At 50.7% G+C, this 230686-nt stretch carries 209 protein-coding genes and 1 riboswitch (1 of these 210 cut by a window edge); of the genes, 101 read left to right on the forward strand and 108 right to left on the reverse strand.

From position 1 onward, the window contains the following. The 3 genes from cysM to LHL18_RS07270 form a co-directional block, all read right to left on the reverse strand. Positions 1–450 carry the 5' portion of a cysteine synthase CysM gene (cysM, locus tag LHL18_RS07260; protein ID WP_226766412.1) on the reverse strand. 435 nt of this gene lie to the left of the window's left edge, so only the first 450 of its 885 coding nucleotides appear in the window; it begins with the start codon at positions 448–450; the stop codon falls past the left edge of the window. A gap of 14 nt (positions 451–464) precedes the next feature. Further along, positions 465–740 carry a DUF3297 family protein gene (locus tag LHL18_RS07265; RefSeq protein ID WP_226766413.1) on the reverse strand — a complete coding sequence of 92 codons (276 nt, stop codon included), beginning with the start codon at positions 738–740 and terminating at the stop codon, positions 465–467. Between the two features lie 137 nt (positions 741–877). After that, positions 878–1621 carry a TrmH family RNA methyltransferase gene (locus LHL18_RS07270; protein ID WP_226766414.1) on the reverse strand — a complete coding sequence of 248 codons (744 nt, stop codon included), beginning with the start codon at positions 1619–1621 and terminating at the stop codon, positions 878–880. 232 nt (positions 1622–1853) lie between these two features. Between LHL18_RS07270 and LHL18_RS07275 the strand changes: the two genes are divergently transcribed. Continuing rightward, positions 1854–2207: an HPF/RaiA family ribosome-associated protein gene (locus LHL18_RS07275; RefSeq protein ID WP_134052757.1), complete on the forward strand. Its 354-nt coding sequence runs from the start codon at positions 1854–1856 to the stop codon at positions 2205–2207. A 59-nt stretch (positions 2208–2266) separates the two neighbouring features. Here LHL18_RS07275 and LHL18_RS07280 read toward each other — a convergent pair whose 3' ends face one another. The 5 genes from LHL18_RS07280 to LHL18_RS07300 form a co-directional block, all read right to left on the reverse strand. Next, complete coding sequence (locus tag LHL18_RS07280) at positions 2267–3925, reverse strand: amidohydrolase (protein WP_226766415.1); 1659 nt, start codon at positions 3923–3925, stop codon at positions 2267–2269. Between the two features lie 78 nt (positions 3926–4003). Continuing rightward, positions 4004–5044, reverse strand: a complete 1041-nt coding sequence (locus LHL18_RS07285) for a M48 family metallopeptidase (RefSeq protein ID WP_226766416.1) — start codon at positions 5042–5044, stop codon at positions 4004–4006. Next, complete coding sequence (locus tag LHL18_RS07290) at positions 5044–6129, reverse strand: YjgN family protein (RefSeq protein WP_226766417.1); 1086 nt, start codon at positions 6127–6129, stop codon at positions 5044–5046. The genes LHL18_RS07285 and LHL18_RS07290 overlap by 1 nt, the downstream gene beginning before the upstream one ends. A 147-nt stretch (positions 6130–6276) precedes the next feature. Then, on the reverse strand, positions 6277–8253 hold the full coding sequence (locus LHL18_RS07295) for a pectate lyase family protein (RefSeq protein ID WP_226766418.1): 1977 nt from the start codon (positions 8251–8253) through the stop codon (positions 6277–6279). A 259-nt stretch (positions 8254–8512) separates the two neighbouring features. Next, entirely contained in the window at positions 8513–9892 is a 1380-nt protein-coding gene (locus LHL18_RS07300; protein WP_226766419.1) for a class II fumarate hydratase, read from the reverse strand. Positions 9893–10255: 363 nt separating this feature from the next. Here LHL18_RS07300 and LHL18_RS07305 point away from each other — a divergent pair, with 363 nt between their 5' ends. Genes LHL18_RS07305 through LHL18_RS07330 form a run of 6 tightly spaced genes read left to right on the forward strand, consistent with a single transcriptional unit; the run spans position 10256 to position 16094 of the window. After that, a complete protein-coding gene (locus LHL18_RS07305) occupies positions 10256–13051 on the forward strand; it encodes a monovalent cation/H+ antiporter subunit A (RefSeq protein WP_226766420.1) in 2796 nt (931 codons plus the stop codon). Beyond that, positions 13051–13404 carry a Na+/H+ antiporter subunit C gene (locus LHL18_RS07310; protein WP_134052744.1) on the forward strand — a complete coding sequence of 118 codons (354 nt, stop codon included), beginning with the start codon at positions 13051–13053 and terminating at the stop codon, positions 13402–13404. Before LHL18_RS07305 ends, LHL18_RS07310 begins: the two co-directional genes overlap by 1 nt. Further along, positions 13404–14927 carry a monovalent cation/H+ antiporter subunit D gene (locus LHL18_RS07315; protein WP_226766421.1) on the forward strand — a complete coding sequence of 508 codons (1524 nt, stop codon included), beginning with the start codon at positions 13404–13406 and terminating at the stop codon, positions 14925–14927. Before LHL18_RS07310 ends, LHL18_RS07315 begins: the two co-directional genes overlap by 1 nt. After that, entirely contained in the window at positions 14924–15463 is a 540-nt protein-coding gene (locus LHL18_RS07320) for a Na+/H+ antiporter subunit E (RefSeq protein WP_226766422.1), read from the forward strand. Before LHL18_RS07315 ends, LHL18_RS07320 begins: the two co-directional genes overlap by 4 nt. Next, positions 15453–15722, forward strand: a complete 270-nt coding sequence (locus tag LHL18_RS07325) for a K+/H+ antiporter subunit F (RefSeq protein ID WP_134052737.1) — start codon at positions 15453–15455, stop codon at positions 15720–15722. Before LHL18_RS07320 ends, LHL18_RS07325 begins: the two co-directional genes overlap by 11 nt. A 9-nt stretch (positions 15723–15731) precedes the next feature. Beyond that, positions 15732–16094 carry a Na+/H+ antiporter subunit G gene (locus LHL18_RS07330; RefSeq protein ID WP_226766423.1) on the forward strand — a complete coding sequence of 121 codons (363 nt, stop codon included), beginning with the start codon at positions 15732–15734 and terminating at the stop codon, positions 16092–16094. 41 nt (positions 16095–16135) lie between these two features. On the opposite strand, the gene LHL18_RS07335 is transcribed toward LHL18_RS07330, so the two are convergent. From LHL18_RS07335 to LHL18_RS07385, 11 genes are read right to left on the reverse strand one after another with little or no spacing between them, the layout of a single operon-like run. Beyond that, positions 16136–16405: an HPr family phosphocarrier protein gene (locus tag LHL18_RS07335; RefSeq protein ID WP_134052733.1), complete on the reverse strand. Its 270-nt coding sequence runs from the start codon at positions 16403–16405 to the stop codon at positions 16136–16138. After that, on the reverse strand, positions 16405–17268 hold the full coding sequence (rapZ, locus tag LHL18_RS07340; RefSeq protein ID WP_226766424.1) for an RNase adapter RapZ: 864 nt from the start codon (positions 17266–17268) through the stop codon (positions 16405–16407). The genes LHL18_RS07335 and rapZ overlap by 1 nt, the downstream gene beginning before the upstream one ends. Then, complete coding sequence (ptsN, locus tag LHL18_RS07345) at positions 17265–17738, reverse strand: PTS IIA-like nitrogen regulatory protein PtsN (protein ID WP_134052729.1); 474 nt, start codon at positions 17736–17738, stop codon at positions 17265–17267. Before ptsN ends, rapZ begins: the two co-directional genes overlap by 4 nt. 7 nt (positions 17739–17745) lie before the next feature. After that, the gene (gene hpf, locus LHL18_RS07350) at positions 17746–18033 is read right to left on the reverse strand and encodes a ribosome hibernation promoting factor (protein ID WP_134052727.1); all 288 of its coding nucleotides are present in this window, start codon (positions 18031–18033) and stop codon (positions 17746–17748) included. A 26-nt stretch (positions 18034–18059) separates the two neighbouring features. Next, positions 18060–19547 (reverse strand): RNA polymerase factor sigma-54, encoded by a 1488-nt coding sequence (locus LHL18_RS07355; RefSeq protein WP_226766425.1) that lies wholly within the window; start codon positions 19545–19547, stop codon positions 18060–18062. Positions 19548–19599: 52 nt separating this feature from the next. Further along, positions 19600–20322: an LPS export ABC transporter ATP-binding protein gene (gene lptB / locus LHL18_RS07360; RefSeq protein ID WP_134052723.1), complete on the reverse strand. Its 723-nt coding sequence runs from the start codon at positions 20320–20322 to the stop codon at positions 19600–19602. Beyond that, a complete protein-coding gene (gene lptA, locus LHL18_RS07365; RefSeq protein WP_134052721.1) occupies positions 20319–20804 on the reverse strand; it encodes a lipopolysaccharide transport periplasmic protein LptA in 486 nt (161 codons plus the stop codon). Before lptA ends, lptB begins: the two co-directional genes overlap by 4 nt. Next, a complete protein-coding gene (gene lptC / locus LHL18_RS07370; protein WP_134052719.1) occupies positions 20794–21348 on the reverse strand; it encodes an LPS export ABC transporter periplasmic protein LptC in 555 nt (184 codons plus the stop codon). Before lptC ends, lptA begins: the two co-directional genes overlap by 11 nt. Next, positions 21345–21899 carry a 3-deoxy-manno-octulosonate-8-phosphatase KdsC gene (gene kdsC, locus LHL18_RS07375; protein ID WP_134052716.1) on the reverse strand — a complete coding sequence of 185 codons (555 nt, stop codon included), beginning with the start codon at positions 21897–21899 and terminating at the stop codon, positions 21345–21347. Before kdsC ends, lptC begins: the two co-directional genes overlap by 4 nt. Then, the gene (locus LHL18_RS07380; protein ID WP_226766426.1) at positions 21900–22868 is read right to left on the reverse strand and encodes a KpsF/GutQ family sugar-phosphate isomerase; all 969 of its coding nucleotides are present in this window, start codon (positions 22866–22868) and stop codon (positions 21900–21902) included. Positions 22869–22884: 16 nt separating this feature from the next. After that, positions 22885–23862 carry a calcium/sodium antiporter gene (locus LHL18_RS07385; protein WP_226766427.1) on the reverse strand — a complete coding sequence of 326 codons (978 nt, stop codon included), beginning with the start codon at positions 23860–23862 and terminating at the stop codon, positions 22885–22887. Positions 23863–24110: 248 nt separating this feature from the next. Between LHL18_RS07385 and mlaF the strand changes: the two genes are divergently transcribed. From mlaF to murA, 7 genes are read left to right on the forward strand one after another with little or no spacing between them, the layout of a single operon-like run. Continuing rightward, a complete protein-coding gene (gene mlaF, locus LHL18_RS07390; RefSeq protein WP_206109413.1) occupies positions 24111–24920 on the forward strand; it encodes a phospholipid ABC transporter ATP-binding protein MlaF in 810 nt (269 codons plus the stop codon). Further along, positions 24917–25699 carry a lipid asymmetry maintenance ABC transporter permease subunit MlaE gene (mlaE, locus tag LHL18_RS07395; protein WP_226766428.1) on the forward strand — a complete coding sequence of 261 codons (783 nt, stop codon included), beginning with the start codon at positions 24917–24919 and terminating at the stop codon, positions 25697–25699. Before mlaF ends, mlaE begins: the two co-directional genes overlap by 4 nt. Position 25700: 1 nt before the next feature. Then, positions 25701–26165 (forward strand): outer membrane lipid asymmetry maintenance protein MlaD, encoded by a 465-nt coding sequence (mlaD, locus tag LHL18_RS07400; RefSeq protein ID WP_134052708.1) that lies wholly within the window; start codon positions 25701–25703, stop codon positions 26163–26165. Positions 26166–26167: 2 nt separating this feature from the next. Beyond that, positions 26168–26824 (forward strand): MlaC/ttg2D family ABC transporter substrate-binding protein, encoded by a 657-nt coding sequence (locus tag LHL18_RS07405; RefSeq protein ID WP_226766429.1) that lies wholly within the window; start codon positions 26168–26170, stop codon positions 26822–26824. Continuing rightward, the gene (locus tag LHL18_RS07410) at positions 26821–27114 is read left to right on the forward strand and encodes an STAS domain-containing protein (RefSeq protein WP_134052704.1); all 294 of its coding nucleotides are present in this window, start codon (positions 26821–26823) and stop codon (positions 27112–27114) included. Before LHL18_RS07405 ends, LHL18_RS07410 begins: the two co-directional genes overlap by 4 nt. A 9-nt stretch (positions 27115–27123) precedes the next feature. Then, entirely contained in the window at positions 27124–27381 is a 258-nt protein-coding gene (locus LHL18_RS07415) for a BolA family protein (RefSeq protein ID WP_134052702.1), read from the forward strand. Positions 27382–27387: 6 nt separating this feature from the next. Beyond that, positions 27388–28647, forward strand: a complete 1260-nt coding sequence (murA, locus tag LHL18_RS07420; protein WP_226766430.1) for a UDP-N-acetylglucosamine 1-carboxyvinyltransferase — start codon at positions 27388–27390, stop codon at positions 28645–28647. Between the two features lie 10 nt (positions 28648–28657). Here murA and LHL18_RS07425 read toward each other — a convergent pair whose 3' ends face one another. From LHL18_RS07425 to LHL18_RS07435, 3 genes are all read right to left on the reverse strand, one after another. Further along, a complete protein-coding gene (locus LHL18_RS07425) occupies positions 28658–29728 on the reverse strand; it encodes a trypsin-like peptidase domain-containing protein (protein WP_226766431.1) in 1071 nt (356 codons plus the stop codon). Between the two features lie 105 nt (positions 29729–29833). Continuing rightward, complete coding sequence (locus LHL18_RS07430; protein WP_134052696.1) at positions 29834–31186, reverse strand: Do family serine endopeptidase; 1353 nt, start codon at positions 31184–31186, stop codon at positions 29834–29836. An 87-nt stretch (positions 31187–31273) separates the two neighbouring features. Further along, positions 31274–31723, reverse strand: coding sequence for a YhcB family protein (locus LHL18_RS07435; RefSeq protein WP_134052694.1), 450 nt, complete (start codon positions 31721–31723; stop codon positions 31274–31276). 124 nt (positions 31724–31847) lie between these two features. Between LHL18_RS07435 and zapE the strand changes: the two genes are divergently transcribed. The 8 genes from zapE (at position 31848) to LHL18_RS07475 (ending at position 37969) form a co-directional block, all read left to right on the forward strand. Then, positions 31848–32939, forward strand: a complete 1092-nt coding sequence (zapE, locus tag LHL18_RS07440) for a cell division protein ZapE (RefSeq protein WP_226766432.1) — start codon at positions 31848–31850, stop codon at positions 32937–32939. A 203-nt stretch (positions 32940–33142) separates the two neighbouring features. Beyond that, positions 33143–33571: a 50S ribosomal protein L13 gene (gene rplM, locus LHL18_RS07445; RefSeq protein WP_134052690.1), complete on the forward strand. Its 429-nt coding sequence runs from the start codon at positions 33143–33145 to the stop codon at positions 33569–33571. Between the two features lie 12 nt (positions 33572–33583). Beyond that, complete coding sequence (gene rpsI / locus LHL18_RS07450; RefSeq protein ID WP_134052688.1) at positions 33584–33976, forward strand: 30S ribosomal protein S9; 393 nt, start codon at positions 33584–33586, stop codon at positions 33974–33976. A gap of 258 nt (positions 33977–34234) precedes the next feature. Next, positions 34235–34825, forward strand: coding sequence for a ubiquinol-cytochrome c reductase iron-sulfur subunit (gene petA, locus LHL18_RS07455; RefSeq protein WP_134052686.1), 591 nt, complete (start codon positions 34235–34237; stop codon positions 34823–34825). After that, the gene (locus LHL18_RS07460; RefSeq protein ID WP_134052684.1) at positions 34825–36099 is read left to right on the forward strand and encodes a cytochrome b; all 1275 of its coding nucleotides are present in this window, start codon (positions 34825–34827) and stop codon (positions 36097–36099) included. Before petA ends, LHL18_RS07460 begins: the two co-directional genes overlap by 1 nt. Next, on the forward strand, positions 36099–36836 hold the full coding sequence (locus LHL18_RS07465; protein ID WP_226766433.1) for a cytochrome c1: 738 nt from the start codon (positions 36099–36101) through the stop codon (positions 36834–36836). The genes LHL18_RS07460 and LHL18_RS07465 overlap by 1 nt, the downstream gene beginning before the upstream one ends. A 75-nt stretch (positions 36837–36911) precedes the next feature. Beyond that, entirely contained in the window at positions 36912–37550 is a 639-nt protein-coding gene (gene sspA / locus LHL18_RS07470; RefSeq protein WP_134052680.1) for a stringent starvation protein SspA, read from the forward strand. A gap of 5 nt (positions 37551–37555) precedes the next feature. Beyond that, on the forward strand, positions 37556–37969 hold the full coding sequence (locus tag LHL18_RS07475; RefSeq protein ID WP_134053577.1) for a ClpXP protease specificity-enhancing factor: 414 nt from the start codon (positions 37556–37558) through the stop codon (positions 37967–37969). Between the two features lie 5 nt (positions 37970–37974). Here the strand turns inward: LHL18_RS07475 and ilvY are convergent, their stop codons facing one another. Then, on the reverse strand, positions 37975–38871 hold the full coding sequence (gene ilvY / locus LHL18_RS07480) for an HTH-type transcriptional activator IlvY (protein ID WP_226766435.1): 897 nt from the start codon (positions 38869–38871) through the stop codon (positions 37975–37977). 160 nt (positions 38872–39031) lie between these two features. On the opposite strand from ilvY, the gene ilvC reads away from it, so the two are divergent. From ilvC to LHL18_RS07495, 3 genes are all read left to right on the forward strand, one after another. Beyond that, the gene (gene ilvC / locus LHL18_RS07485; RefSeq protein WP_226766436.1) at positions 39032–40513 is read left to right on the forward strand and encodes a ketol-acid reductoisomerase; all 1482 of its coding nucleotides are present in this window, start codon (positions 39032–39034) and stop codon (positions 40511–40513) included. A gap of 159 nt (positions 40514–40672) precedes the next feature. Then, positions 40673–41104, forward strand: a complete 432-nt coding sequence (locus LHL18_RS07490; RefSeq protein WP_226766437.1) for a methylglyoxal synthase — start codon at positions 40673–40675, stop codon at positions 41102–41104. Positions 41105–41798: 694 nt separating this feature from the next. Next, positions 41799–42713, forward strand: coding sequence for a Dyp-type peroxidase (locus LHL18_RS07495; RefSeq protein ID WP_134052676.1), 915 nt, complete (start codon positions 41799–41801; stop codon positions 42711–42713). 12 nt (positions 42714–42725) lie between these two features. Here the strand turns inward: LHL18_RS07495 and argR are convergent, their stop codons facing one another. Further along, positions 42726–43193, reverse strand: coding sequence for a transcriptional regulator ArgR (gene argR, locus LHL18_RS07500; RefSeq protein WP_134052674.1), 468 nt, complete (start codon positions 43191–43193; stop codon positions 42726–42728). 189 nt (positions 43194–43382) lie between these two features. Here argR and mdh point away from each other — a divergent pair, with 189 nt between their 5' ends. Next, the gene (gene mdh, locus LHL18_RS07505) at positions 43383–44321 is read left to right on the forward strand and encodes a malate dehydrogenase (RefSeq protein ID WP_226766438.1); all 939 of its coding nucleotides are present in this window, start codon (positions 43383–43385) and stop codon (positions 44319–44321) included. A gap of 61 nt (positions 44322–44382) precedes the next feature. On the opposite strand, the gene ispB is transcribed toward mdh, so the two are convergent. Further along, positions 44383–45354 (reverse strand): octaprenyl diphosphate synthase, encoded by a 972-nt coding sequence (gene ispB / locus LHL18_RS07510; protein ID WP_226766439.1) that lies wholly within the window; start codon positions 45352–45354, stop codon positions 44383–44385. Between the two features lie 215 nt (positions 45355–45569). Here ispB and rplU point away from each other — a divergent pair, with 215 nt between their 5' ends. The 5 genes from rplU (at position 45570) to LHL18_RS07535 (ending at position 48423) form a co-directional block, all read left to right on the forward strand. Then, the gene (gene rplU, locus LHL18_RS07515; protein ID WP_134052668.1) at positions 45570–45878 is read left to right on the forward strand and encodes a 50S ribosomal protein L21; all 309 of its coding nucleotides are present in this window, start codon (positions 45570–45572) and stop codon (positions 45876–45878) included. A gap of 15 nt (positions 45879–45893) precedes the next feature. Next, complete coding sequence (gene rpmA / locus LHL18_RS07520) at positions 45894–46151, forward strand: 50S ribosomal protein L27 (protein WP_008220951.1); 258 nt, start codon at positions 45894–45896, stop codon at positions 46149–46151. Between the two features lie 163 nt (positions 46152–46314). Further along, a complete protein-coding gene (cgtA, locus tag LHL18_RS07525; protein ID WP_134052666.1) occupies positions 46315–47472 on the forward strand; it encodes an Obg family GTPase CgtA in 1158 nt (385 codons plus the stop codon). Positions 47473–47482: 10 nt separating this feature from the next. Next, positions 47483–47980 carry a type 3 dihydrofolate reductase gene (gene folA / locus LHL18_RS07530; RefSeq protein WP_226766440.1) on the forward strand — a complete coding sequence of 166 codons (498 nt, stop codon included), beginning with the start codon at positions 47483–47485 and terminating at the stop codon, positions 47978–47980. A 62-nt stretch (positions 47981–48042) separates the two neighbouring features. After that, a complete protein-coding gene (locus LHL18_RS07535; RefSeq protein WP_134052662.1) occupies positions 48043–48423 on the forward strand; it encodes a DUF3718 domain-containing protein in 381 nt (126 codons plus the stop codon). Positions 48424–48483: 60 nt separating this feature from the next. On the opposite strand, the gene LHL18_RS07540 is transcribed toward LHL18_RS07535, so the two are convergent. From LHL18_RS07540 to LHL18_RS07570, 7 genes are all read right to left on the reverse strand, one after another. Next, positions 48484–50496 carry a methyl-accepting chemotaxis protein gene (locus tag LHL18_RS07540; RefSeq protein ID WP_226766441.1) on the reverse strand — a complete coding sequence of 671 codons (2013 nt, stop codon included), beginning with the start codon at positions 50494–50496 and terminating at the stop codon, positions 48484–48486. 74 nt (positions 50497–50570) lie between these two features. Continuing rightward, positions 50571–51389 carry a symmetrical bis(5'-nucleosyl)-tetraphosphatase gene (locus tag LHL18_RS07545; protein WP_226766442.1) on the reverse strand — a complete coding sequence of 273 codons (819 nt, stop codon included), beginning with the start codon at positions 51387–51389 and terminating at the stop codon, positions 50571–50573. Positions 51390–51391: 2 nt separating this feature from the next. Beyond that, positions 51392–51769 (reverse strand): Co2+/Mg2+ efflux protein ApaG, encoded by a 378-nt coding sequence (gene apaG, locus LHL18_RS07550; protein WP_226766443.1) that lies wholly within the window; start codon positions 51767–51769, stop codon positions 51392–51394. Beyond that, positions 51766–52578, reverse strand: coding sequence for a 16S rRNA (adenine(1518)-N(6)/adenine(1519)-N(6))-dimethyltransferase RsmA (gene rsmA / locus LHL18_RS07555; protein WP_226766444.1), 813 nt, complete (start codon positions 52576–52578; stop codon positions 51766–51768). The genes apaG and rsmA overlap by 4 nt, the downstream gene beginning before the upstream one ends. After that, positions 52571–53566 carry a 4-hydroxythreonine-4-phosphate dehydrogenase PdxA gene (pdxA, locus tag LHL18_RS07560; protein WP_226766445.1) on the reverse strand — a complete coding sequence of 332 codons (996 nt, stop codon included), beginning with the start codon at positions 53564–53566 and terminating at the stop codon, positions 52571–52573. Before pdxA ends, rsmA begins: the two co-directional genes overlap by 8 nt. Continuing rightward, entirely contained in the window at positions 53567–54856 is a 1290-nt protein-coding gene (gene surA, locus LHL18_RS07565) for a peptidylprolyl isomerase SurA (RefSeq protein ID WP_134052650.1), read from the reverse strand. A gap of 11 nt (positions 54857–54867) precedes the next feature. Beyond that, entirely contained in the window at positions 54868–57129 is a 2262-nt protein-coding gene (locus tag LHL18_RS07570; protein ID WP_134052648.1) for an LPS-assembly protein LptD, read from the reverse strand. A gap of 153 nt (positions 57130–57282) precedes the next feature. On the opposite strand from LHL18_RS07570, the gene djlA reads away from it, so the two are divergent. Further along, complete coding sequence (djlA, locus tag LHL18_RS07575) at positions 57283–58107, forward strand: co-chaperone DjlA (protein WP_226766446.1); 825 nt, start codon at positions 57283–57285, stop codon at positions 58105–58107. A 1-nt stretch (position 58108) separates the two neighbouring features. Here the strand turns inward: djlA and LHL18_RS07580 are convergent, their stop codons facing one another. The 5 genes from LHL18_RS07580 to rapA all read right to left on the reverse strand — a co-directional run bounded on the left by LHL18_RS07580 (position 58109) and on the right by rapA (position 64303). Further along, complete coding sequence (locus tag LHL18_RS07580; RefSeq protein ID WP_134052646.1) at positions 58109–58885, reverse strand: DUF3530 family protein; 777 nt, start codon at positions 58883–58885, stop codon at positions 58109–58111. A gap of 53 nt (positions 58886–58938) precedes the next feature. After that, positions 58939–59277 (reverse strand): hypothetical protein, encoded by a 339-nt coding sequence (locus LHL18_RS07585; RefSeq protein ID WP_226766447.1) that lies wholly within the window; start codon positions 59275–59277, stop codon positions 58939–58941. A gap of 209 nt (positions 59278–59486) precedes the next feature. Beyond that, on the reverse strand, positions 59487–60575 hold the full coding sequence (locus LHL18_RS07590; RefSeq protein WP_226766448.1) for an OmpA family protein: 1089 nt from the start codon (positions 60573–60575) through the stop codon (positions 59487–59489). Positions 60576–60737: 162 nt separating this feature from the next. Further along, positions 60738–61391, reverse strand: a complete 654-nt coding sequence (locus tag LHL18_RS07595) for a pseudouridine synthase (protein ID WP_226766449.1) — start codon at positions 61389–61391, stop codon at positions 60738–60740. Between the two features lie 2 nt (positions 61392–61393). Continuing rightward, positions 61394–64303: an RNA polymerase-associated protein RapA gene (rapA, locus tag LHL18_RS07600; protein ID WP_226766450.1), complete on the reverse strand. Its 2910-nt coding sequence runs from the start codon at positions 64301–64303 to the stop codon at positions 61394–61396. Between the two features lie 241 nt (positions 64304–64544). On the opposite strand from rapA, the gene LHL18_RS07605 reads away from it, so the two are divergent. Both LHL18_RS07605 and LHL18_RS07610 read left to right on the forward strand, forming a co-directional pair. Then, positions 64545–65936, forward strand: a complete 1392-nt coding sequence (locus LHL18_RS07605; protein ID WP_226766451.1) for a PhoH family protein — start codon at positions 64545–64547, stop codon at positions 65934–65936. A 104-nt stretch (positions 65937–66040) separates the two neighbouring features. Continuing rightward, positions 66041–67099 carry a hypothetical protein gene (locus tag LHL18_RS07610; RefSeq protein WP_226766452.1) on the forward strand — a complete coding sequence of 353 codons (1059 nt, stop codon included), beginning with the start codon at positions 66041–66043 and terminating at the stop codon, positions 67097–67099. Here the strand turns inward: LHL18_RS07610 and LHL18_RS07615 are convergent. Next, on the reverse strand, positions 67091–68011 hold the full coding sequence (locus LHL18_RS07615; RefSeq protein WP_226766453.1) for a hypothetical protein: 921 nt from the start codon (positions 68009–68011) through the stop codon (positions 67091–67093). The two genes, LHL18_RS07610 and LHL18_RS07615, sit on opposite strands and share 9 nt — an antisense overlap. Further along, positions 68012–68680, reverse strand: a complete 669-nt coding sequence (locus LHL18_RS07620) for a choice-of-anchor H family protein (RefSeq protein ID WP_226766454.1) — start codon at positions 68678–68680, stop codon at positions 68012–68014. A gap of 85 nt (positions 68681–68765) precedes the next feature. Between LHL18_RS07620 and LHL18_RS07625 the strand changes: the two genes are divergently transcribed. Further along, positions 68766–69620 (forward strand): RluA family pseudouridine synthase, encoded by an 855-nt coding sequence (locus LHL18_RS07625; protein ID WP_226766455.1) that lies wholly within the window; start codon positions 68766–68768, stop codon positions 69618–69620. Here the strand turns inward: LHL18_RS07625 and LHL18_RS07630 are convergent. Continuing rightward, positions 69608–71632 (reverse strand): tetratricopeptide repeat protein, encoded by a 2025-nt coding sequence (locus LHL18_RS07630; protein ID WP_226766456.1) that lies wholly within the window; start codon positions 71630–71632, stop codon positions 69608–69610. The two genes, LHL18_RS07625 and LHL18_RS07630, sit on opposite strands and share 13 nt — an antisense overlap. Positions 71633–71692: 60 nt before the next feature. Further along, complete coding sequence (locus LHL18_RS07635) at positions 71693–72643, reverse strand: D-2-hydroxyacid dehydrogenase (RefSeq protein WP_226766457.1); 951 nt, start codon at positions 72641–72643, stop codon at positions 71693–71695. 150 nt (positions 72644–72793) lie between these two features. Here LHL18_RS07635 and LHL18_RS07640 point away from each other — a divergent pair, with 150 nt between their 5' ends. Then, positions 72794–73042, forward strand: coding sequence for a DUF2798 domain-containing protein (locus LHL18_RS07640; protein WP_134052616.1), 249 nt, complete (start codon positions 72794–72796; stop codon positions 73040–73042). Here LHL18_RS07640 and LHL18_RS07645 read toward each other — a convergent pair. Genes LHL18_RS07645 through LHL18_RS07660 form a run of 4 tightly spaced genes read right to left on the reverse strand, consistent with a single transcriptional unit; the run spans position 73029 to position 77257 of the window. Continuing rightward, positions 73029–73442 (reverse strand): group I truncated hemoglobin, encoded by a 414-nt coding sequence (locus tag LHL18_RS07645; RefSeq protein ID WP_226766458.1) that lies wholly within the window; start codon positions 73440–73442, stop codon positions 73029–73031. The two genes, LHL18_RS07640 and LHL18_RS07645, sit on opposite strands and share 14 nt — an antisense overlap. Further along, the gene (locus tag LHL18_RS07650) at positions 73442–74275 is read right to left on the reverse strand and encodes a DUF3034 family protein (RefSeq protein ID WP_226766459.1); all 834 of its coding nucleotides are present in this window, start codon (positions 74273–74275) and stop codon (positions 73442–73444) included. The genes LHL18_RS07645 and LHL18_RS07650 overlap by 1 nt, the downstream gene beginning before the upstream one ends. Next, on the reverse strand, positions 74272–76605 hold the full coding sequence (locus LHL18_RS07655; RefSeq protein WP_226766460.1) for a bifunctional diguanylate cyclase/phosphodiesterase: 2334 nt from the start codon (positions 76603–76605) through the stop codon (positions 74272–74274). Before LHL18_RS07655 ends, LHL18_RS07650 begins: the two co-directional genes overlap by 4 nt. A 13-nt stretch (positions 76606–76618) precedes the next feature. After that, the gene (locus tag LHL18_RS07660) at positions 76619–77257 is read right to left on the reverse strand and encodes a methylamine utilization protein (RefSeq protein ID WP_134052608.1); all 639 of its coding nucleotides are present in this window, start codon (positions 77255–77257) and stop codon (positions 76619–76621) included. A 258-nt stretch (positions 77258–77515) separates the two neighbouring features. On the opposite strand from LHL18_RS07660, the gene LHL18_RS07665 reads away from it, so the two are divergent. Next, complete coding sequence (locus tag LHL18_RS07665; protein ID WP_226766461.1) at positions 77516–79783, forward strand: patatin-like phospholipase family protein; 2268 nt, start codon at positions 77516–77518, stop codon at positions 79781–79783. Between the two features lie 4 nt (positions 79784–79787). Here LHL18_RS07665 and LHL18_RS07670 read toward each other — a convergent pair whose 3' ends face one another. After that, positions 79788–80948 carry a type 2 periplasmic-binding domain-containing protein gene (locus LHL18_RS07670; RefSeq protein WP_226766462.1) on the reverse strand — a complete coding sequence of 387 codons (1161 nt, stop codon included), beginning with the start codon at positions 80946–80948 and terminating at the stop codon, positions 79788–79790. A 211-nt stretch (positions 80949–81159) separates the two neighbouring features. On the opposite strand from LHL18_RS07670, the gene LHL18_RS07675 reads away from it, so the two are divergent. Next, on the forward strand, positions 81160–81459 hold the full coding sequence (locus tag LHL18_RS07675) for a hypothetical protein (protein ID WP_226766463.1): 300 nt from the start codon (positions 81160–81162) through the stop codon (positions 81457–81459). 6 nt (positions 81460–81465) lie between these two features. On the opposite strand, the gene LHL18_RS07680 is transcribed toward LHL18_RS07675, so the two are convergent. Next, positions 81466–81924 (reverse strand): tellurite resistance TerB family protein, encoded by a 459-nt coding sequence (locus tag LHL18_RS07680; protein ID WP_226766464.1) that lies wholly within the window; start codon positions 81922–81924, stop codon positions 81466–81468. 132 nt (positions 81925–82056) lie between these two features. On the opposite strand from LHL18_RS07680, the gene LHL18_RS07685 reads away from it, so the two are divergent. The 3 genes from LHL18_RS07685 (at position 82057) to LHL18_RS07695 (ending at position 87198) form a co-directional block, all read left to right on the forward strand. Continuing rightward, positions 82057–82875, forward strand: a complete 819-nt coding sequence (locus LHL18_RS07685; RefSeq protein ID WP_226766465.1) for a M90 family metallopeptidase — start codon at positions 82057–82059, stop codon at positions 82873–82875. Positions 82876–83019: 144 nt separating this feature from the next. Then, positions 83020–84039: an efflux RND transporter periplasmic adaptor subunit gene (locus LHL18_RS07690; protein ID WP_226766466.1), complete on the forward strand. Its 1020-nt coding sequence runs from the start codon at positions 83020–83022 to the stop codon at positions 84037–84039. 3 nt (positions 84040–84042) lie between these two features. Next, a complete protein-coding gene (locus LHL18_RS07695; RefSeq protein ID WP_226766467.1) occupies positions 84043–87198 on the forward strand; it encodes an efflux RND transporter permease subunit in 3156 nt (1051 codons plus the stop codon). Here LHL18_RS07695 and LHL18_RS07700 read toward each other — a convergent pair. Beyond that, the gene (locus LHL18_RS07700; RefSeq protein ID WP_134052592.1) at positions 87173–87355 is read right to left on the reverse strand and encodes a hypothetical protein; all 183 of its coding nucleotides are present in this window, start codon (positions 87353–87355) and stop codon (positions 87173–87175) included. The two genes, LHL18_RS07695 and LHL18_RS07700, sit on opposite strands and share 26 nt — an antisense overlap. A gap of 135 nt (positions 87356–87490) precedes the next feature. Between LHL18_RS07700 and LHL18_RS07705 the strand changes: the two genes are divergently transcribed. From LHL18_RS07705 to LHL18_RS07715, 3 genes are all read left to right on the forward strand, one after another. Then, the gene (locus LHL18_RS07705) at positions 87491–88459 is read left to right on the forward strand and encodes a calcium/sodium antiporter (RefSeq protein ID WP_226766468.1); all 969 of its coding nucleotides are present in this window, start codon (positions 87491–87493) and stop codon (positions 88457–88459) included. 9 nt (positions 88460–88468) lie between these two features. Next, positions 88469–90682, forward strand: a complete 2214-nt coding sequence (locus LHL18_RS07710; protein ID WP_226766469.1) for an exonuclease domain-containing protein — start codon at positions 88469–88471, stop codon at positions 90680–90682. Positions 90683–90937: 255 nt separating this feature from the next. Next, a complete protein-coding gene (locus LHL18_RS07715; RefSeq protein ID WP_226766470.1) occupies positions 90938–91483 on the forward strand; it encodes a hypothetical protein in 546 nt (181 codons plus the stop codon). A 188-nt stretch (positions 91484–91671) separates the two neighbouring features. Here LHL18_RS07715 and LHL18_RS07720 read toward each other — a convergent pair whose 3' ends face one another. The 6 genes from LHL18_RS07720 to LHL18_RS07745 all read right to left on the reverse strand — a co-directional run bounded on the left by LHL18_RS07720 (position 91672) and on the right by LHL18_RS07745 (position 99696). Next, the gene (locus tag LHL18_RS07720; RefSeq protein WP_226766471.1) at positions 91672–92100 is read right to left on the reverse strand and encodes a hypothetical protein; all 429 of its coding nucleotides are present in this window, start codon (positions 92098–92100) and stop codon (positions 91672–91674) included. A 209-nt stretch (positions 92101–92309) separates the two neighbouring features. Further along, positions 92310–93020: a DUF6445 family protein gene (locus LHL18_RS07725; RefSeq protein ID WP_226766472.1), complete on the reverse strand. Its 711-nt coding sequence runs from the start codon at positions 93018–93020 to the stop codon at positions 92310–92312. Between the two features lie 5 nt (positions 93021–93025). Continuing rightward, entirely contained in the window at positions 93026–94528 is a 1503-nt protein-coding gene (locus LHL18_RS07730) for a tryptophan halogenase family protein (protein ID WP_226766473.1), read from the reverse strand. 16 nt (positions 94529–94544) lie between these two features. Then, positions 94545–95612, reverse strand: coding sequence for a cupin-like domain-containing protein (locus LHL18_RS07735; protein WP_226766474.1), 1068 nt, complete (start codon positions 95610–95612; stop codon positions 94545–94547). A 9-nt stretch (positions 95613–95621) separates the two neighbouring features. After that, a complete protein-coding gene (locus LHL18_RS07740) occupies positions 95622–96359 on the reverse strand; it encodes a SapC family protein (RefSeq protein ID WP_226766475.1) in 738 nt (245 codons plus the stop codon). A gap of 256 nt (positions 96360–96615) precedes the next feature. Beyond that, positions 96616–99696, reverse strand: coding sequence for a TonB-dependent receptor (locus LHL18_RS07745; RefSeq protein WP_134052575.1), 3081 nt, complete (start codon positions 99694–99696; stop codon positions 96616–96618). 404 nt (positions 99697–100100) lie between these two features. Between LHL18_RS07745 and LHL18_RS07750 the strand changes: the two genes are divergently transcribed. Next, positions 100101–101108, forward strand: a complete 1008-nt coding sequence (locus tag LHL18_RS07750) for an isopenicillin N synthase family dioxygenase (RefSeq protein WP_226766476.1) — start codon at positions 100101–100103, stop codon at positions 101106–101108. Between the two features lie 55 nt (positions 101109–101163). After that, the gene (locus LHL18_RS07755) at positions 101164–102318 is read left to right on the forward strand and encodes a trans-sulfuration enzyme family protein (RefSeq protein WP_226766477.1); all 1155 of its coding nucleotides are present in this window, start codon (positions 101164–101166) and stop codon (positions 102316–102318) included. A 21-nt stretch (positions 102319–102339) separates the two neighbouring features. Here LHL18_RS07755 and LHL18_RS07760 read toward each other — a convergent pair whose 3' ends face one another. Then, positions 102340–102729, reverse strand: coding sequence for a MerR family transcriptional regulator (locus tag LHL18_RS07760; protein ID WP_226766478.1), 390 nt, complete (start codon positions 102727–102729; stop codon positions 102340–102342). A 73-nt stretch (positions 102730–102802) separates the two neighbouring features. Between LHL18_RS07760 and LHL18_RS07765 the strand changes: the two genes are divergently transcribed. The 3 genes from LHL18_RS07765 to LHL18_RS07775 all read left to right on the forward strand — a co-directional run bounded on the left by LHL18_RS07765 (position 102803) and on the right by LHL18_RS07775 (position 107022). After that, positions 102803–104854, forward strand: coding sequence for a TonB-dependent receptor plug domain-containing protein (locus LHL18_RS07765; protein WP_226766479.1), 2052 nt, complete (start codon positions 102803–102805; stop codon positions 104852–104854). Positions 104855–105022: 168 nt separating this feature from the next. Beyond that, entirely contained in the window at positions 105023–105991 is a 969-nt protein-coding gene (locus tag LHL18_RS07770) for a DUF1852 domain-containing protein (RefSeq protein ID WP_226766480.1), read from the forward strand. Next, positions 105988–107022: a methionine synthase gene (locus LHL18_RS07775; RefSeq protein WP_226766481.1), complete on the forward strand. Its 1035-nt coding sequence runs from the start codon at positions 105988–105990 to the stop codon at positions 107020–107022. Before LHL18_RS07770 ends, LHL18_RS07775 begins: the two co-directional genes overlap by 4 nt. Here LHL18_RS07775 and recG read toward each other — a convergent pair. From recG to LHL18_RS07810, 7 genes are all read right to left on the reverse strand, one after another. Next, positions 107007–109085, reverse strand: a complete 2079-nt coding sequence (gene recG, locus LHL18_RS07780) for an ATP-dependent DNA helicase RecG (RefSeq protein WP_226766482.1) — start codon at positions 109083–109085, stop codon at positions 107007–107009. The genes LHL18_RS07775 and recG overlap by 16 nt on opposite strands. Before the next feature lie 10 nt (positions 109086–109095). After that, the gene (locus LHL18_RS07785; protein WP_226766483.1) at positions 109096–109926 is read right to left on the reverse strand and encodes a substrate-binding periplasmic protein; all 831 of its coding nucleotides are present in this window, start codon (positions 109924–109926) and stop codon (positions 109096–109098) included. 8 nt (positions 109927–109934) lie between these two features. After that, positions 109935–110327 carry a RidA family protein gene (locus LHL18_RS07790; RefSeq protein WP_226766484.1) on the reverse strand — a complete coding sequence of 131 codons (393 nt, stop codon included), beginning with the start codon at positions 110325–110327 and terminating at the stop codon, positions 109935–109937. Positions 110328–110332: 5 nt separating this feature from the next. Then, positions 110333–112456, reverse strand: a complete 2124-nt coding sequence (gene spoT, locus LHL18_RS07795) for a bifunctional GTP diphosphokinase/guanosine-3',5'-bis pyrophosphate 3'-pyrophosphohydrolase (RefSeq protein ID WP_134052559.1) — start codon at positions 112454–112456, stop codon at positions 110333–110335. Positions 112457–112582: 126 nt separating this feature from the next. Continuing rightward, positions 112583–112858, reverse strand: coding sequence for a DNA-directed RNA polymerase subunit omega (gene rpoZ, locus LHL18_RS07800; RefSeq protein ID WP_134052557.1), 276 nt, complete (start codon positions 112856–112858; stop codon positions 112583–112585). Between the two features lie 45 nt (positions 112859–112903). Further along, entirely contained in the window at positions 112904–113536 is a 633-nt protein-coding gene (gene gmk / locus LHL18_RS07805; RefSeq protein ID WP_226766485.1) for a guanylate kinase, read from the reverse strand. A 213-nt stretch (positions 113537–113749) separates the two neighbouring features. Continuing rightward, positions 113750–114232, reverse strand: coding sequence for a DUF4442 domain-containing protein (locus LHL18_RS07810; protein ID WP_226766486.1), 483 nt, complete (start codon positions 114230–114232; stop codon positions 113750–113752). Between the two features lie 175 nt (positions 114233–114407). Between LHL18_RS07810 and LHL18_RS07815 the strand changes: the two genes are divergently transcribed. The 3 genes from LHL18_RS07815 (at position 114408) to LHL18_RS07825 (ending at position 120985) form a co-directional block, all read left to right on the forward strand. Further along, the gene (locus LHL18_RS07815; RefSeq protein WP_226766487.1) at positions 114408–117338 is read left to right on the forward strand and encodes a diguanylate cyclase; all 2931 of its coding nucleotides are present in this window, start codon (positions 114408–114410) and stop codon (positions 117336–117338) included. A gap of 68 nt (positions 117339–117406) precedes the next feature. Continuing rightward, a complete protein-coding gene (locus tag LHL18_RS07820; protein ID WP_226766488.1) occupies positions 117407–119452 on the forward strand; it encodes a site-specific recombinase in 2046 nt (681 codons plus the stop codon). Positions 119453–119524: 72 nt separating this feature from the next. After that, entirely contained in the window at positions 119525–120985 is a 1461-nt protein-coding gene (locus LHL18_RS07825) for an aminoacyl-histidine dipeptidase (protein ID WP_226766489.1), read from the forward strand. Positions 120986–121297: 312 nt separating this feature from the next. Here LHL18_RS07825 and LHL18_RS07830 read toward each other — a convergent pair whose 3' ends face one another. Both LHL18_RS07830 and LHL18_RS07835 read right to left on the reverse strand, forming a co-directional pair. After that, positions 121298–121558, reverse strand: a complete 261-nt coding sequence (locus LHL18_RS07830) for a DUF2442 domain-containing protein (RefSeq protein ID WP_226766490.1) — start codon at positions 121556–121558, stop codon at positions 121298–121300. Beyond that, entirely contained in the window at positions 121536–121856 is a 321-nt protein-coding gene (locus LHL18_RS07835; RefSeq protein WP_226766491.1) for a DUF4160 domain-containing protein, read from the reverse strand. The genes LHL18_RS07830 and LHL18_RS07835 overlap by 23 nt, the downstream gene beginning before the upstream one ends. 300 nt (positions 121857–122156) lie before the next feature. Between LHL18_RS07835 and LHL18_RS07840 the strand changes: the two genes are divergently transcribed. After that, positions 122157–122612 (forward strand): GFA family protein, encoded by a 456-nt coding sequence (locus tag LHL18_RS07840; RefSeq protein ID WP_226766492.1) that lies wholly within the window; start codon positions 122157–122159, stop codon positions 122610–122612. A gap of 98 nt (positions 122613–122710) precedes the next feature. Here LHL18_RS07840 and LHL18_RS07845 read toward each other — a convergent pair whose 3' ends face one another. Then, entirely contained in the window at positions 122711–123652 is a 942-nt protein-coding gene (locus tag LHL18_RS07845) for a DMT family transporter (RefSeq protein ID WP_226766493.1), read from the reverse strand. An 89-nt stretch (positions 123653–123741) separates the two neighbouring features. On the opposite strand from LHL18_RS07845, the gene LHL18_RS07850 reads away from it, so the two are divergent. Then, positions 123742–124641, forward strand: coding sequence for a LysR family transcriptional regulator (locus tag LHL18_RS07850; protein WP_134052547.1), 900 nt, complete (start codon positions 123742–123744; stop codon positions 124639–124641). Here LHL18_RS07850 and LHL18_RS07855 read toward each other — a convergent pair whose 3' ends face one another. Together LHL18_RS07855 and LHL18_RS07860 are read right to left on the reverse strand one after the other, a co-directional pair. Next, positions 124642–125565 (reverse strand): M14 family metallopeptidase, encoded by a 924-nt coding sequence (locus LHL18_RS07855; protein WP_226766494.1) that lies wholly within the window; start codon positions 125563–125565, stop codon positions 124642–124644. Between the two features lie 132 nt (positions 125566–125697). Then, entirely contained in the window at positions 125698–125973 is a 276-nt protein-coding gene (locus LHL18_RS07860; protein WP_166670388.1) for a Rho-binding antiterminator, read from the reverse strand. 150 nt (positions 125974–126123) lie between these two features. On the opposite strand from LHL18_RS07860, the gene LHL18_RS07865 reads away from it, so the two are divergent. The 4 genes from LHL18_RS07865 (at position 126124) to LHL18_RS07880 (ending at position 129248) form a co-directional block, all read left to right on the forward strand. Beyond that, the gene (locus LHL18_RS07865) at positions 126124–126615 is read left to right on the forward strand and encodes a MarR family winged helix-turn-helix transcriptional regulator (protein ID WP_206109411.1); all 492 of its coding nucleotides are present in this window, start codon (positions 126124–126126) and stop codon (positions 126613–126615) included. Continuing rightward, positions 126612–127676 carry an HlyD family secretion protein gene (locus LHL18_RS07870; RefSeq protein WP_226766495.1) on the forward strand — a complete coding sequence of 355 codons (1065 nt, stop codon included), beginning with the start codon at positions 126612–126614 and terminating at the stop codon, positions 127674–127676. The genes LHL18_RS07865 and LHL18_RS07870 overlap by 4 nt, the downstream gene beginning before the upstream one ends. A gap of 10 nt (positions 127677–127686) precedes the next feature. Next, positions 127687–128742, forward strand: coding sequence for a DUF2955 domain-containing protein (locus tag LHL18_RS07875; RefSeq protein WP_134052536.1), 1056 nt, complete (start codon positions 127687–127689; stop codon positions 128740–128742). A gap of 113 nt (positions 128743–128855) precedes the next feature. Beyond that, positions 128856–129248 carry a cupin domain-containing protein gene (locus LHL18_RS07880; RefSeq protein WP_226766496.1) on the forward strand — a complete coding sequence of 131 codons (393 nt, stop codon included), beginning with the start codon at positions 128856–128858 and terminating at the stop codon, positions 129246–129248. 67 nt (positions 129249–129315) lie between these two features. Here LHL18_RS07880 and LHL18_RS07885 read toward each other — a convergent pair whose 3' ends face one another. Further along, complete coding sequence (locus LHL18_RS07885) at positions 129316–130329, reverse strand: alpha/beta hydrolase (protein WP_226766497.1); 1014 nt, start codon at positions 130327–130329, stop codon at positions 129316–129318. A gap of 174 nt (positions 130330–130503) precedes the next feature. On the opposite strand from LHL18_RS07885, the gene LHL18_RS07890 reads away from it, so the two are divergent. After that, complete coding sequence (locus tag LHL18_RS07890) at positions 130504–131319, forward strand: AraC family transcriptional regulator (protein ID WP_226766498.1); 816 nt, start codon at positions 130504–130506, stop codon at positions 131317–131319. A gap of 15 nt (positions 131320–131334) precedes the next feature. On the opposite strand, the gene LHL18_RS07895 is transcribed toward LHL18_RS07890, so the two are convergent. Next, positions 131335–133707, reverse strand: a complete 2373-nt coding sequence (locus LHL18_RS07895; RefSeq protein ID WP_226766499.1) for a fatty acid cis/trans isomerase — start codon at positions 133705–133707, stop codon at positions 131335–131337. A gap of 110 nt (positions 133708–133817) precedes the next feature. On the opposite strand from LHL18_RS07895, the gene recC reads away from it, so the two are divergent. The 6 genes from recC to LHL18_RS07925 all read left to right on the forward strand — a co-directional run bounded on the left by recC (position 133818) and on the right by LHL18_RS07925 (position 146335). Next, entirely contained in the window at positions 133818–137213 is a 3396-nt protein-coding gene (gene recC / locus LHL18_RS07900) for an exodeoxyribonuclease V subunit gamma (protein WP_226766500.1), read from the forward strand. After that, positions 137210–140944 (forward strand): exodeoxyribonuclease V subunit beta, encoded by a 3735-nt coding sequence (gene recB / locus LHL18_RS07905; RefSeq protein ID WP_226766501.1) that lies wholly within the window; start codon positions 137210–137212, stop codon positions 140942–140944. The genes recC and recB overlap by 4 nt, the downstream gene beginning before the upstream one ends. After that, entirely contained in the window at positions 140934–142859 is a 1926-nt protein-coding gene (gene recD, locus LHL18_RS07910; protein ID WP_226766502.1) for an exodeoxyribonuclease V subunit alpha, read from the forward strand. Before recB ends, recD begins: the two co-directional genes overlap by 11 nt. Before the next feature lie 24 nt (positions 142860–142883). Next, the gene (locus LHL18_RS07915; protein WP_226766503.1) at positions 142884–144335 is read left to right on the forward strand and encodes an NAD-dependent succinate-semialdehyde dehydrogenase; all 1452 of its coding nucleotides are present in this window, start codon (positions 142884–142886) and stop codon (positions 144333–144335) included. Between the two features lie 129 nt (positions 144336–144464). Then, positions 144465–144887, forward strand: a complete 423-nt coding sequence (locus LHL18_RS07920) for a BLUF domain-containing protein (RefSeq protein WP_226766504.1) — start codon at positions 144465–144467, stop codon at positions 144885–144887. A gap of 332 nt (positions 144888–145219) precedes the next feature. After that, positions 145220–146335 carry a Fic family protein gene (locus tag LHL18_RS07925; RefSeq protein WP_226766505.1) on the forward strand — a complete coding sequence of 372 codons (1116 nt, stop codon included), beginning with the start codon at positions 145220–145222 and terminating at the stop codon, positions 146333–146335. A gap of 49 nt (positions 146336–146384) precedes the next feature. Here LHL18_RS07925 and LHL18_RS07930 read toward each other — a convergent pair whose 3' ends face one another. Next, positions 146385–147245, reverse strand: a complete 861-nt coding sequence (locus LHL18_RS07930; RefSeq protein ID WP_226766506.1) for a YicC/YloC family endoribonuclease — start codon at positions 147243–147245, stop codon at positions 146385–146387. Between the two features lie 125 nt (positions 147246–147370). Between LHL18_RS07930 and rph the strand changes: the two genes are divergently transcribed. From rph to LHL18_RS07945, 3 genes are read left to right on the forward strand one after another with little or no spacing between them, the layout of a single operon-like run. Next, positions 147371–148084, forward strand: a complete 714-nt coding sequence (gene rph, locus LHL18_RS07935) for a ribonuclease PH (RefSeq protein WP_008219734.1) — start codon at positions 147371–147373, stop codon at positions 148082–148084. Between the two features lie 34 nt (positions 148085–148118). Next, positions 148119–148763, forward strand: a complete 645-nt coding sequence (gene pyrE / locus LHL18_RS07940; RefSeq protein ID WP_134052515.1) for an orotate phosphoribosyltransferase — start codon at positions 148119–148121, stop codon at positions 148761–148763. A gap of 19 nt (positions 148764–148782) precedes the next feature. Beyond that, positions 148783–149154, forward strand: a complete 372-nt coding sequence (locus tag LHL18_RS07945; protein WP_134052513.1) for a diacylglycerol kinase — start codon at positions 148783–148785, stop codon at positions 149152–149154. 332 nt (positions 149155–149486) lie between these two features. Here the strand turns inward: LHL18_RS07945 and slmA are convergent, their stop codons facing one another. The 3 genes from slmA to coaBC are packed head-to-tail and all read right to left on the reverse strand — an operon-like array spanning position 149487 to position 151776. Next, complete coding sequence (gene slmA / locus LHL18_RS07950) at positions 149487–150077, reverse strand: nucleoid occlusion factor SlmA (protein ID WP_134052511.1); 591 nt, start codon at positions 150075–150077, stop codon at positions 149487–149489. Between the two features lies 1 nt (position 150078). Next, complete coding sequence (gene dut / locus LHL18_RS07955; protein ID WP_134052509.1) at positions 150079–150537, reverse strand: dUTP diphosphatase; 459 nt, start codon at positions 150535–150537, stop codon at positions 150079–150081. Positions 150538–150561: 24 nt separating this feature from the next. Then, entirely contained in the window at positions 150562–151776 is a 1215-nt protein-coding gene (gene coaBC / locus LHL18_RS07960) for a bifunctional phosphopantothenoylcysteine decarboxylase/phosphopantothenate--cysteine ligase CoaBC (protein WP_134053569.1), read from the reverse strand. A gap of 82 nt (positions 151777–151858) precedes the next feature. Between coaBC and radC the strand changes: the two genes are divergently transcribed. The 5 genes from radC to mutM all read left to right on the forward strand — a co-directional run bounded on the left by radC (position 151859) and on the right by mutM (position 154488). Further along, entirely contained in the window at positions 151859–152533 is a 675-nt protein-coding gene (gene radC / locus LHL18_RS07965) for a RadC family protein (RefSeq protein ID WP_134052507.1), read from the forward strand. A 164-nt stretch (positions 152534–152697) separates the two neighbouring features. Beyond that, on the forward strand, positions 152698–152934 hold the full coding sequence (rpmB, locus tag LHL18_RS07970) for a 50S ribosomal protein L28 (RefSeq protein WP_040551802.1): 237 nt from the start codon (positions 152698–152700) through the stop codon (positions 152932–152934). An 11-nt stretch (positions 152935–152945) separates the two neighbouring features. After that, entirely contained in the window at positions 152946–153101 is a 156-nt protein-coding gene (gene rpmG, locus LHL18_RS07975; protein ID WP_008219722.1) for a 50S ribosomal protein L33, read from the forward strand. 95 nt (positions 153102–153196) lie between these two features. Further along, positions 153197–153676 carry a hypothetical protein gene (locus tag LHL18_RS07980; RefSeq protein ID WP_226766507.1) on the forward strand — a complete coding sequence of 160 codons (480 nt, stop codon included), beginning with the start codon at positions 153197–153199 and terminating at the stop codon, positions 153674–153676. 2 nt (positions 153677–153678) lie between these two features. Beyond that, entirely contained in the window at positions 153679–154488 is an 810-nt protein-coding gene (mutM, locus tag LHL18_RS07985) for a bifunctional DNA-formamidopyrimidine glycosylase/DNA-(apurinic or apyrimidinic site) lyase (RefSeq protein ID WP_226766508.1), read from the forward strand. Position 154489: 1 nt separating this feature from the next. On the opposite strand, the gene LHL18_RS07990 is transcribed toward mutM, so the two are convergent. From LHL18_RS07990 to LHL18_RS08000, 3 genes are all read right to left on the reverse strand, one after another. Continuing rightward, positions 154490–156106 carry a BamA/TamA family outer membrane protein gene (locus LHL18_RS07990; protein WP_226766509.1) on the reverse strand — a complete coding sequence of 539 codons (1617 nt, stop codon included), beginning with the start codon at positions 156104–156106 and terminating at the stop codon, positions 154490–154492. An 84-nt stretch (positions 156107–156190) separates the two neighbouring features. Continuing rightward, positions 156191–157039 (reverse strand): mechanosensitive ion channel family protein, encoded by an 849-nt coding sequence (locus LHL18_RS07995; protein WP_226766510.1) that lies wholly within the window; start codon positions 157037–157039, stop codon positions 156191–156193. Positions 157040–157051: 12 nt separating this feature from the next. Continuing rightward, positions 157052–157852: a DUF432 domain-containing protein gene (locus LHL18_RS08000; protein WP_226766511.1), complete on the reverse strand. Its 801-nt coding sequence runs from the start codon at positions 157850–157852 to the stop codon at positions 157052–157054. 162 nt (positions 157853–158014) lie between these two features. On the opposite strand from LHL18_RS08000, the gene mgtE reads away from it, so the two are divergent. Further along, positions 158015–159358: a magnesium transporter gene (gene mgtE / locus LHL18_RS08005; RefSeq protein WP_134052495.1), complete on the forward strand. Its 1344-nt coding sequence runs from the start codon at positions 158015–158017 to the stop codon at positions 159356–159358. Positions 159359–159361: 3 nt separating this feature from the next. On the opposite strand, the gene LHL18_RS08010 is transcribed toward mgtE, so the two are convergent. From LHL18_RS08010 to LHL18_RS08030, 5 genes are all read right to left on the reverse strand, one after another. After that, entirely contained in the window at positions 159362–161263 is a 1902-nt protein-coding gene (locus tag LHL18_RS08010; RefSeq protein ID WP_226766512.1) for a putative bifunctional diguanylate cyclase/phosphodiesterase, read from the reverse strand. Between the two features lie 68 nt (positions 161264–161331). Then, entirely contained in the window at positions 161332–162195 is an 864-nt protein-coding gene (locus tag LHL18_RS08015) for a cation diffusion facilitator family transporter (protein ID WP_134052491.1), read from the reverse strand. A 60-nt stretch (positions 162196–162255) separates the two neighbouring features. After that, positions 162256–163452 carry an organoarsenical effux MFS transporter ArsJ gene (gene arsJ, locus LHL18_RS08020; protein WP_226766513.1) on the reverse strand — a complete coding sequence of 399 codons (1197 nt, stop codon included), beginning with the start codon at positions 163450–163452 and terminating at the stop codon, positions 162256–162258. A gap of 3 nt (positions 163453–163455) precedes the next feature. After that, complete coding sequence (locus LHL18_RS08025) at positions 163456–164466, reverse strand: ArsJ-associated glyceraldehyde-3-phosphate dehydrogenase (RefSeq protein WP_226766514.1); 1011 nt, start codon at positions 164464–164466, stop codon at positions 163456–163458. Between the two features lie 11 nt (positions 164467–164477). Next, a complete protein-coding gene (locus LHL18_RS08030; RefSeq protein WP_230818450.1) occupies positions 164478–164807 on the reverse strand; it encodes a metalloregulator ArsR/SmtB family transcription factor in 330 nt (109 codons plus the stop codon). Positions 164808–164967: 160 nt separating this feature from the next. On the opposite strand from LHL18_RS08030, the gene LHL18_RS08035 reads away from it, so the two are divergent. Together LHL18_RS08035 and LHL18_RS08040 are read left to right on the forward strand one after the other, a co-directional pair. Next, on the forward strand, positions 164968–166611 hold the full coding sequence (locus tag LHL18_RS08035) for a methyl-accepting chemotaxis protein (RefSeq protein ID WP_226766516.1): 1644 nt from the start codon (positions 164968–164970) through the stop codon (positions 166609–166611). 43 nt (positions 166612–166654) lie between these two features. Next, positions 166655–167827 (forward strand): hypothetical protein, encoded by a 1173-nt coding sequence (locus tag LHL18_RS08040; RefSeq protein WP_226766517.1) that lies wholly within the window; start codon positions 166655–166657, stop codon positions 167825–167827. Positions 167828–167958: 131 nt separating this feature from the next. Here the strand turns inward: LHL18_RS08040 and LHL18_RS08045 are convergent, their stop codons facing one another. Next, positions 167959–169314, reverse strand: coding sequence for a hypothetical protein (locus LHL18_RS08045; protein ID WP_226766518.1), 1356 nt, complete (start codon positions 169312–169314; stop codon positions 167959–167961). Between the two features lie 151 nt (positions 169315–169465). Next, positions 169466–169564: riboswitch (TPP riboswitch) on the forward strand. Positions 169565–169603: 39 nt separating this feature from the next. Here LHL18_RS08045 and LHL18_RS08050 point away from each other — a divergent pair. The 4 genes from LHL18_RS08050 to LHL18_RS08065 are packed head-to-tail and all read left to right on the forward strand — an operon-like array spanning position 169604 to position 173425. Further along, positions 169604–171691, forward strand: coding sequence for a TonB-dependent receptor (locus LHL18_RS08050; RefSeq protein WP_226766519.1), 2088 nt, complete (start codon positions 169604–169606; stop codon positions 171689–171691). A gap of 47 nt (positions 171692–171738) precedes the next feature. Then, entirely contained in the window at positions 171739–171987 is a 249-nt protein-coding gene (locus LHL18_RS08055) for a YkoF family thiamine/hydroxymethylpyrimidine-binding protein (RefSeq protein ID WP_226766520.1), read from the forward strand. Continuing rightward, positions 171984–172613, forward strand: coding sequence for a nicotinamide riboside transporter PnuC (gene pnuC, locus LHL18_RS08060; RefSeq protein ID WP_226766521.1), 630 nt, complete (start codon positions 171984–171986; stop codon positions 172611–172613). The genes LHL18_RS08055 and pnuC overlap by 4 nt, the downstream gene beginning before the upstream one ends. After that, on the forward strand, positions 172565–173425 hold the full coding sequence (locus LHL18_RS08065; RefSeq protein ID WP_226766522.1) for a phosphotransferase: 861 nt from the start codon (positions 172565–172567) through the stop codon (positions 173423–173425). Before pnuC ends, LHL18_RS08065 begins: the two co-directional genes overlap by 49 nt. Here LHL18_RS08065 and LHL18_RS08070 read toward each other — a convergent pair. Next, positions 173420–173602, reverse strand: a complete 183-nt coding sequence (locus tag LHL18_RS08070; protein ID WP_134052473.1) for a MerR family transcriptional regulator — start codon at positions 173600–173602, stop codon at positions 173420–173422. The two genes, LHL18_RS08065 and LHL18_RS08070, sit on opposite strands and share 6 nt — an antisense overlap. Before the next feature lie 186 nt (positions 173603–173788). On the opposite strand from LHL18_RS08070, the gene LHL18_RS08075 reads away from it, so the two are divergent. From LHL18_RS08075 to LHL18_RS08090, 4 genes are all read left to right on the forward strand, one after another. Next, complete coding sequence (locus tag LHL18_RS08075; protein ID WP_226766523.1) at positions 173789–175912, forward strand: S9 family peptidase; 2124 nt, start codon at positions 173789–173791, stop codon at positions 175910–175912. 191 nt (positions 175913–176103) lie between these two features. Then, on the forward strand, positions 176104–176901 hold the full coding sequence (locus LHL18_RS08080; protein ID WP_226766524.1) for a DUF4198 domain-containing protein: 798 nt from the start codon (positions 176104–176106) through the stop codon (positions 176899–176901). Between the two features lie 44 nt (positions 176902–176945). Further along, positions 176946–177545 carry an EF-hand domain-containing protein gene (locus LHL18_RS08085; RefSeq protein ID WP_226766525.1) on the forward strand — a complete coding sequence of 200 codons (600 nt, stop codon included), beginning with the start codon at positions 176946–176948 and terminating at the stop codon, positions 177543–177545. A gap of 26 nt (positions 177546–177571) precedes the next feature. Further along, positions 177572–179920, forward strand: coding sequence for a TonB-dependent hemoglobin/transferrin/lactoferrin family receptor (locus LHL18_RS08090; RefSeq protein ID WP_226766526.1), 2349 nt, complete (start codon positions 177572–177574; stop codon positions 179918–179920). 72 nt (positions 179921–179992) lie between these two features. Here the strand turns inward: LHL18_RS08090 and LHL18_RS08095 are convergent, their stop codons facing one another. The 4 genes from LHL18_RS08095 to LHL18_RS08110 form a co-directional block, all read right to left on the reverse strand. Further along, positions 179993–180559, reverse strand: coding sequence for a type 1 glutamine amidotransferase domain-containing protein (locus tag LHL18_RS08095; protein ID WP_226766527.1), 567 nt, complete (start codon positions 180557–180559; stop codon positions 179993–179995). Between the two features lie 148 nt (positions 180560–180707). Next, on the reverse strand, positions 180708–181166 hold the full coding sequence (locus LHL18_RS08100) for an ATPase (RefSeq protein WP_226766528.1): 459 nt from the start codon (positions 181164–181166) through the stop codon (positions 180708–180710). A 102-nt stretch (positions 181167–181268) separates the two neighbouring features. Further along, complete coding sequence (locus LHL18_RS08105) at positions 181269–181844, reverse strand: hypothetical protein (RefSeq protein ID WP_226766529.1); 576 nt, start codon at positions 181842–181844, stop codon at positions 181269–181271. 162 nt (positions 181845–182006) lie between these two features. Next, on the reverse strand, positions 182007–182597 hold the full coding sequence (locus tag LHL18_RS08110; RefSeq protein WP_226766530.1) for a TetR/AcrR family transcriptional regulator: 591 nt from the start codon (positions 182595–182597) through the stop codon (positions 182007–182009). A 174-nt stretch (positions 182598–182771) separates the two neighbouring features. Here LHL18_RS08110 and LHL18_RS08115 point away from each other — a divergent pair, with 174 nt between their 5' ends. Further along, positions 182772–183164 carry a RidA family protein gene (locus tag LHL18_RS08115; protein WP_226766531.1) on the forward strand — a complete coding sequence of 131 codons (393 nt, stop codon included), beginning with the start codon at positions 182772–182774 and terminating at the stop codon, positions 183162–183164. An 80-nt stretch (positions 183165–183244) separates the two neighbouring features. Further along, positions 183245–184093, forward strand: a complete 849-nt coding sequence (locus LHL18_RS08120; protein ID WP_226766532.1) for a DMT family transporter — start codon at positions 183245–183247, stop codon at positions 184091–184093. A 41-nt stretch (positions 184094–184134) separates the two neighbouring features. On the opposite strand, the gene LHL18_RS08125 is transcribed toward LHL18_RS08120, so the two are convergent. Beyond that, positions 184135–185637 (reverse strand): S10 family peptidase, encoded by a 1503-nt coding sequence (locus tag LHL18_RS08125; protein WP_226766533.1) that lies wholly within the window; start codon positions 185635–185637, stop codon positions 184135–184137. 257 nt (positions 185638–185894) lie between these two features. Here LHL18_RS08125 and bfr (LHL18_RS08130) point away from each other — a divergent pair, with 257 nt between their 5' ends. After that, positions 185895–186368, forward strand: a complete 474-nt coding sequence (gene bfr / locus LHL18_RS08130) for a bacterioferritin (protein WP_134052449.1) — start codon at positions 185895–185897, stop codon at positions 186366–186368. 2 nt (positions 186369–186370) lie between these two features. After that, on the forward strand, positions 186371–186838 hold the full coding sequence (gene bfr, locus LHL18_RS08135; protein WP_226766534.1) for a bacterioferritin: 468 nt from the start codon (positions 186371–186373) through the stop codon (positions 186836–186838). Positions 186839–186852: 14 nt separating this feature from the next. Here bfr (LHL18_RS08135) and LHL18_RS08140 read toward each other — a convergent pair whose 3' ends face one another. Then, a complete protein-coding gene (locus tag LHL18_RS08140; protein ID WP_134052445.1) occupies positions 186853–187221 on the reverse strand; it encodes a hypothetical protein in 369 nt (122 codons plus the stop codon). 22 nt (positions 187222–187243) lie between these two features. Beyond that, entirely contained in the window at positions 187244–187705 is a 462-nt protein-coding gene (locus LHL18_RS08145; RefSeq protein ID WP_226766535.1) for a hypothetical protein, read from the reverse strand. Between the two features lie 98 nt (positions 187706–187803). On the opposite strand from LHL18_RS08145, the gene LHL18_RS08150 reads away from it, so the two are divergent. From LHL18_RS08150 to LHL18_RS08160, 3 genes are all read left to right on the forward strand, one after another. Beyond that, positions 187804–188412 (forward strand): superoxide dismutase, encoded by a 609-nt coding sequence (locus tag LHL18_RS08150; RefSeq protein ID WP_226766536.1) that lies wholly within the window; start codon positions 187804–187806, stop codon positions 188410–188412. After that, positions 188409–189302 carry a ZIP family metal transporter gene (locus LHL18_RS08155; protein WP_134052439.1) on the forward strand — a complete coding sequence of 298 codons (894 nt, stop codon included), beginning with the start codon at positions 188409–188411 and terminating at the stop codon, positions 189300–189302. The genes LHL18_RS08150 and LHL18_RS08155 overlap by 4 nt, the downstream gene beginning before the upstream one ends. A gap of 115 nt (positions 189303–189417) precedes the next feature. Beyond that, on the forward strand, positions 189418–192294 hold the full coding sequence (locus tag LHL18_RS08160) for an insulinase family protein (RefSeq protein ID WP_226766537.1): 2877 nt from the start codon (positions 189418–189420) through the stop codon (positions 192292–192294). Between the two features lie 53 nt (positions 192295–192347). Here the strand turns inward: LHL18_RS08160 and LHL18_RS08165 are convergent, their stop codons facing one another. Beyond that, positions 192348–194204 carry a monovalent cation:proton antiporter-2 (CPA2) family protein gene (locus LHL18_RS08165; RefSeq protein ID WP_226766538.1) on the reverse strand — a complete coding sequence of 619 codons (1857 nt, stop codon included), beginning with the start codon at positions 194202–194204 and terminating at the stop codon, positions 192348–192350. 378 nt (positions 194205–194582) lie between these two features. Here LHL18_RS08165 and LHL18_RS08170 point away from each other — a divergent pair, with 378 nt between their 5' ends. Both LHL18_RS08170 and LHL18_RS08175 read left to right on the forward strand, forming a co-directional pair. Beyond that, positions 194583–195632: a hypothetical protein gene (locus tag LHL18_RS08170; protein ID WP_226766539.1), complete on the forward strand. Its 1050-nt coding sequence runs from the start codon at positions 194583–194585 to the stop codon at positions 195630–195632. A gap of 5 nt (positions 195633–195637) precedes the next feature. Beyond that, on the forward strand, positions 195638–196684 hold the full coding sequence (locus LHL18_RS08175; protein ID WP_226766540.1) for a hypothetical protein: 1047 nt from the start codon (positions 195638–195640) through the stop codon (positions 196682–196684). A gap of 7 nt (positions 196685–196691) precedes the next feature. On the opposite strand, the gene LHL18_RS08180 is transcribed toward LHL18_RS08175, so the two are convergent. The 8 genes from LHL18_RS08180 to LHL18_RS08215 form a co-directional block, all read right to left on the reverse strand. Then, on the reverse strand, positions 196692–197213 hold the full coding sequence (locus LHL18_RS08180) for a response regulator transcription factor (protein ID WP_226766541.1): 522 nt from the start codon (positions 197211–197213) through the stop codon (positions 196692–196694). Then, positions 197210–198529, reverse strand: a complete 1320-nt coding sequence (locus LHL18_RS08185; RefSeq protein WP_226766542.1) for a sensor histidine kinase — start codon at positions 198527–198529, stop codon at positions 197210–197212. Before LHL18_RS08185 ends, LHL18_RS08180 begins: the two co-directional genes overlap by 4 nt. Before the next feature lie 113 nt (positions 198530–198642). Beyond that, complete coding sequence (locus LHL18_RS08190; protein WP_226766543.1) at positions 198643–200046, reverse strand: dihydroorotase; 1404 nt, start codon at positions 200044–200046, stop codon at positions 198643–198645. Between the two features lie 11 nt (positions 200047–200057). Continuing rightward, the gene (gene folE2, locus LHL18_RS08195; protein ID WP_226766544.1) at positions 200058–200960 is read right to left on the reverse strand and encodes a GTP cyclohydrolase FolE2; all 903 of its coding nucleotides are present in this window, start codon (positions 200958–200960) and stop codon (positions 200058–200060) included. Positions 200961–200978: 18 nt separating this feature from the next. Further along, positions 200979–201416, reverse strand: a complete 438-nt coding sequence (locus tag LHL18_RS08200) for a transcriptional repressor (RefSeq protein WP_226766545.1) — start codon at positions 201414–201416, stop codon at positions 200979–200981. A gap of 28 nt (positions 201417–201444) precedes the next feature. Further along, positions 201445–202014: a DUF1826 domain-containing protein gene (locus LHL18_RS08205; RefSeq protein ID WP_226766546.1), complete on the reverse strand. Its 570-nt coding sequence runs from the start codon at positions 202012–202014 to the stop codon at positions 201445–201447. After that, positions 202011–203231 carry a zinc metallochaperone GTPase ZigA gene (gene zigA, locus LHL18_RS08210; RefSeq protein WP_226766547.1) on the reverse strand — a complete coding sequence of 407 codons (1221 nt, stop codon included), beginning with the start codon at positions 203229–203231 and terminating at the stop codon, positions 202011–202013. Before zigA ends, LHL18_RS08205 begins: the two co-directional genes overlap by 4 nt. Beyond that, a complete protein-coding gene (locus tag LHL18_RS08215) occupies positions 203218–203592 on the reverse strand; it encodes a MerC domain-containing protein (protein ID WP_226766548.1) in 375 nt (124 codons plus the stop codon). Before LHL18_RS08215 ends, zigA begins: the two co-directional genes overlap by 14 nt. Positions 203593–203793: 201 nt before the next feature. On the opposite strand from LHL18_RS08215, the gene LHL18_RS08220 reads away from it, so the two are divergent. Together LHL18_RS08220 and LHL18_RS08225 are read left to right on the forward strand one after the other, a co-directional pair. After that, positions 203794–206184, forward strand: coding sequence for a TonB-dependent receptor (locus LHL18_RS08220; RefSeq protein ID WP_226766549.1), 2391 nt, complete (start codon positions 203794–203796; stop codon positions 206182–206184). A 67-nt stretch (positions 206185–206251) separates the two neighbouring features. After that, positions 206252–207604, forward strand: a complete 1353-nt coding sequence (locus LHL18_RS08225; protein WP_226766550.1) for a 5-methyltetrahydrofolate--homocysteine methyltransferase — start codon at positions 206252–206254, stop codon at positions 207602–207604. 57 nt (positions 207605–207661) lie between these two features. On the opposite strand, the gene LHL18_RS08230 is transcribed toward LHL18_RS08225, so the two are convergent. Further along, positions 207662–208654 (reverse strand): YeiH family protein, encoded by a 993-nt coding sequence (locus tag LHL18_RS08230; protein WP_226766551.1) that lies wholly within the window; start codon positions 208652–208654, stop codon positions 207662–207664. Between the two features lie 95 nt (positions 208655–208749). Between LHL18_RS08230 and LHL18_RS08235 the strand changes: the two genes are divergently transcribed. Continuing rightward, a complete protein-coding gene (locus LHL18_RS08235; RefSeq protein WP_226766552.1) occupies positions 208750–209613 on the forward strand; it encodes a LysR family transcriptional regulator in 864 nt (287 codons plus the stop codon). A gap of 2 nt (positions 209614–209615) precedes the next feature. On the opposite strand, the gene LHL18_RS08240 is transcribed toward LHL18_RS08235, so the two are convergent. From LHL18_RS08240 to LHL18_RS08255, 4 genes are all read right to left on the reverse strand, one after another. Beyond that, positions 209616–210344, reverse strand: coding sequence for a substrate-binding periplasmic protein (locus LHL18_RS08240; protein ID WP_226766553.1), 729 nt, complete (start codon positions 210342–210344; stop codon positions 209616–209618). A 43-nt stretch (positions 210345–210387) separates the two neighbouring features. After that, positions 210388–212268 (reverse strand): hypothetical protein, encoded by a 1881-nt coding sequence (locus tag LHL18_RS08245; protein ID WP_226766554.1) that lies wholly within the window; start codon positions 212266–212268, stop codon positions 210388–210390. Between the two features lie 188 nt (positions 212269–212456). Beyond that, positions 212457–213620 carry an E22 family MetX-like putative esterase gene (locus tag LHL18_RS08250; RefSeq protein WP_226766555.1) on the reverse strand — a complete coding sequence of 388 codons (1164 nt, stop codon included), beginning with the start codon at positions 213618–213620 and terminating at the stop codon, positions 212457–212459. Positions 213621–213629: 9 nt separating this feature from the next. Then, on the reverse strand, positions 213630–214931 hold the full coding sequence (locus tag LHL18_RS08255) for a GntP family permease (protein WP_226766556.1): 1302 nt from the start codon (positions 214929–214931) through the stop codon (positions 213630–213632). A 158-nt stretch (positions 214932–215089) separates the two neighbouring features. Between LHL18_RS08255 and LHL18_RS08260 the strand changes: the two genes are divergently transcribed. Both LHL18_RS08260 and LHL18_RS08265 read left to right on the forward strand, forming a co-directional pair. Continuing rightward, a complete protein-coding gene (locus LHL18_RS08260) occupies positions 215090–217339 on the forward strand; it encodes a TonB-dependent receptor (RefSeq protein WP_226766557.1) in 2250 nt (749 codons plus the stop codon). 66 nt (positions 217340–217405) lie between these two features. Next, the gene (locus LHL18_RS08265; protein ID WP_226766558.1) at positions 217406–218053 is read left to right on the forward strand and encodes a response regulator; all 648 of its coding nucleotides are present in this window, start codon (positions 217406–217408) and stop codon (positions 218051–218053) included. Here LHL18_RS08265 and LHL18_RS08270 read toward each other — a convergent pair. Together LHL18_RS08270 and LHL18_RS08275 are read right to left on the reverse strand one after the other, a co-directional pair. Then, positions 218050–221508, reverse strand: a complete 3459-nt coding sequence (locus tag LHL18_RS08270) for a PAS domain-containing hybrid sensor histidine kinase/response regulator (RefSeq protein ID WP_226766559.1) — start codon at positions 221506–221508, stop codon at positions 218050–218052. The two genes, LHL18_RS08265 and LHL18_RS08270, sit on opposite strands and share 4 nt — an antisense overlap. Before the next feature lie 41 nt (positions 221509–221549). After that, positions 221550–222299 carry a 3-hydroxybutyrate dehydrogenase gene (locus LHL18_RS08275; protein WP_226766560.1) on the reverse strand — a complete coding sequence of 250 codons (750 nt, stop codon included), beginning with the start codon at positions 222297–222299 and terminating at the stop codon, positions 221550–221552. A 345-nt stretch (positions 222300–222644) separates the two neighbouring features. Here LHL18_RS08275 and LHL18_RS08280 point away from each other — a divergent pair, with 345 nt between their 5' ends. Next, a complete protein-coding gene (locus tag LHL18_RS08280; RefSeq protein ID WP_226766561.1) occupies positions 222645–224246 on the forward strand; it encodes an AbgT family transporter in 1602 nt (533 codons plus the stop codon). A 45-nt stretch (positions 224247–224291) separates the two neighbouring features. Here the strand turns inward: LHL18_RS08280 and LHL18_RS08285 are convergent, their stop codons facing one another. Further along, positions 224292–225317: a LacI family DNA-binding transcriptional regulator gene (locus tag LHL18_RS08285; RefSeq protein ID WP_226766562.1), complete on the reverse strand. Its 1026-nt coding sequence runs from the start codon at positions 225315–225317 to the stop codon at positions 224292–224294. A gap of 453 nt (positions 225318–225770) precedes the next feature. Between LHL18_RS08285 and LHL18_RS08290 the strand changes: the two genes are divergently transcribed. After that, positions 225771–228449, forward strand: a complete 2679-nt coding sequence (locus LHL18_RS08290) for a TonB-dependent receptor (protein WP_226766563.1) — start codon at positions 225771–225773, stop codon at positions 228447–228449. An 85-nt stretch (positions 228450–228534) separates the two neighbouring features. Then, on the forward strand, positions 228535–229548 hold the full coding sequence (locus tag LHL18_RS08295; protein WP_226766564.1) for a cupin-like domain-containing protein: 1014 nt from the start codon (positions 228535–228537) through the stop codon (positions 229546–229548). Positions 229549–229551: 3 nt separating this feature from the next. Here the strand turns inward: LHL18_RS08295 and LHL18_RS08300 are convergent, their stop codons facing one another. Continuing rightward, on the reverse strand, positions 229552–230559 hold the full coding sequence (locus LHL18_RS08300) for a sulfite exporter TauE/SafE family protein (RefSeq protein WP_226766565.1): 1008 nt from the start codon (positions 230557–230559) through the stop codon (positions 229552–229554). Between the last annotated feature and the right edge of the window lie 127 nt (positions 230560–230686).

Genomic DNA, 230686 nt, shown 5'->3' on the forward strand with positions numbered 1-230686 from the left:
GGCCGGGTTATCCGGGTTATTAAACTGGTCCAGCACTATGCCTTTGCCTTGCGCCTGCATCTGCAATGCTAAATCACGCGCGCCCTCCATGCCTTGCTCTCTGGTGACCAGAATCAGCTCAGCGCCATAAGCGCGCATGCTGCTTTTGCGCTCGTCGGTGGCGTTGTCGGGCATGATAAGCGTCATCTTATAGCCTTTGATCGCGGCGGCCATCGCCAGCGCGATACCGGTATTACCGCTGGTGGCTTCGATAATACGATCGCCGGCCTTTATGGTGCCGCGCTTTTCGGCCTGAACTATCATATTCAGTGCTGGCCGGTCTTTTACCGAACCTGCCGGGTTATCACCTTCGAGCTTCAGTAGCACTGTGCTGTTGGTGTGTGCCGCAAGCCGTTGTAGCTTTACCAGCCGTGTTCCGCCAACAGCGTGTTCAATAGTGGTAAAGCTCATAGGTGTCGCCTCTGTTAGCGGTAAAACGCTTCTACCGTGCCTTTTACCGTCATTAATAACGGTTGGCCACGGCGGTCCAGCGCCTTAGCGGCAGCGACTTTTACCCAGCCTTCACTGATACAGTATTCTTCAACATCAAACCGCTCTTTACCGTTTAAGCGGATGCCGATATCGTGTTTGAACACCTCAGCGTTATAGTGCTTGCTGAGTGGGTTAACGCACAGACGATCCGGTAAATCCGGCTTGCTGGTTGTATCAGTAGTTGCGTCGGTAGTAGTAGTGTCGTTCATCGCTTAGACCTGAGATAACAGAAAGAGCGTCATTGTAGGCAAAGGCAGCGGGTGGCTCAAGTACAACAGACAGATGTTCTGTCTGCAAAGCAGTGTTTAAACCCCCGCCGCTGCTGTAATGCGGGCTGTCAGAGTGTTTAACTTAAACGTAGCAGGTTGTCGCAGATCACTGCTGCGGCAATGCCCACATTCAAAGACTCGGCCTGACCAAAGGCAGGTATGGTAATTTTACGGCTTATCGTATCTTCGAGTTCTGCGCTGATGCCGTTGGCTTCGTTGCCCAGCACAATAAAGCCGCCGTTTTCTGTCAGCGTCAGGCTGTGTACCGATTCACCACCGAGATAGGCACCGTACACCGGCAGCGTGCTGGTTGCCAGCAGTGCCGGCAGCGGTTGGTAATGCAATTGCACCCGTAAGAATGAGCCTTTAGCGGCTGCTATCACTTTAGGGTTGTAGCAGTCTGCAGTGTCTGGCGAACAGACAATATGCTTAATGCCGTACCAGTCGGCGATGCGGATAATAGTGCCGAGGTTGCCCGGATCATTTACCTGATCAAGCACCAGTACCCAGCCGCTACGATGCGCCGTGAAGCCAGTTGATGCGGGTATTTTTACCACCGCCAGTGCTGCATCGTTGCTGCTGAAGGTACCTGCTTTTATCAGCTCGTCGCTACTGCACTGCTGCACCAGTTCTGCTTTGGCAGTAACGCTTGCATACCGTTGTAAGAAGTGCTCTGTGGCAAATAAGGCACTGACCTGCCAGTCGGATGCCAGTACTTCCAGTACGGCTTTTTCACCTTCGACAAAAAACAGCTGCTCAGCTTTGCGGTATTTTTTTAGATGCAGCGATTTAATCAGCTTAAGCCACTTATTACTTATCATGGTGTTGGCGTGTCCTGCTCAAGGTGTTCCGGTTACAGAGTAGCGCTATTTTACCCAGTCTTTTCTCTGCTGTCTGATTTTATCCGGCTTAATTTCGCGGTTGGCCCTTGATGGCGGCCATTATTGCCACCAGATAAGCAGTAGCACAGCGAAACCATCCGACCCCGGTGTGGTCTGTTAATCGTAAGCCCCTACACCAGGGTTAACTGAAGATCCACAGAAGGAGTAGCCTATGCAAATTCAAACTCATACCGATCGTAATATTCAGGCCGATGAGCGACTGGCTGAATTTGTGCGCGATACGATGCTGAGTAAATTAAGCCGTTTTGCCGATTATCTGACCCGGATTGAAGTGCATTTAAGTGACGAGAATGGCAACACCAAGCATGATGGTAATGATAAACGCTGCTTGCTTGAAGCCAGGCCAGAAGGACTGGACCCGGTTGCAGTCACAGAGCATGCGGCAACTGTGGGGCAGGCCATTACCGGTGCTGCTGATAAGATGCAACGTAAACTCAGCTCGTTAGTGGGTAAACAGCGCGATAACAGGGTTGCCAGCCCGGTTTATGCCGAGCCGGAAGCTTAATTCGTTAGTTGCAATTAAAGACGGCGCCACAGGCGCCGTTTCTGATTATTAAGAGCACATTATTCGGTGCCGCGTTTAAACCGCTGTTTGCCATTAACATAAGTTTGCTCTACCTCAACCTGCCACAGCTGTTCTGGCGCGATGTTAAAGATATCGCGGTCGATCATAATAAAGTCAGCCCAACTGCCGGGCATCAGCGTACCCATGCTGTGCTCCTGAAAAGCGCCATAGGCAGCGTCAACAGTGAAAGATCGCAGTGCTTCGGTCAGCGTCAGACGCTGCTCAGGCAACCAACCGCCGGTGGGTTGATTATCATGGTCCTGCCGGGTTACCGAGGCATGCAGGCCGTGGAATACGTTGGCCAGCTCGACCGGGAAATCTGAGCCGCCAACAATAATGCTACCCTGATCAATAAAACTTCGCCAGGCGTAGGCACCGCGCAGCCGGGCTACACCGAGGCGATCGCCGGCCATGTTTTTATCTGACGTAGCATGTACTGCCTGCATCGCCGGTAATACATGCAAACTGGCAAAGCGGGGGATGTCTTTCGGTGAAACTATCTGCGCATGTTCAATACGGTGACGGCTTTGCGCGCGTTTGTTCTCGGGCACCAGCTTTTCGAAGCGGTCCAGCACTAAACGGTTAGCCAAATCGCCAATAGCATGCACATTGGTCTGAAAGCCGGCGTCAATTGTCATCTGCATTATCTGGGTTAGCTGATCCGGCTGCGTAACCAGCAAACCTTTTTGTTCCGGCTTATCACTGTACGGCTCAATAAGCGCGGCGCCACGGCTACCCAAAGCGCCATCTCCATATATTTTTACCGAACGGATATCGAGAAAATCTGTTGGGTCATCAATAATTCCGGCTTCAAGCCAAGCTGGCAGTTGTGGATCGCGGGCCGACAGCATAGGGTAAATACGCAGTGGTAGTTTGTGTTCAGCAGCCAGTTGCTGGTACAGCTTTACCACATCGGTATCGACGCCTGCGTCGTGTACGCTGGTGATGCCAAGCGCCAGTAAATGTTTAAATGCCGCTTGCAAGGCACGAATTTTAGCCGCGTTATCGGCATCGGGGATATGCTGTTCCAGCAGCGTCATCGCATTATCAATCAGTACACCGGTCGGGTTGCCTTTGCTGTCACGCACGATCTCACCGCCAGGTGGGTCCAGTGTATCTTTACTGATACCGGCCAGCGCCAGCGCCTTACTATTGGCCCAGCCGGCGTGCGCATCAATCCGTTTTAAATAAACTGGCTTGTCACTGATGGCTTCATCCAGGCTGGCATGGCTGGGAAATTGTTTGCTTGGCCACAACACCTGATTCCAGCCGCGGCCAATAATCCATGGCGCATCTTTATTCTCTGCAGCAAACCGTGCTACCCGGGCTACAGCTTCCTGTTCACTGCTACTGCCACGCAGCTCTGCCTGTGCCAGATTCTGGCCTAAGCCCAGTACATGGCCATGACCATCAATCAGGCCCGGCAGCACAGTTGCGCCTTTGCCGGCTTGCTGTTTTGCTGTGGCATATTTTTTGGTAAGGGCAGCGTCACCACGTGCAATCACTTTGCCGCTTTCATCATCAAACACTAAAACAGAAAACGGTTGCAACTGGCGATTGTCGTCAAAGCCATAACCTTTGATATCGGAAAGTACTACCGGCGCCGCCGCGGCGGCACTACAGAAAAGCGCACTGACTAAACTGGCAAAACGCAGCATAAGGTATTGTCCTGGTTGGTTTTGCCATCAACTATAACAATAAAACCACGCCGGGGGTATCCGGCACGGTTTCAGTCGTTACTGATGCTGGCGGGCCTGTTCGATCCGTTCACGTGTTGCCGGATGTGTGCTGAGATATTTCAACAAGGCTGGCTCTGACTCCGGGGAGGTTTCCTTGCTGCTAAGTAATGCTGACATGGCATCAGCGAATGCTGTTGGTGACTTGCCCAACGTTTTGAGCTGCTTTAACGCAAACTGGTCTGCTTCACGTTCCATATCACGCGAGAATGCGTTTTGCAGCAACACCGAGCCTGAACCAAGCAGCAGGTCGGCTACACCATCCGGGTTGCCAAACAGGATCCCTATCACCAGCGTTGCTCCTAATGACTGGGCAACTAAGCGCACACTGTGCTGGCCTTCAACATGACCAATCTCATGCAATAACACCGCGACGATAGCATCAGGGTTGTGCTGTAGTAAATTCACCAGCTCGTCAGTGATCACCACAGTGCCGTTTGGCAGCGCAAAAGCGTTAGCGCCGAAGAACTCAGACTGATACATATACAGTTGATAGTTCTTCTGCTGCAGTGGCAACTTTTGCAATGCCATTTGCCAGTGATAGTTAACCGTTGCTTGTTGCGTAGCTGGTAGCTGTGTCGGCTGTAAAGCTGTTTTTTGCAGGGTGTAAAATGTTTCCTCGCCCATTTTCTGTTTAATATGGTCGGGCACCAGCAACACGCTGGCGCTGGCCAGCATCGGCATTAAATCGACAATGATCCACCACAGCAGCAGAGGCGACAGCAACACTGCCGCCAGTATCGACAACCGGTTGCTTTCCAGCGCGGCAGCCATACCTGAACCGGCAGTTTGCTGCGGCCAACGCCAGCTGGCATCGTCAGGCCGGAAAATACCGCCACTGCGCAGCTGTACTTCAACCGGCAGCCCCGGCAGGACAGTGCCAAAACGATAGTCAGGCCTGGCAACCTCAGCCAGCACTGCCGCCGTGTTGACACACTGTATCAGCAACTTGCCCTCATCAGTAAGGCTGGCAGTGGCAGCATATAATGCACTGCTGCCAGCTTGCTGAAACTGGCCTGAGACAGCCTTAACGGCGAACATCAGGCGAGGGATACGTCAACGTCAAACAAACCGGCGGCTTCTTCACCAAAAGCGCCGCTGTCAGCTTGTTGCTCATCAACCAGCGTATCGGCTTTAGGGTAAATCAGCAGTTCAGTAACAGATGCCAGATAGGCCGTTTTACGCACTTTTGCCCAGGGATAAGCCAGGCCCAGTGTCAGCACAATGGCTAAAAGGTTAGTGACGGTTAACAGCAGGTAAGGCATTACTTCCATTTTCGATTTAAATTTAGCTACCTCAGGCAGCTCAGTGCGCTCAAATAAATGATTGCGGATCATGCAATGGTAGATAGCAGCGCTTAACGTAAACGCGAAAAAATACATAATAAAAAAACCGGCCGAGCCAAGGAATATCGCAGCGCCTGCACTGCCAGCACCGGTGGCAGCCATAATACCAATCAGTACTACGCCAATAATTGCGGCTACTGTCATTACGCCAAATACGGCTGCTGCGGCAACTAAAGCGGCGATATAGTAAGAGCTGGTATCGGTGTTGACCTGCATCTTTACTCCACCAAAACTGATATTGGTGCAAATAAAATGATCAATTTTTTTCAGTACCCAAGGCATCGCCAGATATAAAGTAAATACCGACAATACCGGCAGCAGCACAAAATATTTTAATGCGCCTACATAGTCGCCGTGAAAGGCAAAACGTACATTCCGGTAACTGGTCATACGCATATTGAACTTAAGGCTTTGTACTATAAGCCAGGGCGATGCAAACATAAACAGCATTGCCAGTAATACCGCCAATACCGGCGATAGCATGGAAGCAACAGTGAATAACGCAAAAATGATTACTGCAATAATACGGCCTTTTAAAATCTGCATTGGTGTTGCGAGATAGCGAAAAGGCTGTTGTTCAATCCGGGTATGGCCATAAAAGTACTGTGTGGTGCGCACTTTGGCCCAGGCGCTGTATATTCCCAGCGTCACTATGCTCAATAGTAAATTAACAATCCAGATACCAAAAAACTCACCGGCCTGGCCGCTGAACTGCACTTTGGCGGGACGCTGACGGGTTGTCTCTATAGGGCTGCTATCAGAGCTGGCTATATTATCCATAAGTACTGCTTCCTTGTTGCGCTAATGTAAAGTAAAGCAGCAATTATACCGATAATATACAGGTTAAATGCAATAATTATTTATTGAAAAATTAACCAATCCGCAGCGCTATTGAATATTCAATAGCGCTGCGGGGTGAATAGCGTGTCAGGGCTGTGCTTCATAACCGCTGATATTACCAATGCCGGCAGGCAGTAAGCCTTTTAACATGTCTGGGGTATAAGCCCCGGCATTGCTCCATACTACCCAATCAATATCCCCGAGGTAACTACTACCGCCAGCATCACCAATCTGCAGATAATTATCACTGCCATTGCTGGCCGGGCGCATGGTCACGCTTTCCAGCTTCAGTAAAGGTGTGTTATTGCCGTCAGTATATATCGCAACATTACCTGTGGTAGGTGAACTCAGTGCAACGGTAAAGTGATAGATCCGATATGCGCTCATATCCAATGCATCGGGCTCATTACCTTTACCGGCGGTAACAGAGGAACCATTATTCGCATTCTCCAACTGGATGCCTGAGTTATTGCCATCATTACGCAAGATGATTTTTAACCGGCTCGCTGCGACGGCGTTTGCATCGCCTAAAGCAACTTCGGTTTCCAGAATCCGGTTGCCGCCACTGTTGCCTGTGACACCCATTAGCAACGTAAAGTACTTGGGGTAGATGCCGTCATCAGGCGCTACTGCGCTCAACTTGGCACGGCTTCGGTCTGCGCTGTTGGCTGTGCTGTCAAAGCGGATAGTACCATCACCGTTGGCGCTGAACAGGTTTGGCTCGTCAGCACCACCGCTTTGCTGCGGTTCAAACTTGCTCAGGCTGCCATCTGCCAGCGTAAGGGCGTTGTCTGCAAAGGGCTGTAAACTGCCATCGTAGCTGTTCCAGTCTACATTGGCCGGCGGTTCTACCGGGTCAATGGGTACGGGCTCCGGCTCAGTTGGTTCAGGCTCTGCCGGTTCAGGTGACGCACACAGGCCAGGGCTTGGTGGTGTGTCGATTTTACCTGTTCCGGCATAGGCCAGCACCGTTGCTTTAACATTATGCACCGGCAACAGACTGGCACTGTAGTCATAAGGTGGTGTTAACTCACCGGTTGATTCGGCCGCTTCACCGGCTACAACGCCATCGTCCGGACTTTCCTGCCAGGTAATATCCTCAAAGATATTGTCGATCAGCTGCCAGAAGCCAGCCGCCTGGCTGTACATCGACATAACCGGGTTTTTCATACTGGCGAAGTGGTTGTGCTCGATGCGTATTACGGCGCCCATTCTGCTGTTTATACCGCTTTCGATAGCGCCATCATAAAAGTTGTTGTAGATGTGGCCTTTACCAAAGCGAAACAGCGGCAGGCGCGAGTTTACGTTGTACCAGTGGTTATGATGATAGGTGATGGTGCGGTCATAGTTATCACTGTCTGACGAGCCAACCAGCGATGTCTTCCAGCTGTGGTGCAGTTTGTTAAAGGAGATAGTAATAAACTGCGCGTCCCCTTTAGCATCGACCAGGCCATCATAATAATCTTTTACCTGATCCTCGGTCAGGCTTGGGTCAGCCACTGTCAGGCTGTTATAGATTTCATTATGGTCAATCCAGATATTACGCACCGGCCCTTCCATACTGATACCGTCACCCGGCGCTCCCAGATTGGCGCGTACGTGGTGAATGCGCAAATTACGGATAATGATGTTCTCGGCCCTGACAATGTTAAAACCGATGCCAGCCATTTCGCCCTGATTACCCAGGCCGATAATAGAAACATCTGACACATCTTTAATATCGATTCTGCTGTCTTTGGCATTTTGCAGTGTAATGCTGCCGTTTACCCAAATGGTTAGCGGCCGGCTCGGGTCTTTGTTTTTTATCGCGTTGATCATCTCTTTACCGGTACAGACGGTGATTTCTACCTTGTTTTCGCCACTGCCGCCGGTTGTGCCGCCATTTTCGCTGGCGTAGCCATAGACGGTATCAAGATCGGTAAGCGCAATCACACCGGTGTCGGGTTCTGGCGTGGGTGTTTCTATGCCGGTATCCGGCACTGTTGCCGGGTCGTCATTGCTGCTGTTGCAGCCAAGCAGCAACGCGCTGCCCACCAGCATTGCAAGTAGAGTTTTATTAAACATGATATCGCTACCCTTTGCTTCAGGGGCTGCCGCTGTACTGCTAAATCAGAGATGACACCCTGTTGATTTGAAATAGTTATTTTTATTCAGCAGCCACTATTATAATTTTGTCTACCGGTGGCATTTTTATTGCGCAAGTCGGAATAAGATGTGCTGCACTGCTAGTTATGGCGGAAAGCGATTGCTCAACGCAAGCTGACGGGCTAAAACACCTTGAGTTTTAGCCGAAATGTTCGCATTTGAACTAAAAGTGGCTGTATCAGCTGATATTGCCGCCCTGACAAAGCCGGGCCGGATCCAGTAACTGTTCCAGCTCACTGCGGCTGTAGCTGGTATGTTCCTGTGCGACATCGATAACCGGCCGGTGCTCTTTATAAGCTTGCTTGGCTATTTCAGCTGCCTTGGCATAACCAATTAACGGGTTTAATGCCGTGACCAAAATAGGGTTCAGCGCCAGAGCCTTACTGATATTGTCTTCACGTACAGTAAAACCTGCGATGGCTTGTGTCGCGAGCGCCGGGCAGCTGTTACTGAGTAAGCGGATACTGTGCAGCAGATTATCGGCAATAAGCGGCAGCATCACGTTCAGTTCAAAATTACCTGACTGACCAGCGACAGTAATAGTGCAGTCATTGCCAATTACCTGAGCACAAACCATTGCCACTGCTTCAGGAATAACCGGGTTAACTTTACCCGGCATAATTGAAGATCCCGGCTGTAATGCCGGCAATTCTATTTCGCCCAACCCAGCGAGCGGACCCGAATTCATCCAGCGCAAATCATTGCTTATTTTCATCAGACAGACGGCGAGCCGTTTTAATGCACCGGATGTGGCAACGGCTGTATCCTGAGCGCCAAGAGCACTAAAGAAATTCTCAGCCGGCCGAAAGGATAGGCCGGTGTTACGGCTTAATACCTGACAGAACGTTGCAGCAAAGGCTGGGTCGGCATTAATGCCGCTACCAACAGCTGTGCCGCCTTGCGCCAGTGCCTGAAGTTGTTCTAGCTGCTGCTGCAGTTGTTGCTCCGCCAGCTGCAGTTGCGACTGCCAGCCACCGAGTACCTGGGCAAAACTGACCGGCATAGCGTCCATCAGGTGGGTACGGCCGGTTTTGACCATTTTCCCTATCTGGCTGGTTTTATTGCTTAACTGCAGTTGTAGCTGTCTTACAGCGGGTAGTAATTGCTGTTGCAGCGCTATAGCGGCACTGATGTGAATTGCGCTGGGGATGGTATCGTTGCTGCTTTGCCCAAGATTAACGTGATCGTTCGGGCTAACAGTTTGGTTCAGTGCTTTACTGGCCAGGGTTGCCAGCACTTCGTTAACATTCATATTGCTGCTGGTGCCGGAACCGGTTTGGAAAATGTCGAGCGGGTACTGCTGCATATCTGTTGCAGCAAGCTGGTCGTCTGCAGCGTGACAGATAGCCTGGCTGATAGCATTTTCGAGCAAGCCAAGCTGTTGGTTGGCAGTAGCAGCAGCTTTTTTAATCTGTAATAAAGCCCGGATAAACTCTACCGGCAGTGTCTGACCGCTGATGTTGAAGTTCTGCACTGCGCGTTGTGTTTGCGCCTGATAAAGCGCGTCCAACGGGACCTGCAGCTCACCCATGCTATCGTGTTCGGTTCGGGTTTTCATAAGTTGTGCTCCTGTGTATCGGTTACCGGCAGAATGTTAGTTGTAACCTGTTTAAACAAATGCTGCCAGTTTGGCGGCAAAAGTTGCTGATAACAGTGCGGTAAAGACCTGAAATATTGCGGTAAATACCGATATTAACCGGGCTGGAGACGCTCAGCTTTTATAGACTTTTCCAACAGATATCGGTATAAATATCGGAATTAATGCCAACAAACTGATTTTTTTGCCCGCCCAATGTTGTAAAGGCACTCTGTCTTCTATGCTTAGTTAACTGCCTATGGATATCAACAACTTAATCTGTACGATGAGCGGGACAGTATAAAGTTTCAGTCGGTTAATGAATAAAAAGGACGCGCGACAGTTATGACACTGATGTGGATTTTACTCCTGCCGCTGCTGGGGACTATGGTGCCGCTACTTGCCGGCAAAGGAAGCCGCACTACCTGTGCTTTCGCCACCGGAGTAGCGCCGGCTTTGGCGCTGGTATTATTACTGCTTCAGGCCCCTGAAGTATTTTCTGGTGAGACCCTGCGCTTTTTTGTTAGCTGGATACCGCTGCTCGGGCTTGATATTACCATTACGCTGGATGGGTTGGCGTTTTTATTCAGTTTGCTAATCCTCGGCATTGGCCTGCTGATTATTGTTTACGCCCGTTATTATTTGTCTGAGCGTGACTCAATGCCGCGTTTCTTTGCGTATCTGATGCTGTTTATGACGGCGATGCTGGGCATAGTACTGTCGGGCAACCTTCTGCAATTGTGGTTATTCTGGGAATTAACCAGTATCAGCTCGTTTTTATTAATCAGTTTCTGGTGGCACAAAGCAGAAGCGCGCCGCGGCGCGCGCATGGCGCTTACGGTAACCGGCGCGGGTGGCTTAGCATTATTAGCAGCCTTTCTGATGATTGGCGACATTGTTGGCAGCTATGACTTACAGCAGGTATTAGCCAGTGCAGACCAAATACGCCAACACAGCCATTACCCGATATTATTAGTGTTGTTTCTGCTGGGTTGTTTTACCAAGTCAGCCCAGTTTCCGTTTCATTTCTGGCTGCCAAACGCCATGGCAGCGCCAACGCCGGTGAGTGCTTACTTACACTCTGCTACTATGGTTAAAGCAGGTATCTTTTTGCTGGCGCGGTTTTATCCGGCATTGTCCGGCACTGAGCTGTGGTTTGTGCTGGTCAGTGTTGCTGGCCTAGCGACCTTACTGATTGGCTCTTATCTGGCATTGTTTAAACATGATTTAAAAGGTTTGCTAGCTTATTCCACTATCAGTCATCTGGGGCTTATTACATTACTATTTGGTATGGGCACTGATCTGGCGGCCGTGGCGGGTTTATTTCATATCATTAATCATGCAACCTTTAAAGCCTCGCTGTTTATGGCAGCGGGTATCATTGATCATGAGTCTGGCTCCCGTGATATGCGCAAGCTTAATGGTTTGTGGCAATTTATGCCGATTACCGCCACGCTGGCAATGGTTGCGGCGGCGGCGATGGCCGGCGTACCGTTACTGAACGGCTTTTTATCAAAAGAAATGTTTTTTGCTGAAACCCTGCACCAGCATTTACTCGGCTCATTGTCCTGGGTTATTCCGGTACTGGCGACGATAGCGGCAATATTTTCAGTAGCTTATTCAACGCGGTTTATTCACGATGTATTTTTTAACGGTCAGCCAAAAGGCTTATCCAAAACTCCGCATGAACCGCCTCGCTATATGCGCGTGCCGGTCGAAATTCTGGTTGCGCTGTGTATTCTGGTCGGAATTTTCCCAAGCTATATGATTGGCGACTTGCTACATGCTGCATCAGTGGCGGTGCTGGCTGGAAATGTACCTCAGTATAGTCTGGCGATATGGCACGGTTTTAATCTGCCATTGCTGATGAGTGTGCTGGCCGTGTCGGGTGGCGTGCTGATCTACATCAACCGTAAGCATCTGTTTGATTTTCAGAACACACTGCCGGATGTTGATGCGCTGAATAGTTTTGAACGGGGCATTAAGCAGTTTGCTGCACGCTGCCACCGCTTTTATCAGTGGCTGGATAACGGCTCTTTGCAGCGTTACATGACGCTGGTGCTGCTCAGTTTTGTGTTACTGGCCGGTTTACCCCTAATACACCTGACGACACTTTGGGGCGGGCGGGAAGAGCTGCCGATAGATGCCGTCAATGGCGCTGGTGCGGCGCTGTTGCTGATTGGGGCTTTTGCTACCGTAATGTGGCATCGTAAACGGGTTGTGGCGCTACTGATGATCTCTGTAGTTGGGTTGATGGTCTCTATCGCCTTTACCCGCTTTTCAGCACCGGATTTAGCACTAACCCAGCTGTCAGTTGAAGTAGTAACTATTATTCTGCTGATGCTGGCGCTGTTTTTCCTACCGCATAAGACACCAAAACAATCTGAATCCTCCCGTGTGGTGCGTGATCTAAGTATCGCTAGTATGGTGGGTGTTGTGGTTGGCAGTTTAAGTTATGCGCTGATGACCAGGCCGTTTAATACCATTTCAGACTTTTTTCTCACTAACGCTAAAACCGGCGGCGGTGGCACCAATGTTGTAAATGTCATACTGGTTGATTTCCGTGGTTTTGACACACTAGGCGAAATTACCGTGCTAGGCATTGCTTCGTTGGGTATCTTTAAACTGCTGACCAGAATTCCACTGTTTAAACCCAGTAGCGATGGTGAAGGCCGGCCCTGGGCGCTGGAGCGGCATTCTCTGCTGCTGGCGACTGTATCGCAGAGTTTGTTACCGCTGGCGATTATGGTATCCATCTATATTTTCTTCCGTGGCCATAACCTGCCGGGTGGTGGCTTTATCGCCGGGCTTGTTACAGCAGTTGCCATTATTCTGCAGTATATTGCGCATGGCGTGGACTGGGTAAAAGAGCGGATGAACGTTGAGTACCAGCGCGTGGTGGCGATTGGCTTGATGATTGCGCTATTTACCGGTGCTGCCAGCTGGCTGTTTGGCCGGCCATTCCTGACATCCTGGTTCGACTATTTTGATATACCGGTGCTTGGCAAAATTGAACTGGCCAGTGCGATTGCCTTTGATTTAGGGGTATATATTACGGTGGTTGGTTCTACGCTGCTGATTCTGGCTAATCTCGGTAAGATGACGACCGCGCACCGGCCAGTGCATAAGGAAACGATCTGATGGAGACTTTGTTTGCCAGTTGTATAGGCTTTCTAACGTTTTGCGGTATTTTTCTGATGTTACGCGGCCGTACCTTTCCGGTGATGCTGGGTCTGACGATGTTGTCCTATGCCGTTAATCTGTTTATTTTTGCCTCCGGCCGCCTGACCCTGCGCGGTGCAGCGGTGCTTGGAACCAGTGAGCAGTATGCAGACCCTTTGCCACAGGCGTTGGTGCTGACCGCTATTGTAATAGGTTTTGCCATGACCGCATTTTTAGTCATCCTTGCTATCCGTGCCCGTGCCGATCTGGGCAATGACCATGTCGATGGTAAACTGCCTGATGCTGATGGCATGAAGAGGGAGAGTCGTTGATGTGGCATTTAATTACGGCACCTATTTTATTGCCGATGCTAACCGCGCTGGTCATTATGCTACCGCCGGTACACTATTCGCCAATGCGCCGGCGTTGGGTCAGTATGATTTCAAGCGCAGTTCAGCTGGTATTAGTGGTAATTTTGCTGCTGCATGTACAGCAAAATGGCTTGCTGCACTACGCAATAGGTAACTGGCAGGCACCGTTTGGTATCATTCTGGTTGCAGATACTTTATCTATGGTGCTGGTGTGTTTAACGTCATTTCTGGCACTTGGTGCTATTTGCTATGGCAGCGCCGGTGAGGACGAGAAAGGGTCGTTTTTTCACCCGTTATTTCAGTTTCAGGTGATGGGCATCAATGGCGCGTTTTTAACCGGAGATCTGTTTAACCTGTTTGTGTTCTTCGAAGTTCTACTGATTGCCTCTTACGCACTGTTGATCCATGCTGGCGGTAAGAACAAAACCAAAGCCGCTGTACATTATGTAGTACTGAACCTGACTGGTTCTGCCATTTTTCTGTTTTCACTGGCGGTACTGTACGGCACTCTCGGTACCCTGAATATTGTAGATATGGCGCAGAAGGTTGCGGTGCTGCCGGCTGAAGATCTGATGCTGGTAAAATCAGGCGGTTTGATGCTGATGATCGTATTTGCGCTAAAAGCTGCAGTGCTGCCACTGCAGTTTTGGCTGCCTGCCACCTATTCATCGGCTTCAGCACCTGTGGCTGCGCTGTTTGCAGTAATGACAAAAATTGGTATCTATGCGTTGCTGCGGGTGTACACCACAATATTTGGTGCTGATGCCGGGCCGTTGCAGGGAATGGCTGCAGACTGGTTACTGCCGGCAGGCCTTGCCACTATAGTGCTTGGCGCTATTGGTGTGATATCCAGCCACGATTTTCGTAAACTGGTCGCCAACCTGGTGCTGGTATCCGTGGGTACGCTTGTTGCCATGGTAGCGCTGCATACTGAGTTATCTGCGGCGGCGGCATTATATTACACCGTGCATTCTACCCTCGTCACAGCTGCGCTGTTTTTGATTGCTGATCTGATTTCCAATCAACGTGGTAAAGCGGCAGACCGTCTGGTGTCTGGCCGGCGCGTAGTACAGCCGATATTGCTTGGCAGCCTGTTTATGTTGGCGGCGATGGCTGTTGCCGGTTTACCGCCTTTGTCCGGTTTTATCGGTAAGCTTATGTTGCTACAGGCGGTGACGGAACCTGCAAACCGCGCTTTACTTTGGGCGGTGATATTAATGTGCAGCCTGCTGGTGATAGTGGGCTTGTCGCGTGCTGGCAGTACGTTGTTCTGGCGGGTAAGTGGTGGTGATGCGTCTGGTGATAAGGCCGCGCCGTTACAGGTATTTGCGGTGTGCTGGCTGCTATTAGCCAGCCCTTTACTGGTAATATTCGCCGGGCCTTTAACTGAGCTGTCGCAACAGGCTGCGGCACAGTTATATGATACGGATACTGCCGCCCGGGCAATACTTGGCTCCGCCGCTACAGAGGGGGATGTGCCATGAGATTTGATGCAAAGTATCGCTGGCTGCCCACGCCATACCGCAGTGTCATGCTGTTTGTTGTCTGGTTATTACTGAACCAGAGCATTGAGGCTGTACATTTATTTTTTGGGGTTGTACTGGCACTGCTTATCCCATTATTGATACAGCGCTTTCGTGATCCACAACCTGTCATCGAGCGGCCATTGCTGGCACTGCGCTATATGCTGAGGGTACTGGCCGACATAGTGGTTGCCAATGCCCAGGTAGCAGTGCTGATCCTGGGGCCCAAAAGGCGGCTAAACCCGGCGTTTGTCAAAGTGCCTCTGGATCTGCAGCACGAGCTACCTATAACGATTCTGGCCAGTACGGTGTCGATGACGCCGGGCACCGTAAGTGCGGAAGTGCTGCCCAGCACTGAAAGTATTAAGCCAGGTGAGCCCTTACCACAACGTTGGTTATTAATTCATGTACTGAACCTGACTGATGAGGCGACGCTCATTGATTCAATTAAACAGCGCTATGAAGCCCCGTTAAAGGAGATTTTCAATGCTGGATAATGTCATTATGCTGGTGTTTGCAATGATAAGCATTGCACTGTTGCTAAACCTGTGGCGGTTGCTGCGGGGGCCCAGCCTGCCAGACCGGATTCTGGCGCTGGATACCATGTATATAAATAGTATTGCATTGATCATTTTGTATGGTCTGCTGATGGGCTCGCCGTTGTATTTTGAGGCCGCGCTGCTTATTGCTATGCTGGGGTTTGTCAGTACTGTCGCCGTTTGTAAGTTCTTATTACGCGGCGACATTATCGAGTAGGAGAGTACTATGCAACACTGGATGGAATGGGCAATTGCGTTTTTTCTGCTACTGGGCGGCAGCTTTGTGCTGATAGGGTCTATCGGTCTGACCAGGATGCCTGACTTTTTTATGCGTCTGCACGGGCCGACCAAAGCCACTACGCTTGGTATGGGCGGCATACTGCTGGGGTCAATTTTTTTCTTCAGCCTGACCGGAGATGTCAGTATCCACGAACTGTTGATTACTATTTTTCTGCTGATTACTGCACCAATCAGTGCTCATATGCTGATCAAAACGGCGTTACACCATAAACTGACTGCGATCAGCAAAACCCGTGGTCTGGATAAAATACCCCCTGCGCAGGTGAAAGCGCATGATAGGAATGTGTAATTACGTATTTAATGACGATCTGGAAAAGGCTGTGATCGTAACTAGTTTTCGTCGAAGCCGTTTTTAATAAGATCGGCGACAGCTCGTAGCGCCTGTGTGGCGTCTTCACCATCTGCACAAACCAGCAGTGTCTTGCCTTTGCTACTAGCCAGCATCAGCAGTGCCAGCACACTGCTAGCGTCGGCTGTCTTATCTTCCTGCACCAGTTCAATTTTGGCCTGAAACTGCTGACATAATTGTGCCAGCTTGGTGGCTGCACGGGCATGCAACCCGAGTTGATTTACAATAGTGACTTCTTCACTGCACTTCATTAGCTTGCTCTGCCATGATGGCGTACCAACTCACGATGGCGTGTTTGCACATCGTCTCTTAAGTTGCGGTAACTTTCAGCCAGGCTTTCAACGATATAGACCGAACGGTGTTGGCCGCCAGTACAGCCTATTGCAATTGTCAAATAGCTGCGATTGTTACGTTCCAGATGCGGTAGCCAGGTACTGATAAAACTGTTTATCTGCCAGATATACTTGGCGACTACCGGTTCGGATGCCAGATAGTCTTTGACCGGTTGGTCCAGCCCGGTCAGGGGCTTTAAATCCGGCTCCCAATGCGGATTGGGCAGGAAACGGGCATCAAATACAAAATCGGCATCTTTAGGGATACCATATTTAAAGCCAAAGGATTCAAACAGTATAACCAGACGGCCGGTTTTCTGACCCAGAATACGTTCACGCAGCTGTTCTGCCAGCTGGTACACATTTAACTCAGTAGTATCAATATACAAGTCAGCCCGACTGGATATCGGGTCAAGTAATTGCTGCTCGCGCGATATCGCATCGTCCAGTGACATCGCTTGATGGGATAACGGGTGCAAGCGACGCGTTTCGCTGAAACGTTTAATTAAACTGGCATGATCGGCGTCCAGATACAAAATAGTTAAATCCAGCTTGCGTGGCAGATAGGACAGGATCTCAGCCAGCTCATCCGGGTCTTGCGGCAGATTTCGTACATCAATACTGACAGCAACGCGCTCGTACTGTCCCATAACTGTGGTGGCCAGCGTTGGCAGTAAATTAACAGGGATATTATCTACACAGTAGTAGCCGAGGTCTTCCATCACACGTAAGGCAACAGATTTGCCTGAACCGGAACGACCACTAACTACCAACAGCTTCATTTTGCTGTTTCCATTGAGCTGTAGTCGACCAGCAACTGGTATAACTGCTGGTTTGTTTCAGCATGGCGGATTTTCTTGGTTAGCTCTTTCTGGCTCAATAGTTTGGCGATGCCTGCCAGTGTACTTAAATGAGCCTGACACTGATCTTCCGGGATCAGAATAGCGCAGAATATATCGACCGGTTGATTGTCTATCGCGTCAAACGGAATCGTTTCTTTACTGACTACGAATACTAACACCGGCTGAGTGACAGTTTTGAGTTTGCCATGGGGGATCGCAATGCCGCCACCTATGCCTGTAGAGCCAAGCTTTTCCCGGGTCATCAGAGCTTCAAGGATGCTGTACTCAGATATGTCTGGCAGGCGCTGATGTGCTAGCTCAGCAATATATTCCAGAATACGTTTCTTGCTGTTAAAAAGAACTGCACTTTTAGTGCAGTTCTCGGTAAGCATTGCGGTTAAATTCGTCATAATCTAATCAGTGTCGGGCTATTTTCTCTTTATGCTTAATGACCTGGCGATCTAACTTGTCTATCAACTGGTCTATGGCAGCATACATATTTTCATCTTCAGATACTGCGAATACTTCAGCACCATTAAGATGCAGCTTAGCTTCAGCAATCTGTTTCAATTTTTCCACGTTTAGGATCACATGTACATTGTTTATATGATCAAAGTGCCTTTCCAGTTTGGCAAATTTGCTATCTACGTATTGTTTTAAGGCAGTGGTGATTTCAACATGGCGACCGGTCAGATTGATTTGCATAGACATATTCCTTCTTTTAGGCTTATTTACAGCAAGGTCTTGCGTTGATTTGACGGCGGAATATACAGGGACTCACGATACTTAGCGATGGTACGCCGTGCAACGTTAATGCCCTGTTCCATTAGAATATCGGCCATTTTACTGTCACTAAGCGGTTTGGCCGGATTCTCCGCCGCCACTAATTTCTTAATAAATGCACGAATAGCTGTCGAAGAACATTCTCCACCACTTTCTGTACTCACATGGCTGGAAAAGAAGAATTTAAGCTCAAATATACCCCGGGGTGTATGCATATATTTCTGCGTCGTAACTCGCGAAATTGTCGATTCATGCATGCCAACCATTTCGGCAACGTCATTTAACACCATAGGCTTCATCGCTTCCTCTCCGTGCTCAAAAAAAGCCTGCTGCTGCTGAACGATACAATTTGCCACTTTTAATAACGTTTCGTTGCGGCTTTCCAGGCTTTTCAGAAACCATTTTGCTTCCTGCAGATGAGAGCGGATAAACTGGGTATCTGCGCTATTTTTTGCGGTACGCGACATCGCGGCATACTGCTGGTTTATACGTACTTTAGGCATAGCGTCAGGGTTTAGTTCAACCTGCCAACGGCCTTTTACTTTTATCACGCTAACGTCCGGAATAACGTATTGTTGCTCTTCACGAATAACGTCAGCGCCTGGGCGGGGGTTAAGGCTATGGATCAGCCGCATGACTTCCCGTAACTCGTCTTCTTTCAGTTTAGTCACACGCATCAAAGAACGAAAGTCACGGTTAGCTAAAAGTTCTGTATGGTCGCGGATCATGCTTTGCGCAGCTGACAGAAAGGGAGTATCTGCGGCAAACTGGCGCAGTTGAACCAGCAAGCACTCCTGAATAGATCTGGCGCCCACACCTACCGGATCAAATAACTGAATACGCTTGATAACGGCTTCAACTTCGTCAGCTTCGATATCCTCTATCCCCAGCGACTCCAGGATCTCCTCGCAGCTGATGGTCAACAGGCCATTGTCGTCAATGGCTTCAATAATAATTTCAGCTATTGCCCGGTCAGTATCCGAGAAGGGCGTAAGCTGCATTTGCCAGCGTAAATAGTCCTGTAATGTTTCACTGGTCTCACCCTGATAGACAAAATCTTCATCGCTGCCGCTGTTTCCGGCACTTACCGGCGCTGCACTAACCAAATCATCCCAGTTGTTGTCCAGCGGCAAGTCTTCCTGAATATTCTGCTCTGACATCGCTTCACTGCTGTCGGGTTCGCTAGGCTCATAATTGTCGTCAGCTGTCTGTTCTGAGTCGATAGAGTTGGGCGAGGAAGGATCTGAGGTGTCTTTGGCATCAGCAGAAAAATTGTCGTAGTCGTCTTCGGCTTCCAGCAATGGATTAGCATCCAATGCTTCCTGAATTTCCTGTTGCAACTCAATCGTCGACAGCTGTAACAAGCGTATAGCCTGCTGCAACTGCGGCGTCATGGTAAGTTGCTGTCCTAAGCGAAGTTGCAAAGAGGGCTTCATCTACTTCTACCGTTATCCTGCTGAATAATGTGTTGAGATTGTTTTTCGCTAACTATAGCCTGAATTGCTCACCGAGGTATACATCACGGACCTTCTGATTCGCCAATACCTCTTGCGGTGGTCCCGACGCAATCAGCTCGCCATGACTGACAATATAGGCAATTTCGCAGACATCAAGCGTCTCGCGCACGTTGTGGTCGGTTATTAACACTCCAATACCGCGCTGACACAGATGCTGGATAATCTTTTTGATATCCAGCACTGATATTGGATCTACGCCAGCGAAAGGTTCGTCGAGCAGAATAAAAGCCGGGTCTGCTGCCAGTGCCCTTGCTATCTCTACCCTGCGTCTTTCGCCTCCAGACAAGCTCATGCCCAGACTATGCTTGATATGACCAATATGAAATTCTTCCAGTAAGTCGTCTGCTATTTCTTCGCGTCTGCTGCCGCTGAGATCTTTGCGTGTTTGTAAAATGGCCAACAGGTTTTCGTATACCGTCAGCTTGCGGAAGATTGAACTCTCCTGCGGCAGATACCCTATGCCCTGACGGGCCCGGGTATGGATGGGATCGAAGGTGATATCTTTGTCGTTCAGGCTGATATGACCTTTGTCTGATGGCACCAGACCGACAATCATATAAAAAGTCGTGGTTTTGCCAGCCCCATTGGGCCCGAGCAAACCGACGATCTGACCTGCATTCACTTCAAGGCTGACATCTTTAACAACTTGCCGGCCTTTGTAACTTTTCGCCAGGTGCGAAGCAACTAACTTCATGGATTATTCTTTTCCTCCGGCGTAAAAATCGTTGTTACGCGTTTTGATTCGTTACTTTCTGCACTTAGTTGCTGTTTTTCCACGTTATATTTGATAATGGACGCTTTGACAACACTACCGCTCTGCGTCAGCTCTGCATCCCCGCTCAGCGTCAGAGTGCGGTTTGATGGCTCATACCGCATTTCACTTGCCGTGGCGGTAACCGGTTTACCATCCGCTAATAACTGAGAATAACTCACGGGTGAACCGGTAGCGATATATACCTCTTTGCCCTTACCCGCACTGGCGTTAATTTCCAGCTGGTCGGCTTTCATCTGTAATGAGCCTTGTGTAATAACCACATTATTACGATAAGTCAGGACGTTCTCTTGTACTGAAACCAGATTATCGGCATCGATCTGAATTTGTTGGGTGTAGTCTGGCTGTGCAGCCATCACCGCAGAGCTGCTTAGCAGCAGAGCTAAGATAAGATTATTCTTCATTACGATATACCGTCTGCTCATGTTGTACTAACTGGAAAGTTTTGCTGGTCAAGTCAGCTTTAATGCCGCTACCTTTGATATAAAAGCCTTGTCCCTGAATTAACACTGGTTGGTTGTTTTGTAACTTGTTGTCAGGGAACAGCATTTCCAGCGTATCTGTCTCAAGCCAGTCAATAAGCTCATTTTGCTGCAGGCTATCAATTCTGACCTGTTGCTCAAGGATGATTTTATCCTGGGGGAACCATACCGCGTATTGACTACTGGCTTGCCAGCTTGGCTGATGATCTTCGTTATACAGGGTATACACTGGCTTTTCAAACTGTGTAAATCCCAGTAGTTCAAAATGTTCAAGTCGTTGTGCACTGACGCTGTCTACCAGATAGCCATCACTATCAAACAGTCGTCGGGTAATATTCTGTGCAATGTAGTCAGGCATCAGTTCCTGATCGGTTTGCAAGGCATCATTGCTGTCAGTAGGTTCAAACCAAAGATAAGCAGCGGTGCCGGTTAGTATCAGAACGAGTAAAACCAGTATTTTTCTCATGTGCTACTGCCATCAAATAGGCCAAATTTATCCTGACTGATTAACAGCAGGTCGCATAGCTCACGCACTGCCCCAAACCCGCCTGGTATGCTGGTGACAAAATGGGCGTGTTTGACCAGATAGGGGTGGGCATCGTTTACGGCAACTGCCAACCCGCAATGCTGCATTACAACCCAGTCAGCTAAGTCATCGCCGATGTAGGCAATTTGTTGTGGCAGAAGTTGCAATTGCTGCTGTAATTCTTCAAACGCAGCAGTTTTATTTTCTTGCCCCTGATAGATATAAGGCACGGTTAATGATGTCATCCGTTGCTGCACTATGGCTGAATTTCTACCGGTAATCACCGCCACCTCTACACCGGCCTGGCGTAGTGCTTTAATGCCATAACCGTCCCGGGTATGGAAGGCTTTAAGCTCTTCTGCGTTATTACCCAGATAAATGCGTCCGTCAGAAAACACACCGTCAACATCGCAGATTAATAGCTTAATGTCGCGGGCCCGACGCACAATATCGTTACTTACTGGGGTGTAAAGGCTGTTAAAAAGTGACATTTATAATACCCCGGCCCGCAGCAGATCGTGCATATTCATTGCACCGACAGGTTTGCCGGCATCGTCGATAATAATCAGTCCGTTAATTTTCTTCTGCTGCATTATCTGCAGCGCCTCAGCGGCTAATTGTTGTGCCTGTGCCGTGATACAGTTTCGTGTCATAACATCGGCGATTTGGTTGCTATGGATATCATAGCGCTGGTCCAGAATACGGCGCAGGTCGCCATCGGTAAATACGCCAGCCATTTTGCCTTGCTCGTCAACAACGGCTGTCATACCCAAGCCTTTTTTTGAGATTTCCAGCAAGGCATCTTTAATTGTCGCACTGTACAACACTGTCGGCACCTGCTCGCCGGTGTGCATAATATCTTCCAGGCGCAATAACAACTTACGCCCCAGGCTGCCACCAGGATGTGATAGCGCAAAGTCATCGGCAGAAAAGCCTCTGGCGTCGAGCAGCGCGACTGCCAGCGCGTCACCCATGGCCAGTGTCGCCGTGGTACTGGCTGTCGGTGCTAAGCCTAGTGGGCAGGCTTCTTGTTCAACTTTGACACACAAGTGAGCGTCAGCCAGCTTGGCAAGGGTAGACGCCGGGTTACCTGTCATGGCAATCAGCTTGATACCCAGTCTTTTGATAACCGGCATTATGGTCAGAACTTCAGCGGTTTCACCGGAGTTCGAAATAGCAATGACGATGTCAGCTGCGGACAACATACCAAGGTCACCGTGACTGGCCTCACCCGGGTGAACAAAAAAAGCCGGAGTACCGGTAGAGGCCAGTGTCGCTGCTATTTTGCTGCCAATATGACCCGATTTCCCCATGCCGGTGACAATGGTCTTGCCGGCGCTGTCAAAAATCAGCTGACATGCCAGATTAAAATCGGCATCCAGATATTGTTTTAGTTGTTCAACGGCAGCTGCCTCGATTTTGATTACTTCTGCCGCCCGGATTGTAAAATCAATTGTCATATTTTAGCCCCGGCGTTTACTGCGACATCGTGTTGAACAGCAGATACTGATAACCAACAAAGCCGCATAACAGCAAGGCACCCTCTATACGATTAATGCGTTGGCCTTTACCTATACGCAGAGACATCAGTAACATCGCAAGCGTTGCAGCGATCATCACATAGCTATCCCGGCTACCGGCCATGGGATCCAGCGAGTCGGGGCCAATAACGGCACCTAAGCCTAATACCGCCAGAATATTAAAAATATTGGAGCCGATAATATTGCCAAGCGCCAGGTCATCCTCACCTTTGAAGATGCCAATAATGCTGGCGGCGAGTTCTGGCAGGCTGGTGCCGATAGCGATAATAGTCAGGCCTATTACCAAGTCACTTATGCCAGCATAACGGGCGATTGTGACAGCGCCATGCACCAGTAACTGCGAGCTGGCAAGCAGAAGCAGTAAACCTATTACCACCCAAACTACCGCGCGCAGCAGTGAAATTTGCTCTGGCATTTCGCTGTTAATCTCAGCAATTAACGGATCATCGGCGTCGGCATGCTTACCCCAGTACACCAACAGACAAATAAAGCCGGTGAACGCTACGAGCAGCAGCACACCTTCGGTGCGGGTTAACATATCATCGCTGATAAAGTAATAACCAAGCAGGGTACAAGCAAACAGTAATGGATACTCGCGTTTTAAGGTAAGCGAAGATACCAGTATCGGTTTGAGCAACGCGGCTGCGCCTATGACCAGCAAGATATTGGTAATATTAGAGCCTAATGCATTGCCAACGGACGTATCAAGCCGGCCTTGCCAGGCCGCACTGGCTGAAACCAGCATCTCTGGTGCGGAAGAGCCCATCGCTACAATTGTAAGGCCGATAATCATCGGAGAAATACCTGCGGTCCGGGCAACAGATGATGCACCGAACACAAAGCGGTCGGCGCTCCAGATCAGCAAAATCAGGCCAACCAACACAAAAATCACGGCTAATAACAAGGGTGACAAAATTTTTTCCCCAAATGCGCTGTCGAATCAGAGATTATTTTCCAGTTTATTGACTGTAATTGCAAAAAAAGCTGCGGTTTATCTAACGTAGCGAATTTTTAGCACAGTTTGTTACGATTTTTTGTAACGACTTTAGCGATGAAGCCGTTTACAATAATACAACCTTGGCAGCAGTATAATTGAAAACATACAAGTATGTATGTATATTGCAAACCTGTTTCAGCGAAGCCTGCCGTAAGGCAAAGAGAGTGAATTTGTCAGAAACATTGATTGATATTCAGCAATTGACGTTCAGTCGCGGCGAAAGAGTGATTTACCGGGACCTGAATATGCAGTTCGCGCGTGGTAAAGTGACAGCCATTATGGGGCCAAGCGGTATTGGTAAAACTACACTACTGAGGCTTATTGGCGGACAGTTGAAACCGGACAGTGGCAAAATTCTGTTCGGCGGGCAGGACATTCCGCAGCTGTCGCGCCACGCACTGTATCAGGCAAGAAAACGCATGAGCATGCTGTTTCAAAGCGGTGCTCTGTTTACCGAAATGTCAGTGTTTGACAATGTCGCCTTTCCTATTCGTGAACACACCCGCTTACCAGAGTCGCTTATCCGTCTGATTGTATTAATGAAACTTGAAGCGGTAGGGTTGCGGGGCGCACGGGAACTTATGCCGGCGGAATTATCTGGTGGTATGGCCAGGCGCGCCGCACTGGCCCGGGCAATAGCACTGGATCCGGAGCTTATTATGTATGACGAGCCCTTTGCCGGCCAAGACCCTATCTCTATGGGCGTTATTGTTCGTCTTATCCGCTCGCTGAACAATGCTCTGGGGTTAACGTCTGTCGTGGTATCGCATGACGTAACAGAAGTAATGAGCATTGCCGATTATGTCTATGTCGTGGCAGAGCAGAGCGTTATCGGCCATGGTACACCAGAGCAGCTGAGGCAAAGTGACTCGCCGCTGGTGCAACAATTTCTACAGGGCGAAGCTGACGGTGCCGTGCCGTTTCATTATAAAGCGGCGCCTTATGAGACAGAATTAATGGAGTTAGCCAGGTGATCGCCAATAAGTTACAACAGCTTGGTGCCGCTACCATAAACAGTATTACCGGCTTTGGCCGCGCAGGCCTGATGCTATTCGGTGCTTTGCTTGGTAAGCCGGATTTCCGTAAAGGATTTCCACTGCTGGTTAAGCAGCTGTATGTTATCGGGGTTTTGTCGCTACTGATCATACTGGTGTCCGGCTTGTTTATCGGCATGGTGCTGGCATTGCAAGGGTATACTGTATTGGTCAAGTTTGGTGCAGAACAAATGCTGGGACCTCTGGTTGCGCTTAGTTTATTGCGCGAGCTTGGCCCTGTAGTTGCCGCCTTGCTGTTTGCCGGTCGTGCCGGTAGCGCCTTGACAGCAGAAATCGGTTTGATGAAAGCGACTGAGCAACTATCCAGTATGGAAATGATGGCCGTTGATCCCTTAAGACGAATTATTGCGCCGCGTTTCTGGGCCGGTGTCATCAGTTTACCTATGTTGGCAATCATTTTTACCGCCGTGGGGATTTTGGGCGGACATCTGGTCGGTGTCGATTGGCTTGGCGTTGACCAGGGCAGTTTCTGGTCTGCAATGCAGGCTAACGTCGATTTATATCAGGACGTATTTAACGGCATCATAAAAAGCGTGGTCTTTGCGCTTATTGTTATCTGGATCGCTCTACACAAAGGCTATGACGCTGTACCTACATCAGAAGGTATCAGTGCAGCAACCACGCAAACCGTTGTTACGGCATCACTGGCAGTGCTCGGGTTTGATTTTATTTTAACGGCAATAATGTTTGGTGGATAACATGACCACGCGGAAAATAGAGATTTTAGTTGGTGGCTTTATCGTATTAGCGCTGGCCGCATTTTTAATGTTGTCATTGAAGGTTGCAAATAGCGGTATGGGGGCAAGTAGCGAAACTTACACCCTTAAAGCAAAGTTTGAAAATATTGGTGGTTTAAAAGTCCGCTCGCCGGTAAAGGTGGGGGGGGTTGTTGTAGGCCGTGTGGCCGCCATTGAACTTGATACGACCTATTATACTCCGATAGTAACGCTGGCAATTAACAGCGATTATAACAATTTTCCGGAAACCAGCACTCTGGCGATCCTGACATCCGGATTATTAGGAGAGCAATATTTGGGGTTGCAACCGGGTTTTATCGACGAGACTGTTGAAATTCTGGGTGATGGTGACTATATCGAAGACACTAAATCAGCTTTGGTACTGGAAGAGCTGATAGGTCAGTTTTTATTTAACCGCGGGAATTAAACATGAAATTGTACGCAACTTTTCTGGCTGGGGCTTTAGCCATTCTGAGTTATCTGCCGCAGGCTTCAGCAGAAGCGGTCACCTTTAACGATCCATATAAAATGATGGAAGTGCTGGCCGACAATACGTTTAGCCGCATTGCCAAGGACCAGAGTAAAATTCAGGCCGATCCGGAAGTGTTGCGGGTAATTGTTAATGATGAACTGGTACCCTACATCGACAGCCGTTATGCTGCGTTGCGTGTTATCGGCAACAGCGCTGACCTTCGAGAGACACCTCGTGAAGATATACTGGCATTTGTCGATGCGTTTCAGAATTACATGGTCGCGACGTACGCTGGTGTATTTACCCAGTATCGTGATCAGAAAGTCATTATCGAACCCGCTGCTGGTGGTTTGGATGATCAGAAAATCATTACCGTAAAAACCAGAGTTATCGATCCTGGTAAACCAGATATCAAAATTGATTTCAAATTACGTCGTGGTAAAGACGCAGACAACTGGTTGGTATTTGATATGGTCGCCGAAGGCATTTCATTACTTGACAGTAAGCGTGCAGAGTTAGGTAATCTTATCCGGCAGCAAGGGCTGGCCAGTGTGACAGCGTTGTTGCAGGAGAAAGCTAAAGCACCTATTACCAAGCCTGCGGAGGAAAAGTGACGCTTAACATCGAGCAGCAGGGCGAGGTATTCTGTTTTACCGGTGTGCTAAATCGTGATACGTTAATGCTGTATTCACCGTTCAAACTGTTAAATAGCGTCTCAGAGCGGATAAACTTTGATTTTTCCGGACTTGAAAATATCGACACTGCTGGTCTAGCCTGGTTATTGCAACAGTTAGCCTGGGCGAAGCAGCATGGTATAGAGATCTCTTTGTGTAACGTTCCGAAACAGCTGTTATCATTAGCGGATGTAACGGCAGTCAGGCCGTTATTACCCATTAGTAATTAAGGTTACGCTTTGGATATTAAGCAAATAGAGCAACTGTTATCAGAACAGCTGCAACTGACAGAAGTGCGTGTTAGCGCTGAAGGTTCTCACTATGCCGTGACGGCTGTAGGAACCTGTTTTGCTGATGTCAGCCGGGTTAAACAGCAACAAATGGTTTATGCGCCGCTGATGGCGGCGATCGCTGATGGCTCTATTCATGCTGTCAGCATTAAGACCTTTACACCAGAACAATGGCGTAGAGAAAAACTTCTTAATCCTCCGATGTAGTAATTTATGCAACAATTTCTTGTTACAGGTGGTCAGGCATTACAGGGAGATGTATCTATCTCTGGGGCAAAAAATGCCGCTTTACCCATTCTTTTTGCCAGTTTGTTATCTGAAAAACCAACAGTTATCAGCAATGTACCTAAGCTGAAAGATATTGAAACAACAGTAAAGTTGTTACAGTTGTTTGGCGCAGAAGTCAGCTTCAGCGATAACATTGTCCGGGTTGACGCAGGTAAGGTTGCAAATCAGTTTGCCCCTTATGAGTTGGTTAAGACTATGCGTGCCTCCATTTTGGCATTGGGCCCTTTACTAAGCAGGTTTGGCCAGGCTGAAGTGTCATTGCCTGGTGGCTGTGCAATTGGTGCTCGCCCGGTCAATTTGCATATCGATGGCCTGCGTAAAATGGGCGCCGACATCGTGGTTGAGAATGGCTATATTAAAGCCAATGCCAGCCGGCTTAAAGGCGCGCACATCATTATGGACATGGTAAGTGTTACCGGTACTGAAAACCTGATGATGGCTGCTGTTCTTGCCGACGGCACGACAACTATTGATAACGCCGCGCGCGAGCCTGAAGTGGTAGACCTTGCTATATACCTGAATACCATGGGGGCGAAGATCCGCGGCGCAGGTACCGACAGTATAGTTATTGAAGGCGTTGCTGCGTTACATGGCGGAGACCATAAAGTGTTGCCAGATCGTATCGAAACGGGCACCTTCTTAGTGGCTGCAGCCGTCAGTGGTGGTGACGTAACCTGCCGTAATACTGACCCGGCCGAGCTGGAAGTCGTGCTGGACAAGCTACGTGAAGCTGGTGTTGAGATTACCACTGGTCCGGATTGGATACGCGCAAACATGACGGGGCGTACGCTTAAAGCTGTGAAAGTCAAAACGGTACCTCATCCTGGTTTTCCAACCGATATGCAGGCACAATTTACAGTATTAAATGTCGTCGCGGATGGCGTGGGAATGGTCACTGAAACGATTTTTGAAAATCGTTTTATGCATGTCCCTGAACTGCAGCGGATGGGCGCAAAAATTAGTCTTGAAGGGAATACAGCGGTGTGTCAGCACACCGACAAACTCATGGCTGCCCAGGTGATGGCAACAGATTTGCGGGCATCCGCCAGTTTAGTGATAGCAGGTTTGGTGGCTGAAGGCACAACTATTGTCGATCGTATTTATCATATTGACCGTGGCTATGAGCAAATAGAAGACAAACTTAAGAAGCTCGGTGCTAATATCGAACGTGTAAACGCGGCTTAAGCCGCGTTTTTTATCTGCGTAATTCGCGTGCTATCGCGTTTACCGTCAGCTGTTGACCACTTCGGTTTATTGTAAGTGCAAGAGCAGTGTTTGGTGCTGTTTCGGCAATCATATTCAATGCCTGCTGTACACTGCTAAAACGTTTACCATCAATTTGCGTCAATATGTCTCCGACCTGCAGACCCGCTTCAGCTGCTGGTCCATTAGCGTTAACGGCAGTAATACTAAGACCATACAGTGTTTGGCCTGACGAAATCAGCCGGTCGCCTGCGGCATTGACGACAGCGTCACCAGACACTCCGAGATGGCTGCGTGTCACCCGGCCATGCTTAATGAGCTTCTGCATGACATTTACCGCCAATTGATAGGGGATAGCGAAAAATATGCCCTGAATATCCTGATTTTCCAACTGAAAGGCTGCGGCATTGATGCCCACCAGCATACCATTGCTATTAACCAGCGCACCGCCAGAGTTACCGCGGTTAATGGCTGCATCCATTCGCATAAAATCAATATAACCACGTGAACTTAAGCCGGTGTTGCCGTTAGCGCTGATAATGCCCTGTGTAATCGTTTGCCCTAGATTTAACGGATTGCCAATCGCCAGCACAACGTCACCAACCTGAGGTTCGAGTTCGGAGTCTTGCGGGATCACCGGCAGATTTTCGGCTTGAACATACAATACGGCCAAATCTGTTAATTCATCCTGCCCAATCAATACGGCTTCAAGTGTACGTCCATCCTGTAGGGCAACTTCGATATAGTCTGCGCCATAGACGACATGGTAGTTAGTCAGGATATATCCTTGAGAGCTCATGATTACGCCTGAACCCAACTCTTGCCGCTCTATAGTGCGTGGCCTTAAGGAACGGGGATCAACCAGAGTGCTGCGGGTGTATACATTCACCACAGCCGGTGCAGCCCGTCGCACTGCTCTGGCATAACTTACCGCGCGATGCTCTTCGACTGCATCTTGCTGACTGAATATAGGAAGCGACAGATTTTTAAACGAAGGTACAAACAGCATCAGCAGGAATGCTAATGCCAGCCCGTAGGCAATACTCTTAAGTACGAAATACAAAAATTTGGCCACGGGATATTAAAAAATTACAAAATTAAGGTTGCGCAAGCATAGCATTAATATGCGCTAAGCAGTAGCTGTCGGCTACCGCTTAGCGCTGTATTATCAGCGAATTAATACATAAAGGTTCGTATTGCCTCTGCGTATATTCAACGCCGCTACGCCGTCACGGTTTTCCAGCATCTTGCGCAGTTCAGCCAGATTCGCAATCCTTTGCCGGTTTACGCCTACAATAACGTCGTCAGCAAGCAAACCAATCTGTGCCGCCGGCGAATTATTTTCTACTATGTCTATTTTGACACCGCCACCTTCGGCGTTAGACATTTCGGCACCTTCAAGCATTGGATGCACCTGACTTGCGGCCACTTGGCCTGTCGCTAACTCCCGCAGTTTTACTGTTACCGTACGCTCTTTGCCATCTCGCAGTATACCTAGCTTCGCCTCGCGGCCGGCACCAAGGGTGGCAACTTTTGCTCGTAACTCCATGAAAGAATTGATTTTATTGCCATTCATGCTAATAATGACATCTCCTGACTCCAGACCCGCCTCTGATGCTGCGCTGTCAGGCAGCACTTCATTAACGAAGGCGCCACGGCTGACGTTGAGATGCATTGCCTCTGTCAGGTCTGACGTTACATCCTGGCCGCGAATACCTAAACTGCCACGGCGTATTTCGCCATGTTCAATGATCTGATCAACCAGGTTCTTCATCATATTGGCTGGAATGGCAAAACCTATACCTATATTGCCGCCATTTGGCCCTAAAATAGCCGTGTTAATGCCGATCAGTTCACCACGCAGGTTTACCAGTGCACCACCTGAGTTACCACTGTTGATGGCGGCGTCGGTTTGAATAAAATCTTCAAAGCCTTCGATACCTAAACCACCACGACCTAACGCACTGATAATGCCTGAAGTAACCGTCTGTTCCAGTCCAAAAGGATTACCAATAGCTATGGCATAATCACCGACGCGGGTCTTATCCGAATTAGCCAGTTTCACTTCGGTCAAGTTTTTGGCTTCAATTTGTAATAGCGCTATATCGCTTTCCGGATCGGCGCCTAGCTTTTTCGCTTTAAAAGTACGGCCGTCTTTTAACCGCACTTCGATATCATCGGCATCCTGAATTACATGGTTATTGGTCACGATATAGCCATTGTCGGCACTGATAATGACGCCCGAACCCAAGCCCTTGAACGGCCGCTCTTCGCGATATTCATTTGGACCGCGTTGGCCGAAGAAGTAACGGAAAGCTTCAGGTAAACGCTGTCTTACCTCGCGGCTACCGGCAACTGAAATATGCACAACGGCGGGTGTAGTTTGCTCCAGCATAGGGGCAAGTGAAGGTATTTCCTGCTCGCCGGAGAAAAACGGTATTCGGGCTTCCGCCGGGGCGGGGTTTGTCAACAACAAACTGGCTGCAATTGCGGCACCAACCAATGACAATTTTGTATTCATAGCGTCATAGTCTCCTTTAACAAGTCGCGACTATGAGCCTTTACCAAACAAAAAAGTTCAGCCGGGCCGCATGCATTATGTAACAAATTATTGCACGGGCTTTTTGCTGTGTCGGTCTTTTATAAGGCCACTGGCTTCCCCGGAATAATCACGTGGCTGCTGTTCAGCCGAAGAATATACACGGCGTTTTTCGTCGATTTGATTCAATGACTGCCGAATGTAAGCTGCAGTGTCGCCGGACAGATAATTAATATCCTGTTTGACTGAAACTGTTGGGCGCTCAACCAATTGCATCTTAGAGTCTGCGATATGTCTTGCGATACGGGCATAGTTATCCTGCAGCTGAGTCATCAGTTGGTTAGTTGTCTCCAGATGGCTGGACACATCCTCGCGATACTGTGCCAGCTGAGCCTGGCTTTCGTCCAGTTGTAGCTGTAGCTTGTGCTGGTTCAGCTGTCTTAGCGTAATAAGGCGGGCAGCAACTGCACCTATAACAAGTCCGGCAACTAGCCATGCTGCAGCGTACATAAATTCCATAACAACTCCTGCGGGGTAATATCTGTTGATAGTGTAACCTAACTTCTTATCCAGAGTGGTAAGGCATGTTACTATTATTGCTGATAATAAAGCCGTAACTCAGTAGCATTCAAGTAAGACTCAAATGACGCCACTATTAAAGTACCAGCAAGATTTAACGCGTGATGACTTTCACTACGATGCGGCGCAGGAGTTCGCTGTGACACAGTTGCAGCGGCTGTATGATGATTTTATTAATCATAAACCTGCTACGTTGTCGCTTTGGCGCAAAGTATTTGGCGGCTCGCTAACTGTTCAGCCTTTGCTGGGGTTGTATTTTTGGGGGGGCGTCGGCCGGGGCAAAACCTACCTGGTAGATACGTTTTATGAGTGCCTGCCGACGAAGCGCAAAATGCGCATTCATTTTCACCGCTTTATGCATCGGGTACACGAAGAGCTTAAATTACTGAAAGGTGTCAGCAATCCGCTGGAAAAAGTTGCCGACAAGTTTAAGCAAGAAACAGACATTCTGTGTTTTGATGAGTTCTTTGTCTCAGATATTACTGATGCAATGATCTTGGGGACATTGATGGAGTTGCTGTTTGCGCGTGGTATTACACTGGTTGCGACATCAAATATAGAGCCTGAGGGGCTATACCGCAATGGTTTGCAGCGGGCCCGTTTTTTGCCGGCAATAGCACTTATTAAAAAGTACACCCAGACAATAAATGTCGACAGTGGTATCGATTATCGGCTGCGAACACTGGAACAGGCAGAGATTTATCATTTTCCGCTGGATGCCAAAGCTGAAACGAATTTACAGCAGTATTTCCAGGCCCTGTCGGTAGAACCAAGACAAGAGGCGGTGCAGGTTGAAGTGGGAAACCGTAAACTAAATACCCGCTTTGAAGCTGACGGCATTGTATGGTTTAGTTTTCATGAGCTGTGCGAGACGGCCCGCAGCCAATATGATTACATGGAACTTAGCCGGTGTTACCACACCGTTTTGCTGTCTGGGGTAACAGCAATGGCGCGACAAAATGATGATGTTGCACGTCGCTTTATCGCGTTAGTTGATGAGTTTTATGAGCGGCATGTTAAGTTGATTATCTCTGCAGAGATCCCGCTGGAGCAGCTTTATCAGGATGGCATTCTGAATTTTGAATTTAAGCGTTGTATCAGCCGTCTGCAGGAGATGCAGTCGCGGGAATACCTGGGCAGACCACACTTACCATAATTTTTTGCCAAATCTGCGGAAATTTATACGTAAGGTGCTGATTTTTGAAATTGGTTAATATATAATCCGCGCCCGGCCTACGTTACAGCCTATATACTGCCGTTAGCCCGGTAGTTTTGTACTCGAAGGGGTACGCTAACGACAACCGCTGCATCAGCCCTGCACGGTGTCAGGTGTAACTAAGTTATTTTTGGATAGAGACAATGAAAACTTTTACTGCAAAGCCAGAAAGCGTAACCCGCGACTGGTATGTTGTTGATGCGTCAGGTAAAACGCTGGGCCGTATCGCAACTGAAATCGCTGCCCGTTTACGTGGCAAGCACAAGCCAGAGTACACTCCGCATGTAGACACAGGTGATTACATCATCGTTGTTAACGCAGAGAAAGTAGCTGTTACTGGTGCAAAAGCGCAGAACAAAATGTATTACTCTCACACTGGCTTCCCAGGCGGCATCAAGGAAATCAGCTTTGAGAAATTGATCGCGAAAAAGCCAGAAATGGTTCTGGAACTTGCTATTAAAGGCATGTTACCAAAAGGTCCACTGGGTCGCGCTATGTTCCGTAAGTTGAAAGTTTACGCCGGCGCAGAGCATCAGCATGCTGCTCAGCAACCGCAAGTATTAGATATTTAATCGGAGCATAACATGGCACAGAATCAATATTACGGAACTGGTCGTCGTAAAAGCTCAACGGCCCGCGTTTTCTTAAAAGCAGGTTCAGGTAACATCGTTATCAACCAGCGCGCGTTAACCGACTACTTCGGCCGCGAAACGGCTTGTATGGTTGTTAAGCAACCATTAGAGCTGGTTGACATGGTTGAAAAGTTTGACCTGTATATCACCGTAAAAGGTGGTGGTATCAGTGGTCAGGCCGGTGCTATCCGTCACGGTATCACCCGTGCACTGATGGAGTTTGACGAGTCACTGCGTCCAGCACTGCGTAAAGCAGGCTTCGTTACCCGTGACGCCCGTCAGGTTGAACGTAAGAAAGTGGGTCTGCGTAAAGCACGTAAGCGTCCACAGTACTCAAAACGTTAATCGTTTTATTCAGTACCAGAAACCCGGCAATTATTGCCGGGTTTTTTTTCATACGTCTGACCGCAAGCTCGGATTGCAAACCAGCCTGAGATGCTGGTCGTATAACGCAAACTGCTAAGATAATACCGATTCAGCCTGCCTTAATCCTTGTGTAAAGCAGGGCTTTTCATTATGATCGGCGATATTTTTACGGTTTATAATAATTGCTGAAATTCAGCCGCTTAAATTCTGTTTAAGCGTTAACGTGGAGATGAGTGGATGAGCAACGCGCCTGTAGATCAAGGTCGCCGCCGCTTCCTTACCATTGCAACCTCAGTTGTAGGGGGCGTAGGTGCTGTCGGAGCTGCTGTGCCCTTTATAGCTTCGTGGAACCCGAGTGAGAGAGCTAAACAAGCCGGTGCTGCGGTAACGGCCGATATCAGCAAGCTGGAAAGCGGCCAACTGATTCGCGTTGAATGGCGCGGTAAACCGGTTTGGGTTGTTAAACGTACAACAGAAATGCTGGAGTTATTACCTAAGCTGAATGACCGATTACGTGATCCGGAATCTGAGGAAGAACAGCAGCCGGCATATGCGCAAAATATCTATCGTTCTAAGAAACCTGAAATATTTGTTGCCGTAGGTATTTGTACTCACCTTGGATGTTCGCCTTCATATATTCCTACTGATTTTGATTCGCATGTCGAAGGTGTCCATTCCGGTTTCTTCTGTCCATGCCATGGTTCAACCTACGACCTTGCTGGTCGCGTATTTTCGGGTGTTCCGGCGCCTAAGAATCTGCAAATCCCACCATATATGTTTATCGACGACAACACTTTGTTAATTGGCGAAGACGAGGGGGCAGTCTGATGTTTAAGAATCTGATGAGCTGGATTGAATACCGGCTGCCATTTATGGAGAAAATGAATCTGCATGTTATGCAGTATCCGGCTCCGAAAAACTTTAATTTCTGGTATTTCTTCGGCTCTCTGGCGATGCTGGTACTGGTTAACCAAATCCTGACCGGTATTTGGTTAACAATGAACTTCGTACCAAGTGCTGAAGGCGCTTTTGCCTCTGTAGAGTATATCATGCGTGATGTTGATTACGGTTGGTTGCTACGCTACATGCACTCTACGGGCGCCTCTGCATTCTTCGTCGTGGTATACCTGCATATGTTACGCGGTATGATGTACGGTTCTTACCAGAAACCACGCGAACTGCTGTGGATTTTTGGTATGTTAATTTTCCTTGTCCTGATGGCTGAAGCCTTTATGGGTTATCTGTTACCGTGGGGACAGATGTCATTCTGGGGGGCCCAGGTAATCATTTCTATTTTCGGGGTAATTCCTGGAATTGGTGAAGATTTAACGCTGTGGATCCGCGGTGACTATGTTATCTCAGGCGCTACATTAAACCGTTTCTTTGCATTACACGTTATTGCCTTACCTTTAGTGCTGGTTGTATTAGTGTTCCTGCATATTATGGCGCTGCATGAAGTGGGCTCGAACAACCCAGACGGCATTGAAGTTAAGCGTGACAATGACGGCAGCATCGAGCAAACGGAAGCAGACAAGAAATTTACTTTCCACCAGTATTTTACTAAAGGCGGCAAGAAGATTATTGTTGACGCAATTCCGTTCCATCCTTACTACACAGTTAAAGATTTAGTTGGTGTAGCAGGTTTCCTGTTGATCTTTGCCTGGGTTATTTTCTTTATGCCAGAAGGTGGTGGTTATTTCCTGGAGCCGCCAAACTTTGAAGCTGCCAACCCGTTGAAGACTCCAGAGCATATTGCTCCTGTTTGGTACTTTACGCCGTTCTACGCCATTCTTCGGGCAGTACCAGATCAGTTGTTTGGCGCTATCTTTATGTTCCTGGCGATTATTGCACTGGCATTATTACCATGGATTGACCGCGGTACTGTACGCTCAATCCGCTACCGCAGCGGTTTGCATAAAGTGAATCTGATAGTGTTCTGTATCAGCTTTGTAGCGCTGGGTGTGTTAGGTGTGTTACCTGCAACGCCAACTTACACCATTCTGGCACGTATTTTCTCATTTACTTATTTCGGTTATTTCGCACTGCTTTGGATTTACAGTAAGAACGAAAAGACCAAGCCGTTACCAGTGAGGTTAAGTTAATGATTAAGCATATTTTTTCAGCAGCCTTACTGTGTGTATCTGCTTCAGTATTTGCTTCAGGGCCTGCGGTTCATCTGGACAAAGCGCCGATTGATCTGACTGACAAAGCATCATTACAAAATGGTGCCCGTATGTTTCAGAACTACTGCCTGGGGTGTCACCAGATGCAGTACCAGCGCTATGCCAGAACTTTCCGTGACCTGGATATTCCGGAAGACATTGGTATGGAAAATCTGATGTTTACCGGTGAGAAAGTGGGCGATCATATTAAAAATAATATGGCGACCAAAGATGCCGAGAAATGGTTTGGTGCTGCGCCTCCGGATTTGACCAACGTTGCCCGGGTGCGTGGCCCTGATTGGCTATACACCTATTTACGCAGTTTCTACGCCGACCCATCCCGGCCTTTTGGGGTGAATAATGAAGTATTCCCTATGGTTGGTATGCCGCATGTGTTGCAGGAATTGCAGGGTATGCCATATAAAGCGCACGAGACTCGATTAGTCGATGGTGAGTCAAAAGAAGTTTACGCGGGCATAAAAACTGACGGTACCGGTGAACTTACCAGCGAAGAATATGACCGTGCAGTTGCAGATCTGGTAAACTATCTGGAATACGTTGGGGAACCAACTAAACTGGAAGCCCGCGCGTTGGGAACAAAAGTTATGGTGTTCCTGCTGATATTCTTTGTACTGGCTTACTTGTTGAAGAAAGAATATTGGAAAGATGTACATTAACTAGTTGTTTCAACTAGAAATGTTTACAGGGGCCTTAGCGCCCCTTTGCCGTTTTTTATTTTACCGGAGGAAGACATGGCGATCACTGCCAATAAACGCCCTGTGATGACACTGTTCTCAGCAGCAGATGACATGTTCAGCCATCAGGTACGTATTGTACTTGCTGAAAAAGGCGTAACTGTCGATATTCTTCAGGTCACACAAGATAACTTGCCAGAAGATCTGTACGAAGTTAATCCGTATGGCAGCCTGCCAACTCTGCTTGATCGTGAACTGGCGTTGTATCAGGCCAATATTATTATGGAATATCTCGACGAGCGTTTTCCTCATCCACCATTGATGCCGGTGTATCCGGTCGCGCGTGGTCAGGCTCGTCTGATGATGTACCGGATTGAAAAAGACTGGTACCGCCTGGCTGCAGCTATTCTGAATGGTGATGAAAACGCAGCAACAGCGCGGCAGGAGTTGAAAGAAGGTTTACTGTCTATAGCGCCATTGTTTAACGAAGCGCCATTTTTTATGAGCGAGGAGTTCGGCCTGGTTGACTGCTATATGGCAGCGTTGTTGTGGCGTTTACCGCTACTGGGTATTGAATTATCTGGTCCGGGCAGCAAAGAGTTGAAAAATTATATGACGCGCATTTTTGATCGCGACGCATTTCAGGCTTCATTAAGTGATGTTGAGCGTGAAATCCGCAGAGGAATGAAGTTTTAATGAAGATGACAGCGAACCGCCCGTATCTGCTGCGGGCGTTTTATGAGTGGATAGTCGACAACAACTGCACGCCTTACCTGGTTGTTGACGCCACCGTCAGTGCTGTAAAAGTCCCTATGCAGTTTGTACAGAACGGCCAGATTGTGCTTAATACCGCCCCTTCTGCTGTTGGCAATCTGCAGTTGGGTAACGATGCTGTAACCTTTAATGCGCGTTTCGGTGGTCAGCCTTTCGCCCTTTATATCCCCGTCAACGCGGTACTGGCAATATATGCCAGAGAAAATGGTGCTGGTACAGTGTTTACTCTGGAAGAAGAAGAAGACGAAGCCGAAATCTTCAGTAATGAATTCGATGATGATTCACCTGAACCGGAACCTCCAAAGCCGAAGAAAGCATCTCATCTGAAAGTGGTAAAGTAAATCTACTAACGGTGTATGTCTGATTTTGCAGTAGCCACTTGCCAGAAAGCCTGGATCAGTGGCTCGTTCAATCGTTTTTGTAGCATGCAAACACCTAAATCAAAGGGTTCAAAGCGATAATCCACTTCTAATGATCTGACCCTATCTTTTACCGGACTATTCACTACCACAGCATCTGCGACTAACGCTACACCTGTGCCAAGCGCAACCATTGACACCATCGCTTCATGACCATCTACCTTCGCCACGACATGAGGTGTAATCGCCATGTCAGCCAGCCAACGGTCAAACCGGCCGCGGGCGGGTCCATGTTCTGGCATAATCAGCGGTACTTTGTCCCAGTGCACCGGGTTCTGCTGTAAAAGGTCATTCACTTTGCACGGTATGGTAGGGGCAATCAGCATCACTGGAAGGCTGGCAATACTCCGAAATGCCAGATTGGTTGGCAGATGCGTTGGATGAGCTGCCAGTGCAATGTCAGCCTCATCCAGCCGAACTTTTTCTATTGCTGACGCCGCATCACCAGTGGTTAGTTTTATTTCAGCTTTAGGACACATTAAGCGAAACCGGTCCAGAATAGCCGGTAAATGGCTGTAACTGGCCGTGACAGTGCAAAATAAGCGAATTTCGCCTGTCAGCTCTGCACTTGCCAGTTGCAGGTCAACTTGTAGCTGATGCCATTCGTCGAGCCAGGCACGCACAAACTGAGCAAACCGCTGCCCTGCGGCTGTCAACCTTACAGAGCGCTTGTCACGGAAAAACAAGGTTGCCCCCAGCTCTTCTTCCAGTCTTTGTATTACACGGGTCAGGGTTGGCGGGCTGACATACATCTGCTCACTGGTCTTACTGAAATTTAAACTGCTGGCGAGGTGCTGAAATAACTGTGCGCTGCGGATATCCATAAACCGACCTTTATTTCATTATGTGAAATACAGACTTCTGAATATATCACTTCTCGCAATTTAAAGTAGGGTCTAATATACATTGTATTAAAGCAGCTGCATTGCTCTGCTTATGCTTGGCTCGAGAGCCCGGCGGTGAAAACGAATTCAGAGAAGTATCATGACAAACTATTTTAATACATTAAATTTACGCCAGCAGTTAGGCCAGTTGGGCCAGTGCCGTTTTATGGATAAAGCTGAGTTTGCCAACGGCTGTGAATTTTTGAAAGGCTGGAATATTGTTATTGTCGGTTGCGGAGCTCAGGGGTTGAACCAGGGGCTTAACATGCGCGATTCTGGCCTGAACATCAGTTATGCACTGCGTGCTGAAGCTATTGCAGAGAAAAGGGCTTCATTTAAAAAAGCCAGCGATAACGATTTCACTGTTGGCACCTATGAACAGCTGATCCCTACAGCGGATTTAGTATTAAACCTAACGCCGGACAAACAGCACAGCGCGGTGGTGGATGCAGTTATGCCACTAATGAAGCAGGGGGCGACTCTGGCTTATTCGCATGGTTTCAATATTGTTGAAGAAGGTAAACAGATCCGGTCAGACATCACAGTGGTGATGGTGGCTCCCAAGTGTCCGGGCACTGAAGTAAGAGAAGAGTATAAGCGCGGTTTTGGCGTTCCGACTTTGATAGCGGTACACCCTGAGAATGATCCTAAAGGTCAGGGGCTGGAAATTGCGAAAGCTTATGCCTCGGCGACAGGAGGCGATCGTGCCGGTGTATTGCAGTCATCCTTCGTAGCAGAAGTAAAATCTGACCTGATGGGTGAGCAGACTATCCTGTGCGGCATGCTGCAAACCGGCGCTATTCTGGCGTTCGATAAAATGGTCGCTGATGGTGTTGCACCGGGTTATGCCGCTAAGCTTATTCAGTATGGTTGGGAAACAGTAACCGAAGCGTTGAAGCACGGTGGCATTACCAACATGATGGATCGGTTAAGCAATCCGGCAAAAATCAAAACATTCGAGCTTGCTGAGCAATTAAAAGCAACGTTACGGCCTTTGTTTGAGAAACACATGGATGACATCATCAGCGGTGAGTTCTCCCGTACCATGATGGCAGACTGGGCGAATGATGATAAAAACCTGCTTACCTGGCGTGAACAGACACGCAGCTGTGGCTTTGAGCAGGCACCAGCTTCTGACGAGCATATAGCTGAACAGGACTACTTTGACCGTGGCTTATTGTTGGTCGCAATGGTGAAGGCTGGTGTGGAACTGGCGTTTGAGACTATGGTCGATGCCGGTATTGTCGCGGAGTCGGCCTATTATGAGTCTTTACATGAGACGCCTTTGATCGCCAATACCATAGCGCGAAAACGCTTATACGAGATGAATGTGGTCATTTCTGATACAGCAGAATATGGTAACTATCTGTTTGCCCATGCCGCTGTACCGCTGTTAAAAGAGACTGTGAATAGTTTAAGTAGCGAATACCTTGGTAAAGGTGTGTCTGCCGGTAACGGTGTCGACAACCTTAAGCTGATTGCCGTGAATGAGGCCATACGCCAGCATCCGGTGGAAATTGTCGGTAAAAAATTACGTGGTTACATGACAGCAATGAAACGTATTGTTGAGTCTGCTCAGTAGCCTGAAGAATGATGTGGTTATAGGTGTGCCGTTTGCCAGAAGCAGCTGTATCACCTGACCAATAATGATGTTATACGTGGACCTTGGTTGTTTTGCCCTGCTATGCAGGGCTTTTTTTTCGCGTTAAGCTGGCATTTTTAGACGCAGAGGTATGGTGCTATGAAGACAATTGCTCTGGTTGCTCACGATGGTAAAAAGCAGGCTTTACTGCAATGGGTCTGCGCACATAAAAGCTTCTTTGCTGATAAAAACCTGGTGGCTACCGGTACTACCGGCAAATTGATTGCGGAAGCACTGCAGCAGCATGTGCAATGCCTGGCGAGCGGCCCGCTGGGCGGCGATCAGCAAATAGGGGCGATGATTGCTGAGCAGAAGATCGACTGGCTGGTGTTCTTCTGGGATCCTCTTTCATCACAACCGCATGATCCAGATGTCAAAGCGTTAATACGCCTGGCGGTTGTGTGGAATATTCCTGTTGCCTGTAATCAGGCGACGGCTGACTTTATCATTCATTCCAGCTTGTACCAGCAGGATTATAAACGGGACGTGCCTGATTTCTCTGTATATCAAAGCAGATTAGATAAAAAATGAACCGCGCGTTAGCTGTTGAGTCGATTGTGGTTTACGTCTGCTGATAGTTTGGTGTAATTGGCTGAGGTGTATTAATGCAGTTTTCTGATATTGGTGGGTGATGCAGGAAGAAGGTAGGCCGCAAACCGCGCGGCCACCTAAGGTCCTGTTTCGTCATCCTGTCGATACTGTCCTTAGCATATCATCCCTGGCTCCGTCCCGGAGTGTTCCCAAAGCGTCCTGCTATTTTCCTTTCATCCTTAAACATTATCATCCTGATAATGTGCTCTCGTCCTGAGAGTGTCCTGTATCATCCTTGCAATTCTCAGCGCTGGTGAAGAGTCTGAAAAGAGCTTGCTCATCCTGAGCGTGTCCTATTTTCATCCCTGTGCTATCCTAGCTTGAATCTGCGTCCTGCAGAGTCACCCTAACTTCCTGTCAGGGGGTCCATCCGTTGACAAGTTAATTATGAACGCTATAGCGTAATTACAGCAGTAGCTTTTTGAAAAAACAGCGCTGTAATATTATTGTAAATATAAGAATCTAGATTTAAAGTTATTATTTATCATTGATTTAAGTGTTTATTTAAGAATGTTTTTGTCAGTTAAATAGCGTTTAAACTTACTTGTTTGTGAGATATATCTCACAACAATGGCGGCTTTAAGGGTGCAAGATTGTGCCATTCAATGTATGTCTGAATTAAACAAGGGTTAAGATGGCCAGAGAACAACTGGGGATATGCACAGAAGCAAACCTGCATGGCAGCTATTTGCTGCTGAACGCCTATGAAGGGCATGAATCAGTTTTGCGATATAAGCTGGCACGTATACCTCAGTTAATTGATCGTCTTGCTGCACATTTCTCAGAATCGATGCTTACTGCTGTAGTGGCTATTGGCAGCAACTATTGGGACCTACTTTATCCTGATGCCAGGCCAGCGGGTTTGAAATCTTTTCCGGATTTAACACTGGACGATATCGGTTTGTCGCCGGTACCAATTGATCTGCTGATCCAGGTACGCTCAGATCGTCTCGATGTTAATGTCATTGCCTGTCAGCAGATCCTACAGGTGTTGCAGGGCCATACAGAGTTGCAAGATCAATTACAGGGATTTCGCTATCTTGATGGTCGGGATTTGAGCGGCTTTATAAACGCACCTTACAATCCGGGTGGGCGTCACAAAAGGCAAGTTGCTTTAGTGGACAGTGCACAGCAACCAGTCTTTGCCGCTGGCAGTTATGTGTATTTTCAACAGCTGTGTTTTGATCAGATGCTCTGGCAGCAACTTAGTTTGACTGAGCAGGAAGAAGTTATGGGTTATGACAAGGTGTCAGCAAAACCACTGAGTAATACGTTAATGTTGCCTGATAGCCATTTGGCATCGACTCAGCAATCCGGCAGCACCGTACTGATGCAGAACATGCCGTTTTATCAGCCAAAGCGACAAGGACTCATTCAACTGAGCTATGCCGCAAAAGCAGAATATCTGGCCGACGCGCTGTTCAGGCGTCTAGGCGTATCGGAGCAGTTAACAGCCACAGACGCGTTGCTGAGTTATTATCGTATTGAGCTAAGTGCAGCATTCTTCGCCCCGTCTCTGAGCTTTCTCGAATTATCTGCAAAAGGTTAAGCTGTAAAGCAATTATACTTTTTCAAATAGCTCGGTAACTTTCTTCAGTGTGAAATCAATATTTTTAACGCTGATTGGCGCAATGAAGATGGTGTCATCACCCGCAATGGTCCCAAGTACCCCTTCGGCTTTACCAACTGAATCAAGCAGACGCGCGATAAGTTGTGCTGCGCCCGGACTGGTACGGATGATAATCATCACATCGTTATGTTCAATATCAAGTACCAACTGACGCAGAGGGCTTTTGGTCGTCGGCACGCCCAGTTCAGGTGGCAGTGTGTACACCATTTCCTGCTTGGCATTTCGGGTGCGTACGGCGCCATACTTACTCAGCATCCGGGACACTTTAGACTGACTGATATTATCAAAGCCATCATTTTTCAGTGCATCAACTATTTCACCCTGAGAGCCAAAGCTTTCTGTCTTCAGTAATGCTTTAAACGCTTGGATCAGCGCTTCCTGTTTGGCTTGCTTTGTCATATCACGCTCTTATCATCGTTGTTTTGTGCCAGTATCTTAGCAAAGTTCGTCGTGCGTCACACTTTGTGAAGTAAACTACACTAAAATTCGCTAAAATGCTTAGACTTTAGGCGTAAGCTATTTGTATTTTCAGCGCGGTTTCAGTATTGTTGGCGCGTTTTTCAATCAACCGTTATTGAGGGATTTATCATGAAAGTTGCTGTCTTAGGTGCCGCCGGTGGTATTGGCCAGGCATTATCGTTACTGCTGAAATTAGACTTACCAGCGGGCACAGATTTAGCGTTATATGATTTAGCACCGGTTACTCCGGGCGTTGCGGTTGATTTAAGCCATATCCCTACAGCCGTTAAGGTAACGGGCTACGGTAAAGAAGACCTGAACACGGCGTTAGCTGGTGCAGACATTGTTATGATCCCAGCCGGTATGCCACGTAAGCCAGGTATGGACCGCTCAGATCTGTTTAACATTAATGCTGGTGTGGTAAAAACACTGGCTGAAGCCATAGTGCAGCAGTGCCCTAAAGCCTTGGTTGGCATTATCACCAACCCGGTTAACACAACAGTGGCAATCGCAGCTGATGTATTTAAGAAAGCGGGTACCTATGACCCACGTCGTTTATTCGGTGTTACCACACTGGATGTTATTCGCGCAGAAACCTTTGTTGGTGAATTAAAAGGCAAAAACCCGACTGAAGTTACTGTGCCGGTAATTGGCGGTCACAGCGGTACAACTATTCTGCCATTACTGTCTCAGGTTGCAGGCGTCAGTTTCACTGATGAAGAAGTGGCTTCGTTAACTCACCGTATTCAGAACGCAGGTACTGAGGTTGTTGAAGCTAAAGCCGGTGGCGGATCTGCCACGCTTTCCATGGGCCAGGCGGCCGCTCGTTTCTGTATTTCTCTGATCAAAGGTTTACAAGGCGAAGCAGTAACTGAATATGCTTACGTTGAAGGTGACGGTGAGCACGCGCGCTTCTTTGCTCAGCCTTTAGTTCTGGGTAAGAACGGCGTTGAGAAATTACTGCCTATCGGTACTTTAAGTGCATACGAGCAGAAAGCCATGAACGACATGCTTGGCACCTTAAAAGGCGATATCACTCTGGGTGAAGAGTTCGTTAAAAATAACTGAGCGTGTTCTTGGTAATGGAAAAAGGCGCATGACGCGCCTTTTTTGTTTTCTGCATCACATGTTAATGAGTCCGGGATACCGCTATGTCTGCTAAGGCTAACAGCGCTTGCTTATGCTCAGATTCTGGCAATATTGCCAATGCCTGGCGGGCACTTTCCGCTTCGCGCTCAGCGATGCTGCGTGTATAACCAAAAGCATTAGTACCGTGCAGGGCGGCCATAATGGCATCAAGGTTAGCCATACCGTTACCTTCTAATATAGCTTCACGGATCAATGACTGCTGTGCCGTAGTGCCATGCTTCAGCGCATGGATAAGTGGTAACGTTGGTTTACCTTCTGCCAGATCATCGCCAATATTCTTGCCTAACTCGGCGGCATCAGCCTGATAATCCAATACATCATCAATAAGCTGAAAGGCTGTGCCCAGATGCATACCGTAAAGTTTAAGACTGTTCACGACAGCTTCAGGTTGCTGCGTAATAATAGCGGCTAACTGAGTTGCTGCTTCAAACAGTTTGGCTGTTTTGCAGTAAATGACCTGCATATAACTTTGCTCGGTTGTGTCAGGATCATTGACGTTCATCAGTTGCAGCACTTCGCCTTCGGCGATGATATTAGTGGCGTCTGCCAGCACATGCATAATACGCATGTCGTTAAGCGATACCATCATCTGAAATGAACGGCTGTATAGAAAGTCGCCCACCAGTACGCTGGCCTGGTTGCCGAAAACTGCATTGGCCGTTTCTTTACCCCGGCGTAGTGTCGATTCATCTACTACGTCATCATGCAGCAAGGTTGATGTGTGAATGAACTCGATGATGGCGGCAACAGTGATATGAGCATTGCCCTGGTAACCCAAGGCTCTGGCGGCTAACACTGCCAGCAGTGGCCTTAATCGTTTACCGCCACTGTTGACGATGTAAATACCTAATTGGTTGATCAGAGCAACATCTGAGTTTAGCTGTGAAAAGATATGTTCGTTAACCGCAGCCATATCGGCAGAAGTGAGCTGCTGAATTTGTTCGAGCGTCATGAAAAACAACTGCTTAAACCAAAGAATGGCGATAATTCTACACTATGGCCCCGATACTCCCAAAGCAAAACCGGATCCTTTTACTGCTTCAGTGATCTTTTTTATATTACTACTTGCGGGGGTAGGGGAAATTGCGTACAATTCGCGCCCTGTGAATTGAATTAACACGCCCCTTACTACAATTAAGCGATGGCGTGCTTTGTACGGAGTTAACTATGTACGCGGTTTTCCAAAGTGGTGGTAAACAGCACCGTGTGACGGAAGGTCAAACTCTACGTCTTGAAAAATTAGACTTAGAAACCGGCGCAACAATCGAATTTACACCTCTGATGGTCGCTAATGGCGAAGATATCAGCATCGGTGCACCTTTAGTTGAAGGTGGTAAAGTAGTAGCGGAAGTGGTCACTCATGGCCGTGGCGATAAAATTAAAATCGTTAAGTTCCGTCGTCGTAAGCATTCACGCAAGCAGATGGGCCACCGTCAGTGGTTCACTGAAGTGAAAATTACCAGCATCAGCGCGTAATAGGAGTATCGACACATGGCAAGTAAAAAAGGTGTAGGTAGCACTCGTAACGGTCGCGATTCAGAAGCTAAACGCTTAGGTGTTAAGCGTTTTGGTGGCGAATCTGTATTAGCTGGTAGCATCATCGTACGTCAGCGTGGTACTAAATTCCACGCTGGTACTAACGTTGGTATCGGTAAAGACCACACTCTGTTCGCTTTAACTGAAGGTAAAGTGAAGTTTGAAGTGAAAGGTGAGCACAACCGTAAGTTTGTGAGCATCGTCAGCGAGTAAGCTGTCAAATTTCAAATAAACCCCGCCTGGTGCGGGGTTTTTTATTACTAAGTTGGTGTGATAGGTCACGCAAGCCTGTTTCGACATCTTTTAATAAGCTAAGTTATACTTATCGCCAGTTAACTGGTAACTGGTTTTAATCTGATTAATCAGGACGCACCCGATGAAGTTTGTAGATGAAGCGATAATCCGAGTAGAAGCCGGCGACGGCGGTAACGGTATTATTAGTTTTTTACGTGAGAAGTTTGTATCTAAGGGTGGCCCCAATGGCGGCGATGGCGGCGATGGCGGCGACGTATATCTGGTTGCAGATGAGAACCTGAACACTCTAGTTGACTATCAGTTTGAAAAATTTCATCGCGCAGAGCGTGGTGAAAACGGCGGCAGTGTGAACTGCACTGGTAAGCGTGGTAAGGATCTGGAGTTACGTGTGCCAGTTGGTACCCGGGCTGTAGATGTTGATACTGATGAGGTGCTGGGCGACTTGACCCGCAATGGTCAGCGCTTACGAGTAGCTAAAGGCGGATGGCACGGTTTGGGTAACGCCCGCTTTGCCAGCAGCACTAACCGGGCGCCTCGCAAGAAAACCAATGGTACACCGGGCGAGATCCGTAATTTACGCCTGGAGTTGCTGTTATTGGCAGATGTTGGCCTGCTTGGGCTACCGAATGCGGGTAAATCAACCCTGATCCGCGCTGTTTCAGCAGCTAAACCCAAAGTCGCTGATTACCCTTTTACTACGCTGGTGCCAAATCTTGGCGTTGTTCGGGTTGAGTCACATCGTTCATTCGTTATCGCTGATATACCGGGTCTGATTGAAGGTGCAGCTGAAGGTGCTGGGCTGGGTATTCAATTCTTAAAACACCTGGAGCGTTGTCGTTTATTGTTACATGTCGTTGATGTGTTACCGGCCGATGGCTCTGATCCGGCTGAGAATGCAGTAACCATCGTACAGGAGCTGGCAAAGTATAGTGAAAAACTGGCCGGTAAGCCGCGTTGGCTGGTTTTCAACAAACTGGATTTGGTCATGGACGATGAATTAGATGAGATCATCGGCAATGTGACAGCTGCATTGGACTGGCAGGGACCGGTATTTAAAATCGCAGCAGCAAGTCGGACCAATACAGAACGTTTGTCTGCAGACATTCTCAATTATATCGAGGAGTTACCTGTAGACGAGCCTGCAGAGCAAGTAGCAGATCCGGTTACCTTCAAGTGGGATGATAGTCCGACAGATCTCCAGCATGTTGCCGACGAAGATGACGATGACGATGATTTCGATGACGATGACTACGATGTTGAAGTGATTTATCAGCGTTAAGGTAGTAGGCATGATAATTTCAATGGTTGCCGCCATGACCAGGAACAGGGTGATTGGTAAAGATAACCAGATGCCCTGGCACTTGCCGGCAGATTTAAAACATTTTAAGCAGGTGACATTGGGTAAACCCGTTGTCATGGGGCGAAAAACGTTTGAATCTATCGGGCGGCTTCTGCCGGGCCGTCGCAATATTGTCATCAGCCGATCGGCACCTGTTGATGCCAAAGGCGCTGAATGGGTTACCAGCCTTACACAGGCGTTTGAGCTGTTGCAACAACATGACGAAGTAATGGTGATTGGCGGGGCCGAAGTTTATCGCCAGTGTTTACCTTTAGCGCACCGGCTATATTTAACCGAAATTGAGCTCAATACTGAAGGTGATGCGTATTTTCCCGACTATCAGGCGGGAAATTCAGACGAATGGCGGCTTATCAGCGAATCTCATCATCCTGCTGACATAAACAACCCCTATCATTGCCGTTTTATTACATTACAGCGTGCGGTCTGAGTTTGCACAGGCAAAGACATGTTGTTAAGATGATTCAGGTTATATTCAGTGAGGAGTAGTAGATGAGATTATTGTCAACTTTGTTGTGTGGTGCTGCGGTAACATTATCACTATTGACTGCACCGGTTGCAGTAGCCGATGATCAGCTTGCTGCTTCAATGTGCGATTATGTAGCAGCGGATGATAAAAACCGTCTGCGTAAGGTTTTGAGTGACTATCGTCTGCGTCTGCGCAACATTTATGACGGTGTAGTGTGTAATGGCGAAAGTCTTATTCGTCATGCATTTAGGAGTAATGCCGCAGACGTTGGCGAATTTATTGCCAAGCAATTACCTGGCTCGGCAATTGCTGGCGCGGGTGATATCGAATGGGCTGAAGCTAATGGTTTTGGTGCCTCGCCTTTAGTAGCCGTGTTAAAGAGCCGGGCGGGTGACGGCGATTAATCGGTTTACAGCATAATAAAAAACCGCCAACTGGCGGTTTTTTATTATGCTGATCAAAGCTTAGACTTTAAACTGCTCGACCGACACACGTAGCTCTTCAGCCAGTCGCGCAACTTCGTGGCTAGACTCTGATGTCTGTTCAGCACCCGACGCAGTTTCTTCTGCTATCGACACGATAGACTCCAGTAACTTACTGATTTCATGAGAAACCTGGTTCTGCTCTTTGGCGGCATCTGATATCTGCTCACTCATATCATGTGCCAGATGTACCGCATGAGTAATCGAATCAAGTGCTTTGGTGGCGACTTCTGTTTTCTCTACACAGTTTTCTGCCTGTTTGCGGCCTTTATTCATTGCTTCTACTGCTGCGTGCGCACCGCTCTGAAGCACCTGAATCATCGCTTGAATTTCTTGTGTCGATGCCTGCGTTTTACTGGCCAGCGAGCGAACTTCGTCTGCTACGACTGCAAAACCGCGGCCCTGTTCGCCTGCTCTGGCGGCTTCAATAGCTGCATTTAACGCCAGCAGGTTAGTCTGCTCTGCAATACCCCTGATAACATCTAGAATACTGCCGATAGAGGCACTGTCTTTATGCAGTTTATTAATCACGACTGAAGCTTGCTCCACTTCGTGTGACAGTTGCAGAATGATCGCTTTATTTTCCAGAGAAATACCTTTAACGCGCTCAGCTTCGTTGTCTGCATTCTTAATTTCTGCGACTGCATCGTTGGAGCTCTGTAGCACACCCTGTGCGGTGCTGCTCATCTCAGTCGTTGCAGTAGCAGCTTGTGTCACCTGAGACTTCTGCTCACGAATAGCCTGAGTAGTTTGCACGGTAATAGCAGACGTTTGCTCAGATGCTGCTGCCAGCTGTGTTGAGCGCGAAATGATACCCTGAATTAATTGTTGCAGATTGGCGATAACCTTATTGCAGTTACGGGCCAGTTCACCAAATTCGTCTTTAGCACTGTCATCAAGTTTCTGCGTCATATCACCGGATGCAACGACTCCCAGAATTTGATTTACTTTCGCCAGTGGTATAGCAATGCTGCGGACAGTTACAGTGGCAATGATAACGGAGAAGATAATAGACAGCAGCACTACAATAAAGATTGTTGTAATGGCATTAGACACGCCAGAGGACGCGTCGCGCTGAATGACTTCGGCGGCTTTGCTGGCCTGGCTTAATAGGCCGGCAAGACTCGCCATACCACTGGCCGTTTGTTGCTCAGCTGACGCTAACAGCGTTGTGGCATCCGCGGTGCTTTGTAGCCGTTTAAGTTTTAACGCTGGTATGCCCTGGCTGCCGTCTAAAGATTCATTTATCGCGCTGACCTTCTCGTCAAGCTCACTGACCAGACTGACCTGGCCGGCAGTTTCTGTCTTGATTACAGCAAACTGGTCGTTCAGGTCTTTTAGGCGGAAGGCTATTTCATTGCTGATCGTATTGGCTGTAGTGTCAGATAAAGTACGATTTAAATCTACAACATTACTGATCAGTGTATTGATGCCGGTTTCTATGCTGGTAGCCGCCTGATACGACCGGGGGAATCGACGCTGCACATCACGTACATCAGTGAAATCGAGGATTAAGGACGCCATATCGTCGGCGTGGCCTTCCAGCTCTGACAACTTGTTATCGATAGTGTCACGCAGCGTTAGGTTGTTTTTCAGTTCATCAAATAGCTTAGTGCTTACCGGAATAAAGCTACTGTATGCCTGGTTTGCTTCACCTGCAGCGGCTTTCAGTGTCATTTCTTCCTGAACCGCATTCATTAACCGTTCAGATGCCTGCTGGTATGATTGCTGCTCGTTGCTGAACTGTTTGCGCAGTCGCTCTATCTCGGACAAAGAGTCAGCATTAAACGCCTGCAAGCTGAGTTTACTCATAATGACAAACTCGCTTTGCATAGCTGCACTGTTTTCCAGAGCGGGAATAGATATTTGATTAACTTCCGCAGTAGACTCGCTGATATTGCTCAGGCTGCCATAAGCTGTGATACCAATGATCAACAGGAGCAGCGAAATAATACCAAATCCACCGATAACCCGTAATGCAACGGTTAACTTCATAATAACTCCCAATTGTTTGCATTAGTCTGCACCTTAACTTAAGGTGCAAAGTGGAACAAGTTCAGACAAGCCGGCTAAATATACCGCGTCCTTGTTAAACCTGCCACACTATATCGTTGCTGGCTTTCAATACAGTATGCAGATAATGCATTGCCCCAAACACAGCCTGTATCCAGTGCATGTATATTAATGACCGGACTATAGCCGTTAAGCGACGCCCAATGGCCGAAAAATAGCTCAGCCTGCAATTTGCCGCGCCAGAATTCATACCAGGGCACCAATTCTGTCTGGTTTCGTGGATGGCCTTTTTCTTTTAACTCCAGCGAGCCATCCTGCCGGCAGAATCGCATCCGCGTACAGCTGTTAATAGTGAAGCGCCAACGCAAGGCAGGGGTAACGGCCTCTGCCAGCCGTTCAGGTTTGTTACCATACATAACCTGCAGCAGCGGTAGAGGATCTGTTTTAAGCTGCTGTTGCACTTCCTGCGTCATGCTAATTGCATCATCCAATGACCATTCTGGCGCTAAGCCAGCATGAACCAACATAAAACGCTGATTAGTGCTGATATGCAGCAGTGGCTGCTGGCATAGCCACTGTATTAAGTCCGCCAGGTCAGGCGCAGCAAAAACATCCTGCAGTAAGTCTTGTGGCTTAACATCACTGAGGCCGTAATAACAGGCGATAAGATGTAAATCGTGATTACCCAGTACAGTAATTGCAGAGGAACCCAGACTTTTGACAAAACGCAGGCATTCTAACGACTGTGGACCGCGAGCGACCAAATCGCCGCAAAACCATAACTGGTCTTTATCAGGCTGGTAATTAATATGCAGCAGCAGACGCTGTAAAGCATCATAGCAACCCTGAAGATCGCCTATTACATAAGTTGCCATGGTCAGTTAAGGATATTTGGCATGGCCAGGCGGAACAATGGTATGGCTGCATGAAACCGTTCTTGCTGACCGGTTTGCATTTCGTAGTGACCTTGCATAGTGCCTACCGGTGTTTCAAGCACAGCACCGCTGGTATATTGATAGCTGCTGCCGGGTGCAAGAGTAGGTTGTTCTCCTACCACGCCATCGCCTTCAACTTCAGTCTGCTTGCCGTTAGCATCGGTAATGAGCCAATAGCGTCTTAGCAGTTGCACAGATTCTTCGCTGTGATTACGAATGGTAATGGTGTAGGCGAAGACATAACGCTGTGCGGCAGGATCAGATTGGGCGGCGATGTAAAAGGTTTCTACTTCAACCGGTACATTAAAATGCGATGTCATGCAGTTGACTCTTGCTGGTGCAGCCATTGGGCTACTTTAATAAAATCTTCCACACTAAGCTGCTCTGGCCGTGTGCCTGGATTTAATCCAAGTTGTTCCAGTTGTTCTGCTGTTGCGAAGTTACTGAAGCAATTACGGATAGTTTTCCTGCGCTGATTAAATGCTTCCAGACAAACTCTGTTAAGCACTTCTGCTGGCACGGGGGCCCGTTCGGCAATAGCTTTAGGCAGTAAACGGACAACTGCAGAGTCTACTTTTGGTGCTGGTTTAAAGGCCCCCGGGCCAACTTCTACAACGGGCATGGCATGACAGTAGTACTGCGTCATAATGCTGAGCCTGCCAAATGCTTTGCTGCCATGAGTTGCCGTCATACGCTGCACAACCTCTTTTTGCAGCATAAAATGCATATTTTCGATCTGATCAGCATACTGAAACAAATGAAATAACAAAGGCGTAGAAATATTGTACGGCAAATTACCGAAAACTTTTAGTTTCTGACCCGGTTTAACCAGGCTGGTGAAGTCAAACTTCATCGCATCAGCCTGATGAATCGTCAACTTACTTGCCAGCACAGGGTGATGTTGCAAGCGTTCAGCTAAATCACGGTCAAGCTCAACGACGGTTAAATGCCCGGCAGCCTCTGCTACCGGTTCAGTTAGTGCGCCAAGCCCCGGACCTATTTCTACCAATATATCTGTCGGTTTAGGCGCAATAGCTTTAACTATACGCCCGATAACTTGGGGGTCGTGCAGGAAATTCTGGCCAAAGCGCTTACGGGCGCGGTGGCCTTGGTGTACGTTATCAGTCATGTAAATTCGTCGTTTTAGCGGCTAAAGAGATAGCCTGATTTACTGCATGGAATAAACTACCGGCGTCAGCTTTGCCTGTGCCTGCAAGGTCAAGCGCTGTGCCGTGATCAACAGAGGTTCGGATCAGCGGTAAACCCAGGCTGATGTTTACAGAGCGGCCAAATCCCATATGTTTCAACACCGGCAAGCCCTGGTCATGATACATCGCCAGTACGGCATCAGCATCATCGAGGTATTTAGGTTGAAACAAAGTATCTGCCGGCAGAGGGCCAATTAACTGCATGCCGCTGGCGCGCAATTGCTCGAGCGTTGGAATAATAATATCTAATTCTTCGCGGCCAAGATGGCCATCTTCACCCGCATGCGGGTTTAGCCCGCAGACGTAAATTTTGGGGTTAGCAATGGCGAATTTCTGCTGTAAGTCCTGATGCAGTATAGTCAGGACTTTGGTCAGTCTTTCTGCTGTGATCGCTTTGGCAACATAAGCCAGAGGAATATGCGTGGTAGCAAGGGCTACCCGTAGTCCTTCGGTAGCGAGCATCATAACGACGTAAGGTGTATTAGACTGCAGGGCAAAAAACTCTGTATGTCCGCTAAATGGAATACCGGCTTTATTGATTATGCCTTTGTGCACAGGGCCCGTTACTATCGCAGCAAACTCACCGCTAATAGATTTCTCGCCAGCAAAGCTAAGTGTGTTGACTACATAGTTACTGTTAGCCGCATTTAGCTGACCTGCCACAACTGCCTCTTCCAACGGGAAGTCGGCTAGCGTAAGTGTGCCAGCCGCTTGCGGCTTTGCGGTCGCTGTTTCGTCATACGGCAGTAACTGCAACGGAAGCTGCAACTGCGCAGCCCGCTGTTCAAGCAAAGAAGCATTAGCACAAACCACCAGTTCAGCTGGCCAGTCTTGCTGGGCCAGCTTTATCACCAGATCCGGTCCTATGCCTGCAGGCTCACCTGGCGTTATACCAATACGCAGCGTCATTTAGTTATCCGCCAGTACTTCAATATGCGCTTCTGAGCGCAGTTCACGCAGGAAGTTGCTTGCTTCTTCGTTATAGCGCCGGTTAAAGATCATGCGGTAAACCTGCTCACGTTTTTTATCGGCTGTTGCATCGACAGTACGCTTATCCAGCACCTGTGCAATATGCCAACCGTGCTCAGTGCGAAATGGCTCGCTGATCTCATTAATTTCCAGCCGGTTCAGGGTATCACGGAAAGCCGGTACAAACACTGTAGGCTCACTCCAGCCCAGATCGCCACCATTGAGCTTCGAGCCCGGATCTTCAGAGTGCTGTTTCGCCAGTTCAGCGAAATCGGCTTCTCCGGCCCGAACTTTGGCGGCAAAGTCGGCCAGCATAGTACGGGCACGTTCTTCACTTAGAATGATCGACGGTTTAATCAGAATATGCCGCGATTTCACTTCGTTAATTGCAGCGACGTTTTCACCACGAATGTCAAAAATAGTCAGAATATGAAAGCCTGCACCTGAACGCAGAGGCCCGACAATATCCGTTTTTTTCCGGCCGCGGATGGCTTCGGAAAACAGTGTTGGCATCTCGTTGATGTTCATCCAGCCTAAATCACCACCTTCCAGTGCGTTGGCGCCGGATGATGATGCGATAGCAATACGTTTGAAATCGCTACCGTCGCGCAAAAGCTGCATGACTTTGTCTGCCCGATCTTTGGCTTCACTAATGTCTTCTGCACTGGCCTGGCTTGGTATCGCAATTAAAATGTGACCAATATTGTACTGTTCGTTGCTGGCACCTTGTTCTTCCATCATCTTAAGTACGCTGTCTATTTCCTGCGGGCTGATATAGATGCGTCGCTGTACGTTGGCCCGGACAACTTCGCCGGTGATCATTTCGTCACGTAAACGTTCGCGAAAACGTTCGTAGTTGCCCTCTTCAGCGATGACTTGCTGACGGAACTGCTCCAACGACAACTTTTCATCCTGAGCAATGTTACGGATTGTATCATCGAGCTGCGCGTCGCTGATTTGCATACCCATACGTTGGGCCAACTGCAGCTGCAGATTAGTAAGAATTAACCGCTCGGTTGCCTGAGTACGCAGTGCTGCATCAGAGGGTAATGTCTGGCCTTGTGCCTGGGCGTTGCGTTTAACCCGTTCAACGATATCGGTAACATCACTTTCTAACACGACGCTGTTATCCACTATGACCGCAACGCTGTCTATTTCACGTTCAGCAGCATTACTGCCAAAGCCGACACAGCACAGCAGTGCTGCAGAGATAAGTTGTGATAACTTCATAAATTCCTACATCAATTAGTTAGTAAGTATGGCCGGCGGTAGCTGAAAATGCCGTTCGATAGCATATCGGTTACACCGAAGCCGGCACTGTCGCCAAAGCCTTTGAGAACAAATTGTATACCAATGCTACTGTCCAGCTGGCTGGCTTGGGTAACATTACCTATTGGTAACTCAAGATCGGTCAGGATCTGACGTTTTGCTATTATTCGGACTGCCCAGCAACATGATTCATATTGCATGCCTATGCTGGCGTCTATCATACGATGATTTGTCAGATCACGATAGTAACTGCCTACTAACTGCCAGTTATCGCTGACAGGCACAGTTCCAAGCACGCCAAGCTGCTGAATTTCCAATCCTGAGACTGCACGGCTGTATCTATGGTTCAACTGAAACATGCTTTTATCGCTGGCCCGGTAATCCAGAGATACACTGCTTTTCATGATTTCGTCACTGTCGACATCGTACTGAACGGCTGAGCTGAAATACCATTTGCGGTACCAGTGCCAGATAAGTTCTGCTGCCAGCATTGACTCTGCAGAGCTCAAATCATCCGTTTCGTCATCTTGTATTGTCGGGTCTGACAAGAAGAAGATTTGGCCAAGGCTAAAGCGGAACAGCTCGTTGTCGACATTATCATAAAAGCGGCTGGTCCAGCCTACTGTGACCTGATTGGCTTCGTTAATGCGATCCAGGCCGGAATAACGGTTGATACGGAATAAACCATAATAGTCATCTTGAAGGCGGGTGGTATCGTACAGGCCGATATTGCTCTGATCACGGTAGGGGATATACAGATATTGAATTTGCGGTTCAAAAGTCTGCAGTGCCGGTTCGCCAAACCAGTCATACTCACGCTCAAAATTCAGCCTTGAGTGCAGCCGTAGTTTGGGTAACGTACGGGTAACGGATGAATCAACTGCAAAAGCGTCGTCGGCAGCATTTTGCTGGTAGTAGGTATACAGCATACTGGCTTCTGCTGTCAGTTCAAATGCAGGCGTGACAAAAGGCAGTGTAATGGTTGGTTCAACATGCATACGGTCTGCATAATTAATGCTGGCTTCATCATTACGAAAATGCGCGTACTGTGCCTGCCAGGAGAAGTTCACGTAAGGCAAAATCGTGATCGGCTTTGCCGCAGACAGACTAAGTTCCGGCAAGGCACTATAAGCTTTGTTGTAATTACCCAGAATTTCAAATCCCTGCAGCCTGAGTTGTGAATGCACCTGTTCGCCGTAATAGCTCAGCGCCGCCTCGCGCAGCAATTGGGTATCGCTTTGGTTATTATAATCTGAACCCAGATCCGTCAGGTAGGCATCATCGCTTACGTCAGTAAAATCTACATAAGCGCGTAGTTCGGGGGTAAAATCACTCAGATGGCTCAGGTGCCCCAGGTAGCGCGCGCCGAAGCCATCCGGCTTTTCATTATCTGAGCCCAGATATTCCAGCTGCAGGTTGCCCTGCTGCGTTTCAGTCAGGTAGCGCAACTCTGATTTTATTTGAGCACCGCGTTTACTCATATAACGCGGCGTAAGGGTCATATCATAGTTAGGTGCCAGATTCAGGTAATAAGGCAGCTCAAATTCAACGCCTAACTTTTGCGAACTACCAAATTTGGGTAATAATAAACCGCTGCGGCGTTGTTCATTTACCGGGAAGGTGATGTAGGGCAAGTACAGTACCGGGATTTCTTTAATTTTAAAGATGGCGTGACGCGCCTCTCCCCAGCCTTCATCTGCTTCGATATTGATCTCACTGGCATGCAGCGCCCAGCTGTTGTCGCTGACAGGGCAGGTTGTAAACAGGGCCTGATCGAGCAGAACCTGCTGCTCTGACGCGGTCAGGTGCTCGGCATAACCACGTCCGGCCTGGGTCAAAAAGCGGTAGCTGGCATCATCCAGCCTGGCATTATTTTGTTGCATATCCGCACTGAAACGGCTGCCACTGACCTGTAAGGTACCGTTAAAATAGTCCAGGCCACCATCAGCTGTCATGGTTTGCGAAATACTGCTAAACGATGCTCTTGGCGCCAGCAGCAAGGTATCGCGATAACTAATCTCGACATTACCGTTAAACTGAGCGTTTTGGTTATCACTAAGTGCTACAGAATCTGACGCAATGCTAATAGTTGGATCCGCCGCATTCAGGCTGGCCAGTGCAGCCGGCTGCTGTACCGGGATATAACATACTTCAGCGGGAGCTGCCTCGGCGTATGCGATTGTGCAGGCTGCGACAGCCGGAAGAAAAAAACACACAGCTAACCCATGCTTCATGCAGTACTCTTGCCTTACTTTTGTTTTCATTGCTTTTATTGACAGCGGACTCGCTATGATAAATCAATTTTAGAAATCCTGCTAATCCGATATAGTGCTGATGGTATTCTGCAGCGCAGTTGATGTGCGGCGATCGGTTTACTGTGCAAACGAATGAAGGGTGACGCTGTGTGGGGTAAAATACTTGGTGCGCTGTTTGGTCTGGCTTTATTGAAGCTGCCGGGGTTATTGCTTGGTATTCTGATAGGGCACTGGTTTGATCGGGCTTTCAGGTTGCAGTTTGAGCAAAATGGCGGCTTTAGCGCCTTGTTCAGAGATAATACTGACGAACAGGGATTATTCCGTTACACCACTTTCGCCACTATGGGGCACATTGCAAAAGCAACAGGTGTTGTCACTTCTTCCCATATTCAACAGGCTACTGTGTTCATGGATCAGCTGGGGCTCGATAGCAGTCAGCAACGCGAAGCCCAGGCCGCATTTCGTGATGGCAAAGCGGTTAATTTTCCACTGCGCCAGCAACTGCAGCAGTTTTACCACACCTACAGGCGTCGTAAAGACGTATTGCAGTTATTTCTGGAGATCCAACTCAGCATCGCCAATGTTAACGGCAATATGACTACCGCTCAGTACGGGCTGCTGCAGCAGGTTGCCGGTTATCTGAATTTCAGTGCTGCACAGCTGGATATGCTGTTGCAGGCTTATCAGGCGCAAAGCCGTTTTTCGTCCAGATCAAACCAACGACACAGTACCGGACAAGCTAGTCTTGCCGATGCTTATCAGCTGTTGGGGGTGAGTCAGGACGTTTCCGATACAGCGTTGAAAAAGGCTTACCGTAAACTGATGGCACAGCACCATCCCGATAAGCTGATGGCACAAGGGGTGCCCGCCGAAATGTTAGATGTGGCTAAAAAGCGGACGCAGGATATACAGGCTGCTTATGAACTGCTGCGCCAAAAGCGCAGTGGAAAAGCGTAAACTACAGCCCAACTGAGCTTAGCCAGCCGTATATCTCCTGGAATACCCATTGTTGGGTATCTGCATTGTAACCTGAACCATTTATAAGACGTTGACGGTAAACGGCTTTCAGATGCTTGTTAGCCAACTGTTTTCTGTACCGCAGTTGGCCGAGTACCATGCGGTTATCCTGACCAGTGCTTATGTCCAATGTTGGTACCTGATGTGTAGCCAGCGCTTTGGCAAAATCCTGGTTTAGCGCTCTCTCAGGCAAATAAGCACCCAACATGATAAAGGCCGCCGGTTCAGTTAGCTGTGCGTTGGCAAATAGCTGATTCAACAGTGCGGCACTGCTACCCTGCGCTATAACAATAGTCACGCCGCTGTGCTGCTCAGCCTGTTGCTGAGCAGCAGCTAAACGTTCACGCAGGCTTTGCTGATAAGCTTGTAAGGTGTCAGCAGTCAGTTCAACAGGCAGTGAAGGCGGCATCAGTGCTAAAGTATACCAGCCGTAATCAGTTAGCTGCTGACGCAACAGGTTAATATATTTGGGGCTTGCTGGGTGCTCGCTCGCATCGGGCAATAAGATGACAGTACCCTTGGTGTAGCTTGTCATGTTCTCGCGCTGTAGCAGCATAAATTCCTGCTGCTGTGCGGTTAGCTGCAGAATCTCATCGGCGGGCAACTGGCGCAGCAAATCTGCATTAGCGTTTTGCTCAACGGATGTTGAGGCGTTTACCGTGACAGCCCACAGCAGAATTGTGAATAAAATAGTGCTGCTGACAAAACTGCGCCGCATAACAAAACCTTTAAAAGATAGTTAATCAGGTATCGGCGGCTAGCGGCACAGCTTTAGGGATTATTCGCAGCTACTGTCGTGGCAATCACATATTTGTGAAACGTATATAAAATCTGCGATTTGTAATTAAATTTAATATAGCCCGCCTTATGCTCCAGCTTAGCTACATTGGGAGCATGCGGCAGAATAAAACAATATTTGGTGGGCTTGATTTCTACCAGTGCCTTAGCCATTTCCTGCAGCTGCTCATTCTCGGCCAGACGGGCAATCTCTGCTTCAGTGTTGCAGACATGGGAGTTTTCGCTTAGTGAGACTAAGACAGGTTGTTGTGCCGCAGCGGTATAACTGCACAGCAGCGCTGCAATGCCAAACAGGCTAAGTGATTTAAACATAGTGCACTCCACCCTGTTAAACTAATGCGTTGTCCCTATGACGGTCTAACAGGTGCTTGATACAGAAGATGGCAAATACCCGCTCATCGGTCAAGCATGCTAGCACAGCTTATTTCAATGGTGCAGCAGAAAATATCACTTGCGCAGCGAAAAAAGAAAAAGTCGCTGATAATCAGCGACTTTTTTTAACAAGAGATAACCAGTTAAGTTTAACGCAGTACCGGTTCTTTAATCTTCGCAGTGACCTTAGCTTCAATACGCTGGTTAGCCCGGTGCGCTGCGCGGGTGTTGCCCTCAACACGTGGACGGGTTACACCGTAACCGATAGCAGTGATGCGTGACGGGTCGATATTAAAATCTTTCTTCAGCATATCTGCCACAGAGTTAGCACGGCGCTCAGATAAACGCATGTTGTAATCCGGGTTACCGATGTTAGACGCGTGACCTTCAATCAGTACAGTAGATTCTGGGAAGCGCTGCATAAAGGCACCTAAGCCCTCAACGTCGGATATTTTATCTGCCGGTATGGTGGCAGAATCGAACGGGAAGCGGACTTCGATGTCGATGTCACCCACTGAGGCCATTTTCTCTTCGTAAATCGTACAACCGGTAGCATCAACCTTGTGGTTTGCCGGTGTGTTAGCACACTTGTCTGCGCTATCCACTACACCGTCAGCGTCAGTATCTGCAGGTGCAACCGGTTGTACAGGCGCAACCGGAGCTGGCGCCGGAGCCGGTTTTGGTGCAGGCGCTGCTGACGCTGAACCAAATACATAGGTCAGACCCACTTTAACACCCGCATCAGCATAAGTTTCATCTATACCCTGATAGCGGTTAGCTTCGGCAAATAAAGCGAAATTCTGATTGAAGAAATGTTTATAACCGATACCAACATTGAAGGCAGTAGTGTCCTGCACGGCGTCAAAGCGTTTTAAACCACCTACCAGATAAACGGATGGTAGCTGTGATATATGATACATAGCATCAAGACCGATACGATTGCCGTCAGCATCAGAACCGTCCAGTTTTGACTGCAGGTCAAGTTTAGCGAATTCAAGACGTAGGGCCCATTGCTCTGTCAGGTAATAACCCAGTTCAACACCATAGCCCCAATCTTTCTCCATATAATTCCATTCAGCGGACTCTGTTTTATCTAGATCCGGCATATAGTATTCACCGAACAAAGAACCAAACACTCGTTCTTTTAAATCAGCTGAACTTACAGTGTCCGCCATTACTGCGCTGCTCAGTAGCGGGAATGCGGCTGCTACTGCTAAAAATGTTTTGTTAAGTTTCATCCATTTCTCCTTAAACTCACCTGAGTATTAAATGCAGATTATTTAAAATTATTTGAACTTAATATAAAAAATAGTAGTTCTGAATCAGTTAGCAACACTATGTGATAGATGTTATCTGACTAACATGAACCTTGGGTTAATATAATAATGATTTTATTCTGATTAAAACGGGCAGGGCGCAAAGCACACTATTGGGTGTGCACTATCAGGATGATTAAACTCCAGCCGTTCTGCATGTAACAATAAACGCGGGGCGGCAAGAAAGTCGGCTTCAGCGGCATAAAACTTGTCGCCCAAAATCGGGTGTCCAAGCCATTGCAAATGCACTCTTAGCTGATGAGACCGCCCTGTAATGGGTGTCAGCTTTAGCCTGCTGTGATCAGCGCTACGTTGCAATACCTGATAATGGGTCAGGGACGCTTTACCATATTGGTAACACACTTTCTGCTTTGGCCGGTTCGGCCAGTCACAAATTAATGGCAGGTCGATGCTGCCGGTGTCAGCGCTGACGAGTCCGGCAACGTTGGCAATATAATGCTTTTTTGTTTCCCGCTGTTGGAATTGCCGGTTAAGCTCGCGCTGGCTATCGGCATTCAGTGCCATCACCACAACCCCTGAGGTTGCCATGTCCAACCGGTGCACAACACGCACACCCGGCCAGACCAGACGAGCCCGGTATTCCAGGCTGTCTTTATGCTCCGGCGCCTTCCCCGGCACCGTGAGTAAACCACTGGGCTTATTAAACACCACTACAGCATCATCCTGATACAAAATATCCAGATAGGGTGACTGCGGTGGCGTATAACTAAGCAACATCGTTAGTCATGGCTCACAACAATCAACCGTATCGCGTCCAGTTTTAATCGAGCCTTGCCGATAAACTCTGTCAGCTGTTGCTGCTGCGTGTTCAGCATATCTATCTCTTCCTGCCGTACCGAAGGATTAAATTTACGCAGTGCCACCAATCGCTCCTGCTGCGCATCAAGGCTGTCGGCAGCGCGTTTTTGGGCATTCGCTATGATGCGTTCCAGCTCTGTCTCAGCCTGCGACGTGGCTTTGGCGATCAGCGGATGCACCAGATTTTGCAGGGCGCTGGCCAATTTACTGCCTGTCTGGCGGCCAATAGGTTTGAGCTGCTTATTCAGCTGGTCAAAACTGACATTGGCTGACAGGTTATTGCCGTTTTTATCCAGCAGTAAACGCACAGGTGTGGCAGGCAGGTAACGGCTCAACTGCAGCACTGGCGGCGCGCTGGCTTCAGCAATAAAGTTCAGTTCAAGCAGGTAACTGCCGGCAGGTAAAGCTTTATTGGCTAATATGGCTACGGAGCTGCTGCCATGTGGCTCATTGGTCAGAATGTCCAAAGTGCCCCGCACCATCGGATGATCCCAGGTTAATAGCTGAATGTCTTCTTCTGCCAGTGCGGTAGCACGATCAAAGGTCACGGTAACCCCCTCATCGCCCAAGCCGGGGTAGCTGCTGCAATGCATATGCTCAGACTGAGTCAGGATAATGCTGGTGTCGCTGCGGTCTTCCTGATTGATCCCCAGCATATCCCAAGCCTTAAGCATCAGCATCGGCAAAGCTGTGCCGTTGTCTTGCTGTTCCAGCTGCACCGCCAGTTGTTTGGCGACATTGCCACCACCAGAGTTTATTTCCAGCAGTTGATCACGGCCTTGTTCCAGTTTCAGTTTCAGGCTTTCGTTCAGCTCCCGGGTGGCTTTAAGCAGTTGGGCCAGTGCAGTTGCATCCGTTGTGGTTTGCGCCAGTAGTGGTAATAAATCGGCGGCGAAATGTTCATACACAGTGCGGCCGGTCTGGCAGGTATGCTCCAGTGCGTTAAGCCCCTGATGATACCAGCTGAGCAGCACTTGCTGGCTGTGATCAGCAAAATAAGGTAAATGAATAGCGATATCTTCGCGTTGACCAATCCGATCGAGCCGGCCGATACGCTGCTCCAGCAAATCCGGGTTCAATGGCAGGTCAAATAGCACCAGATGATGGGCAAACTGAAAATTACGGCCCTCACTGCCTATTTCGGAACACAGCAGCAGTTGAGCACTGTAGTCTTCCTGCGCAAAATAGGCTGCGGCTTTATCACGTTCCAGTATGCTCATGCCTTCATGGAACACCGCCGCTCTTATACCTTCACGTACCCGTACCGCTTCTTCCAGCGCAATAGCCGTTTCTGCGCGGGCGCAAATCAGCAGGAATTTTTCGTGCTTATGTTGTTTCAACAGTTGCAGCAGGTGATCAACCCGCGGGTCGAATTGCCACCAGTCATTATTCGCCCCAAGTTGCTGAAATACCTGCTCTGGGAATAAGTTTGCACTGATCCGTTCTGCCTCTGACAGGGCAGGGTTAAGGCTAAAATGCACTTTAAGCGCATTTTGGTACTGCTCGGGTAACGGCAAGGCGGCCAGATGAGCGTGACGTTTTGGAAAGCCTTTGACACTGGCGCGGCTGTTGCGAAACAGGATCCGGCCTGTTCCGTGACGATCCAGCAACTGTGACAGCAATTGCTGGCGCAGCGCTGCGTGCTCGCTTGTTGCTGACGCATCGCTCAACTGTGCCAGTTCACTGCTGATATCGGTTTCGCTCAATGCCTGACGCAGTGCCAGGGCTTCTTCGGCAGTCAGCGGGCGCTGCTCTAATAAAGGTTTCGCAATTGCGGCAATATGCTGATAACTCTGCTCTTCTTTAAGAAATTCCTGATAGTTATGAAAACGGGCCGGGTCCAGCAGTTTTAACCGGGCAAAATGGCTTTCATGACCCAACTGATCCGGGGTTGCCGTCAGCAGAATGACACCTGCCGTGTTAGCAGAGAGCTCGCTGATACGCTGATATTCTTCACTTGGGGTTTGTTCATTCCACTGTAAATGATGTGCTTCATCCACCACCAGTAAGTCCCAGTGCGTGCCGACAGCTAATTCATGCCAGCGCGGATGGTTTTTTAAGAACGCCAGGCTGCACAGCACCAGTTGTTCGGTTTCAAACGGGTTGGCGTTGTCCAGTAACGACTGTTCGCAGCGCTCTTGGTCAAATACAGAGAAATGCAGATTAAAGCGACGCAGCATTTCTACCAGCCACTGGTGCTGCAGAGATTCTGGCACCACTATCAGCACCCTGCTGGCTAAACCACTTATCAGCTGCTGATGGATAATAAAGCCGGCTTCAATGGTTTTACCCAGACCCACTTCGTCGGCCAGCAGTACTCTTGGCGCGTGCCGTTTGGCGACTTCGTTGGCAATGTGCAGCTGATGCGGAATTAAACTTACCCGCGGGCCTGATAAACCACGTAATGGGTTTTGCTGTTGCTCGTGCAGATGTTGCCAAGCCTGATAACGCAGGGTAAACCAGTCAAAGCGGTCTATCTGGCCAGCAAACAGACGATCCTGTGGCTGATTGAAACTGATAAAGTGATCTAAAAAGGTTTCCCTCAGCTCAACGTAGCTGTCGTCATCCAGCCGGGTACCGCAATACACTAAGGTGTCATGCTGGGTTTTTATCGCGCTGATAAGCAATTTAAAGCCATCAGCACTGGCAACTTCATCGCCGACGTTAAATTGCACCCTGGTCAACGGTGCCTCTGCCTGCGCATAGAGGCGGGTCTCGCCACTGGCCGGAAACAGCAATGTCAGATGACGCCCTTCCAGCGCAACAATAGTGCCTAAACCTAAATCGGATTCTGTGTCGCTAATCCAGCGTTGTCCCAGCGCAAACTTCATTTGGTAACCTATCAGCTAAAACGGGGGCGCTATGGTACTAGGAATCAGTCCGTGCTGCATCTGAATTTGTGTCTGTAATAGCGCTGATTTGTCATTAAACTGACATAGCCCGGCGTCACATTATTGATGTATCTGAACCAGCTGCATATTTTGTAATTGGCTCAGACAAACTCCGGCAGTTGCACTATGCTTGTTTTATGACACAGGTAAGTGGCCTGGGTCAGGCGAAGAGGAGAGCCGTATGGCGCGAAGAAAAAGTAAAGAAAAGAAAATCTACGTTCTCGACACAAACATCCTGCTACACGAACCTTTTGCCTTCCTAAACTTCCAAGAACATGACGTTGTTATCCCGATGACGGTATTGGAAGAACTTGACCATATCAAAGATCGGAATAAGGATGTTAGCCGCGATGCCAGGGTTGCTATTCGTGCATTAGAGGATGTATTAAAAGACGCCTCGCCGGACCAAATGTTACAAGGGGTGCCAGTGCCCCGGCAAGGTGAGCAGAAACAGGGTGGCCACCTTATTATTGTTAATGATCATCATATTACTGATGAAATCCCCGGCTTGCCCGGCGGTGAGAATGACCATCTGATTATCAATACCGCGTTATATCTGCAAAAAGAAAAAAGCCCGACCAAAGTTATTCTGGTCACCAAAGACATAAATATGCGCCTTAAAGCTAAAGGTGCCGGATTAAAGTTGGTAGAGGATTACCGAACTGACCAGCTGATTGATGATGTGCGTTTTCTGTACAAAGGCTATTACAAATTCAGCGGCGATTTCTGGAGCCAGGTTGGTGAATGCCGCAGTGAAAATGAGGGCCGGGAAACTTATCACTATGTCAATCGCAGCGTGTTACCCAATGCTTATATTAATGAATATCTGATTGATGAGGCTGAAGGCTTTGCCGGCAAAGTGGTCGCGATCACTGATAAAGAAATTCGTATTCTGGATTTTGGCTACGAGCGTCTGATGCACCGCCATGCCTGGGGTATACACCCTAAAAATGTTTATCAGGCGATGGCGATGCAGGCGCTGATGGATCCCAATATCGATCTGGTTGTACTGACTGGCCCTGCAGGTTGCGGTAAAACACTGATTGCGCTGGCAGCCGCACTGGAGCTGGTGATTGAAAAAGGTATGTATGACAAAGTGATTGTTACCCGTAATACACCGGAAATTGCTGAATCAATAGGCTTTTTACCGGGCACTGAAGAAGAGAAAATGGCGCCCTGGCTGGCGGCAATTACTGACTCGCTTGAAGTACTGCATAAAACCGATGAACACCCGCACGCCAGCGTTAACTACATTATGGAAAAGGCCAATATTCAGTTTAAGTCGGTCAATTTTATGCGTGGCCGGAGTATCCAGAATGCTATCGTGATTCTGGACGAGTGTCAGAACTTAAGTGCTGCACAGCTGAAAACCATTATCACGCGCTGTGGCGAGGGCACTAAACTGATTTGCTCGGGCAACTTGTCGCAAATTGACAGTAACTATCTGACAGCCGTTACGTCGGGTTTAACATACATTGTTGAACGGTTTAAGAACTTTGAAGGCAGCGCGACTATTAATCTGAACGGTGTAGTGCGCAGCCGGTTGGCCTCTTTTGCCGAAACAAATTTATAACAAATAGGTTGAAATTAAAGCCTGGTTGACTAATGATGCAGTTCAACTAGGCTTTTTGTTTTATATTTCTACGTCAGTCCACCCGGACATGCAAAAGGAGTTGCATGAAAAATCCACTTTATATTGAATACCGGCGCAGTACCTTGCTAGGTATTATTTTGGTATTACTGTTATCAGCCTTGGGCGCCGTTGTACATTATGTTCGCAGCCTTGACGATAATGTTGTGCAAACAAAATTCCGCCTCAGTACAGTTGGTAATCAGCTCGACAGTGAATTTACTCCCGTGCTGGCCTTTATGGAGGCTGTGCGCCGCGCTTCATTACTGAAGATGAGTTTACCGGCAGTAGAGACAGACGAATCCTTGTTATTGCTGCAGCTTAGCGATGGCCGCGATAGCCAGGTGGCAATCACCGCACCTGACGAAGGGGTTGATGCCGAGCTGTTGATGTTGTGGCGCCTGCAGCCATATTTTGAGTTAGCCACTGAAACCCAGCCACATCTGGTTGGCATGTATTATTTCTCTGAACAGGGTTTTGCCTTTAACGGGCAGGCGAAATGGTCTGACTATATCGTTGATCACCTGCTGCTGTGGTATCAAAAAAATATGCCCGAACCGGCTTATGAGCGCGGGCAAATATTCTTTACGGAGTTTCTGCCCGGGCAGGCAGCAGTGATGTTGCCGTTATACGCTGAGGAAAGGAAATTAGGCCATTTTGTTTTTGCGCTGGCATTAGAGCCTTTGTTGGCACCGGTGTACCAGCAGCACAGCGATGCAGATTTCGTGCTGCTGGATCAATCCGGTCAGCTTATCAACAGTTCTCTGGCCCGGCCGCCGCAAGATATTGACCAGCACGTCCTGCAGATCCAGCGGCTTAATACTATGCCCTGGTCGCTGGGGTTGCTGGAGCAGAAAACCAGTTTGTTTGCATCCGGCCTGAAAGAGTTTATCTGGCACTGGTTCAGCTATGCCGTGTTACTCGGTTTATTGCTGGTGGCAATGCAGTACCGTTACCGGCTGCGTACGCTGACTTCTTTTAGCCGCTTGCTGGTGCATATTGAACGGTTGTCACAGGGCAGGTCTCAGGGCGTACGCCGTATCCCGTTTGGCTGGCAGGAAGTGTTTGAACGGATAAGCCGCTTAAAGCAACCGCCGTCACAATAGCTGATAACCAAACTGTCCACTGCCTGTATAGATCTGATACTCCGGGTTAATCTGGCCCGGAGTCAGCAAAGCCGGCCCGGTAGCATCAACCAGCAGGTAGTCACGGCCTTCTATGTTGACGGTCATATCTTCCGGCGTCACCTGTAGTTGCACTGCCAGTACAGCATGTTGTGGCAGGTAGACCATCGCCAGTTTGACATCAGGTAGCAACATCCTGAGCAAGGCCGCCAGTAATACGGCTTTGCTATCGCAATCGCCGCGGTTCTCCTGCAGTAATTTAAGCGGTGGATTAAAACTGGCACCGGATGAGCGCTGGCGGTCCGATAAGTCCTGATAGGGGATCTGTTGTATCCATGCGCTCAGCGTCAGTAACGCCTGTCGGGTCGGCACATTAGCCAGCTTGCCGTGCCATGCAGTGGCTACAGGCAGCAGGTCCTGCAGACTGTCCTGCATAATACGCGCATGATCCGGAATAATCGCCCGTGCATTCCAAGGCAAATCCTGCACATAATAATATTGCTGCTGCAGGTAAAAGGCTGTGCGCTCTGATATCAGTTGCTGCAGTTCGGTATCGACCTTGTCCAGCAGATGACTATCGGCCACCAGCAGTTTGTAATGCAAGGCGTCTTTGCCGGGTAGCCGTTGCAGCCGTGCGCCAGGATATTGGGCGACATGGGCACGCAGATCCCGCCACAGGTATTGCTGTAACAGTGCCGGTTTCAGGGCGCGGAACTGACGGAAGTGTGAATTCAGAATACTGTTATCGATACTGAAGCTCAGTTGTTGCGGGTAACCGGCAAGGTCAAACTGGTAGCTAAAAAGCCATTGCTGTGCCGATGGCTGCAACGTCAGTCGTAACGGTGCAGCCTGACACAGCGGCGTTAGCAGTAACAGACAAAGTAGCAGTCTCATTCAACTCCGGATGATTTTCAGACGTAAACGTTGATATAGCACCAAGCATAATGCCAGCAGCGCCAGGATACCAGTTGAACCTGCGGATACTTCGACTGATGAGCTGTGTTCGTGATAGCTATCGCGGCCATAATCTTCCAGTGGAATATAATCCAGACTGTTGTCATCAAAGCCGGAAATCTCCGCCAGCAGGTAACCGGTCTGTGCATCAAACAAACGTATCGTCAGCAGGTAATCATCGGCAGCGAAATGCTGGTCCAACACAGTGTCCACCGCCAGCCAGTCATTGCTGCTTTCAGCAAACAGTTCAAATACACTACTGGTGTAATACAGCCGCTCAGCACCGTAAGTTGGTAACAAGGTAAATTCGGCAAATACCTGCTGATAGGCTAACGATGTATCTGCGTCAAATTCCACTTCGAGCCGGTGATAATAACCATTACTGTTAATATCGCCACTCAGATATATATCTACGCTGTGAAACCAGACATGGCTCTGGTAGGCCTGTGTCACTACGCTGTTTAGTTTGCTGCTTTGTCTGGCTTCCAGTTGTGCTGGCGCGGCGGTGCTGAATGTCTCAACACTTTTGCTATCGTTAGCTATAGCACTACTTAGTGGAATGATTGCCAGTAACAGGCAGTTTAACAGCCCCAGTCTGATGTTTTTCATAACCGATTCTCCGTTTGCTTTGTTACTATTACAGGCTGGCGGCATGAATTTTGGCTGAACTTCAACGTAAAGGATGTGTAAAGCAATGAAACTGGTACGTACTTTGGTGGCACGGGAAGGCATTAATGCCATTGATTTACTCAGCCAGCAGGTGCCTGAGCTATCTAAAGGCCGGCTGAAAGATGCCATGGCGAAGGGCGCTGTACTACTAAGCGTTAAACCGCAGAAGCGTTTGCGCCGTGCACAGACTATGTTGCACAGCGGCCAGCAGCTGCAGTTGCATTATGATGACGATATTCTGCAGCGCAGTTGCGCCGGTGCTCTGCTGATAAGTGATCAGCAGCAATACAGTATCTGGTTTAAACCTGCCGGTATGTTGTCGCAGGGCAACGAATGGGGTGACCATCTGTCGCTGCTGCGCGCAGCCGAGCAGCACTTTGCCGCTAAACGTCAGGTATTTCTGCTGCACCGTCTGGACCGTGAAGCCAGTGGCCTGGTTATGCTGGCACACAGTAAACAAGCTGCCGGCGCGATTAGTAAGCTGATTGCAGAACACCAAGTCAGTAAACAGTACCTGATCCGCGTGAAGGGCCAATTAACAGCAGCGCTGCTGCAACAGGGCGCGATCACAACACCGCTTGATGGCAAAGCCTGCCTGACCCGGTTTTCTCTGCGTAACTATGACAATGACACTGAGCAAAGCTGGCTTGATATTGAACTGATTAGTGGTCGTAAACACCAGATCCGCCGCCACTTTGCCGGCATCGGTCACCCGGTAATGGGCGACCCGCAGTATGGGAAAAATAATAAAGACGCATCAGGCCTGGCCTTACAGGCCGTTAGCCTGAGCTTTACCTGCCCCAGAGCGCGAAAAATGGTGCGCTATGTATTGCCGCCGGAGTTGCTGCTGACTGCAGACCCTGCAGCTCAGGCCAGTTGATCGGCGACAGTCGCTGGCAACACAGTGTTGTTGCAGGTCAGTTCAATACCACCAAGCCGGATGGCATTGAGCAAATCCTGTCTGACCATATTGCTGCGCCATTCGCATGCTCTGTGCTGCCTGCTGTGCAATGCCATCAAGCGAGGTTGACGACGATCAGTTGATGGCCCGCCACACAGGGCCAGACTCAGCCATAGCGCTTCACGCAGGGCGTTAATCTCTTTGGTTAGCCAGGGGCTTTCCAGCAAGTCTGATACCGGTAGTTGCAAACTGATAAGCTGTGCAGTTGCCAGAGTCTCAGGCAGCAATTGTTGCAACTGCCCGGCCAGTGTTTGCTGCTTTGTGTTGTCCTCAGCCTCTGATTGTACGGCAAGCCACAGCACATCATCATATAAACAGCTGGCAAACACGGTCGTGGATAACTGTTGCTGAAACTGCTGTAACACAGCTTGCAGTTGCTGTTCACCGTGTTGCATTTTCAATTGCAGGCTATTATCGAGCCCATAGGCCAAAATGCTGATATTGGTTTTAGCCGAGTGCTGTTGTAAGCGCAGACAAAAACTGTTCCAGTGGCTTTGCTGCTGTGGTTCGCTGCGCGCTTTGCTATTACGGCGTAATATTGCCGCAGCTACCAGCAAGGCTGCTGCCAGCAACATGCAAAGCGCTGCCAGAATATAGATGTACAATAACTGACGTTTATTCTGGTCTGTTACTGTATTGACAGCGATATCGGCAACCGGCTCTGTTTTGGCCTGCTGCAACCCCTGATTGATTAAATCCAGCTGCAACTTACTTTGTTCCGCCAGTTGCTCAAAGCGTAAAGTATTGGCCTGCTGGCTGTTCTGATATGCCTGTACCCAATCTCCCTGGCCGGCAAACAGCCTGGCAGACAGGTCATGAAAGCGATAGCGCAGGTAAGCGGCCGCCTGTGGCATTTGCGGCGCAATTTCCTGCAGTAATTGGCCTGATTGCGCATGTTGCTGGCGTTGCAGCAGTAAATCGGCCAGTGCCAGGCTGGTTTCCTGCAGATAGGTTTGTACCTGTTGTTGCCGGAATAATTGCAGCGCATCATTAAAATACTGTAGGGCCAGTTCTTCATGTTGCTGCACCACCGCCAGCCTGCCCAGCCCCAGCGTGACGATGCCAACCCGTAATAAATCGTTCTGTTCATGCGCCAGTTTCAGTGCTTCATCCAGATAAGCTGCCGCCTCAGCAGCGGTCTGGTTATCTTCCAGATAGGTCTCAGCGATATAGATAAGCGTATAGGTATAACTGGATTGACGCTGCAGATGTTGGTAACGCTGTTTGGCTTCGAGTAAATGTTGCAGAGCCTGGCTGTGGTATTCGATCTTACGGTATGCCATACCAAGGCGAAGGTGGATTGATGCCAACGCATCGTCGTCCTGCAGTTGGGTTGCCAGCACCAGAGCACTATTCAGCTGCTGATAAGCCTGGCTATAGGCATTGTTCTGCAGCATTAGTCTGCCAAGCGTAATGCGGGCCTTCAGTTCTGCCTCGGGTTGCTGTTGCCTGACTGCCAGCGCCAGACTGCGCTCGGCATAAGGCAAAGCCTGCGGAATATTGCCCAATTGATTATAGGCCTGAGCGAAATTCTGCAGCACATCACTGTATAGCGCCAGGCTGGCTGCATCTTCAGCGTGTTGTAGCAGGTGTTCAGCCCGTTCCAGCTGTGTAATGGCAATCACGGTATCTCTGTATAAAATACCGTAAATCTGTGCTTTTAGCAGGTAGGCATAAGCCTGCAGGTAAGGCTTGTGGCTAACGTCAAGTACATGGCTGACGGCATCCATAGCGGCATCTTTATTGCGCAGCCGCAGCTGGGCCTCGGTCAATACCAGCCAGTCTTCTGCTGTTAAGCTATCGGCAGGGCGGGATAGTAACTGATTGCTGATTTGCTCCGCGCTATCTGAAGCCTCGACCATACGCGATGACAGCGGTTCAGCCTGTGCAGTAAAACCACATAGCAGCAATATTAAGATAATCACAGGCATATTATGGGCATGCATATATTAGTATTTTCTTCGCAGTGTAGCCGGTATTGCAGGCAGAGCCTATACCCGGTTTAGTACTTTACCGCTGATAAAAGCCTCAATATTCTGTTTTAACTGCACTACCATGCGCTGTCGTGCTTCTGCGCTGGCCCAGGCCATATGCGGCGTAATGATCAGATTTGGCAGTGCTGCGCTTAGCAGTATGTGATCAGCAGGTGGCGGCTCCTGTGATAATACATCCAGCGCAGCACCGCCCAGCTGGCCATTTTGCAGCACGCGTAAAAGTGCGGCTTCGTCAATCAGCCCTCCGCGTGCGGTATTGATTAGCAAGGCGCCGGGTTTTACTGCTGCCAACACCTGCTGATTAAACAGTTTTTCTGTTTGCGCGTTCAGCGGACAATGCAGTGAAATCACATCTGCCTGCGACAGCGCTGATAAAAATGGCACCCTGCCGCTACGGCAACTGGTGGCATCCGGCTGTTCAGCAACGATAATCTGCATACCAAAAGCCTGTGCCAGCTGTGCGCTGGCCTGACCCAAAGCACCGTAACCGACAACGACAAAGTTTTTGCCAGCCAGTTCTGTGACTGGATAATCCAGCAGACAAAAGTGTTTACTCTGGCTCCAGAGGCCGTTTGCTACGGCCCGATGATACTGTGATATTTTGTTGGTCAGTTGCAGCAGCAGGGCGATAACGTGTTGTGGCACTGCCGTATTGGCATAACCCCTGACATTACACACACTGATGCCAAGCCGGGCGGCGGCATCAAGGTCGACATTATTGACGCCGGTGGCAGCGATACAAATCAGTTTTAAATTTGGTAACTGCTGCAGTATGGCGGCGCTCAGTTGTACTTTATTGACAATGGCAATACTGGCTTGCGCCAGCCGGCTTACTATGTCTTCGGTTGGCGTATATTCAAAACACTGCAGGGCGATCTCGCCGTCTGCTAACACCGATAAATCTGCGTCACCCATTGAGCCTGCGTCGAGAAAAACGATGTTGTGCATAAAAGCCCCTGCGCTTTAAAGTATCTGTATCGGAAAATGGCGTGTTATAACAGCGCTTTGCCGACAGGTAAACCGCCTCGCAATAAAACTATGCTAAAGTCGTACCCCTTTGTATCATTTGATTGAACCACATTGTTCCCGGAGCAAGTTATGCTGCCTGCGCGTTTTCAGCCAATATTGTTTGCCTTTATCATGTCAGGCTTTATGGCATTTTTGATGTCAGGTATCCTGACATTTATCAATTTAGGCTGGTTTAGCGGTTTTTTTCAGGCCTGGATTAACGCCTATCTGTACGCGCATGCCTGTGCATTTCCGCTGGTATTTATTTTCGCACCGCTGAGCCGCAAACTGAGCATGCGTTTAACCCAGGCTGCAGGCCCGCGCATTAGCGATAACTAATATCTTTGTACATGGGTGCCAGCAGAGCCAATAACTGGTTTTGCGCACTGATGCTGATATGTTGCTGCTGCATTACCTTAATTAAATGGCCAACTAATGCATCGTAATCGGCCAGGGTAATATTAAAACCAGTGTGGCTTTCTGCCATGCTGCCGCCAGTGTAAGTGCAGGGGCCCCCGCTGATTTCACACAGTTGCTCCGCCAGCAAACGGCGAAAGCGCTCAATATCGGTATCGGCAAAATGGTGCACAATGCGGTTGTCATGTTCTATTTCATAAAGCAAGCCGTCGGTAATAGCACTGATGCCGGCGTCTCCTCCCAACTGCTGGTATAGGCTGGGTGTCGGTGTTTGGCTGCAAGCCGTTATCAGCGTTAGCACTAAAACAGTTAACCACCTCATTACCAGGCTCCTTCTACTGACAGGTAATAACCCTGCTGGTTATTCAGGCCAGCAATACTGCCCAAATCGACATAACCAGCGGTCACGGACAGGTGCTTGTTAACAAACCAAGCCACAAACACATCGCGCCAATGCTGCTCGTCAGCAAAGGCCAGTTGATCTGGTTTTTGTTTAAACTCGACACCTATCGCCACATTATAATTCAGCAGCAACGCGGCTGAGCCTTCAAACATCAGGCGATAATTATTATTGTCGGCACTGCCAAACCCCAACAAACCGGTCTGGTTGGCTTTCGTTGCGCGTAAGGTGGCGTTAAGTAGCAAATTGCGCCCGGCAACTTGATTGAATAGTACTTTGCTCGCGGCAAGATAAACATCAAGCCCGCTGTCATCGCGTGCGCCTACCGCCTGTGGCAGCGTAAAGTCGTGCAGCTTTTTGTATTGAACGCCAAGGCTAATCTGCGGCAGGGCAGTGTAAAGCAGCTGTCCTGCCAGACGATATTTCACCGCAATAATATTCTGGCTTAGCTCGCCACCTATACTATCCAAAGCAAATCGTTGCCTCGCGACAGACCATTCCCAATTGTTGTCGTATGCCAGGCTGGCGCCGACCGAGTTCAGCGTAAAATCGTCTACGCCCACCCTGCTGATAAAGGCAGTAGCGGCCATTTCGCCACTGCTGGCATAGCCGTTAATGACTGCCCAGGGCACAATGCCGCCACCGGCACTGCCTTCTATTGACGACGTACCGCCAGTGGCAATGATTTTACTGTTTGCCGCGCAGCTGCAACTAAAAACCAGGCCGGCAGTCAGGGTAAAAAGCGTTATCTTCATTGCCGCTCCTTCTGGGCGAACCATTGCTGATTTTGCTCTGGAAATTGTTTTATCCAGGCTGAGAATTTTTCTGCTTCCAGTGGGCGGGAGAAAAAGTAGCCCTGAACTTTATTGCACTGGCACTGTAGCAGTTCTGCTAATCCCGTCGGGTTTTCCAGGCCTTCGGCGGTCACAACCAGGCCAAGGCTATGAGCAAGCTGAGTCGTTGCCTTAACAATTAATGCATCATTATTGTTGTGATGGATATCTTTCACAAAGGCCCGGTCTATTTTTACCTCATGCACCGGCAGCTGCTTGAGGTAAGCCAGCGATGATTGTCCGGTACCAAAATCATCAATCGCCAGGCGTATACCTAATTTTCTTAGTCGCTCTAACTGCGCAATGATGGTCGCGGTATCTTGCATGATCGCGCTTTCAGTGACTTCCAGTGATATTGCATCATGTGGTACGTCATAGTTGTGCAGCAGCTGTAAAATTTGCTCTGCCAGCTTAGGGTTGAGTAAATCGTGCACCGACAGGTTTATTGCAACAGTAACTGTAAAACCTGCAGCACGCCACGTCGCCAGCTGCACAATTACATGTTGCAGCATCCAGTTAGTGATTAAGCCTATATTTCCCGAGTGTTCAGCTAAACGAATAAATTCATCCGGTGCGACGAAGCCCAGAGTAGGGTGTTGCCAGCGGATCAGTGCTTCCGCCTCTTTGCAGCTTCGGGCGTGAATATCTACTTTGGGCTGATATACGGCAAAAAACTGACCCGATTCCAGTGCATACGGAATGTCACGGATCAGGGTAAGCTCACGCTGATGCAGTTCATCTTGTCCGGGCAAATATTCGGCAATACGCTGAGGTGTCTGTCTGGCATTTTCAAGGGCAATGTCGGCCCGTCTGAGGGCATCATTTACGCTAGATTGTTGGCGTGAAAAAGGATAAATACCAATACAAAGCTTCAGATTAATATGTGAGTTATCAACGTTGTAACCTAAAAGCGCAGTGGCAAATAAAGCGGCTAACTGTGTTGCGGTAAACCGGTGCTGATAAGCCAGTAAAAACTCATCAGCTCCCAGCCTAGCCAGCAAATCCGGAGCTTGTGGTAACTGAGCGAGACGCTGGGCTAGCTGCTGCAGCAGAATATCGCCGGTACTAAAGCCCAGTACTTCATTAATATGCTTAAAGCGTTCAATATTGACGATTATTATACAGCCATCATGTTGTGCCAATATGACTGGCAGCAGGCGCTCTACTGCGGTGCGGTTAAACAGGCCCGTTAGCGTGTCGTGCTCTGCATTGTGACGCAGTTGCAGCTCGCGTTGTTTGATGTCTTGCTGCATTGCACTTAGCGTGCGGCCTAACACTGCAACTTCGTCTTTACCCTGCACCGGAATGTTCTCATCAAAGCCCTGGCCTATGCGTCGGGCAAAGTAACTTAGTGCTTTGATTGGCTGAGTAATACTGCGGGCAAAGAAAATACCTACAACTAAAGTCAGCGAGAGCGCTACACCAAAGATAACGAATAATTGTTGCCGGAATGCCAGATAACCATCCAGCCAGCGTGAATGCTGAAGGTGTTGCACCGCCCACAGTTGATTGTTTTTATCCAGCGGTATAGCCAGTGAAACATAGTCTTGCTCTGGGTTTTCGTAGGGCAGCCCGGGCTGGTTAATAAGGGTATTTAACATGGCTGGCAGTTTTTGCGCACTGTTGTCATCTAAAGTAGAAATATACAGCTTAAATTGTTCAGCATGCTGAGAGACAAAACTGATCTCTAAGCCGGTAATCGCCACTATTTGCTCCGCCAGGGGCATATCCAGCGGAAAGCCCATGCCTACCCAGGCAATAAGGTTCGGTGCTTTTACCGGCGCCAGCACCAGTTGATAAGGTTGCCCGGCCAATTGCAAAACATCCGTAACCGGGGCATTGCTGTTTTGCGTGCTTTGGTTAAAAACCGGCATCACGTCACTGGCGCGCAGCTGTTTTTCCGAGCTTGCCAGCAGTTCACCGCCAGGGGACATCAGCAGCATCAGGCTAGCGTCAATGCGGCTGCCATGATTGGCCAGTACTGACTCAATGGTTTCTTGCTCTGCGGTTGCGACTGCACGGCGAAAGCCAAAGTCGGCAGCCAGAACCTGTACGCTGCTGCTTAATTGTTTTGCACGGTTATTCAATGCCTCCAGTAGCACTTTACCGCCTACTGCTAAAAACTGTCGGGTTTGTACTTCGCTATCACGCTTCATCGCTGTAAGCGTCGCTGTGGCCGTGGCTGCCGCCAAAGCACTGAGCAGCAGCAATAACACAGCGATGAGCTTGGTTCTTACAGAGCGAAACTGCATGCGCCGCGATATCCTAATTGCCAAAGCCACGTTTAGGGGCTTTAGGTTTTTGTTTTTGTTCAACCGCTAGTGTTAAATCAATACTGGTATCATGGTCCAGTACTAGGCTCAGGCTGTCATGGTCTTTCTTTTGCCACGGATGCCACAGTTTCAGCTGATAAGTGTCGTCAGTTAAGCCGTCAAAATGAACCTTACCTTCACTGTCGCTGATGGCCAGAAACGGGCTTTCTCCAATGTACACGTAGGCTTGCATATAGTCGTGAATATTGCAGCCAATAGACACTATGCCAGGCTTATCAAATAAAACAGGCGCTTCAGGTTTGCCTGCGTACAGCTCAATTTCAAACGTTTTTGCCGGTGAAAAAGAGTAAACATGGTGGCGTGTTTTATCCCGGTTGGGAAACTCAATGTAAGTGCCGGCCGTGTAAGCTGACACAAAAGGCACAAACGTCAGATTTTGCTGGGCAATGCTGCCTGCAGTTGATGGACGGGGCAGGTCTGAATTGCCCGGAATCAGCTCAACCACGGTATCGGCAACGGCTTGCTGCATTTCATCCGTGATCCGGATTGATAGCGTGTTGGCAAAAAGCGGTGAGGTTAAACCCAAAAGTAGCGTCAGTGACACAATCAAATTGACCAGGTAATGCTGCATACACGCCACCATCTGAAAATACACCGTTAACAATAACAGTAACCTGTTGCCAGCTCAATGCCAATGGTCAGCGCTGCCGGCGCTTTGAGACAGTCTGATATTAAATGGCGATAGCATGTGGAGTGGTAACAGTATGCGTGCCTGATTTTCGTCTGAGGCAACCTGCCCGGAAGCAGATACGGGGTTAAGCTGTTGTGCCTGCAGGGCTGCTGTGGCTACACTGCTGTAATACATCGCTGATGCGCCAGGGAGAACAGGATGAGGGCGGAAAAAGTACTACTTAATATAGCACTGCTGACGTTGTTGTCCGGCGCATTGCAGGTGCGGGCTGATGAAGTCTGCCGCCAGGCAAAAGCTCAGCAGCGGCCTTGTGTAGCACTGGTATTAGGTGGAGGTGGCGCCCGTGGTGGTGCACACCTGGGGGTGATTGAGCAGCTGGAGCAGCAACAGATCCCGGTCGACCTTGTCGTCGGCACCAGCATAGGGGCTTTTATCGGCGGCTTGTATGCCAGTGGCTTCAGTGCCAGCGAAATCAGTGCCAAGCTGGCTGCGGCAAACTGGGCGGAAGGCTTCAGAGACAGAGTATACCGCGATGAAATGCCAATGCGGCGCAAACAGCACAGTGATCAGTTCGCGCTGAACGTTGATTTAGGGCTATCTGCCGACGGTATCAAATTGCCGCAAGGTTTGTTGTTTGGTCAGGCACTGGCAGACTTGCTGCAGAGCATGTACGGCACGACATCTAATAGGGTGCACTTTGACACACTGCCGGTGCCTTTTCGTGCTATTGCTACCGACCTGCTAACGCAGCAGCAGGTTGTATTGGACAGGGGGAGTCTGGTACAGGCTGTACAAGCGTCGATGACAATACCCGGAGTCGTCGCGCCAATGGAGTTGGATGGCAGGTTGCTGGTGGACGGTGGTGTAGTCAACAATCTGCCGGTCAGTGTGGCAAAACAACTGGGGGCTGACCGGGTGATTGTGGTCAGTATCGACGCCCCGCTGCTGAATAAACAACAGATGATGTCGGCGCTGAATGTAACGCATCAACTGACCGCTTTCTTAGTCAGAGCCGGTGTGCAGCAGCAATTGCAGTTGCTGGATGAGGACGACCTGCTGCTTAGCCCGGTTGCTGAGGGCGTGGCAACACTGGCATTTGAACGTATTGATGAGGCGATAGCGGCAGGGCGCGCTGTGGCACAGGCAGCACAACCGCAGCTGGCGGGGTTTAGTCAGCCTCAGTGGTATGCTACTTGGCGTCAGGCATTTTTGCCAAGGCCCGAGGCGGCTATCACGATCGACACTATTGAACTGGAAAACCTGTCCCGGCTGGACGACCGGCTGTTACTGCGCCGGCTTGAATTGACGCCGGGTGATGCCTACACACCACGCAAGCTGCATAAAGGGCTGCGGCAGCTTTATGGGGTGGATACGTTTGAGCGGGTGTCTCAGCAACTGACTGCGGCTGCGGACGGCACTAATACGCTGCATATCCGGGCGGAGGAGAAATCCTGGGGGCCGGGATATCTGAATTTTCATTTTCAACTCGAAGACGATTTTCATAATACCCACCAGTATCAGCTGGCCGGGGCTTACACATTGACCAACTTAACCCGCTGGGGCGCCGAGTGGCACACCACTTTAGGATTGGGTAATGACAAATCGCTATACACCGAGGCTTATCTGCCTTTCGCTGACAGTGGGCTGTTTGCACTGGCGGGTGTTGGCCACAGGCGGGATGTTCAGGTGCTGCAAAGCGACAACGGGCTGTCTGAAGGCGAGTTGCGTAACAATCGCAACCTTGCTGTAACCAGGCTGGGCTGGAATATCTCCGACCATGCTGAGTTGACGCTGGGCTGGGGTTGGCAAAATGGCAGCATTACCATGCCGGGTTATCTGGCAGAGCAGTTTGGCAGTGCGACGCTGGATTACCGCAGCCGCGGGCCAGAGGTGAAGCTGATTTGGGATACGCTGGATAGCCGCAGTTTCCCAAGCAGAGGTATCCGGCTGGCAACCAGCATCAGACGCAGCACCGACTATACGCTGGCACTGCATGGCGACAGTACGCGAACATCAACAGAATTACTGGCCGCGAAAAGCTGGCACCCTCATATCCTCAGAACGCGCTGGTATTTTGACCGCCATCAAGCCGATGACACAGCGATTTCTTTTGATCAGTTTTCACTGGGCGGCTTTTTAAATCTGTCCGGTTACCCAGCCGACTTGCTGTATGGTTCAGATATTCAGTTTGGCAGCTTTGTTTACCTGTATCAGATCAATCAGCCGCAGATTTCGTTCTTTAACGCGCCTTTATACATTGGCGGCTCGCTGGAACGGGGGCGGGTAAAAGCCAATGTATTTGGTGAAGAACAGACCGATGACACCACTGACTGGTTATGGGCTGGCAGTGTGTTTCTGGGTTGGGATACACCTTTTGGCCCGTTATATCTGGGTTATGGCCACGCCGAGCGCAGTTTTATCCGGCAGAACAATGCGGTGTATTTGTCTTTTGGTAAGTCGTATTAAATTATCAGTTCGTCGCTAAGGCGCGCTCAACATCAATACCAACGCTTAGTACGCCTATATGGCGCTGCCCGTCGCGAACAGGTACACTCAACTTTACCTGAAAGCGGCGGGTTGACTGGTCGTATTCAACCACATCGATAAAATAAGCTGCTTGTTGTTCAAAAATACCCAGAAACGGCATTTCATCGCCCTGCCAGTAGTCAGTTGTCACCCTGCTGATGGCTGCGTTTGCACCATGCTGATCCATCAGGATAACTTCAGTCACCAGCTCCGCATATTGGGTCTGCCATTGTTGCAGCACTTCGGAGGCCGCACTGCTGAGCATTTTGGCGGCAAGACTGTCGTCCGGGCTAGCCAGCAATTGCTGCTGCCATTGTGAGTCCAGTAGTAACATTGCTGACAGATCGACTTCGGGCTGGTTTTGTTGTTGCAGGCGTTGGCGTAGCAGCGGCAAGCGCGCTAACTGTTGCACATCCGCCAATAGCTTGCTCAGGATCAATTGCTGCTCGGCTGTTGATAATGCAAAAGGTGCCGACGCACATAAATGTGTCGCCGCGTTAAACTGGGCGATAAAACCGGGTCTCTGCTGCAAGGCTTTATGAGCAAAGTAAACGCCAAGCGGCACATATCGGAAAAAACGTTGGTGAAATTCTGTACTATCTATTTTAAGCCGGCGCGCAACCTCGTTAAAATCATCCAAATCGGCCAGCAATATGTCGATACGGCCAATATTCAACAGTTGCACCAGCTGCGCCAAATCGTTTACTTCTACGTCGGGTTTATGTTCATGCTGCGCTAACCAGTCGGCCTGATGGCTACCCAGTATGGCCCCATAACGGATAGGTTCTTTGCTGTCGGGCCCGGCATGACGCTGATGCCAGAACCAGTACCAGTTCTCCAGAAACAATGGTGCAGATAACTGGGCGAAGTCGTTCATGTCGTCATTGGGCATGGCGGTGAAATAACCGTCAATCCGGTCCATTTTTACTTCCTGCCGTGCCCTGCGCCATGGCATAACCTGCAATGTATAGGGCTGGCGGGTCTGCTGCATAATGCAGTTAATCTGCTGCTGGCTGCTGTTGCCATCAACCGGCGAATGTGTGCCTAACACCAGGCCCGCTGCGGCTACCCATTGCGGGCAAAGCAGCAGTAACGCAAAGCGCATAGCCAAAGTCCTTTTAATGAAACTGATGCAAGTATAGCAATCGACAGCACAGGTGTTGAACTTCATTCACTGCGCCCACACTAAGGCTGTATTACCGGGCAGTTTTGTCAGGTTCAGTCTGTACTCAGCGTCAGTGCTACAGGCTTGGTTCGGTGACGCAGTAAGGTTTTACCGCATAAAGTTGTGCGGTAAGGCCAACATTGAGGTAACTATGTTTTCTTCGTTTAAACAGCAAAGCAGCCAATGGCAGCAAATGTTTGCCCGTCGTCAAAGTGCCGGGCCACTGCAGCGCATTCTGGCCTGGTTGATGTTGGGCCTGATGTTATTCGTCGGTGTTGCTGTATTGGTATTTATGCTGCTGTTAAGCTGGATCCTGATCCCGATTCTGTTGTTTCGTCACCGTGCAAAAATTAAAGCCTGGCAGCAACGCCAGCGCGCTCAAGCCGGCACACAGCACAATAACGCGAATACCGTGATAGAAGGTGAAGTTATTCATAAGCGGGAAGACTAAGCGGCTTTAACCAGACACCGCCAGTTTCGCCTGAATATAGTCGCTATGGCGGATAAACAGCAGATCCGCTATTTTACGCAGCATCGCTTCTTCATTCGGATCCAGCACGCCGTCGGCATAGGCCTGCTGCCACAGGTTGTCCAGCAGCGCCAGCCTGGCATCATAACTTAGCTGCTTTAACTGCGCAGTAAACTGATGCAACGAGGTGGCATCCTGTGCCTGTTTATCTGCCAGCGTAATCACAGCTGCAGCATCACTGTCAGTCAGAGAAAACTCCCGTTTGACATAATCTGTTGCCAGAGCACGCTCATCATCACTGCTGCTGAAATCAGCGTAAGCCACCATCAGCATCAGGCTGACACAGGCCAGTTCCGTCTCATTCAGGCCATAAGCGTTCGTCGTGCCTGCGGGTGCTGACAGGCCATCGTTTACTTTATCCAGCAGGGTTTTAAATAACTGAAACATTGCTTTTCCTTTCTTTGCATCGCAGGTTAGAGGCCACAACTGCGGCAGAGTTCAGCCTGGGTATGCTTGAAAAACCGCCACTGCTGCCACATTAAGCTTGCAGCATACCGCTGTCCTGATATGAGGTGAAGTGTGGCAATCCTGTTTACTGTATTACTCGGCGCAGCCATTATTGCGCTGGTACTGGGCTTGCCTTACTGGCGCCGTTACCAGCGCAGTATCATTATGGCGCGGCCATTTCCTGCGCCGTGGCGTGATATTTTAAAGCGCCGTTTGCCCTATTTCAGAGCGTTGCCTGCCGATTTACAGCTGCAGCTGAAAAAGCACATCCAGGTATTTATTGCTGAGAAAGACTTTATTGGCTGTGATGACTTAACAGTGACCGACGAAATGCGCGTGACCATCGCCGCCCAGGCCTGTTTGTTACTGCTAAACCGGCCGGATTATTACTACCCTAAACTAAAACAGATTTTGCTGTATCCCTCTGCCTTTATTGTGCGTAACAACAGCGCCGATGCTGCGGGCGTGCTGCATGAACAGCGCCGGGTGTTATCGGGTGAATCATGGGGGCAGGGCAAGGTTATTTTAAGCTGGGCCGATACGCTTGATGGTGCCGCTAACCCCGGTGATGGCCGTAATGTGGTGATCCACGAATTTGCCCACCAACTGGATCAGGAAAAAGGCATCGCTAATGGTGCGCCGCTGCTGGAGCGCAGCAGCGACTATCAAAGCTGGTCCGGCGTGATGGCGGCAGAGTTCACGACATTACAGCGCCAGGCCGGTTTGGGTGAACATAGTTTGTTTGATCACTACGGTGCGACGAATCCGGCGGAATTCTTTGCCGTAATCAGTGAAGTGTTCTTCGAACAACCCGGTTTGTTATCGCGGCAGCATCCAAAACTGTACGGCGAGCTGAGCCGGTTTTACCGTTTAAATCCACTTAGCTGGTGACAGCTCCCTCAGGCTAAAGTGGTAAAAAATCAGAAAAAAGTGATCTGAAGCGTGGTTTGCGTCATACTGCCTTAACAAGAACAATTCTTATTTAGGTAGAGTATGGCTTGGCTGAGGTTGCTGTTGTTAGGATGCTGCTGCACGGTGTGGCCGCTAGCGGCGCAGGAAAGTGTGCCGGTGCGGGTGGTGATGCCGCAACAAAATGCGCTGGCGCAGCAACTGGTGCTCAGTGGCAGCCTGACAGCAAAACAGGATGCGCAGCTATCCAGCCGCACTGCCGGTTTAGTCGCCAGGGTGCTGGTGGACGCTGGCAGTATCGTTAATCAGGGCCAGCCTTTACTCAAGCTTGATACCGCTGTGGCAGAGCACGAGCTGGCGCAGCTGCAGGCGGCATTCAATGCGGCTCAGGTGCGTTATGACGAGCAACAGCGGCTGGTCGGTGAAGCACAGCAACTGATTTCGCAGCAGTTATTTCCGCAAAGTGAACTGAGTTTACGCCAGGCCGCCCTGGCCGAGGCTGAGGCTGCGCGCCAGCAGGCTAAAGCCGCCGTGGCGCAACAGCAGGAAATACTGGCACGGCACACCCTTACCGCACCTTTCGCCGGTGTTGTCGCCAAACGTTTTACCGATGTTGGCGAATGGCTGGCACTGGGTACACCGGTACTGCAACTGGTTAGCCTGTCCCCTTTGTTGCTGGATGTGCAGGTACCGCAAGAGTATTTCACAGAGCTGTCGTCGTTACGGCGTATAGACGTAAGGCCGGATTTAGTGCCCGGCGCTACCCTTAGCGCGTCCTTACTGGCTGCGGTGCCGGTTGGCGATAGCAACGCACGCAGTTTTCTTGCCCGCCTGCAGATCAGCGACAGCCCACAGCCATTACTGCCGGGCAGCTCCGCCAGCGCAACTTTGTTCTTTGAGCGCGATGATTCCAGCGTGCTGGTGGTACCACCCGATGCACTGTTACGCCACCCCGACGGTAACTTCAGCGTATTCAGCATTAACGATAGTACCGCCAAGCGCCATCTGGTGAAGCTTGGCCGCAGCACCGAGCAAGGGGTAGAAATTTTATCCGGCCTGCCAAAGCAGGTACCTGTGGTGGTGCGCGGCAACGAGACGCTGCGCGATGGCCAGCGAGTGCAGGTACTGGCACAGGATAAGGAGTAACCTATGCTCGATGCCGGCATACGCCGTGGCACCATACTAACGGTTGCTGTACTGATTATCTGCGTGTTGGGCATAGTGGCCGCGCTGCGTATTCCGGTACAGATGATCCCCGATTTGGAAGTGCGTACCATCAGTGTTGTCACCGGCTGGCCCGGCGCGACCCCGCAGGATGTGGAAAAAGAAATTCTGATTGAACAGGAGCGCTATCTGCGCACCCTGCCAAACCTGAAACGGATGGTATCACGCGCCAGTACCGGCTCGGCGGAAATTGAGCTGGAGTTTCCGTTTGGCGTCGATGTCAATGAAGCGCTGATCCGCGTCAGCAATGCACTCAGTCAGGTACCGTCCTACCCGGAAAATGTTGATCAGCCCAGGCTGTTCAGCAGCTCATTTTCCAACAATGCCTTTATGTTCTTCCGCCTGATGCCACTGCGTGGTAATCCGCTGACACTGGACATGGATATGCTGCGCGACTACGCCGAAGACTATGTGCGGCCACGGATGGAACGGGTGCCGGGGGTGTCTGAAGTGGGTGTCAGTGGTGGGGCTGAGCGTCAGGTGCAAATAAGGCTTGATCCGGCCCGGCTGGCGCAGCGCGGTATCAGCCTGACGCAGGTGCGCGATGCAATACGCCAGCGTAACCGCGACAGTTCAGCCGGCGATATCGACAGCGGAAAACGCCGTTATCTGCTGCGGATGGTGGGGCGCTTTAATGAGCTGACAGAGCTGGAAAACCTGATCCTGAGCCAGCAAGGTGATATGCAGGTGCGGTTAAAAGATGTTGCCAGCATTGAGCTGGATCACTTTGAAGTGCGCGATCTGGCCTACACCGACGGTGAGCGCACGCTGGGGCTGTCAGTGCGGCGCGAGCCAGGCTCTAACGTCATTGATATCAAGCGGCAGATGATGCAGGTGGTGGCGCAAATCAACCGCGACATGCTGGCAGCCAATGGCCTGCAACTGACATTAATCAGTGACGATGTGCGCTATGTCGAAGACTCGGTGGCCAATGTCTGGACCAACCTGGCACTGGGCGCCATGCTGGCAACGCTGGTGCTGTTTTTATTTTTACGCTCCGGCCGCGCCACGCTGGTTGGTGTGATGGGCGTACCCATTTGTACCATAGCGGCGTTTTTAGGCTTGCTGGCCTTTGGCCGCACCATCAATGTGATCTCGCTGGCCGGTATTGCCTTTGCCATCGGTATGACAATGGATAACACCATAGTGGTGCTGGAAAGTATCGAACAGGCACGCCGGCGCGGGCTGGACAGAATAGAGGGCGCTATTGCCGGTGTACGTGAGGTCTGGCCGGCGGTGCTGGCGTCAACGCTGACGACAGTGCTGGTATTTGTGCCGATATTGTTTGTCGAGCAGGAAGCCGGTCAGCTGTACTCTGATATTGCCATCGCCATCGGTGCTGCCATCATTGCCTCTATGTTGGTGGCGGTGCTGGTGGTGCCGGCGGCTATTGCCAGGCTGGGTTTTGGCAAGCGCTCGGCTATGCAGCAAACTGACGCTGCCCAGCCCCCGGGCATATTGCTTAACATGGTTAATGGTATTATCAGCAGCCGGCTGCGCCGGCGTGTGACGCTGTTGGCGACGGTACTGCTGACGCTCGGTGCTGGCTGGTTTTTACTGCCGCCGGCCGAATATCTGCCGGAAGGGGAAGAGCCTAAAGCCTTTTCGTCGATGATAGCGCCACCGGGGTACAACCTGTCAGAAATGGCCGGTATTGCCACAGAACTGCGTGAATACTTAAGCGCGCAGGTTGAGCGCGACCCAGCCGATTTTGACCGCGGTGACACCAGCATGCCGGCACTGAAGTATTATTCACTCAGTGTGTCGGTGGGCCGCATCCGCGTGCTGAGCGAGCCGGTGCGCTCAGACGATATTGAAGCGATGATGAACGCGATGACGGCGCTGTTCCGCCAGTACCCCGGTATGCGGGCATTCTCATCACGTGGCTCCATTATCAGCAGCAACGACGGTGGTACCCGCGCCGTCGCACTGGACATTTCCGGCCCCGATTTAGCCAGCTTGTATGCCACTGCTGATGCCGCCTATGTGGCTGCTGGTCAGTTGTTTGATCAGCCGCAGCTTAACTCTGAACCGTCGTCGTTGTCGCTGGATCAGCCGCTGGTAGAGATCCGCCCGCGCTGGCAGCGTTTAGCCGAGCTTAATTTCAGCGCCGCCGATTTTGGTTTTGCGGTGTCAGCGCTCAGTGACGGTGCCTTTGTCGACGAGTTTTTTGTCAACGATGACAAAGTGGATATTTTTCTGTTCAGCAAGGCAGGTAATGAGCAAAGCCTGGCCAGGCTGGCACAAACCCCGGTACTGACGCCAGGTGGCGCTGTGCTGCCGCTGAGCAGCCTGGCAGACTTAGCCGAAGTGGCTGACAGCGATACCCTGCGCCGGGTTGATGGCCTCCGCACGGTAACGCTGTACATTATTCCGCCGCGCTCAGTCGCTTTGGAAACCGCGGTGGCAACAGTACAGCAGCAGCTGGTACCGCAGCTGCAGCGTGACGGTGCTATCGGCACCGACGTAACACTGGATATCTCCGGTGCATCGGATCAGCTGGATGAAACCCGTGCCGCACTGGGCAGTAATTTTGCGGTAGCGGTGCTGCTGATTTATTTGCTGTTGGTAGCTATTTTCAGCCACTGGGGCTACCCGCTGTTTATTCTGGCCACAGTGCCGCTGGGCCTGGCCGGTGCACTGGTCGGCTTAACCGCCGTTAATGGCGTAAGCAGTGTGCTGGCCCATGTTGGCCTGGGCGGCTTTCACCAGCCATTTGATATGATCACCATGCTGGGGTTTTTAATTCTGCTCGGCACTGTGGTGAATAACCCGATCCTGATTGTCGATCAAAGCCGGCATAACCTGCAAAGCGGCAGACAGTCGGTGCAGCAGGCCGTAGCGCAGGCGGTGGCGACAAGGCTTCGGCCGATACTGATGTCTACCGCCACCACCATTTTCGGCCTGGCGCCGCTGGTGCTTATTCCCGGTGAAGGCACCGAGCTGTATCGTGGTGTCGGTATTATCGTATTGTGTGGGCTGCTGTTTTCTACCCTGATCAGCCTGACCTTTTTACCGGCGCTGCTGGTTAGTGTGCTCGGGATAAAGGCAAAACTCAGTCAGAGAAAAAAGCAAACTTAATCACCTGCGCCAAAATCAGCAGCGCCACTAGCGGCATAATGTAGCGGCTTAATTTGGCGGTTTGTTCGCTGTCGCGGCTACCGTATTTTTCGGTCAGCGTGACAACGATAAACAGCGCGGCAAACAGCAGTGCCAGTATCGTAATCAGGGTTGTCATTATGTACTCCGTTCAGGCTATGGCTACAGCTTAAACGGTTTTCACTTTAGTTTCAAAATCGCCATGGCGTGGCTTCGCAGCATTGTGGCTGCATGCTATGCTGCGCGCAGTATTTTCTTAAGTAAGGGCAACAGTATGACATTAGCGGTAGTAGCGTTAATTGCCGGTTTGGCACTTTTGGTCTGGAGCGCAGACCGCTTTGTCGATGGCGCTGCAGCCACCGCCCGGTATGCTGGTATGCCACCGCTGTTAATCGGTATGCTGATCGTTGGTTTTGGCACCTCAGCTCCTGAGATGGTGGTATCAGCCATGGCCGCCAGCGACGGTAACCCGGCTTTGGCGCTGGGTAATGCTTACGGTTCCAACATTACTAACATTGCGCTGATCCTGGGTCTGGTCGCGCTGCTAAGCCCTATTGCTGTGCATTCACAGGTACTGAAAAAAGAGCTGCCAATTTTAATGCTGGTAACCGTATTTGCCGGCTGGCAAATGTTTGACCATCAACTAAGCAGCCTGGATGCCTGGTGTTTACTGGGTGTGTTCTTTGTGCTGATTGCCTGGTCGGTGTATCAGGGCATGAAAAGCCCGCAGGATGCCTTAGCTACCGAAATGAATGAAGAGCTGACGCAAAGCAGCATGACCTTAAAACAAGCCATTATCTGGCTGCTGGTGGGCCTGGTGCTGTTGATTGTGGCATCGCGTATGCTGGTATATGGCGCGGTGTTTATCGCGCAAAGCCTGGGCGTCAGCGATCTGGTGATTGGTTTAACGGTAGTGGCAATCGGTACTTCGTTGCCGGAACTGGCTTCGTCACTGATTGCGATTAAAAAGGGCGAGCACGATATTGCGCTCGGTAACGTGATTGGCTCTAACCTGTTTAATACGCTGGCGGTAGTGGGTATAGCGGCAGCGATAGAACCTATGGCGGTTGATGCCGTCGTGTTAACGCGCGATTGGACACTGATGGCCGTACTGACAGCGGCACTGTTTGTGATGGGCTACGGTTACAAAAAGCAGGGCCGTATTAACCGGCTGGAAGGTGCTGCACTACTGGCGGTGTTTATTGGCTATACCGGCTATTTAGTCAGCACTGTTATGGCGTAAGCCAGCGCTATGGCCGGGCCACGCCAGGATCTCGACCCCGGTTACTACCTGCAGCACTTTAACGAGTTGCTGCAGTTTGTCGGTACTCACTACGCGCAGTGTTTAACCACAGACGAGCAGCAGTTTCTGCACGATTTTGCCGCGCTGACTGAGCCCGCGCAGCAGTTACTGGTGCGCATGCTTAACCGCAAAGGCACGGTGTTTGCCGATACCGAGCTGCATTACGAAGAGATTGGCCCGCCCGGGCCTGTGCTGGATGAACTGAGCGCCGCTGGCTTTATCAGTGCGCTTAGTGGCAATGAACTGGCCGATTTCTGGCTACGCTTAACAAAAGATACGCTGTGGCAGTTGTTGCAACTGGCTGAAGCGGCAACCGGCGAAGCCAGCGGTGCGAAAAAAAGCCAGGCCAAGCCAGAGCTGCTGCGCGTAGCGCTGAAGCTGGAGGTAAACTGGCTTTCGCTTATCAATCAGCTGCCGCAGCGTTATGTCGCACTGCAACGCCAGCCCACACTGAATTACCTGTATTTTCTTTATTTTGGCCGTATAGAGCCGAATTTATCATTGTTTACGCTGCGCGATTTGGGCATCCGCCAAAGCGGCCAGTTTAAACAGCAGTTTAAACCACGCTTTACCGGCTTAGCCCAGGCCCGGCTGGCCTATGCGTTAGCCTGCGCCAAACAGCAACTGGCTGAGCTGGCAAAGCAGCTGAAAAACCAGCCGGAAGATGCCGCCATGTTACTGCAACCCTGGCTGGAGCACGTGCAGCAATGGCCACAAAGTGATGATAATGCGCTGGCGCTAAAGCGCAGTGAACGCTGCTACAGCCTGGGCAAACTGGCCGAGCAATACCTGCTGGATGAGCTGGCCATCGCCTTTTATCAGCACAGTAATGGCTTTCCAGCCAGCGAGCGCTTAGTGCGGTTGTATTTCAGCAGTGGGCAGCTTGATAAGTGCCAGCAGTATTTGCAGCAACTGTTGGACGACCCCAGCTGCGATGAAGAATGGCTGTTTGCCGATGATTTTTATCAGCGTAAATTTGCCGCAAGCCAACAGCGGCGTTCGGTACTGACTGAGCTTTTGCGCACTGCGCCACTGGTTGGCATCGACGAACTTTACTTAGGCAAAGCTGAGCAAGGCCTGATGGCGCATTATGCGGCAAAGGGCTACAGCGTGTTTCACGGCGAAAACAACCTGTGGCTGGCGCTGTTTGGCCTGTGGTTCTGGCATGAGTTGTTTGAACATGAACACAGTGCGCTGCATAACCCGTTTGAGCGCCGGCCGCGTAACCTCAGTGCCGGTGGCTTTTATCAGCAGTTTGCGCAGCAAATAGAACAAAAGCTGGCGCAACTGGCCGAGCCAGGCGCGGCTACCGCGCTGCTAAACGCATTAACTGCGCACTATGGCAAAGCCAACAGCCTGTTTTACTGGCACAGCGATTTGGCAGAGCAGCTATTGCCGCTATTGCAATATGCGTCGGTGGCTAATGGCCAAAGTGCATTAGCACCCATACTGCGCGCCATGGCGCAGGATTTTTCCCGCCACAGCAGCGGTTACCCGGATTTACTGCTGATAAAAGATGACACGCTGGAGTTTATTGAAGTAAAAGCGCCGGGCGATAAAATTCAGCGCCACCAGTTAGCACGGTTACAGGCACTAAAACAGGCCGGTTTTAACGCCCGTATTGAAAAACTGCAGTGGATAGTCGACCCAAACCGCGTTTATGTAGTGCTGGACGTTGAAACCACCGGCGGCAAAGCTGGTACCGATCGCATCACCGAAATAGGCGCATTAAAAGTGCAGGCCGGTGAGGTGCTCGATACCTTCAGTACACTGATAAACCCGCAGCGGCATATCCCCTCTTTTATCAGCCGCTTAACCGGTATCAGCAATAGCATGGTCGCCGATGCGCCAACCTTCGCTGATATCGCCGATAAGCTCGCCGAATTTTTGCAAGGCGCGGTATTTGTCGCGCACAACGCTAAGTTTGATTACGGCTTTATCCGCAGTGAGTTCGCCCGCTGCGAACTGCCGTTTGATATGCCGCAACTATGCACGGTAGTAAATATGCGCCGCTATTACCCTGGTTTAAAATCCTACAGCCTGGGCAACCTGTGCCAGCAGTTTGATATACCGCTCACCAACCACCACCGCGCACTGGCAGATGCGACAGCAACGGTGGAGTTGCTGAACATGATAAACACGCGGCGTACCGCCAATCAGTAACGCTGTCTATCATCTTTACGTAAATAATAGGCTGTGTGGCTATACAGCATTCCTCTTTGAGTTTTTTAACAGCAACTTGCGGGTGCAAGCCCCGTATTTTGCAATGCCGTAATTTGCTACATGAAAAATATGCTTGATTTACATTTGGTTGGCGCCATAGACTGAATTTTATTTTGTAACTTGCGGGATCTCTTAAACGCAACTTGCGGGGATAAATCCTTTGAATAAGCTGTTATACATCATTGGAGGTATAAATTGGCCACAGAGTGGATCTATGTTGTAGACACGGCTGTGAAAATTGGATTGGGCGCTCTTATAAGTGGTATTGCGGCTTACCAAGTAACTAGGCTTAAAAACCAGCACGAGTCCGAAAAGTCGAAATCAACTGTTATTAAAGATCTCATATTAGAAGCAGCCAAAAGTGCAGATGAGTATTTTGACTACACATATAGGTACTTTTCTAAGCTTGACGGGATTCGAATTTCGTCGGAGAAATTTGAATTTACTGACGATGACTGGAAAGAAGCTGAAAAGATAATTAACGAAATAGACTCTGAGCTAACAGTTGCTCGAACAAATTACTATAACGCGCAAAGTAAGCTAGAGCTTTTGGGGTTGAGTCAGCAAGCGGAGTTGCTTTCCACCTATAGTAGCGGAGCAGAGAAACTACGAAAATTCTACTTTGCCGATGGAAGGTCGGTTCCCACCAAAGAGTTTCTGGGAGAATGGTGCAAGAAATACGTTCCAATTAAAAAAGAGTTTAGAGAGTCTTTAAGTGAGTCTTTCTTGGGCTCAATCTAATGTATAACAATGCAAGTCACTAACTCGTCGTTAAGCTCCTCGGGGACAAAGGCCACAGCGCGGCAAGCCGCTGGCCTTTGCCCGTGCTTGCGGCGTTAACTGTATCTATGCACCCAGACAAGGTAATACTTGAAAATTATGGTCAGATCAAAATTAAACTAGTTATTTAATTTTCATCTGCCCCCCTTTTATTCCCTGTACCAACTAGCAATCCAAATAGCAAAGTTCGCAAACGCAAGAAAAGCCCAAAAGTACATACGCATTTTAGTTTGAATCCCACCACCTTTACTTTTAAAGAAATGCTCCCAGCCAGCGTATTCGGCGTCACCAGGATGAGTTACAACCTCTATGCGATTTATGTAGGCGCCAATTATGCCGAGATGTTTGTTGACGGAGTAGGCTCGCAAAGCTCCAAAAATTGAAATAAAAAATGGGACTCCAGCGGCGACGTAAGCGAAAAATGGAAGGAGACATTCTTGTGAGGCGAGCCAAGAATAGACGGCAGCAATCCCGAGTAAACTATTTTTCTCCAGCGTCGACAAATCTGATAGCGAATTTTCGATCTCCTTGCGGAGACTCAGGTATTCTTCCTTTCTATGCCAAAGTTCGTCGCTCATCATATTCTCCGAATGTATTGGTTATTGGTTATCGGTTATCGGTATTCGACGGTTCTACCTGCGTCTAAACACGGATTAACACGTGTTTGTAGAATTATGTACAGAACACTACGCCGAATGTTTAGAAATCATAATAACTTATTGGTATAGCTGAAATTGGTGCTTGCAACAAATACGGTTTAAGCCATCTAAAAGAGCAATTTGAATGTTTAGCCAGGCTCTGGCTGCAGGTCAATAAAACTGCTGATGGTTAACCGTCCTTGTGCTGGATTGGCCGACAGGCTGGCGGTGGGGGGAATTACGCCGCTGTGCAGGGCATGGCGGCGGTAGATCACCAGCCGGTTAAATACACCTTCGGCTTCGGCTATCTGGCTAAACAGCGGTGTATCGCCATGAATATAGCCTGCATCGCGCCCCGGCAGGTTGGGGCCGTCGTTTTCGGCTTCCAGCGCCCGGTAATACTGCGCCGCGCGGCTGTCATCTATGGTTTCAAAACCACTCTGGCGGTGGCGGTAAAACGCGGTACCGCCGTGATTACCGTGAAATAAGTAATGCACTGCCGCCAGCGCGTGTTTTTCGGTGGTGTCAAAATGCGGTATCCGCTGCAGTAGTTTCAACTGCTCTGGCGCTGTGGTCACCAGTGAATAGTGGCAAACCGAAAAACTCAGCGCGCCGGCGGGCAAGGCGAACACATCGCGTAATACCGGTGTCAGGCTTTGCAGCAGCACTTGCTGATACGACAGCGGTGCCGGCGCACGCACGCCGGGGTAATAAGGCGAGTTAGCGCTAAAGCTTTGCTGGCAGGCATCGGTGACTAACAGCTCTGGCTTCGCCAGAAAGTTATCAATCAGCAGCAGTGGCGATTGCTCGCTGCCGGGGCGCAGACAGCGGACTTGCATCGCGGGGTTAGCGGCCAGCATGGTTATCAATCCGTATTGGCGGCACAGTACTGGCGGATAAAGTCGCTGTGCTTGGGTAAACGCGCCACGGCATGGCTGATGGTGTCACGGATTTGCTGTAAGTGCGCCTGCAATTGCTGCGGCGACAGGCTGGCGACTAACTGATGATAGCTTTGTGGCATCAGGCGCTGTCCCAGCATCACATGCGACCAGGATTCCAGCCGGAACATTTCTTCACCGGTCTGAAAGGCATGCGCGCTGGCGCGGAACAGCTCGATGCGGTGTGCCAGGGTGTCAGGGATCGACATAGTGCGGCAGTAGTTCCAGAACTCGCTGTCGCTACGCTCAGTCTGGTGGTAGTGCAGAATAATAAAGTCGCGGATTTTTTCCAGTTCGCTGATCGACTGCTGGTTGTATTCGTCAATCAGCGGTTGCTGCACGCCGTTAAACGGGAATAACCGCAGCAGCCGGATCACGCCATTCATAAACAGATAAATACTGGTTGACTCCAGCGGTTCAATAAAGCCGCTGGATAAACCCAGTGCGACACAGTTTTTATGCCAGAACTTTTTACGCCGGCCGGTTTGATAACTCAGCATACGCGGCTCAAACAGCGGTGCTGTTTCCAGGTTGCCGAGCAACCGTTGCCGGGCTTTATCGTCCGACAGGTAGTCGGCGGCGTACACCAAGCCATTACCAACGCGGTGCTGCAGCGGAATACGCCACTGCCAGCCGCTGTCGTGCGCGATAGCGCGGGTGTAAGGCGGCAGGGTGCTGGCCGATTCAGTTTGTACCACCATGGCTTTGTTGCAGGGCAACCAGTGATCCCAGCGTTCAAAGCCGGTGTGCAGTGTCTGTTCAATCAACAGCGCGCGAAAACCGGTGCAGTCAATAAATAAGTCACCGCTGATTTCAGTACCGTCTTCCAGTACCAGTGCGCGGATATCGCCATTTACCTGCTGCTGTACCTGTGCAATTTTGCCTTCTATGCGCACCGCGCCCTGCGCTTCGCTAAAGGCACGCAAAAAACGGGCATAGCGGGTGGCGTCCAGATGATAGGCGTAGCTGATGTTGGAGCTGTCGGTTTTGGCAAATTTACCAGCCAGCGCTGCCTGCAGTTCATAGCAGTAACTACCAAAAGGTTCATCTATGCCAAGCGTGCGGCCATGCAGGTAATAATGCTGAAAATCGGCCAGAAAACTGCCTTTGCCGGTAACACCAAAGGGGTGAATATAGCGATCGCCAAGCTGGCCCCAGTTTTCAAACGAAATACCAAGTTTAAAGGTAGCGTCGGTGGCACGCATAAACTCCTGCTCGTCGATACCGAGCAGGTTATGAAACAGCTGCACCGGGGGTATTGTCGACTCGCCAACGCCGACAGTGCCTATCTCTGCAGACTCGACCAGCACCACATCTATCTGGCCCTTTAAACGTTTTGACAGCGCCGCTGCCGCCACCCAGCCGGCAGTGCCACCACCGGCAATAACCACTTTTTTAACCGCGGTGTGATGTTGATTATCAGTGTGCACGACAGGATCCTTTTTATCAGCGGTTTAACCGGTTTAGCAGCATGGCCCTGAGCTGGCGGGCCTGCATATCATCCAGCGGGCCCAGCACGCCTTGTGCCGCTGGCGGTAAATGTGCAGCGGCCTGCTGCGGGTCGTCAAATACGTAGTAATTCAGCAGTGCCTGCCAGGCTTTACGTTCATGCTCAGGTTTTTCGCGCAGGCACAACAGGGCGTGATACAGCAAATTCATGCCAGAGCCGGTATAGCGTGGCGCGTTGCTCCACCAGTAGTTGATCAGCACGTTAAAGTTGCCGGGCGCTGCTACCCGGTGCCACCACATGCTGGGCAGGTACAGCGCATCGCCGGGTTCCAGTTCAGCAATGCAGCCTGCGGCAATGGCATCGGCAAAGCGTGGGTAACGCTCAAAGTCAGGCTGGTCAAAATCCACCATGCTGATCACCTGGCCGCCGGGGGTCGGTTGCAGCGGGCCGGGGTATAAGTTAGCAACCTGCTCCGGCGGAAATAGGGTAAAAGTACGTTTGCCGGCCACGCAGCAGGCTAAGTTCTCTGATGCATCATAATGACAGGCGGCAACCGAGCGGTTACCCAGCCAGATACTAACCCTGTCTGGCTCGGTGGCATAGTCTGGCTTAGGCCTGTTCAGTTGCAGCGGCAATTGCGCACTTAGCGTTGGGAAGTGACTCTGGATCAGGTTAGAGGCGATATAGGCTGAAGGCGGCTCTGGCAAACTCTGCCAGGCCAGCAGCTGTTGCAAAACCTCGTCTACCTTGCCGGTGTCAACGGTAAAATTCAGCGCTGTGGCATTGTCATTGTAAAAATAGCGGCCATTCAACCCGGGCCCGGCGCGGTACACCTGGGTGGGCTGGCCGTTGTAATGGCTGTTAATATAATCGGCCAGTGCGTTATTACCCTGTTGGCCTTGCTGCACTATCGGCCAGTGGCTAACCAGGCCTTTAAGCACCACAGGTTCGGCTGCGCTAAAAATACTTTGTGGCACCTCGCCGCTGGTGCAGTTGTCAATAACACGGCAATGCCGGTTGATGGTCAGCGATGGCACTGTTGTGCGGGCAATGGCGTTATGCATATTGCCGCCTTAGGCCGTCGCAGCCAGGCGCTGCAGCAACTGGTTTTTACGCTCAATTAAGCTGCTGATATGGCGCAACGAGCTTTGCATAGCAAACGCCAGCTGCAAAAAGCCCGCCAGGTGTAATTGTTCCAGCTCTGGGCCACGCAGCGCTGCCAACGCTTCTGTATTAAGGCAATAATTGCCACTCAGGCGGTGCTTTTCGCCGTTTTGCAGGCTGTATTCAATATTGGCGGGCTGCAATAGCTGCAGCTGGCGAAAAGCGCCGAACATCGGCTTGGTCAGCGCCATGCCCTGATGAATGCGTAGCAGCGTATCGGTAATATGCTGCAGGTAAGGGCTGCTACCGCCCTCGGGCAGAAATAGCTGCTGGCCATGTAGGCTGTTGACTTTAGGGTGGGCCAGGTCGATATGCACCACGGCTTCCCGCTCAGTCTGTTGCTGCTGAAAACCGATACGAAACGGGCCTTTCTCAATCAGCGCCGGTATATAACGGGCGTCCCAGCCATTATTGTTGTTGCTCAGATACAGGTTTTCGTCTGGCGCTAAGCCCAGTAAGGCTATGGCGTGAAAGCTGTCGTCCTGTTCGTTATGGCGTGCCAGAATGGCGTATTCGTGTTGCAGCGTAGTAAACTCGGTGGGAAATACCGGTACCGATACCTGATTGTCGCCGTACTCAGCACTAAAATGGTGTAACACCCGGGTATGCTGGTGATCGATATTGTTCAACAGTACGTGTTGTGTCATGTTTGTGTCCTGTCTCTGTTGTACAGCTGCTGTTGTACTGCAAAAACCACGCTGGTCAATGAATGATTCAGCTGCCATCGGTTTGCCCACGCTAACACGCCGTAAACCCTTCCGTGGGGGCTCCTTTCAGCCCATCCAGGGCTGAGACGGTTAGCTTAGGGCAAACCGACTCTGCTTGAGTTATCATTATCCAGGTGCTGGCTTTTACAGTACAACGAACAGAGAAAAGCCGCCACTGTCAGTGGCGGCTAGCGCATCAGAAATCGTAGCGCAGGCCAATCTGGTAGCGTGGCCCCAGATCAGTCAGATACCACAACATGGCTTTGTTACGTGCATGTGAGCGGCTGTCTTCACCGGTCAGGTTCAGCGCTTCAGCAAATACCGTCAGCTGCGGGTTAATGTCGTAGCTCACGTTAACATCAATTTGCCAGTAGGCTTCTTCAAACCGGGGGTTATTTGAGCCACCTTTGTTCACCTCTGCCAGATACTTGTCGCGCCAGTTCCAGGCAATACGTGCCTGCCAGCCGTCTTTCTCGTAAATACCAATCAGGTTGGCGGTATCACTTAGCCCCACTAACGCAAATTGTGATTCACTCGGATCGGCATTGGTATCAAAACCAACATCGCCGCGTACTATGGTGTAGTTGGCCTGCACACCAAAACCGCTTTCGCCAAAGAAATGCTGTATAGCAAACTCGGCACCATATATTTTCGCGGCGCGGTTGTTATCCGGCGTATTGGTGCGGAAGATCACTTCAGGATCTTCATCGGTGGCGCGTAAGTCAAAGCCGGGGTTATTAGCGAGGAAATCCAGCTGTGCCGGTGTGCCGGTAAACTGCGGGTTAGCACCAAACTCGGCAATCATATCCGGGTGATTACGGTATTCATTAAATACCATCATCGCATACAGGTAGGTGTCATCCAGCGGGAAGCCGCCATCACGCACAGCCTGTGCTGCTGCCAGAGCCCGTGGGCCAGCGGTAACATCGCGGATATCCAGTAATGGCTGATCGACCTGACGGCTGCCAATAAAGTTAACCACGTCTTTCTGGAAGAAGCCGGCTGACATGTAGCTGAACGGGTTGTAGTACCACTCCAGAGACAGGTCGAAGTTGCTGGATTCCAGTGGCAGCAGGCCAGGGTTTGATGCATCAGCGGTAGGTTGTGCGCCCAGTAGTGTAGAACCGCCGCCACCGCCGAAGTTAGACGCCGATACCCCCAGGCTGCCAAGGCCGGCCCGGGCGATGGTTTTGCTGTATGAGAAGCGACTGATTAAATCGTCGCTCAGATGCAGTGTCACATCGAGGCTGGGTAGCAGGAAGTCGTAGTCATTACTGGCATAAGCCGGTTCTGCCGGGACGCTGGAATCGACATAAGAGAAGATGTCGTTGTTGTCTTCCCACTGGAAATATACCCGGCTGACCAGAGAACTGGAGTCAGACTCGGTTTTTTCATAGCGCATACCGGTTAATACATCAAACTGCATACCGCCGAGTTCGCCTTCCAGAGCTACCTGGAAGTACACGGCTTCAGTATCTTCTTTCACAATGTTGTCATACGACAATGAGCTTTCTACACCGGTAGGAATACCAGGGTATAAATCCAGTGCGGCATTGTATAACGCACGTGGGTCAGCGATAAAACCATAGCCGCCTGGCCGGGTGCTGAAATCGTCAAATTCGCCAGGTAAATCGAACGGCTGGATCAGATCGCCAAATTCCCCCGGGTTACCAACGTTCCAGTTACCCAGTGCGATATTATTACCGGCTGTTTGAATAGAACGCGACTCCATCTTGCGCAGCTCGGCACCAAAGTCAAAGCGGCCATCGTCAAACTCATAGCTGCCATCCAGTTTTACCTGTTTAACTTTACTTTCCTGGCTGGCATTGCGGATACGGGCAATAGAGGAACCAACATCTCCGGCATCAACCATACCATTAGCATTGGCACCTTTATCCGGCAGGGTGTCGTCATACACGTTCAGGTAAGTAGGTAAATCCGCCCCCCAGAACCATTCGCGTGATGTCACTATAGGTGCACCCAAACCCACAGCCAGCTCGCCCGAGCCACGTGGGCCGGTACCACGGCTGAACAGCTCAGAGCTGTGCGCATCCAGCGCCAGTGTCAGATTGTCGTTTACCTGATACTCCAGATTCAAACCGGCTGATTTCAGTGTGTTGGTTTGCTCGCGCCATTGTTGCTCGTAACCTTCATCAACAGCACTGGCGTAGGTTTCCTGAATATAAGACGGGGTTTTTACCGTATTATTGTCAAACTCTACCACCTTGGTGTTGCTACCGGTTTGTACCCAGTTGGTAATTTCACCGCGGTGCTCTACCAGGTTGTTTTCGGCAAAGGTGTAATCGGCGGTAGCAGTAAAGTTATCGTGCGGCCTGAATTGTAATGTCAGCTGCGCATTGTCACGTTTACGCTCGGTGTTTGAAAACGCATAGCGAATATCATTCGGACGGGTATATAACTGGCCCTGTTCCGGCGCGTTGATCACTTCCGTATTAGCGTTATTCCATAGCCGGTCAGCATCGGCGATATCATCCCAGTAGTCTACCTGCCAGTCGTTAACCGTTGCACCGGTGTAACCGGAATCACGTTGCTGATGGCTGGCAGAGATACTGACACCAAATTTGCCGTCGTCCAGTGCGTGGCTAAAAATACCTGAGATCTCCGGTGTCACATCGTCACCGGTACGGTTGGTGGTATCGTGTACGGCTTTTACCCCGACACTGGCTACCGTTTCACCGGTGTCCAGCGGTCGGGCGGTTTTTACGTTAAGTGTGGCGCCTATACCGCCGGTAGCAATATTGGCTTTACCGGTTTTATACACTTCTACTGCGCGGATACTTTCTGACGCCAGATTAGAAAAGTCAAAGGCACGGGCGCTGCCGCCGCGGGTGGTGCCGTCGGCACCAGAACCTGCGCCATAAGTGGTGGCTGATGGCATGGTACGGCCATTCAGCGTCACCATATTATTGTCGCCGCCAAAGCCACGTACTGTTACTTCAGAACCTTCGCCGTTAGTGCGGCTTATTGATACACCGGTAATACGTTGTAGTGATTCTGCCAGGTTGGTATCGGGGAATTTACCGATATCCTCAGCTGAGATGGCATCAACCACCCCCATAGAATTACGTTTAATGGATGCGGCTTCCTGCATACTGGAGCGCACGCCTCGCACCATAATAACTTCAATGCCGCTGGCATCTGTTTCTTCCTGAACCGGTGCCTGCTGTGCGTATAGCGGCATAGCCGCCGCACTACCAAGTAACACTGACACTGCCCGGGCCAATGCCGTCCTGGTAAAGGTTTTCCTGTTTTCCATTTTCTCTACATCCCCTCGTGATTTGTTATAAGTCATTCAAATCAAACAGTCGGGCAGTAAGGCTTTTAGTTATTGCATGAATCAGGCCCTGCCGGCATGTTCGTTTGTGCAGGTGCTGACTGTTACGGCTTCCTGCATGTCCATGCTGAATAGCCAACCCCCGACCCTCATTGTAGTAATGTTGTTACACAGGGGAAGTTGCCAAAATGCGTTACCTTTTTGCTTTTTTTATCAGGCGCTATAAAACCTGTTGTGCAATGCCGTAAAGACTGCACTTTAGCTAGCTATATATCCAGACGGCCGAATATCGTGATTTGATATAACTAATAGTTATCAAATCCTTCGGCTTGTGTTGCTACAGGCATAAAATGCCAGCATTGAGAATAACTGCAATGGTGAGTCTAATGAAAGTCAACCTGCCTGTACTGGATCTAACCTTATGGTATGCCGGTGGCGAGTCTCGCCGCCGTTTTCTGGCTGAACTCGGCGCGGCCGCGCGTGATGTCGGTTTTTTCTATCTGACCGGCCATGGTATAGCGCAAAGTCAGCAGCAGGCCGTACTACAGCTGGCGTCAGATTTTTTTGCGCTGCCGCAGGCCGATAAAAATACGGTGCAGATGGTAAACTCGCCGCATTTTCGTGGTTACACCCGCTTAGGTGGCGAGTTAACGCTGGGTAAGGCTGATCAGCGTGAGCAGTTTGATATTATGGCTGAGCAGAGCACGGCGCAGGTGCAAAGTGGTGAACCGGCCTGGTGGAAACTGTACGGACCAAACCAGTGGCCAGCTGCGCTGCCGCAAATGCAAAACACCCTGTTGCACTGGCAGGATCAACTGACCGATCTGACAGTGACACTGCTGCGCGCCTTTGCACTGGTATTGCAGCAACCTGAAGATGCGTTTGACAGTACGATTAAAGATGGCCCATACCGGCATATGAAACTTATCCGTTATCCGGGCCGCGCCACCGAGCAGGCAAAGCAGGGCGTAGGTGCGCATAAAGATCCGGGTTATCTGACACTGGTATTGCAAGATGGCCAAAGCGGGCTTGAAGTACAAACCGAGCAGGGCTGGGTTAGCGCCACGCCGCTGCCGGGCGCCTTTGTGGTGAATATCGGCGAGCTGTTGGAGCTGGCTTCAAACGGTTATTTACGGGCAACCTATCACCGGGTAAGCAGCCCGCCGGCGGGTATTGAGCGGTTGTCGTGCGCCTTTTTTATGGCAGCACAGCTTGATGCGACGGTACCTTTATTACCGCTGCCGGCAGAGCTGGCGAAACAAGCTAAAGGCCCGGCCAGCGACCCGCTTAACCCGCTGTTTTATCAGGTGGGGCAAAATGTTTTAAAAGGCCGGTTACGTTCGCACCCGGATGTGGCCGCAGCGCACTATAATGCGCTACAACATGTTGTTTAACCATCCATTTTAAATCGCCGCCATTGGCGGTGGTTTCTCAAATAAGAGCTTATAAATGAAATTTAAAACTCAATTGTTGCATAGCAGCAGCGGCGACCCGCAAACCGGCGCTTTAACCACGCCGATTTATCAAAGCAGTACCTTTACCTATGGCACTGCAGCCGAAGGCAAAGCCCGTTTTTCCGGTGAGCACAGCGGCTTTATCTACAGCCGCATGGCTAACCCGACGGTGCAGGCGCTGGAACAACAACTTGCAGTGCTGGAAGGCGCAGATGAAGCGTTGGTAGTCGCCAGCGGTATGGCGGCTGTCAGCAGTATTTTCTATGCGCTGGCAAGCGCAGGCGACGAAGTGGCCTTTATCGACCCGGTCTATGGTGGTACAGCGGCATTTTTAGTGAATACCCTAAGCCGTGCCGGTATTAGTGTAAGCCGCTATGCCAGTGACGATGACTTGCTGGCCAATATTCATCCGGCGACTAAGCTGGTGCTGTTTGAGCCGATTACCAACCCTAACCTGAAGGTAACCGACTATCGCAAGATCAAAGCTGCGGCGGCGAAAACCGGTGCCGTGACGGTATGCGACAATACCTTTTTAACACCTTACCTGTTTAAACCGCTGGAGCACGGTATCGATTTAGTCATGCACAGTGGCACCAAGTACTTAAGCGGCCACGGCGATATTATTGCCGGTGTGGTTGCCGGACGCACTGAGCTGATGCAGCCGGTGCGTACCATAGCGCTGAAACATATCGGCGCGGCGATAGGCCCGCAGGAAGCGTATTTGTTGCAGCGCGGGCTACGCACGCTGGCGCTGAGGATGGATGCACACCTTGCCGGTGCGGCCAAAGTGGCGCAATTTTTAGCCCAGCACCCGGCGGTAAGCAAAGTGATTTATCCCGGCCTGGTAAGCGATGCCGGCTACCCGGTACTGGCGGAAACGGTCGGCGCTTTTGGTGGCATGGTTAGTATAGAACTGGCAGGCGGCTTCGCCCGCGCTGAGCAGTTTTTAGATAAATTAGCGCTGTTTACCCAGGCCGTCAGCCTGGGCGATCTGGAAAGTCTGGCCTGCCACCCGGCCAGCACCACGCATGCAGCGATGGATGCTCCAAGCCGCTTAGCGGCCGGTGTAACCGATGATTTAATCCGCTTAAGTATTGGCGTGGAAGACCCGGATGATCTGATAGCCGATTTAGCCCAGGCGCTCAGTTAATACAGCCCAGAGGCTGCAGAGTTAATCGGCTTTTAAACTTTGTAAGATAGCGCAGTTCTGGACCTGCTTATGGCTACACGAGGTTGCAAGCATGGCCAGAGCTTGCTCCAGTTGCGCTAACTCCTGCTGCGTTTGCCGCACTCTGGCCAGTTGTTCAGCAATAATATTGTCTACTGTGTCGCACGAAGCTTCGGGCTTGCGCTGCACCGCAACTAACTGCTTTATTTCGTCAATCGGAATATTTAACTCGCGGCAGCGGCGAATAAATATCAGCGTATCGATATCATCTGTCGAGTAACAGCGGTAGCCGTTGGCTTCGCGTAGCGGCGTGTTTAACAGGCCAGCTGTTTCGTAGTACCGAATGGTTTTCGCCGGCACCCGGGTTTTGGTAGCCAGCTCGCTGATTTTCATCTTGACCTTCCAGTTACTGTAAGCTTTATGCTGCAGCCTAACATAAAACAGCAAAGATTTGATGCGCCAAACTATGTCAAACACCTTAACTGCTTCAACACTGCTGCTTGCACTGGGCATACCACCGTTAAGCCTGGCAGCAGAACCACTAAATTCACAAAGTACTTCGGTAACTGAAACGCAACACTCGCATGCTGAAGAGCATGACGACGAACACGGACACGACGATGATCATCACCACGATGATGACGAAAATATTGAAACCATTGTTGTGCAGGCTACCCGTTCCGGCCGTATCGCCAACGAGCAACCGGTGCGGGTTGAGCTGATAAACCGGGAAGAAATAGAAGAAAAAGCCGCTATGCGTCCGGGCAATATTGCGATGTTGGTGGCTGAAACCGGTGGTGTGCGGGTGCAAACTACCTCGCCGGCGCTGGGCAGCGCCAATATCCGCCTGCAGGGCCTGTACGGCCGTTATACCCAGTTATTAGCCGATGGTTTGCCGCTATATGGCAATCAGGCCGCGTCTATCGGCTTGCTGCAAATTCCGCCGACTGATCTTGGCCGGGTAGAAATTATTAAAGGCTCAGCCTCGTCTTTGTACGGCGGCTCGGCACTGGGCGGTGTCATTAACCTGGTATCCAGAAGGCCGGGTGATGAATTCAAAGGCGAAACTCTGCTTAACCTGACCAGCCGTGACGGCCAGGATCTCACAACTTATATCGAGTCGCCGCTGACCGATGCTATGCAAGGTTCTGTTACCGTCGGCGCGCATCATCAGGCCGCAACTGATATTGATAAAGACGGCTGGCTTGATCTTGCTGGCTTTGAGCGCTACACCGCGCGGCCAAGGCTGTACTGGCAGGGTGATAACGGCCAGACGTTGTATAGCACTGTGGGGTTGATGTCTGAAAAGCGCAATGGTGGTACAGCAACGGGTAGCACAGTAGCCGATGGCAGCAGCTATATACAAGCTCAGGACTCAGAGCGGTTCGATGGCGGCCTGGTGTTCAACCTGCCACTGTCTGACAGCTTAACGCTGAACAGCCGCGCGTCGGCCATGCTGCAACAACATCAGCACCGGTACGGTCGGGTGTTTGAGGATGACCAGCATGAAAGCTATCTGCTGGAAACCAGCCTGGCCGGCTACAGCGACAATACCGACTGGGTAGTTGGCGCGGCCTATCAGGCGGATAAGTTCGTTTCAGACACCTTCAGCCAGTTTGATTACTCCTATCAGGTGCCCGGCCTGTTTTCCCAGCTTGATTATGTTTTTACACCAACCGTAACTGCCTCGGTCAGCGCGCGGCTGGAAGATCACAGCGCGCTTGGTACTAAGTTCAGCCCCAGGGTGTCATTACTGTACCGGCCGGGCGATATCACAGTGCGCGCTTCTTATGGCCGCGGCTATTTTGCGCCATCGCCTTTTGTTGAAGAAATTGAAGCGGCCGGTTTATCGCGCCTTGAAGCCTTAACCGATTTAGCTGAAGAAACCGCACAAACGGCGTCGATAGACGTTACATATCGCTTTGACAGCATCGAAAGCAGTGTCACGCTATTTGGCTCGGATATAAAAAATGTGACTGAATTAGAAGCCTTTAGCATAGACGGCGCCACAGTACCAAACCGCGTACGCCTGGTTAATGCGCCGGGCGAGAGCAAAATACGTGGCTCAGAGCTATTGCTGCGCTATTACTGGCAGGATCTGAAACTGACCGCCAGCTATTTGTATCTGGATGCGACTGAGCTTAGCGACGATAGCATATCACGGCGCGAAATCGCCCTTACGCCAGAGCATTCTGCCGGCTTTGTTGCAATGTGGGAGCAACACGGTAACTTCCGCCTTGGTTTTGAAGCTTACTACACCGGCCGCCAGCGCTTAAACGATAACCCTTATGCTGATTACTCCAGCCCATATTGGCACCTGGGGTTAATGGGGGAAATCACTGTTGGCCGTTTTAGCTGGTTTATCAATCTGGAAAACCTGCTAAATGTCAGACAAACCGACGAGCACCCGATGTTGTTGCCGGTACAGGCCGCCAGCGGCCAGTGGACAACTGATATCTGGTCGCGTAACGATGGCTTTATTGCCAATGCCGGAGTGCGGATTAAGTTTGGTAATTAGGGCTGATATTCAGCCCTACAACCGCGGCAGAGCATCAATCTATGAGCAGAGCTCATGCTTTAATGAAATAATATCATTTTTATTCATGCTGCCTTTGGCGTATAAATTACTCATGAATTTCTAGACGTCTAGACGCCTTTTGGCGAGCGAAACGGAGACTACAGCATCATGAGTAACGATTTTACCTTCAGCATTAAAAGCATTGGCTTTGATGAGCATTATCAGCCGGCAGACAATACCCGGCTTACTACCAATTTTGCCAATCTGGCCAGAGGCGAAAGCCGCCAGCAAAATTTACGTAATGCGCTTCGGATGATCAACAACCGTTTTAATGCTTTAGCGCAATGGGACAACCCAAGCGCTGACCGCTATTCGGTCGAGCTGGAGATAGTGTCGGTTGATATTAATATCGAGGGCAGTGGCCATAGTTTTCCATCGATTGAAGTGCTGAAAACCAATATTGTCGATCACAAAACCAATACGCGTATAGAAGGTATCGTCGGCAATAATTTTTCGTCTTATGTGCGTGATTATGACTTCAGCGTACTGTTGCTTGAGCACAATAAGCAACAGGCCAGCTTTAGCGTGCCGGCTAACTTTGGTGAATTGCACGGCAAACTGTTTCAGCGCTTTGTTCACTCCGATACCTACAAGCAGCATTTTAGCAAGCTGCCGGTAATATGCCTCAGTGTGTCAGATGCCAAGGTGTATTACCGCACTGAGAATCAGCATCCGGTATTGGGGGTGGAATACCTGCCAAATGAATCCTCGCTAACCGAGCAGTATTTTAAAAAGATGGGCTTGCAGGTGCGCTATTTCATGCCAGCAAACAGTGTTGCGCCGCTGGCATTCTATTTCTTTGGCGACCTGCTGAATGATTACACCAATCTGGAGCTTATTAGCACCATCAGTACCATGGAGACGTTTCAAAAGATCTACCGGCCGGAGATATACAACGCCAATGCGGTGGCAGGTAAATGCTATCAGCCAAATTTAAAAAATCAGGACCATTCTATTACACAAATTGTGTATGACCGGGAAGAGCGCAGCAAGCTGGCCGTGGCGCAGGGCAAATTTGCTGAAGAACATTTTATTAAACCGCACCTGGCAGTACTGGAACAGTGGAGCTTAAGATGAAAAAACTATTACCAACCTCAACGGCGGGCAGTTTGCCTAAACCGTCTTGGCTCGCCGAGCCTGAAACACTGTGGTCAGAGTGGAAATTGCCGGCTGAAGAACTGCCTGACGGCAAACAAGATGCGTTGTGTTTATCACTGCACGAACAGCAGTTGGCAGGTGTCGATATTGTTAGCGATGGCGAGCAAACCCGGCAGCACTTTGTTACTACCTTTATTGAGCACTTAAGCGGCGTCGACTTTACCAAGCGCGAAACGGTGCGCATTCGTAACCGCTACGATGCCAGTGTACCTACTGTGGTTGGGCCGGTATCAAGGCCTAAACCGGTGTTTGTCAACGACGCAAAGTTTTTGCGCCAGCAAACCAAGCAGCCGATCAAGTGGGCTTTGCCAGGCCCGATGACGATGATCGACACGCTGTACGATGCGCATTATAAAAGCCGCAAAGACTTAGCGTGGGAATTTGCCAAAATACTGAACCAGGAAGCCAGAGAGTTAGAGGCGGCCGGTGTTGATATTATCCAGTTCGACGAGCCGGCCTTTAATGTGTTTTTTGATGACGTAAACGACTGGGGTATCGCCTGTTTAGAGCGCGCCATCGAAGGGCTGACATGCGAAACGGCCGTACATATTTGCTATGGCTATGGTATTAAAGCCAATACCGACTGGAAAAAGACGCTGGGTAACGAGTGGCGGCAATACGAAGCGGTATTGCCGAAACTGCAACAATCGAATATCGATATTATCTCGCTGGAGTGCCATAACTCACGGGTGCCGGTTGAACTGCTTGGCCTTATCCGCGGCAAAAAAGTGATGGTAGGTGCCATTGACGTGGCCACCGACAGCATTGAAACACCGGAAGAAGTAGCCGCTACGCTGCGCCAGGCGCTGAAATATGTGGATGCCGATAAACTATACCCCTGCACCAACTGCGGTATGGCACCGCTGGCACGGCACGTGGCAACCGGCAAACTAAAAGCGTTAGCCGCCGGTGCGGATATAGTGCGTAAAGAGCTTCAGGCATTACCATAAATTTCTTTATTGGCCAGCCAGCGTTTGATCAGCTGCAGGCTGGCGCTGCGATCCTGTTGCCACAGCTGGGTTGCCAGCTGTTGTGCTTGCGGCAGTAGCTCGGCATCACGGCTTAAGTCGGCAATTTTGAATTGCAGTACACCGGTCTGGCGGGTGCCGAGTAACTCGCCCGGGCCGCGTATTTCCAGGTCGCGCTGGGCAATAACAAAGCCGTCATTGCTGTCGCGCAGCACACCCAGCCGGGCCTGAGCCGTTTTTGACAGTGGCGCGTGATACAGTAGCACACAATGCGAGGCGGTGCTGCCACGACCCACCCGACCCCGCAGCTGGTGCAGCTGGGCTAAACCGAGCCGCTCCGGGTTTTCGATAATCATCAGGCTGGCGTTGGGTACATCTACCCCTACTTCAATCACCGTGGTTGCCACCAGTAAATCCAGCTCAGCGCTGCTGAATTGCTGCATCACAGCCTGTTTTTCGGCGGCTTTTAGCCGGCCGTGTACCAGCCCGATGCGCAGGTCCGGCAGTGCTTGCTGCAGCAGTACTAAGGTGTCTTCAGCGGCCTGATTTTGCAGCGTTTCTGACTCTTCAATCAGTGTGCATACCCAATAAGCCTGACGCTGCTCGGTTTTTACCGCGCTGCGTACCCGCTCAATAATATCGTCACGTCGGGTATCGGGTATCGCCACTGTTGTTACCGGTGTGCGTCCGGGAGGCAGTTCATCAATAATCGACGTGTCTAAGTCGGCATAGGCGGTCATTGCCAGCGTACGTGGAATGGGGGTTGCTGTCATAACCAATTGATGCGGATAGACACCGGCGATACCGCCTTTTTCGCGCAGCGCCAGGCGCTGATGCACGCCGAAGCGGTGCTGCTCATCAATAATAATCAATGCCAGCCGCTGGAAGCTGACTTGCTGTTGAAACAGCGCATGGGTGCCGACCACCATTTGTGCACTGCCATCGGCTATCGCATCCAGCGTGGTTTGCCGGGCCTTACCTTTGGTTTTACCGCCAAGCCAGGCCACGCTGATATCAAGCGGGGTAAACCAGCGGGCAAAGTTAGCGGCGTGCTGCTCGGCCAGTAACTCTGTCGGCGCCATTAATGCCACCTGATAGCCATTACCGATAGCGGTCAGCGCGGCCAGCGCGGCCACCAACGTTTTACCTGAACCAACATCTCCCTGCACCAAACGTAGCATTGGCAGCGTCTGACCTAAGTCATGGCGTATTTCTGCGGTAACTCTTTGCTGCGCGCCGGTGGGGGCAAAAGGTAATGCCGATAAAAAGCGCTGCTGCAGGCTTTGGTCGATCTGTAACGCTATGGCCTGTTGCTGTTGGCTCTGGCTGCGCAGTTTATGCATGCTGAGTTGCTGCGCGACCAGCTCTTCGATAATCAGCCGCTGCTGCGCCGGATGTTTGCCAAGCTCCAGCAGCTGCAGGCTGGCATCCGGTGGTGGGCGGTGAATATAGCTAAGGGCTTCAGTCAGTGACCAGCTGTGTTGCGTTTGCGAAGCAGGTAAATACTCGTCTGGCTGGCTGCGCAATAAATGCTGTAAGGCGGCATCAGTCAGGCTACGCCAGGTGGCCTGGCGCAAGCCTTCGGTAGTGGGGTAAATAGGTGTCAGCGTTTCACTGACTTCGGTCAGCAGCTCGTCGTTATGCAGCCGGTATTCCGGATGCAACATTTCCAGGCCACGCGGGCCGCGTTTGGCCTCGCCAAAACAGCGCAATAGCACACCCGGTGTGACGGCATTTTTCTGAGCCGCACTAAAATGAAAAAAACGTAGCGTCAGATAGCCGCTGCCATCTTTAATTTTCACCAGCCAGCTGCGTCTTTTACCGAGCTGAATTTCACTGCTGACGACTTCTCCGAGTACAGTGCCATGCATCAGCGGCATTAAGTCGGCAATGGCGTAAATGCGGGTACGGTCTTCATAACGTAGCGGCAGGTGGAATAGGATATCCTGCACCGACTCGATACCCAGCTTGCTGAGTTTCTCGGCGGCTTTAGCACCAACGCCTTTGATCACGGCGACCGGGGTTTGTTGTAGTGAACTGCTCACGCCTGGCTTGTCACTCTGGCTTTGCCTTTAACTGCTTGATCCTGGGGCTTAGCACCATATCGGTGTAAAGCCGCTTTACGGTACCATCAGTTTGCATGGCTTTTATATGCCGCTCGATGGTTGGCAGCAGCTTGATATACTGGCTTTGGCGGGATACACCTATGTTGATATGGGCGTTATTGCCGGTGCTGATATTCAGTGCTGCAATGCGAAAGCGATCCTGATAACTGCTGGTAGAGAAAATGGCATCAGAGGTGCTTACAGTCGGAGAAATAAGCGCGTCTACTCTGCCGCGGTACAGCATTTCCAGGCCAGACTCTATCGATTCTACTTCTGCCACATGTGAGCGGTTTTGCTGGATAAACTGCATGGTGTTTTCGCTGTACAGATAGCCGCGGATGCTGGCAACGGTCAGGTTTTTCAGCTGGCTGAATTGCGTTAGCGGCCTTTTATCACTGCGCAGTAAAAACACGCTTTCAGCGATGGTAGTCTCATAAGGCAGCAACACCATAATTTTTGCTCTGTCTTCGCTGAACTTCAGGTTAGACATTAAATCGACCTGGCCTTCTTCCATCAACCGGAAACAGCGATTTATCGTGGTTCTGGGTGTAAAACGCAGCGTAAAGCCGCTACGTCTGGCCAATTCACGCATCAAATCGACCGAGGGGCCATAAGGCTCTGCGACATCTTCATAATGGTGAAAGCCTGAGAAGTGATCCAGGCACCAGGTGAGTTCCGGCTGCTCAGGTTCGCTGTGGCTAACCGGCTCTTCAGATTTGAGCACGGTGCAAAACAACGCTGTGCCTGCAACAAGTATCTGTAATAGCCGGTGGTTACGCATACAACATCCTAGTGGGTGGACGGTACTTCCATCACGCCGTCGATTTCAATCTGGCTGGCACGCGGTAATGCCGACACCTGTACAGCCGCTCTGGCTGGATACGGCTCGGCAAAGTACTGGCTCATAATCTCATTGACGGTGGCAAACTGGCTTAAATCGGTCAGGAAAATATTCACTTTGACCATGTCGTTCAGGCCACCGCCAGCCGCTTCACATACGGCCGCCAGATTTTTAAACACCTGATGTGTCTGCTCGGCAAAATCGTCTGACACCATTTGCATAGTTGATGGCACTAACGGGATTTGCCCTGACAGATACACGGTAGTACCAATTTTTACCGCCTGGCTGTAAGTGCCGATAGCTTTCGGTGCATCATTGGTACGGATAATCACTTTTGACATGGGTTTTATTTCCTTCTGTATACTTTCTGTACATCCGGCATGACGCGTATCTTACGCATTACATTGGCCAGTTGTATTCTGTCGCGTACCGACAGCGTAATTTTGATCACGTACTCACCGGTGTCGCGATCATCGGTTGCCAGATCCTGAATGTTTGAATCCTGCGAGGCAATAAGGGTGGTCAGTTTTGCCAGCACACCCTGACGGTTAACAATAAACACGCGGATATCGCACAGGAATTGTTTATCGCCGGTTTTATCCCAGCGCACCGGGAAGAATTTACCCGGCTCTTTATCCCAGCCTTTAATGTTACGGCAATCTGCCCGGTGCACATTCAGGCCTTTACCCGGTGTGGCACTGGCGACTATTTCATCGCCGGGAATCGGCCGGCAACATTTAGCGAACGTCAACAGCATACCTTCAGAGCCGATAATAAAGGCTTTGCTCTTCTGCATTGGGCCGACATTGTCTTTCTGGCTGCTTTCATCTGACTCAAATTCGCCCAGCAAGCGCCGTGCTACGGCAATGGCCAGTTGGTTGCCAAGGCCGATTTCACTGCACAGCTCATCCAGCGATTTCTGTTTCGTATTCTGCAGCACCTGTTCAATACGCTCCGGTGCGATATCTTCCAGTTTTACTTCACCAAGCGCTGAACTGAGCAAGCGCCGGCCCAGGCCAATAGATTCGTTCTGCTGCTGCTTTTTCAGATAATTACGAATACCTAAAATCGCACGGCTGGTCACCACATAGTTCAGCCAGTTAGCATTAGGTTTGCCGCCCGGGCTGGTGACAATTTCTACCGTCTGGCCAGTTTCCAGCGGTTTATTAAGCGGATAGGGGCGACGGTCGACTTTGGCACCGACGCAGCGGTTACCAATATCGGTGTGCACAGCATAAGCAAAGTCAACGGCAGTGGCGCCTATCGGCAGCTCGACAATTTTACCCTTGGGTGAAAACACATACAGCTCATCCGGGTACAGTTCAGATTTAACATTTTCGACAAACTCTGCGCTGTTGCCGGCATTTTGCTGCAGCTCCAGCAGGCTTTGCATCCAGCGCCTGGCACGAATTTGCGCTGTGGTGTCCTGATGCTGGCCGTTGGCTTTATACATCCAGTGCGCGGCAATACCTTTATCGGCCATTTCATCCATTTCACGGGTGCGCATCTGTATTTCAACCGGAATACCGTGTGGCCCCACCAGCGAGGTGTGCAGCGACTGATAACCGTTCTGTTTGGGAATGGCGATATAGTCTTTAAAACGGATTTCAATCGGTTTATACAGGTTGTGCACCACGCCAAGCGTGCGGTAGCAATGGTCGATACTGTCGACCACCACTCGAAAGGCGTAGATGTCCATCACATCGTTGAACATCAGCTCTTTGTTTTTCATCTTACGGTAGATGCTGTACAGGTGCTTCTCGCGGCCACTGACATCAGCATTGATGCCGGCTTGCTCCAGCCGGCCTAAAATTTCATGCTGAATTTTCTCCAGCAGTTCGCGCCGGTTGCCGCGGGCCTGTTTAACAGCTGTCGACAGTGCGCGGTAGCGCATTGGGTATAGTGCCTGGAAACCCCAGTCTTCCAGCTCGTTTTTAATGTTGTGAATACCCAGGCGGTTGGCGATAGGGGCGTACAGTTCAAGCGTTTCTTTGGCAATACGGCGGCGCTTTTCTGGCCGCAGGGCGCCCAAGGTGCGCATATTGTGGGTGCGGTCTGCCAGCTTGATTAAGATAACGCGGATATCCTGCGTCATCGCCATAAACATTTTTTGCAGGTTGGTGACTTCGAACTCGTGATAATCTTTAAACTTTACTTTATCGAGCTTGCTGACGCCCTGAACCAGCTCGGCTACGGTGTCACCAAATTTACTGGCAAGTTCTTCTTTGCTAACCGGAGTGTCTTCAATCACATCGTGCAGCAGCGCGGCCATCAGGGTTTCATGGTCCATATGCATATCAGCCAGAATACTGCTGACAGCAACCGGGTGAGTAATATACGGCTCGCCGCTGGAGCGGATTTGCGGCGCGTGCGCGTCGCGCGCGACCACATAGGCCTGTTGCACTAAGGCAACCTGCTCGGGTGGTAAGTAAGCACTAATCTGTTTTTTCAGACCTTCAAATAAATACACCTGTGCTCCCAAACTGCGACAGCAAACAAAACACGCCGTTAAGCGCGGGATTTATTATGAATATACGTCTATTTGTTACAGTTGCCAACGGCTAATACGCCGCTGGCCTGCAGATGGCGGGGGTTTTTAGTGGTCTGAACCAATAATAGCGGCTACCGCTGCCATTTCTGACGCTTCCTGCTGGATTTGATCGCGACGTTCCTGCTCATCCAGTACTGAGTTGGTGATCAGGCCTTTTTCGATTTCGCGCAGGGCAACAACAGTAGGTTTATCGTTTTCGATATCTACCATAGGCTCTTTGCCTTCAACGGCTAACTGACGGGCACGGCGTGCAGCCACCAGAATTAAGTCAAAACGGTTACCAATTTTATCTACTGCATCTTGAACAGTTACGCGTGCCATTTACCACTCCAGTGTTCGGGCCATCACAAGACCGCATAGTTTACGCTAGTTTGCTGTTTTCGCCAACAGTTGTGTAAGCAGCGCCTTGTGTTTGCAGGCCTGGCTGCCAAAACCATTGCGCTGCGCCAGCACAATGCGCTCAAACTCCGCCAGTGCCGTATCAAAGTTATCGTTAATAATCAGGTACTCGTATTCACCGGCATGGCTCATTTCACTTTGTGCCTGCGCCATACGTTTGGCGATAACCTCGCTTGAGTCCTGGCCGCGGTTATTTAAACGTTGTTCCAGTTCGCTCAGGCTTGGTGGCAGGATAAAAATGCCCTTGGCTGATGGTTCTTGCTTTTTAATCTGCCGTGCGCCCTGCCAGTCGATGTCGAGAAATACATCGATGCCCTGGTTTAAGCTGTCGCGAATGGTACTTTTAGAGGTGCCATAGTAGTTGCCAAATACTTCAGCCCATTCAAAAAACTCATTGTTGGCAATTAAGGCTTTAAACTCGTCCACGCTGATAAAGTGATAGTGCACGCCGTTTAGCTCTCCGGGGCGTGGCGCGCGGGTCGTGTGAGATACACTGACCTGCATATCGTGGTGGCGTTTCAGTAATGCCTGGATCAGGCTGGATTTACCGGCACCACTTGGTGCGGAAATAATAAATAAGTTACCTGCAAGTTCCTGCATAGCTGTTCACAGTTGGCGGTTAAAGACAGCGGATTTTAGACGCTACCTGTTCGACGTGCAAATTTGTCTGGGCAAACTCTGGTTGTAGCGCAAATAGCGCTGCTCACGTCAACACGCCGTGAACCCGTCCCTGGGGGCTCGTTTCCGCCCATCCAGGGCTTCAACGGTTGACTTAGAGCAGCGCTATTTACGCAGATATCACTGCGGTGTTTCCTATCTTTTCGTTTTCGCCTTAACAGATAGTGTCAGCGTAAAGGTTGCCATGGCTTCGTCACCATGCAGGCTGGGGCAGGTAACCACCACCGACACCGGCTTGTTTATCCGCTCGCCACTGGCTAATGACTCGTCAATCATCGCATCGATAATATCGCCATCGTGGCTGGTAAAGTGCACCTTCGCTTCTGGGCGTTTTAAAAACTGCCCCTGTACATCTTTAAAGGCAAAGTTGGCATTTACGCCACGCGCTTTGGCTTTGCTGAACACCAGAAAAGCACCGGCTAAATCAGCGCCTATCGCCAGCGCACCAAAATAAATGCTGCCCAGATGGTTTTTTGTCCGCCAGCTGTGCGGCATGGTGACTTCCAGCGTTTTGCTATCCATCCGCACGATCCGGGGTGAACAAAAACCTATCAGCGGGATATAGCGCCAGGCGAATAATTTCAGGCCCCAGTTGGCTTTGCTTAAAGAGATGGCCATTGCTCTGGCTCCTTAGTTAACTATGCAGGCGAGCTTACACTGGTAAGACCATTGCTGCAAGGCAACCGCTCGGGCGCTTAAAGATACCACTCGTCCGGATTCTGTTGGGTAGCTTAAAGCGAGCTATAGTAGAGTCTGAATACATAATAATTTCTAAAAGCAGGGTGTTAACGACGTGCGCTGGTATGTTGGCTTTTATGCGCTGATGCTGCTTGGTTGCGTTTGTCTGACCAAGCTGCAGGCTATGGTGCTGAGTCAGGATGAATATCTGTATCGTGTTTGGTCGGTAGAGTCCGGCTTGCCACAGATTTCGGTTACCGCTATTGCCCAGGATGCACAGGGTTTTCTCTGGCTGGGTACGCAAAATGGCCTGGCGCGGTTTGATGGTGTGCACTTTGATGTATTCAATACCGCCAATACCCCTGCGTTCTCGTCTAATTTGATTACGGCACTGCATATCGATCAGCAGCAACGGCTGTGGATTGGCACGGTAAACGGCCTGATGCGTTACCAGCAAGGCCAGTTTAGCAGGCTGGATCAGCAGCAACCGCTGCAAGGCAATATTACCAGTTTTGCTGAGCTTTCAGATGGCACTATGTATGTTGGTGGTGCCCAGTTGTATCAATGGCGTGAGCCGCAGGCGGAACTGACACCTGTCGCGGCACATAACGGTGCGGTATTTCAGTTGTTTCAGCAACAGGACACTGTTTGGGTTGGTGCGTTAAATGGCTTTGGTATCTTAACGGCTGACGGTTATCAGTGGCACAACGCACCACAGAACCTTGCCGGGCTTCAAATCAGCGAGTTGGCCAGACAAGACAGCGATCTTTACCTTGGGTCGAATCTCGGCCTGTTTCGCTGGCAGCGTGGACAATGGCAGGCGATGACGTTGCCGGGGCAGCCGGATGAAACCCGGATTGAGCTGTTGTATCTCGATCCACAACAGAAGTTGTGGGTGGCCAGTTATGACAAGTTGTATAGCTTGCAGCAGGGACAATTACTGCTGGCAGACAGCGTGCAAGGGCCGGTGGAACGCTTCTCCTGGATAGAGTCGATGCTGCAAGACCGGCACGGTAATATCTGGCTTGGTAGCCATTCTCACGGCTTGAAGCGGTTGCGGCGGCCACCGACCCAAAGATTTAGTAAAGAACAGGGTATCGCCGACCCCTATGTCTGGGCGGTGCAGCCGTGGCAGCAACATTTACTGGCTGGTACCAGCGGTGGCTTATCGTTACTGCAACATGGCCGGTTTCAGCCACTGATGGCGAATCAGTATCTGCCCAGTGTATTTGTTTACAGTATGCTGCTGGACAGTGAGCAAAGGCTGTGGGTAGGTACCCGGGCCGGCCTGAGCCGGTTGGACGGTAAAAATCTGGCCTGGCAACGTAATTATGCGGACATTTCTCACTTGCTGGTGACTACGCTGGCGCAGGAAGGTGAGCGTATCTGGGTGGGCACTAACGGCGGCCTGTTTTATCTGCAGGATGATGAGTTGCAGCAACAACAGGTGCCGCAAGTGCTGCAACAGGCCAAAATACGCATAGTACTGCCCGACAGCCAGCAAAGGTTATGGGTTGGTACCGAAAATGGTTTGTTCCTGCGCGACAAGGAGAGTTTTGCCCGGCTTGATAATATGCCGCTATCCGGTAGCTTTATCAGCACGGTAAAACAATTTGCCGACGGCAACATTCTGGTTGGCAGTTTTGATCAGGGTTTTGTATTGGGTCAGCCCGGGAATTGGCGTTGGTTCACCCAGTTGCAGGGGTTACCCGGTAATGGCGTCATGCACGCAGAATTAGTTGAAAATCAGTTGCTAATCAGTAACTTTCAGGGCTTTTACCGGGTGAATTATCCGGCCTTAACGCAAGGCAGCGTCGAACAGCTCTACATGCTGGTGGACGACCGCCGGCCAGATGCGGAAACTGATTCGCACCGCTGTTGCAACGGAGCCGGCAGCAGCAAAGGCGCGCTGCATCAGGGACGGGTGTGGTACCCGACATTGAACGGCGTGTTGTCTTTACCCTTGCAGCAACTTATCCAGCATGCACCGGTACCCGAGCCGGTAATCAGAAGTCTAACTGCAGGTTCAGAGCGCTATCGCAGTAATAACGTGCGGTTAGCTCCGGAGCAGAGTGACTGGCATTTTCGCTTTACCGCGCCCTATTTTGTCTATCCTTCATCAGTACAGTTCCGCTATCAGCTGCATGGTTATGACAACAACTGGATAGATGCCGGTACTCGGCGTGAGGCGTTTTACACCAACCTGCCACCGGGAAACTACAGCTTTAACGTACAGGTACGCCTGGCCGCTGATTATCGTTGGAGCGACACTGTCACTATGAATATCGAGCTTCGCCCGTATTGGTATGAAACCACCTGGGCCAGAGCCCTGTTTTTACTGTTAATGTTGCTGATACTGTGTGGCCTGTACCGCTGGCGTCTGCTGGCATTGGCCAGATCACAACGGCAGCTGGCGAAGCTGGTGGCCGAGCGCACCTGCGAGCTGCATCAGGCCAATGAGAAGTTGCAGCAAATGAGTATGCAGGATGCGCTGACCGGCTTACACAACAGACGTTATCTGGACATTAATATTGAGCAGATTTTGTCGCGTAGCGCACGTAGCGGGGGCTTACTGACATTGGCGTTGCTGGATTTGGATCATTTTAAAAGCATTAATGACAAGCTGGGGCATCAGGTTGGTGATGTCATATTAAAACAACTGGCTGATATAGTCCGTCAAAGCAGCCGTAGCGCTGATCATCTGATCCGTTGGGGGGGCGAAGAGTTTTTGCTGATCCTGGAACACAATGATGATGTCCCCCGGGCATTGCAGCGGCTGTTGCAGGCGATTAAGCAACACCCGTGGCAGCAACTGCCCAAACCGCTGACGTGCTCTGTCGGTGCTGTGACGTTCAGTGCCGAAGCCAACTGGCAGCAACAACTGCAATGGGCAGATCAGGCGTTGTATTGGGTGAAGCAGCACGGCCGCGATGGCTATTTGCTGCTACAGCAAGGGGGAAATTTGCGTGAAAACATGGATTTAGCGCTATTGCTGCGTGACGGTACCGTGCCAGTACACAGCGACAAGCTGCCGCTACCTGACTGAATGCATTTTGCCGCACGCGACGGATTTGGGTATAGTCCGCTTTCAGATTAACAGGGCCGGAGAGGGAAATGGATACACTAGGTGCAGTCACCTTAGTCAGACGTGTGTCGGAGCAACACTGTGCGGTAACTGTAGCCACTACGCTAATAAACTGGCTCAGTTATAACGATCTGGGCGTAGACCATGCAAGGCGGCCGGCGAAGTTGCGCGAAGCCCTGGAAAACAACCCGACACATGCCGCCGCTGTCAGCAATGTGCTGTTTGGCTGGCTTGGTCAGGTGAATATTTATCCGGCACTGGTGAATTCAGGTATTTTTTCCCGCCGCGGTTTTTTTCGTGAAATCACTTTGCGCTTGTACGAGCGGTTAAACCCGGCGCCGCGTGATCAGAACGATTTTAAAGATGTGCTGGGGCAAATATTCAACGGCAAACCGGCAGCGCTGTGGTTACAAGACAGTGGCAGCGATGCGATGTTAGGCTGTTTTGATGCCCTGGCAGCAAATTGTGACGCCACGACACTACAGAAAATGCTCGGGCATTTTCGCGAAGAAAGCCTGTACGCGCTGGAAATGCTGGCCATTTGGGTCGCTGCCGAGGAAATTGAACCTGATCTAATGCGCCTCGACCGGCGCTTAACCAGCGTAGATTCGCCTTTTATTGCATTAAGCCGCGAAATGAACCTGTTTGTTGAAACTGGCAGAGAACAACTGCATAATCCGCAGCTGGCGCTGCACGATACCGCGCATTTCGCTGTGATGATGCAGCAATCACGCGAGCAGGTAGAGCGCTTGCGCCGCCGTGGCGCCGGGGTGGGTAGCTCAGTAGCCGTGGCGCATCTACTCGAGCGGTTAGAGCAAACTTTAGACCGGATAGACTTGCTGGTCGATATGCTCATCAGCGAGCCGGCCGTACAGCGGCAAAAGTTGTTTAGTTTATTCAGTATTCTTATTCAAGCCAGCACCGAGCAAAGCAGTATCAGTGCGCTGTGGCGCAGCAGTACTCAAATGTTGTCAAAAAGCATCACGGTAAACAAAAGTGGCCACGGCGAACACTATATTACCCGTAACAAAAAGCAGTTTTTTGCGCTGATGCGCTCCGCCGCCGGCGCCGGGGTAATTATTGCGCTGATGGCGCTGCTGAAAATTTGTATCGACAGCCTGGGCTTCAGCCCGTTTCAGTGCGCGGTGTTGTTTAGTTTAAATTACGGTTTGGGCTTTGTGCTGGTACATATGCTGCACTTTACCATTGCCACCAAACAACCGGCGATGACGGCTGCCAGCTTTGCACAGGAAGTAGAACGCGGCGAAAACGGCCGTGCAGTGCACCGTAAACTGGCCGGGTTATTAATTGACGTAAATCGCTCGCAGTGGGCGGCGGTGTGGGGCAACGTTAGCAGCGCCATTGTGTTGGCGGCCTGTATTGCGCTGGGAGCCGTGTTGTTTCGCGGCACGCCGCTGCTAAGTGCAGAAGTGGTAGCGTACCAGTTGTATGCGATATCGCCGCTGGCCGGGTTGGCGTTAATGTACGCCGCTATTGCCGGTATCTGGCTGTTTTGTGCCGGTATCATCGCCGGCTTCTTTGATAACCGCGCCAACTGTCTGGAACTACGGCTGCGCTTATTTCACCACCCGTTGCTGAAAAAGCTGCTGCGCGACGCGCCGCGGCAAAAGTTAGCCGATTATGTACACGACAACTACGGCGCTCTGGCCGGTAACTTCTTCTTCGGTGTGCTGCTGGGCATGACCGGCTATATTGGCTATTTAACCGGCTTACCGCTGGATATCCGCCATGTGGCATTCTCGTCGGCCAACCTGGGCTACAGTGCGGTAAGTGGCGAAATAGGCGTGCTTAGCTTCTTGTTACACTTGGTGTTTGTGCTGCTAATCGGCTTTGTTAACCTCTGGGTTAGCTTTACCTTGGCGCTAACGGTGGCCCTGCGTGCGCGCGGTACCCGCATTAGCCGTTTACCGCTGCTGTTAAAAAGCCTGTGGGAGCAGGCCAAACAGCAGCCGCTGAACCTGTTCTTCCCGGTGAATGCCATTAAGTTGGCGATGGCGGAAGAGGGCGTAAAAGCGGAAACAAAAGCTGACAAGGCCATGGTACAAGACAAGTAACCCCCGACTGTATTACGCCGTTGGCGGCTTGTGGTAAAATGGCCGCCTCTATTTGCGTATCCCGGAGTTGTAGTGTCAGCATTAGCCAATTTATATCCACAGCCGTTATGGCAATGGTTTGCACAAATTTGCGCCATTCCGCACCCCTCTAAGCATGAACAGGCACTGAGTCAGCATATTCAGGCCTGGGCCCGCGATAAAGGTTTAAGCCTGACAGAAGATCGGGTTGGTAACCTGATTATCCGCAAGCCTGCTACTGCAGGCATGGAAAACTGTAAACCTGTGGTGATCCAGGCGCATTTGGATATGGTGCCGCAAAAAAACGCAGACAAAGTGCACGACTTTACCAAAGATCCGATTGAAGCCTATGTTGATGGCGACTGGGTTAAAGCCAATGGCACTACGCTGGGCGCTGACAATGGTATTGGTATGGCATCGGCACTGGCGATTCTGGGCAGTGACGATATTAAACACGGCCCGTTGGAAGTGCTACTGACCGTCGATGAAGAAGCAGGCATGACCGGTGCCTTTGGCGTGGAAGCCGGCATGTTGCAAGCAGAGATCCTGATCAATACCGACTCCGAGCAGGAAGGTGAAATTTATATGGGCTGCGCCGGCGGTGTCGATGCTGAGTTCACAGTGCCGGTGCAGTGGCAAGCTACTGCAGGCGATGTAACCGCATTTAACCTCAGCCTGACCGGACTAAAAGGCGGCCATTCCGGTGTTAATATTCACTTGGGCCGCGGTAATGCCAACAAACTGCTGGCACGGTTTTTAGCCGATAACGTCGCAGCATTAAATATCGCTGTCGCCGGTTTTAACGGCGGTTCTTTGCGTAATGCGATACCACGTGAAGCGACCGTCACGTTAACCGTTCCGGCGGCAAAACTGTCCCAGCTGCAGCAGCAGGTAGCAGAATTTGAGGCTTTACTGCGCCAGGAACTGGCAGCCGTTGAGCCAGCCCTAACATTAAGCCTGACAGAACAGCCTTTACCGCAAAAGGTGCTGACAACTGCAACGCAGCAAAAGCTGATTAATCTGTTAAATGTCTGCCCGAACGGTGTAATGCGCATGAGTGACGAGGTTGAAGGTGTCACCGAAACATCGCTGAACATGGGCGTGATTACCACCCAAACTAACAGTATTCAGGTGCTGTGTTTAATCCGCTCCTTAATTGACAGCGGCCGTGAGCAAGTGCAAAGCATGTTAAGCTCGCTGGCACAGCTCTCAGGTGCCGAAGTGAAATTCAGCGGTGCTTACCCGGGCTGGAAACCGGACCCGGCATCACCTGTCATGGCGGTAGTAAAAGACACTTATCAGGCCATTTACAACAAAGAGCCGGTGATTATGGTTATTCACGCCGGTTTAGAGTGCGGTCTGTTTAAAAAACCGTATCCGGACATGGATATGGTGTCTATCGGCCCGACTATCCGCTTCCCGCACGGGCCGGATGAAATGGTTAATATCACCACAGTAGGGCAATACTGGGAACTGCTGCTGGCTGTACTGGAACGCATACCAGAGCGTAGCTGAGTTAACAGTTATGTTTAAGCCCCTGCTTCAGTGGGGCTTTGCTACTTGATGTACTGCATACATGTCAATTCTGATGAATCAGAAGGAACTTTGTGAAGTTGCTCATAAGCACTGACACATTGGATCATCTTATATTTTTGTAGTAAAACGGGGGATATTATTATCGAAAAAGCTAATATAGTTGCCCCAACTATAATCGCTTTGGGTGTATTCATGCGTTTTCTCTGAATAATTTGTATTGTTCCCATTACTTCTTCAACTATCATAGTTGCTATTGACAGCGTTGGCCTTATAGTTATGTCTGTTCTCGATCTAAGCGCGGCGGCTGATAAGGCGATTATGGTACAGATCTTCTACCGGAAAAATCATCGTATAGTCATCCCAATTAAGGTTGCCATCTTCTAGCTTGTAAGCCAGAAAATTATCCTGCTTTTTATACGGCTCATAATCCGGATGGCCGACAGAGAATATAAAGGGCGCAAAGTCGACAACAGTGTTGTGGCCGTCACTAAATGTGATGTCCAGAATGTGTCCCGTTACATGCTGCGCATTAATTACCGATAATACGGACATTTTTCACCTTCTGCGTAATAAGTTGCGGGCTAATGTGCTTTTTCTTAACGAAGTAGTCTACCCATTTATTCACTATGTCGTCAGCATAAGCGTGGACAAATTCCTCAAATTCTTTGCGCTTTTTGCTCTCTAAGCCCGCGCCTTTGTCTTTGACAACAATCTTGTGAATGCGTCCGTTCAGCATATGAATTTCAGCTTTAGACTCTGCCCCCTGAAATTTTCCGTGGATGTGAATAGGCTCGTGCTCATTACTGTAAAAGAAAAGTATGATTCCAAGATACTCATATATTTTCGGCATGTCGCGCTCCTTGTCCGCTCCGTTGACCAATGGCAATGTTAGGTATAATCAAACCTAAAATAAACAAATAATTCACAATACTGCTAATGTTAACCAGAAAAATATTGGTTCTTGCATTGATTTCGGATTTAAAGCGCGCGGCTTTTGGCTATTCGTATGTCAGCCAGACAGAAGAAATAGTGTTTTCTCCAAGCACGGTTGGCTGGCCTATAAGCTGTTGTAAGCCTCTGCCATTTCGAGTATTTTCTACATTAAATTTACAAGAGCAGAAATGTAGCAATAACCCGGAGAAATATACTGATGAGTGATGATTTGATTAAAACACAAGGCCAGTGTCGCTGTGGGCAGGTAACATTTGAAGTATCTGCAAAACCTATGATTACTATGGCGTGCCATTGCACTGGCTGTCAGAAAATGACAGCCAGTGCTTTTAGCCTGAGTTCGTTATTTCCCGCTGAGGCTTTCACTGTTACAGCCGGTGAGCCTGTTATTGGTGGTTTGCATGGCGCTACACGGCACTATTTTTGTGGCCATTGCCTGAGCTGGCTGTTTACACGGCCTGAAGGCATGGATGACTTTGTTAATGTGCGCTCTGCTATGTTGGACGATGCTCAGCATTATCAGCCCTTTATTGAAACCTACACCGATGAAAAACTGCAGTGGGCCGCTACCGGAGCAAAGCACAGCTTTAGCAAGTTTCCACCGCAAGAGTCATTTCCGCAACTGCTCGCAGGCTATGCTGCTTATGCAAAGTAGCTAAGCGGACTATTGCTTAGCGGCTATTGTACGATGTTTCAGCGCTTTTTTATCAGTCGTCGGTTTTGCCTGGCATTACCGTGACTGACATCGGTGAATCAGCTATTTACGTCACAGGTCTGTATAGTGTTACGCTGGCGTACTAGTTTTAATAGCTGCGGCAGCATCAGGCCCAGCAACACAACCGCCATACCGGTAACCTGAATAGATGTGACCTCTTGTCCCATCATCACAGCCGTAAGCGCAGCACATACCGGAATTAAATTAAAAAACAGCGCAGCTGTAGCAGAACCTAAGCGCTGTACCGCGTTTAAAAAGAACACATAGCCCACCACAGTGCCAAACACGCCGATATAAATCACCGCCATGATGCCTTGCAGCGGCAAACTCAGCAGCTCAGTAACCGGATGAATATCACCTTGTGTGGCGTTAAATGCCAGAATAAAAGCGTCACCCGCCAGCATGCTGACCAGCGTAAACGGCAATAAAGGTAACCAGCCGGCTACTTTTTGTGAGGCTGTGGTGTAGACGGACCACAGCAACATAGCGGCAATAATCGTCAGATCGCCCTGATTAAACTGAAATTGTGCCAGTGCCTGCCAGCTGCCATTAGTAATAACCAGCAACACGCCTGACAAGCCGATCGCCAGGCTCAGCGCCTGTGTTCTGCTTAACCATTTACGTGACAGCGCAGCAACCATCAGTGCGGTCACCAAAGGGCTTAGTGCCATCACTAAAGCGCCGTTGGTCGCCGCCGTGTGTTTTACGCCGGTAAACAGCAGTAAATTAAAGCCACCCACGCCCGCTATGCTGAGCAGCAATAACCAGGCGTACTGTTTAATGCTAAGCCGGGGCCAGTGCTGGCGTTTAACCAGCAGACAAATCACCAGACACAGAGCCGCGATACTAAACCGCCACACCACCAGCGAGTTTTCAGTCATTTGGCCCAGTACCAGCTTGGACACCGGAAATACACTGCCCCAGCTAAAAATGCTGAGCACTAACAAAGATACTGTAACGATGGGAGTTTGATGTTTCATAAATCTGACCAGCTTGTTTTGCTTGCTTTATATTTTATTTATTTCAAAATTAAAATATATAACGATATTTAGCAGGTTAAATGCCATAAATGAAACCTAACTATTCGCTGGATGATATGCGTCTGTTCTGGTTAGTGGCGCAAGCTGGCAGTTTTCGTCAGGCAGCAGAGCAGGAGGGGGTGCCGCCATCGACGTTAAGCCGGCGGATCAATGCGCTGGAGCAGACGTTGGGGCTGCGCTTACTGCACCGGGACGCACACCGGATTAATCTGACCGGGACCGGGCGCCAGTACTTTGAACGTTTTGGCCCGTTGTTTAATGAGCTGGATGATATTTCCGGCGATTTACACGCCGAAAAGCATGAGCCTGCCGGCACGCTCAGAGTTGCAGTGCCGGTGAATACCATGTACCGCTGGCTGGCGACAGCGCTGAATCAGTTTCAGTTACGTTATCCAAAAATTGATTTAGATATCCGGATGTCAAACTGGGTCATTGATGTTGGCGAGCAGGCAATCGATTTAGCTATCCGGGTCGGCGAACCCGCGCTGCAGGGGTGGATAGCCCGGCCGCTGACCAGAGTGCAGTCACTGCTGTGTGCCAGCAGCCGGGCAGTGCAGTGGCATCAGATCACACACCCGTCCGAGCTGGTGCAGTACCCGTTAGTGGTAAGCAGCCCAATCAACGTCTGGCGGTTTGAACACCAGCACTCTGAGCAGCAATTTGAATACCGGCCGCAGGGTAATGTCCGGCTGACAGTTGATGATATGAACATTGCCATGCAAGCCGTGGCCGCCGGTGTGGGGATTGGCTATTTGCCGCGACGGGTTGTGCTTGAGCATATGCAACAGGGCGAACTGATGGCGCTGGCACCTGACTGGCTGGGGCCGCTGCGTAAAACCTATCTGTTGTATCGCGACCGCGATAACCAGCCGCTGCGCTTGCGTTTGTTAATTGAGCACCTGCTGCAAGTCGCACCGGCTGAGTATTAATTAACCTTGTTGCAGTAAATACTCCAGCGCGCCGGTCACCGCCGCTACCTGTGCCTGGATACATTGCTCTGGTGTTGCGCTGGGGCTGTCAGGGTATACCTCAGTAGTACTGACCAGAGGCGCATCAGTTACGCTGCCGCACAAGCCCAGTGTGGCTTTGGCGTAGTTAATCACGCCCGGTTGCTGCATGGGCTCACCGATTAATTTGCCCTCATCATCCGGCTCGGCAATGTGGGTTACCTTTGCCACACTGTCGATAATGGCTTTTTGCAACGCCGGGCATGGGTGCTCTGCATCATCCACGGTGTAATAACCATCAGGGATATTCCAGTTTTTGTTCACAGTGCCGTCTTGCGCCGCTTTGGCCGGGCGGAACTCGCTGTTGTCGGAATCCGTGGTTTCATGCAGGTCTATATGCAGTGAAAACTGCGTATCCAGGCTGGCCAGATATTGCCTTACCTGCTGCGCTTCGCTGGCTTTGCCGCTTTCGCCGAAGCTGCGGTTTGGGTCTATCGCCTGTGGGTTCCAGCGGTTGATAGTTTCATAGCCCCAGGGGCTGATGCAGGGTAACACCAGAATGTTCACCTTTTCGCTATACGCTTGGGCTTTGGTTTGCAGAAAACGCAATGCGCCATGCACGCCGCTGGTTTCATAGCCATGTACGCCGCCTGTTACTAATACTGTTGGCTTGTTGCTTTGCCAGTTGCGGCTTTTTACCGCAAACAACGGGTAGCTTTTTCCACAGACATGCTGATAGTCCAGCTCGCCGTACTGTTCAACATCGAAGTCGTTATTAAGCGCGGCTATAGCAGGTAGTACGTCGTCGAAAAAACTGCGCTTAATCTGTTGCTCGCTCAGCCACTGCGCTTTTTCAGCGTCTCCCCACGGCTGGCCGACAGTGCCGATATGGTAAATTTTGTCCATTGCTCTTCCGTTATAATGCTGTCATTTGTACGACTGAATAGCCGGCAACTATAACATTGACGTCGATTGAACAAAAACAGTCCTATGCAAAGAATTGCGGCAGTACTACCGAAGCCTGAATGAATTGCACTGTTAAAATTTACAACTACCTTGTTGCTGTAAACTGATGTGCTGCTGCGGTGCGCTGGCATCCAGTACGTCAATATGCTCAATCTGCAGCAGGGGGATTTCAATACTGTCGCTGTCCTGCTGCAGCAACAAAAACTCTTGTTGAGCATTACTGCGGGTATCGTGTGCGGTGCCGTGAACGGCCGAACCGTCGAGCAGGTGTACAGCGACCGGGTAACGGCGCATGCAGATGATTTCTATATGATCATGTAAATCGCAGGCTAGAACATTGGCGGACATGATAGCTCCGGGCAAAGGTGCGGTAAGGGCGGTAGTCATGTAATAGCGCTGAATATTGCACTCGTCAAATTTATTACCAAATACTTAGCTTGCTAACTAAATAAAGGTGGTGTAAAATACTTAGCATGCTAACTAATTGCTGAGTATGCGATGACTGACACCACTGATCTGAACGATATGAAAGCCATGCTGCAGGTGCCGCTGGGTAACCAGATTGGCCGTGTACACCGCTTATGGCGCAGTGCTATTACTGCCGCCGTGCAATCACTGGATATGACCGAAGCGCGCTGGACAGCCATGCTGCATTTGCAGCTGTTGGGTGAGGGCGCAACTCAGCAGGCTCTGGCGCAGGAGTTGGGGATTGAGATGCCATCGTTAAGCCGCACGCTCGGTCAACTGGTTGAACTGGACATGTTGGAGCGGCGGCCACACCCGACCGATAAAAGAGCACACTGCCTGTATTTTACCCCTGCCGGCCAGCAAACACTGACTAAACTGATTGAACGCACGATGCAAATCAGGCAGGCGTTGTATCGGGATTTAACACCGGCTGCGGTGCAGCAACTGATGCAGGCGCTGGATCTGATGGAGCGCAACGCCCGCGCCTTATTGGTAACCACGGCAGCGGAGGATAATCTATGACACCGGATCAGGTTTTTAAACGCTGGGTGCACGGTGCGATCGTCGTCTTTGTTATCGCCTTTGTGTATTTTATTGTCGCTGATATCTGGTTACCGCTCAGTGCCCAGGCCCGTGTTATGCATCCGGTCGTTGGCATCGCCTCAGAGGTGAGTGGCCAGGTTACACAGGTGCTGGTGCAGAATAATCAGCAGGTAAAAACCGGTGACATTTTGTTTAGTCTGGACAAGCAAAGCTATCAGCTGGCAGTCGATAAAGCAGAACTGGCGCTGGAGGCCGCGCAGCAGGAAAATACTCAGCTTGATGCCGCAATTGCCTCGGCTCAGGCCAGTGTGGCGGCGTATCAGGCGCAGGCAGAGGAACTCGGGTTGGAAGTCAAACGGCTGCAGCAGCTGATAGGTTCGCGCAGTGTGTCGCAGCAGCAACTGGATAAAGCGGCTGCCAATTATCAGGCGGCGCTGGCACAGGTTGACGCGGCTAAAGCGCAGGCTCATGAGCTGGTGGTACGCCGGGGCGAGCCGGGCGAGGCTAACTTACTGTTACGCCAGGCCGCTAATGCACTGGCAAATGCGCGGTTAAACCTGCAGTACACTGATGTGCGCGCCAAGGTAGATGGTGTGATGACCAACCTGCAACTGGTACCGGGCAATTATGCTACGGCCGGCAAAACACTGGCGGCGCTGGTGGCAAATGAAGCCGATATTATTGCTGATTTTCGGGAAAAGTCGTTAACAAAAGTCAAAGCCGGTACAGCAGCCAGTGTGATGTTTGATGGCTTGCCGGGACAGGTATTTGCTGCCACGGTGCGCGCTATCGATGCCGGTGTCAAAGATGGTCAGTTGAACGCCGATGGCAGCCTGGCGAACCCGGAAAGTTCTGATCGCTGGGTGCGTGATGCGCAGTATCTGCGCTTACACCTGACTCTGGATGATAGCGATGCGGTGTTGGCCGCGTTGCCTACCGGTGCCCGCGCGACTGTACAGCTTTACCCTGCCGCAGGCCCGGCGCGTTGGTTGGGCCAGGCACAGGCACGCTTGATCAGCCTGTTGCATTATATCTATTAAGGGGTAAAGCATGTCTTCGCCCGCCAGTGTTACTCACCCCAAACTGCAGCTGAGCAGCAATGATGTCAGGCAGTGTCTGCGCATTGCCTTTGGCGGCACACTGGGCTTTGTCGTGTGCAAACTGATGGACTGGAACTACGGTACCTTTTTTGCGGTTAACCCTATGCTGCTACTGGGGCTGGTGCCGGTATTAAATGCGCATGTGGTTCGACAGTTTATCGCCGGTATTTTATTTGTCAGTGTCAGTGTGTTGCTGGTGCAGGGGCTGTTTGGCGACAAACCGGGCCTGATGACGTTGCTGGTGATCCTACAGTTTGGTTTTTTATTCCGTTGTATGACACAAGGCGTACATTTTTTGTTTGGTGCCACCACCCTGGTAGGCTTGTCGATGCAGTTGCATTTTGCCAGTTATCCGGCACCGCTGACCCATGTTGGCGATATCGTGATGTCGAACCTGATGGCCGGTGTCTTTACGTTGTTTGTCACGTTTTTAATGTACACGCTATTTCCGGATACCTCGCCGCGCGCTGCTCGCCAGATGCCGGCTAAACCGCTGAGCAACCAACGCCATGAAGTGATCCTGGCAACTACGGTGGCAACCCTGTCGTTTCTCGTATTTCAAAGCTTTGATCTGATCGATTCGTTGTCGGCGCAGGTAGCATCAGTGCTGGTGTTGTTTCCGCTAAACTGGCACGGCGCCGGCAAAGCGGGTTGGAACCGGGCTATTGGCACGCTGGTGGGGTGTAATGTCGGGCTGGCCATTCAGCTGCTGCTTTACAGCCATTCGAATATTTTGCTGTTTGTCACGCTGGCGATGTGGGTCAGCATCATGCTGTTTGCCCGCCATCATATGTTTGAAGGCGGTCAGTCTGGCGCGGGTTTTGGTGCCATGACAACGATGGGAATTTTATTCGGCCAGTATCTGACGCCACAAAGTGATCTGGTGTACAGCGCCTTGTACCGCTTTAGTTCAGTCGCTATTTCAGTGGTTTGTACGCTGATTGCGGTGTATCTGATGCATCAGTTGTTAAACCGTTTCGCCGCCACACGCTTACAGTTGCCCTAGCCAGCGCTGAAACCGTCCAGGGGAGCTACGGCGTTTTCTGCCCTGTTGTGCTATTACTGTTGCTACGTTGCCGGTGTTTTTTGCCCGGGCAAAGCAGTGCAAAGGACAGTAAGATGACAAAAACAACCTTGTCGATTGACAGTGAGTTTGTGGTGTTAAACCCGAACCAGCAGGCGTCCGTTGAGTTGGCTGACGGTGGTTTATATCAGCGGCTGGATTCAGCCTATAACGGCTTTGCCGGCCATCAGCTGGTGTCGTGTTACGCGTTCAGTGCTAACTGGCCAAGCTGGGAGAGGCACCCGAACGGTGATGAAATCGTGATCCTGTTAAGCGGCCAGACGGAGTTTATTCTGCAAACCGACGATGGCGATGTCAGTATTAAGCTAAGCCGGCAGGGCGAATATGTGCTGGTTCCTCGTAATGTCTGGCATACCGCCAGAACAGAGGGCAGTTGTAAGCTGTTGTTTATCACCCCGGGTGAAGGCACCGAACACCGGCCTGCTTAAATACTGCAACGGCAACATGAGCGTAAATAGTAAAGCCCCATGTAGGGGCTTTATCTGGCACGGCGGCTTATTGCAGGTGGTCTTTTAACTCACGACCAGCCTGGTCCAGTGCGTCTTGCACTGCCGGTACATCGCTTAGCACGTTCAGCAAACCAAAGTCATGGATCATGCCGTTATAGCGTACTGTAGTCACTGTCACACCTGCATCGCTCAGATGGCGGCCATAGGCTTCACCTTCATCACGCAGCACGTCCATTTCAGCGGTCTGAATTAATGCCGGTGGCAAGCCCTGCAACTGGGCTTTGGTCGCACGCAGCGGTGAGGCATAAATCTCGTTACGCTGCTCCTGTGACGTGGTGTAACTATCCCAGAACCACTGCATCATGTTGCGGGTTAAAAAGTGGCCATCGGCATAGGTATGGTAAGACGTATTGTTAAAGCTGGCATCGGTGACCGGCCACAGCAACAGCTGGAATTTCAGCGTCGGTGTGCCTGCTTCTTTCGCTTTCAATGCCACTACCGCCGCCATGTTACCACCGACGCTATTACCGGCTACCGCTAAACGGCTGCCGTCGACACCAATTTGTTTACCGTTCTTTGCTACCCATTGGGTTGCCGCATACGCCTGGTTAATTGCCGTTGGGTATTTTGCTTCCGGTGATGGTGTGTAATCAACATACACTGCCGCTGCACCAGAGCGCTGCACCAAATCGCGGATTAAACGCTCATGCGTTGGAAAATCGCCCAGTACCCAGCCACCACCGTGGAAGAACATAAAGGCCGGTAAAGTACCTGTGCTGCCTTGGGGTTTAACGATAACCAGTTTAATGCTCTGGCCATCCACTTTGATAATTTTTTCGCTGACATCAGCAGCCGGTAAGGTGGCACCTTGTTGTGCGCCGGTTAATACTGCACGGGCATCTTTAGGTGATAACTGCTCCAGTGGTTTACCGCCACCCTGGGCTAAGGCATTTAAGAAGCCCTGTGTTTTCGTTTCAACGCCCGGTGAGCCTGCGGCAATGGCATTGCCGATACTTAATGCTAACAGGCTGGCAGTGATTACAGTGTTTAATGTTTTCATGGTGTGTTCCTCAAAGTTTATCAGTTAGTTGCTTAAGTAAGTTACGCAGCCAAGCAAGTTGTGTTGCTTACGTCGTACCGCGGTTGATGCTTATATTACGCAACTGAATTTCTTTTTGGCGCCATATTGTCTAAAGTATGATGCAGATAGTCTAAATGTATTTGAGGAAAGAGGATGGACAGGCTTTCAACCCTGCTGGCGCAGTTTGGTATGCATGCCAGCGTGTTTCACAGTGGTGTTTTTTATGGCAACAGTGATTATGCAGCCCCGCAGCGCGGTGGCACGCTGCATTTACTCGGTAGCGGCCGGCTGGGTTTGCAGGCAGCGTCGCGTGATATGCAGCTCACCGAGCCGAGCCTGATTTTTATGCCGCGGCCCATGCCGCATGCGTTGCAGGCACATCAGGCTGATAAGGTGCAACTGGTTAGTGCCTATCTGGGCTTTGACGGTGGGCTGGACAACCCGCTGACAACGGCGTTGCCCGATTGCCTGGTAATGCCGCTGCGTGAGCTACCCACCTTGCAAAGTGGCCTTGCCTGGTTGTTTGAGGAAGGCGCAGAGCAAAACTGTGGCAGAAATGCGGTGTTAAACCGCCTGGTTGAGCTGGTGATGATTCAGTTGCTGCGCCATGTGATGAACAACCGTGTTGTTTCAAGCGGTATGATGGCGGGGCTGGCCGATTGGCGTCTGGCTCGGGCTGTAACCTTAATGCATGACCAGCCTGAGAAAAATTGGTCGGTGGCGGAGCTTGCCAGTGCAGCCAGTATGTCGCGGGCCAGTTTTGCCGCGCAGTTTCATAAGGTAGTGGGTAAAACCCCGGCGGATTACCTGCTAAGCTGGCGTGTCAGCCTGACGCAAAAACGTTTACGCGAAGGCCGGCCTATAGCGCTGATCGCTGACGAAGTGGGCTATGACAGCCCATCAGCGCTGGCGCGGGCATTCCGGCGTAAAACCGGTGCCAGCCCGCGCGAGTGGTTACAGCAGCAGTAACCAGTATGTAGACACTCAGCGGTTTTCCAGCCGGTTATAGTCAAGGTAACCACTGTCTATAGGGTTGCGCTGCTGGAACACTGTGTTCAGCCGGTCGCTGAACTGCCAGAAGTTAGCATTACTGCGCCGCACGGCGAAAGCATCCAGCAAGGCCGTGTAATCCTGCTCGCTGTTAATCGCTCTGGCCAGCTTTACCAGCTGAGGTAAATCGGCTTCCTGCACATGCCAGAACGCATCAGGGTAACTGCCCAGAATGCCGTGCACCAAGGTGACATCGTCATTTTGTTTATCGCGGTTTTGTTCTTCAGAGAACAGGCTGTTTACGTTGAAATGGGCGCTGTTGCGCAGCAAGGTAAACAGTTCAGGGTCTTTACCCTGCTCAGGCTCAACCACGATCATGGTTATTTCCGGCAGTATGGCTGCGCTTTCACCTTTTATTTCATTAAGTTGCTGCAATAAAGTCAGGCTTTGCTTATTCAGGCCACTGGCAGATAACTGATGTTGCTCAGGTTGTACCGCATGAAGGTGCTTTGCGAACAGGGCATACAGCTCTTGTTTGGGGTTATCAGTTTGGTAATGAATGCCGCTTGGCTGATTAAAGGGGTTAATATCGCCTTCAATAAACTGTGTCAGCTCCGGGCCGGCTTTCTGATACCAGGCATTAAACTCGCTGCGACGGCGCTCAGGCGGTAAAAACGCCAGAAAGTTAGATTCGCCTTCCATGCGTAAAAAATCCATGTAGAGCCGGGTCATTAGCTGATGGCCATAATTGCCGTATACGTCAAAACCTGCCACCAGCAGGTAATGGATCCGCTCCAGTAGCGCGTAATCTATCACCCAGGCGGTTTTGGGCGCGTTGCCAACCAAACCTTTTACCACAGTGGCATTATCAAAATGGCGAAACACCGTCAGGCTGGCATTTTGGTTGTTACCGTCGCCATCCCAGATGCCGTCCATTGTCAGGTGCTGGCCGCCTTGCAGGGCTTCGTTTAAAAACCGGCTGCGGGCGCGCAGGTAATCGCCCTGACGTTTGGCAAATGCTACCCAGCTGACGGCAAAGGCAGTGCTGTCTTTTTCTGCCGGCATACGCAGGTTGTTTTGCTGCGATAAGTAAAAGGCTTCGACACCGGGTGCGGTGGCCATTTCAGGCTTGACAAAATACACCCAGAACCTGTCGTTGATCACATTCAACGCCACCTGACCACGACAGACCGGGCCTTTGATATAGCCCATGATGGTGTTTTCTGCGCGCTCCAGCATAAAACGGTAGCGGGCATTTACCGGTAACTGGACAAAAGCAGTAAGCGGGTTGGCCGCTATTTCACTTTCATAACCGGGCAATTTATCCACGCTGTAGACAGCATCGACAAACCATTGCTGCCATTTTTGCAGTAAGTCGGCGTTAATATCGTACGGCTGGTGGGTTTTATTGACGATGGTCGATTGCACCGGTGTTAACCGGTAGTACACCCGGCTGACGCCCGGGGCATCAAAAGGCCTGCGACTGGCAATCACACTGACCGGCTGGCCGGGTGGTGTTGCGGAACGTACCAGTTGATAAAACTGTGGCGTTTGGCCCGCTTGGTTCAGTGCTGAAAAATACAGGTGCGAGGTAAATAAATGCTCATAAATATAACGGGCACTGAGCTGCATTTTCAGGTTGTCGGCGTTTAGCCAGTGTTCAAGTTTGGCTACCTGTTCCAGTTCAGCTTTGGGTATCCCAGCGGCTGGCGGCATAGCGGCGCCCTGACTTAGCCAGTGCATTAACTGCTGATGTTCAGCGCTACTAAGGGCCGGCAAACCGTAAGGCATACCCGCCAACGGCTGTTTATTGGCGTAGTGCTCAAACTCTTCAATGGTAGGGCACTGCTGGTCGCGGTCCAGGCTGAAGTCGAAGCTGTCAGGCAAAATGGTGCCCTGTGGCAAAGGCTGTTGCTGCTTAAGCTGCAGCATTCTGGCCAGTACCGAGGCCTGGGTATTGGCTTCTGCAGTCTGGCTGCGCTCATTCAGTACCGGAAAAAATCCGCGCTCGCGCCACTGCTGTAATGTCTGAGCGTCGATAAACAAACGGTTAGGCGTTGCTGCCAGCAGCCTGGCGCCGTCATAGACTTTTTCTTTATGCGCGCCGCGCTCAATACCGGCGTTTGATGCCATATTTAGCTGGCAGGGTGAATCGTAACAGGCGTGGCATACCACGCAGCGCCGGTCGATTATCGGCCTAATCTGCTCGTTAAAGTCAGCGGCATCGCTGCCGGTGGCAGCTCTGTTATCTGGTGTTGCGCTGCCATACAGCTGGTTTAAATCAAACCGGGCTAATGTTGCGCAACCTGCCAGTAGCAGTATCAGCACAAACAGCAGTTTTTTTCGGGGCAGGGCGGTGTTTAACATAGTCTTCCTTTGCTGCATGGCGTAATCAGTCATATCGCCAGCGGCAATGGTAGCTCAAAACTTGCCGCTTGTGGTACTCTGCCAGCATCTTGTTTTCGCAGAGAAATTGCATGCTAGAGCCGGGTTTTGTTGTGATCCATAGCAATAAACTGGAGACGCTGCGCGAGTTGCTGGTGCAGTGGCTGGCAACGCATCCTGTATCGGTGCTGGGGACTGAAGAGATCCTGGTGCAAAGTAATGGTATTGCTCAGTGGCTGAAAATGGCGTTGGCCGAAACAGCAAACGGCCATCCGGGCATTGCCGCTGGCCTGCAGGTAGAGCTGCCGAACCAGTTTGTCTGGCAACTTTACCGGGCGGTGCTGGGAGACAGCATTCCGAAAAGCCTGCCGTACGACAAAGCTAATTTAAGCTGGCGCTTGCTGGCATTACTTCCCCAGCTTACCGCGCCGGTGTTTGTGCCGCTACAACGCTACCTTGAGGATGATGTCGACGGCCGTAAAGCCTATCAGCTGGCACTGCGGCTGGCCGATTTATTTGACCAGTATCAGGTATACCGTGCCGACTGGCTGCAACGCTGGCGTGATGGGCAAGACCTGCTGAACGGCACTAACGCTGTGCCCGCCGATCAGCTGTGGCAACCGGCGCTATGGCGGTTACTGCAGCAACAACTGGCCAGCGTCTGCGCTGAAAATGCCTATTCCAGCCGGGCCGATGTGCATAACACTGCACTTGCCGCACTGCGTGACGGTAAGCTTGCCCGGCCTGATCTGCTACCCGATCGCGTCGTCGTATTTGGTGTGTCTTCCCTGCCGCAGCAAACTGTCGAACTGTTATCAGCGCTCGGGGCGCAGCGGCAGGTACTGCTTACCGTATTAAACCCGTGCCGGCATTTTTGGGGTGATATCAGCAGCATTAAAGATGAAATGCGTGCTGCGCAAAAACGCCAGCAGCGCAAAAGCGGCTTACCGCCGGTGCTGGATGCCGATGCGCTGTATCTGCATGCGCCGGTATTGCTGGCCAGTTTGGGTAAACAGGGGCGCGACTATATCAGCCTGCTGGATCAGTTTGACCAGAGCGAGCATTATCAACACTGGTTTAATGGCCGTATTGACCTGTTTTCTGACCCGGTTGCCGATATCAGCGCTTTGCCGTTATTAACGCAGTTGCAGCAGGACATGCTGGAGCTAAACCCAACACCGGCAGTACCGCGTATGCTGGCAGCTGCCGATAGCAGCATCAGTTTTCACATCGCTCATAGCCGCCAGCGCGAAGTAGAAATTCTGCAGGATAACCTGATCGCAGCGTTTAGCGCCGACCCGGCACTACAGCCACGCGATATTATTGTGATGACACCGGATATCAGCCAATACCAAAGCCATATTCATGCAGTGTTTGGCCGCCTGGCGCAGGACGACCCGCGCTTTTTACCCTATACGCTGGCAGATCAGAGCTTGCGCGGCAGCCAGCCGCTGTTACTGGCGCTGGAATACCTGCTGGACTTACCAAAACAGCGTTTTGCCTTAAGTGAAATCAGCGATTTACTCGATGTGCCGGCTATTCAGCGCCGCTTTGGTGTGCATGCTGACGCTTTGCCGCAATTGCAGCTGTGGCTGACCGAGGCCGGTGTGCGCTGGGGGCTGGATGGTGCGCAGCGTAGCACACTCGAGTTGGGTGAGCTGGACAGCAGTTACAGTTGGATGTTTGGTATTGAGCGTATGTTGCTGGGGTTTGCCATTGGTGATGAACCCTTGTGGCAGGATACCGCACCTTATGCAGAGGTTGCCGGGCTGGCTGCAGCTGAGCTTGGGCCGGTGCTGCAGTTTATTCAGCAGTTAAAGCACTGGCACAGTGTTATAGCGGCAGGGCAGTCGCGCAGCCTGTTGCAATGGCAACAGCTTATGCTGGGTGAGAACGGTTTGCTGCTGAGCCTGTTTGATTTTAATGATGAGCAGGACCAGCTGATTTACAGCCGGTTGAGCGACGCGCTGGACCAGCTGGTTGCCGCGGCAGACAGTGGGGATTTTAGCTGTGAAATCAGCCTGCTGGTGCTGCGCGAAGCCTGGCTGGAACAAGCCGCCAGCAGTGGTTTAAGCCAGCGCTTCCTGGCTGGCAGTTTAACGTTTTCGACACTGATGCCGATGCGCGCCATACCGTTCAAGCGTATTTACCTGTTGGGCCTGAATGATGGTGATTACCCGCGCTCCCGGATGCGTGATGACTTTGACCTGATGGCAACAGATTACCGCGCCGGCGATCGCTCGCGGCGCGATGACGACCGCTACCTGTTTCTGGAAGCGCTGTTAAGTGCGCGCGACAGCCTGTATCTGAGCTGGGTAGGGCGCGATATTCGTAACAATAGCGAGTTACCGCCAAGCGTGCTGGTTAGCCAGTTGCGCGATCTGATCAATAACGGCTGGACAGCAGAGCAGCAGCCGGATACCGCACAAAGCCTGACTCACGAATACCCGATGCAGCCGTTTTCGGCGCAGTATTTTAATGGCCGCTACCACACTTATGCTCATGAGTGGCAAAGTGCGCATCAGCCTGGCAGCGCCCTGCAACTGCCCGAACCTGCAGCTATGCAGCCAGAGGCTGAGCTATTGCCGGTACTGACACTACGCCTGCTGGACGACTTTCTGGCCAACCCGTGCCGGCATTATTTAACCCAGCGTTTTAAAACCCGGTTTTATCAGCAGAACGATGCCACAGAAGATGCTGAGCCTTTTGTGCTCAATGCGTTGCAGTTGTACCAACTGAAACAGCAAGTGCTGGACCAGTTATTACTTGATGCAGACACCGACATTGATGCAGCCGTACAGCAGCTGGCCCGCCAGGCCAGGTTACCGTTGGCGTTATTTGGGCAACTCAGTGCTGCCCAGATAGCGCGTGAAGCCGGTGTGGTGTTTTCACGCTACCGCGCTGACGGCACGCACTGGCAAAGACGCAGCAAAGCATTGAGCTTACAGCTTGAACCCGCTGGCATTGTGTTAAATGACCGGCTGGGTAATGTCTACAGTAATGACGCCGGCCAACAGGCGCTTATTTTGCTGCGGCCAAGCGCGGTGCGTGATAAAGGCGGGTTGCGCGTGCATACGCTGCGCAGTAGCTGGCTGCAACAGTTGGCGGCAAACAGTCAGGGTGAGGCACTGGCGATTTATCAGTACGGCCTGGATGATGCGATACATATCCGGCCTCAGCCGCAGATACAGGCAGCAACAACACTGGACGCACTGGTACAACACTGGCTGGCTGCACTACAGCAGCCGCTGCCGCTGATGCCGAAAACCGCGCTGTGCTATTTGCAAACCGGCGACGAGAATAAATGCCGCGACATGTTTGAAGGTGGTTATCAGCGCAGTGGCGAACGTGACAACGCACCGGAGCTGACGCGCTACTACCCGGACTTTAACAGACTGCTGGCAGCCGGTTTTACCGATTGGGCGCAAAAAGTGTATGGTCCTATGCTGCAAACCCTGACCGATAACGACAGCGGAGCCGCACTATGAGCCAGCCTGGCCTGCCAGCGGTAGCTGCGCACAACAACGATGTAAAACCGCTTGATGCATTAACTTTTCCGCTGCACGGTAGCCGGTTAATTGAGGCCAGCGCCGGTACCGGTAAAACCTTTACCCTGGCTGCCCTGTATCTGCGCCTGGTGTTGGGCCATGGTCAACGCGCAACAGACAGCGAAAAAAATAGTGGCTTTGTCACTACGTTAACGCCGCCACAAATTTTGGTAGTAACCTTTACCCGGGCGGCGACGGCAGAGCTGCGTGATCGTATCCGGTTACGGCTGGTTGAGGCCGCCACAGCATTTCGCGCCGGTAATACTGACGATGAGCTGTTAAGCAGGTTATTGCAGGACTACAGCAAAAACGAGTATCCGGCCTGTGCCGGTATCTTGGAGCGTGCAGCGCAATGGATGGACGAAGCGGCTGTATTTACTATTCACAGCTGGTGTCAGCGCATGCTGTCAGAGCATGCTTTTGACTCCGGTATGGGGTTTGCTGAGCAGCTTAGTGACGATAATCAGCTGCTATTGCACACGCTGGCGTGTGACTACTGGCGCCGCTTTTTATACCCATTGACTGACGCCGCTGTGTTACACGAGCTGGGGCGGGTAGCGCAGTCGCCCGAGGCGCTGCTGGCCGATGTGCAGCCCTGGCTGCAAGCCGATGCAGAAGATATGCAATTTAACGCCGGCGGCGAGCCGTTACCAGAACCGTTAAGCCCACAGCAGGCCGCAGCACCGCTTAGCCAGTGGCAGCAGCAACTGACAGCGCTGTGCCAGCAGTTGCCGCCACTGCTGACAGAGGATGTACTGCCACTGCTGGATGATGCGTTTGACAACAGCTGGTTAAACGGCAACAAGTTTCGTGCCGCCAGCTGGCCGGCAGAGCGCCAGTGGTGGCTGGCGCTGCTGGCTGAACCTGAAAAGATAAGCAGCCAGGACGCTGACTTTACCAGCATGGTGCAAAAATACCGTGCGGCCAATCTGGCTGCCGCACAGAAAAAAGGCCAGCCGCTACTACGCCATGCCGTATTTGAGCATTTTGATGCGATAGCACAGCTGTTACAGGCGAAGCCTGAACTGGCAATGGCAGTGCGGCACCATGCAGCCATATGGCTAAGTGGCGAGTTTCATACCCGCAAACAGCAACGCGGTGAGCTGGATTTTAATGACTTGCTGCTGCAGCTGCATAAAGCGCTGCTAAGTGACAGCGGTCAGGTGCTGGCAGCGCGGATCCGCGCACAGTATCCGGTGGCGATGGTGGATGAATTTCAGGACACCGACCCGCTGCAGTTTGCTATTTTCCGTGCCATTTACCCCGATGTGCAAAGCCGCAACAGTGCGCTGATTATGGTGGGGGATCCGAAGCAGGCAATATATAGCTTCCGTGGGGCCGATTTAAATACCTATCTGCAGGCCCGCACGTTAACCGCTGGCCGGCATTACAGCCTGAGCACAAACTTTCGCTCGACCACGGCGCTGGTAGAAGGGGTGAACCAACTATTCAGTACTGCTGAGAGCCAGCGTGGTGCTTTCGGTTTTGGCAGCAGTGATGTGACGGAACTGCCGTTTTTGCCGGTACAGGCTAAGGGTAAAAGTGCACAGCTGCAGCGTGGCAGTAATGAAGTAGCGGCGGTGAATTATTGGCTGGCGCAAGCTGAGCCAGGCGAACTGAAAAAAGGTGGCTATCAAAGCCTGATGGCGCAGGCGTGTGCTGATGAAATTACGTATCTGCTGCATCAGGCACAGAACGGTCAGGCGCTGTTTAGCGGCGACGATAGTGCCGCTAAGCCACTGCAGCCATCGGACATTGCTGTTTTGGTACGCGATCGCAATGAAGCAGCACTGATCAGGCGTGAGCTGAGCGCGCGTAATGTGCGCTCAGTGTATATGTCTGATAACGAGTCGGTGCTGCAAAGCGCCGAGGCCGCCAGTGTGCTGTACTGGTTAAAAGCCTGTCATCAGCTGGAAGATGACAACCTGCTGCGCCAGGCGCTGGCATTACCCCTGTCGCAAAACAGCGATACCCAGCTGCAATACTGGCTGAACAACGAAATAGCCTGGGAGCAGCTCACTGAACAGGTCCGGTTATTTCGCCAAATCTGGCGTTACAAAGGCGTACTGGCCATGCTTACGGCCTGGCTGCATTACTTTGGTTTGCCGGCAAAGTGGCTGGCGCTGGAGCAGGGTGAGCGCTGCCTGACCAATGTGCTGCACCTGGCAGAATTACTGCAAAGTGAAAGCCAGCAGCGCGATGGTGAAAGCGGCCTGATCCGCTGGCTAAGCGAGCAGCTGGCAGGCAATGGTAACAGTGATGAGCAGCAGCTGCGGCTGGAAAGTGATCAACAGCTGGTGCAGGTGGTGACCATTCATAAAAGTAAAGGCCTGCAGTATAACCTGGTGTTTCTGCCGTTTATCTGTGGTTTTAAAGCAGCCAAAAAAGATCGGCCGCAGCGTTATTTTGATGGCCGCCAGCGAGTGCTGGATCTGATGCCCGATGATGCAACGCTGCAAAAGGCTGAACATGAGCGCCTGTTGGAAGACATCCGGCTGTTATATGTTGCACTGACCCGACCGGTATACGCTTGCTGGCTCGGATTGGCGGCGTTTAGTGAAGGCAACAGTAAAAAAAGCAAACTGGCGCAAAGTGCACTGGGCTACCTGCTGAACTTGCCGGATGACTGCACCCTGGCAGATTTAACCACGGCGCTTAGCGTACTGCCGTGGCAGCAACAGCCGTTGCCTGCAGTACAGCCGCCACTTAGTGTGGCGGGCGTGCCTGAACTGATACCGGCGCTGAGACTTACTGCACCGCTCAGGCGCGAGCGCTGGTGGATAGCCAGTTATTCTGCGCTGCGTACCGGCAGCAATCAGGCGCCGGAGCTTAGCGATGCTGCGCCAGATAAGGGTGCCTTAGCGGCCGATACTGTGCTCGACAGCTTGTTGCAGGAGGAGAATAACGAGCCTTTGCTGCACAGTGAGCAATATCAGAGCATGCATGATTTTCCACGTGGCGCTGTGCCCGGCACCTTTTTGCACCAGCTGCTTGAGCTGGCGCAACAGCAAGGGTTCGCCCGGTGCGATGATGCCTTTTGCGATGACATGTTAGCGCACCAGCTGGCGCGGCATAACTGGCAAAGCTGGCATCAGGTGCTGCGCAGCTGGCTGGGGCAGATGTTACAGGCGCCGCTGGCCGGTGTGCAGCAGTCGCTTAAGCAGTTACAGCAGGTGCGATCAGAACTGGAGTTCTGGCTGCAAACTGAGCAGGTACCGGTATTAGTGTTAGATAAGCTGATTTGTCAGGCCGTTTTACCCGGTATGTCGCGCCCGCCGCTGTTACCCGATACGTTAAACGGTATGTTAAAAGGCTTTATTGACTTAACGCTGCAAGGCCAGGATGGCCGCTACTGGGTGCTGGATTACAAATCAAACTGGCTGGGGTCGGATGACAGTGCCTACAGCGAAGAAGCGATGCAGCAGGCTTTGCTTGATAAGCGTTATGATGTGCAGGCCGTGCTGTATATGCTGGCACTGCACCGGTTGTTGAAGCTACGCCAACCCGGTTACCTGCAGGCGCCAGAGCGTTATCTCGGTGGTGCGCTGTACTGGTTCATCCGCGCGCCAGAGCAGGGCCAACTGCTCTTACCCGCGCAAGTTACGCTGTTAACCCAGCTGGATGCCCTGTTTGCCGGCAAAGCCGTGCCGGAGGTTGCAGATGCAAATTGACTTATTTGCCGGTGAACATGAGCCAGAACCGCAAGCGGTGTTTCATCCGGCGCTGCAGGACCTGACACAGATGCAGGCTATGTTACAGCGCTGGCAGCAGCGGCGCTGGCTGCGCGCGTTAGATGTGCAGTTACCGCAAACCCTTCATCAGCTGGCGGCTGAACCAAACCCGCTGTTATGGTTGCTCTGTGCTTTACTGTGCCATCAGTATGGCCGCGGCCACAGCTGTATTCTGCTGCAAGACTTACTGCAAGACCCGGACGGCCTGCTGAGCCTGCCGCCGCAAAACCAGTTTTTACAGCGCTTTACTGACCGCCCTGCAGTGGTGCTAAAAGGCCTTACGATCGGGGATTTCCGCGCGGCGCTGCAGGGCTGCAGCTGGCTGGCAACGGCAGGGCCAGCACCGCTGGTGCTTAACGAAGACAGGTTGTATCTGTACCGGCTGTACCAGGCAGAGCAGCGCGTAAAGCAGCATCTTAGTTTAATGCTCAGCACCACGCTGCCGCTGGCCAACGCCGTAACAGCTGAGCTGGATATATTATTTGCCACACCGCAGCAAACCGAGCCCGACTGGCAGCGGCTGGCCTGTGTGATGGCATTACAGCGCCGGTTTGCCATTATTACCGGCGGGCCGGGTACCGGTAAAACGACTACAGTGGTAAAGCTACTGGCGTTGTTACAACACGGTGCCGGCGGCGCTCTAAATATAAAACTGGCAGCGCCAACCGGTAAGGCCGCTGTGCGTCTGACCGAGTCTATCAGCGGTGCGCTAACTCAGTTACCGGCAGAGCGCGCCCGCACCATACCGACAGAGGTGACCACCTTACACCGGCTACTGGGGGCAGTGCCAAACCGGCGCAGCTTCCGGCATAACCGTGACAACCCGTTACAGCTGGAAGTACTGGTGGTTGATGAAGCCTCAATGGTGGATTTAGAAATGATGGCGGCGCTGCTCGATGCCTTGCCAGAGCAGGCTCAGCTGGTGCTGCTGGGAGATAAAGATCAATTGTCGTCAGTTGAGGCCGGTTCAGTGCTGGGCGATTTATGCCGGGGCGCGGAATTGGGCGGCTACCGCGACGACACCATGGCGCTGTTGCAAGCGTTTAGCGCCGTGGCGCTGGATAAATGGCGCGGTGAGGGTTCAGCGCTTAACCAGGCCACGGTAATGCTGCGCAAAAGCCACCGTTTTGATGCGCACTCCGGCATCGGTCAGCTGGCTGCGGCAGTGAACCGCGGCGATACCGGCGCGGTGGAATTGTTTGCGCAGTACCCGGATATTGAACTGTTTAGCGCAAATCAGCTCAGTATACTTAAGGCCACCGTCGTTGCAGGTTACCGGCAGTATCTGCAGCAGGCGCAGCCAGGCCCCGCAGATGAGCGGGATAACTGGGCGCGCAGCGTGCTTGGCAGTTATAGCCGGTTTCAGGTGCTGTGCGCGCTGCGCAGCGGTGACTGGGGCGTAGAAGGCGTAAATGAGCAAATCAGCCAGTGGCTGCACAGCAGCGGCATAATTAACCGCCAGCAGCAGTGGTACAGTGGCAGGCCGGTTATGATGCAGCGCAACAATTACAACCTGGGGTTAATGAACGGCGATATCGGCATTACGTTAGTTGATCCGCTCAGCAACATGCTGCGTGTGGTGTTTCAGCTGGCCGATGGCAGCATCAAATGGGTATTGCCCAGCCGCTTAACCGAGGTAGAAACCGCCTTTGCCATTACGGTGCACAAATCGCAGGGCTCGGAATTTAATCATTGTTGCCTGGTACTGCCACCGGATAACAGCCCGTTGTTAAGTCGTGAATTGCTGTATACCGGTATTACCCGTGCCAAACAGCACTTTAGTTTGCTGTGTGCTGCGCCGGCACTGCTGCGCCAGGCTATAAGCCGCCGTGTGGCCAGAAGCAGCGGGCTCTAAGCCCGGCAAACAGAGGAGATCATTATGCTACAACTAGACGCGAGCGAATTGGTAAAGAACGGTAGTTATATCAATGGCCGCTGGCACAATAGCGATAATACGTTCAGCGTAAAAAACCCGGCTGATCTGCAGCCGCTGGCCGACGTTGCTGATGCGGGTAAAACGCAGGCCGAACAAGCGGTGCAGGCTGCGAGCGACAGCTTTGCCGGCTGGGCAGCCAAACCCGCAGCCGAGCGCTCAGCGCTGTTGCTGGATTGGTATCAACTGGTGATGAAACATCAGGATGACCTGGCGCGTTTAATGACGTTAGAGCAAGGCAAACCGTTAGCGGAAGCCAAAGGCGAGATAGCTTATGGCGCGTCCTACCTGCAATGGTTTGCTGAAGAAGCCAAGCGGCTGTATGGCGATACAATACCGGCACCATCTGCCGACAAACGTATCATTGTACAGCGCCAGCCGGTTGGTGTGGTTGCTGCCATTACGCCGTGGAATTTCCCGAATGCTATGCTGGCCCGTAAAGCTGCGGCAGCGCTGGCGGCAGGCTGCACCTTTGTGGTGAAACCCGCACACCAGACACCGCTTTCAGCGCTGGCGCTGGCAGAGTTGTCGCAGCAGGCAGGTATTCCGCCGGGCGTGTTTAATGTGATTTGTGGCACCGATGCCAAAGCGATTGGTGAGGTGCTAACGCAGGACCCCCGGGTCGCCAAATTCAGTTTTACCGGTTCGACAGCGGTGGGCAAAGTGCTGGCAAAACAATGTGCTGATACAGTAAAAAGGGTCAGTATGGAGCTTGGCGGCAACGCACCTTTTATTGTGTTTGATGATGCCGATCTGGATGCCGCTGCTGAAGGCTTAATGGCTTCTAAGTTTCGTAATGCCGGCCAAACCTGCGTTTGCGCCAACCGTATTCTGGTGCAGAGTAGCGTCTACGATGCTTTTATTGAAAAATTTGTTGAGAAGGTAAAACTGCTGCGCATTGGCGATGGTCTGGAAAAGGGCACCGATATTGGCCCGCTGATAGACGATAAAGCGCTGCAAAAAGTCACCGAACTGACCCAGAGCGCGTTAGACGATGGCGCGACGCTGCTGCTTGGCGGGCACCATCACAGCTTTGGTGAACGTTTTTTTCAGCCAACAGTGCTGGGGGATGTCACAGCAGAGATGACGATCAGCCAGCAGGAGATTTTTGGCCCGGTTGCCGCGATACAGCAGTTTGACACTGAACAGGACGCAATTGAACTGGCAAACTCTACCGAATATGGTCTGGCGGCCTATTTCTACAGCCGCGATATTGGCCGGGTGTTTCGCGTTTCCCAGGCGCTGCAATTCGGTATGGTCGGCATAAATGAAGGCATGGTATCTAATGCCGCGGCTCCGTTTGGTGGGGTGAAACAATCCGGCTATGGTCGCGAAGGTTCAAAATACGGCCTGGATGATTACACCGATATTAAGTACCTGTGCATTGGTGGTGTTTAGTGCGCCGCACATGCTAAAAAGCCGCCAGCATGATACATAAGTGCTGGCGGGTCTGATTGTCTGGATGTGCATTGCTTTGCACCGCTACTGGCGTTATAACAGATGCAGTAAAGCTAAAGGATAAGCGCTGTGGTAACTCAAGATATAGTAAAAGATGAGATCCAGCTGATCTACGTAAGTGAACGTTGCGCCAGCACCGATGATGCCGCTATCAATAAAATAAAGTTACGTGCCGAGCCAAACAACCACAGGCGTAATATTACCGGCGCTCTGCTTTATACCGAGCATTACTTCTTGCAATATCTCGAAGGTGAAGCCGCGGTAGTTGATGCGCTCTATGCCAGCATTTGTCGAGATCCACGCCACACTAATGTGCGCCTGCTACTGCGCAAATCAATCACACAACGCGATTTTTTACGCTGGAGCCTGGGTGTAAAAAAACTGCTGGATAACAGTGAAAATCAAGACTTTATCGCCGTGCTGAATATGATAGGCCAGGCCAGCAAGGTATCAGAAAGCCAGCTTGAGTGGTTTAAACTGGCGTTAAAGTAAGGGTTATTTTAACGCCAGGCGCTGATTATTCCGCGTTTTTGATCTGCTTGTGGATAAATTAATTTAACTTTAAATCATATTGATAGCTTTATTTGTGGTGGTTGTTATGCAGTTTTACCCGCCATTTTACCCACCATTTTTCGCATGCTTAACGCACCGAAGCCGAACGATCTATCTGCAAACTGCATGGTCGGATGTTAAGGCAGGTATGAATGCTGCAGTTAACCCATATTGCTTCTAGATTTGTTTATGAGGTGAATATACTTGCTATTCACCTCACTATGTGAGTAGATTGTGTAATATATTCATCTCAATCAGCAGGAGCCTTGCCTATGTGGATCTGGCAACAACCGGATTGGCCCGGCCGTCAGCGCGATGCAAAGCAGGTGTTTCGTTATGAGCATGCGGTACTGACGCCTAAGTTACGTGAACTGCACTTTTTGCAAGGCGTACTGCTGGGCAAAATGGGTGTGCAGGATAACCAACAGGCTACGCTCGATACCATGCTTGCCAACATTCTCACATCCAGTGCCATCGAAGGTGAGCGCCTTAACCATAGTGTGGTACGTTCTTCATTAGCGCGAAAGCTGGGTATTGCTGAACTGCAAAGCGTTGAAACGACAGCTCAGTCGGATGGCCTTGCAGCCATGGTGACAGACGCCACTGGTAACTGGCTGCAGCCATTAACGTTAGAGCGCTTGTTACAGTGGCATGCCTGGCTGTTTCCGTCTGACAGCTCATTGATGCAAAGAGTGCAGGGCGGGCAGCTTCGCGGTAACGAGCCAATGCAGGTTGTCTCAGGTAGAATCGACCGGCCTAAAGTGCATTTCGAAGCGCCACCGCGCGAAGTATTAGAAAGCGAGCTTAATTGCTTTATCGATTGGTTTAACCGCTCGCGTGATGACGCCAAGTTAGATCCGCTGCTACGCGCCGGCATTGCGCATTTTTGGTTTATCACGATTCATCCATTGGAAGATGGCAATGGCCGCTTGGCGCGGTTGTTGACCGATCTGGCACTGGCACAGGCAGAACATCAGTCCATCCGCTTTTATGCCATGTCGGTTGCTATCTTGGAGCGGCGTAGCAGCTATTACGACATCCTTGAGCAAAGCCAAAAGGGCGATACCGATATTACAGCCTGGCTGCTGTGGTTTCTCGATACCCTGACCGCCAGCCTAAAGCAGGCGCTGGCTGATATCGATAAAACGCTCCAAAAAACACGATTTTGGCAAAGGGTAGACCAAACGCAACTGAATAAAGAACAGGTCAAAGTACTAAACCGGTTACTCGATGGCGACTTCAGCAACGGCATCAGCAATAGCCAATACGGCAAAGTGGCTAAGGTAAGCCCTGCAACCGCCAGCCGGCATTTGGCGCAGTTGGTAGAAATGGGGTGTTTGGTAAAAACCGCTGCAGGGGGTAGAAGTACCAGATATGTGATCTTGTAATAGCAGGCTCCACTATGAACCTGCTATTTAGTTGGGTGAAAGTGTAATATTATTCCACGTTTTGGATCTGCTCGCGCATCTGCTCAATTAACACCTTAAGTTCCACGGCCGCGTTGGTGATCTCGGTGCTGATGGCTTTGGACGATAGCGTATTCGCTTCGCGGTTAAATTCCTGCATCATAAAATCTAAGCGCCGGCCGCAGGCGCCGCCTTTTTTCAGCGTGTGGCGGGTTTCTTTGATGTGCGCATCGAGCCGATCCAACTCTTCAGCTACGTCGGATTTGGAGGCTAAAAACGCCATTTCCTGCTCTAACCGGCTTTGGTCTAAGTCGGCTTTAATCTCGTTTAAACGGTTTACGATACGGTCGCGTTGCCACTGCATAGCTTGCGGTAAATGGCTGCGGACAAACGCAACCTGCTCACCAATTGCCGTTAAGCGCTGCTGTATCATCTGCTCTATGGCTTCACCTTCGCGGCCACGACCGGCAAGAAAATCCTGTAAGGCGGCATCGAAACCGGCCAGCAGTTCGCCCTGCAAAGCATCTAAATCTTCAGTCGGGGTTTCCATTACACCCGGCCAGCGCAGTATGTCGGCAATATTTAATTGCGCTTGCGGCGCTTTTTGCAGTAATTGCTGGGCTTTTTGCAGCAATTGTTCGGCAAACACTTCGTTCATGCTTAACTCGCCAGCTGCCTGGTTAGCGTGGTAGCGCAGGTTTACTTCAATTTTGCCGCGCTGCAGGCTGCTGCGTAATTTATCGCGCAGTATGCTTTCCAGGCCGCGAAACTGTTCCGGTAAGCGAAAATAGGATTCTAAATAGCGCTGGTTAACCGAACGGATTTCCCACTGGGCAGTGCCCCAGTTGGCTTTGGTTTCGTGACGGGCGAAGGCTGTCATACTGTGGATCATAAAATGCTCTCTGGCGGTAAATAAACACCGAGTATACCGCAGGCTAAGCGATTTTGGCGAATTGATGGCCCTAACTGTCCATAACACTTATAATGGCGAACATTGTTAATTTCAGGAGTGCAGCTATGCGTCCAAGTGGCAGAACCGCCAGTCAGATCCGTCCCCTTACATTTACCCGTCAGTTTACTGCTCATGCCGAAGGCTCTGTGCTGGTTGAGTTTGGTAATACCAAAGTGATTTGTACCGCCAGTGTGATTGAAGGTGTACCGCGCTTTATGAAAGGCCAGGGCAAAGGCTGGGTGACGGCAGAATACGGCATGTTGCCACGCGCTACGCATACCCGTAACGACCGTGAAGCCGCTCGTGGCAAACAAGGCGGCCGCACCATGGAAATTCAGCGCCTGATTGGCCGTGCCCTGCGCACAGCGGTGGATTTAAAGCTGCTGGGTGAGAATACGATTACTATCGACTGTGATGTAATTCAGGCTGATGGCGGCACCCGTACAGCATCCATTACCGGTGCTTGTGTTGCCTTAGTCGACGCGCTGAACTTTATGCGTGCTAAAGGCATGATCAAAACCAACCCGTTGAATTTTATGGTAGCAGCGGTATCAGTAGGTATTTATAAAGGCACAGCGGTGGCTGATTTGGATTACGCCGAAGACTCAAACGCCGAAACCGATATGAATATCGTGATGACGGAAACGGGCAAAGTGATTGAAATTCAGGGCACAGCAGAAGAAGCGCCGTTTAGCTTTGAGGAAATGCAGCAAATGCTGGATTTAGGCAAGCACGCTATCCGCGAGATCATTGACGAGCAAAAGCGCGTACTGGCTTAAGACTGACTTAAGGTTTGAAGGTAAAAATACAGCTATGAAACCGTTTCAACGTGACTTTATTGAATTTGCGCTGTCGCGCCAGGTACTGAAGTTTGGCAGCTTTACGCTAAAATCCGGCCGTACCAGCCCGTATTTTTTCAACGCCGGTTTGTTTAATACCGGTAGTGATTTAGCCAAATTAGGCCGCTTTTATGCCGCCGCGCTTAACGATGCAGGCGTCGAGTTTGATGTGCTGTTTGGCCCGGCATATAAAGGTATCCCTATCGCCACAACTACTGCTGTGGCACTGGCGGATCATTATAACCGCGATGTACCGTACTGCTTTAACCGTAAAGAAGCCAAAACCCACGGCGAAGGCGGTAACTTAGTGGGCTCACCGCTAAAAGGCCGCATTATGCTTGTTGATGATGTGATCACCGCTGGTACGGCTATTCGCGAGTCGATGACATTGATCCAGGCGCAGGGCGCTGAACTTACCGGCGTGCTGATTGCGCTGGACAGGCATGAGCGGGGACAGGGCGAGTTATCAGCTATTCAGGAAGTCGAGCGCGATTTTAATACGAAGGTTATTTCGATTATCAGTCTGCCGGATCTGATCAGCTATTTAGCCGATAAGCCGGAAATGGCGCAGCATCTGGACGCCGTGAAAGCGTACCGTGCGCAATATGGTGTGAAGTAGATAAAAACAGGACAGCAGTATGCTAAAGCCAAATGGCACCGGAGTTGGTCGTATTATTAAAGCGGCAAAGTGTTCGATGCAGGGCTTTGCTGCCAGCTGGAAGTTTGAATCGGCTTTTCGCCAGGAAACCGTGCTGGCGCTGCTATCGGTGCCGGTTGCGGCCTGGCTGGCGACGTCTGTCAGCCAGTTCGCTTTGTTGGTCAGTGTCTGGTGTTTAGTGCTGGTGGTTGAACTGCTGAACTCTGCCATTGAATCACTAACTGACAGGGTAAGCCTGGAGCGGCATGAGCTGTCTGGCCGGGCAAAAGATATGGGCTCGGCAGCAGTTTTTGTCAGCTTGGTGATTGTTGCATTAGTGTGGGGCGCAGCGATTTATGAGCGTTTCTTCTAACTGCTAAATATCCGGCAGATAAGTCTAATACCGGCCAGTTAAGCTTGCAGCTACCATCGGTTTGCCCACACCAACACGCCGTGAACCCAATCCCTGGGGGCTCCTCTCAGCCCATCCAGGGCTGAGACGGTTGGCTTAGGGCAAACCGATTCCGCTTAAATGATAAGCTTCAGGCAGATAAGTCGGAGTTTATTAAGAACGGGATTAGGTGTGCTTTCGTAGCAGCGGCATGGATGCTGCGCAGGCTGAAAGGGCACAGGGATGTGATCCTTGAAGCCGGCGCAGAAAGCATTTCCTAATCCCTGACGTTATCTCCTAACCTGCAATACCGTTCAGACAAACAACGCCTGTTGCAGTGCAGCCCACTGATGTGCCCAGTACTGGGTTGGCAAACGGGTAAAGCCGGAGCGGACAAACTGGCTCAGCTTACCTTCCACCGTGGCCAGCAGCATATTGGCCAGCTCGCCTTCGTCGATGTTAAAGCCTTTACCTTCACGTAGTTTACGCTCGCGCAGACACTGCTTCAGCTGGGTTTCCAGCTTTTCAAACAGCTGGGCAACACGCTCCTGCAAACGCTCTTGCTCGCCCTGCAAGGCGTCGCCGGTTAAAATACGGCAAATGCCCGGGTTGCGTTCGGCAAACACCAACAGCAATTGCAAAATCAGTTCAGTGCGGCTGGCCGTGGCTTTGTGTTCGTCCAGAATCACATTGATGCGTGATAACAGTGTATTTTCAATAAACTCTATTAAGCCTTCGAACATCCGTGCTTTGCTGGGAAAGTGGCGATAAAGCGCGGCTTCCGATACGCCAACTTTTTCCGCCAGCGCGGCAGTGGTGATACGTTGGCCATTATTGCTTTGCAGCATAGCGGCCAGCGCCTGCAGGATATCTTCCTTGCGATTGGTACTGCGGGGAGCCGGCATCTTAGGCTTTACCTGATGAACCAAAACCACCTTCACCGCGTTCAGTTTGCTCAAAACTGTCCACGATATTAAATTCAGCCTGCACTACCGGCATAAATACCAGCTGTGCAATACGATCGCCCGGCTCAATGGTAAAGCTGTCCGAGCTGCGGTTCCACATTGATACCATCAGCGGGCCCTGATAGTCAGAGTCAATTAAACCCACCAGATTACCCAGCACTATACCGTGTTTATGGCCAAGGCCAGAACGGGGCAAAATAGTCGCGCACAGGTTAGCGTCACCGATAAAAATGGATAAGCCGGTTGGGATCAGCACTGTTTGGCCCGGCGCCAGCACCAGCGTGTTATCCAGGCAGGCGCGCAGGTCTAAACCTGCCGAACCGGGGGTGGCATATGCGGGTAAGGGGAATTCAGTGCCAATACGTGGGTCAAGAATTTTCAAATCAATAGCTTTTTTCATTTACGGCTAAACTCTTATTACTTATTAATTTTCTGAAGAAAAACGGGCCAAGATCTGCTGCACAATGGCATTTGCTAACTGCTCTTTGGGTTGGGCGGCTAACGCCTGCTCACCATCTTGCCACAGCAGCGTGACGGCATTGTGATCGCTGTTAAAGCCGATATCGCTTTTAGAGACATCGTTGGCGCAAATCATATCCAGCTTTTTGCGTGCCAGTTTATCTTTGGCGTACTGCAGCACATGTTGGGTTTCAGCAGCGAAACCTACGGTAAAGGGGCGGTTGTGGCTTAGCGCTGCCACACTGGCAATGATATCGGGGTTTTGCACCAGCTTTAACTCAAGTGCGCTGTCACCTTGCTTCTTCATTTTTTCATTGGCAACTTCTGCCACCCGGTAATCAGCGACGGCAGCACAACCAATGAAAATATCGCTGTTTACGGCCTGCGCCATAGCTGCTTCATACATTTGCTGTGCACTGGTCACATCAAGCCGTTTTACGCCGGCTGGCGTGGCAAGCTGCACCGGGCCGCTGATCAGTGTTACCTCGGCACCCAACGCCGCGGCGGCTTTTGCCAGCGCAAAGCCCATTTTCCCGGAGCTGTGATTAGAAATATAACGAACCGGATCAATAGCTTCGCGGGTTGGGCCGGCAGTAATTGTAATTTTTATGTTATTAAGTTTTTGTTCAGCTAAAAAATGTTCTTCTACTGCACTGACAAGCTGCAGCGGTTCAAGCATACGGCCTGAACCCACATCGCCGCAGGCTTGCTCACCGGCGCCGGGGCCATAAATGTAAAAATTATATGATTTTAGTGTGGCTAAATTTTTCTGGGTGGCTATGTTTTTATACATCTGCTGATTCATTGCCGGGGCCACAGCAACAGGTGCAGCAGTGGCCAGAATGCAGGTAGTCAGTAAATCGTTAGCTAAACCATGTGCCAGCCGCGCGATAACATCGGCGCTGGCGGGCGCAATAAGGACTAAATCAGCCCATTTTGCCAGCTCGATATGGCCCATGGCGGCTTCTGCGGCCGGGTCGAGTAGGCTGGTGCTGACAGGATTTGCTGACAGTGCCTGCAGGGTTAACGGCGTAATAAAGTGCTGGGCGGCGTCGGTCAGAATGACCCGGACGTCGGCACCGCGCTCTTTTAAGCGGCGCACCAGATCAGCACTTTTATAGGCGGCAATACCGCCGCTGATACCAAGTAAAATGCGTTTTTGCGCAAGAGTTTGCTGCATAACAAAGCCGCCGGAACTGGAAAAATCTGGCGTTAAGATAGCATGGAAACATAAATTCAGCATCAATTCAGGGAGTGATTGCATGAGTATTCGCCATTGGCCTGCCGCCGAGCGGCCGCGGGAAAAATTACTGGACAGGGGCGCTATAGCGTTATCTGACGCAGAGCTGCTGGCGATATTTTTACGTACCGGTATTGCCGGCACCGATGCAGTAACACTGGCGCGGCAATTACTGGAGCAGTTCGGTTCGCTTAAGCGTTTACTGGGCGCAAGCCAGGCAGATTTTTGTTCGGCCAAAGGTTTGGGTCAGGCCAAGTTTGTGCAGTTACAGGCAGTGATGGAGCTGAGTAAGCGTTATCTGCAACAACAGATGCAGCGCGAAACCATTTTTACTGAACCTGCCACTGTTAAACGTTATCTGCAGCATGCAATAAGTGCAGAGCAGCGGGAAGTCTTTCTGTTGCTGTACTTAGACAGCCAACACCGCCTTATTAAAGCTGAACCCTTATTTGCCGGCACAATAGATGCGAGTCCAGTGTATCCGCGTATTGTAGTTCAGCAGGCATTAGCGCATAATGCAGCCGCTGTTATTCTGGCACACAATCATCCATCAGGCGTTGCCGAGCCCAGCCGGGCTGACCGGGCAATTACTGAACGCTTAGTTCAGGCCTTAATGTTGGTTGATATCAAAGTATTAGATCATTTTATTGTTGGCGATGCCGATGTGATCTCCTTTGCTGAACGTGGCTGGCTGTGAAGATCGGGACTGGATCCCGCTCGGATCCTTGTGCGCGAAAAAAGATTTAGCTTGAATAGCGGCCTTAATTCGTGTATAAATTGCGCCCTCTTGTTTTGGGGCAACCTTCTTGGCCGGAAGGGTGATGACAGCTCGAGCTGATGTAATTTTGGAGAACTATTGACATGTCTAGAGTGTGCCAAGTAACTGGCAAAGGTCCGATGGTGGGTAACCGTCGTTCACACGCCAACAATGCTACTAAGCGCCGTTTCCTGCCTAACCTGCAAACTCACCGTTTCTGGGTTGAAAGCGAAAACCGTTTTGTTACATTACGTACTTCTACCCGTGGTATGCGCATCATCGATAAGAAAGGTATCGATGCGGTATTAGCCGAAGTGCGTGCTAACGGTCACAAGGTGTAAGGAAATAAAAAATGCGCGATAAAATCCGTTTAGTTTCTTCTGCTGGTACCGGTTTCTTCTATACAACTACGAAGAACAAGCGCACCATGCCAGAAAAAATGGAAATCAAAAAGTTCGATCCTAAAGTGCGCAAGCACGTGATTTTCAAAGAAGCGAAAATCAAGTAATCGAACACAGAAACCCGGCCAACGCCGGGTTTTTGCTTTTTAGGCCCCGCCTCGGCTACTATGCCTCTGTTGTTTAATCACGTTTGGCCCCGCGCATGCTTAAACTGTCCCGCCGCAACTGGAACAATGTGCTTATTTTCGCCGTTCTGGTGCTGATGTTTGTACTCTATGGTATTCCGCAGCGCCTGCAGCAATTATCTGCCGATGAACACCGTTTGGTACCGGAAGATAGTCAGTTATTAATGGTGGCGCTGGGTGAGCTGCGGCTTATTCAGGCAGGCAGTGTATGGCGTTTACAGCCGGCTGCTGATAAAGCGGTAGATGCCGCCAAGCTGGCAATGGCCTGGCAGCATACGATCTTAACACCGGTTGACGTTGAGCATGACAGCAAAAGCCATGTTCCCGTTGCCCAGGCCAGTGTGCAGCTGGCAGGGCAAACAGCGCCGCTCATCTGGTTGTTATATCCCTCCGCTGAACCTGGGCAATATTTGCTACAACAGGCTGGGCAGAGTCAGTTTTATCTGTTAACTGCTGCACAGGCAGCTCAGTTGTTTTTAATCGATAGTGCGGAGTAACAGTGCCGGAATTACCAGAAGTTGAAGTCTCCCGTCAGGGTATTAGCCCGTATCTTGATAATCAGCGCTTAGTTAAGGTTGTTGCCCGTCAACGTCAGCTGCGCTGGTGGGTGCCGGATGAGGTCATAGCACAGCTTGATCAGCCGATCTTGTCGGTCACGCGCCGCGCCAAGTACCTGTTAATTCAATTGCCTGCAGGCGATATTATTTTGCATCTGGGCATGTCCGGGCATCTAAAAGTGGTGCCAGCTGATACGCCGGCAACGAAACATGACCATATCGATCTGTTGTTAAGCAGTGGCAAAGTGTTGCGGCTGAACGACACCCGCCGTTTTGGCGCTGTGCTGTGGCAAGCCAAAGGTGAAGTTCACCCGTTGCTGGCCAGCCTGGGCCCTGAACCGCTGAGCGATAGGTTTAACCTTGCGCATTTACAGGCTGCTTTTGCCAAACGTAACAGTGCAGTGAAACTGGTGCTGATGGACAATCATGTGGTTGTGGGTGTGGGGAATATCTACGCCAACGAAGCGCTATTTAAAGCCGGTATTTTACCAACGAAACCGGCAAAGCAGGTGACTGACACTCAACTTGCGAGGCTGTTGCCAGTAATAAAAGAGACACTGACTGCCGCGATTAAGCAAGGTGGTACGACACTGAAAGATTTTAGCCAGGCAGATGGTAAGCCCGGCTATTTCGCTCAGCAGCTGCTGGTATATGGGCGTGGAGGCCAGCCTTGTGTCAGTTGTGGTAAAGACCTGACAGAAATCCGCCTGGGGCAGCGCAGCACGGTATTCTGCGCCAGTTGCCAGCAATAGCTCAGAAACTCTTGGTGGCGGTAACCCGAAATTCAACGGAGTTCAGATTATCGTTGTCAGTGAGTGCCTTAGTGATATCCATATGGATCATCGTGCCGCGGCTGGAGTGATTCGACAGCAAACGCACGCCGCCGCCTATGCCGACCAGAGTGCCGCCGGAAGAGGTATTGGCATCCTGCTCGTCAGTTTGCCAGATTTTACCTGCATCTATGTAGCCGGCAAAAGCAACATCCAACAGCTGCCACAGTGACCAGTCGGTATAGCGGCGATATTCTGCCGTGACAACGGTACGGGATTCGCCACTGCGAAAGTATTCCGGGTAAGCGCGAAGCTGATCTTCGCCGCCGATATACAGCGGTTCATCACGAAACAGGTTTTCGCCTTTATCCAGAGCCAGTTTGCCCACTAAGCTGCTGTAATCGCTAAGCTGTTTCACCAGTTGCCAGTGGGTACTGAATAAATACTGCGTTTGCTCAAATTCGCGTTGTGTCCAGCTGGCGTCAGACAGCAACCAAAGATCATCTGCCAGTTGCCAGTTTTTTGCTGCAGTAAGCTGCCAGAATACTGCATTATCATCAGCACCAAGAGGTTTGCTGTACTGACCCAGCCGGGCATTGAGCTGCCAGCCAAAATTGAAATCTTCTGTACGATTAAATGATTGAATATTAAATAGTTTTTTGTAATCTGCCTGAATAAACTCGTACTCCAGCCAGTAACCGGTTAAATTGCGGTTTTGCGGCGCGCCAAATAGCGTCTCACTGGTTTCATAGAACTTGAAGTTATCCAGTTCGACTGCCGCTTTTAGGCGGTGAATATTATTGCCGCTGATGTTCAGCTTATAACCGAACTCGGCTTTGGCATGATTATGCTGGCGCTGGTAGCGGTTATATTCATCACCGGCATCGTACTCGATTACATCTTCCGATACCCGGTTTATTTCAAAGCCCAATGCCCAAGGGGATGCTAAACGGTAAAATGGCCTTTGCACACTCAATTGATAGTTATTGCCGTCACTGTTTTTACTGTAGCCCAAGGCACTGTTCCAAAAGCTACCAAACATATTCGGCGAGAAGAACATAAAACCCAGGCCGGTGCGCTCACTCTCGTGTTTATATTCCAGGCTTAAGCGGTTACCGGTGCCAAGCAGGTTATCTTCTTCAAAACCGATAGCACTTTTACTGCGCCCGCCCTCGCTGGAGAAATCCAGCGTGGGCAGCAACGACCAGTTATCCCAGGTGGCAACATTGACAATAACGCTGTTGCTGTCAGCGCAATAATGGCTGATGCGTACCTCAGCTTCGCGCAGGTAGCGCCGGCTGCGCAATAAACGTTCTGTTTCAGCTAAATCGTCCAGATGCAGCTTATCGCCTGCCTGAAACAGCAAATCATCTGCCAACACAGACTCGCGGGTAACGGTATGGGTGTAGTTAGCGAACTCATGCAACCAGAAAGAATCTTTGTCGGTCAGGTCAAATACATTATTGGGACTGTAAGTGACACTATGTATGGTGACGTCAGACTCGTTGACCAGAAACTGATTATCGGCAACAGCCTGACACTCTGCGCGGGCATATCCGGCAGAGATCAGCAGTAGGGCTGAGCTGACAGCTAATTTCATAAGTCACTCCATTGCAGGCATCAGTCGAGTGTAGTTTACTAACCTTAAGGTAACATTAACCTTGTTAGGCGTCAGATATTTAGCTTATGTTTTATCGGCTGCTTTATCATTTTCCTGAGGTTGCGTTTTGTCATCTGTGGCGTGGTTCAGATACACCACACGCTGGGGAAAGGGGATTTCTATACCGGCTTTGTCAAACGCCAGTTTTACCTCTTCCTGTAGGCTGTTGCGTAAATCACGGAAGTTCTCCCGTTTACTCCAGACCGAAAATTGGATGTTCAGTGCAGAATCACCAAAACCAAGAAATAAGAACATCGGGTTGGGTTCGTCCAGGCACAACGGGTTTTTATCAGCGACATCCATTAGCACCTTGCGCACAACAGCGATTTGCTCTTTATAAGCAACACCCAACAGCAGGTCAAAACGCCTGATTGGAAAACGGGTCAGGTTTGTTACTTCGCTTTTAATCAGGGTTTCGTTTGGAATGCGTACAAACAGGTTATCAAAAGTACGCAGTTTTACCGACAATAAATCAATCGATAGCACTTCACCTGTGGTATTGCCTACCTTTATCGTATCGCCAAGTTTAAACGGCTGCTCACCAATCAGAAATAAACCACTGATAAGGTTTGACGCCGAGGTTTGAGATGCAAAACCCAGCGCTACAGACAACACGCCGGCCGCACCCAGCAGTACGCTTAGTGAAAAGCCAAGCTGCTTCAGAGCCGACGCGACAAACAACGCAACAATCAGCCAGTACAGCAGCCGTTTAAACAATACGATATGGTGCTGGGAGAAGTTTTTACTGAAAAAACGGCTGACGGCGCGTGATGCCATACTGGCACAGATAAAACCGGCCAGCAGTAAAACAGAGGCTTTAATGAGGTGGTCAATATGCTCGCTTTGCAACCAGTGTAAAAATGATTCTGTCATAAAGCCCCCGGATTAATCACTGAATATATCGGTAAAAGCACGCACCAGACTGTGCTTTTCCGGCTTTTGTATCGGTTCCGACAGCAGAGTGGCGCCTATGGCTTCAGCCGCAGATAACTTGCCGGTGCGAAAATGCGCCAATGCCTGCAAACCTTCGTGGCTCAGTGTCACCGGATCGGTCCATAAGCTGCCGTCAGGCAAGGCATACAATGCCAGAAAGGGTACCGGTATGCTGAGCTTATCTATCGACAGCATCTGAGTTGAATGGTTATGCACCGTAACCGGCGTGACCGCCCGGTGTGATCGCACAGATAACTCCGTTTTGGCGTGGCGGGCGTGGGTTTTATCGGCATAACACAGCTCCCCAACTTGAGTTGAAGGGCCAAACCAGGTATCGGACAGTCGCTGCACGGCTATATTCTGCAACAGTAAATCCGGGCCCTTCAGCATTACACTTAACGTTACCGGCGAGCTGATATACAAGGTGGTTTGCTCATTCGGTGGCAGGTTAACCGGCTGCAGGGTTTTGACCACAACCGGTCTGTCCATCAAACGCGGTAACAGCTGGTAGCTGGCCTGACTTTGATTTATCAGGTAGCGCTGGCTGGTTAAGTGCACGGGGATCATGCTGACTTCAGCATGACACGGTACCTGTAACACCTCTTCTGTACTATATTCATGGGCCAGCAACCATTGCTGGCTTTGACGCTGTAAATAAATATGCAGCGGGCCCAGCCGGTAGTGGCGGCAGGCGTTGATGGCAACTTCTTGTGGTAGCCACCAGGCGCATTGCTCGTTCTGCTTGTTTGGCATTTGATCACACCTTTCATGCTTGATGGCGCTATCTTAGCAAGAAGCATAGTCTGTACCCAAGGTGATATTCAGTTGAGATTCACAGCAAGGCTTTATAAAATAGCGCCAATTTTTGCTTATTCAGCAATACGTTAATTTACAACTGCGGAGGGTGACACTGCTATGGAATTACCAGCACTAATCGCCACACTTCGCAATGCTCTGGAATCAGGTACCGTTGTACAGTTGCGTGAGCAACTGGATGATGTGCACCCGGCTGACTTAGCCAGCGCGCTGGTGGAGTTTGCGCCAAACGATTTATGGACTTTACTGACAGTACTGCCGCGCGCTGAGCAGGCAGAAGTGTTTGGCTATCTGCCCGCAGAAGAGCAGGTTAGCTTATCTATCAGCATCAGCCGGCGTAAGCTGGCACCCATCATCCGCCAGATGTCGTCAGATGAGCGGGCCGATTTATTTAACCGCTTAAGTGACGAGCAGCGTGAAACGTTGTTACCGGCGCTGGCGCAGGCAGAACGCGAAGACCTGCTGCGGCTGACATCGCATGAAGAAGGTACCGCAGGTGCCATCATGACATCTGACTATGCCATTTTGGCGCAGGACCTGACGGTGGCCCAGGCCCTGGACTCTTTGCGCCGCGAAGCGCCGGATAAAGAAACCATTTACTCGGCTTATGTAGTCGATGCAGCCCGTCAGCTAATTGGCGTGGTGTCGCTGCGCGATCTTATTCTGGCTCCGGTCACCATGCCGATTGATGAGCTGGTTAACCATGACCCTATTTACGCCAGTGTTGATATGCCGCAGGAGGAAGTCGCGGCACTGATCGCTAAATATGACTTACTGGCGCTGCCGATTATTAACAGTGAAAACCAGATGGTTGGCATCGTAACTTATGATGATGCAATGGATGTCGCAGCAGAAGAGGCCACGGAAGATTTTCATAAAACCGCCACTATCGGTAAGTTGGAAAGCAGTGTTAAAGATGCCGGTATTTTCCTACTGTACCGTAAAAGGGTGCTGTGGCTAGTGATCCTGGTGTTTGGCAATATATTCTCTGGTGCCGGCATTGCGTATTTTGAAGGTACTATAGCAACACACGTTGCCTTGCTGTTTTTCTTACCACTACTGATTGGCAGCAGCGGTAATGCCGGCGCGCAGTCAGGTACGCTGATGGTACGGGCGCTGGCAACAGGTGACATTAAATTACGTGACTGGGGCTACTTGCTGGGTAAGGAGTGTCTGGTCGCAGGTCTGCTTGGCTTTACCATGGCGGCGGCAGTAGTTGGCCTTGGCTGGTGGCGTGGCGGCTATGATATTGCCATGGTGGTGGCGATGACCATGATGTTAGTGGTGCTGGCCGGCAGTTTAATTGGCTTGTCGCTACCGTTTTTGCTAAGCCGCTTTAACCTTGACCCGGCAACCGCCAGTGGCCCGCTGATTACCTCTATTGCCGACGTCGCCGGCGTCGTATTGTACTTCTCCATCGCGACCTGGTATTTGGGTTTGTAACGATTAGCCGTGGGTCTGAAGCAAAGCTGGCAGCTTGTTTTCAGGCACTGCGGGCGACCAGTAATACCCCTGGCCTTCATCGCAGCCCAGACGGGTCAGTAACTGTGCTGTTGCTTCATTTTCTATACCTTCAGCAACTGTTTTTAGCCCCAGCCCTTTGGCCATATTGATGATGGCCTGTATCAGCGGTTCATCGCGTGATGATACGCCAAGCGACGTGATAAAAGAGCGGTCAACTTTGAGTGTAGTGGCATTAAAACTGCGCAGATAGCCGAGGTTAGAGTAGCCGGTGCCGAAATCATCGATAGCGAAGGTTACGCCCAACTTGCTTAAGTTGTTCAGCTGTTTTTGCACCAGTTCGGTATCACTTATCAGTAATGACTCTGTCAGTTCCAGCTCTAACGCACTGGCGGGTAAACGGGCATCCAATAACGCGTGCTGAATGGTCAGCTCCAGCTGCTCATTTTTAAACTGTACATAAGATAAATTTACCGCAACCCGCAGCTGGCTGAAGCCTTGCTGGCGTAAACGGGCACAAGCCAGGCAAGCTTCGGCCAACACCCAGTTTCCCAGCTCGCTAATCAGACCACATTGCTCTGCCAGTGGAATAAACTCTGCCGGGCTGATGAAACTGCCGTCGGGCTGCGGCCAGCGTAGCAGAGCTTCAACCGAGATGATCTGTTGGCTGCGCAGGTCAACCTGCGGCTGATAGTACAACACAAAGGCGCGTTGTCTGATGGCCTGACGCAAATGCTGCTGCAGGTTAAATTTATCGGCGTTATCCTGATCCAGCTTGTCGTCGTACTGGCGCACGGTATTACGGCCATCCTCTTTTGCCTTGTACATGGCTAAATCGGCCTTACGGCACAGTACATTAAACTCATTGCCATCCGCAGGGGCCAGTGAGATACCGATAGAGCCGGAAACGGTAACGCTGGTCTGCATAATATTAAAAGGTTTGGCAACTTCGGTTATCAGCTGTAACGCCAGCGTATTCAATGCGGTATTATCGGCGACACAGGGCACCAGAAATAAAAACTCATCGCCGCCAAAACGGATAACCTGCTGATCGGCGCTCAGCGTATTTTTCAGTCTGGTTGCCAGTTCACGCAGCAGCACATCACCGGCAGAGTGGCCCAATGAATCGTTTACCGGTTTAAAGTTATCCAGATCCAAAAATAGTACCGCCAGCTGGCGCTGCTGTTGCAGGCAATAGCTCAGTGTCTGATGGTACAGTTGTTCACCTAAGATCCGGTTAGGCAAACCGGTTAACGGGTCATGGTGGGCCAAACGTTCTATTTCGCGCCGGTTGATCCGTACTTTAGCGTTTTCCAGCTGCAACGAATGCATCAGCTGGCGCATATCTCTTACCATCAGAAACACACTGAAACCTGTTACCAGCATAATCACAGCAACAAATACCAGATGTTGCCAACCCAGAGCCGGAATGAAGGGGTGCAGATAACCACTTAAGGTAAGCCAGGTTAAAAAAGTACAATACAGCATGACAAACAGCAGCAGCGAATAAAACAAACCAACGCTGCCGAGGATAGCGGCGTAAACCAATAAGCCGGGGTATCCTAAAAGAGCAAGGTCACGTAAGCCGCCAGAGGTATAAGCCAAAGCCGACAGCATTAACGCCATAGACCATAACAATATATAGGCGGATACCAAGGCTTGTTGCTTCAGCGCAAAACCGCCGGCGACAAGCAAAGCGATACAGCCTGACAGGATGAGTAATTGGGTTGCGCCTGATGACACCACCACCGCCAGTATCAGCCCCAGCAACGTGAAACCGATGATCTGCAGCAAGCGGCGAAGACGAAAATAACTGAACTGCCTTTGAAAATCGGCGCTATCTGTTATCGCAGCGGTATAAGTGATGGCTGAAAAGTTGTCTGGCATACTGCGCTGACGCCATTTTATTTTAGCTATGTCTGATTAACTGTAGCGCTGAATAGTAAAAAAACCAGTTAGCCGGTCAGTGCCGGCTCAATATGGATCACCAGTTCAATCTTTAGCTGCTGAGCTGCCAGCTCCACTTCATCTGCCAGCTGATGAGCCTGCTGTACGCTCCAGTTACCCGGAACCAGCATATCGACCTGGGCAAAACGTAAGGTGGCGGCGGCGCGTGTTCGCAGGTTAACAAACTGTACATCGGCACTGGCAAATACCTGCAAGCTTTGTTCAAGTTGCTGTATGGTCTCATCAGGCAGCGCTTTATCCATTAGGCCATTGACGGCGCGATATAAGATACCGCCGCCTTCATACAAAATATGCAGTGCGACGGCAATCGCGACCAGCGGATCAAGCCAATGCATGTCTGTCATGGCTGCGAGGGCTACACCAACCACCACGCCAGCAGTTGTCCAGACATCTGTCAGCAGGTGCTTGCCATCGCCTTCAAGTGCGGGAGAATGGTGCTGCTTGCCGCCTTGCAATAGCAGCAATGCAATACCCAGATTTATCAGGCTGGCCAGAACGGTAAGCGCTGTACCAAGCCCCAGTGTGGCGAGGGGCTGAGGGTTGATCAGGCGCTCTGCGGCGGTAAACAAAATGGCCACTGCCGCCAGAAAAATCATGCCGCCTTCAAATGCAGCCGATAAATACTCGGCTTTACTGTGGCCATAAGGGTGGCTGTCATCCGCTGGCCGGCGCGCTATGCTGACCATCAGCAGGGCAAAACCGGCACCGGCCACATTCACCAATGACTCAATGGCGTCTGATAAAAAGCCGACCGAGCCGGTTAAATACCAGGCCAGCGTTTTTAGCGCCATAGTGGCAAATGCAGCCAGTAGGGACAATAGCAGTAGCTGACGTGGTCGCAGGCTAAACATAATGATATTCCAGAGTGTTATCAGCGGCTTATTGCAGTGTAGAGCAGGTGAAGAACAAAGTCATGCCTGGTGTTTGCTCAGCCTGGAAGAAACAAGCACTGTGGCTGCCAGCAGGGCAGAGGAGACCCACAAGCAGGCAATGAGACCGTAAGCCTGATACAGCCAGCCAGACAGCACAGTTCCCAGTAAGCGGCCCATGGCATTTGCCATGTAATAAAAACCGACGTCCAGTGAAACGCCATCACTTTTGGCGTAGCGGATAATCATATAGCTGTGTAAAGACGAGTTAACCGCAAACACAGCGCCAAACAGCAGCAAGCCGCCAATAAGCGCAGCCTCACTGTGCCACTGCAGCCATAATGCCAGTGCAATCAGTGCCGGTATCACGCTAAGCAGTATCACCCAGCGTGTTAAGCTGCGCCCGCCCGGCGGTGACTTTGTCAAAGCAGGCGTGACGCTTTGCACCGCGCCATAGCCAATCACCCAAAGTGCCAGAAAACTGCCCACTGCCCAGTGGCTCCAGCCAAACTGGCTGGCCAGCGTTAGCGGCAGGGCAATCACAAACCAGACATCCCGGGCGCCAAAAAGCAGCATACGCGCAGCCGAAAGTAGGTTAATAGCCCTGCTTTTTGACAGCAGCTCAGTAAATTTAGGTTTGGTTTTGCTTTTACCCAAATCGGCTTTAAGCTGCGATACGCTTAATAACCAGACTAAGCTAAGCATCAGTAACATAAGCAGAACTGCTGTGTTAAAACCATATAAACTCAGCAGTAAACCACCGATAAAAAAGCCTACCCCTTTCAGGGCATTCTTTGAACCGGTAAGGACAGCGACCCATTTAAACAAGGTGTGTTGGGCGTTGTCTGCCACCAGCAGTTTGATACTGCTTTTAGCACTCATTTTATTTAAGTCTTTGGCGATGCCTGACAGCGCCTGGGCTGCCATGACCCACGGCACAACTAAGTACTGTGCTGGCAGCAATAGCATGCCAAGTGCCAGGATTTGCAGCAGCAGGCCAATATTCATGGTGTTATTCAGGCCGATGCGGGCACCGAGCCAGCCACCAACCAAGTTGGTAATAACGCCAAAAATTTCATAAAACAAAAACAGCATGGCAATGGCCAGGCCGCTGTAACCCAGGCTGTAAAAGTGCAGCACTACCAGCATACGCAGGGCGCCGTCTGTCAGGGTAAAAGCCCAGTAATTGCCGGTGATCAGCAGGTACTGTTTCAGCGCCGGGCTAAGTGGTTTTGTCATAGCTTAGGTTTTATCCTGCAGGCCAACCATTCTGGCCAGCTCAGCGGTGCGGTTGGCGTAACCCCACTCGTTGTCGTACCAGGCATAGATTTTCACCTGAGTGCCATTGATAACCAGCGTAGATAAGGCATCGATGACACTCGACCTTGGGTCGGTTTTATAATCCACCGACACCAGCGGCCGGGTTTCGTAACCTAATATGCCTTTTAATTCACCTTCTGCAGCTGCGTTTAGCAGGGCATTCACTTCATCGCTGGTGGTTGCGCGTTCTACTTCGAATACGCAGTCAGTTAACGAGGCATTCGCCAACGGTACCCGCACAGCGTGGCCATTTAACCGGCCCTTAAGCTCAGGAAAAATCTCGGTAATGCCGCTGGCTGAACCGGTAGTGGTGGGGATCAGGCTGCTGCCACAAGCGCGGGCGCGGCGTAAGTCTTTATGTGGTGTGTCCAGAATGCTCTGGGTATTGGTTAAGTTATGGATGGTGGTCATGCTGCCGTGCTTAATGCCCAGCTTTTCATGGATCACTTTAACCACCGGTGCCAGACAATTCGTCGTGCAGCTGGCCGCGGTGACGATGCGATGCTGCTGTTTGTTGTACAGCTGATGATTAACCCCCATCACTATATTGAGCACACCCGGCTCTTTTACCGGTGCACTGACCACAACCCGTTTTACGCCTTGTGCCAGATAAGCTTCTAACAGCGCCGTGCTTTTCATTTTGCCAGAGGCTTCAATCACCACATCACAACCTGACCAGTCGTTATTGGCAATGGCTTTATTACTGCTAACTGCCACCGCTTTGCCATTGATCACGATGTTATTGCCCTCTGCCACGGCAGTGTGATGCCAGATACCGTGCACAGAGTCAAAATTAAGCAAATGGGCCAGCGTGGCGGCATCGGCTGCCGGGTCGTTAATCTGTACAAATTCTACTTCAGGCCAGTCAAACGCTGCCCGCAGAGCCAGGCGACCAATACGGCCAAAGCCATTTATACCTACTTTAATTGTCATATCAGTACTCCTTAGCAACAGGTGACGGCCGGGCGGTTAGCCAGACTTGCGATATTGTCGCGGATGAACTCCGGGTTATGTGCCAGCGTTTGGCGCAGCACCATTTCCGCCCACGCCGGCAATGCCGGATGCAAGCGGTAAAATACCCACAGGCCGCGCTTTCTGTCCTGCAGCAGGCCGGCCTTTTTTAACAGTGCCAGATGACGCGATACCTTAGGCTGAGGCTCACCCAGTGCCTGCATCAGGTCACAGACACATAACTCTGGCTGTTGGCACAGCAGTAACACTGCTTTGAGGCGGGTGCCATCGGCAATGGCTTTGTAAAGGGTTAGGGGCTGCATAGTTAACTTACTATATCTGTTTTTTCGCATGTAATGATGCGCGGTGAATATGACATTTTGATGACGATCAGTCTAGTAGCGACCAGCCTCAGGTTGTCACATAAATATCATCTGTGACACTTACACTGCGCGCGTCAAAGCCTTGCAAAGTGGAGCCGTTATGTTGTCGAAGCTGAAAATTTCATCCCGGGTATTGTTGCTGGGGGGGATTCCTCTGGTGCTGGTCGCGCTGGTGCTGATGGCAGCATTTTTCAGTGTGCAACATAAAGACCGCTTGTTTAACCGGCTTTACAGTGATCATCTGGCTATTTTGTCTGATGTGATGGCGGTGCAGCAGATCCTGCAACAAAGTGCATTGCAGGACATCCGTAAATACCGCACCGGCTGGGCGTCTGCTGAAGCAACCGAGCAAGCCATCAAAAGCCAGCTGGAGCAAGCCACACAGCAGTGGCAGAACTTTGTACAAAGCCGGCCGGTGATGGCAGACACAGAGTATTACACCGCGCTGGATCAAGCGTTTGAAAAAGCCGTTAAGCACTATCAGGAGTGGATAAGTTACGCTGGCAGTGATGCACTTTTAGTACGTATTTTGAACGAATCTACTGTCAACAATGAAATTGAATTGCGTATAACCAGCTTTGCTAAGCTTGCCGAAGGATTTATTCAGCAGCAATTGGCCGCTGGCGCTGTTGTGCGGGATGAAGCGGCACATTTTACTGCACAACTGGTGCTGGCTTACCTGCTTGCGGGCATTGTGCTGCTGCTTATGATTAGCCTTCTGGTTTGGCGGGTGCAACGCTCGGTATGCCGGCCGCTGTGGGCACTGCGTGATATGTTAAAGCAGGTGCAACAAAGCTCGGATCTAAGCCTACGCGCCAATGATAGCGGTAGCGACGAAATAGCGCAGGCATCGCAGGCGCTTAACCATATGATCAGTCATTTCGAACAGCTTGTTGCCCGTTTGGGCAGCAGCGCTACTGCCCTTAGCGAACAGGCCGAATCGGTGTTTCAGAGCAGTGAAGATGTCAGTCAGGGCGCCGGCCGTCAGGCACAGCAAGCCGGGCAACTGGCTGCTGCAGTGGAGCAAATGACGGCAACAGTACAGCAGGTCGCGGCTAATGCCAGAGAAGCAGCTTCAGCTGCCCAGCAGGCTGAGCAGCTGTGTAGCGCAGGCAGTGCAGTAGCAACCGGTAGTGCAGAGGGTATTACCGCACTGGCGCAGCAGCTTAATCATAGCGCTGCCGTTGTGAAGCAGTTGCAGCAGGAGTCTGGCCAGATTTCATCTGTGCTGGATGTCATCCGCAAAATCTCCGAACAAACTAATTTACTGGCACTTAACGCCGCCATTGAAGCCGCCAGAGCAGGCGAAGCCGGCCGTGGTTTCTCTGTCGTCGCTGACGAAGTGCGCACGTTATCGGCCAATACCAAGCAGGCAACAGAGTCTATTCATGCGATGATCAGCAAGCTGCAGCAGCAGGCAAGCAATGCGATGGATGCGATGCAGGACGCTCACGGCCAGGCTGAAAGTAATGTACAACTGGCCCAGGACGCCGGACAGCGCTTTGCCGAGCTTGCTGCGGCCGTGGAACATATCGCTATAACCAACAGTAGTATTTCGACGACAACAGCGCAGCAACAAAGCGTAGCAGCAGACATTGCCGGTAGCATACACCTGCTGAATGATGACATTTCCCAGCTGAGTAACGGCGCTGAGCGCGCCACTGATGCCAGCGAACAATTAAGCTTGCTGGCGATGCAATTAAATGACGACTGGCAGCAGTTCACTATTGCTCATCGGCAATGAACAGCTAATACTGTGCGAAACTGTCACATTGCGGTAAACAGGGATGGCATCACGTTATTTCATTATTTTTATGTTGGTTGGGTTGGTAACTGCATGTGTCAGTACGTCTAACAACAATGTCGCCAGCTACGATAAAAACGCTGGAACAGTGTATCCGCCTGTTAGTTTTTTTATTACCCGACCAACTGCAGAGTTAAATCAGCAGTGTTTGCAGTTTGCTGATGATTCGGTGATGCAACATTGTCAGATAAACCAGTTTGATGCCAGCTTGTATTGGCAGCAACTGTATGGTTCCGGCTTGTTTGAACGCGTGATGTTCGCCGGAGAAGGCACAGACTATCAGGTATTGGTAAGTACTGCGAATATGTCGCGGGAAACTGCCGCTGATATTACAAAAGCTGCAGTAGCTGGCGCAACTTTGATGCTGTTGCCTGTAACCAACGAATTCTCGGTGAAGGCCGAAGTCACAGTGCTTTGGCGGGATCTGGTATTAAAACGGTTTAGTTATGATGTGCCATTCAGTCATACCATGTCGTTATTTCACAAACCTGACGGAGGTGCACAGCATTTTGCCCAAACACTGATGTCTTATTTTTTACGTGACATTGAGCAGCAACAGGTATTCAGCGGCGCCTTTTTATTGTCTGCGTTACAAGACAGCGATTATCTCCAGCAATTAAAAGCACCTGCACAACTAGGTGATTTTCAGTTGGCGGGTCAGCACATATACAATGACCCTTTGGCGGGCACACAGCTGAGGTATATAAATCAGAACTTTATAGATGATTACATAGATGTTTTTGTTTATCCGATCCGACGCACTGACTGGCAAGAACCCAGCCTTGTGATGCACGATGAGTTGGAGAATGTTCGCAAGGAACTGCAGTTGTTTTACCAACAGCAAAATAAAATTATGAAATTACAGGAAGCAAAAACAATAAGCTGGCAGCACGAGAGCGGAGACTTTCATGGCAGTTATTTTGAACTGACAATTGAAGATATTGAATCACTTCCAAGTAGTACTTACTTGTTCATTGCTGAGGACAAGTTTATCAAACTACGTTGTACTTTTGGTGCTGATCATGCTGAATCTTTAGTTAAGGCATTGATTCCAAAAATTATTGTACCCGATGAGTCGCTGTTTATGGCTACATTGAGGCAACGTTTCCGCGAACAGATGCAGCCTTCAGGCCGCCACAGCGCTACTAACCCCTAAACTGAAATTTTCATTCCGATGGCTTGCATTCAGGTAGCAATGCATTGAGATAGTAACTGCAAAGTCTATAAAACATCAGATAAAGTAACGGGACGGGTAAAAGCGGCGATATATCGCCGCTCGGAATGAAGTTATTGAGAAATATCTACAAAGATCGAACTATATTGACTACGGTTACCTAATAAACGTTCGGTCAGCGTCAATCTGCTGGTGGTAACGCTGCTTGCCAGATATTGTTGATAACTTTGTCGTTCGCCATAACGGATCATACTGAAATAAAAAGTTATACTTTCCTCATTCAGCAAGGCCTCTACACCATAATCTGTTGGCAGGACATTTTCGGGGATAACGCCGCGGTTAGGGCCATAGAATGTCTGAGTATAACTGCTGCCATCAGTTAATGTTGCTGTTAGTGTCGCGAAAAAAGTTTCAAAATTATTAATATTACTCAAATCATAATTGTTGCTATCCGAGCTCAACCAGGCCAGCATAGCTTGCATCAGTTTCTCTTGCTCTTCTGAATCCGGTAGCGTAACACTTACAGTACTGCTGTATGGCGCAGCTACTGTGTAGCGCTGCGTTCTGCCCTGGCGCACTTCTATGTTTTCATAGTAATTACTGTAGCTGTCATACACCCTCAAGCTTACGGCATTGAAATCTGGAAAATTATCAAATAGTTCGATATCTGATGATGAACCCGGGGCGCTATAAGAGATATAGGCATCGCCAAAATGATGCATGACGCTGGTAGACGAGGCTGCAGGATCAAAGTTAGCAGAGTAGGTCGTAGGGGAATATTCTAAATCAATAACCAGTTCATCTGAAGGATCATAATTCGATAAATAGCCCGCTGTCCGGGGTGTTTCGCTCCAATGTGTAGCAGCATATAGGGTTGGCCAGTTACCGCCTGCTACACGACAGATTTCGACATTATTGAATTCATAGCTGTTAAAAAATGTATTGTGTGGCGCTATGGCCTTGTTCGAATTATATCCGATCAATTGCGGTGGATATTCTAACCATTGCCCTGTCGTGACCGTTAAATTCGTAGTCTGACATTCGCAACCGTCTGCTGATACGTCAGCAGTTTGAAATATACCTAAATCCCCTACGGGATGCTGAGTGAAAGTGTTGACGCTAATTCTGCGCGCGCTGCCCTCGCCGTCATTGGTAATGAGGCTTATATTAACAAAGTCTGTTTTGGGGATAACCGCATTAATTTTTCCGGTGGCATCAGGTGTGTGACGGCTTTTAATTGCCCAGTTATTGTCATAAACCACTAATTCAGCGTTTGTCGCCGGCACTTGAGTGTTGCAAACCGTGGGGTGTATCACTGTCGCGCTTAGGGTTACGGTATCGTTTGAACCCGAGTTGCCTGTTCCACCACTATTGTTTGACCCACCGTTGTCAGAGCCACCACCACAGGCGACCAGTAAGCTACTGGCCACAATCAGGAATGGTGTTGCTATTCTCCGTGTTGTTTTCATACATTCTCCTTAAAATTGAAGCGTAATCATAACGAGCCTGTAATATTCAGGACAATATTAAGCGCAAGAAATAAAATTATTTACAAAGTGAGGCTCAAGTGTTGGCTTGCGCTTTAGCATTGCAGCTATATACAAAAAGCTTTACACTTGCCGCGCAACCAAGGGGTGCTTTTGCTGAGATGCCTTTACAGGCAAACCCTTAGAACCTGATCCGGATTATACCGGCGGAGGGATGGTGCTAACTCCTCAAGCTGGTGTGATCTCTGAAGTTTTGGAGATTCATACAACAATGCGTTTACTTCCGTCTTTACTTGCTGTTGCCGTCGGCAGCAGTTTTGCTATCCAGGCCAATGAGGCCGAATCATCAGTCGAGCGCATCACCGTACAGGGTGATTTTCGTCAGCAGTCGGTGCAACAATTATCCGGCAGTATTGCTGTTGTCAGTGAGCAGGATGTCAAGCGCACATCTGCACAGCATCTTGATGACTTACTCAATCAGTTTGCCAACGTCAACTTTACCGCGGGTGCCTCGCGCGGGCGCTATATTCAGGTGCGCGGTATTGGTGAGCGCAGTGAATTTGTCGATACCATTAACCCGTCGGTCGGTATTCTGATTGACGGTATTGAATACTCTGGCTTAGGTATCAGTGGCATCAGTGATCTGGCTCAGCTTGAAGTGTTCCGCGGCCCGGAAGCAACGCGCTTTGGTGCCAACGCACTGGCGGGCATGGTGAATCTGACAACAAAAGGGCCAACAGCAACGCCTGAAGGTAAATTCAGCACGACGTTAGCCAATTACGACAGCCGTCAACTGGCCGGTCAGTTCAGTAACAGCCTGAATGAGCAGGTCGGTTACAGCCTGGCACTGGAGCAGCAATACTCTGATGGCTTTATCGACAATGCTTACCTTAACCGTGATGACACCAACAATATCGATGAATTTACCGGCCGGTTTAAGTTGCGCTACCAGCCATTGGATACGCTGGCGCTACAGCTGATAACGCATTTTGTTGACCAGGATAACGGTTACGATGCATTTTCGCTGGATCGCAACCGCACAACCTTATCGGATGAGCCGGGGCAAGACCAAATCCGCAGCAAAGCTGTGGCATTACAGGCTGATTACAGCGGTTTGCCGTTTGCCACCGTGCTGGCGCAGCTAAGCTGGCTGACTGCTGACAGTGACTACGGTTTTGATGAGGACTGGAGCTATGCCGGCATTCATCCTGATGAGTACTCGACCACCGATCGTTATCTGCGTAACCGCGACCAGCTGACACTGGATTACCGTTTTATTTCTACGCCTGAGGGTAAACTTGGTAACAGTGACTGGGCTTTTGGCTTGTATGCAGCCAATAAAAGCTTCGATTTAACCCGTCAGTTCTGGAACTGGGATTTATGGCAGGCCGATAGTTTTGTCAGTGCGTTAAATCGCACCAATGCTGCACTGTACGGGGAGCTGTCTATACCATTAAATACCCACTGGACGCTGGTCTCTGGTTTGCGACTGGAGCGTTATGATGATGAATACAGCGACAGCAGCGGCAATGCGATTGAAAATCACGATACGATGTGGGGCGCTAAGCTGAGTCTGAATTATCAGGTAAATCAGCAGGCGCTGGTGTATTTGCTGGCATCGCGTGGCTATAAAGCCGGCGGCGTTAACGGCGATGCACTGTCAAAAGCGGCCGACGGCAATTTAACCGAACTGCTAAGCAAAGCCAGTTTTAAACCGGAAACCTTGTACAACGCCGAATTGGGTGTAAAAGGCAGTGCGCTGGACCAGAGTATTACGGCGCGGGTCGCAGCATTTTATATGTGGCGTGATGATATGCAGGTTAAAGGCTGGCTGAACCCGGACAGTGGCCCGCAGTTTGCCGGTTTTATCGATAACGCTGGCAGTGGCCGCAACTATGGTATTGAAATGGAAAACCGCTTGCAGCTGAACCCGCAATTGGCCGTGTCGTTGTCTGCCAGCTGGTTGAAAACCAAGCTGGGCAACTACATTACGTTAGAGGGTGACGATTTCAGTGGCCGTGAACAGGCTCAGGCACCACGCTTTCAGTACAGCCTGGCAGCAGACTGGTATATCACTGACGCATTGCTGTTTAACATCAGTCTGCAGGGTAAAGACGCGTTTTATTACTCCGATGGCCACAACGCCCAATCAGAGCGCTACGAATTGCTGGGTGCCCGCCTGAGTTATCAGCTGAACAACTGGGAGCTGGCACTGTGGACCCGTAATGCGCTGGATCAGGATATCGGTGTACGGGGTTTTTACTTCGGTAACGATCCGCGTGACGGATACGAACCACATGTTTATGAGCAATTCGCTGAGCCACGCCGTTTTGGCGTGACCGCCAGTTATCAATTCTGAACACAATACTGATGACACATTCAACAAGTATTGATAAGGAGAAGATTATGCAATTGTCAGTCGAAATAAGTAAGTACCCGTTGGCAGAAGACTATATTACGCCGATTAAAGGTTTTATTGCTGAACTGAATAAATACCCTGATGTTAAGGTGTTAACCAATACCATGAGTACACAGTTATTTGGTGAATACGACGCCGTGATGCAGGCTTTGCAAGCCTGTATCCGCTGGTCGTTTGAACAGTACGGCAAAGTGGTATTTGTCTGTAAATTTATTCACGGTGACTTGCGGCCATGAATGAACTGCTAAGCCAGGCCATAGCACAGTGGCAGTTGATGCATAGCATTGAGCTTACTGCCACTGTGCTGGCGCTGGCTTATGTGATACTGGCTTTGAAGCAAAGCTTATGGTGCTGGCCAGCCGCGCTGCTCAGCACGGTGTTGTTTACCCATGTTATGTGGCAATCAGCCTTGTTATCTGATGCGTTGTTACAGTTGTACTATGCCGGTATGGCGCTGTATGGCTGGTGGCGCTGGCAACAAATACGGCAAAGTGCACCAGGTGAGCGTGGGCCGGTGTATGAGTGGCGCTGGCAATATCATGTGATACTGATTGGTATTACCGCATTGGTGGGCTGGGGGCTTGGTGCACTGATGGCCGAGCACACCAGTGCAGATTTTGCCTATATCGATGCGCAAACCACAGTATTTAGCGTAATGGCCACCTTACTGGTCGCGCGCAAGCTGGTATCAAACTGGCTGTATTGGGTGGTTATTGATGCCGTATCAATTTACGTTTATGCCCAAAAACATCTGTATTTCCTCACAGGCTTGTTTATGCTGTATACGGTTATCGCGATTGCAGGATATTTTATTTGGCGCAGTCATTATCAGCAACAACCGGCAGTGAACTTGAGTCTGTAAGGCGGCTATGCCAGCGGCTGGAGTTTTTTGTCAGCCAGCCTTTGTTGCAGGTACGGCCGCTATCCCACGGTGAAAGCAACCAAAGCTACTATGTCAGAACCGCGCGTGGCGAGTATGTGCTGCGCTGCTATCCGGCAGAGTCGGCGGTGTGCCGGCAGCAGGAGCTGCGCTGCCAGCATGCGGCAGCAGCAAAGGGTTTGGCGCCGGCTCCGCTATGTCTGAATAATCATTATCAGGTCATGTTAAGCGACTTCATTGCACAGGGCGTGGCGTTTGACGTTACTGCACATGGTCTGGATTTACTGCTAAAAGCCCTGGCCAGTTTTCATCAGTTATCTGTACAGACACCGGTGCTGGAGCCTGGTGTTTATCTGCAGCAGTTAAGCAAGGCGGTGGTGCTGTCAAAAACAGACATCATTTTAGTGACTAAGCTGCAACATGCGGCTAAATGCCTGCTGCAACTGCCGCCGGATACCGTTTTGTGCCACCTTGATTTGCATGCAGGTAATTTGTTGTTTGCTCAGCATAAACTCTGGCTGCTTGATTTTGAGTACAGCCAACTGGCCGACAGCAGCCTGGATCTGGCGGCGGTAAGTCTGCATTTCGGGTTATCAGCGGCGCAAGAGCAAGACATGCTGCTGCAATATGCCGGCTTGCGGCAACAGCCGGAACTGACAGAAATACTAACGGGCAAACTTAATGCGGCAAAGCAGCTGTATAGCGGGTTTTGCTGGCTGTGGTATCAGGCACAGCCTGTATACGAAAAGCAAGCTAAGCGCTGGCAACAGCGCTTGCAAACCTTAGCGCTATAAGCCACCTAAGCGTTCGGCCAGGGTTTTGTAACGCTTTACATCGTCTTCATTGAACAGCGGCTTACCAGCGGCGTCTTTCTCTGCCGGTACCAACAGGTTCTCCCGTGCCAGACGTTCCACTCTGATCGTTTGTACACCAAGAAACTCTGCTACCTGCTCAACTGTCATTAACGCCATGTTGTTTTCCTTATACGTAATAAACCTAGAAGTAATAGCTTAAAATCAGCCATTTGTGAATAGGCTAACTGCTGTCAGTTATCATATCAGCAGACAAACATAACCGGTTACACTTTTTATTGTGCCTCAAATAGGCTAAGTGTAATTTTCATGTTAATTTTTGCCGATATTACCTGGAGAATTAACATGCAAAAAACGATGATAAGCCTGCTGCTTGGTGTCAGTTGCCTCAGCAGCAGCTGGCTGAGTGCCGAAGACTTTGCTGCACCTGTGGCAGTGCAACAACCTTACACTGTAAAGTCGCCTCATGGTAACCGCCAGGATCCATATTACTGGCTGCGCGACGATACCCGCACATCACCAACAGTGCTCGATTATCTACAGCGCGAAAATGATTATTTCAGCCATTACAGCAGTGGTTATCAGGCGCTGACGGATAAACTGACCGCTGAAATTATTGGCCGTATTAAACAGGACGACAGCTCGGTTCCTTATAATAAAGGCGAATTTAGCTATTACAGCCGCTATGAAGCGGGCAAGGAATACCCAATTTATGCCCGCAAGTCGTTAAAGGATGGTATCGAGCAGGTTATGCTGGATGTTAACCAGTTGGCTGCCGGTAAGGACTTTTATCAGGTCGCAAACATGCAGGTCAGCCCGGACCAGCAGTTGCTGGCTTACATGGAAGATACCAATGGCCGGCGTCAGTACACGTTAAAAGTACGTGATCTGCGCACCGGACAGGATCTACCGGATCAGTTAACCGGTTTGTCTGGCAGCATTGCCTGGGCCAAAGACAATAAAACACTGTATGTGGTGAAAAACGACTCGACTACACTGCTGAGCACCCAAGTTTTGCAGCATAAGCTGGGTAACGATGCTGCCAGCGCCAAACTGGTGTATGAAGAAAAAGACAACAGCTTTTACATGGGTGTGGGCAATACCGGTGACAACAATTATGTGGTTATTTTTTTAAGTAGCACAGTGTCGGGTGAAATGTGGGTGCAGGATGCGGCTAAGCCCGACAGCGCCTTTAACGTGCTGGCACCACGGCAGCGTGATTTTCAGTATTCAGCTGGCCACATTAATGGTCGTTGGGTTATCAGCACAGACTGGAATGCACCTAACTTCCGCCTGATGACGGTAGCTGATAACGATATTGGCGATCGTGAAAAATGGCAGCCTCTGGTGGCACATGACGACAAAGTGTTTATTGAAGACTTTGAGTTGTTTAACAACTATCTGGCCATTAACGAGCGTAGCGAAGGCTTGCGCCGGTTAAAGGTTGTACCGTGGAACGCGCCTGATAAAGCATTTTACGTCGCTTCTGATGAGGCGGCTTATGTTACCGCCTTTGAAAGAAATGCCGAGCAGGATACAGACTGGCTGCGTTATAACTACACCTCGCTGACTACACCACAAAGCGTATACCAGCTGAATATGAAAACCGGCGAAAAGCAGTTACTTAAAGAAACTGAAGTGCTGGGCGGTTTTGATAAAAATAGCTATAAAACCGACCGCGTCTGGGCCACAGCGGCAGATGGTGCAAAAGTACCTGTGTCGCTGCTGTATAAAAAAGATTTTAAACGCGATGGTTTAGCACCTTTATACCAGTACGCCTATGGCTCCTACGGCAGTTCGATGGATCCGTCGTTCCGTAGCACCGTGTTCTCATTAGTTGACCGTGGTTTTGTGTATGCTATTGCCCATATTCGTGGTGGCCAGGAAATGGGCCGGCAGTGGTACGAAGATGGTAAGTTGCTGCATAAAACCAATACGTTTACCGACTACATCGCGGTGACCGATTATCTGGTTGAGCAAGGTTATGCGGCCAAAGACAAGGTATTTGGTATGGGGGGCAGTGCCGGTGGTTTACTGATGGGGGCCGTGGCCAATATGGCGCCACAAAAGTACCGCGCGCTGGTGGCGCATGTGCCTTTTGTTGATGTAGTCACGACGATGCTTGATGAGAGTATTCCGCTGACTACCAACGAATTTGATGAGTGGGGTAACCCGAAACAAAAAACTTACTACGACTATATGCTGGCCTATTCACCTTACGATCAGGTGAGCAAACAGGCGTATCCGGCGATGCTGGTGACCACAGGTTTGCATGACTCGCAGGTACAGTACTTTGAACCGGCCAAGTGGGTAGCGAAGCTGCGTACTCATAAAACAGATAGCAACCCGCTGCTATTTAAAGTCAATATGGAAGCCGGGCACGGCGGTAAATCCGGCCGCTTTTCGCGTCTGGCTGAGTATGCACAGGAATATGCTTTTATTCTTAACCTACTGGGCCAAAAGGACTAAAGCGAATACCGCTTTACTAACACTCTAAATAAGCCGGGCGCCATTGCCCGGCTTATTCTTTTCTGGGTAATAAAATTCCTTTTAAAGGTAATTAATTGCAAATAAGATCAATTATCATTTGCAATAAGTGTGTGTTTGGCATAAAGTGCCGCTCCGAAGTTAATAAGAATTATTATCATTAAGGAGCCGTTATGCTGTTGTCATTTAACCGGGCCGCTTTTGCCAGCGTGATGCTGGCGGGTAGCTTTGCTGCCCAGGCGCATGTACCTTACCTACAACCCGCCAGCTTTGAACCTATACGTGGTGGCTGGGTAAGTCTGGATGCAGCTTTTGCCGATCGGTTCTTTATTCCTGAGGTGGCCTTTAACAACAGCGACTTTAGCGTACTGACCCCCGCAGGTACCGCGCTGAAGCCAACGCTGCTGCAGTACAGCCACACCCGCGCGGTAGCAGAGCATCAGTTAACAGACGATGGCACTTACCGTTTCAGCACCGGGCTGCGCTATGGTGCGGTGTTTCATACTTACGAGCTTGATGGCGAGCGCAAAAGCAGCCGCGACAGCAACTTTGTACTGCCGCAAGGCGCCAAATCCATTGCGCATTTTCAGGCCGTCACCCGTGCTGAAACCTATGTCACTAAAGGCGCGCCGGATCATACGGCGTTAAAGCCCAGTGGCGAAGCGCTGGAGTTCGAGTTTTTAAGTCATCCGAACGATCTGTATACCGACAGCACCTTGCGTGTCCGTGTGCTGTTTAACGGTAAACCCCTGCCACAGCAGGCGGTAAATGCCTACTTCATTGAAGCCGGCGCGAATGACGAAAAAATTACCCACCCACTTATCAGCGATGCCGCCGGCATTATCAGTTTTCAGCCGCAAAAAGCCGGTACCTATTTCCTGTTAAGCCGGTTCAGAACCGACGCCCCTGAAGACGCAGCAGTACCAACGTACAGCTACACCTACAGCGTGGTACTGGAAGTTACCCAATAGCAGTGAGACGCCGCGTCATAGTAACGGGCGTAAAAGGAGTGAGCATGATGAACAAACAGCATTTATACACCAGTTTATTTTTAGCGCTAAGCAGCGCCTATCTTAGCGCCTGCAGCACCATTACCACTGATAAACAGGCACTTAGCAGCGAGCAGCAGCAACAGCTTGCAGCAGAGCGGGCCGGGCACCTGCGCCAGACCCATGTCCGCTTTAATGCGCTGGATAAAGATGAAAATGGTTATATCAGCCGGGATGAGTTTAATCGCTCCGGCGACCGGGCTTTTAATCATATGGATACTAATAAGGATGGCGTGATCTCAAAAACCGATCCCAAACCCGCACTACGTGGTGAGGATACCCGCAGTGAACAAACCCGGCTACAGCAACAGCAAGCCAGTCAGCAGCCGCCGCGGGCAGAGCGTTTACTGAAGATGCCAACTACCCATTCAGCTGACGGCATGTTGGCAATGTATGACAGCAACAACGACGGTGTGGTCAGCCGCGACGAATACCAGCAAGGGCGCGATGTGCAGTTTGCTGCAGTGGACAGTAACAGCGACGGCTTGCTGAGCTACGACGAGTACATCAGTGAGTTTGCCGGCCGCCTGGATTCGCAAATCGCCCGCACATTACGTCAGGATTAAACTCGCGCGAAGGAGAGCCGTAGTTCATGAAAAATTATGTTATACAACGCCCGCTACTGCAAAAAGCCGTATTAGCATTATTGATTGGTGGTGCGGTTAGTCCGGCAGCACTGGCACAGACCGCACCAACAAATATGCAAGAGCTGGCAACTGCAGAGGTTAGTGCGAAAGAAGCCATTAATAGCAAAGCCAATACGCAAAATAGCCAGCGCCTGAGTGCAACGGATCTTAAGCTGCAACAGGCACAGCATATTGCTGATGCGGTGCGCTTTGTGCCGGGAGTAACGACCACCGATATGGGCCGTTTTGGCAGTAATGGCTTTAATATCCGCGGTTTGGATGGAGACAGGGTTGCGATTACGGTGGATGGTTTATCGCTGGGGGAAACGCTGGACCCACCCACTTTTGTCGCTTACGAGTTTTTCCGTTCAGCCCGCGGCGGTGTAGATATCGACGCGTTAAAACAGATTGAGATTATCAAAGGTGCCGATGCGATAGCGGCAGGTAGCGGTGCTCTTGGTGGTGCGGTGTTATTTGTCACCAAAGATCCGGCAGATTACCTCGCAGCCAGCGGTGATGATACCCACCTTGGTATCACGGCGGGTTTTAGTGGTCAGAATGATGAGACATCATTCAGTGCCACTGTTGCCAACCGCAGTGGCAAGCTGGAATCGCTGCTGGTGTACACCCGTCGCGACGGCCACGAAACGGAAACCGCCACATCAGGTGACGACATTATTGGCGCAGGCCGCACTGTTGCTGACCCACTGGATTACAGCAGCAATAACGTGCTGGCTAAACTGCAATATCAACTTAGTGCTACCCAGCGTTTAGGCTGGACCGGTGAATATTTTAAACAAGACAGCGAGCTGGATAACCGCTCCAGGCTGGATAGCACTTACCTGGCAAGGTTGGGTGATGATGAGATCGAACGCAAGCGCTTTGGGGTGCAGTATGAATGGCTGGCTGCCCGTAGCTGGGCCGACAGTGTAAATGCCACGGCGGATTACCAGTCAAACTATACCCATGGTGTAACGAACATGCTGACCACCAGTTGCGCCGGTGCAACCAATGGTGATGTATCACCATGTTTGCGCAGCGAAGATCGTGACTTCAAACAGCGTCAGTTAAAATTTGCGCTGGCACTGGACAAAGAAATATTCAGCGATACAGTGCAGCAGCAGTGGCTTTACGGCGCATCGGTTGAACAGCGCGAAGTAGAATACTCGGCGGTAGACCGGCGCTATATCGGCGAAACAGACGAGCTGGCCAGCCCGCCGGTTATCGACCCTGATCAGGTGCCGCAAACCGATATCAACGCCTTTAGTCTGTACGCCCGCGATGTGATTAAGTTCGGTCAGGGCTGGACCCTGAGCCTGGGCGGGCGCTACGACGGTCTGAAATATCGCCCGCAGTTTGATGAGCAGTTCACTGACAATACGCAGACGGTAGCTGATGTCGATTTCTCCGCTTTTACCTGGCAAAGCAACCTGAGTTATCAGCTAACGGTAACGCAGCAGGTATGGTTGCAGGCCGGGCGCGGTTTTCGCGCACCGACGGTAGCAGAGATGTATGCGCCTACGTCACTTATCAGCCGCACCGAGCAAGCGACCGGCACGGTAGTAGACGATTTATGGAGCAGCGTGGCGAACCCGGATTTGCAGGCCGAGCGCAGCCTGAACCTGGAAGCCGGCTACCGCTACCAAAACGACAACTTAATGCTGGGTGTTGCGATATTTAAAGATAAATACAGCGATATGATCGACACCGTCACCCGGATACAAAACCCGGATATCGTGTACGAAACCTGTAGCCGCGGCGAGTGCACTGTATCTCAGGGCAATCAGTACAACACCTTTGATAATATCGGCGAGGCCGATGTAAAAGGTATTGAGCTTGAAGCCGCCTGGCGTGTCACCGAAGCGTTCAGCTCGCGCTTAGCGTACTCGTACAACGAAGGCGATAAAGCCAATGGTGATCCGTTGCGTAGCATTAACCCGGCGTCTGCGGTGTTGGGGCTTAGGTACGACGCAGCTAACTGGCAGGTGACCGCCAATATCACGCACAGTGCAGCCAAAAAAGCAGAAGATGCGTACGACTCGACAGAAAGCGCTTTTGAAGCCAAACCTTATCTGACAGACAGCTACACCGTCGTGGATCTGATGGCCAGTATTGACCTGACATCGCAGTGGCAGCTAAGAGCCGGTATTTATAACCTGTTCGATGAAGAGTATTACCAGTGGCAGCGTGTGCGCTTTGTTACCAATTGGGTCGGCAGTGGCGTACGTGGCGGGGTTTTACCCGATGGTACCGGCTTGCAGCGTTACAGTGAACCGGGCCGCTACGCTAAATTGTCGGTCAGTTACAGCTTCTGATGCTTTCCTCCCGCCGTTGTGCAACCTGCGCTGTGCGCACCCCCGGTTACTAAAACCGGGGGCTTTTTAGCATTAAACGTGGTGGCGGCCTTCACGTACTTCTTCCACCAGTTTGCGGTTAAATGCCGCCAGATCGTCAGGGAAACGGCTGGTAACCAGGCCATTATCGACGACGACATCTTCATCTACCCACTGTGCCCCGGCATTTTTCAGATCGGTCTGAATGCTGGCATAGGATGTGACTTTACGGCCTTGTAAAACACCCGCTTCGGCCAGTAACCAGGGGCCGTGACAAATAGCTGCAACCGGCTTATTGGCGTTGTCACTGAAAAAGCCCTGAATAAAGCGGATAGCCTGTTTGTCCTGGCGCAGCGTATCCGGGTTAATTAAACCGCCCGGCAGTACCAGGCCATCGTAATCTTTGGCATTGGCCTCATTCAGCGTTTTATCGACACTGACGTCATTGCCCCAGTTTTTACCTGACCAGCCTTTAATGCTACCGCTTTGCAAAGAAATTACCTCTACTTCGGCACCGGCCGCCAGCAGTGCTTCACGTGGTGACTCTAGTTCACTTTGTTCAAAGCCGTCAGTTGCCAGTATTGCTACTTTTTTGCCTGAAAGTTTGTTCTGTGTGTTCATACTCAGTCTCCTCTTGGTGATTAAACCGTTTTTGTTAAACAAATTGGCGCAGGCAGGATCAGGCGATCTGAAAAACAGCCAAACTTACATCAAACCCTGTAAAACTTACCTGCAATTTAGCGGGCTAGCAGCCCACCTTTGATAAGGCTCAGATATCTTCCAGCCGATTGGCGCCGTGCATCATCTGCTGTGATTCATTCACTTCCAGGTCCCGCACTTCTGCCAGTAATTCCTGCATTTTCGGCGGGTGGCTGCGGTCATACAGGTTCTGATACAGCAAGATAATAAGTTGATGCTGTTTTTCGACTTCGGTGATGATTTCAGTGGTGCTCATCAGCGCAAAGTCCTCATCACAAGCGGCATCCACCATCAATGGGTGCCGGTCCAGATGCTCGGTACACCAGGTGTTAAGCGCTTTGTCTTCCCCCTGATGTTTGAAGCCCAGCACACAGGCTGCCAGGCGCAATTCTTTATCTGCCAGATAGTCCAGTAACATACCCGAGCGCTCATTTTTCTGCAGGTGGGCACATTGCCGGAAACACTGCGACAAGTGCAGGTGATAGCCTGACGTCCAGTCCAGTAAGTCCCTGAATGACTCAACGCGCATAAATCCTCCTTACCGTATTTGTCAGGGAAGTGCTTTGTTAAAGCTATGCAAAGATGGGGCCGGTATGTAAAGTGCCGACTGAGCAGATGCGGCAGCGGGTTGTTAGTGGGATGCCTCAGTAGTCAGAGCCAGTTGTTCACTCAGAGCAGGAATAAGAGGGTAGAGAGACTGATTGACAACATGGCATATGGTGTAATCTGCGACTGTTTGCCAGACAACTTGCGTCTCGGGTGCCGTGTCTAAAAAACTCTCGGCGGTGCGACTATCCTCCAGCACGATATCAACCCGGCCTTGCAGCATCAGACCAAAGGCTTGCTCGTCATTGGCGACAGTGATCCTTTTGCCGGAAAAGTCCTGTAACTCTGCCATTTTAAAACCACGGATATGGCTTATTAACAGATCATGGCGTTCACGCCAGTCAATCAGGGTAACGGCTGATAAACTGTATGCATTAAGGCTAAGTTTATCCAGGGCGACCGGCACCACCTGCAAAGCCGGATCAGTATCATCCAGCTGGCAAATACGAAATAAGTCAGCTTCTATGTCGCCTTCACGCAACAAGTGCAAACGCCGCTGCGACGGTAGCTCAACAAATTGCGGTTGGTACCCCAGCTGCAGATAGGCAGTGCTTACCTGCTGCTGAATTTTCTGTCTCAGGGCTGTATCACCCAATGGCATGCCAATTCGTACCGGTTGTGCAAGTACACAACAACAGATTGCGGCTAAAGCAAGGAGTAGAACAGACACTGTTATTTTCACATGGCAACCCGGGTACGACAGATATCGTCAGTATAGCCAATAGATATTGACGCTCTGCAGTTTTGCATGCGCAGACCTGGCTTAGCTGTCGTGCTTAAGTAAGCCAGATGCAAGCAATTTAAAAGCCTCGATGGCTTTAGGCATAACATCCTGCGGATTAGGGCTTGCAGCAATCCATAGCGCTGCATTGAGTGCGGCGCCGCTGAGTAACCGGGCTGCCGCTTCGGCATCCACTGTTTTAATTACACCTTGGGCAATCAAACGCTCTATTGTGATGCGGGTAGCCTGCAAACAGCTGCTCTGGCTGGGCCATTGCGATGGATCGCCAAGTACTGCAGGGCCATCAAGCAACACAATGCGCTGCACTTCAGGCTCTAATGCCATACGTATATACGCAGCACCTTCTGCCAGTAAAGCCTGAAACTCATCTTGCTCTTTTGCACCGATGGCATGCGCCCGCATTGCCATATCCGAATCTATTTGCTCCACCACTGCTGCCAGCAAGCCGCGTTTATCACCAAAGTTATGGTAAAGAGCGCCACGGGTTAAACCTGCATCGGCGGTTAGATCGTCCATCGATGCACCGGTGTAGCCCTTTTCTGCAAAGGCTTTTCGGGCAGCTGTTATTAACTTTGCCCGGTTATCGGCCATATTTTGAATACGCTTATTCACGTTAGTACCCTCAACGTTACACACATACGTCGCGTATATTAAATTGACATACGCCTCGTATGTTATTATCTTATATACGCAGCGTATGTATAGCAGAAAGCCATACCGATTGTGAAGAGCAGCAACGCGCCGTTGTTGATATCTGTTGTAAAACACTAACCTGAGGTAAAAATTATGTCTAAACGCGAAGCTATTTTCCCGGCCAACCGCCATGCCCTGTACGAAGAGCATGGCTATTCAGCAGCTATCCGCTCTGGTGATCTGTTATTTGTCTCCGGCCAGGTTGGTAGCCTGCCGGATGGTAGCCCGGAGCCGGATTTTACCCGTCAGGTTGAACTGGCTTTTGATAATCTGCAAGCCACACTGGCGGCAGCCGGCTGCACACTGGATGATATTGTCGATATCACCACCTTTCATACCGATCCGCAAAACCAGTTCGATAGCATTATGCAGGTAAAACAGAAAGTATTTCCGATTAAACCTTATCCAAACTGGACCGCCGTTGGCGTAACCTGGTTAGCAGGCTTTGATTTTGAGATAAAAGTGATTGCCCGTATCCCGCATTAAGCCGTGCGGGCATTGCTTAATGCATAGTACTGACATTTAGTGATAGCCTGTGGTCGTTCAATCACTTACCGAGATATCTGATGTTGAATATCCGTGCTGTGTTATTAACCATCCTGGCCTTACTTGCCTTTGCGGGTAATTCTGTACTGTGCCGCATGGCATTGGCCCATACCAGCATGGATGCTGCCAGTTTTACAACGGTAAGGTTGTTATCCGGCGCTTTAATGTTGTGGCTGCTGGTCGTGCTGCGCCAAGGTGCGCCACAAGTGCAGGGCAGCTGGTTGTCCGCATTGGCACTGTTTGTTTATGCCGCTGGGTTTTCCTTTGCTTATCTTCAACTGAATACTGGTATCGGTGCGCTTATTCTGTTTGGCGCAGTTCAAAGTGGCATGATTGGCTATGGTTTGTGGCGTGGCGAGCGGTTCTCTGCCCGGCAATGGCTGGGGTTGTTAATGGCTTGTGCGGGTTTAACCGGCTTATTGCTACCAGGGTTGTCGGCGCCGCCGCTAATGGGATCAATGCTGATGCTGACAGCGGGTTTTGCCTGGGCAGTATATTCACTGCGTGGTAAAGGTGCAGCCAATCCGTTACAGGTTACCGCCGGTAATTTTATCCGCACCTTACCGATGACACTGCTGCTTAGCGTTGTCTTATTCGGGCAGTTGTCGTTCGATAATAACGGCATGTTGTACGCAGTGTTATCCGGCGCGCTGACATCTGGCGTAGGTTATGCCATCTGGTACAGCGTTTTACCACAGCTCAAAGCCACTATTGCAGCTACGGTGCAGTTAACGGTGCCAGTACTGGCTGCGATTGCCGGCATACTGATATTGAGTGAACCGCTGACACAGCGTCTTATATTAGCGTCTGTAGCCATTTTAGGGGGTATAGCACTGGTGGTGTTAACACCGGTACGGCGGATAAAATAAAAACCCCCGCTTTAGCAGGGGTTTTAAGTGCTTTTTAACGTTTAGTACTTGGCTGCCACACCTTCAGCAGGCAAAGCACCCAGAATAAACTCACGCAGGTCGTCGTTTGATTTTTTCAGATCTTCGCGTCGCAGGTACATCATATGACCACTGCGGTAACCTTTAAAACTCAGGCGGTGTTTCATTTTGCCGCTGGGGTCTAACTGCCACATATTGTATTTGGCATCGAAATAGTTGGTCGCACCGTCATAGTAGCCAGATTGTGTCATCACTTTCAGGTAAGGGTTTTGTGCCATTGCCTGGCGCAGATTCTCGCCGGTATTGTCGTCACTTCTGTCCCACGGGTGTACCGGGCCGAACATGTTGTATTTAATGTCAGTTTTGTAGTTAAGTTCATCACGCAGGTAGTGATTAATCGCTGGTGTAAAAGAATGCAGCCAGGATGTCAGCTCTGCGTTGTAATCCGGCCGGTCACCGGCGTCGCTTTTGTCGATACCTAAATAGCGCGAATCAAGCCGGCCAACGGTCTGGCCGCGGTCACGCAATAATTCTTTCCAGAAATAGCGGGTTGGAATATCCAGGTTATTTTGCAGTACAGCTTCTACTGACAAGCCTGAGTATGTGGCAACCTGTTGTGCAATGCGCTGCTTTTCGTCGCTGCTGATCGCGTTACCTTTAGCCAATGCTGGCAGGTATTGATTCAGCGTAAAGTCTTCCACCTCTGGCAGGACATCATACAAATCTTTTTGCTGCAGTTCAGTCGCAAGTTTCTTGTGATACCAAGCGGTGGCGGCAAAATACGGCAGGCGGTTGGCCGCTTCTACCGGGCCTTCGCGCTTAATACCCAGCTCGGTCGGCGATACCAGGATCACGCCATTTAAATACAGCCATTGCTGGTTTTGCAGCGCCAGTGCCAGGCCGGAAACACGGGTGGTACCATAGCTTTCGCCAATCAAGAATTTTGGTGACTGCCAGCGCTCATTGCGGGTGACAAACGTATTGACCCACTCAGCCAGATACTTTACGTCGGCATTAACGCCGAAGAACATTTTTTGCTGCTGATCTTTAGACGGCATTTTACCGTCTTTACCCGGCAGAACCCGTGAGTAACCGGTATTGACCGGGTTAACAAACACTATGTCGGCGACATCCAGTACTGAATAAGGGTTGGTTTTCACGCCATACGGCTGCAGCGGGTAGCCTTCATCATCAATGATCAGCGATTTCGGGCCGGTGTAGGCAACATGCATCCAGACAGACGCTGAACCCGGGCCACCGTTAAATGAAATCAGCAGTGGCCTTTTGCTACGATCTTTAATGTCACTGCGCTGGTAATAAGTATAAAACAGCGTAGCGGTTGGGTTGCCTTCTTCATCCCATACCGGTTGGGTGCCGGTGGTGGCTGTGTAGCCGAAGCGTTTACCATTTACTTCAGTTTTGTGTTCGGTAACCACTTTACTGTCAATTTCTATCTGGCGCTCTGTCGCCAATACAGCCGTGCTGCTTAGCAAGAACAGCAGCGCGAACGATTTAAGTAGCTGCATAAGATCCTCGGATTTCTCTGGTTATTATCATTTTGGCCTGTTCTGTTTAACGTAAAAACGTACACAATTCAAAGCAGTTGAGACCAGCAAACGAAAAAACGCTGCCATGTACTGTAGCTAAAGCGGGAAGCGAAACAAGTTAATAACGCGAATTGTTATCAGTAGTATGTTATTGAAAATAAACAAAATTTTGCTTTTGCTGTTGGTTTGGGCTACACTTTGCAGCATATTTTAGGCCGGACAAAAAGGGTCATGTTATGAAAGGTAACCCGCAGGTGCTGTCAAAACTCAATGAAGTGCTGACAGCCGAATTAACTTCTATTAATCAGTATTTTCTGCACGCACGCATCTATAAAAACTGGGGCTTAAAAGCGCTGAATGATGTGTGCTACAAAAAGTCGATTAAAGACATGAAGCAGGCGGATGAGCTGATTGAACGCATCTTAATGCTGGAAGGGTTACCGAATTTACAGGCACTTGGCAAATTACGCATTGGTGAAGACACCCCAGAGATGCTGCTGTGTGATATGGAGTTTCAAACCGAGCAGCTGCCACTGCTGAAGGCAACGATTGCGCTGTGTGAAGCCGAGCAGGATTATGTCAGCCGCGATATTCTGACTGAAATTCTCGAATATGAAGAAGAGCACCTGGATTGGCTGGAAACCCAGCAGCACCAAATCAGTACTATGGGGCTGGCGAATTATCTGCAAGCTCAGCTGGGAGGCGAATAATAATGAAGGGCAATAAAAAAGTCATCGATGCGCTGAACCTGCTGCTGGCCAATGAACTGGCGGCGATGGATCAATATTTTATTCATTCGCGCATGTATCACGACTGGGGCTTACATAAGCTGTTTGAACGTATTGATCATGAATTTGATGATGAAAAAGGCCATGCGTCAGCATTAATTGAGCGCATTATTTTCCTCGAAGGTGTGCCGGATATGACCAAACGTGATGCTATTCACGTTGGCCATGATGTGCCAACCATGCTGCAAAACGACTTGCAGGTTGAATACACCGTACAGAAGTTACTGAAACAGACAATGGCTCTGTGTGAGCAGGAACAGGACTATGTTACCCGAGCCATGCTGCAGCAATTGCTGGATGATACCGAAGTTGATCACGCGCACTGGTTGGAGCAACAGCTTAACCTGATCAAACTGCTTGGCCTGCCCAATTACCTGCAATCTCAGATGTAAGCAGACAACTGCTTTCAGTTGGCGTGAAAGCAGTATTTCAATTTAGCATGAAGCGCCGCCAGTTCGGCTTTGCCCTGTGGTTGGCGCTGATACAGCCGGGTCAGTGCCATCAGCGGCATATATAACATATCCAGACAAAGCTGTTTTTGAAAAGCGCTGTGGTTAGCACATGTAGCGCCCTCTGCCAGCGTAAACAGCGCATAACGTAAGCACCATTCCTGTAGCAGGCTGTTACGCTGTAGCTCAAGTTGGGTCGCCAGCCGGCAACAGCAACCACAGTAATCGGATATCAGCCGATAGTAATCGCTGGTTACAGTGCCGTTTTGTTTAAGCTGGCGGCTTAAACGGCTGAAGTCCTGCCATAATGCTGTATCAAGCAACATAAACTCCTCCGAACCTGACTGATTAATGCACACTGGGTGATGCGGGCAGCATCGTTGCGCCGCTACTGGATGGGGTAGGCTGGGCTGATAACTGGCTTAAGCGGCATAGTTCCCGTCGCAGGTTACAGCTTTCTCTTAGCAGGGCTACGTTGGCCGGATGGGCTGAGGGTATTGTCTGCTGCAGCTGCTGTACCTGCGTCAAACTGCGGTTTAATGTACTCAGGCAGCGACGCCAGCGCTGTTGCCGGGCATAGGTTTCGGCCAGATTCTGAATGCTGATGGAAAAACAGATGATAAGCAACGTTATGCTGTCCTGGCCATGGTGGCTGTCTGCAGCCTGAATTTGCTGCTGGTAGTCTGGCCAGGCTTCGGCCAGCAGCAATGCGGCTTGCTGATACAGCGCTGCCGCCAGCTGAAAGTGTTCGTGGGCAAAAGCACTGTTGGCTTGCCTGATCAGATGTTTCCACTGTTCAATCGTATCCATATATTACCTCGCGAAACGGTTTGGCTAAATATGGCTTGTTTTTTTCATCAATGCAAATGATAATGATTATCAATTGATTTATTGTGGGAGTGACGCCTATGAACTTTACCTTACCGGCATTACCTTACGCTTATGATGCATTGGAACCTCATCTGGATGCGCTGACAATGGAAATTCATCACAGCCGCCATCATCAGACCTACGTCAATGGCTTAAATGCAGCGATAGAGGGCAGCGCTTATACTGATTGGTCGCTTGAGCGTTTACTGCGTGAAATTCAGGCGCTACCGCCTGAACTACAACCGGCGGTGCGCAACCATGGCGGTGGCCATGCGAACCACAGTTTATTCTGGCAGGTGATGGCTCCCGCTGGCGGCGGTGAGCCTGAAGGGCAGCTATCAGAGGCGATAGCGCAATGCTTTGGCAGCTTTGAGCAATTTAAACAGCAGTTTATTCAGGCTGCACTTAGCCGTTTTGGCAGTGGCTGGGCCTGGTTAGTGCAGGACAGCGAGGGAGCTTTGCAGGTAACAAGCAGTGCCAACCAGGACAGCCCGTTAATGGATGGTTTAACACCGATACTGGGGCTGGATGTATGGGAGCACGCGTATTACCTCAGGTATCAGAATAAAAGGCCGGAATATGTCGGCGCATTTTTTAATGTGATTAACTGGCAGCAGGTTGCTGCCTGGTATCAGGCAGGTATATGAAATTGTTAGCCGCAACAGCATCACCACTAAAACGGGCACGCAAGCTTGTCGGTGTGCTTATCGTAATCCTGGGCGCAAGCTATGCGATGCAGCAGCTTTTGTTGCTACTGCAGCAACAGCCGCAGGTAAGGCATGCGTTTTATGCCGGGCTGATGGCTGCAACAGCAACGGCTGCCGGCACCTTGCCGGCATTGTTCTTACACCGCTTGTCACAGAAGCTGCATGATGTGATGTTGGGGTTCGGTGCCGGTGTGATGCTCGCGGCCTGTATGTTTTCACTGATTATGCCTGCCCTGGCGCTGCTGGCAGTGCGAGATGCGGCAGTGTGGTACGCGCCTGGCAATGTCGGCGCCGCCATTTTGATGGGTGCAGGCTTTATGTTGCTGCTGGAGCGGCTGGTGCCGCACCGGCATTTTATCAAAGACGAAGACAGGTTAAGAGGCCAGACGCTGCGGCGTAGTTGGCTGTTTGTATTTGCTATAGCACTGCACAATATGCCTGAGGGGCTGGCTATAGGGGCATCTTTTGCCGGTGGCGACGACGGTGCTGCCAAAGCGCTGGCTATTGGTATTTCAGTACAGGATATTCCGGAAGGGTTAGTGGTGGCGATGGCGCTGCTGGCGGTGGGCTATAGCCGCGTGTTTGCAGTCGGCATTGGTATGTTATCTGGCTTGACTGAACCTGTAATGGCGCTGCTTGGTGCAACCGTACTGACTGGCTCAGGCTTATGGCTGCCACTCGGATTGGCATTTGCTGCCGGTGCTATGTTGTTTGTCATCAGCCACGAGATGATACCGGAATCGCACCGGCAGGGGCATGAACTGGCAGCAACCAATGGCCTGATGCTGGGTTTTGTCCTGATGATGTTACTGGATACGGCGCTGGGTTAACGCCTGGCCCGACACATTTTATTACAATCCATTTCGGGCTTGTACTGGCTGGCGCTTTCGCATTTCACTACAGTAGACGGCACAAAAACACTTCTTTATTCCCCTGGGTAATTACATGAAAAAGATATTTGTCATCAGCGCCATTGCTTTGGCCGTACTGACAGGTTGCGCTTCAGAGCAACGTACCGCCGTTGAAAATAGCGTAACACGGCAGGTTGCCGGTGAGGTGCTGGCCAGCCCGAATGATAACCGGGCTTACAAAACATTGATGCTACCGAACAAAGTTGAAGTGATGCTGGTGTCTGATCCTGATGCACAAAAGTCAGCCGCAGCACTCAGTGTTGGCGTGGGCTTATTGCAGGACCCGATGAGCCAACAGGGTATGGCGCATTATCTGGAGCATATGTTGTTTCTTGGCACCGAGCGTTACCCTGACACCAAAGGCTACAGCGAATTTATGACCGCTAACGGCGGTGCGCAAAACGCCTATACCTGGCTTGATATCACCAACTATATGTTTAAGGTCAATAACAACGCTTATGATGAAGCGCTGGACCGCTTTTCAGATTTCTTTAAAGCGCCGAAACTGTATCCGGAATATACCGAAAAAGAAAAGAATGCGGTTAATGCCGAATGGTCAATGCGTCGCGAAATGGACTTTTTTGGCCAGTACAATTTATCGCGCAGCATGATGGGTAGCCACCCGGCAAACCGCTTTCTGATAGGTAACCTGGAAACACTGGCTGATAAAGACAACAGCAAATTGCACCCGCAGACTGTCGAGTTTTATAACCGTTATTATTCCGGCAATATTATGAAGGTGGCACTGCTGAGTAACCTGCCACTGAGCGAAATGGAGCAACTGGCGCGCAAGCATTTCAGCAGTATTGAAAACAAGAACATTGAACCGCCGAAAGTTGACGCCGAACTTGATTTCAGCAACCTCGGTGCCAAGCGTATTCACTATGTGCCGAATCAGGATGTTAAACAGTTACGGCTGGATTTCACTATTCGCAACAATACCGATCAGTTTGCGCTGAAGCCGAACGAGTTTATCACCTATCTGCTGGGGTCAGAAATGCCGGGTACACCGGCAGAGCAGTTAAAAAGCATGGGGCTGATTTCTAAACTGAGCGCCTCAGCCACGCCAGACTTATACGGCAACTATGGTTCACTGACGGTAGATGTAGAACTGACCGATGCTGGTATGCAAAACCGTGAAGGCATTGTCGCCACCATCATGCAGTATATCGAGCTGATAAAGCGTGAAGGTGTTGATGCGAAATACTTCAGCGAAATTCAGACCAGCCTGAGCAACCAGTTCCGTTTTCTGGAAAAGGGTGATGAGTTTGGTTACGTCGCCAATCTGACCGATGCGATGCAAAAAGTGCCAGCCAGAAACGCCATTAACGCGCCGTTTTACTATCAGCGCTTTGATGCCAGTGCGATACAAAACGTACTGCAGCAGCTGACCCCGCAACACTTGCGCATCTGGTATATCAGTAAGCAGGAGCCGCATGACAGCAGCCTGCATTTTTATGATGGCAAATACAAAATTAAAGACATCAGCGCAGAGGAGCAACAAAGCTGGCAACAAAGCCCGCAGCTGGCGCTGAACCTGCCTGCGGTAAACCGTTTGCTACCGGAAAACTTTGACGTAAAACCGATGGTAACGCAGAGCAAGCCGGAAATTATTCTGCAGCAGGACGGCATCAGTGCCTGGTTATACCCAAGTCAGGAATTTGCCAGCCAGCCCCGCGGTGTGTTGGAAATCTTCTTCAACATCGGCGCGCCGCAGCAGGATATCAAAGCCCGGGTACTGCTGGCGCTTTGGTACGATTTATTTAATCTGCAGCAAAGTGCCTTGGCAACAGAGGCAGACATCGCCGGCATGCAGCTGCGTCTGACTGCGGGCAGTGGCATGGCGCTGACCATTGCCGGTTTTACTGACAAACAGCCACAACTGTTGCAGCAGGCACTGGACGGTTTAACGGTCAGCGTGCAGGAGCAAAGTTTTGCTCAGGCGAAAGATCGTTACATCCGCGGCTTGCAGAATCAGGGCAAGCAGTTCCCGTTTTATCAGGCGTTCGGCGCCTTTAATAACCTGATACGCAACGGTAACTATGAAACGGATCAGCTCATTGCAGTAGCCAACAGCCTGAACAGTGACGACCTGCAGGCGTTTATTCAGCACACGCTGAGTAACAACCAGCTGCGCATCTTTGCCTTTGGTAACTATGACAAAGCCACCGTATCGCAGGTGTTGTCCGAGCTGAAGCAGGCGTTGCCGCCGATGCGTACCGAATTACCGTATCAACGCAGTGCTTACTGGAAGCCTGTTGCCGGCCAGACGCTGGTGGTACAAAAAGATATTGATGTCGCCGATGTAGCGCTGGTAGACGTGCATATACACCCGGAACCTTCATACAGCCAACTGGCCCGGGCCACTATCTTGAAGAGTCACTTCAGTAATGTAGCATTTGATAAGTTACGTACCGAAGAGCAGCTGGCCTATGCGGTAGGCGGTACTGCCATGCAGCTGGAGGATTATGTTGGTTTTGCCATGTATATTCAGACACCGGTAAAAGGCGTGGCTGATATGCAGGCCCGGTTTGACAGCTTTAAGCAGCAGTATGCTAAAGAGCTGGATAACCTGACAGAAGAAGCCTTTGCCCAGTTAAAAGCCAGTACGCTGGTTACGCTGAAAGAGCCACCGAAGAATATGCAGGATGAAGTTGGCCCCTTGCTGGCAGATTGGTACCGTGAAAGGTTCAGCTTTGACAGCAAGCAACAACTGATTGCCGCGGTTGAACAGGTCACCTTGGCTGATGTAAAAGCGTTTTACCGTGAAACCATGCTAAACGACAAAGCACCACGTATTTCGGTGCAAATGCGTGGTACCAAGTTCCGGGACCAGCCATTTGCAGATTTAAAAGGCCAGATAAAAGTGGATGACGTAGCCGCATTCCACCGCCAAATGCAAAAGCAGTAATGCCGTTACAGCGAATAAAAAAACGCAGCTAACGCTGCGTTTTTTTATCTTGGTTATTGTATCTCGCTGGCTGGTGTTGACTGGCACACCTCTGGTGCATCGCTGCATTTTAACTTGCTCTGCTGCTCTTTATCTTTCATCAGCACCTGTTTTAAATCTTCAGTGCGCTGGCGTATCGCTACGCCGTACGATGCGTCATCGCCCCAGACATCGGCCAGAATTTTAAGCGAGGCGTTGTCGTGCGCCCGGAACAGGGTACCGGCTTTTTCCGCACTTTCTTCACTGTTACCCAGCAATTTCAGCGCATCGACGCCAAGATTGACTGCTGAGTCAAAGGTTTCGCGCTTAAAGTGCTCAACCCCTAACCGCAGTAGCTGATAAGCATGGCGCCGGTCTATAGCACGGGCGGCAATACGCAGTTTGGGGAAGTGCTTATGCGCCAGCTCGACAATTTCCAGTGTTTTATCCGGCGCATCGATGGCAATAACCAGTAACTGTGCCTCGCTGGCGCCGGCAGCATGCAATAAGTCGAGCCGGGCGGCATCGCCATAATAGGCTTTGTTGCCAAAGCGGCGCAGCACATCTATCTGATCAGCACTGTGATCAAGCACTGTCATATGATAGCCCTGTGCTGTCAGCAGCCGGCCGACTATCTGCCCAAAGCGGCCGTAGCCGGCAATAATCACATGCTGTGTCGGCTCAATGGCATCAAATTCGCGCTCTGTTGCGCGGTTTTGCACTTTTGTCTGCCAGCGCTGATAAGCAATTAACAATAGCGGGGCGCAGATCATCGATAAGGTAACTACTAACGCTGCCAGCTGCATTTGCTCGGTACTGAGGATATTTAAAGAGCCGCTTAATGCCGCCAGCACAAAAGCGAACTCGCCGCCTTGCGCCAGCGCCAGCGTAAACAGCACCCCCTGGCTTTGTTGCATGCGAAATACTCTGGCCAGAAATGCCAGTACCGCCATTTTTACCAGAATGAGTAGCAACACCAGCCCTATTACCGGCAACAGCTGTGCCTGCAATAATGCGAAATTAATAGAAGCACCGACAGTGATAAAAAACAGACCAAGCAATAACCCTTTAAAGGGTTCTATATCGGCTTCCAATTCGTGGCGGAATTCACTTTCTGCCAGAACGACGCCAGCCAGGAAGGTGCCAAGAGCCGGAGACAGGCCGACCGCCTGCATCAAAAGTGCAATTGCTACCACCAGCAATAAACCAAACACGGTGAACACTTCGCGCAAACGGGTTGCGGCAATGTAGCGGAACAGCGGTGCCGAGATGTACTTGCCTGCGACGATGATGCCAATAATTACGGCCACGGAAATGATAATTTGGCCATATAGCGGCAAGTGTGCAATCAGGCTACTGTCACTGTGGCCAGGGTCGACTGCGTCAGCGGTGCTCAGTAACGGCAACAGCGCCAGCATCGGAATAACAGCAATATCCTGAAACAGTAACACGGCAAAGCTGTTCTGCCCGGCCGGTTGTTTAATCCAGCCTTTTTCTGCCAGCGTTTGCAGTACTATAGCGGTCGATGACAACGACAGCATTAAACCAAGCGCCAACGCGGCTTGCCAGCTAAGGCCCAGCGCCAGTACTGCGATGGCGAAAATTAACGCTGTGGTGAGCAGTACCTGTAGCCCGCCAAGGCCAAATACAGCCCCTTTTAGTTGCCAGAGTTTCGATGGCTGCAGCTCCAGACCAACCAGAAACAGCATCATCACCACGCCAAATTCGGCAAAATGTTGCACCTGCGTCTGGTCGCCCACCAGCCCCAACAAAAAAGGCCCAATCAGCACACCGGCAAAGATATAACCCAGCACTGAGCCCAGCCCGAGCCGGTTTGCGACGGGCACTGCCAGCACCGCTGCCGCAAGATAAATCGCAATGGTTTCCAGCATCTGCTTACCTTGTATCAATGAGTTTCTGCCAGCTTAAGCGAAGCTGACGCAGGGCAAAACAAAAAAATGTTGAAAATAGTTCGAGTGAAAACTTTAAACAGCGTTTTATTCACGCATGCAGCTGAGTGTAAGCAGTACTCATCGTCGTTAGGGACGCTACCGATATCACAATTTTAGCGGTATCAGGTAATTCAAACAGGCGTGCTTATACGAATTGTCCTTAAGCGGCGCTGGCGGCAAAGCAGTGTATTGCGTTAAAAATGAACTGGTCTATCTTGTTGTTGGAGTTGTAAAGCGCCATACGGATGCGGCAAAAAATAATAAAAAAATCTCAGCAAGAACCCCGATTCAGCAGAGAAAAAGACAGAGGACAACCCAATGAAAAAATCTACCCTGCTGCTACTGGCAGGCCTGCTAAGCGGTACGACGCAGGCGGCTGTTGGCGGCTATTCCGTAGTGTTGGTGCATGGTTTTCAGCCTGATAACCTGGCCAGCCGGCCAACCGGAAGTCAGGTAACCAGCAATGGTGCCACATACTGGGCCGAATACTGGCGCGACCGTGCCGATGTGCGTATTGACTGGCCTTCGCAGGAACGTGTTGCCGGTAAAATTGCCAGCGATTATGTTTGGCCAAAGCTGCAGCAGATGTCGCGTAATGGCACCTGTGCCAGCGGCTGTATTTTTGTGTCGCATTCTACCGGCGATCTGGTGACCCGTTACATTATCGATAATCAGGCGCTTTGGTTGCAAAATGCCGGCTTACAAGCACTGAATATTGTGGCGACCTTTGATTTTGCCGGTGCTGGCGGTGGTGTAGAACTTGCTGATTTAGCGGTGAATGTCGCCGGCGGCTCCGGCCTGATTGATACTACGCTGAAACTGGCACTATCGCTGTGGTTGGGGCAGATCCCATCTCCTTCAAACATTGGTGTACTGAATGATTTGCGGGTAAATACGGCAAGGCAATTGGCTGCATTTCCGGACAGCCGGGTACCACGGCTGAGGTTTGTTGGTGCGGGGTCTGATTTTCTCGGCGCAACCGGTGCCTTTTTACCGGGCGAAGACGATGGCGTTGTTGCCAGTCATTCCAGCTGCGGTGCGTCATCAGCGGCCAGTTTTAACAGCTGCTCACGCAGTGTTGCCTTTGACGGCAAGTTGACATCGGTCAGTGGTCCATCCGCCTTTATGCCGTACCATTATCCGATGCTGATGAGCGAAGGTTACAGCCACAGCGATGTTATCGCCAACGGTGCGGCTGATGAAGTCACAGCGGCAAATAGTAGTTCGAATTACCTCAACGGTGAGCGTTTGCAATTTAGCACTTATGACGAAACCCGCGGCTGGTGGATTTTCAGCTCGCGCTATCGTGTAGTACGTAACTCTGGTAACACCAGCATGTCTGCGCTGGTGTATCAGGCCGCGAACTAACACCGATGAAAAAAGTGTTATGGCTACTAAGCCTGTCAGCCATGCTGGCAGGCTTAGGGTATTTCTGGCCACACCAGGCCGCTATTGAGCCTGTAGCGGAAACGCCAGCTAAAGCCACTCCGTCTGACGGGACGACGGCCGAAAAAAAGCCACAGGCCAAACCTGCACACATTAACGTGACAGAGAAAATCCCTGAGCCGGTAACCGAAAGCTTTAAACTGCTTGCCAGCGCCTATGCTGCCGAGCTTAATACGCCGCCTTATTCGCGGCCGCTTAGCATTGACGATGAACACCTGCTTCAGCCTAACCAATACATAGTGCAAACCGTGCCACTGCAAGGTGGTGCCAGTGCTGCTATCGTGCTGCCGAAATACCGTTTTAGCTATCCTGAAGCGGTGCCGGTAACGTTACAGGTAAGCGGTTTGCAGGTGTCAGATGTCAGTGTACGGCTACAGCATGAAGCCAGTATGGAGCATACTGAAAGCAAAGCGATGCAAGGTACGCCAGAGCATTACACCGCCACGCTCGATGCTGATGACAGCTGGAATGGAAGTTTTGAAGTACAGGTCAGTTTTAGTGCCAGCGGTCAGCAACAGGTGCTAAAAACCGGTATCGAATATTACAACCCGGTGGCTACAGTGACAGCTGTTGGCGAACCTTTCGGTATTGGCAGTGACATGCATATACCGGTGCAAATTGATGTCAGGCAAAGTGGCTTTTACCGGTTGCGGGCGAATTTATACACCGAGCAACGTCAGCCGCTGGCACTGCTGACGACAACTGAAAAACTCAGTGAAGGTGAGACAGAAATAACGCTGAAAGCTTTTAAAGCTGTGCTGCGCCAGCACAGCGGGCCTTTCATTATTGGCACTTTTATTTTGGAAAAACGCCCGGCGGTGCCGGGTGAGCTAACCCAGTACGGCGACAGTGAACAAGCACAATATCAGATTGATTATTTCTCGTTAGATCAGTTAACAGACGAAACCTGGCAGCCGGATGAGCAGGAACGGCAGCGGCTGCAGTTTTTACAACAAATGGCCGGGCAGCAGTAGCTGTGTATCAGGGCCGGTGTTTGGCCAGTTTGCGCTGTAAGGTACGCCGGTGCATGCCCAGCAGCGTTGCCGTGCGGCTGATATTGCCATCTTGCTCAGTGAGCACGCGGTTAATGTGCTCCCATTCCAGTTGATCCGGTGATAACACCGACGGCGTGTCCAGTACGCTGGTCACAGCTGGTTGGGCTTCACCGCGCAGAGCCTGTTCCAGTTGCAGCAAATCGGCAGGCTTTGTCAGATAATCATCTGCGCCCAGTTTTACTGCCTGCACCGCGTTAGCAATGCTGGCATACCCGGTTAGCAGCACTATGCGGCAAGCTGGCAGAGCCTGGCGCAGTGGCGCAATAAAACTTAAACCTGACTGGCTGGCAAAGCGCAAATCTAATAGATAGCTATCGGCCTTTAGTGAAATCAGTTGTGCAGCAGTAACCGCCTCAGCAAAGCTAACGACCTCAAAGCCACGCTGACTGAAGCGGCGAGACAGTGCGTTTAGCAACGCCACATCGTCATCTACAATCACCAACTTCATGCACTGGTCCCGGTTGGCATTCGCGGCATGCTAATGATTGTCAGTGTGCCGTTTCCGGCATTTTGCCGGCGTACGCTGCCGCCCAGGCGCTCAATTGACATATTGGCCAGGAACTGGCCGATACCTAAGCCTTGCTCACTTTGTTGCGGCAACTTACCCAACTCTGCCAGCCTGCCGGCAGATAAACCTTCCCCAAAATCACGCACCTGGATTTTCAGGCCGTCTGCATTTAGTGTCAGCACGATTTCAAGGGTGTTGTGGTTATTTGCCAGGCTGGCTTCGGCAGCGTTGTCGAGAATATTTAACAGCGCAGCACCAAATCCCTGGCTGTCTGATAGCATAAAATCCGCCGTCTGAACGCATGGTGTTATCTGCAGGCTAATATCGGGTCGGCTGTTGAGCCAGCGGGCTATGGCCTGCTCGGTTTGCCGGTACAGTGGCTGGCTTACCTCATCACTGCGCAGGCTGCCAGCATCGCTGCGCAGTTGCTGCACTATCTGCTGGCAGCGTTTTAACTGTTGTTGTAATTCCGTTATGGCCGCATTTTGCGTGTCGGTTGCTATTTCATCGGTTAATAACTGCATGGTCTGAATTGGGCTGGCTAAATCGTGCGCTGCATTGGCGGCAAAGGTGGCCAATGCCAGCATCTGCTCGTTGCGGATCTGTTGCTGCTGTAATTCACTGATCTTTTTGGATTTAACCCGGTTTAAGCTGGCCTGTGAGCTGATAAACCAGCTGATTAGCAAAGCAGAGATAGAGAAGGCCCACCACATTTGCTGCATATGCTGGCTAAAACCATTGTTATCTGTATGGTGCATAGCGTGATCAGTATGCGTAGTTAACGGCCCGGTTTGTTCCAGTAAGCTGTCGATGCTGGGGATCTGCAGATCGCCAACCTGCAGTAGCAGGCTGTAGCAGGTAATCGCCAATGCCGCTACTACATAGCCGCTTTTGCCAGCCAGCATAACGGCAGCAACAGCCACCGGCAGCAATAACATTGCCACCAGGCCATTGCTAACACCGCCGCTCATGGCCAGCAGGCAACCGAGCATTAATACATCCAGCATGCAACTGAACAGATAAATATGTCTAAGTGCTATCTTGTTAGCGCTTAAAAAACGGGGCAGTAGATTGGTGCAGGTGTGGGTAAGCAGCAGCAGTGCAATTAATGGCCAGGAATTAACCTGATACTGCAGTAGCCAGCCTGCACATGCCGCCAGAGTTTCAAAACCAATCAGGCCCCAGCGAAATTGCACAAAGTGTTTTAGCTGATGCTGAGCAGAAAGTTCGGTGGCAATAACAAGTTGTCTGGCCATAGCAAAGGAGTATCCGGCAAAAAAATACGGCTGCTAGGCAGCCGTTCGCAAAATGTCAGAAGAGACTAAACCATTGCAGCGGTAATGTCATTCTGAGTCGTTTTAGTGTAACGCTAACAGCAGCTTGCGTCACTGTGGCAAATTGTCGCAGGGGCATGCTTAGTTGGTTGCACAGCGTCAAACTTAAACGCTGTACCGCCCGGTTCACCTAACACTTCGTCACTATGCATGACCAGCCGGCCGGCTATAAGGGTAGCTAGCGGCCAGCCGGTTACTGTTTTGCCATCGTACGGCGTCCACTGTACTTTGCTGGCAATCCAGCTGTTGCTGATAGTGCGTTTGGCGTTTAAATCAACCAGGGTTAAATCTGCATCGTAGCCAACCGCCAGGCGGCCTTTGCCGGTTAGGCCGAAAATACGTGCCGGGTTAGCGCAGGTTAAATCAACCAGCCGCTCCAGGCTTAACCGGCCAGCTGCAACATGGTCCAGCATCACGGGTAGCAGGGTTTGCACCCCAGTCATGCCACTGGGTGAGTTGGGGTAAGGTTTGGCTTTTTCTTCCAGCGTATGCGGCGCATGGTCACTGCCGATAATATCAACAGTACCGTCGTTAATGCCTTGCCATAAGGCTTGCTGATGCTGCAGGTCGCGCACCGGCGGGTTCATTTGTGCCAGGCTGCCCAGGCGCTCGTAGCAGTCTGGCGCATGCATGGTTAAATGATGCGGTGTCACTTCAACGGTTACCTGGTGTTTAAAGGCGGCCAGATAGGCCATTTCGTCGCCGGTAGAAATATGCAGCAGGTGCAACGGCCGGCCGGTTTGCTGTGCTAAAGCCACAATGCGCTGTGTTGCCAGCAGTGCACTTTGCGTATCACGCCAGACCGGGTGGTTGCGCACATCGCCGACGGCTAGCGGCTGGCGCTGACGTAAACGAGCTTCATCTTCGGCATGAATAGCTACCCGGCGTTTACCGTTCTGCAGAATTTGCTTTAACAGCTCATCTTGCTCAGCCAGCAAGTCGCCAAAAGAGCTACCCATAAACACTTTAACGCCGGCACAGCCAGGCAGTGTTTCCAGCTCGGCCAGCTGGTGAAGGTTTGCACCGCTGCCGCCGATGTAAAACGCATAGTTACAATAACTGCGCTGCGCTGCAATACTGAGTTTTGCCTGCAGAACCGCGGCGTTTAACGTTAACGGGTTGGTATTGGGCATTTCAAAAAAGCCGGTGACCCCGCCTAACACCGCACCTTTGCTGCCATGATGAATATCTTCTTTATGCGTCAGGCCCGGTTCACGAAAATGTACCTGAGTATCAATCACACCCGGCAATACATGCAGGCCGGCGGCGTCGATAATCTTATCAGCCTGCCAGCCACTGCCGCCTATGGCAGCAATTTTACCCTGAATTACCGCTACGTCGGCTTGTACCCGGCCTGATGGCGTGACTAAAGTACCGCCGCGGACAAGGGTTTCAGCCTGTTTAAACTCAATCTTTTTTAGGAACTCTTGTGCTTGCATGGTTATTGGCCTTATCGGTTATATGACACGCTTGCCACTGCATCGTGCGGGTGCAGGCTTTCATGGTGCGCAACATCAATACTAAATGCCGGGTAGTGCGGCTTTAGCGCGGCATGTAAACGCCGGGCGGCATCTTCAACAAACATCAGATTGGCACCATTTAAGCGGGCAAACTCCTGCTCGTCAGCACGTTTCACTGCGGTTTGCAAAGGCGTTGCCAGGGCCTGTTCGGCCAGATGGATCAGTTTTAACATGCCAAAGTCCTTGTGCGTTGGGTCAATGTCGACACTTAACCGCGCCGTACTGCGCTGGCTGTGCGGCGTGGCCAGGCTGGCATGTTGCAAAAGCCATTGGCTGACCTGGTTTGTATCAATCACCTGCTGCGCTGCAAACTGCTTGGTAAACTGCTCACTGAGCAGTTGCCGGCTTAAGGTGGCTGAGCAGGGGCAGGTAGAGGAATAACCGATATTAAGGCTCAGTGACACCTTCAGTTTATCGCCGCTCAGGCAGGCATCCAGCGTGAGCGGATAAGCTTTAAACCCGGCCAGATCTGCCGTTTTTAGCGCCGGTCGGCGTAGCATCAGGTTGCAATTTAAGCGCAGTGTCGCGCTGGTGCTGCCGCACTCCTGCTGGCTGTGCAGCAGGCTTTGCAGAAACGCCTGCAGGCCAGCCGGGCTGACAGGTTCTGCTTGTACCCATTGAAATAACTGCTGATACAGGCGCGACATATGAATGCCTTTTTTATCTGCTTTTGGCAGGTTAACACTGATATCGGCTTTGGCGGACAGCACGTTGTCTGGATGGTCGGCCAGGGTAAAGATTACATCAATCTGTTGCATACCTACGCTGTCAAGGGCGGCGGCAAAGGCGGGAGTGACGGCATGTGCGGTATCTGCCAGCGCGGAAAAATTCATTCGGGTGCAGTCCTTAATTTAACTGTCAGCGGTATTAACACAGCTGTGGCACAAACCATGTAATTCAATATGGTTATCACGGGTTTGAAAGGTGGAGTTTGGTTGCTGCAACAGCGGGTGTACTACGGCATGCGATAAGGCGTACTTTTCAATTTGCTGACATTTATCGCAAATCAGCACTTGCCAAAACGTTGGCTGCCTGTTTTCGACATATATAAACTTATTGATGGTGCGCAAATGCAGCACACATTGCATTTGCAGTAAAAAATCCAATGCCCGGTAGGCCGCCATCGGGTGCAGCGTGGTGTCGTAGTCTTGTTGCACCGCAGCAATCAGTTCATAAGCCGACATAGCAGTATTTTTTTGCTGCAATAGCGCCATTACCTGCTTACGGTTTTTTGTCATTGACGGCCGGCGGTTTAACTCAGCCTGGCTGACACAGTAGCTTGCTTTCATCGGCTGTTACATCTCAGTTGTTGCGATATCACATCGGATCCAGCGTTAACAGTACCCGCGGCAGATCGGACGCGGGCGAGCGGTGCACTATCGCCTGCTGCTCGTTGCCTTCCCATCCTGAGCCTTTTAGCAAGGTAACAGCAAAGGGCGTGGCCTGAACTGTGTTGCCTGCGCTATCGAGCCACTCGGTGCCGGGGCCCATATAGGTGCATACCAGCCGGCACACCAGATGATCAGTATGAAACTTCGGGCACATAGGTTTGCTTAGTGTCTCCAGTCGCAGCCCCAACTGCTTGCAATCCATTAAGCAGGCGAACATCTGGCATTGCAGCGCAATATCGGCCAGTAATTCGGCTTTACCTGGCGCATCGGGCAAGGCAAAAACAATATCATTTTGTACGCTTTCTGCGCTGACAATACGTTTTAGCGGCATGCTAAAACGCAGCGAACGGCAATATTCGGCGATAGCAGTATTCTTCTGGCGTTGCCAACTGGCTAAATTGACGTCATCGGCAAAGATATCGGTAAGCACCCCGGCCTCATCTGATTGCAGCTGGCGGCTAGGCAGTCGAAACTCAGTAAATGCCAGCGCACTCATGCTACCTGCTCCTGTACAAAAGGACTGGGCAGCTGTTGCCACTGTGCTTCCCCTAAAGCCAGCTCGGCGTCGGTGAGCAAGCAGGCGTTAAGCTGCGCCAGCATGGCCTTTTTATTTAGTCGCTGGCCAATAAACACCAGTTCCTGCCGCCGGTCGCCATAGGGTTCGGCCCAGTTCAGGATAATCGCCTGCTGCATGTCGGCGTCCTGCGGCCATTGCTCCGCCGGTACAGCCTGCCAGAATAACCCGGCCATATGATAGCGGGCGATACCGCCGGCCTGATGCCATAGCCAGGCATAGGCCGGTGTGCTGGCCAGCCAGAAATAGCCTTTTGAGCGAAGCAAACGCCCGTTTGGCCAATCCTGATGCAAAAACGCATGAAACCGGGCCGGGTGAAACGGCTTGCGGGCGGTAAAGCTGAAACTGCTGATGCCGTATTCTTCGGTTTCGGGCGTATGTTCACCGCGCAGTTCGGCCAGCCAGCCAGGAGCCTGCTGTGCTTTGTCGAAGTTAAACAGGCCGGTATTTAGTATCTGCTTTAACTCCACCTTGCCCTGTTCCGCTGCAATAATAGGGGCGCTGCTGTTTAAACTGCGCAGTATCGCCTGCAGTCGCTGCAGTTGCGCTTTGGTGACTAAATCTGTTTTGCTGATGATCAGCACATCACAAAACTCTATCTGTTCTATCAGTAAATCACTGACACTGCGCTCGTCATCTTCACCTAAACTTTCTCCGCGTTCGGTTAAATCCTGTGCGGCCTCAAAGTCGGTGAGAAAGTTCACCGCATCTACTACCGTGACCAGTGTGTCTAAGCGGGCAATATCGGCCAGGCTCTGGCCGTCTTCAGGCTCAAAGGTAAAAGTTTCCGCTATAGGTAGCGGCTCGGAGATACCGGTCGATTCAATCAGTAGATAATCAAAGCGGCCGGCTTTGGCCAGTTTACCCACTTCCAGCAGCAGATCTTCGCGTAAGGTGCAGCAAATGCAGCCGTTGCTCATTTCTACCAGCTTTTCTTCGGCGCGGTTAAGGCTGACTTCTTTATTCAGCTGGTTGGCGTCGATATTGACGTCGCTCATATCATTAACAATAACAGCAACCCGCAGGCCATCGCGGTTATTCAGCACATGATTAAGTAAGGTGGTTTTTCCGGCACCTAAGAAACCGGATAACACTGTGACCGGTAAGCGGGTGTCAGAAGCGATATCAATTGGCAGCATGTTGAGGCTCTTGCAGTTTAAGTAAAAGTTTTCGGTTATATAAGTGAGCGCTGATTAACAGCATACCGCCCATAATTGACAGTGCTGCTTCTGCTTCATGGGGCCCGAACAGAGCCGTAATCAGCAGCAAAAAGCCGCCTAACCCCAGCACAAAAGGCGTTTTGCTGCGGTGTACACACCAGCCGCCAGGCAGGCTCCAAACCAGAAAAGCAGCAATAGGTAATAACATCAGGTAGTGAAACCACTCGGAACTGAAAATACCCAGTAATAAGCCTGAGCTGCCTAAAGCCAGCAATACCGGAGTGGCAAGACAATGCACAACACATAGGCCAGACAAAGTGGCTGCAATAAGATCTTTCATAAACCCTCACGTTAACCGGAACTGTGAATTCAACTTGTGTTGTTGTTTTCCTGTCGTAAGCATTGCCGGCGAATATAAAAATGTTATAACATCACAACAGTTGAAATATGTTATAACGTAACAATTAATTCGTCAAATGCGGGCTTCGCGTGAAATCAGCGCACCTGTGGCACAAACGCGGAAGTAGGGAAGAGGGTATTTATGTTTAAGAAAGCAATACTGGCCAGTTTGGTCAGCGCAGTGCTATTCAGTGCTGCGGCTAATGCAGAATCAATCTCTGGTGTGGTGACAGACAGTAATGGAAAGCCGGTTGCCGGTGCCACCGTTAGTGTTGCCGGCGAAAATCAGCAGGTGGTTACCGATGCCGCCGGCCGTTTTACCATCAAGATGCTAGCGGCCGATACTGAGTTGCATGTCGAAGCGCGTGGCTTTGCCCACCGTAATGCGCATTTTAGTGTGCCGAAGCAAGGGCTGACGGATGTCAGTGTGGTATTGCTAAGCAGTACTATCGAAGTTATTGATGTAAAAGCCAGCTTGTTTCACACCTCTGCCACTGAATCAGCGTTACCGGTAAATGTGCTGGCTGGCGACAAGCTGAAAATGCGCCAGGCTTCAACACTTGGCGATACGTTAAAAAATGAAGTGGGCGTACATTCTAACTTCTATGGCGGCGTTGCCAGCAGCCCTATTATCCGCGGCTTAGACGGCCCACGGGTGCTTATTACGCAAAACGGTTTAGATGCCGGTGATGCGTCCCGTGTTGGCCCTGACCACAGCGTGGCCAGTGAAGCCAGTACTGCTACCCAGATTGAAGTATTACGCGGGCCTGCCACATTATTTTACGGCAGTGGCGCTATTGGTGGTGTAGTGAACGTGGTGGATGAGCGGGTGCCCACTGACAGCACAAGCCGCGCCGAATGGATGGTGCAACGTGAATCGGTTAACAATGAAAAATTGGTGGCGGGTTCAGCCGTAAGCGGCACAGATAACATCGCGGTATATGTAGATGGCTTCTGGCGCGACAGTGATGACTACAGTATTCCGGGGTTTGCTGAAGCTGAACCGGAAGAAGGTGCCAAAAAAGGCAAGGTGGCGAATTCTGCATCTGAGGCCAAAGGCGGCACTGTGGGTGCCAGTTGGTTGCTCAGCAATGGCTATGTCGGCATCTCGTATGGCCGTTTAGAGCGTGAATATGGCATACCTGGGCATTCACACGGTGGCCACGAGCATGAAGAAGGCGAAGCGCACGAAGAAGAGCAGGTGTATGCCGATTTAACGCAGAACCGCTACCAGCTGTTAAGTGAACTGAATTTCTCTTCTGGTCTTATCCGCGCGGTGAATACCCGGCTGGCCTTTACCGATTATGAACATGCCGAAATTGAAGCAGGAGTGGTAGGCACCACTTTTAAAAACCGTAGTCAGGAAGCGCGGTTAGAACTGTTGCACCGCACGCTCGGGCACTGGCGTGGTGGCTTAAGTTTGCATTATAAGTTCAGCGACTTTGAGGCAATAGGTGAAGAGGCTTTTACGCCGCCATCTGAAAGCCAGATGCTGGCTGTGGGCTTGATGGAAGAGAGGCACTTCGGTGACTGGCTGGTGCAACTGGGTGCCCGGGTTGAACGCGTGACGATTGATGCCAGTGATGTATTGCTGCCTGATATCGGTGCGCATAGCCATGGCGAAGAAGAGCACGACCATGATCATGACCACGGCGCTGGCATGATTAGGGCGTTCGATGTTAGCCAGAAGTTTACACCTTACAGTCTATCTGCCGGGACCGTGTGGGATTTTGCTGAAGGTTATAACCTTGGCTTCTCAGTTTCACGTTCTCAACGGGCACCATCAGCGGCTGAACTATTGTCGTTTGGTGCACACATTGGTACGCAATCTTATGAAGTCGGTGCCATGTTTACGCTCGATGGCGACGAGTTCGTGCTGAACACCCAGCCAATTGAACTGGAAACGGCGAACAACCTGGATGTCACGCTGCGTAAATTCAGTGGCAATACCGGCTTTGTGCTGAATGCGTTTTATAACCGGGTAGATAACTACTACTACCAGCAAAATACCGGTTTATTTGCCGAGTCTGGCCACAGTCACGACCATGGCGATGAGGAAGAAGGCCATGAGCACGGTGGCGAACTGCCGGTATATTTATTTACTGCTGCCGATGTCACCCTGCACGGTTTAGAGGCCCAGTTTAACTGGCAAATCAACGACCCCTTTAAGTTAACACTGCAAGGCGATTATATCCGTGCCCGGCTGAACGACGGTGGCGATTTACCTCGTACGCCGCCACTGCGCATGGCTGCAGAGCTGGCTTATGAGCATGATGCAATAAGCGCCGATGTGCGCGCTACCCGCTACTTTAAGCAGGACAAGGTTTCTGAGCTTGAACAAGCAACCGCAGGTTACACCTTGCTGGATGCCAGCGTCAGCTATCGGTTTGAGCTGGGTGCTCAGCTGCTGACGGCTTATATCAAAGGCCAGAATCTGACTGATGAAGAAGCCCGGGTACATACCTCTTTCTTAAAGGATATTACGCCGTTACCTGGCCGCTCGGTTGCAGTGGGCTTGCGCGGCAGTTTCTGATTTTTGTGCGGCAGGGAAGCTTTAGTTCCTGTCCTGCCGCACCTTTTACTTATAACAAGGAGTGACAATGTTAAAAACAAAGCTCAGTCTGGCAGCTCTGCTGGTTAGTGTATCTTTACTCAGTGCCTGTGGTGACAGCACAACCAATATCGTGGAAAAAGACCCTATTGCAGATGACGATGATGATCATGATCACGACCATGGCGACATCAGTGCTGTGGGCAGGCTGGTTATTTCCGCGAAAGATTCCAACCTGGTATCAGTGTATGAATTAGAAGACGGCTCGCTGTTAGATACCTTTGCGGTCGCAGATACGCCGTCAGCACTGGCCGCTTCTGCCAGTAAACGCTATGCGCTGGTAGTACAACGCACCACCGACCGGGTTGAGTTTGTCGATGGTGGCCTGTTTCAGGAAGATCATGTTGATCACTTGCACGATTACCAGCAGGCACCGGCGCTGAGCAGCTTTATATTGTCAGAAAGCCGCCCCACGCACATCACCAGCACTGACAGCCAGGTAGCGGTGTTTTTTGACGGTGATGCGGCAAGTGGCACCCCGGCAGCACTGGCGGTGATCACTGACGCCGATATTACTACCGACAGTAACGGTTATCCGGTACTGCATTACAGTACCCATATGCATGGTGCCGCCCAGGCCCGTGGCGAGTATGTACTGTCGACTATCCGCGATGCCAACAGCGCGACCACTCTGCCTGATAAAGTAGGGGTGTATCATGCGCATGATGATCACTTTCATGAAGAGCTGGTTTTTGATGAGTTGTGCCCGGGCTTGCACGGCAGTGCGCAAAACGAGCATGTTATTGCGTTTGGCTGTACTGATGGTGTTTTAGTTATTGCTCAGGAAGATGAAACCTTTACCGCCAGCAAAATTGCTAACACCGATGATTTTAGCGGCACTATGCGCATCGGCACCTTAGTCGGCGCTGAGCATGCTGAACATTTGGTGGGTTTTGCCGGCGCCAGCATGTTTGCTATTCATGCTGAAGATGGCGAAATGGAACTGGTAGACTGGCAGGGGACAGAAGGCGCCAGCCTGGTCGGTTACGGCTTTGCCGATGGCGGCGAAAAGTTTGTGCTGTTAGATAGCCTGGGGTATTTAACCATACTGAATTACCATGGCCATGAACATGAAGGCGCTGCAGAAGAACCGGCGTTTGAAATCGCCGGTAAAGTGCAGCTAACCGAGGCTGATGTATCGACTATGCCAGAGGGCAGCCGCTTTGAGCTGGCCATTTCAGCCAGTGATGACAAGGTGTATGTGACTAACCCAATCGACAATACGCTGCTGACAGTAGATGTTGCCGACGCCGAAGTGGTAGCGACAAAACAGCTGAGCTTTGTACCGCATAAGCTGGTGTGGCTGGGTATTGCAGCACCTGCTGAAGCACATGATCATTAACAATTGTTCTTGTTCTTAAATAAAAGCCGCTAAACAGTGTTTAGCGGCTTTTTCGTTTCAATACGTTATCAACACTATTGAGAGCAGAAACAACAGCAGCATGATAACCAGCGCGAATATCACAGTTCGCCACGGACACTGTTTTACGTCCTGCCAGCGGCTTTGCAGGCCGGTAATAATCATTGCCAGCATCAGACAGCTTTGTGACAACAGCGCCGCCGCAGAGCGCAGTGCTTCTGGCACAGGCAGGATCAACTGCAGCAGTAACAGACCGACAAAAGCGATAATAAACCATGGCAGCGGCGCCCGGCTGTTGCCGTGTTGGCAACGGTTCAGGCCGATTAAAAACGGTGCCAGCAAACATACCCGTGCCAGTTTTATCGTCACCGCCAATGCGGCTAATGGGCCAAGCTGACCGGCTGCGGCAACTGCCTGAGACACTTCGGGGGCGGTACTGCCAATTAGCCACGCCAGTTCAGGCGGGCTAAACCAACCGCTGAAAGTCAGCGCATTATAGGCAGCCAGTGCCAACAGTCCCATCAGCATGACCAGTGCCAGACTCTGGCTTAATTGCGCCGGCGAGGCCGCGACATCTTGTTTACTGTCTTTTGCCGCAGACTGTAAGGATTGAGTAGCGAAGATGGCTGAAGTGCCGCAAAAGCTAAAACCGGCACTGAGCAGTAACACCTGGGCTTTGGGTAAGCGAAAGTAGCGCACGCCCAGCCAAAGTGCAGTGAAAAGTACTACCGCAACCAAAAACACTAAACGGGCAAACAGCCAGGGATCTGTACTCAGCAGCAACTGAGGGTCAACTTTAAGCGCAAACAACACTATACCCAGGCGCAATGCCTGTTGTTGAATAGAATGAAATGTCTGGCTACGCGCAGCTGCCTGCGCTATCCGGTGAGGCTTACGCAAAGTAGCGAAGTAAACCGATAACAGCAGACCTGTCAGCAACGCCGCTAACACCGGGTTTACCGCCTGGTGCAGCTGCGGTTGGTAAAAGAACAGTGCGTGCAACAGTAATACAGGCAGGGCAATCCATAACATTTTATCTGTCCGGTTGGCAGAGAACGCTGGCTATTTTAATGAAGATAAAATATAAAAATAATGGATTTATTTTATGTAATGAATAGGATTTTTGAATGAATTATCCCAGCCCACGGCAGTGGCTATTGCTTGATGCGATTTGCCGTTATCACAGCCTGAGTGAGGCGGCACAGCAACAGGCACTGAGCCAGCCAGCAGCCAGTCAGGCACTGAAGGAGCTGGAGCAACGCCTTGGTGCAACCTTGTTTCTACGGCAACACCGGCAGCTGATCCCTACACAATATACGCTGGACTTACTGCCACGCTTGCGGCAGTTACTCGATTTACAGGCCTCAATAGTGCAGCCGCAATCCAGTAGCGGAGAGCTGCGGCTGGTCGCCAGTGAAACCATAGGTTGCTACCTGCTGCCACCGGTGATCGCCAAATTTCGCCAGCAGTATGCCGATGTTGAGATCCGGCTGCAGATCTGCAATAGCAGTGAGGTGCAAAATCAGTTACGGCTGCAGCAGGCGCAGCTGGGTTTTATTGAAGGGCCTGTGCTTAGCACAGAGTTCCTGCTCCAATACTGGCGCAAGGATACGCTGGTACTGGTAGCGGCCGCCGACCACGGGGTGCCGGATGATGCCAGCCTGCTGCAACAGCAAACCTGGATAGTGCGTGAGCGGGGGTCGGGCACGCGGGCAGTGCTGGAGCATGAGCTGGCGCGTTGTGGTTGGTCACCGGCCACAATTATGGAACTGCAACGGCCTGAGGCAATTAAACAGGCGGTACGCCACGGTTTGGGCATTGGCTGCCTGCCACTGTTAGCGGTGCAGGATGAACTGGCGCAGGGTGTGCTGCGGCAGCTAGCCAGCCCGCTTAAGCTTGAGCGGCAGCTGAGTTTACTGCAGCATCAGCAGTATCAGGCACCCCTGGTGCAGCAATTTATCCGCTTTGTGCATCAGGCAGGCACTGAATAAGACTATTGTGGCTGCTGCTGAGGCAGCAGGGTTTGCAGGATCTGCTGATATTGACCCGAGTGGCGCAGCTCAGTTAAGCCGGTATTAAACTGTTGCATCAGCGCTTCGGCGCGGGGATCTTGTTTTGACAACAGCAGATACATTGGTCGCTGCTCCAGCGCCGGTGTAAGATAGTCTAGCCGGTCAGAATCATTTGGCAGCTTTTGCTGCAGCAAATATAAGCCATTGAGTTTATCTGCCGGTACCAGATCTACCCGGCCTCTGGCCAGCATCTGAAATGCCTGTTCATCCTGTGCGACTCTGACCAGATTAGGCAGGCTCTGCAATAAACCCTCCGGTTGCAGGTAGCCTTGTACTAATGCCAGACGAAGCTGTTGCCGGGCGATGTCAGCGTAATCACGATACTGAATTTGTTCGCTTTTACGCTTAAAAAACACGATCTGGTTGGCATAGAGTGGCTGAGAGTAGTAAAAGTGTTCCGCGCGCTCATCATCATACCAGGCGGCAATTAAACCGATATAACTGGCTTGCTGGCTTTCACGGTAGGCACGGGCAAACGGCATAAACTCAACGTCTATCTCGATGCCCTGCAATAAAAAAGCCTGGCGCACAATTTCGGTGACAGCACCCTGTTGTGGCAGGTCTTCTGCATAATGCGGATAGTAGTTACTGCTGGCAAATTTAAGGCGCTCTGCCTGTGCTGCTGGTGGCAATGCAGCGAGCATAGCCATTAACAGCGGGACAGCAAAACAAAGCGCCTTATACATAGCGGCCTTAGTCGCTGGCCGTTGATGGCGGCAGGTTGGCGCTGGCCTCAGCATCCTGTTGCGGGCTGGCAAGGCTGGCCTGATCTGCGGTCAGCGGCATAGCACGCGACTGCTGGTTAATCTGGTAAATTTGTTCGGTATTAGATAAATCCTGCTGGTTTTTAATGCTGGCGATGGTTTCGCGGTCGGATAAGAAACTGCGGATATCGTCCAGAATAGCTTGCATCTCCTGCGGGTTGTCATTCATCTCCAGAATATGGCGAGGGTGCTCAACATTCTTCGCGCCGCTGTCGGCAAAGGTGCTGCTCATAATGCGCGATGTAATCACCCACGGCGTTAGCGATGAGCGCATGACATAATTCTCTGAGGCTGTAGAATCGTATATGCCTTTACCGGTAGTCAGTTTGCTTTCGGTGTAAGTGCCTTCACATTTTAAATACACCAGTAACGAGTCAAAGTTCAGTTCGGCCCAGAAGGTATGGCAGTAGTTTTGTAGCAGACGGCCAAAACTGTGGCAAATCAGCCAACTGAATAGCAGGCTTAATATAAATTGACTTTCGTTAAACAGCTGTACAGTGAACTGTTGTGTAGCGGCGTCAGTTGGCCGGGCTATCGCCTGAAACTCGCTAATTAACGCCAATACGGTTCTGGCTTCAAACAACAGATAAAACAGGATAAAAGGCCCAATCAGCAGTAAAACCTGGCCCAATACGGTTGCCCACAACCGCAGTTGCTTAAACAGCGCTGTATGTTCAAGCGGTGCATAGGCAGGTTGTGTTTCAATCATCATCTCGCCGCTGAAATTGCCTTTACTTTCTGACTGCTCATTCAGGTTAGGGTTTAGCTCGCGGTATACCCGGTTTGGTATTTCTTTGTAGCGCCGGTTTGCCATCACAATATTATCGATATTGACAAACAACTCACGCGGGTGAATGTTTTCCTGCCAGTTTGCCCGGTATTCTGCCACTTTGGTTTGCGCCTTTACCTGCGCGGTGCGCTGTTTTAGCAATAAAAATACTAAGGCGCCGCTGACCGCTGCTAACAGTAGTACCAGCAGCAGTTGTGGTGTTACCGCAAAGCTGTGTAGTTCCGACTGCTGCAGGTCAGCTACAAAGCGGGCAATATCACGCTGCTGTAACAGATAGTTGATCAGAAGCCCGAGCAATACCGGAGCTAAAATGGCAAAAGCCATAATTTTTGCCAGTTTCAGGTTGCCCTGGGTTTCAATGCTTTTCTCTGCCTGACGATACACAGCACTGGCGCTGCGCCAGCTGAGAATTAAATATACCACCAGCACAAACGAGAAAAACGGCAATAAAATTTCGCCGGTATTGCCGGCTAAGCCAGTCAAGCAAACAAAAGCGGTTAACGCATAGGCCACCAGCGCGATAACAGTGGCAATCAACGCGCCGGAGAAGCGCTGCGCCAGATTTCGCATCGGATAAGGCAGGAAAATAAGTTTCGGTACCAGCGTATGCACCAGACGAGAGATAAAACCCACAGGCTCGACAAAGGTTTTATTTTTGCGGCCCATCAGCATTTCTTCTAAATCGATGCTTTTATAGTGCGGTTTTTCCAGTTGGGCAGTTTCACGCTCAGACTTGCTTAAATTGGGTGCCAGTGAGGTGGGTACACTGCGGCCAACAAAAAAGCGCAGCATCTGAAACAGGCCACCTCCGAGCGCTTTTAAGCCAGATGCCAGCAAGATGAAGCCAATAGCGGCATAAATCCAGGCTAGGGTTTTATCCTGTTGTACCAGGCTGACAACCTGCAGTAAGGGATAAATACCGAGCAGAGTTACTACTACACCACGCAGGGCCCGTAATAAACCTTCGGCTTTAAAAGGGTTGCGGATCCCTAACGATTCACTGCCGTAATCAAAGGCCATTGTTACTTCCTTATAAAAATCAGTTTGTTGAATGCAGCTTTATCTTGCCTGAGCAATATTAATTTGCAATCTGTACCGGTTACTTTTAGCCGAATATACGCTTAAGTGCGAATAAATTATACGGATAAAAAAAGGAGCCCGTTACACGCAGCTCCTACCAGGAAGAAACAGCTCCGGCAGTACCGGAGTCAAGGTTGGTTCAGAAAAGTTTCGATTAAGGGCGCAACAGACTGAATATTAACTAAACCGTCTAAATGGCCCCAGTTGCCGGGGATTTCGGCATACTGTGGTGTGTTGCCGGCTTTTTTCATCGCGTCAGCGCTGTGCTGGCTGAATGCAGGTGGCAGCAGTAAGTCACCGCTGGCGGGCAAAAACAGTGTTTTTGCTTTAATACCGGCTACAGCCTGCTGCCAGTTGTCCGCCATACCGGCACGCCATAACTGGGACGCCCTTACCAGATATAAAATATGGTTGGCATCCTGATAAGTTGCTCTTACTTTGGCATGTTGCATCAGCTGCTCCCAGGCACTTAAGCTGGCGCGGATATCCTGCATGGCGTTTTTGTCATTAACGGGGGACGGGTAACGCTGATTAAAGCCCATTGGATGCACCGCGTCCTGTGTAATGTACGCCAGTGCAGTGGTAAGGCCTTGTATTGGTTGACCTTTGTCATAGTAATCACCGTTATGCCAGGCCGGGTCAGTTTTAATCGGGTAGGCCCAGCGCTCCAGTTTCACTGCGCCATAAGCATCCATAAAAGCGCCGCCAATCACCGGCACTAAACGCTGTACCCGCTCCGGATAGCGTACAGCCCATTCGATAGCCTGAAACGATCCCATAGAAGGGCCAATCACCGCATACAGCTTGTTAATACCAAGACTATCGAGCAGGGCTTTTTGTACTTCGACGAAATCGCCAATGGTAACGACCGGAAATGCCAGGCCATAGGGCTTGCCTGTCGCAGGGTTAGTGGTTGCCGGCCCTGTGGTGATGACATTTTTGTCAAACACATTGGCGTTTACCAGCGTATCGCTGCTTATTACATAAAATTTATTGGTATTAATGGCTTTGCCCGGGCCTATGATGGCGTCCCAGTAACCGGCAGTCGCATCATCCTGTTGGTATTTGCCAGCTGCATGACTGCTGCCAGAGAAATAGTGTGTGATCAGTATTACATTAGACTTATCAGCATTAAGCTTACCGTAGGCTTCCCAGCCAATATTAACCGGCGCAATCACCTGACCGCTTTCGGTGGTAAAGCTATCCAGCGTAAAGTGCTGCTTTTCGACCAGCAAAGGCTCGGCTGATACGGCAACACTAAATAACCATATTAAGCCTGTGATAAAACGCATAACGACTCCTTAGAACCACTGAAATAACAGTATTGCCAGCGCAGTGCCCACTACCGGCACTAAGACGCTAACCACTGCCACCGGCCAGTACGCATTGTGATGGCTCTCGCCACAGATAGCACGAATAGTGGTAACGACATAACCGTTATGCGGCAACGAGTCGAGTGCGCCGGAAGAAATGGCCACCACCCGGTGCAGTTGCTCGGGGTCGACGCCTCGGTCGAGATAGTGCGGGGCTATCTCGGGCAGTGCAATCACCTGGCCGCCGGAAGCGGAACCGGTTAAGCCCGCTATAGCGCTTACCGCCACAGCGGCACCGAGCAGTTCGGGGCCGGGCAGATGTGTCATAAAGCCGACAACGCTGGCAAAAGCCGGCGTCAACTTGGCAACAGAGCCAAAGCCAACAACCGCAGCAGTATTGCCGATGGCCAGCAAAGCACCCAGTACGCCTTCGTTGGTTGCAGCTGCCGGATTATGCAGGAAGCGGTAATTTAACAGATAAAGGCTGACCACACCGCCTGTCAGGGCGACGATAAGCGCCGCTTGCTGCAGGCTGTTGTGCAATAAAAATGATAACAGCAGCACGACACCCAGTGGCACTATACCCTTAAGCGGATGTGGCAGCGCGCGGTCGGTAATTTCAGGGTCGCTGCTGCGCTGGGTAAAGTGTTCGCCCTGGCTGACGGCCCGGTTTATCATCCACATCAGCAGCATATAACCACAAACGGCCATAAAAATAGCGACGATGATGCTGACCTGCCAGCCGGCATAGGGGCTGGTATTCAGATAAGGGATAGGGATCCAGTTTTGGATTTCCGGCGAGCCAGCTGATGTCATGGTAAAGGTAACAGACCCCAGAGCTAATGCGGCCGGGATAAAACGCCGTGGCAGATTTGCGCCTTTAAATAAGCTGACTGCCATCGGGTAGGCAGAAAATGCCACCACAAACACGCTGACACCGCCATAAGTTAATACTGCGCAGGCCAGCACCACAGCCAGTACAGCTTTACCTTGCCCCAGTTTGTTAACTATCGCCAGTGCCACGGCATCGGCAGCGCCGGTATGTTCCATCAGCTTGCCAAACAGCGAGCCAAGTAAAAACATCAGAAACCAGGCCGCGACAAAACCGGAAAAGCCGGCCATGTAACCGTGGACAAAATCCAGCTGGTCGGTCATTTGCCAGAAGGGAATGCCGTTGGTGACAGCTACCAGCAGCGCACACAGTGGCGCTGTAATAAACAGGTTAAACCCCCGCATCGTCAGTACGATCAGCAGGCCAAGCCCGGCCAGTAATCCGATAAGACTCAACATCTTGTTATCCTTATGCTCATTTTCGTTTAGTCTGATACAGCTCGGCAGGCATCACCATAGTACTAAGGTACAGGTTAAAAAAAACGCATTTACGCCTACAGTAAGGCTAGACAAATAACAACAAAATGATGCGAACTCAAAACAGCAGGAGAGCCAAGATGGCCCATAACAATAATATTGATGCACCGCATAAGTATAGTCGTACCCTGATCAAACCCAGCCTGCTGGCGCTGGCTATCAGCGGCAGCTTCACCGGCGCCGCGCTGGCACAGGACGCCGCAGCAGAAGATGAAACCAGCGTTAAGCTGGAACGTATTGAAGTAACCGCCCGGCGCACGGTAGAGAATTTACAAACAGTGCCGGTCGCGGTGACATCGATGGGTGAGGAAGAGCTGGCACAGCGCGGGCTGGATAACCTGACAGCGGTAGCACAGTATTCGCCGAATACCACGCTGCAAGTTTCGCGCGGCACCAACAGCACACTGACGGCTTATATCCGCGGTATCGGTCAGCAGGACCCATTGTGGGGGTTCGAGCCTGGCGTAGGTATTTATATTGATGACGTATACATGGCAAGACCGCAAGGTGCAGCGCTGGACGTGTATGATGTCGAGCGGGTTGAAGTGTTACGCGGCCCGCAGGGCACATTGTATGGCCGTAATACCATTGGTGGTGCGGTAAAATATGTTACCAAACAGCTGACCGGTGACAACGAGTTTGCAGTTCGCGGCACTATTGGTACCAAAAACCAACGCGATTTAAAAGTGTCGGGTCAAACCGGCCTTACCGACAATGTGTTTATCAGTGGTGCTTTTGCGACGTTTAACCGCGATGGCTTTGGTAAGTTTTTAAATACCGGCGATGACAACTATAACAAAGAGCTGATGACCGGACGGGTCAGCCTGCAGTGGAATGTTAATGAACGCTTTCGCATGCTGTTAAGTGCTGATAAAACGGTAGACGACTCGAACCCACGCGGCGGCTTCCGCTTATTCCCAAGTGCATTGGCGCCCAACGATACAGTCCCGACCAGTGTGTACGATGCCAATATCAGTATGCCGGTAGAGAACAAAGTAGAAACCGAGGGCCAGTCGATTACCATGACGCTGGATCTGTCGGATAACTGGACTCTGAAGTCAGTTACTGCACACCGTGAAGGTACAACCGATACCAATATCGATTTTGACTCGACCAGTTTCCCAACGCTGGATATTCCGGCGTTTTACGAAGATACCCAGGTGTCGCAAGAGCTACAGTTACTGTACAGCGACGATAAGTTGAAATTTGCCTCTGGTCTTTACTACTACGACGGGGAAGCCTGTGGTGCATTCGGCCAGGTTGTGTATGGCGCCAGCACCACAGAAAACGGTGGTTGTGTGCAGACCGATAGCATAGCAGCTTATGCTCAGGGCACCTATCAGCTGGACGACAAATGGTCTTTAACCTTTGGTGGCCGTTATACCAAAGATGATAAAGATGCCAGCGTTTACCGTTATATATACGCCGGTTATAAGTTCCCGCGTGACCCTGACGGTGTATATTTATCGACCCAGACTGAGTTTACCGGCAGCGAAAGCTTCAGCCACTTTTCACCGCGCATTGGCGCCGAATATCAATACAGCCGCGACCTGATGCTATACGGCAGCTATACCAATGGTTTTAAATCCGGCGGTTTTGATATGCGGGCTAATCAGTCGATTAACCCCGATGCAGACGAGCCATATCAGGAAGAAACGGTTGATACCTACGAGCTGGGGATGAAAAGCGAGTGGTTCGAGCAGCGCCTGCGCTTAAATGCTGCGGTATTTATGTCATCTTATGATGATATGCAGGTAACGGTGCAGCGTTCGGTTGAAACATCACCCGGCGTCATTACTGTGGCTTCGCAGGTGTTAAACGCCGCCAGTGCCGATATTAACGGTGTCGAGTTGGAGGCGCAGTTTGCTGTCAGCCGCAGCTTCGATATCAGTATGATTGTTGGTTATGTTGATGCCAGTTTTAACAAGGTGGAGTTTTTCGACCCTAACCAGCAGCAGGTTGTTGATGTATCTGATGTTTGGGCGTTCGCCAATACGCCTGAACTGACGGCAACCCTGGCCGGTAAGTACAGTATCGCAACCGATGTGGGCGAATTTGTCATTACCGCTAATATGGCGCACCGCAGTGAAACACAGATTTTTGAGACGCCATCTTTGCTCGATTACGGCGGTTACACGTTGTTTAATGCCGGCGTAAACTGGTATTCAAATGACGGCCACTGGGATATTTCACTGCAGGGTAAAAACCTCGGCGATAAGCAGGCTCGTATTGCTGGCTACAATTTCGGTGTCGCGGCGCTTGATACGTCGGTATTAGGCTTCTATATAGACCCGCGCACCGTCAGCCTCAGCGTTGGTTACCGTTTCTAAACACAAAACACTTGCCGGGGCGAAAGCCCCGGTTCATTATGGGCCAAAAGGCTCAGATCCGGATTTATGATTGCTTTAATTGCTGATGACCACCCGTTGTTCCGGGTTGCTTTATCCCAGGCGTGTGCCAACATTCTTGGTGCCGATGCCCTGCTGCTGCAGGCGCAGAATATGCAACAATTGTGGCCGCTGCTGCGCGCCCATCCCGACACTAACTTCATCTTTCTCGATCTTAAAATGCCCGGCTCAGACGGCTTTACCGGTTTAACAGCACTGCGCACTGAATACCCGGATGTGCCGGTAATCATGGTGTCGGCGGAAGAAGACCCGGTCATAATTAAACAGGCGCTTACGTTAGGTGCCGCGGCTTATATCCCCAAATCTGCCCCACTGGAGCTGTTATCTGAAGCTATCAGTGCAGTACTAAACGGCGACAGCTGGTTGCCTGAAGAACTGGTGGCGGATGTTAGCAATGCTAAATCGTTGATTGATGAAGATTTTGCTAGCCGGTTAGAGCAGCTGACACCACAGCAGTTTCGCGTACTGAAAATGATTGCCGATGGTTTGCTGAATAAACAAATCGCGTATGAGATGAATGTGCAGGAAACCACTATTAAGCAGCATGTGTCGGCTATACTGCGCAAGTTAAATGTAAATAACCGAACTTTAGCCGGTATTATGTTTGAGAAATTACGTCTGCCAGAGCAGGTTTAACGCAGCAGGCGCTGAAACAGCTTTTTCAGTGCTGCCGGTTTCAGTGGTTTTAGCAAAAAGTAATAGCCGGCATTTAATGCATGCTCACGTATTGCCTCGTTATGATCTGCCGAATGAATGACGACCGGTACATTGACACCGAAATGCGCGGCTAGCTGCTCTGCCACTTCAACTCCGGTGGCGTTGTTATCCAGATGATAATCAAACAGCAGGGCGTCAGGTTTAAAGCCTTGCTGCAGCGCCTGCAGTGCTTCCGACGGCTGACCGACAGCAATAACCTCTATTTGCCAGCTACGTAGCAGCTCGGCCACAGCGCTGCGAAGTTGCGGTTCATTATCCAGCAGTAAAATGGCCTTGCCAGTGAAGCTGGCCAGCGTATCGGGTTTTGCGGCTACTGAGGTGGTTACCTCTACCGGAGCGGCTAATGGCAGTGTGACACTAAAGCAGCTGCCTTTGCCGGGCACAGACCACAGTGTAAGCGGATGACCTAAGATGGTAGTAATGCGGCTGGCTATCGCCAGGCCAAGCCCGAGGCCTCGTTGATCCTGTTGCTCACCTTGCTGGAATTCTTCAAAAATACGCTGCTGATCCTGCGTGGCTATACCAATGCCAGTATCGAGAACGCATATTTGTAGATTAGTGCCGCGACGCTTTACTCCCAGCACGACTTTGCCTGTCGCTGTGTAGCGGATAGCATTAGCCAGCAGATTCTGGATCACGCGCTTTAACAGTTTGCGGTCGGTCGTGACAGCCAGTTTTGACGACACATAGCGCAGAGCCAGGCCTTTTTCCTCTGCCAGCACGGCGGCGTCACGGGCAATATCATCGAGTAGTGCACATAGGCTGACACTTTGTGGCTGCGCGCTGATAACGCCGGAATCCAATTTGGTCAGCTCCAGAATTGCACCCAGTAACTCTTCGGCTGAGTTTAATGAGCTAATCAGGTTCTGGCTTAGCTGTTTAAGCTCCGGTGTGGTTTGCTTATCGCGCAGCAAACTGGCAAACAGTGCTGAGGCGTTAAATGGCTGCATCAAATCATGGCTGGCAGCAGCGAAGAAGCGGGTTTTAGCCTGGGTGCTGGCTTCGATTTTTTGCTGCGCCTGCTGTAGCTGCTCGTTAAGTTGCTGCAAAGCCTGAGTACGTTCAGCGACGCGTAGCTCCAGCTGTTGCTGCGTATTGATAAAAGCACTGACATCGCTGTAGGTGGTGACAAAGCCGCCACCGGGAAGCGGGTTGCCCTGCATCTCCAATACACTGCCATCCTGTTGGCGGCGCTGGAATTTATAGGCGCTGCCTTGTTTAAGGTAGCTTAAGCGCTTTTGAATTTCTGCCTCGATATCTTCGCTGTCGATCAGGCCGCGCTGCAGGTTATAGCGGATCACATCAGCTACCGGCTTACCAACTTCAACCAGCCCGGCCGGATAGCTGAACATATCAATGTAGCGTTGGTTCCAAGCGATAAGCCGCAGGTCGGCATCTACTACGCTGATACCCTGGCTGATGTTGTCGATGGTTGAGCGCAACAACGCCTGATTAAACTGAAATACCTGGCTGGCTTCGTCAACAAAACGGGCTACAGATTCCAGCGGCAGGGCGGCATGGCGGCCACTGGCGTCCATGATCAGCCGCATTGAGGCACCGCCCACCACGGCAGCTAAACTGCGCTCGGCAGCCTGCAGTAAATTCGCCGGAGCTTGTTGCTGCAATTCGTGTGGCTCTTTTAAATTACGTTGCAGTAAGCGCCGTGCTTCTTTTTCGCCGGCAAAGCGCTTTACCAGCAGGTAGCAATCCTGCACCGATAAATTAAGCGGCCTGTTGGCAGGGCTACTGAGCTGGGTGCGTAAAAAGCGCCCGCTTTCCAGCCATTCACCCACCCGGGTCACGCTGAACCGGCTGACCAGCAGTACCAGCAGGCAGTTCAGGCTCAGGCTGACCAGTGTGCCGATGCTTATCACGTCAGCATTAAAACCAAACAGCTGCTGAGGGGAAAGCTGTGAAATACCAAAAGGCCCCTGTACCAGCCAGCTGCTGCCAATTAAGCCGGCACGGCTAAGCTCAGGTAACAGAATGATATAAGCCCAGGCTGCTGCGCCGCCGCACAAGCCGGCAATAGCACCCTGACGGTTAATGTTACGGCTGAGTAACCCCAGAATAAGCGCCGGGGCCAGCTGCGCCACCAGCGCAAACGCCATCAGGCCAAGTTGGGCAAGGCCGGTTGCGGTGCCTATCCAGCGGTAATAAACATAGCCCAGTGCCATCACGGTTAGCATAGCGATACGACGCAAGGTAGCGACTTTGATATGCCGCGTCTGCCCAGACTGTGGCGCAGCGGTGCGATACAGCAGGGGCGCTAATAGTTCGTTGGTGATCATAATACCCAGCACCACTGTCGCGACGACGACCATGCTGGTTGCAGCAGAAAAACCGCCAAGGTAGGCCAGTAACGCCATGTCAGTGCGCTGTGCTGCCAGCGGCAACTGCAGGATCACCAGGTCGATATTGGCGTCGGCACCCAGCAACATCACACCAGCCAGCGCCAGTGGCAGGGTAAACATGCCCATTAACAACAGATAAAGCGGAAAAATCCAGCGGGCGCTGCGCAGATGCCCAAGATGCTGGTTTTCCACAAAGGTGACATGAAACTGCCGCGGTAAACACAAGGTTGCGGCAAAGCCCAACAATACATGCAGCCAGTAGGTATGCGCTGGCAGTGCTTTTTGCTGCAGTTGCTGTACCGCCGGGCTGTTGGCTGAGAGCTGAAAAATCTGGCCTACGCCATCGTACATGCCCCAGAACACAAAAGCAGCAATAGCCAGCAGCGCCAGTAATTTCACCAGAGATTCAAAAGCGATCGCCGTCATTAAGCCGGGGTTTGGTTGATGCGCTTTGGCACTGCGGCTAACAAATAATAGCGCGAACACTGCCATCCACAAACTGACATAAAGGCCGGTGTCGGTGTACCAGCTGTCATTTGGTGTGCTGCTGACCAGTGTATTAATACTGGTTGATACCGCCTGCAGTTGCAGGGCGATATAGGGGATCACCGACATTAGCAGGATCAGTGTCGTTATCACGGCCAGTATACGGGAGTGGCCAAACCGGGTGGCAATAAAGTCGGCGACAGAGGTAATACGGTACCGCCGGCAAGCCAGTGCAATGCGGGCAACCAGTTTAAAACCGAACCAGAACAGTAAAAAGGAACCGATATAGGTAGGCGGCATCCACCAGCCATTTACTGCTGCTTGTGCGGTAACGCCGTAAAACGCCCAGGACGTACAATAGATTGACAAGGCAAAGCTAAACACCCAGGGTGCCAGCGGGTGCTTACTGTTTATGCGCCGGCCAAACACGCCGACACTGAACAGAATAAGCAGGTAGATAAGTGAAAGCGCAGCAATGGTGCCAAGACCAATGCTGCTGCCGTTTAATATCATAAGCTCAGGCGTTGTCATCATTATTATTATCGCTTGATTGTGCCTGAGTTTTTAACCAGCGGCTAGCGCGCTGTCCAGCCACCGTCCAGCACTAAGGTTTGGGCGGTAATATGACGGGCGGCACTGCTGCATAAGAACGTGGCGGTGCCAGCGATTTCATCCACGCCGATAAAAGCCTTTTGTGGCATTGGTGCCAGCATAATCTGCTCGACAACCTGCTGCTCTGTCAGATTGTGCTCTTTGGCCTGATCCGCTATTTGCCGCTCGACCAGTGGTGTTTTGACATAAGCCGGGCAGATAGTATTGATAGTGATATCTTTATCGGCATTTTCAAGCGCGACCACTTTGCTAAAGCCAAGCAGGCCGTGTTTAGCAGCCACATACGCCGATTTAAAAGGAGAGGCGACCAGTGCATGAATAGAGCCGATATTAATGATGCGGCCAAAATTACGCTTGCGCATCGCCGGTAACATAGCGCGGCTCAACATTGCAGGCCCAGTCAGCATAACATTAATAAGCTGCGCCCATTTTTCCGGCGGAAAATCTTCCAGTCTGGCAACATGCTGGATACCGGCATTGTTCACCAGAATATCAACCTGAAACCTGTTCGCGCAGCTGGTGATGGATGCCGCATCGGTCACATCCAGTACTATACCCTCGGCCTGATAACCTTGTTGGCGTAATTGCTGCACTTTGCTGTCAACGGCGTCCTGCTGCAAATCAGCAATGACGACATTGTGGCCTTCTGCCGCGAACTGTCTGGCGATGGCAAAACCAATACCGCCGGTGCCACCGGTAATAAGAACCTGCATGTTGTTGTCTCCGTACAAAGCGTCTGTGGTTATGCTAGAGGCTACACCTAAAAGCAGCAACGGTACTTTAGTGCTATAGCGCAGAGTTTTGCTGATATCAGTTTTTGGCGTAGAAAACTGTGCTAAGCGCCTGAATGTGCCGTCAACGTTTTGCACCCTTTGCAGCCTATGATACAGTTTATAGAATTATAAAAAATAACTTTGCCTGGCCTGAGTTTTTTGTAGGTCTAAATATAGACTTTCAGCCTGTTAGGTATGAAATTTATATTTGATCCGAATAACTGATAGTTACTACCGTTGTAGTTCTGGCTTGGCAGGGTAAACATCTACCTCTGAGGATTTACAATGTCTGCTCCTGACAATGTATCAACTGAACGTTCTGCTAAAGGAAGCTGGTTTAACCGCTTTCTCGCCACTGTGGAGTGGCTGGGTAATTTACTGCCGCATCCGATCACGCTGTTTGCGTGTTTTTCGCTATTTATTATCATCTTAAGCGGTATTTTGGGTTTCTTTGGTGTCAGTGTCGAAGACCCCCGCCCGCAGGGCGCCGCCGGTCGCTCAGCTGATGGCATTATTTCTGTGGTGTCACTGGTCAGTGCCGAGGGTTTACAGCGCATTGTCACTGGCCTGGTAACGAACTTCACCGGTTTTGCGCCGCTGGGTACGGTATTAGTTGCGCTGTTAGGTGTTGCCGTTGCAGAGCATTCCGGATTGTTGTCCGCAGCGATGCGGGCACTGGTATTAAAAGCGCCGGCAAAACTGGTTACGCTAACCGTGGTGTTTGCCGGTGTGGTGTCCAATACTGCGTCTGAGCTGGGCTATGTGGTGTTAGTGCCAATGGCCGCAATGATCTTCCATTCGCTGGGCCGCCACCCACTGGCTGGGCTGGCAGCCGCCTTTGCCGGTGTTTCAGGCGGTTACAGCGCAAACTTGTTTTTGGGCACTATAGATCCTCTGCTATCGGGTATTACCACAGAAGCCGCGCATATGATTGACCCAGGCTACACCGTAGGGCCGGAAGCCAACTACTTTTTTATGTTCATCAGCACCTTTATGATTGCCATTTTGGGCGCAGTGATTACTGAAAAAATTGTCGAACCCAGGTTAGGCAAATTTAAGCCCGAAGATGCCGCGCAGGATATACCGCAACAAGATATGCAGTCGCTCAGTGCAGCGGAGAAAGCCGGCCTGCGCAATGCGGGTATTGCATTGCTGCTGGTAGTGGCAGTGTTGGCCCTGACCATCATGCCTCCGCTGGGTGGCGTGCTGTTGCATCCTCAGACAGGTGAGCTGTCTGGTTCCCCATTTCTAAAAGGTATTGTCGCTTTTATCTTTATCACCTTTGCAATACCGGGCTTTGTTTACGGTAAAACCGTGGGGGTTATGAAAAATGACAAAGATGTGATCAACGCGATGTCAAAAGGTATGAGTACCCTTGGCATGTATATCGTGCTGGTATTTTTTGCGTCGCAGTTTGTCGCCTTTTTTAACTGGACTAACCTTGGCACCGTGCTAGCGGTAAAAGGTGCGGCGCTGCTGACAGCGCTTGGGTTAGACGGGCCTGAAGTGTTTGCGCTGTTCATTTTAATGTGTGCGCTGGTCAACCTGTCTTTGGGCAGTTCGTCAGCGCAGTGGGCTATTACCGCGCCGATATTTGTGCCGATGCTGATGCTGATAGGATTTGCGCCAGAGGTAATACAGGCGGCATACCGGATTGGTGACTCAGTAACGAATTTGATCACGCCAATGATGAGCTATTTTGGCCTCATTTTAGCCGTAGCCAGCCGTTACCAGAAAAACCTGGGTATAGGCACGCTGGTGGCTACGATGCTGCCTTACTCAATGTTCTTCTTACTGGGCTGGACAGTGCTGTTTTATGTCTGGGTATTTTTGTTTGGTCTGCCGGTTGGGCCGGGTGCGCCAACCTATTATCAGCCTGCAGGGTAATACTGTTACCCGAAATAAAAAACCGCACTTTCGTGCGGTTTTTTATTAACTATTGCTGGTAGTTGACTCACGTACCAGTAACTCCGGAATAAAGACCGGTTGTTTGTCAGTCAGGTTTTTACTGGCATTTGGTTTGGTATGGCGGAACAACAGCTCTGCCGCTTGCTGTGCTATCGTCACGTTTGGCTGATGCGCAGTGGTTAGCGGCGGCCAGGTTTGACGCGAAAAGGGACTGTTCTCAAAACCGGCAATAGCCAGTTGCTGCGGTATAGCAATGTTCATCAGCCGGGCACTGAACAGGGCACCTGCCGCGATCTCATCGTTACAGGCAAAAATAGCTGTTGGCTTTTTGGCCAGTTCCATCAGTTTTGTCGCGCCTTTTACACCAGATTCAAACGAGTAACTGCCGGGTACAATAAATTTGGGGTTGGCCGCGATACCGCGTTTGGCCAAAGCTGCCTGATAACCTGCCAGGCGTTCGCCGCTGGAGCTGTGTTCTTCATCACCACACAGGAATGCTATTTCGGTATGACCCAGCTCGAGCAGGTGATTGGTAATTTTAAAGGCCGCGGTAAAGTCGTCGACCAGCACGCAATTACTCAGTTTGGGTGATGGCGTTGAACCGGAAATGATCCGCACAAAATGTACGCCGATTTTTTCCAATGCTGCCGCGATGTGCGGCATTTCTGAAAACGGTGGTGTCAGCACCAAACCGGCCAGACGTGAATGTTGCACCAGATCGATGACTTCCTGCACGATATCCGGCGACTTGGCATTAGTAGGGTGGATAAGTAGTTCATAGCCGTGCTTGCGGCACGCATCAAGCAAGCCGCGCTGCATATCAATAACATAATACGCATTAGGGTTGTCATAGATGTAACCAATACTGAAAGAACGGCTGCTGGCAAGGTTACGGGCAGCAGCATTTGGCTGATACTGCAGCTCATTGATAGCTGCCTGTACTTTATCTACCGTATCTTTTCGAACGGAAGGCTCGTTGTTCATGACTCTGGATACCGTTTTAATCGATACCCCGGCGTGACGGGCAACATCATTAATCGTGACTTTCATACTGTAAATCCGCCCCGGAAAATGGACACAGCGCTGAACAAACTCCCTTGTCAGCTACACCTTAGTATAAAAATGACAACGCTGGTCAATAATTAGATTGTTTTAAACTAATGGATACCTTTTTTTTGCTGCAACGGCAAATACTAATTTAAAAAATATCGGTTTATTTATACAACTAAAAGACTCACTCTCGTTGTTTATTTTATTAAGTTTTTGAATTTAATTGTTTTTATTTTATTTTTTGTGATGTGGTAAATAGTTATCAACTTGTATGCTTTACCATCTGTAGTCAAAGTCCTGTTCAGACTTACTTACAAAATTCGTTTAAATTTTCATCGAATCTGGTTTGCAAAGGGAATTTTTTTTGTGTATGTTGAAGTTTAATGACAGCGTTGTCATTGAGTGTCCGGGAAGTTCGACAATAAAATCAGAGAACAGGAATGGGAGAAGCATATGCAGCACAATAAAATAAATAAATGTGCCTTAGCAGTGAAATTGGGTTTGTTAGTTGGCAGTGCGGTGTTAACCATGCCAGCTCTGGCCCAGGAAGAAGTGGCTAAAGAAGAACAGGTAGAAGTCATTGAGATTCGTGGTATTCGCGCGTCTCAGGAAGCTAACTTAAATGCCAAGCGATTTTCAAATGCAGTTGTCGATGTAGTAACAGCGGAAGATATTGGCAAGTTTCCGGATAAGAACGTCGCAGAGTCTCTATCTCGCATTACCGGCGTGGGTGTCAGCCGCGAGTTTGGTGAAGGCGAAAAAATTACTGTTCGTGGTGCCAGCTCTTCTACCAATAGAACTTTACTGAATGGTCAAACCGTAGCAACGGCCGATTGGTTTATCCTGGATAACCCTGGCCGTAGTTTTAACTATACTATGCTGCCGTCTGCCTTAGTGTCAGACCTGGAAGTGTATAAGTCGCCGTTGGCGAGTATTGATGAAGGCTCTATTGGTGGTACTGTTATTCTGCGTACCCGTAAGCCTTTGTCAATGGATGCAAATTCAATAAATATTTCTCTTGAGGGCCAGTACTCCGAATCTTCTGAGAAATGGGATCCGCAAGTTTCAGGTATGTATTCCTGGAAAAACGATGCTGAAAGCTTCGGTGTTCTGGTGTCAGCTATCAAGCAAGACCGTAAAGTGGTGCGTGAGGGTATTGAAGTGCTTGGTTGGCCGACAAACCCTGCGCTTGATGAAAAAGTACCGAGCCACATAGGGGTACCACGTTTTGAGCAGGATCGTGAGCGTGAAACCTTATTCCTATCCTTGCAGGCGCGACCAAATGACAATCTGGATATGGTTCTGAATGTTTTAGACTCTAAAGTCGATGCCAACAACCAAAACCAGAACTGGCTGATTTTTGTTAATAATAATGCTGCGTCATTAACCAACACAGTGATTGAGGATGGCAGCGTCGTTGCTGGCGAAGTCGCATCCGGAGGCACCGCAGCCTACAATTTTATTAACCGCGTATCGTCGACTGAAACCCGTTCAATAGATTTTGATTTGAACTACAGTGCAGAGTCATTTGAATTACATACTCAAGTGGGTCATACCAAAGCCAAAGGTGGTACTTACCGTGAAACATCCTGGGAATATGGTACTCCGGCTGACTTGACAGGTTATACCTTTGACTTGCGCGGTGGCACACCTTCGGCTTCAACGACCATTGATGCTTCTGACCCAACGCAGTTCCGTCCAGGCTGGATTTGGGGTGGTGAGAAACCGACGACAGATGAAGAGACATATGCTCAGTTTGATTTCAATATTCCGGTACAAAAAGGTGCTTTTACAGCGGTTAAAACCGGTGCTAAGTACCGTATGGCTGAGCGGACCCAGGATCGCGTAGCGTACAGTTGGCATGGTCCGCAAACTATGACTGGTAATGAAGACGTTGCTGGCAGTTATTTAGATCATATTTTTGCAACTTGTTATGACTGGGCACAGTGCGGTTTGTTTAACGGTACTGTCAATATTGATGCTGTCGTAAATGGTAATATGACGCAACAATTGGCACACAACCGGGCCGCGATGGAGCAAATTGCTTTTGTTGGTCTGGATGGCGTACCGGCCGATTTCGCAAAGTCACTGAACCTTCCGGAGATTTGGAGTGTTGAAGAAGACATTCTGGCGTTGTATGTGCAGGGTGATTTTGAGGGCGAAGGCTTTAGAGGGAATATCGGCGTTCGTTATGTTGACACCCAACAAACCTCTGGCGGATATGAGTTCTCTGGCGATTCATGGGGATTACTGACCTATGATCGTGAGTGGCTGACACCTGAATATCTGGCATGGGTTGAAACTGATAATGATTATGCAGAAGTATTGCCAAGTCTGAATATTGCATTTGATTTGAGTGAAGAGCAGATCCTGAGGTTCGGTGCCGCGCGCGTTATGGCCCGGCAAGATTGGAACAACATTTCCTCGTCAATTACCTATGGCTCTCTGGATGTTGCCCAGCCGACAGGCAGTGCCAGTAATCCACATCTGATGCCACAAATTGCTGACCAATTTGATTTGTCGTGGGAGTGGTACTTTGATGCTTCTTCTTTGCTGGCTGTGACGTATTTCCACAAAGATGTAAAGAGCTATCGTAGCTTCTCGACTTTTGTTGACGAGCGTTACTGGGAAGAAGGCGAAGAGTGGGTTGACGTGACCTTTACCCGGCCGGAGAATGGCCCTGGTGGTAAAACCGATGGCTTCGAGGTGAGCTATCAGCAGGCATTTGGTGATTTTGGTGTGAGTGCTAACTACACTTACACCAACGCCGAACGTGATGAAGCTCGTGATTTGACTAAGCCTGGTTCAGGTTTGGTTGAGGGAACATCCCGTCATATGGCGAACGCCAGTGTGTACTACGAGACGGACAAAATCAGTGCCCGGTTAATGTATAACTACCGCACTGAGTGGTATAAAGGCCTTCATTACAATGGTGATGAACTGTGGAATGACAGTTACGGCCAGCTTGACGCCAGCATTGGTTACAACCTAACGGACAATATTACGTTGTCGTTTGAAGCTGTGAATTTAACCAACGAGGAAGTGGTTGAATTTAACACCGATAAAGCCCGCCTGTTCTCTATCTATGAAAACGGCAGACGCTTTGTGGCAGGTGTTAGGATGAATTTCTAACGATCGTAGACCGAGCTGTACTGTAAAGGCTGGTTTTGCATAGCATTACCAGCCTTTATGTTTTGTGTTAATCAGGGGGGAATTAATGGCGGCGGTTGCAGAGTATTTTGATGTGGATAAGAGCCAGTTCTGGCAGCAAATTATACCGTCTCATCAGCCGGCGATATTGCGACAGGCTGTAAAGCACTGGCCCAGTGTGGTAGCGGCCGGTAAGTCTGACTTATTGCTGCAAGAATACTTTGCCGGGTTAGAAAGTCGGAAGGAGGTTAACACCATATTGGCTCACCCTGATACAAAAGGACGACTAACCTATAATGATACCCTGACGGGTTTTAACTTTGAACGCCAGAAAGCTCCTGTGACAGCAGTGCTGAATGAGTTGCGCCGTATTGCCGGAAAAAAAGATGCATTGCATATCGCGGTGCAAAGTGCCCGCACAGATGTCTGCTTACCCGAGTTTAGCAACCAGAATGTGATGCCTTTGCTGGATACTGATGTTGTACCTAGAATTTGGGCAGGAAATAAGATTGTGGTACCCGCACATTTTGACGATGCTGATAATCTGGCTTGCGTGGTTGCAGGAAAGAGGCGATTCACGTTGTTTCCACCTGATCAGGTCTCCAATCTGTATATTGGGCCGCTGGATTTTACGCCTGCCGGTGCACCGGTTAGCCTGGTTGATATAACCGCGCCTGATATGACTAAATTTCCGAGATTCGAGCAAGCGTTAGAGCAAGCGCAAATTGCTGAGCTGGAGCCGGGAGATGTGTTATTCATTCCGGCGCTATGGTGGCACCATGTAGAATCTCTATCTGCCGTAAATGTTCTGATTAACTACTGGTGGGGTGGTTCGCTGGCCGATGACACGAACAAAGCTTCGCCGTTTGACAGCTTGTTACATACCTTGTTGACAATTAAGCAGCTACCGGAGCATCAACGCAAACACTGGCAAGCACTGTTTGGACACTTTGTGTTTCATGATGCGTCAGACCCGTGCTCTCATTTACCTAAAGGCTGCGGTAGTGTGCAGGGGGAACTGACTGAGCCACGTAAGGAAAAAATCGTCGATTGGTTGCAAAGTCAGATAAAGCATTTGTAACGACTAGTAAGCGGGCTGAGGACGTTCTCCTGCCAGTTTCGTTCCCCAGTGTCGAAGTCGCTCAAAACCCAGCAGGCACAGAGCTACCGCCAGCACTGACACTGCTATACCAGTAATGCCGAGCTGTGCGCTTTCTGAATGTATTGTCCAGACAAACTGCAGTACGCATAAAAACGCTACCACGACGAGGGTAGGCTTGCGGCCAATCAGCGCGACAATATAGGCACCCAATGGTGCGCCAAGTGCTACCACCGGCGCGGCAGCCAGCCAGTTTTCAAACACTCCCGGTTGCATACCGGTTGTGAGGTTTTTTACCACCACGCCCAGTACTGAGGTAAAAGCCATTATAATGACCGAAGTTGGGATCGCGATTTTAAGGTCGGTGCGACAAAGCAATACCAGGGCGGTGTATAGCACCATATCAATGCCAACGCCGGTAACCGATGCGACGGTAGCGCCCGAAAATAACCCAATCCAGCAGCCTACTTTGAAGTCCCATTTCTCGTTAAATTCTGTCATGCCGCTGTGGCTGGCAATTTCATTGATACGGTACAAATGCAGAATACCGAAGCTGGCCCAAACAACGGCAAATATCAGTTTAATCCACAGCCCGGGAATGTAAGGTGCGATAAACCAGATCCCCAGCGGCGTGCCAACCAGGCTGCCCAATATTGCGCCGTTCAGCATTGCCCACGCCACAGGTTGGCGCCTCGCCAGGATGAAAATACTGGCACTTGTCATACCTATGGCTTGCACGGCAAAACTGAAATCCCGGCCCAGCGTGGCCGGTTGCTCAAACAGCAGTACCAGAACCGGAAAGCCGACTGTACCACCACCCATTGGCGTGGAACCTGCCGCATAGCTACCAATCGCCATCGCCGCGGCTATTGGCCAGTGTGCTTTAGCCTCAGGCCACAAACCTAAGCCCAGCACCAGATAAAGCCAGACGGAATAAAAGCCTGCTAGCCATAACAACCAAAGCCAAAGAAAAGTTCGCCGTTGTTGCTGCACTGCTTTTTATCCTTATTATTGTGTAAGACAGCGTTGTCACGGATTATTAATGCAGAAAAACCCTAACAGTTATAGTGTTTTGTCGCCGGCTAACGCATTCTGTGTTTTAACCTTGTTGATCCTGTTG

The organism is Rheinheimera aquimaris (assembly GCF_020531985.1).
Lineage (GTDB): Bacteria > Pseudomonadota > Gammaproteobacteria > Enterobacterales > Alteromonadaceae > Alishewanella > Alishewanella aquimaris.

What these genes read in the sequence shown, in the direction of transcription:
- LHL18_RS08200 (WP_226766545.1), bottom strand. Translation starts at nt 201,416, where the DNA reads ATGAAAGCAAGCTACTGTGTCAGCCAGGCTGAGTTAAACCGCCGGCCG.
- LHL18_RS08055 (WP_226766520.1), top strand. Translation starts at nt 171,739, where the DNA reads ATGCAATTGTCAGTCGAAATAAGTAAGTACCCGTTGGCAGAAGACTAT.
- ilvC (WP_226766436.1), top strand. Translation starts at nt 39,032, where the DNA reads ATGACAAACTATTTTAATACATTAAATTTACGCCAGCAGTTAGGCCAG.
- LHL18_RS07590 (WP_226766448.1), bottom strand. Translation starts at nt 60,575, where the DNA reads ATGAAACTTAACAAAACATTTTTAGCAGTAGCAGCCGCATTCCCGCTA.
- pnuC (WP_226766521.1), top strand. Translation starts at nt 171,984, where the DNA reads ATGAATGAACTGCTAAGCCAGGCCATAGCACAGTGGCAGTTGATGCAT.
- LHL18_RS08220 (WP_226766549.1), top strand. Translation starts at nt 203,794, where the DNA reads ATGTTTAAGAAAGCAATACTGGCCAGTTTGGTCAGCGCAGTGCTATTC.
- petA (WP_134052686.1), top strand. Translation starts at nt 34,235, where the DNA reads ATGAGCAACGCGCCTGTAGATCAAGGTCGCCGCCGCTTCCTTACCATT.
- LHL18_RS07475 (WP_134053577.1), top strand. Translation starts at nt 37,556, where the DNA reads ATGACAGCGAACCGCCCGTATCTGCTGCGGGCGTTTTATGAGTGGATA.
- folA (WP_226766440.1), top strand. Translation starts at nt 47,483, where the DNA reads ATGATAATTTCAATGGTTGCCGCCATGACCAGGAACAGGGTGATTGGT.
- LHL18_RS07710 (WP_226766469.1), top strand. Translation starts at nt 88,469, where the DNA reads ATGGCCGGGCCACGCCAGGATCTCGACCCCGGTTACTACCTGCAGCAC.
- lptB (WP_134052723.1), bottom strand. Translation starts at nt 20,322, where the DNA reads ATGAAGTTAGTTGCTTCGCACCTGGCGAAAAGTTACAAAGGCCGGCAA.
- LHL18_RS07820 (WP_226766488.1), top strand. Translation starts at nt 117,407, where the DNA reads ATGGATACACTAGGTGCAGTCACCTTAGTCAGACGTGTGTCGGAGCAA.
- LHL18_RS07945 (WP_134052513.1), top strand. Translation starts at nt 148,783, where the DNA reads ATGCTAAAGCCAAATGGCACCGGAGTTGGTCGTATTATTAAAGCGGCA.
- LHL18_RS07280 (WP_226766415.1), bottom strand. Translation starts at nt 3,925, where the DNA reads ATGCTGCGTTTTGCCAGTTTAGTCAGTGCGCTTTTCTGTAGTGCCGCC.
- sspA (WP_134052680.1), top strand. Translation starts at nt 36,912, where the DNA reads ATGGCGATCACTGCCAATAAACGCCCTGTGATGACACTGTTCTCAGCA.
- LHL18_RS08190 (WP_226766543.1), bottom strand. Translation starts at nt 200,046, where the DNA reads ATGCAAGCACAAGAGTTCCTAAAAAAGATTGAGTTTAAACAGGCTGAA.
- LHL18_RS08155 (WP_134052439.1), top strand. Translation starts at nt 188,409, where the DNA reads ATGAAATTGTTAGCCGCAACAGCATCACCACTAAAACGGGCACGCAAG.
- LHL18_RS07830 (WP_226766490.1), bottom strand. Translation starts at nt 121,558, where the DNA reads ATGTCCGTATTATCGGTAATTAATGCGCAGCATGTAACGGGACACATT.
- LHL18_RS07270 (WP_226766414.1), bottom strand. Translation starts at nt 1,621, where the DNA reads ATGATAAGTAATAAGTGGCTTAAGCTGATTAAATCGCTGCATCTAAAA.
- LHL18_RS08260 (WP_226766557.1), top strand. Translation starts at nt 215,090, where the DNA reads ATGGCCCATAACAATAATATTGATGCACCGCATAAGTATAGTCGTACC.
- LHL18_RS07705 (WP_226766468.1), top strand. Translation starts at nt 87,491, where the DNA reads ATGACATTAGCGGTAGTAGCGTTAATTGCCGGTTTGGCACTTTTGGTC.
- LHL18_RS07435 (WP_134052694.1), bottom strand. Translation starts at nt 31,723, where the DNA reads ATGGAATTTATGTACGCTGCAGCATGGCTAGTTGCCGGACTTGTTATA.
- LHL18_RS07845 (WP_226766493.1), bottom strand. Translation starts at nt 123,652, where the DNA reads ATGAAACATCAAACTCCCATCGTTACAGTATCTTTGTTAGTGCTCAGC.
- LHL18_RS08275 (WP_226766560.1), bottom strand. Translation starts at nt 222,299, where the DNA reads ATGCAGGTTCTTATTACCGGTGGCACCGGCGGTATTGGTTTTGCCATC.
- LHL18_RS07615 (WP_226766453.1), bottom strand. Translation starts at nt 68,011, where the DNA reads ATGAGACTGCTACTTTGTCTGTTACTGCTAACGCCGCTGTGTCAGGCT.
- LHL18_RS08105 (WP_226766529.1), bottom strand. Translation starts at nt 181,844, where the DNA reads ATGCCATTGGGTGATACAGCCCTGAGACAGAAAATTCAGCAGCAGGTA.
- LHL18_RS08010 (WP_226766512.1), bottom strand. Translation starts at nt 161,263, where the DNA reads ATGCCAGACAACTTTTCAGCCATCACTTATACCGCTGCGATAACAGAT.
- LHL18_RS07595 (WP_226766449.1), bottom strand. Translation starts at nt 61,391, where the DNA reads ATGTTGCTTAGTTATACGCCACCGCAGTCACCCTATCTGGATATTTTG.
- surA (WP_134052650.1), bottom strand. Translation starts at nt 54,856, where the DNA reads ATGAAGTTATCACAACTTATCTCTGCAGCACTGCTGTGCTGTGTCGGC.
- LHL18_RS07860 (WP_166670388.1), bottom strand. Translation starts at nt 125,973, where the DNA reads ATGTCCGCCAATGTTCTAGCCTGCGATTTACATGATCATATAGAAATC.
- LHL18_RS07620 (WP_226766454.1), bottom strand. Translation starts at nt 68,680, where the DNA reads ATGAAAAACATCAGACTGGGGCTGTTAAACTGCCTGTTACTGGCAATC.
- gmk (WP_226766485.1), bottom strand. Translation starts at nt 113,536, where the DNA reads ATGCAGGAACTTGCAGGTAACTTATTTATTATTTCCGCACCAAGTGGT.
- LHL18_RS07665 (WP_226766461.1), top strand. Translation starts at nt 77,516, where the DNA reads ATGAGGGCGGAAAAAGTACTACTTAATATAGCACTGCTGACGTTGTTG.
- LHL18_RS08050 (WP_226766519.1), top strand. Translation starts at nt 169,604, where the DNA reads ATGCGTTTACTTCCGTCTTTACTTGCTGTTGCCGTCGGCAGCAGTTTT.
- LHL18_RS07755 (WP_226766477.1), top strand. Translation starts at nt 101,164, where the DNA reads ATGAAATTTAAAACTCAATTGTTGCATAGCAGCAGCGGCGACCCGCAA.
- LHL18_RS07670 (WP_226766462.1), bottom strand. Translation starts at nt 80,948, where the DNA reads ATGCGCTTTGCGTTACTGCTGCTTTGCCCGCAATGGGTAGCCGCAGCG.
- LHL18_RS07655 (WP_226766460.1), bottom strand. Translation starts at nt 76,605, where the DNA reads ATGCAGTTTCGCTCTGTAAGAACCAAGCTCATCGCTGTGTTATTGCTG.
- LHL18_RS08165 (WP_226766538.1), bottom strand. Translation starts at nt 194,204, where the DNA reads ATGCTGGAAACCATTGCGATTTATCTTGCGGCAGCGGTGCTGGCAGTG.
- LHL18_RS07460 (WP_134052684.1), top strand. Translation starts at nt 34,825, where the DNA reads ATGTTTAAGAATCTGATGAGCTGGATTGAATACCGGCTGCCATTTATG.
- LHL18_RS07865 (WP_206109411.1), top strand. Translation starts at nt 126,124, where the DNA reads ATGACTGACACCACTGATCTGAACGATATGAAAGCCATGCTGCAGGTG.
- LHL18_RS08185 (WP_226766542.1), bottom strand. Translation starts at nt 198,529, where the DNA reads ATGGCCAGACAACTTGTTATTGCCACCGAACTTTCTGCTCAGCATCAG.
- mlaD (WP_134052708.1), top strand. Translation starts at nt 25,701, where the DNA reads ATGACCACGCGGAAAATAGAGATTTTAGTTGGTGGCTTTATCGTATTA.
- apaG (WP_226766443.1), bottom strand. Translation starts at nt 51,769, where the DNA reads ATGACATCGCATTTTAATGTACCGGTTGAAGTAGAAACCTTTTACATC.
- rsmA (WP_226766444.1), bottom strand. Translation starts at nt 52,578, where the DNA reads ATGACTGATAACGTACACCAAGGCCACCGCGCCCGTAAGCGCTTTGGC.
- LHL18_RS07610 (WP_226766452.1), top strand. Translation starts at nt 66,041, where the DNA reads ATGAAAAATCCACTTTATATTGAATACCGGCGCAGTACCTTGCTAGGT.
- LHL18_RS07635 (WP_226766457.1), bottom strand. Translation starts at nt 72,643, where the DNA reads ATGCACAACATCGTTTTTCTCGACGCAGGCTCAATGGGTGACGCAGAT.
- LHL18_RS07885 (WP_226766497.1), bottom strand. Translation starts at nt 130,329, where the DNA reads ATGAAAACATTAAACACTGTAATCACTGCCAGCCTGTTAGCATTAAGT.
- rapZ (WP_226766424.1), bottom strand. Translation starts at nt 17,268, where the DNA reads ATGAAGCTGTTGGTAGTTAGTGGTCGTTCCGGTTCAGGCAAATCTGTT.
- zapE (WP_226766432.1), top strand. Translation starts at nt 31,848, where the DNA reads ATGACGCCACTATTAAAGTACCAGCAAGATTTAACGCGTGATGACTTT.
- LHL18_RS08100 (WP_226766528.1), bottom strand. Translation starts at nt 181,166, where the DNA reads ATGCGCGTTGAGTCATTCAGGGACTTACTGGACTGGACGTCAGGCTAT.
- rplU (WP_134052668.1), top strand. Translation starts at nt 45,570, where the DNA reads ATGTACGCGGTTTTCCAAAGTGGTGGTAAACAGCACCGTGTGACGGAA.
- LHL18_RS07840 (WP_226766492.1), top strand. Translation starts at nt 122,157, where the DNA reads ATGAGTGATGATTTGATTAAAACACAAGGCCAGTGTCGCTGTGGGCAG.
- LHL18_RS08145 (WP_226766535.1), bottom strand. Translation starts at nt 187,705, where the DNA reads ATGGATACGATTGAACAGTGGAAACATCTGATCAGGCAAGCCAACAGT.
- LHL18_RS08125 (WP_226766533.1), bottom strand. Translation starts at nt 185,637, where the DNA reads ATGCAGCTACTTAAATCGTTCGCGCTGCTGTTCTTGCTAAGCAGCACG.
- LHL18_RS07775 (WP_226766481.1), top strand. Translation starts at nt 105,988, where the DNA reads ATGAAAAAACTATTACCAACCTCAACGGCGGGCAGTTTGCCTAAACCG.
- LHL18_RS07765 (WP_226766479.1), top strand. Translation starts at nt 102,803, where the DNA reads ATGTCAAACACCTTAACTGCTTCAACACTGCTGCTTGCACTGGGCATA.
- LHL18_RS07355 (WP_226766425.1), bottom strand. Translation starts at nt 19,547, where the DNA reads ATGAAGCCCTCTTTGCAACTTCGCTTAGGACAGCAACTTACCATGACG.
- LHL18_RS07680 (WP_226766464.1), bottom strand. Translation starts at nt 81,924, where the DNA reads ATGTTTCAGTTATTTAAAACCCTGCTGGATAAAGTAAACGATGGCCTG.
- kdsC (WP_134052716.1), bottom strand. Translation starts at nt 21,899, where the DNA reads ATGTCACTTTTTAACAGCCTTTACACCCCAGTAAGTAACGATATTGTG.
- LHL18_RS07650 (WP_226766459.1), bottom strand. Translation starts at nt 74,275, where the DNA reads ATGAAGATAACGCTTTTTACCCTGACTGCCGGCCTGGTTTTTAGTTGC.
- LHL18_RS07320 (WP_226766422.1), top strand. Translation starts at nt 14,924, where the DNA reads ATGAGATTTGATGCAAAGTATCGCTGGCTGCCCACGCCATACCGCAGT.
- LHL18_RS08225 (WP_226766550.1), top strand. Translation starts at nt 206,252, where the DNA reads ATGTTAAAAACAAAGCTCAGTCTGGCAGCTCTGCTGGTTAGTGTATCT.
- LHL18_RS07915 (WP_226766503.1), top strand. Translation starts at nt 142,884, where the DNA reads ATGCTACAACTAGACGCGAGCGAATTGGTAAAGAACGGTAGTTATATC.
- LHL18_RS08240 (WP_226766553.1), bottom strand. Translation starts at nt 210,344, where the DNA reads ATGGCTATGCTCGCTGCATTGCCACCAGCAGCACAGGCAGAGCGCCTT.
- LHL18_RS08255 (WP_226766556.1), bottom strand. Translation starts at nt 214,931, where the DNA reads ATGTTGAGTCTTATCGGATTACTGGCCGGGCTTGGCCTGCTGATCGTA.
- LHL18_RS07380 (WP_226766426.1), bottom strand. Translation starts at nt 22,868, where the DNA reads ATGACAATTGATTTTACAATCCGGGCGGCAGAAGTAATCAAAATCGAG.
- LHL18_RS08175 (WP_226766540.1), top strand. Translation starts at nt 195,638, where the DNA reads ATGAAAAAAGTGTTATGGCTACTAAGCCTGTCAGCCATGCTGGCAGGC.
- lptA (WP_134052721.1), bottom strand. Translation starts at nt 20,804, where the DNA reads ATGAAGAATAATCTTATCTTAGCTCTGCTGCTAAGCAGCTCTGCGGTG.
- LHL18_RS07275 (WP_134052757.1), top strand. Translation starts at nt 1,854, where the DNA reads ATGCAAATTCAAACTCATACCGATCGTAATATTCAGGCCGATGAGCGA.
- bfr (WP_134052449.1), top strand. Translation starts at nt 185,895, where the DNA reads ATGAAAGGTAACCCGCAGGTGCTGTCAAAACTCAATGAAGTGCTGACA.
- LHL18_RS08265 (WP_226766558.1), top strand. Translation starts at nt 217,406, where the DNA reads ATGATTGCTTTAATTGCTGATGACCACCCGTTGTTCCGGGTTGCTTTA.
- LHL18_RS07745 (WP_134052575.1), bottom strand. Translation starts at nt 99,696, where the DNA reads ATGGAAAACAGGAAAACCTTTACCAGGACGGCATTGGCCCGGGCAGTG.
- LHL18_RS07750 (WP_226766476.1), top strand. Translation starts at nt 100,101, where the DNA reads ATGAAAGTCAACCTGCCTGTACTGGATCTAACCTTATGGTATGCCGGT.
- LHL18_RS08015 (WP_134052491.1), bottom strand. Translation starts at nt 162,195, where the DNA reads ATGTTTAGCCTGCGACCACGTCAGCTACTGCTATTGTCCCTACTGGCT.
- LHL18_RS07300 (WP_226766419.1), bottom strand. Translation starts at nt 9,892, where the DNA reads ATGAAAACCCGAACCGAACACGATAGCATGGGTGAGCTGCAGGTCCCG.
- LHL18_RS08170 (WP_226766539.1), top strand. Translation starts at nt 194,583, where the DNA reads ATGAAAAAATCTACCCTGCTGCTACTGGCAGGCCTGCTAAGCGGTACG.
- folE2 (WP_226766544.1), bottom strand. Translation starts at nt 200,960, where the DNA reads ATGAATTTTTCCGCGCTGGCAGATACCGCACATGCCGTCACTCCCGCC.
- djlA (WP_226766446.1), top strand. Translation starts at nt 57,283, where the DNA reads ATGAAGGGTGACGCTGTGTGGGGTAAAATACTTGGTGCGCTGTTTGGT.
- LHL18_RS07570 (WP_134052648.1), bottom strand. Translation starts at nt 57,129, where the DNA reads ATGAAGCATGGGTTAGCTGTGTGTTTTTTTCTTCCGGCTGTCGCAGCC.
- LHL18_RS08180 (WP_226766541.1), bottom strand. Translation starts at nt 197,213, where the DNA reads ATGAAGTTGGTGATTGTAGATGACGATGTGGCGTTGCTAAACGCACTG.
- LHL18_RS08095 (WP_226766527.1), bottom strand. Translation starts at nt 180,559, where the DNA reads ATGAACACACAGAACAAACTTTCAGGCAAAAAAGTAGCAATACTGGCA.
- LHL18_RS07850 (WP_134052547.1), top strand. Translation starts at nt 123,742, where the DNA reads ATGAAACCTAACTATTCGCTGGATGATATGCGTCTGTTCTGGTTAGTG.
- murA (WP_226766430.1), top strand. Translation starts at nt 27,388, where the DNA reads ATGCAACAATTTCTTGTTACAGGTGGTCAGGCATTACAGGGAGATGTA.
- LHL18_RS07770 (WP_226766480.1), top strand. Translation starts at nt 105,023, where the DNA reads ATGAGTAACGATTTTACCTTCAGCATTAAAAGCATTGGCTTTGATGAG.
- LHL18_RS08025 (WP_226766514.1), bottom strand. Translation starts at nt 164,466, where the DNA reads ATGACAATTAAAGTAGGTATAAATGGCTTTGGCCGTATTGGTCGCCTG.
- LHL18_RS08115 (WP_226766531.1), top strand. Translation starts at nt 182,772, where the DNA reads ATGTCTAAACGCGAAGCTATTTTCCCGGCCAACCGCCATGCCCTGTAC.
- LHL18_RS07540 (WP_226766441.1), bottom strand. Translation starts at nt 50,496, where the DNA reads ATGAAGTTAACCGTTGCATTACGGGTTATCGGTGGATTTGGTATTATT.
- LHL18_RS08235 (WP_226766552.1), top strand. Translation starts at nt 208,750, where the DNA reads ATGAATTATCCCAGCCCACGGCAGTGGCTATTGCTTGATGCGATTTGC.
- LHL18_RS07430 (WP_134052696.1), bottom strand. Translation starts at nt 31,186, where the DNA reads ATGAATACAAAATTGTCATTGGTTGGTGCCGCAATTGCAGCCAGTTTG.
- LHL18_RS07660 (WP_134052608.1), bottom strand. Translation starts at nt 77,257, where the DNA reads ATGCAGCATTACCTGGTCAATTTGATTGTGTCACTGACGCTACTTTTG.
- LHL18_RS07465 (WP_226766433.1), top strand. Translation starts at nt 36,099, where the DNA reads ATGATTAAGCATATTTTTTCAGCAGCCTTACTGTGTGTATCTGCTTCA.
- LHL18_RS08080 (WP_226766524.1), top strand. Translation starts at nt 176,104, where the DNA reads ATGCTGTTGTCATTTAACCGGGCCGCTTTTGCCAGCGTGATGCTGGCG.
- LHL18_RS08075 (WP_226766523.1), top strand. Translation starts at nt 173,789, where the DNA reads ATGCAAAAAACGATGATAAGCCTGCTGCTTGGTGTCAGTTGCCTCAGC.
- LHL18_RS07880 (WP_226766496.1), top strand. Translation starts at nt 128,856, where the DNA reads ATGACAAAAACAACCTTGTCGATTGACAGTGAGTTTGTGGTGTTAAAC.
- LHL18_RS07535 (WP_134052662.1), top strand. Translation starts at nt 48,043, where the DNA reads ATGAGATTATTGTCAACTTTGTTGTGTGGTGCTGCGGTAACATTATCA.
- rplM (WP_134052690.1), top strand. Translation starts at nt 33,143, where the DNA reads ATGAAAACTTTTACTGCAAAGCCAGAAAGCGTAACCCGCGACTGGTAT.
- LHL18_RS07925 (WP_226766505.1), top strand. Translation starts at nt 145,220, where the DNA reads ATGTGGATCTGGCAACAACCGGATTGGCCCGGCCGTCAGCGCGATGCA.
- LHL18_RS07675 (WP_226766463.1), top strand. Translation starts at nt 81,160, where the DNA reads ATGTTTTCTTCGTTTAAACAGCAAAGCAGCCAATGGCAGCAAATGTTT.
- ilvY (WP_226766435.1), bottom strand. Translation starts at nt 38,871, where the DNA reads ATGGATATCCGCAGCGCACAGTTATTTCAGCACCTCGCCAGCAGTTTA.
- LHL18_RS07695 (WP_226766467.1), top strand. Translation starts at nt 84,043, where the DNA reads ATGCTCGATGCCGGCATACGCCGTGGCACCATACTAACGGTTGCTGTA.
- LHL18_RS08040 (WP_226766517.1), top strand. Translation starts at nt 166,655, where the DNA reads ATGGCATCACGTTATTTCATTATTTTTATGTTGGTTGGGTTGGTAACT.
- LHL18_RS07810 (WP_226766486.1), bottom strand. Translation starts at nt 114,232, where the DNA reads ATGGCCATCTCTTTAAGCAAAGCCAACTGGGGCCTGAAATTATTCGCC.
- LHL18_RS07740 (WP_226766475.1), bottom strand. Translation starts at nt 96,359, where the DNA reads ATGACACAACACGTACTGTTGAACAATATCGATCACCAGCATACCCGG.
- LHL18_RS07870 (WP_226766495.1), top strand. Translation starts at nt 126,612, where the DNA reads ATGACACCGGATCAGGTTTTTAAACGCTGGGTGCACGGTGCGATCGTC.
- LHL18_RS07760 (WP_226766478.1), bottom strand. Translation starts at nt 102,729, where the DNA reads ATGAAAATCAGCGAGCTGGCTACCAAAACCCGGGTGCCGGCGAAAACC.
- rpoZ (WP_134052557.1), bottom strand. Translation starts at nt 112,858, where the DNA reads ATGGCACGCGTAACTGTTCAAGATGCAGTAGATAAAATTGGTAACCGT.
- rpmB (WP_040551802.1), top strand. Translation starts at nt 152,698, where the DNA reads ATGTCTAGAGTGTGCCAAGTAACTGGCAAAGGTCCGATGGTGGGTAAC.
- pyrE (WP_134052515.1), top strand. Translation starts at nt 148,119, where the DNA reads ATGAAACCGTTTCAACGTGACTTTATTGAATTTGCGCTGTCGCGCCAG.
- LHL18_RS08000 (WP_226766511.1), bottom strand. Translation starts at nt 157,852, where the DNA reads ATGCCAAACAAGCAGAACGAGCAATGCGCCTGGTGGCTACCACAAGAA.
- LHL18_RS07855 (WP_226766494.1), bottom strand. Translation starts at nt 125,565, where the DNA reads ATGGACAAAATTTACCATATCGGCACTGTCGGCCAGCCGTGGGGAGAC.
- LHL18_RS07785 (WP_226766483.1), bottom strand. Translation starts at nt 109,926, where the DNA reads ATGCGTAACCACCGGCTATTACAGATACTTGTTGCAGGCACAGCGTTG.
- LHL18_RS07990 (WP_226766509.1), bottom strand. Translation starts at nt 156,106, where the DNA reads ATGAAATTAGCTGTCAGCTCAGCCCTACTGCTGATCTCTGCCGGATAT.
- LHL18_RS08285 (WP_226766562.1), bottom strand. Translation starts at nt 225,317, where the DNA reads ATGAAAGTCACGATTAATGATGTTGCCCGTCACGCCGGGGTATCGATT.
- LHL18_RS08270 (WP_226766559.1), bottom strand. Translation starts at nt 221,508, where the DNA reads ATGATGACAACGCCTGAGCTTATGATATTAAACGGCAGCAGCATTGGT.
- LHL18_RS07545 (WP_226766442.1), bottom strand. Translation starts at nt 51,389, where the DNA reads ATGGCAACTTATGTAATAGGCGATCTTCAGGGTTGCTATGATGCTTTA.
- LHL18_RS08290 (WP_226766563.1), top strand. Translation starts at nt 225,771, where the DNA reads ATGCAGCACAATAAAATAAATAAATGTGCCTTAGCAGTGAAATTGGGT.
- LHL18_RS07605 (WP_226766451.1), top strand. Translation starts at nt 64,545, where the DNA reads ATGGCGCGAAGAAAAAGTAAAGAAAAGAAAATCTACGTTCTCGACACA.
- LHL18_RS08250 (WP_226766555.1), bottom strand. Translation starts at nt 213,620, where the DNA reads ATGCGTTTTATCACAGGCTTAATATGGTTATTTAGTGTTGCCGTATCA.
- LHL18_RS08230 (WP_226766551.1), bottom strand. Translation starts at nt 208,654, where the DNA reads ATGTTATGGATTGCCCTGCCTGTATTACTGTTGCACGCACTGTTCTTT.
- LHL18_RS08140 (WP_134052445.1), bottom strand. Translation starts at nt 187,221, where the DNA reads ATGTTGCTTGATACAGCATTATGGCAGGACTTCAGCCGTTTAAGCCGC.
- LHL18_RS08120 (WP_226766532.1), top strand. Translation starts at nt 183,245, where the DNA reads ATGTTGAATATCCGTGCTGTGTTATTAACCATCCTGGCCTTACTTGCC.
- radC (WP_134052507.1), top strand. Translation starts at nt 151,859, where the DNA reads ATGAGTATTCGCCATTGGCCTGCCGCCGAGCGGCCGCGGGAAAAATTA.
- LHL18_RS07310 (WP_134052744.1), top strand. Translation starts at nt 13,051, where the DNA reads ATGGAGACTTTGTTTGCCAGTTGTATAGGCTTTCTAACGTTTTGCGGT.
- LHL18_RS07790 (WP_226766484.1), bottom strand. Translation starts at nt 110,327, where the DNA reads ATGTCAAAAGTGATTATCCGTACCAATGATGCACCGAAAGCTATCGGC.
- LHL18_RS07700 (WP_134052592.1), bottom strand. Translation starts at nt 87,355, where the DNA reads ATGACAACCCTGATTACGATACTGGCACTGCTGTTTGCCGCGCTGTTT.
- LHL18_RS07295 (WP_226766418.1), bottom strand. Translation starts at nt 8,253, where the DNA reads ATGTTTAATAAAACTCTACTTGCAATGCTGGTGGGCAGCGCGTTGCTG.
- LHL18_RS08045 (WP_226766518.1), bottom strand. Translation starts at nt 169,314, where the DNA reads ATGAAAACAACACGGAGAATAGCAACACCATTCCTGATTGTGGCCAGT.
- LHL18_RS07315 (WP_226766421.1), top strand. Translation starts at nt 13,404, where the DNA reads ATGTGGCATTTAATTACGGCACCTATTTTATTGCCGATGCTAACCGCG.
- LHL18_RS07735 (WP_226766474.1), bottom strand. Translation starts at nt 95,612, where the DNA reads ATGCATAACGCCATTGCCCGCACAACAGTGCCATCGCTGACCATCAAC.
- LHL18_RS07995 (WP_226766510.1), bottom strand. Translation starts at nt 157,039, where the DNA reads ATGACAGAATCATTTTTACACTGGTTGCAAAGCGAGCATATTGACCAC.
- LHL18_RS07305 (WP_226766420.1), top strand. Translation starts at nt 10,256, where the DNA reads ATGACACTGATGTGGATTTTACTCCTGCCGCTGCTGGGGACTATGGTG.
- lptC (WP_134052719.1), bottom strand. Translation starts at nt 21,348, where the DNA reads ATGAGAAAAATACTGGTTTTACTCGTTCTGATACTAACCGGCACCGCT.
- LHL18_RS08160 (WP_226766537.1), top strand. Translation starts at nt 189,418, where the DNA reads ATGAAAAAGATATTTGTCATCAGCGCCATTGCTTTGGCCGTACTGACA.
- LHL18_RS07630 (WP_226766456.1), bottom strand. Translation starts at nt 71,632, where the DNA reads ATGCCTGTGATTATCTTAATATTGCTGCTATGTGGTTTTACTGCACAG.
- LHL18_RS08295 (WP_226766564.1), top strand. Translation starts at nt 228,535, where the DNA reads ATGGCGGCGGTTGCAGAGTATTTTGATGTGGATAAGAGCCAGTTCTGG.
- LHL18_RS08030 (WP_230818450.1), bottom strand. Translation starts at nt 164,807, where the DNA reads ATGCAGCCCCTAACCCTTTACAAAGCCATTGCCGATGGCACCCGCCTC.
- LHL18_RS08150 (WP_226766536.1), top strand. Translation starts at nt 187,804, where the DNA reads ATGAACTTTACCTTACCGGCATTACCTTACGCTTATGATGCATTGGAA.
- LHL18_RS07930 (WP_226766506.1), bottom strand. Translation starts at nt 147,245, where the DNA reads ATGATCCACAGTATGACAGCCTTCGCCCGTCACGAAACCAAAGCCAAC.
- recB (WP_226766501.1), top strand. Translation starts at nt 137,210, where the DNA reads ATGAGCCAGCCTGGCCTGCCAGCGGTAGCTGCGCACAACAACGATGTA.
- LHL18_RS07335 (WP_134052733.1), bottom strand. Translation starts at nt 16,405, where the DNA reads ATGAAGTGCAGTGAAGAAGTCACTATTGTAAATCAACTCGGGTTGCAT.
- LHL18_RS08280 (WP_226766561.1), top strand. Translation starts at nt 222,645, where the DNA reads ATGTCTGCTCCTGACAATGTATCAACTGAACGTTCTGCTAAAGGAAGC.
- LHL18_RS08035 (WP_226766516.1), top strand. Translation starts at nt 164,968, where the DNA reads ATGTTGTCGAAGCTGAAAATTTCATCCCGGGTATTGTTGCTGGGGGGG.
- recC (WP_226766500.1), top strand. Translation starts at nt 133,818, where the DNA reads ATGCTAGAGCCGGGTTTTGTTGTGATCCATAGCAATAAACTGGAGACG.
- LHL18_RS07720 (WP_226766471.1), bottom strand. Translation starts at nt 92,100, where the DNA reads ATGAGCGACGAACTTTGGCATAGAAAGGAAGAATACCTGAGTCTCCGC.
- LHL18_RS08085 (WP_226766525.1), top strand. Translation starts at nt 176,946, where the DNA reads ATGATGAACAAACAGCATTTATACACCAGTTTATTTTTAGCGCTAAGC.
- LHL18_RS07585 (WP_226766447.1), bottom strand. Translation starts at nt 59,277, where the DNA reads ATGTTTAAATCACTTAGCCTGTTTGGCATTGCAGCGCTGCTGTGCAGT.
- bfr (WP_226766534.1), top strand. Translation starts at nt 186,371, where the DNA reads ATGAAGGGCAATAAAAAAGTCATCGATGCGCTGAACCTGCTGCTGGCC.
- mdh (WP_226766438.1), top strand. Translation starts at nt 43,383, where the DNA reads ATGAAAGTTGCTGTCTTAGGTGCCGCCGGTGGTATTGGCCAGGCATTA.
- rpmA (WP_008220951.1), top strand. Translation starts at nt 45,894, where the DNA reads ATGGCAAGTAAAAAAGGTGTAGGTAGCACTCGTAACGGTCGCGATTCA.
- LHL18_RS08090 (WP_226766526.1), top strand. Translation starts at nt 177,572, where the DNA reads ATGAAAAATTATGTTATACAACGCCCGCTACTGCAAAAAGCCGTATTA.
- ptsN (WP_134052729.1), bottom strand. Translation starts at nt 17,738, where the DNA reads ATGACGAATTTAACCGCAATGCTTACCGAGAACTGCACTAAAAGTGCA.
- coaBC (WP_134053569.1), bottom strand. Translation starts at nt 151,776, where the DNA reads ATGCAGCAAACTCTTGCGCAAAAACGCATTTTACTTGGTATCAGCGGC.
- LHL18_RS08245 (WP_226766554.1), bottom strand. Translation starts at nt 212,268, where the DNA reads ATGGCCTTTGATTACGGCAGTGAATCGTTAGGGATCCGCAACCCTTTT.
- LHL18_RS08205 (WP_226766546.1), bottom strand. Translation starts at nt 202,014, where the DNA reads ATGAGTGCGCTGGCATTTACTGAGTTTCGACTGCCTAGCCGCCAGCTG.
- recD (WP_226766502.1), top strand. Translation starts at nt 140,934, where the DNA reads ATGCAAATTGACTTATTTGCCGGTGAACATGAGCCAGAACCGCAAGCG.
- rapA (WP_226766450.1), bottom strand. Translation starts at nt 64,303, where the DNA reads ATGAAGTTTGCGCTGGGACAACGCTGGATTAGCGACACAGAATCCGAT.
- hpf (WP_134052727.1), bottom strand. Translation starts at nt 18,033, where the DNA reads ATGCAAATCAATCTGACCGGTCGCCATGTTGAAATCACCACTGCCTTA.
- slmA (WP_134052511.1), bottom strand. Translation starts at nt 150,077, where the DNA reads ATGCCGGCTCCCCGCAGTACCAATCGCAAGGAAGATATCCTGCAGGCG.
- pdxA (WP_226766445.1), bottom strand. Translation starts at nt 53,566, where the DNA reads ATGACGCTGCGTATTGGTATAACGCCAGGTGAGCCTGCAGGCATAGGA.
- ispB (WP_226766439.1), bottom strand. Translation starts at nt 45,354, where the DNA reads ATGACGCTCGAACAAATTCAGCAGCTCACTTCTGCCGATATGGCTGCG.
- rpsI (WP_134052688.1), top strand. Translation starts at nt 33,584, where the DNA reads ATGGCACAGAATCAATATTACGGAACTGGTCGTCGTAAAAGCTCAACG.
- LHL18_RS07890 (WP_226766498.1), top strand. Translation starts at nt 130,504, where the DNA reads ATGGACAGGCTTTCAACCCTGCTGGCGCAGTTTGGTATGCATGCCAGC.
- LHL18_RS07580 (WP_134052646.1), bottom strand. Translation starts at nt 58,885, where the DNA reads ATGCGGCGCAGTTTTGTCAGCAGCACTATTTTATTCACAATTCTGCTG.
- LHL18_RS07290 (WP_226766417.1), bottom strand. Translation starts at nt 6,129, where the DNA reads ATGGATAATATAGCCAGCTCTGATAGCAGCCCTATAGAGACAACCCGT.
- mgtE (WP_134052495.1), top strand. Translation starts at nt 158,015, where the DNA reads ATGGAATTACCAGCACTAATCGCCACACTTCGCAATGCTCTGGAATCA.
- cgtA (WP_134052666.1), top strand. Translation starts at nt 46,315, where the DNA reads ATGAAGTTTGTAGATGAAGCGATAATCCGAGTAGAAGCCGGCGACGGC.
- rpmG (WP_008219722.1), top strand. Translation starts at nt 152,946, where the DNA reads ATGCGCGATAAAATCCGTTTAGTTTCTTCTGCTGGTACCGGTTTCTTC.
- LHL18_RS07625 (WP_226766455.1), top strand. Translation starts at nt 68,766, where the DNA reads ATGAAACTGGTACGTACTTTGGTGGCACGGGAAGGCATTAATGCCATT.
- LHL18_RS07895 (WP_226766499.1), bottom strand. Translation starts at nt 133,707, where the DNA reads ATGTTAAACACCGCCCTGCCCCGAAAAAAACTGCTGTTTGTGCTGATA.
- LHL18_RS07875 (WP_134052536.1), top strand. Translation starts at nt 127,687, where the DNA reads ATGTCTTCGCCCGCCAGTGTTACTCACCCCAAACTGCAGCTGAGCAGC.
- LHL18_RS08215 (WP_226766548.1), bottom strand. Translation starts at nt 203,592, where the DNA reads ATGAAAGATCTTATTGCAGCCACTTTGTCTGGCCTATGTGTTGTGCAT.
- arsJ (WP_226766513.1), bottom strand. Translation starts at nt 163,452, where the DNA reads ATGACAAAACCACTTAGCCCGGCGCTGAAACAGTACCTGCTGATCACC.
- LHL18_RS07495 (WP_134052676.1), top strand. Translation starts at nt 41,799, where the DNA reads ATGGCCAGAGAACAACTGGGGATATGCACAGAAGCAAACCTGCATGGC.
- LHL18_RS07640 (WP_134052616.1), top strand. Translation starts at nt 72,794, where the DNA reads ATGCTGCCTGCGCGTTTTCAGCCAATATTGTTTGCCTTTATCATGTCA.
- argR (WP_134052674.1), bottom strand. Translation starts at nt 43,193, where the DNA reads ATGACAAAGCAAGCCAAACAGGAAGCGCTGATCCAAGCGTTTAAAGCA.
- dut (WP_134052509.1), bottom strand. Translation starts at nt 150,537, where the DNA reads ATGAAAAAAGCTATTGATTTGAAAATTCTTGACCCACGTATTGGCACT.
- rph (WP_008219734.1), top strand. Translation starts at nt 147,371, where the DNA reads ATGCGTCCAAGTGGCAGAACCGCCAGTCAGATCCGTCCCCTTACATTT.
- LHL18_RS07325 (WP_134052737.1), top strand. Translation starts at nt 15,453, where the DNA reads ATGCTGGATAATGTCATTATGCTGGTGTTTGCAATGATAAGCATTGCA.
- LHL18_RS07645 (WP_226766458.1), bottom strand. Translation starts at nt 73,442, where the DNA reads ATGAGGTGGTTAACTGTTTTAGTGCTAACGCTGATAACGGCTTGCAGC.
- LHL18_RS07835 (WP_226766491.1), bottom strand. Translation starts at nt 121,856, where the DNA reads ATGCCGAAAATATATGAGTATCTTGGAATCATACTTTTCTTTTACAGT.
- LHL18_RS07285 (WP_226766416.1), bottom strand. Translation starts at nt 5,044, where the DNA reads ATGTTCGCCGTTAAGGCTGTCTCAGGCCAGTTTCAGCAAGCTGGCAGC.
- LHL18_RS07980 (WP_226766507.1), top strand. Translation starts at nt 153,197, where the DNA reads ATGCTTAAACTGTCCCGCCGCAACTGGAACAATGTGCTTATTTTCGCC.
- LHL18_RS07725 (WP_226766472.1), bottom strand. Translation starts at nt 93,020, where the DNA reads ATGCTGGCCGCTAACCCCGCGATGCAAGTCCGCTGTCTGCGCCCCGGC.
- LHL18_RS07265 (WP_226766413.1), bottom strand. Translation starts at nt 740, where the DNA reads ATGAACGACACTACTACTACCGACGCAACTACTGATACAACCAGCAAG.
- LHL18_RS08070 (WP_134052473.1), bottom strand. Translation starts at nt 173,602, where the DNA reads ATGGCGTTAATGACAGTTGAGCAGGTAGCAGAGTTTCTTGGTGTACAA.
- LHL18_RS07330 (WP_226766423.1), top strand. Translation starts at nt 15,732, where the DNA reads ATGCAACACTGGATGGAATGGGCAATTGCGTTTTTTCTGCTACTGGGC.
- LHL18_RS07490 (WP_226766437.1), top strand. Translation starts at nt 40,673, where the DNA reads ATGAAGACAATTGCTCTGGTTGCTCACGATGGTAAAAAGCAGGCTTTA.
- LHL18_RS07405 (WP_226766429.1), top strand. Translation starts at nt 26,168, where the DNA reads ATGAAATTGTACGCAACTTTTCTGGCTGGGGCTTTAGCCATTCTGAGT.
- zigA (WP_226766547.1), bottom strand. Translation starts at nt 203,231, where the DNA reads ATGCTGCCAATTGATATCGCTTCTGACACCCGCTTACCGGTCACAGTG.